This window comes from Thiorhodovibrio frisius (assembly GCF_033954835.1).
GTDB lineage: Bacteria > Pseudomonadota > Gammaproteobacteria > Chromatiales > Chromatiaceae > Thiorhodovibrio > Thiorhodovibrio frisius.
In genome coordinates this window covers 3,376,449-3,607,134 of the sequence record NZ_CP121471.1, presented here as the reverse complement: position 1 = coordinate 3,607,134, position 230,686 = coordinate 3,376,449, and the positions used below count along the sequence as shown (strand labels likewise).

Sequence of the window (230,686 nt, the reverse complement as noted above, 5' to 3'; positions counted from 1 at the left end):
TGTTCCTCCGAAAAACAGGGGAAACAGCGCTCCCTTGAGGGACGCTGTCCCCCAAGGGTTGAAAAAACGGACTGTCGGCGGACAGTCCGGTGACAATCGCCTAACGCTAGGCCGCCAAGCGTGATTCTGGCGCGTGTTGCCAGACATCCGCCCAATCGACGCCACGGGCCTGCGGTGGAATCGGCATGAGCGGCACGCGGATGCGCACCTCGACCGATGGACCGAGCCGTCGGTGAAGCGCGCGCGCCGCCTGTTCGCCAACGCCCGAGCGATCCTTGTCGGCCCACACCACCAGCCGGCACAGACCGGGTGGTGGCGCGAAGCGTTCGAGCAGGGTCGCCGACAGAGCCGCCCAGACCGGCATGCCGGTCATGGCGCGCACCGCCAGCGCGGTTTCGATGCCCTCGGTCAGGCCAAGTACCGGGTTCTTTCCGAGCGGGACTGGGCATAACCGCACAGCCGAGCCAACGAGCGAGCGGTTCTGGCCGGAGGCCATCAGCTTCTTAGGCGCGGGTACCGGTGCCTTGCCCGCACCGTTCGGTTGCAGATAGGTCCGATGCAGCGTCATGGCCGAGCCATCCGTAGCGGACACCAAAGCCAGCATGGCCGGGAATCGGCCTAAAGAGACCGGGTGGCCCGTTTCAGCGACGCCCCAATAGGGCAGCGCCGGATGGAACCGCATCACCCGTGAATCAAAGTCAACGCCACTCAGTCCGCGCTGGACCAAATAACGCCGCAGTACCCCAGCTCCGGGATGGCCAGGCGGCAGACTTTCATTCCACACACGCCGCAACCGCGCGCGTGCTTGGTCGGGATACGGCGTGCAAGCTTGGGCAGGCATCCCTGATCGGGTAACCAACAGGGGCCGAACGCGTGGCGATGGCCTATCGCTCAGCCCCAAAACGCCCGCCACCCGGTTCAGCGTCTCGGGAAAGGACCACCCAAACAGCCAGCGCAGCAGCGCGAAACCATCTGGATAGGCACCGCAAGTCGCACAGATGCCACCGCCAGAGCGATCCACATCCGGGAACAGCCGAAAGCCGTCGCCCTGACCAGCGCCATGCACCGGACAAGGTCCATGGCGTCCCGGTCGCTGCAAGGCCGACTCCAACACAGACCCAGCCAATTCATCTAGGACCGCCAGCCAGCCAGCGCCTTGCGCCGCCTGGCGAACCATTGCCGATTCAATTGAACGCATCGAAGTGCTCCTTAATGAACACGCCGGCGCTGGACGAGTCCAAACACCGGCGATAAGCAGAAAGAACGCCGCACCTCGCGCCACTAGGCCCGATCAATGCACCACATTCTCGGCATCCACCAGCAGCTTGCAGATCGGGATCGCGCGTTCGCCGACCTCGACAAAGCGCACCGGCTTGGAAATCACCCAGGCTGCGGATAGCGCCTCGAGTGCCCCGGCACTGGGGCCGAAGTTCTTGATGGCGATTTCGTTGGCATCCAGATCGACGCCGGGCAGTTCCACGCTCGCAACGGCGATCAGATCACCGGGCGAGCGGACATTGACCAGCAACAGCGCCGGTCGGCGGGATTGGGCATAGCGCGACCACAGCAAACGGCAGTCGTAGGTATTGAAGCGAAGCTTCATGCGGGACTCCTCGCAATCAGAAAGAAACAGAAACGACGGCTGGCCGGGCATGAAGCCCGAGCCAGCGGCAGTGGAAGAACGCAATCAGGCCAGCACAGCCTGGTGCGTCATCGGCTCGGCGCGCCGCGTCAGCGTGGCGCGGGTGCGCATTTCATCGAGCACCAGGCGGTACACCGCCTTGATGTCGCGATGGGTTGCGCGGTCGGCGGGTGCGGACAGCAAGGCAAACACCGACTGCCGGGCTTCAGTGAGCTGGCGGTCGCTTGCGGTATCGAGAAACTTCTCAACGTCATTCCAGAAATTACGGTTCATACTCATGGCGGTATCTCCCAAGGTGACGGGGAGACACATCGCCCCTGTGGGGAGAGCATCTCCCCAAGGGGTTGAACAAAGGTCCGCACCAAGGCGGTGTCATCGGACGCGGTTGAAAAGCCCAATCGGGCTGGCGACGCATCGCGTCTTCGGTCGCCGTCACAGCAAGTCCTGGCATCAGGACTCACCGCAAAACCGCCTTTTCCGCCATCGTCGATGACCAACGACGCTGGAAAAGGCCCGGCCACCGCATGGCGGCCGGATTGAGTGGAGTTGAAAGGATGGAACTCGGCTGCACCGCAGCGCATCCGCACAGCCTGAACGAACGGGTGCCTTGAAGACACCACGAAAGGTCGCCCGCAACAGCGCCTTTTCAGACGCCGTCGCGGACAAGGGCAGGGCAGCGCAATCAGGCCGCGAGCAACAACCGCTCGGCCGCACCAAAGAGCGCCGTTCTCAGCGCCGTCACCTCATCGACGCGCAACGCCACCGGGAACAGCCCCGAGACATCCACGCCGATGCCAAGCCCGACGGTCTCCAAACCAGCGGCGGAACAAAGCCGCAGAATCTCCCGCGTCTCATCCATGCGATTCGGCTTGCCGTCGGTCAGCAACAGCACAATGCGCCGCGTCTCAGGTCGGCCGAGCAAATCCGCCGCCGCGAACCACAACGCACCCGCCATCGGCGTGCTGCCCCGAGTCCCTTGCAAAAAGGCCCCGGCACAGGCACGCGGACGCTGCCCATGTCGAACCAGCACGCTGATGCGATCCTCCACGCCGGACAGGCCCGGAAAGGCGCTGACCGCGACCGACACCCCATGGATGCCGTCCAGTGCCAGGGCCAAGGCCAAAGCGGCGGACTGGGCGATCTGCCCACGCCGTTCAACCAACCCGTCGCGACGACGCACTGGCGAATTCATCGACCCGGACAGGTCGATCAGCAGGTGAATCGCGGTATCGACCGCCACCCGTTCACGTTTCCGCGCGAACAGCCGAGGATCGCCCACCGCCGCGCGATAGAGGCGCTTGGGCAGCAAGCGCGGCCCATGGCGAAACGCCTGCGGCCGATCCAGCCGTGAGGCCTGCACCAGTCCCTGCAGGCGCGCCCGCAACCGGCGCGACTCTTCCTGCACGACACCCAGCAACCGCAAACCACGCGCCGGATCGCCATCAAAGGGCTCGGCACGGGGCAGCAGACAAGGGCTGTCGCCCTGGCCGGCAGCGTCCAGGAGTTCACGCACCTGCTGGAACAAATCGCCTGGCAGATCGTCATCACTCGCGTTCAGCGTCTGGGAGACGGCTTGGGTCTTGAGGGCGTCATGCGGTGCGTCCGGGATAGACGTTGAAGGGGTGCTTGAATCCGGCTTGGTTGAAGACCCCGGATCGTTATGACCAGCCGGGGTCCCTCCGTCTTGCCCACCTCCCTGTCCAGATGGACTCCCAGCCGGAGTCCCTGAGCTTGTCTGGCCAGCTGTTGGGTCCGTTGGCCCCTGAGCGGCTTGTTCGTCAGCAGGCAGCGGCGCCCCAACCGACCCACCAGGCATCTGGTTGTCAGTCCCGCCAGTCCCCGTCGCGTTTTGGCCAGACTCATCTGGCCGCTCTTGGCCGTTCCGATCAGGCTGCCCTGATGCAGATCCAGCACCGGACGATGGTGCCCGCGCCGACTGCTTCTCCTCCTCCAGCAAGGCGCGAATGCGTTGCGCCAAATCGACCGCATCCGCCGTGCTGGCCAGTTGACCGACCTCGGCCAACAAGCCCTGCAACCGATGCACGGTGCGCGCAGGAAATACCTGACGCAGCACGCGCTCCGCCTCATGCGCCGAAACGGCAAGCGACGCGGTCTCCAACAGCCGATGGCGCAGATGCAGCAGCAGATAGCTGGTCAAGACATGGGCTGGATGCGCATCCGGCTTCGGCGGCGACAAGGCGCCACGTCCGCTCAGATGGTCGCAGACCGCCTGCAAGTTCTCGCGCGTGCCGGGATAAGGCGCGGCGATGGCCCGCTCGATGCGGATATCCTCAAGAATGTTTAGCAGGCTGCGGGTCAAGGGATCCGAACCGGACGCCCCCTGGCGATAGGTCTCGAAATCGGTAAAGCGCAGATGCGCCGCCTCGTGGGCCAGATAGCCCCAGGCAACCGGAATCAGCTCAGATTGCGGCGGCAAGGCCGGCACCTGAATGCTGTTGCCATCAGTGCAGGCCTCATCTCCGCCGACCGCGACCGGGACGCCAAACTTGCGCCCTAGGGCGGCGGCGACAATCGGCATGGCCTGATGCAAGGTCCGAAAGGCATGGCTCATGGTGATGCTCCATATAGGTGATGGGGCATCACGCCCATGGGGGCGCAATGCCCCGAGGGGTGAAAAAAAGAAATCCGCCAATCAGCGTCGTCGATCCAGTTGGACGCGGCGCTGAGTCGAGCTTAGAAACAGATCAAAACCAGAAATCCTGCGCTGGCACAGCCGGAACCGGCGATCGTGATGTCTCGATCGGACCCGGCACTTCCTGCTCCTCGAACAGGTCATCGAAGTCCATCGGGTCATCGTCGGACAGCGTTTCCGGATCAGATGCTAGGGTGCCATCGTCCTTCTGCGACGAGGGTTCACCGCCAATATCCGCTTGCGACTCTGCATCCGGTGCATCAGGCACTTCCGGCATCAACGCATCCAGCGCCAACAGCCCTTCGCCATGGCGGGCCATGGCTTCGGCTTCGCCAACCAGACGCATCAGTGCCCAGCCCTCCAGGAACAATCCGCCCTGGATCGGCCCCGAGCCGGGCAGTCGCTTCAGCCACTGCCCGATAGAGCGCACCACCGGATCAATCCGTCCATCGACAAAGCTCAAGGCATCGAGCTTGTCGTGAATGCGTCGGAAGGTTCCGAGCGCCCGTTGCGACAACTCCGGCTTACCCACAAAGGACTGTTCCAGCCCCCTGGCCATCTGCTCGACCTCGGCGAAAATGGTGTCACCGATCTCGGCGACATCCTCGTGCAAGGTATCGGTCGCGATCAGTGGCGCTGTTTCAATCCGCAGCGCCTGCACCCGAAAGCGAAATTGCCCGCGCACCACCTCCACCGGATCGACCGCCTGGCGGATGGCCGGCTCCCAACTGGGATAGGCTGCGCACCAGGCATCAATATGCCGGTCATACTCGGCGAGAAAGCTCTCGGCCGCGGCGCGCGTTTCCAGCGTGATGGACTCGGCCATGGCCTGCGCCTCGACCGCCAGCGCATTGGGCACCAGAAAGCCGCCCAGAAAGCGCGTGCCGACCGCCAACAGATTGCGCTCGATGCGCTTCTTGTTGCGGTGAAACACCCGCAAGGCATCCGGGTTGCAAATCTTCTTGCTGCCCAATGAAATCAGCTCATCGGGCGGCAAGTCGGTGCCAAGCCGCAGATCCTCAGCCCGCAGTTTCTTGCGCCCGGACCAGATGTGAAAATCGACCAGAAAGAGCGTGGTCTGATCGGTCAGGTGGAGGGTGTCCTCCAGCGACCGGTTGTCGGTTTGGGTCTCGGTCATGTCAGTTGTCATGCAAGTCTCCCCGCGGACCGGCGAAGCCGATCCGCGTCATGGATGATTCAGAACCAAAGGTTCTCCTGCCCCGGCGCGATCCACGACAGATCGATGCGGGGTTGCGGTCTTGGCTCGGGAACGGGATGGCTGTGAAGTGAGCCACGCTGGGTCGAGATGACCTCAAAGAAGCGCCCACGCAGTACCGCCTGGCCCAGGGGGACATAGCCCTTGCGCTCCTTGTCCAAAGCGCGCTGCTCAATCATTCGCGCCTGACTGGCGGCATAGATCCGCCGCTGCGCAATGTTCTCCAAGCGTCCCCAGGCAATCTCCATCGCGCCATCGGCCAGGCGGCGATAGGCCCAGTCTTTTCTGGACCCATCGCCGTGGTGATAGCGAAAGAGTTGCCAGGGCGAATCCGCCCCCGTCATGCCTGCCCGCTCCACAGCGGCCCCAGCACATCGGCGGCGATGCGATGAATCGCCGTGCGTTCTTCCGCCGCCGCTCGCGCGGTCAGCGCCTGATCCAAGGCATAGGCCAGCGGATTCGGCGCCCCCTTGAAGGTCACCGTCAGCCGTGCCCAACGCACCAGAGTGCGAGTGGACAGCGTCAGGGTTAGCTCACCGGCCTGGGGGCTGGCGCCATCGCTCTCGCCGAGAAACAGCCGCCGCACCTCATTGGCCACCACGACCAGCTTGTGGGCGATCTCGGTGGGGAGATCGGGAACCTCCCCATCCAGCACGGCCTGCTCGGTTTCCGGATCGGGGTAGGTCACTTGGAGCACCCGAAAGCGATCCAGAAACGCCAGGTTCTGGCGCAATACGCCTTGATAAAGTCCGGTCTGATCGCCGCTGCCGGCACTGTTGCCGGTGGCGATCACCCGGAACTTCGGATGCGGGCGAATCACCTCGCCGCCATTCTGGGCAATCACCAGAGGCGCGCCCTCGACGATGTCGTTCAGCCCGGCCAGTTCCGCCGGATCCATCAGATCGATTTCGTTCAGGATCAGCAGATGCCCCTCGCGCGCGGCGACGGCCAAAGGACCATGGACGAAGCGGGTCTCGCCCTGGAGCAACTGAAAGCCGCCGAGCAGATCGGCGAATTCCATCCGGCCATGGCAGGTCAACTCCTGCACCGGCCAATACAAGCGCGCTGCCACCTGACGGATAAGCGAGGTCTTGCCCGCGCCGGTCGGACCGGTCAGCAACAAGGCATCGCCACCGGCATCGCGCAGAAACGCCAGCACGGCATTGAGCCCTTGGCGAAAGATGTAGGGCTGCCTCAGTGGAACCTTGGGATGGTCTTCTTCCGCGAAGCCTTCGATCTCCAGGCCTTTCGGGGCCTTGACGTTAAAGGTGGTCGCGACATCGAAGCGTTGGGGTGTGGGCATGGGTCTCTCCTGTGTGACATGGGAGAGACGCGAATCCCCATGGAGGGAGCGATCTCCCCCTAGGGTGAGTGAACAGGCCAACTGGCCGGAAATAACGAAAGGTCGGGTCTTGTGAGGCGCTCCGACAGGCGCACTGGGAAAACCGATGCGGTCGTCCGCAGCCGCGCACGCGAGACTGGGGACGACCGCCTGCCCGCAGGCAGGACGGTCTTGAGGTCAAGAGAAAAGCACCACGGGCATCAGAACCAGAAGCTGGTGGCCACGGCAAAACCGTGGTCATCGCTTGCCTGATGCGCAGGCGCCCGCTTGGCCTTGGGCTTGAGCGGGATGACTGTGGTCTCGGGAGACGCCTGCACGGTGACCCGCACGCGCTCGGACGGCTGACGGCGAAACGCCTCGATGGCGTCGCTACCCAACTCCGGCAGGCGCGCCTGCAACAGCGCCGCATAATCCACCGACCCTTTAGCGCAGAAGCGCGTCACTCGCAGCCCGGCGGACTCGGCGATCAGCGCCTGGCCCATCATGGCCACTAGAGTGGTCTGGATGTCATCCATGGCGGCCTTCTTGCGTTTGAGCTCCGACTCGACCGTCTTGGCTTCCTGTTGCAGCGCGCGATAGCGCCCGGCCAGCACCGCCCAGTCATCGGCCTGCGGTCCCTTGGGGATGAACAGATCCCGGGTGGGATCTTTCTCCGGTTCCTGGTTGTCGATCAACGCCTGCCAGAAGGCTTTGCCCTGGGTGACGATGGATGTAATCAACGCCGGATCGCGAGTGATCTCGAAAACGATAGGGTCATTGTCCTCTTGGTAGAACACCAGATACCCCTTGTCCGCCCCAGCGACATAGAGCTGATGCTGGACCTGGGGTTCATAGAGCCGAAAGGCACCGGCCGCGCGGCCATGGTTAGTGACATCGCGAAAGGTGCGTTCCGAGGGCACCTTCAACTCAACCGGTTCGCCGGCGTCGGTGATGCCATCAAAGGAGGCGCGCAGCAGTGGCTCCTCCTCGGATTCCCCACAGACCGGCAAGACCAGTGTGTCGTAACGCTGCTCGAACCACTGCCGGGCGGCATCTTCCAGTCGGTTACCCCGCTGCACCAGCGGGTTCTTGCTCAAGTCCGCAGTCTTGGCCAACCCCGTGCGTTCGGCCCACAGGCGCCAGGGCGTCTTGTAGGGCGAGCGACCGAGAATAATGGCTGATTCCGATGCGGTGATGCCCTGGGCGCGCCACTGGTGCCATTCGGGGGTGCGTTGGGCCAGATCGATACTCTTCATGGAAAGCTCCGTCAAAAAAATGACCGGGGCGCCATGCCCCCTCGGGGCAGAGCGCCCCGTGGGGTGAATGAAAAGCTGCGGTTCAGCTGAGCTCAGGCGGCCAAGCGCTGCTCGGCGGTCTGTTGGGCTTGATCGAGGGCCTCAAGCGCTTGTTTGAGTTCAGCCCCCTTGCAGCGCGCGCGCAGATACTGCTCGGCCTGCTTCCAGGCGGATTTCTCCGCCGCGCGGGCGACCACCTTATCGATCCGCGCTTGCAGGCTGGGATCGAGGGTGATCGGTTCGGCACGTGGCTCTGAGTCCGTTGGTGTTTCAGATGCTTTCGATGGCGCTGCATCCGACGCTGCCTCAGCGACCCCGGATGGCGCAGTATCCGCCTTCGCGGGGACAGTCCCTGTCGCATCCAGCGATGCCGCCACCGGAATCGAGGTATCTGCCTCGATCACCTTGCCTTCCATCTCCTCGGCGGTATAAGAGGCTTCCTCGGGAAAAGCCGCCCGCAAAGAGGCCGCCTTGGCGCACTTCATCAACTGTCCGCGTGGGCGTTTGACCCACATCTCCGTTGGCAGCTCCGAGTAGGCCCCGCCCTGACGGGCGTAGGCTTCCAGCCAGAACACCGGCTCGGTGAAGGGACAGCGCTGGCCGCCGACAAGCCGATAGACGGTCACCTCGCACCACTCGGGAAAGCTGACCGCATAGTCCAAGTCCTGCCAAGCGCCATTGCGTTTGACCTTCCCCGAGAAGGTGCGCTCGATCACCGGCCCGAAGCGGGGTGGATCGATCCCGGCCCACTGGCCGGTGCGCGCGGCCGTGGTCTGCACCTCGGCAATGCCCGGCCAGACGGTCTCGATCTCTTGACCAAGCGCCTTCGACCACATCGGCACCACATGCACCGGACGCTTGATCACATCCAGATTGCGCGCAGCGCAGTAATGCACCGCCAGCAGAATACCCTCGGCGGTCTTGGCTGCCGGGAAAATGGAATCGGTCAGCACCTTCCAGGTGCTGGGAGTCAGATTCAGCGCCGGATCGACCGCCGGCATCGGGATGCGCGGCGCGTCGGCTTTTGGCACAGCTTGCATCGAACGGGTCATGATGCCCTCCTCAATGAATGGGGCACCAGGCCCCACGGGGTCACTGGTACCCCGTGGGTGAAAAGAAGACTGGTCGGCTCAGCGCGCGAGCTGCTCAAGTTGTTGCGCAAGGCGCGTCAACCGCTCCGGCTGACCGCCATCAGGCGCCACCTGTTTGGCACGGAGGCGCAGACGTTGGGCCATCAGGGACAACTCCCGGCAGGCCCAGCGGCGGGTGGCGCCGAAACGGATCGGGCGCTGGTCAGCGGGATCAAAACGGCAGGTCATCGTCGAAATCCGCCTTGGATGCCGGTGCTTTCTGACGATTGCCAGCGGAACCGTTCTTGCCGCCAAGCATTTTCATCTTGTCGGCGACGATCTCGGTGGTGTAGCGGTCTTGGCCGGATTCATCCTGCCATTGACGGGTCTGCAAGCGACCTTCGACATAGACCAGCGCACCCTTGTTCAGGTACTCGCCGGCCACTTCCGCGGTGCGCCCGAACAGCACCACGCGGTGCCACTCGGTGCGTTCCTGCGCTTCACCGGCCTTGTCTTTCCAGCGCTCGCTGGTGGCCAGGGTCAGGTTGGCGACAGCGCCTTGGCCGTTCTTGGCTTGACGGACCTCGGGATCGCGCCCGAGATGGCCGATGAGTTGGGCTTTGTTCAGCATGATCACTCTCCAGGTTGGGATGACAACGAACGCCGACGCTGATAGGTCGGCGACTCCAAGGGATGCGGTTCCGGCGGCGGCAGTGGCGCGACACGCGCGCCGAGTAGCCTGTCGCTCAGCTGCCAGAACAGCACCTTCCAGCGGCGGGGAATCCGCCACGGACGTGAGAACATGGGAAACTCCTGGCCGGTGACGGTCTGCAAGGCAGTCGCCTCAGCCGAATGGATGGGAAGAGGGAAACCCTGGGAAGGGGGATGGAACGGACGCGGTTGGTAACCCTCAAACGAGGGCCAGACTCATGGCGTCTTCGGTCTGAAACGCTGGCGGCGACAAGGGCCGACCGGCGAGAAAGTCATGCTGGGCAAAGCGTGCAAGCGATCTTGCAATCCTTTTGCGCCGTCACCTCTGAGTATTGCCGCATTGACGGCCGTGCGCAGCCGCGAAAGCTTGGGCAAAAGGCCGCTCTTTCTCACTGGTGTGCTTTCGGTGAAGAGCACAAAGCCCCTGACCTCTGAGCGGTGTCATCCGCGATCATGGCTTGCCGGAAGCCAACACGGCCCCCAATCACCAGGGAAGGGACGAGAATTCAAGGTGTCGGCTATGAGGAGGGCGCGAATGCAAACAGGAAACCGCTTACTGGTCTGGCTGGTGTTGTTCCTGCCAGGGCTATTGATGGGAGGACCGGTCATGGCCACCGAGGAACCGGCTTATACCCCGGTGCGGGAAGGTCCCGGGTTCGAGATCCGTCGCTACGCGCCCCAGCTGTTGGCCGAGACCGAGGTCAGTGGCGACTTCGATGATGTCGGCGGCGAGGCCTTTCGCCGTTTGGCCGACTTTATCTTCGGCAACAATCAAGCCGCCGAGAAAATCGCCATGACCGCGCCCGTGAGTCAGACGCCCGTTGCGCCAGCGGGCGAGGGCGGTGGGACCCGCATCCCGATGACCGCGCCGGTCAAACAACAGGCCGATCAGAGCGCGACAGGTACCTACCGGATCAGCTTCGTGATGCCGAGTCGCTTCACCCTCGAGACCATTCCACGACCCACGGACCCGCGCATTGAACTGCGCGAAGAACCCGCACGACTGATGGCTGTCGTGCGCTACTCCGGTGGCTGGGGTGAGAACCGCTACCTCGAGCATGAACGCCAGTTGCTCGAGGCGGTTCGCGCCGAGGGTTTCATACCCACGGGTGCGCCCATCTATGCCCGTTACAACTCGCCATTCTCCTTGCCCATCCTGCGGCGCAACGAAGTGATGGTCGAAATCAAGAAACCCTGAACGCGCCTCGGGGCGTCCAAAGGCCGCTGTCAGGCGGTTGAGGGAGCTGGTCGATCACGCGATGGCGCAATGGACGGTCGTCGGGACTATACTGTTTTTATTAACAGTCCTTCCCGCCGCGCTGACCTGCATGTCACTGACCATCTTTCCACCTGCTGCCGGGCGCATTGAGCCCTGTCCCGCCGCTTGCCCGCATACCCACTGGAGTCGGTTCCGGCCCAGCGGTTCAGCGGGCGATTTGGTGGCGCCCATCGGCCGCCCCGCGGTCCGTTCGCCCTTGTCCCTGCGGCGATTCCGCTGGCCGGTGCAAGCGGGCTTTCCCTCGCCAGCCGAGGACGATCAGGACGCGGCCATTGATCTCAATACGCTGCTGGCCCCGCATCCCGAGGCCTGTTTCCTGCTGCGCGTGCGCGGTTGTTCAATGACCGATGCCGGTGTCGAGGACGGCGATCTGGTGCTGGTCGACCGGTCGCTCGAGCCCCGCCATGGGCGCATGGTCATTGCGGTGGTTGATGGCGAGTTCACGCTCAAACGTCTGCACCGCCAAGGCAGCCAGGTGCGCCTGGAAGCGGCCCATACGCAGTATCCGGCCATCGAGTTGAAGGATGGCCAGGAACTGCAGGTGTGGGGCGTGGTCACGCGCGTGATCAAGACGGTCTGAGCATCAGGCGCTGGCATGTCCATCGCACTGGTCGACTGCAATAGCTTCTACGCCTCCTGCGAGCAGGTGTTCCAGCCGCGGCTGCGGGATTGCGCTGTCGTGGTGCTCTCCAACAACGATGGCTGCGTGGTGGCGCGCTCCAAAGCGGCCAAGGCGCTTGGCATCCGCATGGGCGAACCCTGGTTCCAGGCCCAGCGCCGGCTAAAGGCCGAGGGAAAGCTGAGTGCGGTGACGGCCCTGTCGAGCAACTATGCGCTCTATGCCGATATGAGCAACCGGGTCATGCGCATCCTCGCCCGCTTTGCGCCGCGCCAGGAAATCTATTCGATCGATGAATGCTTCCTTGATCTGGGCGGACAAACGCAGCCCGCGGCGGTCATCGGGCAGAGGATTTGCGCCACGGTGCTGGGCTGGACCGGGCTGCCGGTCTGCGTTGGCATCGGCCCGACCAAGACCCTGGCCAAGCTGGCCAATCATCTGGCCAAGCACGACCCCGTTTGGTGTGGTGTCTGCGATCTGGCTGTGCTGCCGGGCTCAGAGATCGACCGGCTCCTCGCGGCGATTTCGGTGGCCGAGGTCTGGGGCGTGGGGGCACGACTGTCCAAGCGCCTGGCCGCGATTGGCATCACAACAGCCCTTGACCTGCGCCGGGTGCCAACCCGACGGGTTCGCCAGCAGTTCTCGGTGGTGCTTGAGCGCACCGCGCTGGAACTGCGCGGCGTGGCCTGTCTGGAACTGGAGGAGGTCATGCCGGACAAGCAGCAGATTCGCTGTTCGCGCACCTTCGGCGCGGCGGTCACCTCGCTTGCGGAATTGACCCAGGCCATCACCACCTTCACCAGTCGCGCGGCGGAGAAGCTGCGGGCGCAGCAGGGTGAGGCGGCCGCGGTTGGGGTGGAGATCCGCACGAGTCTCTTTCGCACAGAAACGACACCTTTTGTCGGCAGCCTTGTCGTGCCCCTGGTCGCACCGAGCGCGGATACCCGCGTGTTGGTGGCTGCGGCGCGACGCGGACTTCAGCGTCTCTATAAACCCGGCCTGATCTACACAAAAGCCGGAACGGTGCTGCTTGGGCTTGGCCGCGCTGGGCAGGGGCAGGTGGATTTGTTCTCGGATGGGGCGGCCGACCAGCGCAGTGAGGCGCTCATGGCGACGCTGGATGCAATTAACAGCCGCTTTGGCCGCGGCAGCCTGATGTTGGCCAATGCCCATCCCGCTCCGCGCTGGCGAAGGCGCGAGCAATATCGCTCACCGCGCTATACCACGCGGTTGGAAGAGCTGCCTGTGGCTTATTGCTGATGAGAGGGTTTGTCCGTTGGCAGTCGAGGAAGCTTCGCTCCAACGGGAGTTCGAGCGAGTTTGTGGCTTCCGCTTTCGACCCACAGCGGAAGTAACCCACCTTCTCTAGATCCGTCTGTTTTTTCGCCACGCACGACGACGCAAAGGAGATAAGCCTGACCCGGCTTCCGGGTTCAACAGTGGTTATGCGCCCCCGAGGTCAGCGGCGGGAGTGTCCCAAAGCGCGTCACAAGCACGCCAAGGACATGCGGTTATTCCCCAGGGTGATAATCATGGTCTATACTTGGCTTGCACGTTCCGGCATGGCCGGGTGCGCGGTCGAGTCACGAAAAGCGTGCTGGACAAGCGCGCGCTTTAGGCGAACAGCGGGCACTTGCAACCGCAAGCCGCGCCACGCCACACAATTGCCAGCAATGCTGCCTGGTTCATCCGCAGGAGTTCGACTGCGCGTGCGTCGTTATGTGTCAAGGATATCCCGGGAGTATTAACATGAAGAGAAGGTTGGAAAAATCAATTGAAGATAAATTGATATCAAGCTGCCTTTGGTCTAATGAAATTGAACAGGACTGCAAAAATCAGAATGTTTTTTTCGCAATCCGAGATAATCGCATTGACCTCTATCACAAAGGCGGCAAGCTTTTTACCTATGACGGAAGTGGATTTAAAACTCACCTGAAATATGCTTCTGTTATTTCATCAAATGGAAAGAATTATCTCACTGAATCTGAGTTGTTAGGTTATAAGTTGGCCTCTGACTTTGAATCGAATTACCCGCGAATAAAAGAAAACTGCTCTAACTATTCTGGAATCGAAGCTTTTGGAGTATCGAATTTATATCATAGGCACTCATATTTATCGAGTAGCAATGTTGTTGTTTTGGATGTTGAAATTTCCTTTGGATCGTTTAATGAAGAAAACAAGCAAGATAGAATTGATGTTTTATTACTCAATAAAGATTCTAAATCCCTTCAATTTGTTGAAGCGAAGCATTACTCAAATAAAGGAATCTGGTCACAGACTACTCCAGCAGTAATAAGCCAAATTAAAAGATATAAATCTCAAATAGCAGAAAGAAAACCAGAAATTCTCTCGGAATATATTAATTATATAAGAATAATTAACAGAATTTTTGGCGCGGCATTACCTGAACCAGTAGAAGTTGACAACAATGTTACTTTATTAATTTTTGGTTTTGATATAGACCAGAGAAACGGAAGGCTGAATAATAAGATCCTCCAAAACAAAGAATATGCGGGTATAAAGATTTACAAAATCGGTGATATTAAGCAAGTGAAACCTGATAATCTTTGGTAAGCAGAAACGTTGTGATGAATTTCAAAATTCATAGAGGCACAAAGGAAATAGGAGGTTCATGTGTAGAAGTCTGGACCGAATCAACACGAATAATTATTGATTTTGGTATGCCTTTGGTGAATCCAGACCGAACGCAGTTTGACTCAAGAGCTATTAAGGATTCGTCAGTAGATGAATTGATCGTAAAAAGAATTCTTCCCGATGTCGATGGACTTTATGATGAATCCGGAACCACTGCTTTGATTTTATCTCATGCGCATCAAGACCATTTTGGACTCATAAATTATGTGAACGCAAATTGCCAAACCTACCTTGGCAGAGCTACTCAAAAACTGATTGAGATTACCAATATATTTACAAATCAGGATTGGACGATTCCAAATCCACAACATTTTGAATCAGGAAAATCATTTTTTATTGGTGATATTGAAATTACACCCTATTTGATGGATCACTCTGCATTTGATGCTTATGCGTTTCTAATCAAAGCTGGTGGAAAGTCACTTTTTTATAGCGGTGATTTCAGAATACATGGTAGAAAAACCAAAGCCTTTGATTGGTTTAGTTACAATGCGGAAAAAAATATTGACTATCTGCTTCTTGAGGGAACAACCATTGGTCGGGCAAATAAAAATTTTCCGACCGAGAGTGAAATAGAAGAGGAATTTGTAGATACTTTTAAAACAAGCAAGGGGATTAATCTAATTTACACATCAGGTCAAAACATTGACCGGATCGTTTCAATTTATAGAGCTTGCAAAAGAGCGGGGAAGACTTTTGCTGTTGATTTTTATATTGCAAACATTCTTAAAGAGTTATCAGAATTTGCAACTATCCCGTATCCATCATATAGCTTTCCTGAAATCAAAGTATTTTTCCCATATCGACTTTCCCGAATGATTAGCAAAAAAGGGAATGAAAAATTATTATACCGTTTCAAGGACTATAAAATCACGAAAGAACAAATCGGGGAAGAGTTTGATAAAACGGTAATGATTGTGCGACCAAGCATGTTGAAAGATCTGGAATTTATAAAAGGATTAGAAAACGGCATATTTATCTATTCAATGTGGGAAGGTTATAAAAAAGAAAAACCGACAAAAGAGTTCATTGGTTTTCTCATTAAGAGAGGAATGACCGAAAAATCGATTCACACAAGTGGGCATGCTGATCGAGAGGCGCTGAAAAGAATGGTTGAAGTCTTAAGCCCGAAGAATCTTGTTCCAATCCATACATTTGAAGGAGATGAATACAAAAAAATATTCACAGGTACAAAGGTGGTGCGAATAAGCGATAATGAAACAGTAACTATTACCTAAAACACATAACAAATTACTGCACTGGATTTTTACTCCGCTCCGTAAATACCAGTGAGTTCAGTCGTCAGACCGAAAAACCGAGCAAAGCGTCCAAAGCTGCTCGCATCATCGCCACACCCGCCACCCTGCGCTAAACTCCGGTCAAGCCAACCCACCGGAGACGCGCCATGCACACCCACCCCGAAGGCGGTCGCGGCAACGACGAACCTGACAATTGATCCGCAGTCAGCGCAACTGGGTTGCCAAGCCACTCATTTTCGACCGGCTAACTAGCTTTTCACGCGGCGGAAAGACCGAATAGCCCGAACCCGAAAACTGGAGCAGTCGGCGATAAATGTCTGCTCCTGGCCGGCAAGCGCCCTGCCAAGGATTCGGTGCTAATCCAGAAGAATCGCGAGCGCTGCGTCTTGCCTCTGGGGACGGTTGCCGACCCTCAACGGACTAACTCCGTAAATCAGCCGCGCGCTTCTTTGGCAGGTCGGCTGAATTTGCTTGACACCCGCGGAAGTCCCCAAGGAACGGTCAATGCCGCAAGGATTTTGTGCTCGCGCTAATAAATTTAGGTACATGATTTTCACAATGGAGGTCTGCAGCATCAAATAGCGCTGATTTAAGTTTTTTTTGCTCACCTCCTTTCCGTTGCGGAGAAGGGTACCGCACGGGCTCGCCGGATCGAGAGATACCGTATGATACCTATGCGCCATTAACACGAACGTAGCGCTTCATTGTGATTGATTTCGAACCAGTAAGGGCTTGCAGTGGCGCGTTGCGCTGCCAATTTTTTCATCCTATGTGTTTTTGTCCTAAATGCGTCGGTTTCCGTATCAGTTACTCTCTATTGTTCATGAGTTGCTCAATTTCTTGTGCAAGAAGACCTAGGTCGGTATCAACCTCTAGGTAATCGACCTTGCCGTATCGATTTATCACACTGAGGGTAGCTGTCGGAACACCATGTTCTAGATCAAAATCAGTGCTTGATTCAAGTACGCCCTCCTCTCGGTACCAATCGACCATTTCCATCGCTTTTCCATGTTTATCAAACAACTCTAGATTGGCATTCTCCGCGCTATTACGCGGTCCAAAACATTGATCTACAAACCATTGATTATTTTTGCGAGTCAGGCCTAGTGTCGCCAAGCGCTTTCCGCTGATATTTCTGATCGAAAATACTCGATATTCATCATTCTTGCAGGCATTTGAATAGTCCGCCACGCAATTCATCATGTGCCAGCCTTCTGATCCAAGTTGTTTGGATGAGGTGAGAGGTACAATTTGAAATTGTCCGATCTTCTGTGCTTCCAAAACAGGTGACCAATGCTGTTGTTTCTTTTTAGCGGTGCGTTTTTGCGGGAGGCGTTCATTCCTTTCCCCCTCCTCCTTATCTAGACTCCACCATTCCCCATCGCCGTGAAGCTCAACATTTTGAAACAAACGCTTATACTGCTCGGGCACGAAGGTATGAATGGGGACGACCTTACGTGGAGTGAGCACCCTGACGAACTCCTCGAGATGCACGGAGCTGGCGTGACCTGATGTATGGATGCTTTTCTTGTCAATGCCGTGGCGGCTCAGCCAGGCCCCGAGGGCACTGAAGTCTCCGCGCTCCCAATATCCTGCCCATTGCGAATAGATGTAGCGCGCGTCAGTCAAGCAATTCGCCTTTTCCAGGTCTAGGCAGTGAATCGGACGAAATACGAGAGCTACCGATTTTGCCCGCTCACGCAGCTTTTCGCTGTATATCCGATTTTTCGCGTGTTGACGTAGAAGATCGAACAAGCCCTTCTTCCGAATCTGCATACGCTGGCGTTGAGGTACATAGAGCCTGATGTCGGGCCAATGGGATTGTGGAATATTTGGATTGCCTGTCGCTTGCAGAATCGCCGCAGTATAAAGATCAATGACCATGAGGCGGTTCGTTCGTCTCGCCGCTCGAAAGATGGATACGAGACGGTCGATGTTTTGTGAGGATGTATGCGTCATGACGAGGCCTTGAGCGGACGAAAACTCGGCGACGAACTGATCCTCTATGTCTGATTCATGCTGAATCCGCCCGTCATTTGGCGGCCGGCCCAGGGTTGACCCTTCCAGCAGCATGACATCGACACCCCGGGGTAACGTTCTCAGCAAAGACTCGAAGAGAGCTGATTTGCGACCGTGCGCGCGGAAATCGCCGCTATAAAAAAGACGCTTTCCCTGGCTCTCAATCAGGAGCGCATAGGCATCGTATGCGGAATGATCAACAAGAAAGGGAGTAACGCGGAATGGTCCGACATCAATGCTCTGACCTGACCGATAATCCCATCCTGGAGCAGGTCGGGCCCATGGATGCCCACTGAAAGCCGCAGCCGCCGTGACGATACGCCGGGCGGCTGGTCCCATTCCGACTGGGATGCGGGGTGCTAGAGCGGGCAGCAAGCCGAGATGATCTAGATGCGGGTGCGAGATGAATACCCCGAGTACGCTTTGATCGCGTTCATTGAGTCCGGCAAGCGTTGCGGGTATCGCTGAGCGCTTGTCGTGGTCTGAATCCAAGGGTAATCCGAAATCGAGCAGAATCCGGAGTCCATTCTGCTCGATTTCGACACAGCTTCCACCAATCTGGTGACTGCCCCGGTGGATGCACACTCGCATAAAACTTGCTCCCTAGGCAATCCCTAAGTCGACAACTATTCGTGTTGTTTACATCTAAATTTCAACACACGAGCATCCAATCTCCAATGTACCTCCATGGATTTAAAAAATCATTATCACCAAGGCGTAAGACCATGTTGAATTGTGTAGTTATATGTTTTAATGTTTTCTAAAAAAGAGTTTCCTTTTTTGTCTCTGGCAATATCCATAATTTCCTGATACTTTGTTTTTGCTAAACTTCTTTCGCTATATTCAGAAACAATTAGGACAGGTACAATGTCTTTAATATTCGGTCGTTTCCATTCAGCATTTATCAATCCTATTTTCTTTTTTTGTTCCAGCATTTTGGATACAGATTCTTTCAATTCGTCTCTCGGCAACTGATTGAAAAGATCATAATACAACCCAATTTGAAGGGGGCTTAAATAAATACCAGATGTATTTGATCCATGTTTGTACTCGATCAAAAGCAGATTACCCTGTTTATCCAAAGCTAAAAAATCGAGTTCACCGCCAATAGCTTTTTTATCCAAGTCTGTTCCGTATCCTTTTGCATCATATTGAGTAATATCTCTCTGGAGAATTTTGTACTTTTCACGAACCTTGCCATATATTTTATCTTTTTCCTGTTGATATTTGTATCCGATAACAGCTTCTTTATCTAAAATGACGAAATTGTCATTCGGTTTTCCGCAGGTTCCGAATTTGCGGGATAATTCGTTTTGAAAATATCCTTACTTTTTATTGTTGTAGTGTTTATCAAATTCCGGATCAGTTGAAACTTCTTTTAATACCTTGATTAACTCGCTGGAGAAATCCTCTGTAACTTTCTTTTCTCCGTAAAGATCATTTGACATTTTTTTGTATGCATCGTCTCCATTTAATTTAATCAAGCCAGGATCGCTTTTCTTTTTTATCTTCTACACTCTTGAAAGCCCTCGATATATTGAAATCCATTCTTCTTTATCATTTTTTCCTATCAAAAAATCAGTATCGGAATGCTTTTGAACTAAATAAAACAACCAACGAAGCTCTCCATCTGGCTCTAATAATTTTGAGAAAGAATGAGATAATATACGATTATCGTACATTTCGGCACTCCATAACATGTGCACACATAACAAGGCATCTTACGGTTTCCGGATAACACCACGGAAGGCGTGTTATCCCGCGAAACGCGAGGTATCTGCCGAGCGACAAGGATCAGTCGGACCCTTACATGGGTTCGGCAACAAACAAGGGCCGTAAGGATTGCTCTGCCTCGCCCGTCTGGTCGAATTCTGACACCGGCACTCTCCCTGGTCAATGTCCGGTTCTGGCCGGATTACGCCACTGATCTTGTCTAGTCAGCATGACTCTGATGGGGCAAGCGGACGCCACCAGAGGCCAAACGAGTTCAATGACTGGCGAACCAGATCGCCAGTTTTTTGGGACTCATCAGACCCCACTTACCTGTGCATGATGAACAAAGCTCGTCGCGCCCTGCACAAATTGCTTCCGACACGTTCCGTTAAGCGTCGTCAGTTGCCGGATACCGTTGCGAAGATTGACCTTAGTCGGCTGATGGGGACCTGGTTCGAAGTGGCCAGATTGCCCAATCTCGAAGCCGACGGTCCAGGACAGTGTAGCGTCAATGTGACTGCAACCTATGCCAAACGCCCCGATGGGCGCATCACCGTCCAAACAGTCGCCTACAACGCGAAAGCGCGAATGCGCCGCAATGAGGTGCATGGCCTGGTTCATCCTGCCGACGCGAGCGGGGCAAAGCTCATCCTGCGGTTCTTTAAGCTGATTCGGGGCGATCTGTGGGTCATTGGCCTCGACCCGCAATACCGATGGCTGCTCATGGGTACCCCAAGCCGAAGGCGGCTTTGGCTCATTGCCCGTGCGCCTTGCATTTCCCCTGAGGATTATGATCGAGCCATCGCGATTGCCGCAGAGCAAGGCTATGACGCCGCGCGCGTCAGAAGGACCCAGCAACAGATACTGGAATAAAACAGCAATGGCTGGCTTGTGATCGGTTGTCCTCGTCTTGCCGGTCTGAGGCAAAGTCTCGCTAGGATGTGCCAAATTTCCACCCCTGGGCCGACGCGCTAAACTTGGCCTACAGTTCGAAGCTCGGCATCTTTGGAGGTCCACTTGTCAGACTTCACGCTATCCACTCCAGAACAAGTCACGGCCTGTCTATCAGCACCTGCAAGTACTGCTGAGTTGCCCATGGGACCGATGCAGTTCGCCGACGTCGGTGACGGACCGCCGCTCCTGTGCGTCCACGGTGGCCCTGGCGGTTATGACCAAGGCTTGATTCTGGGTGAAACCTTTCGGGTGAATGGCTTTCGGGTCATTGGTCCGTCCCGACCGGGTTATCTGGAAACGCCGCTGAAAACGGGCACGACATTGACTGAGCAGGCTGACGCCCTCGCGGCACTGCTTGATTACCTCGGCATTGAGCGCTGCGCCGTGGTTGGTGTCTCCGCGGCTGGTGGGGCCATTTATGAACTTGCCGCGCGCCACCCGCGGAAAGTGTCGGCCTTGGTTGCCGTCGACTGCGTGGCGAGCAAATATCAGCCGCCGGTGAGTGACCTGGAGATGAAGCTCTTCGTTTCCACCTTCGGTTTTAAGCTGACCGCGATCATGGCCGACTATCTGACCGGGGCTACCATCAAGGGCCTCATCGCCCAGGAAGGCAAGCTAGACCGGGCTCAGGTCGCCGAGCGTGTGGCGCACATTGAGGCCGATCCCCTCAAGCAAGCGTACTTCATGGCCATGGTGCACTCATTTGGAGATCACGCTGCCAAGCGAGTCCCTGGGGCGCGGAATGACAATGCGCAATTAGGAGCAATCGCCGCGCTGCCTCTGGAGCGGATAATCGCCCCGACCTTGATTATTCATGGCACGGCGGACAATGACGTTTTTCCCTCTCACGCGGAACACGCCCACCGCCACATCGCCGGCTCCGAGCTGCGATGGATCCAGGATGGCACCCACTTCTGCTTCTGGCTGTCCGACACAGCCGAGGCAGACCGCCGATACGCCGTCGACTGGCTTAGGCATAAGGTAACTAACTGAAGCAAGTCACGAAGTAGCAGTCTAAGACCGAAGCCGCCGCTCAAACCTCTAAGCGCTGCCCAATCGCAGCACCGATCGAGCGTGTCCATGCCTTCAAGACAGTTGACGGCAAGTTCCTCACCTCCGAAGCTGATGCCATGCGGCACATCGCCTGGTACCAGTTATCGCAGTCCGGTCACTGTTTTCGGGTTCGCGCAGCGGGCCTGATCAAAGTCGGTGACTGCGTTCATGTCTTATCACCTGTGAGCAGATCGCAACGCTAAGAACGCGCAACCGCTCGTCACAACCATTCTTCACGCGCACTGTCCTGGCAGCGCGAAAGAGGCCCATCCGCCTGAGGTTTCCAGGTCGCTCTGACAACTCGCAAAGATCAGGATGGTGGCATGAACACCATCCTGATCCCCCTGCTCATGCTGTCAGGCACCCTTGTCCTTTGCAGCACCGTCCATGCCCAGACTGAGCCCACCTCGCCGCGCTTCTACGAGCGTGGCGCCGAGGGCTGGTTCTGGTATGCCGAACAACCGCCCGAACCCGAGGAGGAACTGGAACCACCACCCGATCCGCCCCCGACACCGGCACCCGAGGAGGTAGCCGAACAACCTCCCGCGCCCGAGACGCCAAGCAACCAACCCGGCCCAACACCACTCTCCGCCGCCTGGCTGCGCGCGAACCTGGAGCGCTACCGGGATGTTGCCATCGACGATCCCTCGCCGCAGAACGTCTCCCTCTATCTCTACCTGCAACGCCTGGCCATCGACAAAGCCGAACGCTTTGCCGAGGCAAGCCAGCGCGCCGTCTGGTCCGATCCTTTCCTCGACGAGACCACCCGCCGGCCACTCGCGACTTTCGCCGCCAACCTGGTCAATCGGGAAGCGGCGAACCAACGCGACCAGGCGCTGACCAAAACCGCCCAAGTCGCCGGCCTCTGGTTCCTGTACCGCTCTGATTGCCCCTACTGCGAAGCCCAGGCTCCGTTGCTTGAGTTGCTGACCAACCGTTACGGTTTAGACGTGCAGGCCATTGCCCTCGATGGCCGACCCTTGCCAAGCGGGTTCTTCCCCAACTTCCGCACCGATAGTGGTCAAGCCCGCGCGCTTGGCGTGGTCTCCACCCCGGCGCTCTTCCTGGTCCGTCCGCCCGATGGCATCAAGCCTTTGTCCCAAGGCGTGCTGTCGCTGGCCGAGTTGCAGCAGCGCATCGTCCAGACCGCCGCCGATGCCGGCTGGATCGATCCGCGCTGGCTGGAACGCAGCCGCGCGCGGGTGACCGCCCTGCGCCTGGACACGAGCACGTTCAGCGATCCAGACCTGGCCGAAGACCCCGAACGGCTGCTTGAGCACCTGCGCGGTCAGCGCCGCGCGATACCCAATCCCCCGGTCACTGAACCCCTGATTCCATCCCCCACGCATCATCGCCTCGGAGGTCACTAATGCGCGTTGCGCCCGTCCTCGGTTTATCCCTCACCCTCAGCGCCGGCTTGCCCGGCATGGCGCAGGCCGATCTATCGTCCGAGCTGGATGCCATGTTCGACAGCCTGGTCAATGTCACCGACCCCACCGCCCACATGGGTCAGCGCCGGGGCGTGCTCTCCGGTGGGTCGGTCTATGCCCGCAACCGGGTGATGACGGTCAACCCCGTTCACATCATCCCGCCGAGCTTCGAGGCCGGCTGCGGCGGTATCGATCTGGTCGCCGGTGGCTTCAGCTATGTCTCGCGCGAGCAACTAACTGAGCTGTTTCGCGCCATCGCCGCTAATGCCGGCAGCTACGCCTTCAAACTGGCCCTGGATTCCATGTGCCAGAACTGCGGACAGGTGATGGACTCGTTGCAGAAGAAGATCCAGGCGCTCAATAGCCTGTTCGCCAACTCTTGCCAGCTTGGGCAGGGCGTGGTCAACGATGTCGTCGATGCCTTCGATACCCAGCAGAAGATCAAGCACTCTGAAGCCTCGCTGGTGAGAGGATTGGGCGATGTCTTCGAGACCTGGTCAACGGTAACCGGCGAAGATCCCATCACCCAGGTGCAAAACAGTGATCCGGACTACGCCCGTGAGGAATTGCAGGGCAACCTGTTCTGGCGCTCGCTCAAGGAAGGCTCGGTCAGCGGCTGGTTCGACCATGGCGACGACAGCCTGCTGGAGACGCTGATGTCGGTGACCGGCAGTGTCATCGTCGGGCCACCGGAGCCGAGTCCGGACGGGCAGGGGAGCAATAACCGCGTCACCCCATTGCCGGCGGTGCTGTCTCTGCGCGACCTGCTGCACGGCACGGCGGACAGCCGCGAAGTGCGGGTGTATCGCTGTGCACCCAGTCGCGATGCCGACGATTGCCTCTCCCCAACCGTTCAGAGTCTCACCCTGCTCGGCATGATCGAGCGCGTGAGAACCCTGCTGATCGGTGATGCGAGTTCACCTGGATTGATCGCCAAGTTCCGCTTTGGTACCAGCGATTTCACCGCCGACGAGAAAGCCTTCATGCAGGTGGCCCCGAGCGGACTCGGCGGGGCGGTGGCCAATCTGGCGCGCATCGACGAGGGCACAGCGATGCTGTTCGCCGAGCGAGCGGCTCCGGTGATCGCCATCGAGCTGGTGCAGGTGCTGCTGCACGACATGGCGCGTGCCGTGAGTGTGGCGACCGTCGTCGCGGACAACGCCTATGCGGGGCTGCTGCGCGAGCAGATCGCGGAATCCCGCGCGGACTTGCGCGCCGAATACGAGGTCGTCACCGCCCAATACGGCACCGCCCAGGAACAGCTCGCTTACTACATGGATCTGCTGCAATCGGCCAAGTCGACGCCCTATTGGAGCATCGAGCAGGCCGGCGGCGGGCGTCTGACCCCGGAGGGCTGAGCCATGTTCGAGATCTACTCCATCGGCGATGCGGCCTTTCTGACCCAGATCCTCAATGCCGTCGCAGCCCTGACCGGGACCGGGGATTTTCGCCAACTGGCCGCCGTCGGGCTGGTGGTCGGAATCCTGCTGGGCATGTTTCAGGGCCTGGTGAACAACACCCTCTACTTCGGGCGCTTGTTCATCGCCATGCTGATCTATCTGCTGGCCTTCGGCACCTCGGTGTCGGTGACCGTGGAGGATGCCTACACCGGGTCGGTCAGAGTGGTCGACCATGTCCCCATCGGACCCGCTGCTGTGGGTTCGGCCATGTCCAATGTCGGCTATGGTGTGACCCGGCTGATGGAGCAGGCATTCTCCACACCCGCCATGACTGGGCAGGGCTTTGCAGATGCGCTCCAGACGTTGGCGGGCGTTCGGAAAGCAACGCTCTCCAGAGCCTCCCTGGGCGCAGCCAATGCCCCGGAGCCGGGCACCAATGTTGAAGGCTCGCTAGTGAACTATGTCGCCGACTGCGTGCTGGCGGATGTCGATACTCAGCGCCGGAGTCTGGATGACATTCTCACCGCCCCGGATGTGACAACCGCGCTGGCGAGCAGCAATGTCGCCTTCACCACCCTGTATTACGAAGGCGGTGTACCCCAGACTCTGCGCTGCGATCAGGCGTGGGCGCGCATCAACGCCTTTCTGCCAGCCTCCTTCTTACCCGCCGTCAAAGATACCCTGCAAGCGCGCTTCGGTGTGGCCAACACGGCGGATGTCGAGTCCAAATTGCAGAACGCGGTCGATGCTCTGGCCGGTGCCGGGCGGGATGCACAGGACTATGTGCTGATGTCCGCAGCCCTCGGATGGCTGGAGAAGGGCATTGTGCTGACTCACGAGAACCGCCTGCAATGGGCGGCGGCCACCTCGGTGCAGCAGGCCATCGCCCAGCGCAATGGCCAGTGGGCGGCAGAGCAGGCGCTGTTTATGAACATCGTGCGCCCGATGATGACCTTCTTCGAGGGTTTCATCTACGCGGTCGCACCACTGATGGGCTTTGCGGTCGCCCTGGGACCCATGGGCATCAGCCTGACCGGCAAATGGCTGATGTTCGCACTCTGGACACAGCTGTGGCTGCCCGTTCTTGCGGTAACGAATCTCTACCTGATGATGGCCGCCGGACGGGATCTGGATGCGCTGTCGAACGTCGCCCAGTTGGAGCCGTTTTCCTTCTATGGGCTGATGCAGCTCGATCTGGTGTTGCAGGACTGGCTCGCCACCGGCGGCATGCTGGCCGCAGCCACGCCAGCCATCGCCTTGATGCTGATCTACGGCAGCGCGGTGACCGCGACCCATCTGGCCGGGCGGCTCAGAGGCAGCGATCATATCGACGAAAAGGGGCTCTCGCCCAGCGTCAGCTCAACAGCACCCGCGCTGGCGATCAGCTCGGGGTATCAAAACACGCCCTATGCCGGCACCCTGGCGACCGGGGCGGAATCGATTCTGCCGCGCTTCGATCTGGGCACCCAGGCCAGCCGCGAGACCGCCGTGACCGAGCAAGCCTTGCAGCAGTCCTCCCGGCAGTTCCTGTCCACCCTCGGACAGACAGCCTCCATGTCGGCGGCGCACAATCGGGAATCATTCTCGCAGCGGGCGCTGGGCTTTGACTATTCGGCCAGTGCCAGCGAGACGGACAAAACGTTCTACAGCGCCGGCAGCAGTCTGTCGCAGCAGTATGCCCAGACCGGATTGTCGGCAAACCAGATGACCGGCATGCTAGCAACCGGTGTCGGACTGGCCGGAGGCGGGCGCTCAGGCTCAGCCATTGCCGGGGAGTTGTCGGGGCAGTTGCGGGATCAATATCAGGTCAGCGACCAACTGGCCGAGCGGGTCGCCGACGACATCGCCACGCGCGTGACCAGCGACACTGGCTTCCAGTCCAGCCTGGCGTCGTCCGTCAGCGCCGATGCCCAGCAGGGCCTGCGCAGTGTCTTCACCCAGGGATTGAGCCGCCAGGACAGCGCCCAGTTGCAGCAGAGCGCGGCCGATGTAGTGCAAGACAGCCGCTCGCATCAGCGGGCCGAGCGGTTGTCGCAATCCGCGGCGGCCTCCGGCAGTTATGGCGCGGCCGAAGTCGGGCAACGCCTGGCCGGCAACCCGGCGCTTGCCGGTCAAGCATACAGCGCCATCGACCGCCTGGGACTGACCGGCGATCACCAGCGGGTGAGCGACTGGTATAGCGCCATGGGCGTCTTCGCCAATCCCGAGCAAGCGCGCGCGGCGGCAGCCATGCACTTGCTGGCCGGCTATGCCAAACCAGACCGGGCGTTGAGCGGCGAGGAGCGCTTGCAGGCACGCGAGACAGCCTTCTCGATTCTGGGCGATGCCTTCCAGGGGCCGGGTGGAACGGGGGCCAATCCGGCCAATGGCGCGGGGCTGCATGGCGCGGCTGGTGTCTTTGGCAGTACCCGTGATCAGGTGCTCGGCGCCGGGCTGCCTGATCCGCGTGCCGAGGTGGCTGGACTCGATGATCGGGTGGCCGAGGGCTTCTTGGGCAATGCGGCGCTGGGTGGCGGGGATGCTGTCAACCGCTTCCATCAGGACGCCCAGCAGCGCCTGATGCAGTCACAAGCGCAACGCGAGGCATCGCTGGCCGAGCAACGCTCAGACTACTGGGAACGCCAGATTCTCGGCGAGGCCAACAGCCATCGCTCGCCAGCCGAGGCCACCACGGACCAACTCGCCGGTGGCATCGGCAATCTGCTGCAGCGGGGCATTGTCCAGGGTGACCGCGCGGTGGCGGCCTTCAATGGCTTGCTCAGCGGTTTACAACAGGGCGAGGGCTGGTCCGGCGCCGTTGCCCAAGCGCGCGAGCGTTACGGTGATGCCATTGATGGGCTGGCGTCCTATCAGTTGCAAAGCCTGCCCGAGAACGCCCTGACCGGCACGCAGGAGGACTTCTACCGCAACCAGGTGGATAACGGGCTATTGGGCAACTCCGCCATGGGTCAGGCGCTGCGCTTCGCCTCCCCCGAGCAGCAGGCCCTGCGCGAGCGGTTGGTGGCCGAGCATGGTCCGGATCTGGGACCGGCCATTGCCCACCAGTTGACCCAGGCGGCGAACAGCCTCGACAACAGCAAGCTGACCGAGGTCATGGCCTACAACCGTGCGGAAGCCGATGCCGCCGAGGCTCAAAAAAAAACTGAGTCGCTAGCGCCCGGCGGGCTGCCAGGGATGGCGCCGGCTGGTTTGATCCACCCGAACGTCTCCGGCGGTTCCGCCGGGGCGGTGTTGGATGTGATCGCCCGTCCGGAATCGCGTGGCAACTACAACGCGCTCTTCGGTGATGCCGACCAGCAGCAGCTACGCCTGACCGACATGACCCTGGAACAGGTCCAGCAGGTGCAGCAGCAGCTGGTCGCCGAGCGCGGCGGCTCGCCGGTCGGGCGCTATCAGATCCTCGATGACACCCTGGGCGGTCTGATCGAGCGGATGGGCCTGAGCGGTCAGGAACGCTTCAGCCCGGCCCTGCAGGATCGCATGGCGCTGGTCCTGGCTGGCGATGCGGGCCTGTCCGCTTGGCAGTCCGGGCGGCTGTCGGATGAGACCTTCGCCAACCGGTTGTCCACTATCTGGGCCGGCTTGCCGAAGGATGCGTCCAATGAGAGCCATTACGAGGGACAGGCGGGGAATCGGGCGCAGGTGGGCTGGACGTCGGTCCTGCAGGGCTTGGGTCGGGCGCGTCAGCGGGATGACTGAACCTCGTTGGTTGCAGAGATCGTTGACGCGTGTTTTTGGCCCTGGAGTTGGATGGCAGAACAAGCGGCTCCGATCACCGTCCGCGAGAAGGATTCGCTGGCGCCTTCTCCGGGACGGCAAGCCCTCCGGCAGATGCTTCGCAAGACGATTCCAAACAGATGCATTCGGCGCGCTATGTCACTGAGCCATCGGCGATCGCGGAAACAGCCTCTTCAAAACAGTCCTGAACATCGTCGATGCCCTCGGTTACTTCGGTCGGGGCCTGAGCCTGAGCCGCGATGTTGCGAATCAACACCAAACTAGACTTCATTGTGTTGAGGTTGCGCACCGATTCCCAGCTCATGGCTTCGTCGATGTGAAACAGCAGCGTGTCGGAGTTGGGAAACCCGAACTGGCTGACCACAGCCTCCCTCAACGTCATCCAAGCGCCTTGCAGATCAGCGAGTGCGGTCTTTTCGTAAGCCCTTGGCTGTTGGAGAAAGGTCATTCGCGGCTCCCACGTGTTGGATTAAAGCAAAGATGCCTCTTCACTGGGCTCTGGCCACTTCCCGGACTATTCTGCGCAACGTTGCAGCCTGTGTCAGGCCATATTTGCCGGGTGCGTTGCGAAGGATTTGCTTGGCGATGTCTGGCCTTCCGCAGCTCAGTGCATGGTGTAGCATCCTGCTGGCGTCATCGACGTGGCCAAGGGCAAAATGCTCAGAGAGCTGCGCGCACTCCTCCAGCACCCGGAAGGCGGCGGCGATCTTGTCCTGGCGCAGGTAGAGAAAAATTACCAATCGCCCGGCGCACTGCACCGCGCGGCCAGTACCGTAATCCTTCATCTCCTGAAAGATGTCCTCGTAAGCCTCGGGATTCTTCGCATACAGCTCGAAATACTCAAGAAGAATCAGGATGGCTTCGCTGTGTTGGCGCGCCCGCACGGCACGGAGCAGGCGGTCGAGGAAAGACTGATAATCGCGCTTGGCCTGCGATAACCGCTCCTCGTTGGCATAGGTCTCCGGGCGCTTGCGGTAGGAGCTCAGCCCGCCGAACCAGTCCTTTCGCTTCAACTGCTGATACCAGACCTCTTCGTCCAGGTCATCCTGGTTCAAGGCGCGTTGTTTCTGCAGGAAGTAAAACCCAATCAGATAGCCGGCAACGCCGCCGGCCACATGGGCGATGACGTTGACATTGCCAACGTCGGCCGAGGAAATCACCCGCCAGGTATCCCAGCCGATAAACCACAGCGCCAGTATCCACGCTGGGATGTAGAAGTGGCCGAAGGCGATTCCAACCCAGTAAAACGTCCTGATGCGCGCCTTGGGCATCAGGAATGCTGACAGGCCGATCATGCCCATGACCACGCCGGAGAAGCCGAGCGTCGGAAGTGGTTCCGCGCCGAGCACAACGGTGATCGAATAGGCAAAACTCGCGGCAAAGGCCGTAGCCACCAAAATGGCGATGTACCGGAAGTTGCCTCCCACCAGCAGTTCCAGCGCCGGTGCGAAGGCGATGAAGAAGATCATGTTGAAGATCAGATGAGCCCAGTCCGCATGTGCAAGAGAGGAAGTAACGACCCTCAATGGGTTCCAGCCCAAGGGGTCATACACCATCGTGGCATCAAGGCTCCACGGTGGTCCGGATTGGAGAAAGTCTTGATACAGTCGCTTCAGCCAGTCCACGAGCGTCGCCTGGCTGACGCCCTCCAGCAAATCGGGTGAATCCAGCAAGCGCTCGAAAAACGCCTCGGGATCTGGCCGGGAATGGATGATAGGCAGAACCTCTTGGCAACCGCTGACCGCGGTTTCGTCGTAGTCCTCTAACAGAATGGCGCGTAAAAGGTCCGTATTGTCTCTGCAATACGCCTGCGTATACGCGTTGATCAGCGCCTCGTTGTGCGCCTGCTTCCAGTAGATGAAGGTACAGAGCGCAACGACAGCGAGGGTAATCCAGGGGATTTTTCCCAGACGCAGCGCCGTGCTGTAGGGAAGGAACATGCTTTGATATCTTCGATGGCCTTGCGCTCAACCGAATTGAGCAGGTCAGGTGGCGTTTTGTTATGGACAGAATACCATCAGCTGTGTTGAAAAACGTCGACTAGGCGGTTCTGGTTCCGCGTTTATTTTTCGATGAGGGTCATGCCGGATGGCAGGCTTCTAAAGGGCGTTATCATCACTGCTTCGTCAATGTGCCACCCTAAACCCCACGCGATCCGCCGTCAGCCCGTTGACTCCCGATATGACCCAGGGCGTGATTCGGTTCTACAGCCTGGCGCATGCCTATGATGAGTTCTCGAACTTTGCCCCTTACCCCATCCGGCTCGACGGCAAGACCTGGCAGACATCGGAGCACGATCTCCAGGCGGCCAAGTTCCAGGACCCGAAAGACCGGGAAGCGATCCGCAAGGCCAAGCCCCCGATGCTGGCGGCGAGGATGGGGCGGGATCGCCGGCGCACCCGGCGGTGCTGGCTGAGTTCTCACAACACCCCGAACTGCGTGAACTGCTGCTGGCGACCGGGGAGGCCAGGCTGGTCGAGCACAGGGAGAAAGACAGCGATTGGGGCGATGGCGGCGATGGCCGGGGCCGTAACATGCTTGGTCTTCTCCTGATGGACGTGCGCCAGCAAATGCGGGAAGGGTTAGCATGACCACAATAACGCGACTAATAGCTGCGGCATCAGGCGCACCAAACGAAATATCCAAGACGGAGACAATGCAGCGATGCCGAATGCCATCATGGTCATTCACCCCTACCTCGACAACGGCGCCTGGGTGTTTGACGACCCTGACGCCGGCTTGGTCAAGGAGCCCTTCGTCTCCGGTGCCGATGACATCATCGACAAGATGGTGGCCAAGTTGCCCGATGCGCGTCTTGGCTTCCATCTGTATTTCTCAGCAGCCCCTTTCCCGGGCTATCAGCTCGAGTTGATCTGGCAGCGAGAGGAATACGACGGCAACTGGTATCGCAGCGAGGCACTGGACATGGAAGGCTGGCTCTGTCCGGCCTTGTTCAAGTATTTCGAGAAGGCGCCAGAGCGGATCTACGCCCAGTTCAGGGCACAGTGATTCTGACCATCGGGAATCGCTGGCCGGTTTGGCGATGCGCCGAACAAGGCGCCAAACCTACGCCAGCCCCCCGGACCATCGCTGAAACATCGGCGCTGGCGGCAACTGCAGGGACTGCGCGAAGGCATTGCCGGCCGCTTCGCCCGTCACCGCCGGGGCCTCATTGTAATTCCGATACAGCGAGCAAATTGGACAAGTGCGATCAAACCGACTCTGCTCGGCGACCAGGAAATGCACCTCACAGGCGCGGCAGCCCAATAGCTTCGCCGTGCCGATGTGCAGATCGCGCGCCGTCACCCAGCAGCGGGTGATGTCCAGGCTGTTCTCCGCACCGGCCAGGGTCCGGCACACATCATGAGCCGCGATGATGGTGTAAATGCTTGCCTCACTGATCCCTGAAGCCTGCTCCGCTGCCGCCTGGCCACGACAACGCAGATAGGTCACCGCGAACAAGGACGCCTGCAACTGCCGCCGCCGGGAATTGATGGTTGTCCCGCCGATCGTGGGCAACTGACCCGAGGGCGCCGACACCCCATGCAGCTCCCGATACAAGGCCCGCAGGGTATCGCGCGGGACGCCGGCTTCGTGATGAACAATGGAAACCCTTGCGCGTCGGGCAATCAACTCCATGGCCAGGCGCATGCGGGCGTGACGTTCCAGGATCATTGCGACTCTCCCTGATCGATCTGAGCCGCCTCGCCCAGATTCCGCAGCAGCAGATGCAGCGCCGTGATATCCCGCTCCGGCGCCTGGGTGCAAACCGCCAGCAGCTTGTCGGTCGCCTCCGGCAAGCGCGGCTGAAACACCGTGCCCGGCGTCGTCGCCAACCGCTCGATGGCCTCCGGCGTGGCATCGACCAGCCACTGGGCCAGCGTCCCATCTAAGCCGAACAGGGCCTCGACGACCCTGTCCTGTCCCGAACGAAGCAGATCCCGAGCGGTATGCAGATAGGCCCGGTTCAACTGATGAATCGAGCCCACCAGCGACTCGGGGATAAGGTGCGAGTATGCGTGCATCGAACAACCTCCTGAATGATCAAAAATCCGTTGCGAACAATAGGGAAGCCGCGGCGCCTTTCCTGCCATGACCAGCGCGTTGCGTATCAAATGACACACAACTATTTCCGGCATGGATTGAACGGTTGCAGGTGATACCTTGGCCTGGCCTCTGGATGCCTTAGTCCGACAGCGTCAGCCCTTGCAGCAACCGCGCGCGGTTAGGCGACAGCGCCTCGGCCACTGGCGGGCTCGGGTCTTCGGGCATCGCCTTTGCCGTCTCAGCAACCCCGGCAGCTCCAGCTCGCCCACCGCTTAACCCCATCAGCGCCAACTGCCGCAACCGCTCCGCCCGCCCACGCGGGCGCAATCCGGCCAAGGCCCCAAACAACTCCGGATGCAAGGCCGGCGACAGATGCACCTGCACCCGCAGCGCCTCAGCGTCCGCCATAGACGAAATACCCGCGCGCATTCGCGGTCACCGGATCGCGCGGCATCTCCACCTGCACCGGGTCGAAGAGGTCACTGACCAAAGGCATGAACCACGCACTGCCGCCACCGGTCACCAGAATCCGATCTACCGCCGTCTGCTCCCGGCGCAAGTCCTGGCGCAACTCCTCCAGGGCAATCCGCGCTGTCCCAGTCGATGCCTGCTGCAACGCCGGCAGCAAATCAACCCGACGCCCCTGGTAGAGGATCGACATCCGACCCTCCGCCAGTGCCCGCTCAATCACCGCCACGGGCGGCTGGCCCGAGCCATCGGCGCCGATCAATCCAGCCGCCGTCTCGATCACTACACTCATTGCCTCCAGAGAAGTCCCGGTCGCCGTGCGCCGCAGATCCCCCTGCACCAGCACCGCCCAATCGACTGAGAAGAAGCCAACATCCAGAATCAGCACCGTCCCCTCGCTGATCACGCTGATCAGCGCGTCATCCCCCTGCACCAGCGCATCGACAAAGGTGCCGACCGGCTGCGCGATCACCCGCACCTCCCCGACTTCCACAACGCCAATCCCGGTGGCATGCCGACCAAGAAGACGCGCGCGCAATGCCTCCCGCTGTTTGACGTCAACCGCCTGAGAGACCGGCAAGCCCGTCACCAGCCGATCAATACGCGGGGCATTGACCAGCGTCAGCGCCCCCAGCACCAGCGCGCGATAGGCATCGCTGTCGGCATAGCTCGCATGCAAGGCCCGCGACCAGCCTGACACCCGGGTCGGGCGCACCCCGGCAATCCACTTCTGGCCATCGACCTGCACCGGAATCCCCGTCGGACTCACCCGGCTGGTGCCATCCAGCTGCACCGCCACATGCTCCACCGGCGCCGCCATCGCCGGCAGCACCCGTAACTCGGGCTTTGTACCTGCCCGCCCGAAGGCGAGCTTCAGATTGCTGTAACCAATGTCGAGACCGACGACCTGCATGGAGACCTCCTCGCGATGAGTAGAACGACAGCGCAACGACACGGCCCGGCCAAAGCGGGGTTTAACCCGGACATTCCGCCCGGCGACCCCAGCAAGCCCCTGTCCGCGCACTGGCGAACGACAGGCCAACGACTGCACCAATGGACGCATCCTGCCCGCGATCATGTCGTCGGAGAAACAACGAAAGCTGCGGTAAATCAGTGTCTTTTGTGGCTGCGCTTCCGGACTGCGCAGGGCTAGGATTCGGCACTGAAGCGAGCGAGGTGTGCCGACTCAGCAGCGGGCGAGATGACCCACGATGGTCCCCGATCCGCGCAACACGCTGATCGAGGATGGGAACAGGCAGGTGACCGGCGACGGGTTCGCACGAGATGACCCGGCAGCGCGTGAGGGGCGAACGACCCGCCAAATCAGCGGACCAGGCTGACGAAAGCGACCAGCGGCGATTCGCGCTGCGGGCCGCCTGACCTTGGCGGCTGAGTCCAGAAGGGCAGCGCACTGATTGCTTGTTGGCATCGCAACGGCCGCCGACTCGCCGACGAGAAACAAAGCACCGGGACGGCCAAGCGGGAGCTGAGCGGAAGCGGCGGAAGCCGAACGCCCGCTTCAGCGACTCGCATGGGTCTCCAGCCCCTCGAAGTCGCGGTTTGGGGCGAGGTGACCAAAACCGCCCCTGTTGTGAGATGACCGCTCGGGCCAGAGACAGCCCCTAATCCATTGATCGAATTGAAGAACACACAGGTGCCAGGCGTCCCCGAAACACGAGATGACCCATCCGACGAAAAAGCCGATTTTTCGCCCTTGGTGGACAGCGGTTCCCAACCACTCAGATGACCCGGTGATGTATCCGACGAGGTGACCCAAACAGACCCGAAACACCCCCGCAACCCAATGAATCAAAGCACTTTTCGACCAGTGACCCAAGACACCGCGAGGACCAGATGACCTTCACCCGACCCGATGCCCAGATGACCAAGGCCGCTGAGAGCCCCAAAAACCGCCCTGAATTCTCAGGTGACCCCGAAACTCGGGGGCACCACGGTAAGGGGTGGGCCAGTTACGCGAATTCGCGCGCTGTCGCGGACCCTGCGTCCGGAGATCATGAGCCGCTATCCCGTCAGGCCATGCGCGTCATGGCCGAATGGTTAGACCAGGAACAAGACGCTCTGCGCATTCATGCCGAGATCGAGGAGGTCAGCACTATGCTGCGCCTGCGGGCCGAGCGCAAACGTCAGGGTGCCCGCGCGGGTTGCTCCCGGCTTGGGGTGCGGATGCGCTCGCCGCGCCGACCAGGCGGCAGCTTCACCCTGGAATGGTTTCTGGTCGAACGTCCCGGTCGTACCCAGTATCTGCCGCGCGGACGAGGGGACCGCTACAACCGCCCGGCCTTCCACCGCGCGGTTCCGTGGGAGCGGCATATCGCCCTGGACGCCGAACGTCCGCTCGGTGCCATCCGCGAACGCCTGCGCCTGATCAAAGACCTGGAGCGGCGACTACAGGAACTCCAGACCCTGCTCGCCCAGCCCCTGCCGAGCGCCGAGACGGATTGCGATGATGAGACGATCCGGGAGGGCCGCGCATCATGAGTGGCTGGATGTCACGCTGGCTGGGCGCGGGTGGCGAGGAGCAGACCGCGACCAGACCGCCAACAACGACCATTACGGCGGCAAAGCCATCGCCATCGTTCAGCGACGAGGAGATTCCCCGCTATCCGCCCTTCGTCAAGGGACTGCCGCTGCCAACCCTGCCGCAGCTGATGGCCACCCAGTCCGAGCTGATCGCGCGCCTGCGCAAGGAACTGATGCTGGGCGATGATGATGACGGCACCAATCGCTGGGCGTCCTACATGGTCCCGGTGATCGAACGCTACGCGGCCTTCGTGCATCTGATCCCGGCCAGCGAGGCGCACCATCACCGGGGTGCCGGCGGACTCTACCGCCATGGGCTCGAAGCCGCTTTTTATGCCACCCGATCCAGCAAAGGCGTGATGATCGGCCTGGATCGCCCGCGCGTCGAACGCCGCCAGCTCGAACCCAGGCTGCGAGTTGCCGCGGCCCTGGGTGGTCTGCTGCATGATGCCGGCAAGGTGATTCACGATGTCACCGCCACCGACCGCGACGGTCGTTCCTCCTGGTCGCCGATTGACCAAGACCTGGATGACTGGGCCAAACAACGGGGCCTGGATCGCTACTTCCTGCATTGGCGCGAGCAACGCGCTCAGGGCGGGCATGAGGCGTTCAACTTGATTGCTCTCAAACGCATTCTGCCCGCCCGGGTCGAACGCTGGCTGTCGCATCCGGACCCAAACCTCTACAGCGGCTTTCTAGCCGCCATCACTGGCGTGCCGCACAGCAGTCCGCTGGTTGAACTGGTGCGCAAGGCCGACCGGGTCAGCGTCGAACAGGATCTGCGCGAGCATCGCATCGAATCCATCGACACCGCCGTTGGCGTGCCCGTGGATCGCTACCTGATCGATGCCATGCGCCGGCTGCTGCATGACGGACGCTGGACGGTCAATGTCCCCGGCGCGCGGGTGTGGCTGTTCGCGGATCTCGGGTTACATCTGGTCTGGCCGGCGGCGGCCAAGGACATGAGCGAACTGCTGGCCAAGGACCGGGTGCCGGGTATTCCGCGTGATCCTGATACCATGGCTGAAGTGCTGTTGGAACGCGGTTTGGCGATTCCAAGGCTCGATGCGCTCGGTCAGCATCCGACCTGGCGGATGGCGCCAGCGATCTTGTCAGGCGGGAACGAAAAGCCGGTCGAGCTGGCCATGCTGCGACTGAATGACCCAGGGGTGCTGTTTCCCTTTGGCGCGCCGGGGACAGTGGAGTTGTGGTCGGCGCCGGAGGTTGCGAAGCCGGTGCGATCTGAGCCTCAGCGACCGTCTGAACCGGTGGGGATATCCCAGGATGCGGTAGCCGGCCAGCTTGAGTCCAGGCCCAAGCCGGTTGCACCAAACGCAGCAGCGGCAATGGTAACGGTGAACCCTGTCGGAACGTTCCCCGATTCCCCGGCAGACCCGTCCTCTGCCTTTATCCCAAAAGCCCGTCATTGGCTCACCGAGTCCTCCGCCAGCAGCGCACGTCTGCTCTCGGCCATCGACTCCCTGGACAGGGATATCGACACCGGCGCCATCTGGCGCGATGACCTCCTGTGGCTGCGCTACCCCGACTGGTTCGAGACCGCCGGCTGGTCCGCACCCGAAGCCGCGCAAGCCTTGAGCGAGGACGGCTGGTTAGAGCCCGACCCGCAAACGCCAATGCGCCGGGTGCGCGATCATGCTGGCCAGCGTTGGTTGGCGCTCAATGCCCAGCTCTCGGATCAGCTGCGCTTGGTTCTCGGTGAGATGCAGGCCAATCAGCCAGCACCCGAGGCGAAGATTCCGCAACCGGCTCAAACCGCCCCCGTCAGTTCGCAATGGCCCAGCGACGATCCCGACGATCCGCGCCTGATTGAAATCATTCTGCGCGAGCTGGCCATCCAGCACGGCGGCGGTGATGGTTCCCACTCCTGCGTCCTCGAACAACGCCAGCTCAAGGCGCTTGCCCGACAGCATCACCTCGGGGTGTTTCGCCTGCGTACCCGGTTGCTGAACGACCCGCGCGTGCGCGAGGACAATCAGCGCCGCCTGGTTGTGACGATCTGATGAGCATGGATCGCTACACCAACCCCTGGCGGGCGAACTATGAGGCCATCGCCGTCGCCGTCTGGCTGCTGCTGGCGGCTTTCTCCTTTGCCAGCGCGCCGCATTGGCGACTGCATACCCCAGCCTTTCATGCCTTCTCGCTCGGTGCGCTCGTCATGGCGCTGACCTGGCTGCCGGGAGCGCTCAGAATGCGCACGGCTCGCCGGGCGCTGAATGGCCGACCCTTGGCCTTTGTCACCGCCGAGGAACTGGCCAAGACCATGCACCGCGTCAAAGGCCAGCTGTGGCTGGGCAAAGGCTTCGAGTGGGAACGCGACCAGGCCCAACTCGCGCATGATCTGCTGCGGGTCGGCCCCTCGCGCCTCGCCGAGGTGTCCCTCACCGCCGTCGGCGCCCATTGGCTGCATGGCTTGGCGCCAAGGGAGAAAGACCTGGCGGTTCCCCTGTCCACCATGGAAGGCCATTTGCTGGTGGTTGGCACTACGGGTGCGGGAAAAACCCGGCTGTTCGATTTGCTGGTTACCCAGGCGGTCTTGCGCGGTGAAGCCGTGCTGATCATCGATCCCAAGGGCGACCGGGAACTCCGCGACAATGCGCGCCGGGCATGTGCGCTGGCTGGAAGACCAGAATCCTTCTCCGCCTTTCATCCCGCCTATCCGGAGCACTCCTGCCGCATTGATCCGATGGCGACCTTCGGGCGCCATACCGAACTCGCCAGCCGCATCGCCGCGCTGGTGCCGTCCGAGACCGGCGCCGATCCCTTCAAAGCCTTCGGCCAGATGGCCATGAGTCATATCATCGCCGGGCTGCTGCTGGTCGCCGAGCGGCCGAATCTGCTGAAACTCCGCCATTACCTCGAAGGTGGGGTCGATGCCTTGGTCGAACGCGCCTTGGTGACCTATTGCACCCAAGCGGACCGGCGCTTCGATGCCGACGCCATTCTCAGTAAAGCCCGAGACGGGCAGGGCAGGGTGATGGCCCTGATCCGCCACTACCGCCAGCGTGTCGCCTCGCAGTATCCATCCTCGGTCATCGACGGCCTGGTCAACATGCACGAGCATGAGCGGGTGCATTTCTCCAAGATGGTCGCGAGCCTGATGCCCGTGCTGGTCATGCTGACCTCGGGCGAACTGGGACCGCTGTTGTCGCCCGACCCGGACAGCGACCGGGATTCCCGCAGTCTGATGCGCATGACGGACCTGATCAATGATCGCTCGGTCGCCTACATCGGTCTGGATTCGCTGTCCGACGGCATGGTCGGCAGCGCCATCGGATCACTCCTGATCGCTGAGCTAACCTCCATGGCCGGGGATCGCTACAACTACGGGGTCAAGAATCACTCCGTTAGCGTCTTCATCGACGAGGCCGCCGAGGTGATGAATGATCCCTTTGTGCAATTACTCAACAAAGGTCGTGGCGCGGGGCTGCGGGTCACGGTCGCCACCCAGAGCTTCGCCGACTTCGCCGCGCGCACCGGCAGCCGCGACAAGGCCACCCAGGTGCTGGCGAATCTGAACAACCTCATCGCGCTCAGAGTCCTCGATGCCGAGACCCAGACCTACATCACCGACAGCCTGCCGAAGATCCGGCTCAAGACCATCATGCGCACCCAGGCGAGCAGCACCCAGTCGGACAATCCGTTGCTGTTCAGCGGCAATGCCGGGGAGCGCCTGATCGAGGAGGAGGGCGACCTGCTGCCGCCGGCGCTGCTCGGGCACTTGCCGAATCTGGAATACATCGGTCGGCTCGCTGGTGGGCGGATCATCAAGGGCCGGTTGCCGATTTTGGTCGCCGGCGGGATTGAAGACAACGCTGAGTCTGGGGCTGGCACTGAACTGATCTCCCAGCCAGCGATGAACAGTCAAGCCCATGGCCAGTGAACGCGAAGCCCGCTCGGGCTGGCTGTGGGGCATCACAGTCGCGGTCATCCTCTTCGTCATGGAATTTATCCTGCTCTCTGCACTGGTGCCGACCGAGTGGTCGAGCCGGGTTCAGAAACAGGAAGCCGAATGGATGGAGCAAACCCTCGGTGCCAGGACCGCCCAAGCGATCTTCGAGCAATCAGAAGCCTGGTCCGAACGACTCTTTGTCCGCTCGGGACTGATGGCCGGGAGCTATGATCTGCTCATACCCGATGACGTCAGCGTCGAGCGCGCTCCGGAACTGGGCAAGCTTGCCGAGAGCCCGGTCTGGCCTTTGATCCAAGACCGCCTCGATGTGATCTGGCAGTCGCTGGACATCGCCGTGCAGCGCATTGTCCTGCTGCTCGCCTGGTGGCCCTTTCTCGCCTTCGCCCTGGTTGGGGGTATTCTGGACGGACTGCTACGCCGGCGCATCCGCCAATCCGGGTTTGACTATCCCAGCCCGCTTGCGCATCGGCTGGCGGTGGGAGCGCTGCTATGGATGGGGGTGGCTGTCTCTCTGTGCCTGTTGCTTCCGGTGCCGATTCCGGTCGTGGTGGTCCCCATGGTCGCCATCAGCATCGCGGTTGCGGTGGGGGCCATGGTGACGCAGACACAGAAACGTCTTTAACTATCGTCAGGCCATATGAACCATGCAAGAATCCAATCCATGCGCCTGTTTGTCGCCGCGCCACTCCCAGGATTTCTGATCGAGGATTTGCAGGTCTTGCGACGGTCCTTGCAGTCCGCGGGGCTCAAAGCGCGCTGGGTGCCGCCCGGCAACATGCATTTGACGCTGAAATTCCTGGGTGAGGTCGGCTCACAACAGCTTCCCAGCCTGGGTGATACCATCAGGGCGGCTGTGACCAGCATTCCTCCAATCACCCTGGTCGCCAAGGGGATCGGCGGTTTCCCGAGTCTGCGCCACTGTCGCGTGCTCTGGGTCGGCCTGGATGGCGAGACCCAGCGATTGATCGCTCTACAGCAACGGTTAAGCGGGAAATTGCAATCTCTCGGGTTTCCGCGGGAGCGCCGGGCCTATCATCCGCATCTCACGCTGGCACGGACGCGATTACCGCTGGACGCGCGGCATTGGACCGCCCCATTTGCCGACTGGACATCGCAAACCATGACGATCGATCAGCTCGCGCTCTTTGCCAGCACGCTCAAGCCCACGGGGGCTGAGTACCGCTGCCTGCACCGCGCGACGCTGACCGGCCAAATCCACCCTTGAGGTTACCCAGGAGACTGACAAGATGCGCCTGTTCACCGCTCTCATGATCCTTGTTCTGGTTCCCGCCGCGAGCGGAGCACAGACGCAGGCCGACCTGAACCAGACCGCCTGTGGCGAGTTTGAACAAGCCGACCAGACACTCAATCGCGTCTACCAGCAAATCCGCCAGCGCTATCAGGGCGACAACGATTTTCTGGACAAGCTCAAGCGCTCCCAGCGCGCCTGGATTGCCTTTCGCGATGCCGAGTTGGAGGCGCTATACCCTGATGAAAACAAACAAATCAGCTATGGCAGCATCTACCCGATGTGTGTCTGCGGCGAGCAGGCGCGACTGACCCAAGACCGGATCAATCAGCTGAGACGCTGGCTCGATGTTGAGGAAGGCGATGGTTGTGCTGGCAGCCGACGGCCCTGATGCGCGCGCCGCTGCAATGACGCGCAAAACTGGGAAACCTGATTCCGCAACCAAAGTACTCACAGGCACGCGGAAAAGATGGCGGTGCGTTCCAAAAACACGGATAATAATAGCGATTACCGAAATAATGAAACTCCCGCTGTATGTCCGCATCCCAAGACGCCATTCTCGCGCTCACCCGACAGCAGGGTCTTCTCCGTCCGATTGATCTGGATGCCCAGGGTCTGCCGCGGGTGTCTCTGACGCGACTTGTGCGCCAGGGTCGACTCGCGCGTGTTGGACGGGGGCTTTATGCCTTACCTGAGCGGCCGGTATCGGAACATGCGGCCTTGGCCGAAGTGGCGCGCCGTTCCCCCCATGCCGTGATATGCCTGCTCTCGGCACTGCGCTTCCATGAACTGACAACCCAGAATCCGTTCGAGGTGTGGCTGGCCATTCCCGGCAAGGCCCATGCACCCGCCCTGTCGTATCCACCGCTGCGCGTCGTGCGGTTTTCCGAGGCAGGAATGACCGAGGGCGTCGATCAGCACGAGATCGACAGGGTCAGGGTGCGAGTGACCAATCTTGCGCGAACCGTGGCGGACTGTTTCAAATACCGCAACAAGATCGGCCTCGATGTCGCCCTGGAAGCACTGAAGGAGGCGCTCGGCCAGGATGGTGGACCCCGTCGGGTTAGCATCGATGCATTGTGGCGCTTCGCCGAGATGAATCGGGTGGGCAAGGTCATCCGGCCCTATCTGGACAGTCTCGCATGAATGGTCCTGATGTCGGTGCATCCGTGCGAGCCAGGCTGCTGACTATTGCCAAGGCGAACGGGCAAGACTTCAATTTTGTGTTGACTCGTTATGCCCTCGAACGGTTGCTCTACCGTTTGGGTCAGTCCAGATACGCCGAGCGTTTCTTGCTCAAGGGCGCCCTGCTATTTGACCTCTGGTTCGACATTCCCCATCGCCCGACACGGGACATTGATCTGCTCGGTTTTGGCTCCGCGGAACCCTTGATTGCGGAACGCATCTTTCGGGAACTGTGCAGCGCGGTCGCCGTGCCCGAGGACGGCATGCACTTTCAACCCGAGACGGTTCGCGTACAGGCAATCCGCAAAGCAGCCAACTATGGGGGGCTGCGCGTGACCTTGAGCGGACGTCTCGCCAACGCCCGATGTCCGGTGCAGATCGATCTGGGGTTCGGCGATGCGGTCACGCCTGGACCGGAGACCCTCGACTACCCTTGTTTGCTCAAAGACTTGCCATCTCCACGGCTAAAAGCCTATCCGCGCGAAACCGTTGTCTCCGAGAAATTGCAGGCTCTGGTTGTGCTGGGTATCGCTAACAGCCGCATGAAGGACTATTTCGACTTGTGGGTTCTGTCTTGGCACAGCACGTTTGATGGCGCGACCCTGACTGGGGCCATTGATGCGACCTTCGCGCGGCGCGCGACGCCAATTCCCGCCGATGTGCCTTTCGGATTGCGCACGGCCTTTGCTTTGGACAACCAAAAAAAAACCCAATGGCGGGCGTTCCTGGCCAAGAATGCACTGAAACCTGTCGAGTTGAAGGCGGTGCTGTCCCGGCTGCGGCTGTTTCTCGAGCCTCCGATGCAGGCTGCGCGGTTGGAACAGCCTTGGGCCGCCCATTGGCATCCGGATGTTGGCTGGCGGTGAAGCCTGGTTTATACGGTCCTATTTGATGCAAGGGGTAGAAGGAAAAGGACGAGCATCATGACGACCGACGCGAGGCTCAGGCGTTGTCGTCAGAAATCATCGCGCGACGGTCGTTGTTTGACGCTTCATACTCGCACGGCAACCCGGTCCATCGTGACCCCCTTGCCCGGGGCTTGACGCAGATCCGGTAGAAACACCGCGAGCAGCCCGATCAGCGGCAGAAAGGCGCTGGTTGTGCCGAAAGCCGACAGCTTTGATGGGACAATTGGTAGGCATCTAGGATGGAGGAATCGGGTCACCCAGAGGCGGTAGCCGACGCAAATGCCGGGGCGATGTCATCAAATCACCGCGCAACGATCATCCTGGCAACGCTTCTTCCAGCGGCGCTGGGCAAACCAGGCATAGCCGCGTTCCATTAGAGGGAGCAAGCGCAGCCCGCGCGCCAAGGCGGCCAGCAGAGACCAAACCGGGAGCGCCGACCAGAGCACGACAAAGGCTTCGGCGCCGGTGTGAATACGCGTTCCCTCAAGCACATGAAACCGCGCCATGGCGGATTCGCGGGTGATGTCGAGCGATTCGCACGCGCTTGGGTCGCCATCAATGTCGATCCAGTCCACTGGCCGGCGGGGCCTGAGGCGTTGATAGTGGGCGATCTCGCGTCGGCAGAGCGGACAGCCACCATCGTAGAGCACGCGTAATGGCGAGTTGGAATCCTGAATGGAGGTGTCTTGGTTGGGCATTGGCAGAACGCCGTGTCGGGTTTGAGATTCATTCGAGTTTGGGCCAACCAGGCGCGCGCCCAAGGGTAATCGTTCGGGTCTGTCTTACGCTGACGTCGCATCGGCGAGTGGCTTGCGGGCCACTAAGTCGATCAATGCCGCCTGGCCGACATGGCCGGTGCCTTCACGTAACTCACTCTGGTATTCCTCAAGCCGCAGAATCTCAAGCTCGGCAAAGGCGTCGCGCAGGAGTTCTGGCGTGTAGAGCAGCTCGGCACAGGGCGGGCCGCCACTGCGATAGGCCAGCTGCGCTGGGGTGAAGCCATGCAGCAAGAGCAGTCCGCCCGGCGCCAGAGTGCGCTGCATCCCAGCGAAGATCGCGGTTCTGAGTGCGGGCTCGGCGAATTGAATGAAAATTGCCACCACAACATCATAGCGCGCGGGCGCCCATGTCCAATCACGCAGGTCGGCCTGATGGAAATCCACCGTGACCCCGTGGGCTGCCGCCAGTTTGCGCGCCTTGGACAGGGCAACCCCAGAGCTGTCCATCGCGCTGACCTCGAGCCCAAGTTCAGCGATATAAACAGCATGGCGCCCTTCGCCATCAGCGACGACCAGCGCGCGCTGGCCGGGTCGAAGCCGATCAGTCTGCGCCGCCAGAAACTGACTCGGCTGAGTGCCGTAGAGATAATCTTCTCGATCAAAACGTTGGTCCCACATGGAGGGTCTCCGTCAGGGAATTGTGGGTGTAACCTTGTTCAGGTTTCCAGGAAAATAATGGCATGACCACTCAGCAATCCGCAGCCGCAACCGCCTTGGCAAGGGGCAAGCGACCCGGCGTACCACCAGATACACCACCCGCTGCACAGTGGGGCGACCCCCATCCGCTGCATGACCCCTGGATACTCGCCAATTTCCAGGCACGCCCAAGTGATGTGCTCATCACGACGGCGCCCAAGGCCGGGACCACCTGGATGCAGCAGATTCTGCATCAACTGCGCACGGGTGGCGATGAGACCTTTGAGGACATCGATGCCGTGGTGCCCTGGCTGGAGCGCCAGCGGCCGCATCAAAGCTGGCGGCAGGTGCTGGCGGACTTTGAAGCGCGCCCCGGCCCGCGCCTGTTCAAGACCCATTGCACCTGGGAACAGACCCCCGGTCGGGAGGTCGCGCGCCTGATCCTGACGGTGCGCGAACCGCGCGACTGCTGCGTCAGCTTCTACCATCATCTGATGGATATGACCGACAGCGCACTCGCCGCTCACGGACTGGAGCGCCCCGCGAGTCTGGAGGCCCATGTGGATGCCTGGCTCGCCTTCGGCGCCTGGTTTCGCAACCTGGCCAGTTGGTGGCCGCAGCGCGAGCGCGACAACCTGCTGATGCTGCGCTACAGCGATCTCAAGGCCGACCTGTCGGGCGCCATTGAACGCATCGCCGCGTTTCTCGGCTGGCCCCTGACGCCACGGACGCTTGAGCAAGCCGCGCGGCTGTCTTCCTTCGCCTGGATGAAGGCCAACAGCCAGCGTTTCGCCGGGCGCAGCGCCGACGGCAGCCCGATGTTTCGCCCCGGCGGCTTCATCCGCAAAGGCCAGACCGGCGATCACACAACCCAGCTGAGCGCCGATCAGGAGGCGCGGATTCTCTGTCGTTGTCGGCAGGAACTGCCCGCCGACTGTCTGGCCGATCTGGGGCTCGATTGATCCATCGAAGCCGTCATGGCGGGTCAGCAACCTCGGAATCGATCATCCCCTCGAACATCTCGATCTTGCCTTCTCCGCTGAAGGCCTCTTTCGGCATCGGATTGCTGTGGGCGATTTTGAAATCCTCTGAGCCCACCCATGCCTCGAACGCCTGGCGGTCGCGCCAGGTGGTTTGCACCAGGTAGGGCGTATCGGGCGTCTGGGGCTTGAGCACCTGCATGCGGATAAAGCCCGGTTGTTTGTCGATCTGACCCGCGCGGTGGCGAAACCGGTCCTCGAACATCTCGGCAAAGTCCTCGACAACAGCGACGCGATTCATCACGATGAACATGCGTTAAGCTCCTGTTCGCCTTCGTGCGGATGGCTTTTTGTGTCAGTCAGAACGATCACTTCACGGCATCATGCAGCGCCGGGCTCGCCTGAATGATGACGCTCCCTGTCGGAACACCAATATCCCCGGCAATCACCGAGCACTTGGCTTGGAGCAGAAAGCAGATGGGCGCATCGACCCCGCTCAGCGTTTCGTAATTGGCCTGGCCCTTGGCGATGATCAGCCGAGCACGGTTGAAGCGATCGCGGAAGTCTGGCGAGCACAGCCCCAGCGGCGCGCCCATGGCGTCGCAACCGGTGTCAATGATCTCCGCGACCTGGTCCAAACCGGCGGCGACGGCTTCCTCTCGGGTGGCATCGTTCAGCACCGGGCCAGCCTTGACGGCATAGGTCACTGGAGTGGATAGCGCCTCGATCAGCACGCGGTCAAAGACCGTCTCGCCGGCGTTGTCGGCCAGATAGAGCACCTCATCCACGCGCTCCAGCGCCGCGCGCAGCAAGGGCAGGTCGTCGATCGGAGGGTTGGCCCGCAGCACCCGTTCCAGTGTCGCCTCCAGGTCGAAGGTCTCGGCGACACCATGGTCGATGATGTTGCCGGCAATGGCGATGCGCACGGCGGTCTGGAGAGGATCCTCGGCCGTCTCGACCCGCGCCTGCAGTGCCGGCAATAAGGCCAGAGCTTGCGCAGTGGCCTCGCGTTTTACATCCAGGTAGGGATCGGGAGTGCGTGAGCGCTCGCGCACCAGCCGATGAATGCGCTCGCCCATCTCCGGCGGCGTGGCATCGCTGGCCATCTCGCGCAGGGCACCCATGGTCTCCTCCAGAATCGCCCGCTGCAGCTCAGGCGAGGCCCCAGCGCGGCGGGAGGCACTTAGCGCTTGGCGCAGAAAGCAGGGCCAGCAGTCCAGATAAACTCGCATCGCGTTTCGGCCCTAACTCTGGCGCTTCTGTTGCAACAGTTGGTCGTGATACGAACCCTCGCGCAGCAGCTTGGCACCGCAATCGGGGCAGCGCTCCTCCTGGCAGGGGATGCCATTGCGGTGCGCGCCGCGATAGTCGCACTTCGGGCAGATGCAGGCGCCGCCCGCTCCCATGTTGTGTCGCTGCTGCTGGGGCATGCTGGAACCTCCGCGTTGCTGTTTCCGATCAATCCACTCAGGATTATCCGAGGAGGTGGGAGTGGCCGCATTGATAAGTCGCGTTTCGGTGCATGCTCGCTGGCTGTGGTATTGGCCATCCGGGATCGCCCCTGATGGTCCTCGCGTTAATCTGGGGGTGATAGCAGCCCACAGTCCGGCAACCCATAGCCCCAGCGCCACGGCAAGCCGGTGCAGGGACCGCCGCCCAGGCGCACCGAGCGGTACATGAGATCAGCGATCAGCGCATAAAGCTGCTCAACCTGCTCATGCCGCAGCCCATAATGCGCCGCCAGCGCGGCCGCTCGGTTCGGGGCCGTCTCGATCACGCAGGCGCGGAGCACCTGATCCGCGCGCAACCGCGCATCAAAACTCGCTTGCGCGCTGGGCTCCTCCAGTCCGCCGGCATGATAGGCCCGATCATGCGCGATGCAGCAAGATTCCCACGGCGGGCGATCATCATGAATCGCAAGAAAAGCCGGCAGCCACTCAGAAAGCTGTGTCCAAATCGCGGAAAGTCCTCCGCTGCACCCGTCACTGACAAAGGGCGCAAGATGATCTTGGCGAAAGGTCGCAAGCCGTCTGAGCCGTTCGTGCTGGGATAATTCGAAGGCCTGTTCAATATCGGATACTGTGGCACCGAGGTCCGAATCCGCACGCACTTCAGTTGGCCCGCTGGCGGCCAAGGCGAAGGACGTCACAAGCGCTGCCGCGCAGCGAACGCGGGGCTTGTCGAAGCGAGTTTGCATCGCGATCATGACCGAAGCGCCGAGCGGTTCATGACGGCGATGCCGGCGAACGGCGGATCATCAGCCAGCCCAACAAGGCGCCGGCTGGTATGGTCACCCAGCCTAACAGGAACAAACTCCAAGCGCTGAACACCGCCGCGCCCGCCAATCCCTGGACAGGGTTCATCGGCGGCTCGCCCAGGGAGCTGGTCGTGCCGAACCAGCCCTTCTAAGGTGACATAACGGGTACGTTTAGATAAGTTCCCGCCAGCAAACGCGCAGTAGACACACGTGGCTTCCCCCTTGAATTTTGTAAGCGGCATGCGTGGCTTTTTGGGGCCGTGTTTCGTATTTTAAATACGTTGGTAAATCAACCGCTATGCATTAGGAAGTGCACAGTATGAATGCGGACTGAAAGTCCTAATCCGCAGACTTTACTGCGGCCTAAAGTTCGATAAGGTGTCGCTGCGCGACGCTTAAGATTTTCATCTTTGGAAAAAAATACTAAAGTCTTGCACTACAGTGCATAGTTTTTACTAAACGCTTGGGACAATAAACAAAGACCTATGAGCGTCGTCGACGGATGAAAGGCGGCTTGTATGTGTTCTTATTTTTCTTTTTTCAACACATTCGAGACAGTTTGCACATCAATACTCATTGCTCTTGCAATGTCACGTACAGATTTTCCATCCCTCGCTAGCGCACGGACGTTCTCATTTCGTCTTCCTTTCTTGTTGCGTAAGCGAACTTTGATCAGGTTTCTGGCCCAATTTTCAGAGCAGCCGAGAAATCTTGCCACTTCCTGCGGTGAGTCCGCCGCTTGCTCAGATAAATCTCCATGCTCAAGTGCGCGGGCTAAGAGATGCCGGTAGTTCTGCTGACGTTTTTGCTTGTTCTTGGCACCGATGTTGGGTTTTGACGAGATCACGAACGGATAGGCAGCGTCGGCCTGGCAATCACCTCGAAGCGTATAGGTATTGTCATTCTCGCTGGTCGCCTGCAAGAGTTTATGCTGGATAAGCCTGGCGGTCGGATAACTCACGCCTAAGTGGCGTTTGAGGGCCAGCGTTGATAGTCCGGTCTTCGCTTGGCTAATCAGGTAAATCGCCAGAAACCAAATGGTCAGCGCTATGTGCGTGCTTTGAAACAGCGTGCCAGCGATCAGCGAGGTTTGCTTGCGACAGGCTTGGCATTGAAAGACCTTGTGAGTGCTGCCGTCGAGGATATAGGCCTGCGTAAAACCGCACTCAGGGCAACGAAACCCCTCGGGCCAGCGCGCCTGCTCCAGGGCGCGCTGGCACTGCGCCTCGGTGCCGAATTGCGCGAGAAAGGCCGGCAGTGACAGCCCGGGTTGGAATTGAACGCGATTCATCGGCATGCGCTTGGTCCTGAAGTGAGAGAAGGTAACCCAGTGTGCGCCTATTTTCAGACTGCCGTTGGGAAAGCTCCTTAGCTGAGGGAGCTTGCTAATCAGGTTTTCCAATGGCGTCTCATTGAACTCGGACCGGATATCGGTGCGTGCGCCCGCATTCAGCAGGGTCCGAATACTGACGACGGATCAGTATCTGGCCTCGAAAGGAATCGACCTGAAGGTCGCGCCAATCTCGATTCTGGACGATGACTTCGAAAGAGCGCCAGTTTCGGATTCCTCCGCGCATCGCGGCCGGTGGCATCAAGGCGCTGTCGGATTGGATGATCGTCCGCGCCGAGCAGAAGATCCTACCCCGCGTGAAACGGCACGCGAGCAATCTCGGCGTCACCTACAGGGACGCCGAGATATCGGAAACCCGCTACCGCTGGGGGTCATGCACGGGGAAAAACAGCCTCCGATTCAATTGGCGCCTGATCAAGGCGCCGGTAGCGGTGATTGACTACGTCATCATCCACGAACTGGCTCACCTGATCGAGCCAAACCATACGCCGCGCTTCTGGAATATCGTCAGGTCACAGCACCCGATGACCGAGACAGCAAAGGACTGGCTGAAGGAGCATGGGGCGCTGTTGGAGCAGAGGTTGTAGAAAGCGTCTCGCTCAATCTCTTCGCGCTTTACAAAAAGGGTCTCCCGGGCCAGAGCAGCGTCCGCTCTTAGCCAGACCGCAAATGACGCAGCGGTCCCGTTGTCGCGACAGGATGCGAAAAAGAACATAGAGCGCGCCCCAGGCAAGGACGACCAGTTCACCGGAGCCCGAGGTGCCTCCCGTGTGCTCGGGGCTCGTGTAAGATGGAGGATGTTGAACAACCTGGCTGATTGAAGACTGCGAATCCGAATTAGAATATGGCACGGGTCACCTTCTTGGTGTGCTTAAATGTTCAAAGCCTAGGCGGAAAGCTTGGTGACCAATTGGGGCGGATGCAAGGCGCGGAACCTGAAGCCTTTCCCTAGAATTTTTGTGGTGAGAGAGGATTTGAACGATGCAAATCAGATTCGGCCTTGTCACACTCCTAGCCTCCTGATCATTTCATTCGCGGTGCCGGCTTCGGCACGCTCTTTCTCGCTGAAGACTTTCCGGGCCAATTCTCTAATCAGTCCTCGGGTCAGCCCCATGGCATCCCCTCCTGGCTGAAGGCCCACGTCGGCGTGGGCGATGGGCAAATCGCCTCCGTGGTCTTGCAGCGCGCGCGCCCTGTATTTGCGCAAGGTCGGCGAAGGGGCGGTGCGCAATCCCTGCTACTTCGCGTTGGACGCGACCCGCCCGCGCGGATTGGGCACTGGCGGACAAGGTCGCCGCTTCTACATCATCTGCGAATCCCAACAGTCGTTTCACGCGGTTTCTTCCGGCCATGGCGGTGGGCGCACAATTAAGGGCATGGCGGATTTCCGGAACGATAGACGCTGCGCCAAGCATTTCAGCAATGCCTCGGGCTCCAAGCTGACCGCCGGGGGCGTCTATATCACGGATGAGGCACGCAGCTCCTGGCGCGAACATTCAGCCAGATCGCCACGGGTTTGTAGCCGCGCTTGAGCACTTTCTCGTGGGCGAAAAGGATGGCTTTCGTCGCGGCCCAGGTATCATCGGTGGTCAGGTTGACGAACAAGCCGCCTTCGACCTCCTCCGCGCTTGCGACAGGCACAGCACCGAGGACGAACAAGAGAGGACGAACAAGATTACGAGAATTGAAATCAAGCGGTTTTTTGTCATTCAGATAGTCTCTTTATCAGGGGTTGAGATTCAAGCCGGGCAAGCACCGGCGCAACCGCCGGATGCAACGAGGTTCATGATGCCAGGATTCCTGTCGACATGGCTCCAGACCGGGCCGTTCTATGTGAGAATTTCCGCCAACAGCTTGTCCGTGCGCGACATTGTGCAAGGCAAGACGGTTGAGCTCCAACCCCTGGCCGCCATCGACCGGCGGCGAAAACCAGAGCGGATTCTCGTGATCGGTGAGGCGGCCCAGCAGGCCAATCGTGCCGAGGGATGTGAGGACATCCTGGAGCGTCGATATCCAGGTAACGCCTGGCTTCCTGAGCCGCCAAAATGGGTGCGTCGCCGCTGATGGCTTGGCTGGCGATTCTGCGCCGACCGCTGGCCGGTGACCGCGCGAGCGATGGCTGGTGGCTGATTGGCGGCGCGGCCTTTGGGCTACTCTCACCCTGGTTGTCGGCACCCTTGCGCGCCAGTGGAGGTCGCTTCGCCTGGCTGCTGGACCTGATCACGCACGGACAATGGCTTTACCTGATCGTGCTGGTGCTTGGCGTGGCGCTGAGTGCTCGACGCCAGCCCGCCGCCCTGTTGGCGCTGCTCTTGCTGCCGCTGCCCTGGTTAACGGCCTCGCCATCCCTGGATAACCAAAGCGAGCGGACCGAGCCGGGTTTCCGCGTTGCCGTGGCCAATCTGAACATGGTCGAGCCGCCGTTGCCCGCGCTGACCGATTGGCTGGAGGCCGAGCCGCCAGATCTACTGATCCTGCTCGAATGCATCCCGGAGATGGCGCGTTGGCTGGATGACAGAGGCGAACTGTCTTATCACGTCGAGCAGCCCGAGGCGTCGCCTTTTGGTATCTGCCTGCGCACGGCCTGGCCGCTAATCGAGACACGTACCGAATGGGATGCCGCCGGAATTCCACGCCTGCATGCCGAGCTTGACTGGCACGGCCAGCACATCGGTGTGATCGCACTGCACCCGATGCCGCCAGTTTCGGCGCACTTTCATGCGTTGCGCAATCAGCAATTGCACCATCTGATCGAGGATACTGACCCGACCAAGCCCAGCATCCTGGCTGGTGATCTGAATGCCAGCCCGTGGTCGTCGGCCTTTGCCGGTCTGGCGCAGACTGGCGTGCGTCGGGCCAGCGGGTTACAACCCACCTGGCCGGCGGTGGGACAAGGCTGGCTTGGCATTCCCATCGATCAGGTGCTGGTGACCACCGCTTGGCGGGGGGCTGAGTCCGGAACCACTCGCTCACTCGGCTCCGATCACCGGGCGCTGAGCGTCTTGCTGTGGTGACCGCGCCCATCCGCTCTGTCATCGACGGAGCCAACGCGCAGCCGAGCGTGCCAAGGCCGAAGAGCAATGCGTTGTTGTGACTTACAAGGCCAGGGTGTCCTGGTCACCCGACCGGCGCACCAGGCAGAGCGCTTGTGCCAGCTGATCGAAGCCGCCGGTGGGCGGCCCCTGCGTTTTCCGGCCCTGGTGATCGAACCGACGCATGACCCAGCCGCCCGCGCCCTGTTGGCCGAGCACTGGGATCTGGTCTATTGCGTCAGTCCCAATGCGGTGAGTTTCGCCCATGCGATCGTCGCTGATCGTCACCCCTGGCTACGCGCCGAGCGGGTTGCGGTCGTCGGCGCTGGCACGGCACGGGAGCTTGAGGCGCTCGGGCGTCCCGCCGATCTGGTGCCGAGCGGTCGGTTCGAGAGCGAAGAGGTGCTGGCACTGCCCGAGCTCAGCCACCTGGACGGGCAGCGTGTTTTGATCATGAGAGGGGAGGGCGGTCGCGGGCTAATGGCCGAGACACTCCGCGAGCGGGGTGCGCGCGTGAGCATCGCCGAGGTGTATCGTCGCACCTGTCCCAAGGTCGATCCGCAACCGCTGCTGGCGCGGTGGTCTACCGACGTTGACTGGGTCACGGTGACCAGTGAACAAATCCTGCGCAACCTATTGGCCATCCTCGGGCCGACGGGGCGCGAACAGCTGTTGGCCACCCCGCTGGTCGTTATCGCCGCGCGCACCGCCGAAGCCGCGCGCACGCTGGGATTTCGTGATGTCGTGCTGGCCGAGCGTGCCTCGGATGAAGCAGTCCTTGCGGCCTTGTGTTGTCGTCCGCTACCTGCGTAGCAACAGCACAGGCGGTTAAAGACGATGATCGCTTCATTCGTCCGCTAGCGCCGCCTCCATGTCCGGCTCGGCCACCGGCAGAGTCAGGACCGCATGCAGGGGGAAGCGCTCAGCCAGCAAGGGAACATAACCGGCTTGATCCCTGGTGACCAGCACGATCACCCGCGCGGTCGGCGCCTGTTTGCGCAATGTGGCGAGCAAGACATCCAGATTGCAGACATTGGCCCCGGCGTAGTTGTTGCCGAAGCCATAGAAGAATTCCGCCACCACCCAGTCGGGTGGGGTCTTCTTCAGCGCCTGCAACGCCTTGCGCTGCGAGGCAAGTTTGACCTGCTCGATGCCAAGGCGCTGGTAAAGGCCATCCAGTCGCGGATGACCGGGGGACTCGATGATGGAAAACAGAATAGGCATGATGACGGGCGCGCGATGCTCAGGCGCCATCGAGTGTCATCGGCGACCAAAGCGGTGTGATCCGGCCCGTCTCGCGGTAACGCTGATAGTCGCCAAGAATTTGCGCATGATCGAACGCGAGGGGTTCAGGCAACGCATCCGGTGCGAAGACCGCCAAGTGGCGGGCATCATCTTGCGCCCGGGGTTCTCCGGTGGCTTCCGCGACATAGACCGCGCTGACCGTATGCCCCCGCGGGTCGCGCGCTGGATCGGAATAAAGGCCCAGCAGCACGCACAGCCTCACCGGCAAGGCCGTTTCCTCCAGAGCCTCCCGCACAGCGGCGGCTTCGATGCGCTCCCCGAGATCGACAAAACCGCCAGGAATGGCCCAGCCCAGTGGGGGATAACGCCGTTCGATTAGCACGATAGGCCGGCCGGGCCGGTCGGCGAGTTCGATAATGATGTCCGCTGTCAGGAGCGGTGTTTCGGGTTTTGGCATCGCAAACCTCTGCGGTGGTCGCCGGAGACGGGGCATGCAAGCGTTGCGATGCGCGCTGATCGCCAGCCATCGCGTTTGCGATCTTGCCCATCGCATTATCTGCCCAACATCCGCCAACAGACACCCAGCCATCATAGCCGAGACCACAAATCATGCCCGCTGATCGATCCGGTTTACAAGCCGCCCGCGACGCTTGGCGGTATCGCGGCCAGAAAAAACCGCCCTTCGCGCAGGTTCCTGGACCCGGCCAGGAGTCCGTCTGGGATTACCCCCGCCCGCCAATTTACCAGCCGGATCACCGGCTGATCACCGTCCATGCCGGCGAGTGGCGCATTGCCGCGACCGAAGCCGCGATTCGCGCCCTGGAAACTGGCAGCCCGCCGAGTGTCTACCTGCCGCCCGAGGCCGTCGATCAGTCGCTGCTGGAACCATCCGAGCGCCGCACCCTGTGCGAATGGAAAGGCGAGGCCGAGTATTTTCACGTCAATGGCCCGCAAGGACTGATCCGCGATGCGCTCTGGCGCTATCCGCACGCCTGGGAGGAGGCCGCCGTGATTGCCGGCTATTTTTCCTGTTACCCGGCGCGGCTCGCGTGCTGTGTCGGCGGCGAGCGGGTGCGACCCCAAGCAGGGGGATATTATGGCGGTTGGATCACTGATGAGATCGTCGGTCCGTTCAAGGGCGAGCCGGGGACTGGGCACTGGTAAGCGGATGGAGGGATAAGAAGCGCAGAGCGTTCGGTACCCCTTGCCCGGCTCACCGGCATCAAGAGGCACAAAGGATGCGCGTTTACGGCATCGATTTCACCAGTCGCCCCCGGCGCGGCAAGCCCATCACCTGTCTGCAATGCCAGTTGGAAGGACAGCGGTTAACAGCCGGAGCGCTCGCGTGCTGGTGCGATTTCGCGTCCTTTGAATCCTTCCTCAACCAACCCGGCCCCTGGATCGCCGGGCTGGATTTCCCCTTTGGCCAGTCGCGTACCTTTGTCACCAACATCGGCTGGCCCATGACCTGGTCGGGATATGTGCGTCATGCTGAGAACCTGGGTCGCACGGGTTTCCGCCAAGCGCTCGATGCCTATCGCGCCCAGCGGGCTGTCGGAGACAAGGAACATCGGCGTGCGACTGATCGCGCTGCTGGCGCCATCAGCCCGCAGAAGCTTTATGGCACCCCGGTCGGGCTGATGTTCTTCGAAGGTGCGCCCCGGTTGTTGCGCGCTGGTGTGACCATTCCGGGGGTCCATCGCGGCGACCCGGAGCGCATCTGCGTCGAAGCCTATCCCGGTGTTCTGGCGCGCCAGTTGATTGGACGCCGCTCCTATAAGCAGGATGATTCCAAGAAGCAAAGCCGCGAACGCGAGCAAGCGCGCCACGACCTGCTGACAGCGATTCTGGACGGGGCGACAAGACCCGTTTATGGCCTGGAGGTCACAGCCCCCACGCGCCTGGCCGCTGATCCGACAGGGGATAGGCTCGATGCCTTGCTCTGTGCCATCCAGGCCGCCTGGGCCTGGACGCAACGCGCAGAGGGTTCTGATCAGCTGACCGCGCCAACAGCCAGCGACCCGCTCGAAGGCTGGATCGCCGATCCGCAGGCGCGAGGTCGACCGCCAGAGCCGAGCCGAATCAAGGCTTGACCGGTCCAGCGCGCAGGAGAATGATCCGTTCATGTCCGACCACAGACCAAGTTCCCCTCCTGAGTCACTTGATCGTATCCAGGGCGCCTTGCTCGGCGTTGCCCTGGCGGACGCCTGGGGCGCACCCCATGAAGGCGGCCCGCTCGAAGGACTGCTGTGGCGCATGATCGGCACCCGTCACGGTCGGTGGCGCTGGACCGACGACACCCAGATGACCTTCGATGTCGCCGCCTCCCTGGCCGAATTGGGCCGCATCGACCAGGACGATCTTGCGCTGCGCTTCGCCCGCTCCTACCGCTGGTCGCGCGGCTATGGCCCCGGTGCGGCGCGCATCCTCAAGCGCATCCGACGCGGAGAGCACTGGAGCAGTGCCAGCCGCAAGGTCTATACCCAGGGCTCCTTCGGCAATGGTGCGGCCATGCGCGCGGTGCCGATCGGACTCTTTTTCGCCGGGCAGGGAACCCACACACTCATCACGGCCGCGCATTGCGCCGCCGAGATCACTCACGCCCATCCTGACGGAAAGGAAGGCGCTGCGCTGATCGCCTTGGTCGCCAGCTTGGTCTTCACCGGGTGCAGTCCGAGCGACATCTGGGCCGCCATCAGAGCCGCGTCATGGAGCCCAGTGGTGACCGAAAAACTCGCTACCGCCGAGCAATGGCTTGGCGCCCAACAGCCGATTGCGCCAAGCATCGTCGCCCGGCAGCTCGGCCGCTCGATCACTGCCGCCGGTTCCTGCCCAACAGCCGTCTATATCGCCCTGCGGCATCTGCGCGAACCCTTCGTCGATCTGCTCGACTTCACCCGCCGGGTCGGTGGCGATGTCGACACCATCGGCGCCATGGCCGGCGGCCTCTGGGGCGCCGCGCGCGGACTGGGCGCCTTGCCGATGGAGTATCTTGCCAAGCTGGAAGATGCTGACCGTCTGGTGCGCGAAGCGAGCCGTTTCGCCTCGGCTTGCAGCGTCCCCTAAACGTGCGGCTCAGTCACAGGCCCTCTGGGGCAGGCGCCCATCGGATTATCATCATCGGAATCCTTCGCGCTGGTTGCAGCCATGTCACGCCTGATCCTGCATGTCGATCTCGACGCCTTCTTCGCCGCCATCGAACAACGCGACCATCCCGAGTGGCAGGGGCGCCCGGTGGTCGTCGGCGCTCAGCCGGGCCAGCGGGGCGTGGTGGCGACCTGCTCCTACGAAGCGCGGCGCTTCGGCGTGCATTCCGCCATGCCCATCGCACAGGCGGTGCGGCGTTTGCCGCCGGAAGCGGTTTATGTCCGCCCGCGTATGGCCCAGTATGCGCAGGTCTCCGAACAAATCATGGCGGTGCTCGCGACCCTCTCCCCGCAGATCGAACGGGTCTCGATCGACGAAGCCTATCTTGACATCTCCGGTCTGACCGCCCTGGTCGGGCCGCCTCAGGTCATCGGCGAGCAGGTCAAGACCGGCATCCGCCAGGCCGTGGGTCTGACCGCATCGGTCGGCATCGGACCGAACCGGCTCATCGCCAAGCTGGCCTCTGACGCTCGCAAGCCCGATGGCTTGACGGTCGTGCTGGCTGACCAAGTGGATGCATTTCTCAACCCCATGCCATTCCAGGTACTGCGCGGCATCGGCCCCAAGACCGCGCCTCGGCTGGGGCGCCTGGGTGTCAGAACGATTGGCGACGTGCGCCGACTCCCGCTCGTGACCCTGCGCCGTCATCTGGGCGCGCGCGCTGGTACTCAGTGCTATTGTCAGGCACGCGGAATCGCCGACGACCAGATTCATCCCGAGCGACCGCGCAAATCCATCTCCAAGGAAACCACCTTCGCCGAAGATGTCACCGATCCCCAGATGTTGGAAAGCACCCTGCATTGGGCCGCGCAGGAGGTCAGCTGGCTAGCCCGGCAGACGGGGAACAAAGGGCGCGTCGTGACGCTGAAAATCCGCTTCTTCCCCTTCGAGACCCACACCCGCTCGCGCACGCTCACGCGTCCGACAGCGGATGAACAGCAACTGTTTTGCATCGCCCGGTCCATGCTCACCACCGAAACGTCCTGGCACAGCCGCCCCGTGCGGCTGATCGGACTCGGACTCTCCGGTTGGCCCGAGTCCAATCGGCGTGTGCAGCTCGATCTTTTCGACGCGGCTAACGCGCAACCAGAGCCCGAAGAGCCGACCTTGACCAAGACACTCGACGCCATCCGCCAGCGTTTTGGTGCCGAAGCCATTCAACGCGGGCTCAGCACCCATCGCCATTGTGACTGACGCCTTTCAGGAGAACCCAAAAGATGACTATCCGGATCGACGCCGATGCCTGCCCCCAGGTCACCAAGGACATCCCGCTGGCCACCGCTGTCATCGAGCGGGGAGGGTAGGCGCTGAGTCATCGCAGCAAATTGTTCACCACCGAGAACGTCCGCGCGCGAGCGAATGTCCGCGACTTCCTGGAAACCCTGAGAGCCAGCGGCATCCGCACCGGAGGACCACCGGCCTTGAGCCAAGGCGACAGCAAGCCATCCGCGACCACGGCCCAATCCTTCCCTGAACTGCCTCCGCCATGGACCAGAACGAATATCATCGTCGAAATCGTGCTCCTTGATCGAAAGGGGGCCGGGGCGAACGTGCGCGCTTGAAGACCTCAAGCCTATCGGGGTTCCAGGCGAACTCGCCCAGGCAAGTCATCACATCCTGCCATCGAGAGACAGTCCGGCCCACAGCGCCGCTGGTGGCCAGCGAACTCGCTGGTCATCTGGCCTCTAGCGTCTCTGGACTGGTGAACAAGCGTCCCTGAACGGGTGAACAAAGTGTCCTGAACTCGGGAACCAGATGCACCGCCTTGGTGAACAAGCGTCCGTGGCCTGGTGAACAAGAGACACTAACCCTGGCGAACCCGTTGCCCCCGCACTGGTGACCTCGTGTTCCCAGGCTGGAGAACCGGGGTACCTGGGAGAGAACCAGGTTCACCGGACTAGGGAACCCCGCTTTCCAGGAGGGAGAGCACCCAGTTCCCCGGCATCGACAACCAGGTTCCCTAGGGCTGGTGAACCAAAGTGATTAGCCTGATGCAACCCTTTCCCCACACTGGTGCACCAGGTTGCCTGTGCTGGTGAACAAAAAGACCCAGCTCGGTTGCCATGAAGACCCATGACCGCAGCATTGTTCCCTATGGCTTTGAGTGCGAAAGCCGCGCTACGCGGATGCTTATGGCTGGTTTAATGGCCAGAAACAAAGGACAGGCCACTGTAAAATCATGCAATCCTCTAAAAATCCGAGCTTGGACGGCATGTTTTTAATGTGAACATTCGTGCAGTTCAGCCAGGACCAAGAACTGCTGGTGATCGCCGTTCACCCTCGCTTCCTCACGCGCGCGCGCCAGCTAGCTAGCTAGCAAGCATTACAAAAACTCGGGAGAGTTATTAATGCTGCTTGCTGATCGCTGACGCGCGCGAGGCGCTCGCCGAACCCGGTCAGCGCATCGACCGACGCCGAGCCCAGTTCGGGCCAGACCGCGCTGGGACGAGCAGGCCCGGAGTCCGGGTGGGAACCAGGCGCCGGCGTGCCGAGCGCCGCCTCGAAGCCAGGCCGCTCAAACCCGCCGGGCTGATGCGACCCAGACAGCCCGCATGGCCAGCCAGCCCCGCCCAACCTGCTTGCCCTTACCCATCTTCCCTGGACAGGGCAAGCACGAAAGCTCGGATTTTCACCGAACTCTCGGTGTCGCTGATCGACGCGCAATCGCGCAGGCTACCCGGCATTCAACTCACTTGCCGGAGGTCTGCCCGATGCATCCCCTTGCGCTTCCCCATGGCGTCGATGACCCGCCCTCGCTGCTGCTGTGGCGGCTCGATGAACTCATCCCGCTGGTGCTCATGCTCGTGATCGGCATGCTCAGCGACCGACTGCTGATCTTCCTCGCCCTGGGACTGGGTCTGTCGCGGCTCTACGGGCGCTTTCGTGACAGCCGCCCCGATGGCTTCACCCTGCACTGGGGCTACTGGCACGGGCTGGTTCCGCTCAAGGCGCGGCGCTGCCCAAATCCCTTCACCCGCCGCTTTCAGCCCTGAGGTCGCCCATGGATTTTCACACCCTGAGCCGCACCTGGCGCGGATTGAACGCCGAGAATCGTTTCCACCGCCTGGTCGTGGCAGTGTTGCTGCTCATCAACCTGCTGACACTGCTCGCCCTGGTGCGCGCGGATCGCACTGTGGTGCTGGTCCCGCCGATCCTCGAGGGCGAGGTCAATATCGCCCGCGACAGCGCCAGTCGCTCGGTCAAGGAAGCCTGGGCGGTGCATGTCGCCGGACTGCTCGGCAATGTCAGCGCCGGCTCGGCGGACTTCATCCGCGCGGCGCTCGAACCCCTGCTGTCCCCGCCGCTGCGTCGCGAGGTGCTCGCCGTCATCGGCGAACAGGTCGCCGCCATCAAGCGCGAACGGGTGGCGATGCATTTCTCCCCCGATGCGCTGCGCTATGACCAACCCAGCGACACCTTCTTCGTCACCGGCCAGCAGGTCAGTGCCGGTCCCGGCGCCGAACCCGTCCGCCATCAACGCACCTACGAAATCCAGGTCGGCTTCCGGCACTACCGCCCGGTGATCCGGCATCTGGATGTCTATCCCGGCGGTCCGCGCACGACCGCGCAACCTTGAGGATTCCCGCATGCACTTCCAACCCCGTCGTCTTACCGTCTCCATCCAGGCCGCCCTGCTCGGAACGGGGCTCGCCGTGACGAGTCTGGGTTCTCAGGCCGCGAGTCCCTTTCTGCGCACCAGCGCTGACTCCAATCCCAACCAGCCCGCCACCACCAAGGATGCCCAACTGGCCCTCGGACCGCGCACCGTCACGGTCGAACCGGGCAGTACCGTCATCCTGGAACTGGCCATCGATCACCTCAACCGCATTGTCACGCCCTTCCGATCACCGTCGGTCAGGACGGTCTCCAGTGTTTCGACCGAGGTCGATGGGAATGTCCTCTATGTCGCCACCGCCGAGGAGACCCCGGCGACCCTCTACATCACCGATGCCGATGATGCCCAGACCACGGTGGCGCTGACGCTGGCGCCGCGTCGGGTGCCGCCACGCGAGATTCGTCTGCTTGTGCCGGGATTGGAGAACCAGCGTAAGGCGTCCCGCCCGTCGTCCGCCGTGACTGAGTCGGCGTCAGTGCAGCCAGACATGGCGCCCGTGGCCATTTGGCGCCAGCCGCAGCAGTACGTCGCGGAATTGACCCAAGGCTTTCGTGCCCTGGCCTTGGGTGAGGTGCCCGATGGCTATCGGTCAGGTCGCGTGCGCTTCGGTCCTGCGATCCGCTGCGGTGCGGATGTCAACTTGAGCCAGGTGAAGACATACGACGGCGATGCACTGCGCTTTCTGACCGCCAGGGTGCGGGTCAAGGGCGACCAGCCGGTCGTGCTCGATGAAAGCCAGTGCCAAGCCGGCGGGAAAGGCGCCATTGCGGCTGCGGCCCTGTGGCCCAGCGGTCCGCTGCATCCCGGAGCCGATGCGACCCTGTTGGTCGCGATCGATCCCTCGCGCGCAAATCCAGCCGCGCGTACCGCTCAGCCGGGAGGAACCCGCTGATGGCTGAGTGGACCGAACACTGGGAGCGCCTGTCCCCGCGCCTGCGTCAATGGATCACCCTGGGGACTGGTGGCGTCATCGTCGGCTCGCTGGCAGTGTTGATCGCCACCGCACCGCAGGATGACCGCGACAGCGAGGCGCAGCGCCGGCGCCTGGTCAACAATCTACTCACCGATGTCGATCCGCGCGACCTCGGCATCGATGGCCTGGGCCGGCGCTTGCAGACCTTGGAAGGGGACGTGCGCAAGATCGCCTACAACCTGGAGCAACTCGGCCTGGATGCCGCCGAGGGCGCGGGCAATCGCGCGACCCTGATGCAGACGCTGCGCCGCGAGCGCCAGGCGGAGCTGGAGGCCCTGAAACGCGAGCTGGCCGGCGTGCGGGAAGAGCTCAAAAGCCAGGCAGCGCTTCCCCCTGGACAGGGAGCCGACCTCTGGGTGCCGCCATCACCGGCGGATGTTGCCGAGACTCCCGCTAATTCTGAGCCAGAGATTCGCCACTCCGAGCCACCAGCGCTGGATCAGCTCTTCGATGCGCCACGCGCCACCGTCTCCGAGCCAGCCGGCAGCGCCAAACCGGCTGGTCCCGCCCTCAGCATCCGTCACGTCCAGGGCGATGCGGCCAAAGCCGCCGGCAAGGATAAGAACCCCGAGGACGCCATCTCGGAAGTCCGCATCCCCGCAGGCAGCATCCTCCAAGGCGTGCTGCTCTCCGGCATGGACGCGCCCACCGGTCGCACCGCGCGCCAGGATCCCTATCCCGCGCTGCTGCGCCTGAAGGACAACGCTATCCTGCCCAACCGCTTCCGCGCCGACATCCGCGAGTGTTTTCTCCTGGTCGGTGGTTACGGCGACCTGGGCTCAGAACGGGTCTATCTGCGCGCGGAGTCCATCAACTGCGTGCGCCGCGATGGGCGAACCATTGAGGTCGCCATCGATGGCTATGCCGTCGGCGAGGACGGCAAGGTCGGCGTGCGCGGACGACTGGTGAACAAACAAGGCCAGGTCATCGGACGGGCCATGCAGGTGAGTTTCATGCAGGGCTTCAGCCAACTGTTCGGCACCGTGCCGGTCGCCTCGGTCGCCACTGGAGGAACCACCATGCCCTACCAGCAAGTCTTCTCCGGACAGGCCCTGCAAGGCGCGGCCATTTCTGGGACCGGCAAGGCGCTGGATCGCCTGGCCGAGTATTACCTGGATCTGGCCGAGACCATCTTCCCGGTGCTCGAGGTCGATGCCGGGCGCGGGGTGGAGGTGATTCTGAACCGGGGCGTGGGGCTGAAGCTTGATTCGCTTGATCAAAAATAACCCGCACTCGACAGGGATTGTCTGTGCGATGAGCCGATGTTTGGAACCGAAGTCAACAGCAACAGTCCTGGTTCTGGCTTGCCGCAGGCATCGCCGGTCCCATTCAATCACGCTGTTCAATCGGTATCACAATCAGGGGAAGCATTCGTTATGGGACTGATGGTGTTGAACGCGTCGGAGACTTTTCCGTTGGCCATGTCGAGCCGCGAGATCGCGGAACTGACCGGGAAAACGCATGGTCATGTTCTTCGCGATATCCGAAAGATGTTGAAGAATCTCTATCACCTGGACGATAAACCAAAACTGGATCAACATAAAATACAGGGTGTTACGATTGAGAAGGATGATCGTGGGTACATTGCCCGGATCGACCTCGACAAGGATCACACCCTCACGTTGCTCACCGGTTACAACGATCAGGCTCGGTTGCGCGTCGTTCGGCGTTGGCAAGCATTGGAGAAGACCCAAGTCCGGCCTCTCTCTCCAGCCGAGTTGATGATCGCGCATGGGCAGGCGCTGCTCGCAGCCGAACGAGACCAAGCCGAACAAGCGGAGCGGATCGCGAGACTCGAACAGCGTGTCGATTTGATGGGTAGCGATACGGGCTACCGGACCATCACCGCCTACATGAAGCAGAACGGTATTCGATTGCCAATCTCCGAATCGCGCCAGAAAGGGATGGCCGCCGCCAAGCTAGCGCGCGAGCGCGGAGAGCGCATCGGCAGTATTCCAGACGAGCGCTTCGGTTCGGTCAACAGCTATCCCATCGATGTGCTGGATGAGGTGTTCTCGCTTGCGGGCTAACGCCTGCCTGTCAGAATTGTGACAGCGCCGCGCGCAAGCGGCGAAGCAATCGCTAAATCCCCGTGATCGCTCCAGCCGCCTAGAGCGGCCATCACCTCCGCTGGATTGCGGATCGACAGTGCCGGAAACATGGCACTGTGTCGGATCACCGAGGACAACCACTTCGATTGGTTACTCACGTCTACCCCGCATGAGGGGTCGCTTGCGCGCTGATCTGTCGTCGGCTGTCGTCGGGCGCGCTTTGATCGAGAGGCCCGAACGCTGTGCGCCGATTCGTAGCCAAGAAGGCTGTCCTTGCATGGACCTTGCATGATCAAGACCATGGCGCGTCCACTCTGGCACTACATGGTCTGGTATCGCTCGGGGGCAACCGTGCGGCCAGATAATCATTTCCTGCCGCTGCCGGTCACCTTCTACGCGGCGGCGCATTCTGCGCCCTGGCCGTTTTGCCGGGAACAAGGAGCTTCGCTGGCGGTGACTCACGGGGTTGGCCAAGAAAATCAAAGCTCCGTGCGTTAATCTCGAACGACGCCAGCCTGAGGTTCTTCGCGGACTTCGAGATGATCCAATAATGAATCATGAATCCAGTCAATGCCTTATCGAGCAGGGTACCGACAGGGACTCTGTGCCGGATCCGATGTTCCAACCCCGCGTTAAGCTCGCCAGGTTCGCCTTGTTGCTTGGTCGTCGTGCGGAATTTTTTCACGTTTGAGCCGCCGTCCGGAGAATAATCTCGTGTTTAGAGTCGCGGATCGACACCCTCGCTCTCCAGCGCCAGGACACCGAAGACGCACTCATGCACCCGATACAACGGCTCGCCACTGACAAATCGATGGAGCGCCTCCAGCCCAAGCGCATACTCGCGCAGGGCCAGTGCGCGCTTGGAGCCCAGGCTTCGGGCGCGCAGTCGCCCGAGATGCTCGGGATGCGTATATTCCGGACCGTAGATAATGCGCAGATACTCGCGCCCTCGGCATTTGATCGCTGGTTGCACCCACTTGCCGCGCTGTCCTGACTGGCTGGTGGTGACCCAATCGAGCGGCTTGATCACCAAGCCTTCGCCACCGCGCCCGGTCAGCTCCAGCCACCAATCGATCAGCGCCTGTTCGGAGTGCGCATCCTCTAGGTTGACCAGACGATAGGCGGTCGCTTGCAGCAAGGCATCGGCCGCGCACAGACGCGCCAGGGTTTGGATATGCCAGAGATGATCACGATCGCTGAAGGTTCGCCCCTCGGCGGCGAGCAGATGGAAGGGCGCGAGGCGGTAGTCTTCCAGTGACGGCGTGTCCCAGCAATAGCGCCGATAGGCTGCGACATAATCGTCCAGCATGGTCTGGCGCGCGCGAAAACGCGCGAGCAAGTCCTCGGGAGCACCGCCACGCGCGACCGCTTGATCGAGCAGATCGACTGCCGCGGCCAATCCCCGCTGGCCGGCGGCCCCGACCGTGGCATATTGGCTTTTGAGCAGTTCCAGCGCCTTGGCCGACCAGGGCATCAGCTCGGCATCCAGCGCCAGCCAGTCGGTGTTGAATTCTTCCCAGAGTCCGCTGGCCGCGACGGCGCCGCGCAGCCGTTCGAGCAGGGCGCGCTCCAACGCCCGGTCGGCAAAGAAGGGCCGTCCGGTGCGGGTGTGGATCACGCCCTCGCGTCGATCGGTGGCGCCAAAACGCCGGGCCGCCACGCCATCGGCGCGAGTGACGATGACCACCGCGCGCGAGCCCATGTGCTTTTCCTGGCCGATCAGACGCGTGACGCCGCCCCGCCGATAATCCTCCAGCACCGGGCGCGGGTGCTCCAGATACTCGCCCTCCGGGCAGGTCGCCGCCGGCGCCATGGTCGGGGGCAGATAGATCAGCCAATGGGGATCGACGGCGAAGCGGCTCATGACCTCCAAGGCCGCCGCTGCCTGATCCTCGCCGATGCGCACGCGCGGGATCAGCGCGGTCTCGATGTGACGCAAGCCCTGAATGTCGGTGATGTCGAGAAGGTCTGCTGGCCTCGCAATCAATGTTGAGGGATCGGCCAGCGGTCGCACCGGCTGGTAATACGGCTGCCGGGCCAGAACGGATATGATCGCCTTCTCCGGCCAGCGCAGCGACGTCAGCCGCCCGCCGAAGACGCAGCCGGTATCCAGGCACAGGGTGCGGTTGATCCAGACCGGCTCGGGTACCGGGGTATGGCCATACACCACATGCGCCCGGCCGCGATAGGCCGCCGCCCAGTCATGGCGCACCGGCAGGCCGAAGGCATCGGTCTCTCCGGTGGTCTCGCCATAGAGCGCGAAAGACCGCACCGCACCCGAGGCGCGGCCCTGGAATTCCTCCGCCAGGCCGGCATGGGCCGCGACCAGGTTGCCGCCGTCCAGCACATAATGACTGACCAGCCCATCGATCCAGTCGCGCACCTGGGCGCGAAAAGCGGCCGACTCCTTTTCGAGCTGGGCGATGGATTCGGCCAGGCCATGGGTTGGCTTGACCTGGCGACCGTCGAGCCATTTCTTCAGCTTGGCCTCATGATTGCCCGGCACGCAGAGCGCCTGACCTGCGGCGGTCATCTGCATCACCAGGCGCAGCACGGCAGGCGTGGCGGGGCCGCGATCGACCAGGTCGCCAAGAAAGAGCGCGCGGCGACCCTCCGGGTGCTGGGCGCTGGGCTGGGCGGGATCATCATTGACCTGGTAGCCCAGGGTGCGCAGCAGATCGCACAGCTCAAAGAAACAGCCATGCACGTCGCCAATTAGATCGAAAGGGCCGGTATCCGCGCGGCGGTCGTTCCACAGCGGTTGGCGCTCGATGCGCACGGCCTCGATGGCCTCGGGCGAGTCGAGCCGCACGATCTGGCGAAAACCTTCTTTCTTCAGACTGCGCAAAGAACGTTTAAGCTGATCGGCTTGGCGGCGCACTACCTCGGATCCGAATTGGCGATCCGCGCGCGCCTGGTTGCGACCGTGGCACAGGGCCGGCGGCAGATCGAGCACGATGGCGACCGGCAAGCAGTGCCAGCGTCGCGCCAGGGCGAGCAGCGACTTGCGTGCGTCGGGCTGCACATTGGTCGCGTCGATCACTGTCAGGCGTCGCGCGGCCAACCGCTTGGCGGCGATGAAATGCAGCACCTCGAAGGCGTCCTTGGTGGCGGACTGGTCGGTCTCGTCATCGCTGACCCAGCCGCGGCAGGTATCCGAGGACAAGACCTCGGTGGGGCGAAAATGCCGTCGGGCGAAGGTCGATTTGCCGCTGCCGGAAGCACCGACCAGCATGATGAGGGAGAAGACTGGCAGGGTAATGGTCATGCCGGGGCACGCTCGCGGCTGTCTGCTCGGGTGAAGATCGCCATCTGGCTCGAGGCACCCAATTCCGGGTGCGGGTCGCCAATCGGCTCGAAGCGCACCTGATAACCGTATTGCGCGGCGACGGGCAAGCACCAGTCCTGGAACTCCGCCCGCGACCATTCGAAGCGGTGATCCCGTTCGCGCCGATCGCCAGCCGGCAGTCGGGGATAGAGCGCATTGTAATCGCGATTCGGCGTGGTCAGGATCAGCAACGGCGGCTGGGCCTCGCCGAACAACATGCGCGCCAGGGTTTTCAGGAGCGAAGGGTCGACATGCTCGATGACCTCGCTGACCACCAAGGCATCGAAGCCGCGATAACGCGCGTCGCGATACAAGGCTGAACTTTGAAACAACGCCAGGCGCTGGCGTTGCCGCTCGGAGCATTCATCCAGATGCAGCATCTTGGCCGCGACGCGCAGCACCTCGGGCGAGACGTCGGTGCCGGCGATGCGCGCGAAGCGGCTGTCGGCGAGCAGATCCTGTAGCAGCCGTCCATCGCCACAGCCGATATCCAGCACCGATGTTGAACCGTGGTCGACCAGCGTCGAAATGATCGCCGCGCGGCGCCGCTGTGCCAAGGGACCGTTGCGTGCCCGCGCAAGACTCGCGGCCAGTCGCGGATCCTCCTCGGCGTCGCTATCAGGATCGTCCCCGGCCAGGAGTTGCCGCAAGGCCTCCCCAACCATCCGGCGGTCGCGCTTGAGATAACGCCGGGCGATGATCTCTCGCTCCGGGTGCGTCGCCAGCCAGTCGCCGCCGGCGTGCAGCAGCTTGTCAAGCTCCGCCTCGCCAACCCAGTAATGCTTGCGATCATCGAGCACCGGCAGCAGCACATAGAGATGGTTCAACAGCTCCGCCAGTCGCAGCCGGGCGTGCAGGCGCAGGCTGACTAGCCGGCTCGGCCCCCAGCACGGAAAGGCCTCATCAAGCGGCACGGGTTCGACTTCGAGTTCATAACCCAGCGGCTCGAACAGATCGCGCAGAAAAGACTCACCGCCCGCCGCCGGCAGCGCCGGCAAATGCGCCTCAAGCGGAATGGCAGTCTCAGCCAGCTCCGGCCGCTCCCGGCTGCGCCCCTTGAGCGCCGAGCCCAGGGTGCGGGCGATGGCGACACTCAGAAAGGACGACGCCACATAGGGTCGGTCGTTCACATAGGGTTCCAGCGGCGCGGATGACGCACCGCCCGCACCCGCACCCGGCCGAGCCGCCGACCGCGAGAGCGCGATGGGATCGATATCGAGCAGCAAGCAAGCCGTGCAACGCGCCTCGGTGGCCTCCGGGAAGAACAGCCAGGCGCGCCCATGGCCAAACGCGCGCTCATGGCAGTGCGCCGGGTGCTTGGCGAGCAGATAGCCGAGATCCGTCGCGGGGCGATGGGTGGTGGTGAGGGTCAGAAGCATGGTGGCGGGGAATTGATAGCGGTGTTTCAATCCTGGATGGAAACTGACCCTGCCTATTGTAGGGCCATTTTGAGTGCGGCCTGTTCGTCTTGATAGAAAAGAGTCGCGGACAGCCGTCACAAGTTATAGAACCCGTTCGTTGCCGAAGTGGAGCGGGCCAGGGCAGTTGTCTTCATGATTTTGACGTCGTGTTCCATCGCGCAGTTATCGGCACTGTGTTGGCGATATTTGGCCTGCAACACGGCGTTCTTGGGAACCTTCGCGCAGACCAGAATGGGATTGGCGCCATCGTCCTTGGCGACGCGTTCAACATTCGCCAAGGTCAGATCATCATTAGGATAGAGCCGGGCGAACTTGCGGATGAACAGATTGACGTGAACATGGCGAATCTTGATCGCGTGCATTCGACCATACCGTCGGTCATAAGACGCCTGACTCAGCAGGAGCAACGCTGATCTGCCGGCAGTTCCGCCTACTTTGGGATTGTCGAGCATGATCGACAGACTTTTTGCCGCCAGGGGTTGATTTTGATTGTTGGCTGAAGGAATGGTACGGATGCTGTCCCCGATCCGGGGCGAAGTGCGCGGCTCGGCGAAAAAAACAGATCCTGACCACGGATGGCCGATGAGCCGCTGTCCCGTATTCAACGCGGGCGGGTCAGGCTTTTTGGGTGCGCTCCGGGGGCATCTCTGGTCGGGGCCATGTGCTGGGTGTTGCTCAGTCACCTTACATTCAGCGCGTGATGAACGTGCCGACCTGGCGGACGACGCCCGGCACGGTGCGGAAGCCATCGACGACGGTTTTGAACCAACCGTCCTGACTCAGGGCGCGTTCGAGCTGCTTTTGCCGAGCGGCGGGCAGGGCGGCGATGATGACCGTCCACAGACCATCGAGATTCCAGGGCGGGGCATCGGGTGGCGCGGCGACCGTCACACTGCGCGCGATGGGAATGTTGAGCTTCCGCGCCGCTGCCTCCAGGGCCGCGCGCATGGCGACTTCCTTGGGGCGCGTGCCGGTGAGCGGATCGTAGGGAGGCGACCACTCCAGCGGTGGGTCGAGCCGGTCGGCCTGGGTGGCCACCAGCACCAGGGGGATGGCGCGCAGTCGTGGATCGGAAGCGGTCAGCTCGCGTAGTTTCGCCAGACCGCGCTGATCGGCGGCGCGATCCGCGCGATTGGCCGCGACCACCCACAGGATCAGGTCAGTCTGACGCGCCTGCTTCAGCCAGGACTCGCGCGGCATCTGATCCAGGCCGGGGCTGTCGACCAAAATCAGGTCGCCAATCTCCGGCATGGCCAGGCGATAAGCGGTGAAGCCCTCGGAGGGCCGGGTCAGCCCGACCGGCGCCTGGGCGACACCCAGGAGCGCGTTGAGCAGGCTGGATTTGCCGGCGTTGCGTTGGCCGGACAGCACAATGGTCAGTGGATCTGGCGCCCGGGGCGCCTCGGACTTGGGTGCGGTGGCGAGCAGTTCATCGGCGCGGCGCCGGTAATGGCCGGAATAGAGCCGGATCGCCGCTTCGCCGACTTCGCGCGCGAGATACGCGGCGACCTGTGCCTTGGCGTGCGCGCCCAGTTGATTGATCGCATTGGATAACGCGAATCCCACCAGCTCGTGCTGGATGGCGGAAAGCGGGTTGACCCAGCGCGCCGCCCGCGCCAATTGCATCGCCGGCTCGGCGATGCTTGTCCCGGTTTCGTAGGTATCCAGCGCCCAGCCGACCTCAACCTGGCGCGTCATCGGCAGATCACGCGTTAAGGTCTCTCGCAGCTTGCGTGCGAGTTCTTCGTTCATTAGCAGAATTTCTGGCAGCGTGAAGCGCAGCGCGGCTTTGGACAGGCCGGCCAGGCCTTGCTCAGGCAGCGCGTCACCCTCTGGGGTAAAGGCGGTGGCGACGGCGTTGACCGAGCGCAGAATCAGGTTCAGTCCGCTGTCCGCTGTGCGCACATCCTCCGCTGTGACACCGGCGATAATAACCTCCATCGCATTCCGTGCCTGGCGTTCCGCGGGTGCGGCATCCGAATCGGCGGCGGCGATGCTGACGCCATGCGCGCGCGGGTTCCAGAAGGCGCGGATGGCCACCAGCGGGATCAGGGTGAAAGCCACCACGCTGGTTGGCCAGTACCAGAACCAGCCTTGTTGCCACAGGAAGGCGATGCCCGCCGTCGGCAGCACCAGCACGAACGGGGCGAGCATCAAAAACCCCAGCAGCCACTCGCGCCAGTAGAATCGAATGTGGTTCCAGAATCGTTTCATTGGGTTGGCTCCTTGCGTTTTTCATAGATGGTGCGCGCTTCCTTTATTCCATGGAGATAGCGTGCGTGCGTGATCTTTGGATCTGGTTCACGCCCTGCCGCGCGCTCGGCGAAATAGTACAGCGCCGCCTCGCCGATTCCCCAGGTGATGGCAAAGGTCCAGGCCGCGACCAGCGCGCTGCCCCAGCCGATGCCGAGTTTCAGCACTTGCTGCGCGGCCCAGCGTCCGCCAAAACCCAGGGCGAATCCGGGGCCGAGTGTGGTGACGAAGGCGCCCCATTGGTCGAGTGTTGCCTTGACCCCGCAGCGCCGCGCAATCTGATTGACCATGAGTGCTTGCAGGCTGGCCGAGCCGAGGCCACCGAGGATGGGTGCGGGCACGGCGTTGGCCGCTGCCGCCGCGAACGCCCAGGGCAACATGACCTTGAGCCGCAGTCGCTCCGGCAAGGGTGTGCTGGCCTCCGCGCGCAAGCGCACGACCGTCTCCAGCAGCACGCTCTCCAGCACATCCCACAGGCGCTGCGCGCCATAGTCGCTCGGCGGCACGCCCTGTTCCGGGCGGGTAAAATCAAGCGGCACGAACACCGGCGGAAGCTTGCCGGGCAGGTCTGCAAACAGCTTCCGCTGCGCCTGCATGGCCTGGCGCAATTCATCGGGCAGTCCGGGCAGCGCGAAATCGCTGTCCTCGCCGGTGAAGGGATAGGGCAGGGGATGGCGATCATGGCGCGCGTAGGCCTGATGCAGGCAGCTTTGTGCCACCAGCACGGGCCGGTCCGGTTGCTCACGGCGCACCCGGGCAAGCGTCGCCAGCACTTCCTCAATGGCCAGGTCAGTGGCGCGGGTGACCACCAAAATCACCTGCGCCTGGCGGCTGGCTTGTTGCAGATCGGTGGTTGGATCATAGTCGGCGACATCGCCCAGACCGCGGGTGTCGAGAAAGCGCAACACCGGGCGCTCCTCGGGGAAGGCGTAAAGGCGTGCGCTCTTGGTCATGGGCAGGAACCCCTGGCCGATCTCGTCATGCCCCTTGCCGACAATTTCAGCAACGATGCTGGTCTTGCCGGCCTGAGTCTTGCCGAGCAGCCAGATGGTTGGCGCCTCGGCGCGCGCCCAAGCCTGGGCGCGTGAGACGCGCTCATGATCCGTATCCTGTGACTTGCGGTTGAAGGGCGAAGTGTTCAAAGGGCTGCTCCTTGATGTGTGCCAACAGCCGAGACAGGTTCCAGATATTTCTTCACATACAATTGGCGAAAGAAATTCAGTGTGTTCCGTTTCATCAGATCTTCAATCACATATCCCATCAGCTGCCAATCCAGACAGGTCGAAAAAATCTCTTGGGTGTTGAGACGGTAAGCCCGTTCGCCATGGATCTTGTAATAAACCCCGACTATTCGAGACTGCCCATCGGTCATCTCAACATCTACTTCAATGGATTCACTATAGCGATCAGTGATCAACACCACGCCTGGCCAAAGAATGATCATCAGATAATCGAAAAACAACAGGGCGATCAAGAGACTCAGCTCGGGGTTCATCAGGGCGACAGGAATCATGGCGACCCGGCCGATTTCGATGATTGAGTTGAAGTAAAACAGTCTGGCTTCCATTAAATGCAGCACCTTTTGCAGGTTTCTCTGCACCCCGACCAAAGGGTTGCGGTAGGCGAACATCCGATTCATGTCCAGATAAATGTCGTTGAATGGGGTGATTTTCATGTTGGCTACCTCGATCAAGATCAGTCGATTCAATAACATTCGAGTGCTTATGCCGGACTGCTCGCAGTTTTCAACCGGCACTCCGCAAGCAAGCGGCGCAAAAAGGCCTCCGGCGCGAGGGCCTCACCCAGCAAGCGCTGCTGGCGGGCGACGTTGGCGAAGTCCCCTGGGGTCAGGCTGTTGAGTGCTTCTAGGTGACGCGCTAGGTTCTCCGGTACTGGTGCCTCGGCATCACCAAGCGCTTCGCGGGCAAATAGACTCAGGCGCTGCTCGGGCTTGAGCGCTCGGAACTCCAGCTTGAAATCAAACCGCCGCAGCGCGGCCCCATCCAATCCGCTCATCAAATTCGTCGCCGCGATCAGAATGCCGGGATAGCGCTCCATCTGTTGCAGCAACTCATTGACCTGGGTACGCTCCCATTGCCGCTGCGCCTGGCGCCGATCAGCCAAGAAGCTGTCCACCTCGTCAATCAGCAGCACCGAGCGCTTGGGGTCGACGCTGGCGAACAGCCGCGCCAGGTTCTGCTCGGTCTCGCCCACATAGGGGGAAATCAAATCGGAGGCTTGGCGTGCAACCAGTTCCCGATCCAACGCATCGGCGAGCACCTCGGCAAAGGCCGTCTTGCCCGTTCCGGGCGGGCCATAGAAGCACAGCCGACCGCTACCCTCGCGTTCCAGCGCGCGAAACAACGCATTGGGCGCGATGCCGCCGGCCAGGTTCAGGTAGGCAACATCAAAGGCGGTGGCATTCTCGCGCCGGCGGGGCGCTGGGGTGCCATGCAGCAGCTTGCGCAGCGAGGCGACCCCCGCGCGCACCGTGATCTCCACCGGCGCATCCGGCTGCAGATCGACCAAACGCCGTGCCGCGCCAAGCCCCGCCGGGGTCAGGGCTTCATCGGCGGCCAGCTCATCAAGCAGCGCCGGGCTCAGGGCCAGGTCGCCCAGATGTCGCTCGGCCATCTGGCGGCGGACCGAGCGCGGCGGCGTGATAAAGCACACCGGCAGCAGGAATCGGCGCTGAAACGCCGGGTCGAGTCCGCGCACCTCGTTGCTGATCCAGATCGTCGGGACCGGGTTTTCCTCCAGCATGCGGTTCATCCAGCCCTTCTGCTCCCCGGCCGGCGCGCGACCACTGAGCAGCGCGAACAGATCATGCTGCTGCTCGAAGACATCCTCGACCTCATCGAAAATGATCACCGCGTCGCGCCGTCTTGCCAGCAACCGCTGCGCCAACAGATAAGCCGACAGCCGCCCCTCGCGGTTCAGTCCGTCATCATCCTCGTCGCTAGTGCGTACCTGAAACGCCTTCAGATCGCAGGCAGCGGCGATGGCGCGCGCCAGTTCCGTCTTGCCCGTGCCCGGCAGGCCGTAAAACAGCGCATTCACCCCGGCAACACCATCGCGCGCCGCGCGATTGAGCGCGCCTTGCGCCCGCAATGCCTCCTCATGCAAATGCGGGAACGCATCGAGCGCCCAGTCAGCTGCCGGGGCTGGCTCGATCAGCAGCGCCAACAGCGCCTGCTCATCCTCTGGCTCCGCATCGATCAGCTCACGCAATAAGTCAGTCGCATCCAGGTAGTCTTCCAGATCCAAATGGCGACCGAAATGCATATCCATCAGACCCAGCTTGCGCAGCGGACCGCTCTTGGCCATCAGCCGACGCAGTACCGGCGGGGCGATGCCGAGCAGGATGGTCATGGCGACGTGCAGATCGTGTCGCGCATGCAAATGTCCACGGCGCGACTCCTTCAACAAAATACGCAGTTCATTGTGTTGCTCGCGCAGCACCAGGTACTCGAGCAGTCGCGCGGCTGCCGGTTCGAGTTCCAGCGCCCGGCCGAGCAGTTCGGCAAGCGGCGCGACGCAGTCCTCGCCGTCGGCTTCCGCCAAGGGTTCAAGCACAGCCAAGGACAAGCCAGTGAAGAACAATCGCAGCTTGCGGTGCTTAGACGGAGGTGGAGGAAGCTCAATGCGCCGGCCTTGTTGGTGACTGAGTCGGCTGTGCTTCAACCGCATCTCCTCTTCGACCACGTCCTGATCCGGCTCCGCGTCAGCCTTGCGCAGTTCCGCCGCCAGAGCGCGCAGGCCATCGCGCACCTTCGTGCTCACTTCAGGCAGCCGTTCCGGCGCCAGGGCTGGGTCGAAGAAGGCTAGCGCAGCGGGCTCAAGCAGGCACTGGCTCAGTTGCCAGAGGGTGCTGAGAAAGTCCCAGTCATTGAGGCGTTTCACCAAAGAGGTGTCATTTAGAAAGAATTGCAGACTCAAACGGGCCAGCCGACGCGAAATGGCTGGAATCTGGTCCAGATCGGTTCGGATTAGGGCATCACTTGGGTTCATGGTTTTTCATCCTTGCAGCAAATGTGGGAAAGGGGAGGGACTGATAAGCGCACTCTCAAATTTGGTATGTCTTATTTCTCAATGTCTAACTTCTTAAGGGTTCACTTCGCTGGCCAGGGCTGAAACCGCCGACTGTCGAAATGCCAGTTCAGAAAGTCGCCACGGTGCGGACCGTCTTCGAGAAAGAGGCCAAGCACCAGGTCGAGCGGCTCGCGAAAATACGCACTACCCGCGTCTTTCTCGCTGTCGAACACCGGCGCACTCAGAACTTCGAGCACCACCGCCGGTTGCCCGTTGCGCGGCACACGGCGGTTCTTCAGCCCCGGCTTCCAGGTCACCAGATCACCGGGCGCGAAACGATGGGTCTGCGCGAACAAGCGCGCGCGTTCCTGCAAGGCCGGGCCTGGGTTACCGGTCAGGTCCGGCAAGAGCTCGTCATCCAGCAGGTCATTGTTACCAAGCTCCTGGTCCAGCCCGATACGGGCAAGCAGGTCGCGAGAACTGAGGGAATCGCGTTTTGATGGCATGGATTTCTCCAGTGGTTATGTCAACAAGCAAAGAAGAAGCAGCGGACGGGTAAACAAAATGCACAGTGGGCACATCAAGACAGTTTGATGGAGGTGCGCGACAAAACCTGTCGTATCGACTGATGGCATCTAGCTCCAGCGCGGGTCGAATGCAAATACCCTCTGGATTTGCCCGCTGCTAGCGCAGCGGGCTCGCCGCCCAGGTCATAGATTCGCCATGAATCCAACCGCCCGCGCTGGTGTGTCGGTCTTCAGCGCCATCTCCGCGGCCAAGTCGTCAAGTAACCGCCCGGGCGTCATCGGCTCAGCGGCCAATCGGTTGCGGCGCAGTTGAACGGCGAAATCTCCAGGGGTGAGCCGGTCCATAGCCGCAAGACGTGTCCGCCATGGCTCAGGTTTGCTCAACTGGCCTCCTGCCTGGCGAAGGGTCTCGCGAAACAGGCGCCAACTCTGCTCGGGGCGGAGGTAGTCAAACCGAATCTTGAGGTCGAAACGGCGCAAAGCGGCGCCGTCCAGCGCATCGAACAGGTTGGTTGACGCGACAAAGAGTCCGTCAAAGGCTTCGAGTTGGGTCAGAAACTCATTGGTTTGAGTCAACTCCCAACTGGCCCGTGCCTCGCGCCGATCACGCAAAAAACTGTCCGCTTCATCGAGCACAAGTACAGCGCGAGCCGTTTCGGCTTCGCGAAACATGGCGGCCAGTTGCTGTTCGGTGCCACCGACATACGCATTGAGCAGATCAGATGCCCGACGAACCAGCAGCGGGCGGCCAAGATGGCGCGCCAAATGCGCACCGAAGGCGGACTTGCCTGTGCCTGGCGGCCCATAGAGACACAGCCGTGCGCGCGGATCACGCTTGACTCCCTGCACCAGGGCTTTGAGATCATGATCCGCGTTCAGATAGGTCAGATGAAAACGCAGTTGATCCGCGCTTTCGGGTTTGGGTAAAGGCCGTTCCCCCATGGCACTCAGGGAGGCATTCAGGAGCGTCTCCAGCGTTGACTCGGCGCGTCCACCCTGGCGATAGCCAGCTCTTGACAGGGTATCGACCGCTTGGCGCAAGAGCGCCGGTGAAAGATGAGGGTGACGCGAAGCACGTTGGCACCAAGCCCTCGATACCGGCAAACTCCGCGTATGTGCCCGAATCATCCGCTCACGAACCGGCTGCGGCGGCAGCCCCACCTCAACCACTTGGCTGAAACGTCGCAGATAAGCCTCATCGAATCCGGAAAGGCCGTTGCATACCCAGATGGTCGGAACAGGATTCGACTCCAGGGTATCGTTCATCCAGCCCTTGGTAAGCTCGCTATTACCAAGTGAAACGCCGAGACGATCAGGAAACACGTCTTCAACTTCATCGAACAAAATCAGCGCCCGCGGTTGCCGGGCCAGTACATTCTGCGCGAGCCGAAAGGAACGCAAGCGATTGATACCCGTAACTGGGCCGTCGTCATCGTCCTCGTTGGGAACCTGATACAAGGGTCGCTCCAGCGCATCCGCCAAGGCACGCGCCAACTGTGTCTTGCCGGTTCCTGGCGGCCCATGGAACAGCAGGTTGGTTCCCGGGTGTCTGGTAGCCGCCAGCAGACGACGCGCCAGACTGACTTCCGCGCGCAAGTGCGGATAATCGGCGAGCGTCAATCCCGCGGCCGGCGCCTTTGGCGTACTGCGATCGAGGAGTGCGTCGATCTCCTCGGCACCGGCCATCAATGCCCCGGCCAGGCTGGGCATGAGACTAAACATCGCATGCAGCCGGCTTCTCTGCTTGCGTTCAACACACAGTAGTCCAGATCGGCAGAGGATGCCTCTGGTGGAGAGCGAAGCTTGCACCGCGCTCGGTTCCTCTCCCAATGTCGTCGCTGTCACCTTCGCCACCCAGAGGGCATCGAGTTCACCGAAAGCAAGAGAGGACAACTTCGCGAGACACCGATGCAGCTCAAGAAGCGCGGCGAAACCCAATATCTGGCAGTCAATCTCAGAGAGGCCGATCCGATCCGCCAGATGGGAAATACCGGTATCGATTTGGCGACCAAAGTCGCCATCAAAACGCCCGACCTCAGCACGGCGCGCCATGAGCTGTCGTTTCAATACATGCTCATATTCCTTCTCGGGAGGACGCTCAACACCAAGCGCGTGAAAAAGGCGATTCTCCGGGAAGTTATGCTCCATCGACTGGAGAAATGCAGAAAGACCCTTTGCCTCGAACAGCATGCTTAGACAAAGCCGAATCACGACTTTGCTCTCGATGCCAAGTGGGGGCAGAAAGGGCTCCTCAGGAGCCTGGTAAAGGTCGCCAGACTCCGAAAGATAATGGATAGTCATGTGTGCACTCCTGGAAGGGGCGGGCGGCCCGCATCCATGGGAGCGAGCCAGCTATTCTTTGTAAGTCATTGCACAATCAGTCAATTTGCTAGCGCTTGATTTATCGCCGTTTGCGCGGCGTGGTTTTTTTCAATCAAAGACGTGAGACCCGGGTACAGTAACGAGCCTCACGCCTTTTATGTGCGACTAATCAGGTTCGCAACTGCAATTGTCCGGGTAATCCGAATCGCACTCCTGGTGCCATCCGTCGGGACAGTTGGTACCATCGATCATGTCGTTAATCTCATCGTCAAGGTCCCGCTCGCCGGTGCTGTAGTCATGGGTATATTCAGACAAATCACTCATGCTCAAATCCTCCATTTGTGAGAAACATGGATACATGGCGCCCCCGCGGATGGGTGTCTGCAAGTGGCCGCGCTGGGCACCGAAAGGAAATAAGATTCAGAACCATCGGCAGAGACAGCCAAGGATCGGAAGGCAAGGTGGCCGCAATTGACCACCCTGCTGCCTGCTGGGTGACTGTGCTCCTAATCCTCGTCAGGCACACATTCACAACTACCGCTTTCATCACATTCCAGATGGGAATCGTGATCGCACATCAGCTCACCGAGCACCTCCAAGTCGCCTTCGTTACTCAAATCCCAACCGGAGTCTTCGTTTGACGAAAAGAAACTTCCAAACATGGTTAAATCCCCTTTTTGTGAGAAACATGGATACATGGCACCCGCGCGGATAGATGGCCGTGAGTGGCCCGCGCTGGCTACCGAAAGAAACATAAGATTCAGAAACATGAGCAGAGACAGCCAAGGATCGGAAGGCAAGGTGGCCGCAATTGACCACCCTGCTGCCTGCTGGTTGACTGTGCTCCTAATCCTCGTCAGGCACACATTCACAACTACCGCTTTCATCACATTCCAGATGGGAATCGTGATCGCACATCAGCTCACCGAGCACCTCCAAATCGCCTTCGTTACTCAAATCCCAACCGGAGTCTTCGTTTGACGAAAAGAAACTTCCAAACATGGTTAAATCCTCTATTTGTGAGAAACATGGATACATGGCACCCGCGCGTATGGATGGCCGTGAGTGGCCCGCGCTGGTTACCGAAAGAAACATAAGATTCAGAAATGAGCAGCAGTGAGCGGCCGACAGATAATGCGCCGAAACGGGTCGGAATTCGGGCACGATTCAGAACCGATAGCGGAAAAGACCAAAATCGACACTTGGCGCTGGGGGTTCTCAATTTTCTCGCCGCACTGGCGCGTCGTTCTTGGCTTCTGGTAGAATGCTCTCCCCGAGAGGGACAGCCCGGCCGGGGTTGCGACCCCTTCATATCCTTGATCCTTCAAGGATTGGACTCCCCGAGAGGGACAGCCCGGCCGGGGTTGCGACCTGATGGAGATGATCAATAAATTTCCCGTCAACTCCCCGAGAGGGACAGCCCGGCCGGGGTTGCGACCAACTCGAAGGGATTATTAGCGATGAACTTCTCTCCCCGAGAGGGACAGCCCGGCCGGGGTTGCGACTCGTTATTACTCCGAATGGGATAAGCGTAACTCCCCGAGAGGGACAGCCCGGCCGGGGTTGCGACTGAATACATTTGCGGACATTATCCACAATTGCCTCCCCGAGAGGGACAGCCCGGCCGGGGTTGCGACTCTATATCTTCGAGTTTCGCCTTTTCGTTAGTGCGCCAAGCGAAGCTTGGCGCTTCTTGCCGGGTGAAAGTCCCGGTCGGGTAAGGGCTAGCCACCCACCCGTATCGCGTGTTGCGCCTCTGGCGGATAGCGACGCACTGGTCAGGAGACTGGTGCTATCGTGAACAAAAGAGGTGAAGCGTACATAGAGAAACTTGTAGGCCAGAGGGGTGTACGCACCACCCTGAAGCGATTTCAGCCTCGTTAAAAGCATTAAAGCAGACGGCGACAGGGTTAACGACCTGGAAGCCAACACAGAGGACTCAATAGAACGACGATGGGCAAGATATTGTGGCACTGCCGGGAAACCAGGCAGCAAACAGAGAAAACAAACGTTGCCCTAAGGTCGTTCACGGCGAGAGTCCCGAGGGTCTGTCGGGGTCCGAGCGCCTGGCATGCAAGCACAGAAGCGTCGAGAACTTGGGAGACCCCATCAGCTCCCGGCGGGAGAGGTAAGGCATGCGGTTATTGAGACACACAGGGGGAAACCCCGAAACGGAATTAGACCGAAGCCTAGAGCCGACCGACCGGGGAAGCGCAACTGACCGAGAAGGAAGGTTCGCCGGAAGCGGATGGGGAGTCAGACCGACTCATAGTACTCCGAGCGCGGGAGAGCCGCGTACATGGGAAAGGGGTCGGCGAAGTGATGCAGCCAACAAAGGACACTTCACCCAGACACGACGGGCTGGACCATGAAGCAAACCTCCCTGTTGGGAATAGCGAAAAAGGCGGCATCGGACAAGGCCCATCGATTCCGCAACCTCTTTGGCCTGCTCAACGTCAGCTATCTTCTGGCCTGTTGGCGGCTGATTAACAAAGGTGCGGCCAGCGGTGTCGACCGACTGGATGCCCGCGCCTATGAAGCCAACCTTCAGGACAATGTAGAAGCACTGGCGGCGGCGGTCAAAGGGGGATGGTATCGGGCCAAGCTGGTACTGAGAAGATACATCCCCAAGCTCAACGGAAAGTTGAGGCCATTGGGGATTCCGGCCATCGCGGACAAAGTGCTCCAGATGGGGGTTACCAAGATACTGGAAGAGATTTATGAGCAGGACTTTCTGGACTGTAGCTATGGTTACCGACCTCGGGTTGGTGCCCTGGATGCAGTGCGAGACCTGAGCGCCGAGCTGCGAAGCGGGCGTTATCACTTCCTGGTCGAGGCGGATATTCGCGCATTCTTTGATCGAATCGATCACGATACACTGATCGAACTGTTGCAGCGACGGATAGACGATGAACCCTTTTTGCGGCTGATTCGCAAGTGGTTAAAGGCCGGCGTTTTGGAGCCAGATGGCGCGGTTCAGCATCCCAAGACAGGCTCGCCCCAGGGCGGGATCATCTCCCCGATGCTTGCGAATATCTATCTCCACTACGCGCTAGATGAGTGGTTTGAGAACACGGTCAAGACACATTGCAAAGGGAAAGCGTACCTCTGTCGGTATGCCGACGATTTTGTGTGCGCGTTTGAATGTGAGTTCGACGCCCAGCGCTTTTATCGGGTGCTTGGGTTGCGGATGGAGCGGTTCGGGCTGGAAGTCGCGCAAGAGAAAACGCAGTTGCTGCGGTTCTCGCGTCAGGACTGGACGCGTAACGGCACCTTTGAGTTTCTCGGATTCGAGTTTCGCTGGGGACGAGGGCGTTGGGGAAAACCCGCGCTCAAACGGCGCACGGCACGGAAGAAATACCGCGCCTCCCTGGCCAGTTTTCGAGACTGGTGTCGGGCACACTGCCGGATGCACAAGGACAAGTTCTTCGCGGCTCTCAATGCGAAGCTGCGCGGGTACTACAATTACTACGGTATCCGAGGCAACTCCGACAGCCTGGGTGACTTTTTCTACCATGTCACACGCATGCTCTACCGGGAGCTGAATCGCCGCAGTCAGCGGCGCAGTTACAACTGGAAGGGCTTTGCCGAACTGATCAAGGTGTTCAAGCTTGAGCGACCACGAATCTGCCACAGCTTCTGAGTATTCTGCAATGTTGCCGCGTGCGAAGCGAATCATTTCGAGGAGCCCGGTGCGGTAGTTCCGCACGCCGGGATCTGTACGGGGGCGGCCGGGTAACTGGCCGTCCTACCGTGATGCTCCCCGAGAGGGACAGCCCGGCCGGGGTTGCGACTTAGACTGCTCATTCAATACCCAATCCATCTTCTCCCCGAGAGGGACAGCCCGGCCGGGGTTGCGACTTAACGGTATCATTTCCTGCTGCAATAAATGCTCCCCGAGAGGGACAGCCCGGCCGGGGTTGCGACTTATGATTATTCGGATCATCACCAGACTTACTCCCCGAGAGGGACAGCCCGGCCGGGGTTGCGACCCAAAATTGTGTATTCTGGAAATTTGTTGGCTCCCCGAGAGGGACAGCCCGGCCGGGGTTGCGACGGATCGCAGGCACAAAAAAAGGCCAGTCAATTTCTATGACTGGCCTTTTTCTTTTTTTGGAAATGCCTGGCTGACCTACCGCGTTGCCGGTCTGGTAACAGCCAGCATACTGGTTTTTATGATGAAACCGGCTGCAAATACCACCCGTCTTTTTTCGCGTCTTGAAATTCGTTTGATCCTTTCGGATCGAGCACCGGATAACCGTGATTGCCATCGGAATCGGCATGGGCAGCAGCAGCGGGGCGCGCCATTTCAGTCAGTGCCTTGATGGGCGGCGAAGCAGCCCAGGCACCGCCCAGCGCGGCTTGATGCCAAGCGTCCATCGTTGCGGTAAAGGATTTAACGAACTCATTGAGTTGTGCCGGATCGCTTTTCGTGGGCTGATCGCAACGATTGGGGCGCAGCTCGCAGGCCGTGATTTCCATGCTCACCTGGCCATAGCCGAACGGTTTGCCCATGCCGATCAGGTGGCGCAATGTTTTCTTGCCACCCCAGGTTAAAGCCCAGACCAGCGCGCCGATCTCCTCCGGCTTGAGATTGTGGAATTGCAGACGGCCACGAAATTTTGATCCAGTCGCCAGTGGCGTAAAGCGCACCAATACATTTTCCTGCCCTTCCCCGACGCGCGGTTCGATGAGTTGATCGCGGGCGCGATAGCGTTTCCAGCCGTTGATGGTCGGTTTTTTGTGACCGCCCGCCGGTTTGGCGTAGGTGGCAAAAATGGGCTTGTCTCCCTCCCGACGAACAACCGCCTTCTGCGGATGCTGGCGATCCGGCGTTTGTCGAACATAGGCGGGGTAATAGCTGGGCTTGGGCGAGTTCAGGACACCTTCAAACAAGGCATCCCAGCGCGGCTCCCCTTCCAACACAGCATCGCCACAAAAAACGCGCCCTTTGCGGGCGTTTTGACCGTTTTCGCTGATGGTGCCGAACAACCCTTCGGCAAAATCCAGTTGGTCGCTAAAATGGTCGTCCGAGGTGTGCCGGATCATGTCCCAGATGGAAAATTCGTAGGGCAACCGATAGAGCTGCGACAACCCGAGCGACGTTGGCGCACCGCCGCCAAGCCAAAAGACCGGGATGCCGCGTTGACCATGCGGATTGTTTGGCGAATGGAGCCATTGCCAGGCATCGGTTGCACCATAGATGGCGAGAAACTCGCGCATCACCTGATCGTCGATGACGATGCTCTTTTGACTCGGTGCTGCAAACACAAACTCCATGTGTTTTTTGGAGCTTTCCGGCTGACGGGTGAAGACCAGAGAGCCGTCCTGGCTGGCGGGATCAAGATCTGCGGGATCAAGGCGTTTGACTTTGGGATAACGCAGGGTAAAAGTGCTCCCGTTTTTTGTTTGTTTTTGATGATCGTGCATTTCGGCAACATAGCGCAATTGCAGCCCGTTTCTCGTGGAGTGCAATGCCTGGTATTTATCCTCGGCGCTCTGGGCTTTTTTCCGATCAATCTTCAGACGCAACCAAGCGTTCAGATCGTCATGCTCGATACGGGCATACTCGCATGGATCAAGGCGCCAATGGCCATCCTTGAAGCGTAGCCAGCCGGCTTTGACTTTGGACTGGATCGGTTGGGTACTGGTCACAAAATAGTCACGATAAAAGTGTTTTGCATCATCGTCGAGATCGCGCACCGACAAGCGCGTATCATCGACTTGCGAACACTTGCCGAAGGTGGCAATTTGCAGCACATTGCGCAGCAACCCGCGCACACTTGCTCCGGGAATGGCATAGGGGCCGTCGGGAAGCCGGAAAAAGCGATGTTCGGTGCCTTGTTCCTGGTTTTCATCGCCGATCATAATTGGCGTATGCGCGGTGATGGTGATGTCGAGCCAGCCGCAAACGCCCTCTGCCAGGGGTATATCGTGGGTGACGCCGGCGGCCCAGTCCGGAAAGAACACCTGTTCGGATAAGGGAACGAAATTGTAAGGAGCATGAAGCGCCATCGCGAATCCTCGGGTGGATTGAAACTGCCTTGTCGGAACAGCGCAGCCGGTGTCCGGCTAGGCCGCCTTGTCTGCCTGTGCTTCCAAATGCAGCAGGCGCGACCAGCGCGGACGATAGCCGTGGTTGCTATCCTGTGCCCAGTAAACGCGATACTGCAAATGTCCGGCAGCGGGTGGGCGCGCCAGATAGGCTTGATCGCAGGCCAGGACAGCCACGTCCTCTCCGGGAGCGACCTCGATGAGTTGGGTCAGATGCCAGGCTCCGGTGCGATACTGCAACGCCAGGCTGGCGGTGGCGGTCGCGAATTCGCCATCGAGCGGCACCGATTGCGCCGACAGGTCGGCAAGCAGGGTTGCGAGCGAGCAGGCTTGTACGCCGCGCTCGCTTTGCCACAGCGTCCAGCCGAAGCCTGTGGCCGGGTCGAATGGCACGGTTGCCAGTTGGCTGGCAAGCGTGGCCGGATCGGGCGCGATGGTTTGCACAACCTGCAACTGCCGGGCGGTGAATGTCGCCCAGCCGGCGCCGCTGCCCTGGCGTCCATCGCTCAATGATTGGAGGTCGGCGCGACACTGTTGATAGGCTTGTAAAAGATCGGTTTGCGCAAGATCGGCTGGCAAAAGATGGTCGGTCATGCGGCGATGTCCTCCACGGCATCAAGCTGGAGCTGGGCGTCGATGGCGGTCCAATCGAGCGGCTCGGCGGCTTCGAGAAAGCCCTGCCCCTTGGCGGCGCCGGCGCCAACCGCCAGTTGCCCGGTGGCCAGATCGTGCAGCGCCAGCCGCAGGGCGCGGCGCAGCGGGTCAGCGACCGTCGTCAGATCGCCCAGCCCGATCCGCAGTGGCCAGGTGGCGCCGGCGTATAACACCTGTTCGCTGAACAAACGTCCCTGGCGTCCGCCCTGGGTGAAGCGATCGATGCTGTTATGCGGCACGACCTTGGGCGATACCGCATGCACAGGCAGGCACAGATCGGCAAAAAACAACCGTCCAGCCTGACCCACCGCATCCGGCGTCGTCACCGCGCTGCCGAACAGGCTGTGCATGAGCGGCTCCGCTTGCTGCTGCGATGCGTCGTCCGGCCCGGCAAACCAGCCCTGGAGACGACAGAGATGAAACAGCGTACGATGGCGCAGCGCTCCCTTGATGCCGGCACCGGGGATGACGACCGCTTGTTCGAGTACGCCCCGCGTGCATCCGGTCGCGTCGATCGACCAGCGCACCCAATCCTCGGTCAACGGCAGGCGCTGCGGCTCGCGCGCCGGTTCGCCGAGCGGACGGGTGCCATCGCCAATGCGCCAGACGCCGAGCGGGCGCAGCGGCAGCACGAGTGTTCGTGCCGCTGGCGAGGCGTCGCCCGCCGGGAACGCGACGAACGCGGCGGGATCGCCATCGAGCCGGCGCGGCAGCGCCCGCCAGCGTTGATAGGCTTCCGGATCGCGCAGGTCAAAAGTGCCTTCCCGCCAACGCACAACCCGCACCAGACCGAGACCGTTACGGGTGCCACCGCCCAAACGCGGCGGTTGTTCCAGCCATTGTTGGCGGATACCTTCCCAGGCGGTGCGCTGTTCGGCAGCGTCTTCTCCCCACAAACACAGTTCAAAGGTAAAACGATGCCCGCCTGGCACGATACAGCGGTCGAATTTGCCGGTGTCGGCGGCTGTGCCGTATTCGGTGAGCCGTACCTGCTGGCGCAGCGGCGGCGCGGCAAGCAACGGGGCGAGAATGGCATCCTGTTGGTATGCGCGTGAGTTCAGACATAAGCCATCGAGAGGACGATCATCGGCATTGTGAATACGTGCGGCACTAAGCGTCAAACGTGAGCTTTTCTCCCAATCGCCCAGCATGACGCGCATGGTAGGCGGTAGCGCCGCCTTGAGCACGCCGGCCAGCGTGGTGCCGGGAATAGTGGGCAAGCCGTTGGCATCCTGGGCCAGCGGTTGATCGTAAAGCGGATCGAAAGCACCGCTGGCAATCGACAGCGGTGTGACCAGTTCCAGGGTCACGCGCGCGCAAGCAACCAGCGGCCAGGCGGGGATCATGATGTTTCTCCCATGATGTTGCGGCGCCGCGCCTCGACCGCGAGCCGGGCCAGCCGCGCCGGTTGCGGCGCCCATTGTTGCACCCAGTGGGCAAAATGCTCTTCCGCCCCTGGCCCGTAGGTGGATTCGTGCCAAATACGCGGCAGTTCGGCAAGCCGGGCGGCGATGTCGTCCCGCCCCGAGGTGGCGATGCGCTCGATGTCGGCCCAGTGGGTTTTGCGCGGCCCGGCTTGGTCTTGTGGCGTGAGACCGTGCAAGCGCCGGAAGCGTTGATAAAGCTCGCCCAACTGCCGCAAATCCGCTTCCAGTTGTTGCCCGTCGGTGTCAGTGCTCTGATCGAGCCAGTGCAGCAAGTCCCGGCTGTAGGCATCGATGGCGGCGTCTTTTCGTGCATCGGTGGCATGGGTCGGCTCGTTGTTTGGCTCCGACGGCGATGCCGACTCGGGTGCCGGCCAATCCCAGACCTCGGGATACAGTGCGATCTCGCCCAAGCCATAGGCCAGATACCCGCCCAGTCCCAGCGCCAGTTGGGCACGATGAGTCTCCATCCAGGCGGCTGCGAGCTGAAAGGTTAAGACACTGCCGCGAGCAATCACCAAGCGTTCGTGATCGCGACAACCGGCATAGGCATTCCAGGGGCTGTAACGCCGACTGGCAAGAAAAGTGCGCTCCGGCACCAACTGCCCGGCAGGCAAACCAAGCCATTCGGCGCGCGGCCAGAGCGTGGGTTGCCCGTCGGCATCCCAGGCCGCCAGATCGGACAGCAGCCAAAGCGTCAGTTCGGTCGTCTCCGGGGCGATGTCCGGCAGCGGCGGCGCGGAGATCGCAGACGCCGTGCTGCGCACCCGGCCATAATGCGCCGAGCGCGAGCGCCCGATCAACAGGGTGGCTTGGTGCAGTTGTTCGCCAACCTGCTGCACCAGTGCGGCGGGTATTTCGGTTGCGAACCGGATTTGTCCGCGAAAACATTGCCCGGCTTCCAAACTCTGGTAGCCGAACAACTGCCCCTCGGCGGCACGATTGGCAGCGGGATCGATGGCGGTGCCCTGCCGGTAGCCTTTGCGCGGATTGGCCAGCCGCCCGCTGGTGGCATCCAGTTCTCCACCATCAAACGCCTTGTAGCGCAAAGTGCGATCGGGCGCATCGTGCCGGGCATCGTAAAGCCGATCGCGCCGGAGTTGGTTTTTGTTGGCATCGGCAAATGGCTTGCCCGCGCTTTTGGCATAGTGCCACGTCCGCGGCGTCGGGCGCGCCGGCCCGGCATCGGTCAACAAACGCGCATCGCCAAAGCGCACCCGATCGCTATGAAACAGCAGCCGCGCACCATCGTCTCCCAGAGTGCGATAAAGCCGGCTGGCCAGATAGCCCATCACGCAGGCGCCGGGGAGATAAGGCAGGGTTTCATGGTGACCGACGGTGGCGGCGAAAGCGGTCAGGGCGACGTCGTCTTCCAGCGTCAGGGTCAAGTCGATGGCGGACAAGCTCATGCGCGGCGTTCCTCCAGCGTCAGTTGGGCGCGCCCGAAGCCGCGATTGCGCTGTTTGCCGACGGCGCGCACCAGGGCGGCGCCTTGTTCCAGCCAGGCACGCCAGTCGAGGATGGCGGTCGGGTCGAAACACGCGACGCGCGCTTCCAGACGCAGCGGCACCACCACCTCGAACGCGCGCAGCGAGCGTGCTTTGGCGGCGCCGGTGTTCGGGTCGATGGCGGTGGCCATGCGTTCGCGAAACAGGGCGGCGCCGGCGGTGGGCTGGGCGTGGCAGTGCGCGCGCACGGGCGCCGGCAAGCGGGCGTTTTCGATCCGCAGGCGCGCCGGGGCGCTGGCTTCCTGGGTGCCAAAAAGCAGGTCGGCGCTGTCCTGGGGCAGATGTCCCCAGTGCGCGGCGCATTGGATGCCCTGCCGCAGCAGACCCTTGAGATGCTTGCCGCTCAGATAGGGCAAGCCCAGCTCGCGATCAGCCAGTTCGTCGAGATGGGTGCCGCCGGCCTGGCCGGTGCCGGGGAGCCAGTCGTCCAGAATATCGATCACGAGCCACACGGTTTGTTCAGGTGTCGCTGTCATTGAATCGTGCCTCCGCTTTCAGCCAGGCGAGCAGATCGCCAAGAGGGGAAAAGGCGCCCGTCCGCTGCTGCGTCCGCTCATCCACCCGCTCCAGCACCGGCGTCCGGGTCGGATCGGCACGATGGCTGGGCGCGACTCGGGCCAGATGCGCTTGCCATTGCTGTCTCAGTGCCGCGCCGGTTTCGCCGCGACGGGCGATCACCGCCAACCAGCGTTTCCAGCGCCGTTCGGCTTCGGTTTCGTCATGGCGCAGTTGCACAATCACATCGTTGAGGGCGCTGCGCGCAAGTTCGGCCTGCCGGTCAACATACAATGTTTTCAACGCCTTGAGTGCATCAAACTCAGGCGCATCAGGTGCGGAGATCACCCCAAGATGGTAAGCCGTGCCGGCAAGGCGCGTTCCTGCCGACGAGGTGACCAACACATCGTCGTCGCATGACAAACTGGCGGTCGAATCGCCAAAAGCGAGAAAGGACGGCGCCGGGCCGCCGGCGGGGGCATGGCGGGCGCTGCATTGTTTGGCCTCGGCGCATAAGGCTTCGGCCAGCCGGTAGGCGCGGTCGAACGGACGCTTGGCGCCGACAAAAACGACGCCGGCGCAGGTGGTCATACAGTGAGTCTTTGGCTTGATGCCCTGATGATGCTTGGCAAATTCTTTGATCTTGGCGGCGGAAATTCGCTCAAACGCCCGCATGTAATGCTCGACAAAATCCAGCGCCAGATCGGCGCGCAGGATCATGGTTAAATCGTCGCCGCCGAGCACCAGCGGGCGGGCGGGCATGATCGATGTCTCCTGTTCCGTGGCGACCGCTTGATCGAGTAACACTTCCATCGTCGCCTCTTGCGCCGCCTCGCAGCTCATGGCCTCGACCAGTTGCGAAAAGGCGAATTCCACCGTGATCGCCTGTTCGCCGCTGCTGTTGTTGGTGGCGGTGCGGATATCCTGCAAGGCTTGCCCAAAGCCATTACCATCGATATGGACGATGGCGACCCGATGGTTGGCATTATGAAACGGAAACAGATTTTCGGCGCTGGCACCGGGGTCGTTCGGATTGAGGTCGTTCGGATTGAGATTGCGCGGCCACACGGTGCTGTCGTCGCCCAAAGAAAATTTCTTGCCCAAACGGTCTTGCGTAAAACGCCGCTTGGCCAGTGCCGCCCGATCGATCGCTTCGCCATCAACTTTGGGAAAATGTCCCCAGGCCGGCAGGCCGGTCCGCGGCGCCCGATGCAGCGGCGGCGTCGCCAGCGGCAGCGGCAAGACCGGCTGTTGTTGCGCGATGGGCAGTTGGCGCAAGGCGGCTTCGATGGCAAGCCGTTCATCGCGGTCATCACCGATGGCATGAACAAAGGGCAGATCGGGGGCGAATTGCGGCATGATCAGGCTGATCAGATCGCGCAGCGCGTGCGCTGGTTCGGCTTTTTGAAACACCAGGGTAAAGCCGCCGCCGCCCCGGCGCGCGGTGTGAAAATCCCGCTTATCCGCCAGCGCCAGCGCGCTCAGGGCCGCGTCGAGCATGGCGCTGCATATCGCATCGATCAGGCCGCTGGCGCCCATCATTTCGGCCAGACGGGTGCGCTCCAGGATGTATTCCTGAATGTCCTTGGCCTCGAAAGCATACACATAATATGTCATGATCGGGGTGTCCTCTCATCGGCCAGGGTCAGCCACAGCGGTTGATGATCGGAGGCGGCGCAGAGCGGATCGCTGTCCAGCGTTTGCACACGTCGGGCCAAGTCCTCGGTGAGTAAAAAGTAATCGAAACACTGCGCTTCGGTTGGATCGCGCCCTGGGGTGTGCAAACCCAACGTCCGCGGGTGCGGCTGTTCGGGATAGCGCCAGCGCCAGGCATCGTGGAGCGGCGCGGCGGTGGTGGCCGCTTCTGTCAGCAGATGCCGCAGGGCCGGATCGTCCGGCGGGCCGTTGAAATCGCCGCAAAGCAGGGTGCTCATCGGGCGCGGCAGGGTGCGCATCGGTGTTGGGTCGGTGTTGGCCTGCCCGATCGGCTGCTGCGCCCAGGCGACGGCATCGCGATGGCGTTCCAGCAGATAGGCGGCTTGCGCCTGCCGTGCCGCCGGGGCGTAATATTCCAGATGCAGGTTGATCGCCCGCAGCGGCCCCCAAGGGCCATCGATGAGCAATTCCAGCGCCGCGCGCTGGGCATCCAGCCCGGCCACCGACGGGCGCGGCAGCGCATGATGCACCACGGCCAGCACCGGCCAACGGCTGAGAGTGAGATTGCCGAATTGACACACCTGCCCCTCGATCCGCAAATCGACGGCGGGGCCGAATTCGAGCGCATAGTCGGGCAGACGCCGCCGCAGACCAGCGACTTGATCGGGTTCGGCGCTGCCGGTGTTGGCGGGGAAGTTCCGGCACACTTCCTGAAGGCACACCAGATCGACCTCCTGACGCCGCACGACAGCAGCGATGCGATCCAGATCGACGCGCCCGTCCTCGCCTTTGCCCCATTGGATGTTCCAGGTCAAGCATTTCATGCCGGATCGCGCTCCGCCGCCGGGTCGATGTGTGCTGAATCGTGCAACAACGCATCCAGGCGCTGGCCCAGCGTGCGTTCCGGCATCGTGGCCGGACGAAAGAAAACGGTGAGCAAGGGACGTGCCGGCGTCACGGGTTCTCCGGGCAGACTGTGCAACCAGATTCCCACGGCAGCATCAAAGAGGTCGTTGCCGCACAATGCCTCGAACAGGGCATCGAGGGCGTAGGCATCGAGAAAGTTGAGATGTCCGGCGCGCGGCGCGCACACAGATACGACATGCACATCGTCGGCGTGCGCTTGCTCGGGCAGCAAGGGGTGGGCATGATGGCGTTGTTCCGGTTGATCGGAGTTGAGGACGCGCCGGAGCGCTTCAAACAGTTTCTTGTATTCGTGTCCGCCGGACGCATCGAAGATCGGCAATTGCTGTTTGAGTGCTTGCCAGGCAGCGCCCAGCGCGGCGGTCGAGACCGTCTCCGGCACGGCACAGGCGCGTTTCAACGTCTCCAGATAAAAGGTGCGATAGGCCGCCGGCCAGTCGCTCCAGGGATCATCTTGGCTCAGGGTTTGATCGAGCTGGTGCAAAATCAGCAGTCGCCCGATGGCGCGCCCTTGCGGCACGTCGGCACTGCTGGCAAGCACGCGCAGTTCGCGTATCGAGGTGTCGGCGATCCCGGCGGCGTCGTGGTAACACAATAGGTTATCCTGGGTCGTTTGCGGCGCTCCCAGCATCGGTGCCAGCGCGGCTTGCAGTGCAGCGATGACGTCCGGTTCCGGGTGCAGGGTGCGGTGCCGGGTTTGGGTGCCGCAGAGCCGCGCCGCCTGGTCGGGATCGGAGACGATCCATTTGCTATCGCGCCCGAGTTTGATGTCCAGCACGGCATGGGTGTCGCCCAACAACTGCTTCTTGGCCAGAATCGAGGCCAGGGTCAGGACGGGATGTTTCATGAGATTGCGCGCCTTGCGCCGCCGCATGGTGACTCGATCGACGCGGGCGATGGCATCGCTTTGGCGGCAAAAGACGCCACCATATTCATTAACCTGCTGTTGAATCCGGGCGGGCGTATCCGGGAACCGATAGCCACCGGCGGCGAGAACATCGACGGTGCCGCAACTGGCGCCTTGCGAGGCGCTTTTCGGCACGATCAAGTCCGCTTCCTGCTGGCGGCGCGCCATCAGCCACAAATAGCCGACGATCGGGCTGATATTGGCAACGCAGCCGGTGGAGGCGACATCCCAAACCGTCGCAGACTCCGGCCATGTCAACGGTCTGACTGTCCCTTGCAAGGTGCGGGTCACGCTGGCCAGCAGCGAAGGTGTGGGCGGTTCCTGCGCCACCGTATAACAATAATGGTCGATGGCGCGCGCGGCAGCGGGCGTAACATGGCGACAATGAGGCGCCAGCACCTGAGCGGGGTCGGCGTTATCGGCAGTGCTTGCCGAGTCATCGAGCCACCACCACTGGGCGTAATGTTCGGCTACCTGTTGCAGATAAGTAACGCGCTGTTTATAACCGGCGCGGTCAGCAAACTTGCTGGCGACCAGGGCATAGACGGTCAGTGCCATCGCCAAATCGTCGGGCGGTTCATCGCTGGCGTGGCGAGTGGTCAGCAGCGTTCTGGCGCGCAGACGCATTGCCGCCAGCATCGTCAACAAGCCTTCCAGATGGGTGAGGCTTCCCGGCTCGAAGCAGTCGATCAACAGACCGCGATCACGCGCCAGCGTGCGCCATAACGGCAGAATGGCTGCTGGCGTGCCGGCAAAACTGTTCACCGACATCAGGATCGTCGTCAGCAACTGCGGCGCATCCGGCACCAGGTGCAGAAAGCGTTCGGCTATGGTCAGCAGCGCCGGGATCAGCTGATGCGCCAGCAGTTCGACTTCCAGCTTGGCAAAATCGAAGGCGATCAAGCCATCGGCGACGCTGCGCTCGAAGTCGATCAGCCAGCCCAGATGGGTGGCGTCGGAAAATTGCAGATTATCCAGATTCAGATCGCCGTGAATGGCGCCGGCATGACCGGAAAAAGACAACGCGAATGGCAGGCGGGCGGCGGCTTCCCAGGTCTGCGGCAGCAGCCAGGCGACGGAAGCATCGGCATTCAGCGCCCGCACCCAATCCGGCGGCGGCGCCAGCGTGACGCGCCCGCGCACCCGCAGCGGATGGCCGGTTTTGACATCTTGGCGATCTTTAAGCAATGTGTTGATCGGGGAGCCGACGCAGTTGAGACGAAACCCCAGATCGGGATGGGTCACGGTGACGGTGTTGGCGTCCATAGCGATTTCGACCAGCGGCGCATCGGTCAACTCGATGACGGCGCCCTCGGTCAACGCGCGCCAGTCCGTTGCCGCCAGCAAGGCGGCGCTTTCGGGTTTGAAGCCTTGCGCGTGGTAGGACACCAGCGTGGTTGCTGTGGCCTCGCTGTCGTCAGACAATTCGATGCGATACAGCGGCGGCAGCACATTTCCCAGCCACTGCCACAGGGTGCGCTTGTCCAGGCGCGGCGTGCGTCCATGCAACTGGCCGAGCACCTGCTCCAGGGTTTGTTGCAAGCGTGGGAGCAGCGTGTCGATCCGGCTTGGCTCGGTGCGCAATTGCGTCAGCTCATGGCCCAAACTGCGAATGCTCAGATCGCCGCCGGGAGTGCCGACAATCGTATAAACGAGCAAGCCCAGCGCCCGCTCGGAGCCGGTTTCGCGAAACAGCGACGGGCCGGTATCGTTACCAGGGGTGACGGTAACGGCGGCAAAGTTGGTCAAGCGCGGGCCGATGACAAAGCGGGCGCCTTCGTATTCGGCTTGCGCGGTGTGCCAGTCGCAGAGCTTAATCAGCTTGGGGATTGCCGTGCGGGTGCGGGCAACGAACACCAAAGCGCCCGACAGCCCACCGCCGGGCTGGCCGGTGAGGCATTTGACGATCTCGACCGGCTCGCCTTCCGGGAAGGCTTGTGCCAGCGCGCGCGCCAGGGTGTCGTGTTGTATGCCCAGAGCGCGGGCGCTGGCGAGCAGCTGGTCGTAAGGTTCGGCGGCGACGCGCGGGCGTTGCAGTTGTTCGGCAAACGGCAGGCGCACCATGCCCTGGTTGAGTTCGCGGATGGCCACGCCGAATTTCCACGCAAAATAAGGCCCGGCTTGCTGGGCTTCTGCGAGTTCTTGTTTCCGTTTTTCGCATTCCAATTCGACGCCCCATTTGCCCGCCAAATCTTTCGCTGCGACGTTAATATTGAGAAACGGGATGCCGCGAAAATGCTGAATCAAAACATTGCGGATCACCGAATTGCCGCCATGCAGTTCGGCAAAGCACCGCTGTCCCTGTTTGTCTTTGATGCCTTCCCAGTGCTCCAACCAATAAATAAAAGCGACAATACGTGGGCGGGCGCGGGTGAGCTCATCCAGAGGAATGGCATCGAGCAAAGCGGGGAAATCCGCCGGTTGTGCATCCGCCGGTTGTTCAGGGGCGCAGATGTGTTTGAGGTTGAAGCCTTCGTCGCGTATATCTTGTTCGAGCTGCCGATACTGTCCGATATCCAGATCGATTCCGGCCAAAGCCGAGCGACTGGCCGTCAACAGATAAACGAGCGGGCAGGGATGCAGAGCAGATGCGGACATGGGATCAATGCGGTTCCAATGAAAGCGAGGGTTGAACGTGTCCCACAGTGGTTGTCGCGAGCGCTATCTTAGCAGGATAATAACTTAAAGTGCCAGTAATCGCTCGGGCGTCTACGATCTGCGCAAACGACTTGGCTCAACTAAGCGCAGACGTGTCGTGTCCATCTGTGGTTGCTCGCATGGCCAACGATCTAATTCAGGAATCAGCGAGTACGAATGTGTTATCCATTGATCCGGAAATTGATGCGCAAGTGTGGTTCCTGTGCGCTATCGAGCTAGTCTGCGAGCGCGCTGACAAGCGCACGCAAGACAGCTTGCTGGGCGTGATTGAAAGTCTGACGAAAACCGTATGCGATCAGGCACCAGGCGTGCGAGCAATTTTTCGGCTGCCGGGGCGTTCCCTGGCGCGTATGACCCCGCAGGTGGGCATCACCTATCGGGTCGAATGGCGCCTGTTTGGTGCGCCCGAGGCAGCGGCCGCCTGGGCCGATGCGCTGCATACGTATACGGGTACCCGGTTGCGGCATTATCGGCTGAAAACTTTCGAGAATTTACAGCGCCGCAGCGTAGCACAACTCTGCGCACCACCCGCAGCTAGTGAAGCGGTGCTGGACTTTTTGACGCCTTATCCGTTCGCGACCAAGCCGGGTCAACCCACACAGTTATCGCGGACGTTTTTTTTAGGCGATCTGGCCTGGCGATTGCTTAAATTACTTGACCTGGATCGCCGCGCCGCAATCCAGGCTGCTGGCGCCGATATCACCTTGCTGCCATGGTATTGGCGTTTGCAAAAACGTAGCCGCGCCTCGCATAGCCAGCCTGGGCAACGGCAATGGCTGATCGGTTGCACGGGACCGTTATATCTGAAAGGCGAGCTGGCGCCCTTACTGCCATATCTCGCGTTGGCCGAGGAAATTCAACTAGGGCGCGAACTGACGTTTGGGCGCGGTTATTTTCGTTTGCATGTACCCGGCCCTGCTTATTTTGAAAAAAATCTACACGATAAAAAAATATTAAGCACGCTTGCTACCGAAATACTGGCCGAGCGGGACGATGTTGCCGGTTGCGGCGATGACGAGTGTTTTGCCTCGACTCTGCAACAACATCTGGCGCGGGACCCAAAGCTACCCGCGGAATCCTTGCCGGCACCGCTGCCCCAGGCACTGTTGCGGCATTTGCACCGTTTGCTAGCGCCGATCTTCAATCCGATGTTTGATGCGCCCACGCCGAGTTATCGCAAGGGCTATTCATTGGCTACAGCCGTCGAGCGCATTCATACTGCTTTTCAGCATGGCTTGGTGTTCGTGGCGACCGCAAATCTGCCTCAGGCGGCGACCATGCTGGTACCTGAGCGGCTGGCGGAAGCGCTCGATGCGCTGCTGCCTGATGCCGATAGGGCTTTTCGCGCCTGGTTGCGCGCTGGTTGGCAGGCCGCGATCACTTCGGCAGAGGCCGGTGAGCGGGCGGATCCACTCACACGTTTGCTGTTAAACCTGTACTGGCAGCCGCTCGACACTGCTGTGCTGGCTACGGGTGCAACCTTGGTCCGCCAAGATGATGCGTTTATTCTACTCGCGGCCAGCCGCGAGCAGGCCGAAGCTGCGGCCCAGGCTGCGCGCGTGACACTCGCAGAGCTTGGCATGGATGTTTTGCCGGACGATCTGATCGTGCAAGAGGCCAGCACCGGCTTGACTTTTCTCGGCGTCGCCTTCGGCGCGCAAGCGGCCACCGCCGAACCACCACCGGTGGTGCGCAAGCCGGTGTATATCACCCAACATGGTTGTTTTCTCGGCGTTTCCGGACAAACATTGGACATTCGTTGTCATGACCAAGAAGGGGATCGTTTGCCATTGCATCGGGTATCAGAAATCATCGTGCAGGGGCAAGCTTCATTCTCTTCTGCGCTGGTACGCCAATGTCATGCCCATGATATTCCATTGAGCTTGGAGCTTGGCTCAGGGCAAGGCATGACAACAATTATTCCCAACACAGCAGCGGCTTACCGGGTTGCATATCGCCAAGCGGTGAAGTTCGAGCGCCTCGATACGATGGCACGCTGTGACCTTGCTAAAACGTTAGTAAAGGGCAAACTCGAAGGGTATCGCACGCTGTTTCAGCAGCGTTATCATCCTGGCACGCAAGCGCTGTTGCAGGCGCTTGCGCGCGCCATGCAGAGTGCCGAGGCAGCTGCGGATGTCGCGCAACTGCGCGGTGTGGAAGGCGCTGCTGCACGGCGCTGTTTCGCCGAACTAAACACACTTATTATACCAGAGGCTTTACGCATGGCGAGACGCCGACAACAAAATCCCGATCCAGGCAACAGTTTGCTAAATTTTTGCTACCACTTATTGTATATCCGTCTGAATTCTATTGTACGGGCGTTGGGACTGAACCCTTTCCTGGGCTTTTTACATGCGCCGGATAATCGCTATGAATCTTTAGTGTACGATCTGATGGAGATTTTTCGTACTCGAATTGACCGCTTGGTGTTGCGTTTATTCAATCTTAAAACCGTGGGTATTCAGGATTTTGTTGCCACGGATCAGGGCGCGCGTTTGACCTCGGCGGCGCGGCGACGGGTGCTGATGCAGTTTGAGCGCGAATTGCTCACGCCCGGTCGCGGTGGCGAGCCGCCGCTGGGCGAAACTTTATATGCACAGGCAGTGCTTGTGCGCGACTACTTCGTCGCTGATCGACCATGGCAGTTGCTGATCTGGAATCGGCGTGACTGAATGCACCGCGAGGGAGACCAATTTTGGACACAATTCAGCACAGACTGTAAAAATGTTTCCCGAAAGGGACATCCCGACCGGGCTTGCGACACATCGCAAATCAGCGTCCTCCCTTTCCAAAAAGGGCAGCCACAGTTGCACAGAACACCAAGCCTTTTGATCTCTTAATCGTGTAAGCGCGCCGTGACTAGGAAGATGAAGCGGGCGATATGATCGACGGCCACGATTGCTCGGAAGGACAACATCAGGAATCCGATGAGGGTAACTGTAGCTGAGAATACGACTAAGAGTCGCTGAAGTTTCGCCGAAGACAGCTTGTTTCTAACACACGCCTCGAGAAACCGGGGCTTTTTTGCCGATAAGACGACAAAATTACGTAAATCCGATGCTCTCTCAGAGGAAAAATTGACACACTAGGATCGCGCTTAACTGCTGACTACGCGGTTCCAATGGCGCCTCGGGGACTCTGCCTGCTCGCATCTATTTCTGAATCGTATATCGCTAATGGGGATAGCCCCAGGAACCGGGTGCATGCCGCGTCCGGTACGACAACCGAGCGATATAAGGTGCGATACCATGGCCACACCAAAGATTTCTACCCAACCCGATATCCGCAAGCTGGTAAGCCAATTTCTGGCTCAAACCCCGTCACTTTATCTTGATGATGGATCACGGCATGTGAAAGTGCGCAGCAGCGTGACCCAAGATTTCGTGCTAGTGCCGTTTTCACCCTCGGACCATCGCGCAGTCAAATCCTTGCGTGCGCAACTGCGCCGCTTGGCCGCAACCGGTCATGGGCTAATGTTTGCGCGGGGGCGCTTGGCGGCCGCATAGATCGCTCTGACTGATACGTGCACCTCGCAATCATGATGGATATTTCTGAAATCAATTAAATCATTTACCAAAGATCGCTAAGCCAAAACCGGGCTCCAACCCGGACATGAATTTCAGCATCATTTTATTAGCATAGGTTATTAAAATTAGAAATGCCTATTACCTTATCCCTTCAAGCACGATCACGATAACGATAACAATCGTCTTTCATGACGCTCGTTTCTGCTTTAACCGCTAACGCCTCCAGCACCACAACGCTTGGAGGCGTTTTTTTTGATTTTCTCAGCTGGAGGTTATTGTATGCGCCGAATTGTGCATCTTCTTGTGGCTTATGATATCAGCAGTGATCGTGAACGCTTGCGGTTGGATCGATTGTTACAGGGGTATGGTTTTCGAGTACAGAAAAGCGTATTTGAAGTGTTGACGAATCGCTCAGGCTGGCAGCGCTTGAAGCGCGAGATTAATAAATTAGGCTTCACTACCGGTCACGCAATGATGTATCGACTTAGCCAAGAAGCGCAAACCACGATCATCGGTCAGGGGACGACGGGGCTGCGCCCGGAAGAAGCGGCCTTTGTGCTCTAAATCGTTTATGATGGCGCTGTTACCATGAGGAAGCGCGCGATGTACGAGACGGCTGGTCAACCTTATTCACTCGATGTCCAAGGGTTGGAAAATACGTTGTTGGAACGATGGGAAGCCGTGTTGCGGCCCCTGTTGCCGACGGGCGCGCTGGATCTCCGCTGCGAGGTGCCCACAGAAGCTCAACAGCAGGCATGCGTGCAGCACAATCTGGATTTGCGGGCGCGGCTGGTGGTGCGCTGGGAAGAAGTAGCAGAACCGTTGTCGATCCCGTTTCCTTATCCCTGGCAGGGCGTCTTTGTTCTGGCCACGGATGGCGCCCTGCAAGCGCGTCGCTTCACCTGGCGTCCGTGGCTGGACGCGCGCCCCGGGAGCTGGCAACTGCGCCTGACCCCGGATGCCGAGCCCAGCACGCGACTGGTCTTTTTGGACGGATTTTATTGGCAACCGCCAAAGGACAACCAACCGACCGCCAAAGCCCCCCAGCGCCGGTCCTTGCCGCTTTTGGCTACGGCCTGGACACATACGAGCCTTGATCGTCCCTGGATTCCGGCGGCGGCTCAGGACTTTGACGATGCCGCCCGCCAGGTGCTGACCGCGCATCCGCCCGCAGATAAAGTGTACGATGTGCAGGATTTAAGCTATCAGCGGTTGTGGACCTACGGACATTTTTTGTGCGTGCGCGTGTTACAGCACTTGTACGAATGCTTATTGACCTCCAAGAACACCGCGCTGAACCACAAGATTGAGACCTTCCTCGCCGCGCCGAGCACCCCGTCTCCTCAACTTGCTGCCGATGTGTGGGCGCACCTGAGCGCTCCGCGCCAGTGGGATGGCTTGATTCCGGCCGCTTCGACGCTCGTGCGGCGCGGTTGGCTGTTGCCTTTTGATCCCATCAATGCTGTCGAAGCCCTGGCGCAATTACATGCGGTGCAACGATGGGCCGGCACCGCTCTCGAACGGCGCCCGCCGCGCGACCGGCAAAATCATCCCAGCATGCAAGGCTGGATTTGTCCGGTGGAAACGTCTGAGTCGCCGCGCGTTGGCATCGATCTGGCGCTGGCGCGGGGCGTGCAGGTCGATCTGAGCGGGCATTTCTCGCGGGCGGCAGAATCGCCTGCACCCAACGAAACCCTTGGTCACGCCGCCGCCTTGGTGCCGTTTTTTCAACATAACGACGGCGCGCGGGCAATGATGGCCGCGAAAAATCTCAAGCAGGCGGTGCCCATCGCCGGAGCGCAACCGCCGGCGATTCAAACCGGCACCGAGCAGGATTTTATCGATTTGCCGATGGCGGGCGTCGATCTGTTGGTGGCCTATCTGCCGTTTTTCGGCTGGAATTACGAGGATGCCATCGTGGCCAATCGGCGGTTGGCCGACGATGGGCGCCTGGATTGGCGTACAGAAACCACGCACGGCTGTTATGTGCGTCCCGGCTGGGTGCCGACACGCCGGGAGGCATGGCTGACGCCGGGCGCGCCGCTGGATCGCGATACGCCGCTGGCCTGGTTTCACGATCCCCGGCAAGGTCGCGATCAGGTGATTGTGAGTCAGAGCGACGATGGCGGCCAGTTACAGCGATTGGAGTATCGGGAACCGGCCAGCCCGTTGTTGGGCGGTCGGTTGGATTGGTCGATCCGTTATCATCGGCCTTTGGTCGTTGGCGATAAACTGATGGGACGCTATGGCAACAAAGGCGTGATTGCCTGTTTTTTGCCACCCGAGCGCCTGCCGCGCTTGCCCGACGATCCGCGCTTACCGCCGGCGTTGCGTCACCGACCCGTCGATTTGGTCTTCAATCCTATGGGGGTGGTGTCGCGGATGAACCTGGGGCAGCTGATCGAAACCCAAGCGACCCTGCTGCGGGCGTTGGAGATGCCCGGTTGGTGGATGGCACCGGCTGCTGGCGCTTACGCGCCCGAACAGGCGCCGGTCGATCTGGGGGCGATGGCGCGCGCCTTCGCGACCTGGGGCGCTGGACAAACCGACCCGGCAATCGATGCCCAGGGACGGATGCGGCTGTGGGTGCCGTTGCCGGAGGCGGAAACGCAAAAAATGCAAGAAATGCAAGGGGTCTGGACCGAACAGCCGGTGACGGTGGGCTTTCAGCATATCGTGCGACTGCGTCATCATCCGCCGCGCAAAGCGCAGGTGCGCGCCGGACGCGGGCCGCGCGACCGTTATCGCCTAAGTAATGGACAGCCGGTAGCGGGACGCCGCCAGGGTGGCGGTCAGCGGATCGGCGAAATGGAAATCTGGGCCTTGGCGGCGCACCAGGCGCGTGCCAACCTGGCAGCAGTGCTGGGCTACAAATCGGATCCTCAACAGCCGCTGCCGCTGGTCGCGCCGACTGCCTTGGCATCCCAGTCGCAAACGCTGGCCAGCATAGGCGATCATCTGTACGCACTGGGCATCGACCTGATCCTGGGCAATGGCGCACCGCGTTTGCAATGGCTTGCGGATGCGACTTTGTGCCACGAAGGGCGGGAAGTCGTCACCCGGGATCGCGTCTGGCAACCGGTGCTGGCAGCACAGTGGCACTGCGCCCAGCCCGATTGTGCCTATCGCTTGCCGGCCCCCTTAACCGCGACGGGCACGACCAAACGCAATGACGATCCGGTGCCGACCGTGGCCGATGTCTTGCGAATGTTGCTCGATGGTGCCCACTTTGGCGAGCATCGGGTCTGTTTGGAGCTGCCGGAGACCAAACGCGCGAATGTCGAATGCACGGTGGCCTGGCCCTTGAGAGATGCGCAAGGGCAGGCAAGCGGCACCCTCACGCTCGCCATCGCATTGAGCAAATCCGATCTGAAAGTCGTCTGGACGATAGGAGAAGAATCTTATTGCGCGTACTGCAAAAAAACCCACCACGGCCAGGTCGAAATCACGACAGCAGCCTTGAACGCACTGCGTTTGACCTGCCCATCGCATCGCAGCAAATGGTTGCTGCCAACCGAGACGCATGTTCAATCCATGCCCGTTACGGGCGGTCTGGCCGATCCGACCATCGTCGGCGGAACGGCCTTGCCACCCGACAGCGAGCCGGCGCGTGCCTATCTGACCTTGACCCAACCGCTGCCCTTCCCCCGCTGGAACAGCCGCAAGCGAGGACAAACCATAGACGAGCGCGTACCGGCGCGGCAATGTCTGCCCGTGCTGGCGCAACGTCAGCGCCAGCCTGACCCTGATCTGTGGCGACGGGACGCGCTGAATCGCGATTATGCCCAGTTGGCACAAAAGCCCGACACGATGGCAGGACTGAAAGGTCTGACGCAACATCTGGAAAAGCGGATTTTTGGTAAGCAGGGCGTGGTACGCCACGATGGCCTGGGACGCCGAGTCGATTGGTCGGGGCGATTCGTGATTGTGCCCGACCCGGACATGGCCTGGGAAAGGTGCGGCGTGCCGACGGCGACACTGACGCTGCTGCTGAGTGCGCAACTGGCGTTGTGGCCGGACTTGCCCGCTGCCATCGAGCGGGCGCTGACTCTGGAGCGTGGGCAGACCTTGCCGACCACTGCCAACGCAGCGCAGACTTGGCGGGCGCGGTTGCTCGATCCGATCTTTTGGCAGGCACCGCCGCGCTTGGCCGCGCTCCAGCGCCGCGCCGATCTGGCGCATCTGCTGTACTGGATTGTGCGCGCCTGGCTGGATGCGCACCCTGACACTTGGGTGTTGCTCAATCGCCAACCGTCGCTGCATCGCTACAGCATACTGGCCTTTCATCCCCATCCCTTATTACCCGCCGATGGGTTGGTGTTGCGCATTCATCCGCTGGTGTGCCAGGGCTTCGGCGCCGATTTCGATGGCGACGAAATGACGATACACTATCCTCTTGGCGAGGACGAGCAGGCCGAAGCAGCGCAGTTGGCACCGACGCGCCATCTGTTGTCGGTGGCCGATGGTGCGCCGCTGCCGGCCTTCGATCAGGATTTTGTGCTGGGGCATTATGTGCTATCCGCAACCGCAGCGGGGCGGTTGGAGGTGCGCGAACTGCTTCAAATGGTTGATTGTGCGGAATGCGCCCAGCTTTGGTCCCAAGAAACTCCGTGGACGAAAGCGCATGGCCAGAAGGTCATGGGGCATCTTTGTCGCGCCCATCCCGATCAGGTCGGCACGCTGATTCCGGCCTGGATGCGGCGCTGTTTTCGTGCCGCAACCCTGGCGGGAACGTCGTTTGGTATTCTCGATGCCTGGGCTTGCCAACTGCCTGCCGAACAGCGCCCGCCGGCACCCGCCGCCTGGACCGATGGCGAGCAATGGAACAAGGATCTGGCGCAAGCGGCCACCGCGCATCTGGACGCCTGGCTGACTGAAGCAGCCACCGCAGGTGCGGCACGACCGGGTCTGGGATTGGCGCAGATGGCGCGCAGCGGCGCGCGCGGGACAAAGCAACTGCGCCAACTGCTGGCGGCACGCGGAGCATTACTGCCGGGCGCGTGCGGATTCGCGCTGGCCGAGCACGCCGGGCGATTTTTGTTTGATCGTCACCTGGTCGAAGGGATGTCAACGGAGATGACGTTCTGGGCGGCGATGAATGCGCGCAGCTCGATGGTCGATAAAAAACTGTTGACGCCCAAAGCAGGCTTTTTGACCCGGCGGTTGGTGTTGGCCTTGTGGGGCTGGCGGATTCGATGCGACGATTGCGGTGCGACGACCGTGCCGCGCGATGTGCTCGCTTGCCGTTGTCTCGATCAGGACGGTGTCTGCGCGGCTTGTTATGGGTCGTTGCCGGATGGGACACAGCCGCCGCTCGCCTGGCCAGTCGGTTTGGTGGCCGCGCAGTCCATCGGCGAGCGCGGTACCCAGTTGTCGATGCAGAGTTTTCATACCGGCACACGGGCGCTGGCGCTCGACGATCTGAACGGGTTGCTGAAACTCGAAGAACCCGTTGGCGGCATACCCATCAAGGATGCGGCGCGTTTTGTCGAGATCTGGCAAAGCATCCCGGCGTATCAGTTATTGGATGCTCGTTATCTGCGCTTGCTTTGGTATGCGATTCAGCGTACCCAAAAACGGACATTGGATGCCGTCTGGCAGGAACGCTGCGGGCCGTTGTCGGGTTTGGCCGGCAGCCGGCAAAAGGCGCATCTGCTGCATTGGCTCGATCCCAACACGCCGACACCGGCAGCGGATACGTTGCCATTCGCGCAGGTGTTGCTCGGTCAGGCACCCGATTAAGAAGACGAAGAAGGAAAAACAACGACATGGCCTTGCAACGCCAACGCACCCCAACGACAGGGCAAGCCAAATCCCGCCAGCGCACACCGCAACAACGGCAGGCAGCCACGATCGACACCAACCAGTTGCGCAAAGCGGTGTTTACGCTCACGCCGACCCAACTGGAGGCGCACTATCAGGAGCTTGAGGCCTGGGAAGACGGGGATGCGGAAATTTTGTCCGCACAAGAATTAGCCGAAGACGATAACCAAGCCGAACTCGATAACAGCGATCCGGATGCCATCGCGCCGGAGGACGAGGTCACGCGCGCCGACGAGGCCAGCGCGCCTTTGGGCGCCACGGACGGGACGGAAGACTCTCCAACCTTGACACTCGACGATCTGTATCGACTGTGCGTGGTTCCTGGCAACGCCACTTGGACATGCCAGTTCGCACCACCCGCGTGGATGCGCCGGCGCTCCCGCTTGCCCAACGATCCCTTGCCGGCTCTGGTAAACGGATTGCAGACACTGGCGGCGTGGTTGCAACAAGACAAACAGGCCTTTTTACGGGCGCCGACGGCAGAGTCCTTCGCTCAGGCACCATGCGGTCGTCTCGATGCGCCGGCGGTTTTGCAAAACGGCTTGCTGGCAACAATTCAACCGCCCCTGCTCGAAGAGCAGTGGGCGTTTCCGAAAGAGCAGGATTTGAGCGATCTGAAGGACAAGGTTTGGCTCTTGTGGCCGGATGCCTGTTTGCCGCTGACAGCGTTGTTCTCAAAGGAGTTTCAAACCGCTTGGGTGTTGGCGCGTTGTGTGGAACAATTTCGGTTGGCGAGTTGGTGTGACGAGGTCGCTGCCTTATCCTCTGCGGAGCTGAAGCAGGCGCAACGGATCGATCCCGCGACCTGGACAATGGCGCAAGCGTTGGCTTGCCTGTCCTACACGGCGATTCGTCAAAATCCCGATGCCATTTTGGAACAACTGAGACAACAGGCTGGATGCCCGCATGGCTAGAGTACGCACCACCTCCCACAAAAAAAATGCCCAGGTCGCTGACGCCGCGCGGCTGTTTCCAGCGGTCACGGATGCTGCCTGGGACGGCTTGCGCGATCATGTTGACGAATTGATGACGCTGGCGCAACGGTATCGGGTCGGCTTGATTCTCGTGACCGGAAATCGCACGTTTGCCGAGTTTATCCAGCATTACAACCGGCAACCTTGGAACGATGCCGGGTTTCCGCGTAATTTTTATGTGCTATGGCGGAAAACGCCCGTCGTGCCTGCTGCGCTGTTGAGCTGGCGCGATGGTTTGATCGACCATGCCAAATCCGCTCCGCAACGTTTTCGTGCCCGGTTTGCGTCGATTGGTCAGGATCCGACCACGTTGCAACCGCGTCTTGAAGCGCAACTGACGCACTGGCCGGGCGAGCCACCGGCGCCGGAGCCGGAGGCCTTGCGACGCGGTTATTATGTGCATATTGACGGCAAGCAGTTGATCAATCGTGACCCCGGTTGGCTGACCATTTGCCCGGACAGTCGCTTAAACGACTGTTTCGCGCAGCTTGACGAAGCGCGTTTCGATTATGCGCAGCTGATCGGCTCGGAAGTGGATGAACGGCGGAAGCGGATCCAAAAACAACTCGCCCCTTTGCTGCAAGCTGATCGTCTGGCTGGCGAGGACGCCACCCGCCTGGCGGAAGCCATCGAAAAGGAATTTGATCTGCAAGCAAATCTGGCTGTACTGCCGCGTGTGTTGTTGTTGGGCGATTCGGGAACAGGGAAAACCCTGGTTGCGCGCTATCTGGCGCGGCGGTCGTCAGCACCGGCAGGGGAAAGCTCGTCGCGACCGTTTGTCCGTGTGCCGTTACCGGATTATTCCGGCGAGACAGATCGTCTTGAGTACGATCTTTATGGCTATCGCGCGGGTACTTATACGGGTGCGTCCGAGTCCGGCAGTTTCGGCTATTTTCTCGAACATCTGGGCGGTACGATATTTTTTGACGAAATCGGCGACGCCAGTCCGACCGCGCAAACGAAATTGCTGGCGTTTCTGGACGATTATCGGGTACGCCCGCGCGGCTGGACGGGGCCGGCGTTGCTTTGCCCCATGCTGATTGTCGCCGCCACCAATCGCCCGCTGGCCGACTGGGCGGACAGCGACGATCCCGCGCAAAGGCAAACAGCGTTTCGCAACGATTTGTTTCAGCGCTTTAATGTCGTTATTCATGTTCCCGACTTAAACGCGCGCCGCGAAGAATTGCCTTATATTCTCGATGCCATGCTGCAAAACGAAGCCTTCAATCCCGGTTTGGCGATTCAAGCGATTGGCGAGCAAGCTTTACAGTGCTTGCAAGAGATGGATTTCGAAAAAAAGAATTTTCGCTTGCTGGAGCGGTTGGTGCGCGAAGCTTGCCTGCAAGCAACGGGACAGGGGCGGGATTATTTAACAAAGCAAGACGTGCTTGTTCAATAATGCATAGAGCATATAGGATAATTGCCATATACCCTGGAAGCCCAAGGTCCAGGCGCTTTAGACCTTCCTCAACTTCCATCCCCGCGCAACCTATGCATCATGTCTTTATGTTATATCGCGGTTGTCTTTCCGCGGTCGATTTCCTCGTTTCTCTGTATCGCGAGCTTTATTGGTTCGTCATCGGCCATCGCGTGGAAAACAGCATGGGAGTCTTCTAGGCTTTCCCACATTGCCCCCGCAAGCAGGGCTGTGTCGGTTGAGCTTGACTGGAGTGCTTGACTGGCAATTTGCTTGATGTTCATCACGCGGCATCCTTATCGAGGATCGTTGTTGAAAACTCATTGTCGGCGATAGCCCGTTTTACCGTCCTAACCCAAACACGCTAGCGCGCACCTCGGCGAGATCATCTTTCCAGCGCTGCCCCTCGAGCGACAGCCGGGCGGCATCGATCTGCCAGGTGCGTCGCACCTCGGTATCGACCAGGGTCTCGCTGCCACGACCATAGGGCGCTTGCTCGGCGACGCCGATCAGTTGTTGCGCCTGCACCGGCAACAAGGGCAGCGCGATGGTGCCGATGCCCTCCACCCGCAGCCGTGGCGGGTGCATGTCGAGCGTGCCGGTGGCGTAGAAGTCGCCGGGGCGGTCGATGCGCTCAAGCAGCGCGGCAAGTTGATCTTGGATCTTTGGCATGACTCGGTTCCAGTGTGTCGTTACAAGCGCTGGGCCTCACAGCAGCACCCTTTCAATGCCGCAGGACCCTAAATCCTTGATGAATCTTTGCTGCCAACCTTCGCCAAGCTGCCGGCGGGCGAGCTCCACCACGATGTAGTCGGTCGCAAGCCCGGTCTGGTCGCTGAACTTGGCCAAGCCTTGTTGGCAGGCCGGACAGGAGGTCAGCAGTTTTGCCTGGCCGTCAGTTGCGCGCGTTTCGCCGGTTAGCGTTTTCAGCCCAGCCGCCAGTTCCTCGGCCTTGCGCAAGCGCACCTGGTTGGCGATGTCCGGTCGGGCAGTGCCCAGGGTACCGGCTTCGCCGCAGCAGCGCTCAGAGAGTGCCACCGGCTGGCCCATGAGTTTGCTGGCCACCGAGATGGGCTGGTAGGCCTTCATCGGCGTGTGGCAGGGGTCGTGGTAGAGGTATTGCGTCCCGTCGGTCGGGGGGAGCGCCACCTTCTGTTCCATCAGATACTCGTGGATGTCGAGCAGTCGGCAGCCGGGGAAGATGCGCTCGAACTGGTAGCGCGTGAGCTGGTCCATGCAGGTGCCGCAGGAGACTAGCACGGTATGGATATCGAGATAATTGAGCGTGTGGGCGAGGCGGTGGAAGAGCACCCGGTTTTCCATGGTGATGCGTTGACCGCGCTGTTCCAGCCCGGCGCCGCGTTGCGGGTAGCCGCAGCACAGGTAACCGGGCGGTAGGATGATGCGCTCGCCTTGATGGTAAAGCATGGCCAGCGTGGCCAGGCCGATGGCGGAGAACAGGCGCTCGGAGCCGCAGCCGGGGAAGTAGAACAGCGCCCGGTCATCCTGGGCATGGGCGCCCTGGGGATCGCACAGGATGGGGATGCGGGTTTTGTCCTCGAGTTGCAGCAGCTCCCGATAGCCGCGCTTGGGCAGTTCGACGCGGATCGGGCGGCTGACCAGCTGCCGCGCCTGCTCGAGCGGTCGTGGCCGGCCGGTGGTGGCGCCGGGGGCGGTGGTGGGCGCTTTGATGAGCCCCAGGCGCGCGGCGGCGCGGTGGGCGAGATTCAGTCCCGCGAAACCGCCCCGGCCCAGCACGCGGCGCAGCAGGCGCACCAGGCGCGGGTCGTGGGCGTTGAGAAACTGCATGGCCGCCCAGGCGCCGGGGTTGGTGCGCTTCTTGCCCCGCTCCACCAGCATGCGGCGCAGGCGCATGGTGACGTCGCCAAAGTCGATATTGACCGGACAGGGCGGCTGGCAGTGGTGGCAGATGGTGCAATGGTCGGCGATATCGTTCATCTCGGCGAAATGCCGCTGGGACAGACCGCGACGGGTCTGCTCCTCGTACAAAAAAGCCTCGATAATCAGGCCGGTGCCGAGAATTTTGTTGCGCGGCGAGTAGGACAGATTGGCGCGCGGCACATGGGTCATGCATTTGGGCTTGCATTTGCCGCAGCGCAGACAGTGTTTGACGTCATCATTCAGCGCGCCGAGCTCTGTTTCCTCCAGAATAATGGTCTCGCGCTCGACTAGCCGCAGCGAGGGGGTGTAAGCCAGTTCCAGTCCGCTACCGGCAAGCAGCTTCCCGGGATTGAAGCGCCCCTGGGGGTCGACCCGCTCCTTGTAAGCGGCAAAGGCGGCGAGCCGTTCGGGCTCCAGATAGCGCACCTTGGTGAGCCCAATGCCATGCTCGCCGGAGATGACACCGCCCAGATCGGACGCGAGCGCCATGATGCGATCGACGATGCGGTCGGCCTCGTGCAGCATCTCGTAGTCGGCGGAATGCACCGGAATGTTGGTGTGCACATTGCCGTCACCGGCGTGCATGTGCAGGGCGACGAACAGGCGCGCGTCGCGAATCTTGCGATGAATGCCGGCGAGATGCTCGCGCACCGCCGAAAACTCCTGGCCGGAAAAGAGTTCATTCAGCCGATTGGCAATCTCCTTGCGATAGCTCTGGCGCAGATCGCGGCGCAGCAGCATCGCGAGCAGGGTGTCGTCGGGACGCACCAGCGTGCGCTCCTTGTCGCGCAGCAGGTCAATGTGTGCCGCGGCCGGTTCATCCAGCGCGGCCAGGATGCGCTGCCAGCGCGCGCGTGCTTCACTAACCGCCGCCCGCGCCGCCTCGCATTTGGCGGCCAAGATCTCACGGCCCTCGGCCGAGTCCTCGTGGTCCAGCGGCGCGGCCTGCGGCATGGGGCCGGACAGATACTCCAGCACCGCCACCATGATGCGGTCTTTGTTCCGGATCGACTGTTCGATATTGATGCGCTCGATGGCGCGGCTGTAGTCGGCCAGGCGCTCGAGCGGGATGACCACGTCCTCGTTGATCTTGAAGGCGTTGGTGTGACGCGAGATGGCCGCGGTGCGCGCGCGGTCGAGCCAGAAGCGCCGGCGCGCCTCGGGACTGGTGGCGATGAAGCTCTCGCCATCGCGGGCACTGACCCGCGCGCGCACTTGCTCGGCGGCCGCGTTCAACGCCGCGGCGTCGTCCGAGACCAGATCGGCGAGCAGCACCATCTTGGGCAGCTCGCGCCGCGCGGCCTTGGTGGAATAGTTCACCGCGCGGATGTAGCGCTCGTCGAGGTGCTCGAGCCCGGCGATCTGGACCTCGGCCAGGCGATCGATCATGTCCTTGATCTCGACGATGGCCGGCACCGCACGCTCCAAATCGGCGCCAAAGAACTCCAGGCACAACGTCAGGGTATGCGCCGGCATGCGATGCAGAATGAAGCGCGCCGAGGTGATGATGCCGTCGCAGCCTTCCTTTTGCACGCCGGGCAGATTGCACAGCGCCTTGTCGGTCACATCCTTGCCGAGACCGGCCTTGCGGAAGCTCGAGCCCGGCACGTCGATCAACTCCGGCTCGCCAAGCGGCGTCTGGCCATCGGTGGCAAAACGCTGGATACGAAAGCGCACCCGTTCGGCGTACTGGAGCTTGCCGAGGTTATGGTCCAAGCGCTCAACCTCCAGCCACTGCGCCTCGGGTGTCATCATGCGCCAGGAAGCGAGGTTATCGAGCGCTGTGCCCCAGATGACAGCCTTCTTGCCGCCGGCATTCATGGCTACATTGCCGCCGATGCAGGAGGCATCCTGGGAGGTCGGATCAACCGCGAAGGCGAGACCCTGGGCTTCCGCTCGCTCCGCCACCCGGCGCGTCACTACTCCGGCGCCGCAGTGCACCGTGGCAACCGGCTCAGCAACGCCAGGCAGGGCAATGGTCTCCACCTGCGAAAGCGCATCGAGCTTCTCGGTGTCGATCACCGCGGTTCGCGCGGACAAGGGTACGCCCGAGCCGGTGTAGCCGGTGTTGCCGCCATAATGGCAACGAAGTCGGTCAATCGTCGCGTCTGATGCTGGTACTTGTAACCGAGTCCTTGGCGGATGCTCAGATACTGCTCGAGTGCAACGCGTAGCGTGAGCACTGCGGACATCCAGGCCAAGGAAGGCTCAACGAGCGAAGCCCCTCAAGATCGACTTTCGCATAGATGCGCGTGATATCGGGATGCGCGTGTCCGAATACTTGTGTTCGTGAGACGCAACAAGCGTAGGCATGGAAGATGATGACTTTGGGTGCGAATGCCGCGGGAGAATCCTGGCGCGCCAGCGGGGGACATTCTGGCTAGCGGCAAGGGCAACAAGGCGCGGCTGACTCGGCATCAAGTCTGATCCCGTTATGCCGGCCATGTTAACGGTTGACGCTGTCAGAGACGAGAACTGACTGTCCGGACACGCCTCACTCGCTTATCGCATCAGCAACCCAGAATCACCCCGATTTCCCCGAGATTTCACTGTCGCTTCAGGCGCCTGCATCCGGGCAAGCTGTGTCCCCACAGTAACCCGATTGATGCAGGTTTCCGATGTGCCAATTTCTTCGTTCGAGTCTCCCTTGCCTGCTGGCCCTGAGCGGACCAGCGGCGAACGCAACCCTTCCTCTTCCGCCTGATCTTGCCGATCTCTCAGCTCCGCTGGAGGCGTCGATCCAGTTGCCCGGCAGCGGCGTGCAGATGCTGCAACTGCAAGACCGGGTCGCCTTTCTCAGCGGCAACGGCCGTTATGCCTTTACCGGCGACGCCTGGGATCTGTGGCATGGCGAACAACTGACATCGGTTCGCCAGGCTCAGGCACTGGCCAGCCGAGTTGATTTGGATCGACTCGGGCTTGATCCAGCGGACCTGGGCGCCATCAACTTCGGCGACCAGCAGGCTGGCACCAAGCCCACCTGGGTCTTCATTGATCCACTGTGTGCCGCCTGCCAGCAACTGCTTGAAAGCCTCGCGCAGACCGAGACGCCCGCCCATGTCATCCCGCTGCCACTCGGCGGTGCGGATTCAGCCCAGGCAGCGAGGCGTTTGCTCTGCGCTCCATCTCCGCAAGCCGCCCAATCCGCGCTGCTCGATCAATCCTGGTCCGAGCTACCCCGACCCGCGTCCGACTGCGACACCCAACCCCTGGTTCGGGCGCTGATCACCGCGCGGCTGTTGGGCATCGATTCGGTCCCGACGCTGATTGCGCCGGACGGTCGCATCCATCGCGGACTCCCGGAGAGCCTGACCCCGTGGCTGTCAGGAGAGCAGCCATGAGCATCCGCGCCTTAGTTCTGGCTCTCTTGCTTGTCCCGACCCTCGCACTGACCGGCTGCGCCGGCGGCCTCGGTGCCAAGCGCTACGCCTGCGAGGGCCTGCCGAGCCGACCCTTGTGTCTGTCCACCGCCGAAATCTATGCCCTGACCGACGGCGATGGCCCACCACCAGCCGAGCGCCGCTTGCAACAGGAGAACGCCCAATGATCAGTGCCCGTCAATCTCGCCACCTCGCACTGGTTTTGATGTCAGCCACCGCGCTGTCCGGCTGCATCACCACGTCGTCGCGTCCTTCCGACGCTTCTGCGCCGGTCATCGTCGCGGGGCAAGGCGTGGTGCTCGAAACCCGCTCAAACATCGCCGGTTCGGAACGCGCGCCCAGGTCCTTCGCGAACAAGCTGCCAGCCAACGAACCAGCAGCAGCAAATGCGGAGCAGACAGCCGCCAGCAATACCGCCACCGAATCCACCCCAACCCCGAGCCGTGCCCCTGCGCAAGTCCTGCGCATCTGGATCGCCCCCTGGGAGGACAGCGCCGGTAACCTCCATGGCGCCAGCCACGTCTTCACCGAAGTGGTGCCACGCCGCTGGCAGTTGGCCTCGGCCACCGAGACAGCGACCGGCGCCGTCCTGACACCCCTGCAGCTTGAACCGCGCCGGGTCTCGAGTTCCGAAGCCTCGCGCAAACCCTGAGCCAACCCCCAACCCAACCGAAGAAGGAGTCATTCATGACCAAGGTAGCAAACCAAAACCAAACCCAAACCGCCACCCCATCCCTGTCTTCGCGCCCACTGCTGCACGCCGCCTTGCTCGGCGCGCCGCTGCTGGTGCTCTTGTTACCGGACACCGCGCTGGCCGGCGCCGGCGGCACCGAGTTCCAGGCCACCTACGACATGCTGATCGGCTGGATGACCGGTCTGCTCGGCCGGATCATCGCGGTGGCCTTCATCATCGTCGGGCTGATCGCCGGTGTCGCGCGCCAGTCGATCATGTCCTTCGCCATCGGCATCGCCGCCGGGCTGGGTCTGTTCATGGCCCCCGACATCGTCGATGCGGTGGTCTCCGCCACCTTGCCCATCGTCTGAGCATCGCGTGCTGACTGACCGGCCCTTGCCAGGACCAAGGCGTGCCGAGCCTGGGCGGGAAACCGCCTCCCATGAATTCACCGCCCGTTTCAATCCCCGAATTCAGCGAGGCCACTCCCACCATGCGACACCAACGAGGACCCAGACGCCGGCCATCGGCCGTGGCGGTGCTGGATGACCAAGGCCGCTTTCTCGCCCCCTGCAAACCCGCCCGCGCTCGCCAACTGATCTCATGCGGTCGCGCCTGGTTGCTGAGCGCCGAGCCGCCGCGGATTCAATTGACCTATAAGCCCCAGCAAGAGGCCCCCGACCAGCCATGACCCATCCCGCCCGTCAGTTTCAGGGTGAGCGCGCGGCGAATCTATTCAGCCCGCTTGCCTTCGCCCCCGATTGTTTCTTGTTCCAGCACGACGACCAGACGCTGGGGTACGGATTTCTCTGTACTCCGCTGGCCGGTGCCGATGCCTCTTATGCCGAGCGTCTCTCAGTCCTGCTCAACCAGGACTGGCCTGCCGGCACCCAGATGCAGGTGGCGCTCTGGTCCACCCCGGACATCGACCAAGCCCTGGCCGTCATGCTCGGACTGCGCCTGGATCTGGACCCTGGCGTCCTGCGCGAAGCGACCCAGGAGCGCGCGCAGTTTCTGCGCACCGGCGTGAGCGAGCCCATCATCCCCGGCACCGAGGTGCGGGTGCGTGATCTGCGCGTCTTCGTCGGGGTGAAAGTGCCGATTAGCGCCCAGCTGCCGAACGCGGCTGAAATTTCCCAGACCATCGAACATCGCGCCGAGACCGAGCAGATGCTCAGCACCGCCGGGCTGCGTCCGCAACCACTCACCGCTGAGCACTATGTCCGCCTGCTGGGAACACTGCTCAACTGGGGCGAGGACGCCTCCTGGCGCCATCGCATCGCCCCGGAGTGCGACCCGACGCGGATTCTGCGCGAACAGTTGCTGGATTACGACCATGCCCTGGAGGTCGATGCCGATGGGCTGACCCTCGGGGACACTCGCGTGCAGGTGCTCTCCTGCAAGCGCTACCCGGATCAGGTCCACTTCGGCCTGGCGGCGCGCTATCTGGGTGATCCCTTGTCCGGCACCCGGGGCATTCGCCACAACGCCTTGGTCACGCTGAATCTGTATTTCCCTGACCAGGAACGCCTGCGCGCGCGCATGAAAGGTCAGCGCCAGTGGGCGACGAATACCGCCTATGGGCCGCTGGCGAAGTTCATGCCCGAGCTGGTCTCGCGCAAGCAGGGGTTCGATGCGCTCTTTGCCGCTCTGGACCAGGGCGACCGCCCGGTGCAGTGCTATCTGAGTCTGGTGCTGTTTTCCAGTCCCGCCGAGGCCTCCGCCGTTGCTTCCAACGCCATCACCTACTGGCGGGAACTCGGCTTTCAGTTGATGCGTGATCGGTTCTTCGTCCTGCCCCTGTTCCTGCAAGCCTTGCCTTTCGGCATGGATGCGCGCGCGATTCGCGACATGATGCGCTATCGCACCCTGGCCGCGCGCCATGCGGTGACCCTGTTGCCGGTGTTCGGCGACTGGAAGGGCACGCCGACGCCGGTGGTCAACCTGCTCTCGCGCAGCGGGCAGTTGATGAACCTGTCGCTGTTTGACTCCACCAGCAACTATAACGCCGTGGTGGCGGCGAGTTCCGGGGCAGGCAAGAGCTTCTTCACCAATGAGCTGATTGCCTCATCCCTCAGCGCCGGGGCGCGCTGCTGGATCGTCGATGTCGGGCGCAGCTATCAGAAGCTGTGCGAGGCACTGGGCGGGCAGTTTATCGCCTTCAATGCGGAGTCCGATCTCTGCATCAACCCCTTCGAGTTGGTGCAGCGCTGGGAGGAGGAAGCCGATGTGGTGCTGGCGATCATCACCGCCATGGCGGCACCGACCGAGCCGCTGGGTGACTATCGCACCGCCGGGCTGAAACGGGTACTGAAGCAGGTCTGGGATGCCCTGGGTCCGAAGATGACAGTGGATGCCATCGCCGATGCCTTGCTCCGGGAAGACGATCCCCGGGTGCAGGACATCGGCCGCCAACTCTTTGCCTTCACCAGCCAAGGCGAGTATGGGCGCTTCTTCAATGGCGCGAACAGCATCCGCTTCACCGCGCCCTTGGTGGTGCTTGAGCTGGAGGAGCTGAAAAGCCGGAGACATCTACAACAGGTTGTCCTGCTCCAGCTGATCTACCAGATCCAGCAGGCCATGTATCTCGGCGAGCGCGGCCAGCAGAAGCTGGTGGTCATCGACGAGGCTTGGGATCTGCTGACGCAGGGCGATGTCGGGCGCTTTATCGAATCGGGGTATCGGCGGTTCCGGAAATATGGCGGCGCGGCGGTCACTGTCACCCAGTCACTGGCGGACCTCTACGCCAACCCGGTCGGACGGGCCATTGCCGAGAACAGTGCCAATACCTTCCTGCTGGCCCAGCCTTCGCAGAGCATCGATCAACTGGCCCAGGAGAAGCGGCTGCCGATTCCGGTCGAGGCAGCTGAACTGCTCAAGACGGTCCATACCGTCCCCGGTGCCTACTCGGAAATCTTCTGCCTGACGACCATGGGCGGCGGCATTGGCCGGCTGGTGGTCGATCCGTTCCGACGACTGCTTTACAGCACCGCGCCGCAGGATGTCGCGGCCTTGGAGAGCTTGAGACAGCAAGGGCTGGATGTGGTCGGCGCCATCCGCCGGCTGCTGTGGGAGCGTGGGCATGGGTGAGATGCGAGCGAAACGAACAAGCTTATCGGGTGCCAGCATGGCCATTCCGGTGCTGGTCGGCGCGTTGGGCGGACTGGTTGGTGCCTTGGTCGCTGACCGCATGATGGCCGAGCTGGACGTTCAAGCTACGCCGATCCTTGTGCTGTCCGTCGCCGACTGGGTGCGTGGCGGACAGGACGGAGAGGCGATTCGGACGCTGGCCGAACGCCTGGCGGAGCATGGTTTTCTGGTTCTGGACGATCAGGCGGTTCTGGCCGCGCCAGAAGAGCTTTACCTCCCACCAACGGAGGGGCAGCCATGAGCGGTTCAGTGCCCGAATCCAGGTCTCAGTCGCAACCCAGCCACGAACCCTGGGACCGCTTTGCCATGAAAGCCTTGCTGGTGCTGACCGCCATGTTGATTCTCATTGGGTATGGCTGCGCGCGCTATCGCATCGGCATCGACGATCAGGTCAGCCAATGTCTGCCACCGTATCGTTGGTATTTGATCGATACCTTTGACCGGCAGTCCATCAAGCGCGATCAGCTCCGTGCCTTCGCGGCGACCGAGGTGATGGCGCCGTATTTCCGTCGCGAGCAGACGATCATCAAGCGGGTTGCCGGGATTCCGGGTGACCAGGTGTCGGTCACGGCAGAGGGAACGTCCATCAACGGCGTCATGCAGCCGCAGAGCGATCCGGCTTTGGCCAAAGCGCTGGGATTGTCCGTTGCAGATTTTCTGATTGATCAACTGGCGATCCCAGAGGGTTTTCTCTGGGTCATGGGCGCCACGCGCGACAGCTTCGACTCGCGTTACTGGCGCTTGCTGCCGGAGAACCAGGTCATCGGGAGGGCGTATGCGCTGTTCTGAGATGACGCGGCTGGTAACGAATAGACAGTTGGGACGGGTCAGCATCCTCGTTGTGACAGTGCTGGCCGCCAGCATCGGGCAGGCATCAAACCAGCAGGCGTCCTCGCCGGGAATCGACGCGGAACTGCAAGCCATCCATTCGCGGGCCTCCGAGATTTTGTCACAAGTCGATGGCAAGCGACTGCCAGCATGGTTGCAGGATGCCAATGAGCAGTCTGCCGCCTATGCCATCGAAGCGGAAGCGATTGCCAAAGGCGCTGGTCAATTTGTGGGGGAGGGGAGTTGTGGCAGCCTGCCGGAGATGCCCGGCAGCATCACCGGAACACTCACCTTCACCCTGTTCGCCTCCCGCTCCCTGGGCGATGCGCAACTGCGAGACCTGTTCCTGTTCGCATCCGGACAGCCCGAGACGCAAATCCTGTTTCGCGGGATCGGAGAGGACGAGTCCCTGCTGGATTTCATGGCGAGCCTGAAGCCGCTGTTGCAGGACATCGACCCGCCGCCGACAGTCCTGCTCGATCCAACGCCCTTTCGGGAGCATGACATCGAATCTGTCCCGACCCTGGTCGCGACCGGACCCGATGGCCAGGAACTAGCGCGCGTGTCTGGCCTGGCCAGTATTCATTGGCTGCGTTCCGCCCTGGACGACGGCAAGACCGGCGACCTGGGCGTGCGCGGCCCCATTCGGGAAATCGCCGAGCGGGATATTCTGGAATTAATCCACCAACGCCTGGCGCGGTTGGACTTCAAAGCCCTGGGCGAACGGGCGGTGGCGAGGGCGTTCGATCATCTGCCGTTCGAGCCCTTGCCCGCCGCCGGCGAAGACCGGGAACGCTGGATCGATCCGACCGTCACGGCGGGAGCGGATGTGCATCTCCCCGATGGCACGCTGCTGGTCCGAGCGGGGGATTCGGTCAATCCGCTGGACAAGGTTCCCTTTACCCAGCGCCTGGTCATCTTCGATGCATCCGATAGCCGCCAAGTCGCCTTCGCGCACTTCTTGGCCAGCGAAGCCTCGGACAAACCCACAACTTTCCTGCTGACTGGAGCCCACCGCAAAGGCGGCTGGAACGCGCTGACTCGGGTAATGCAACAGCTCGAGCGCCGGGTTTATCTGCTCACCCCGGAGATGCGTGAACGCTTCGCCCTGGAAAGGGTTCCCGCCATCGTCGATGCGGTCGGGCGGCAGTTCCGGGTGAGGGAAGTGGCGATGGTGGGGCAGGTCGAACCGGATATCGCCAGGAGCGAGATGGAATGAATCGCTCCTCCCTGTATCTTCTCGCTGGCCTTGCGCTGCTAATCAGCGTCACCGCTCCAACCGAAGCCGAAGACGCCACCTGCCCGGATGCCGAGTTGCTGAGCGAGAAGCTCATCACCGATGTCTGTTGGTCGTGCCTGTTCCCGGTGCGCATCGCCGGGGTGCCCATTGGCGGGGGCCACATTCCCGCTGGCGCGACCGATCAAGTGGTTTGCGTCTGTCCCGATCCGCTCGGCGTTCCCAAGCCCGGGTTCACCATCGGGCTATGGGAACCGGCGCGCATTATCGAGATGGTGCGCAATCCCACCTGTGCGCCCTCCCTGGGCGGCATTCGGCTGCCATTTGGCGATGTGCGCTTGCTCGGTAGCGGCGGTCATAGCGAGGAGGACAGCAGCGACACGGCCTTCTACAACGTCCATGTCTATGCCTTCCCGCTGCTGGTGATGCTCGACCTGCTCTACGACGACCGCTGCAATCCGGACGGCTTCAGCGAGCTGGATATCCTGCACTTCTCGGAGCTCGATCCGACCTGGAACAACTCCGAACTGGCGTTCTTCACCCATCCCGAAGCGGCCTGGCTGACCTCGCCGCCGGCTCTGGCTGCCTGCCTGGCCGATGGCGTCTCGGCGACGGCCGGCACGCCATTGGATGAGCTCTTCTGGTGCGCCGGCACCTGGGGCTTGCTCTATCCCTTCGCCGGAGCGCAGCCGACGCTGGGTTCCCGGCCCCGTGCCACCTCGCTGTCGGCCACCCGCACCATGGCGGCGCTGCATCGGCGGGGATTTGCCCGACGCACCATGGGCGACGGAGCGCTGTGCAAGGCGCCCATCGCGCCCTTCCTGCCCAAGAGCCAATACAAATTCTCCATGTTCTATCCGCTGCCGGAAGCCAACGGCAGTCATGTGATTGGCGAGAGTCCCTTCCGCTGGGGCAGTCATCGCACCTATCCCGGTCCGGGTGAGGATCATCTTTACATTCTCTGGCGATGGCAGGACTGCTGTGCGACCTTCTGAGTCTGATCGATTGAAATCTCATTCATCGCAACAGGCCCACCCGCGCTCGCCAGCCTATCGCCTGCTGGCGTCCGTTGTCAGTCTGGCCGTGGCCTGGACGCCCTGGGCCTTGGTCTGGGGTGATGATCTGGCTGATCTGGGGCGCGAGGGACAGGCGTTTGGGTCCGCGCAAAGCGCCGGCTTCGTGGTGCCCGAACTCCATGGGGGCGCGCTGGCTTTGCCAGGTCATGATGCGCTCGCCATCGAAGGCCTGTTCCCCGGCGCATCTGCCGGATCAGCGGCCGATTTCAGCGCCTTCTATGGCAACGCGGCTGGGCTCGGCGCCCAAGGGCAAGCGGTCCAGGCCGACCTGCTGCAGACCGATTCCGCCCATGGATCGGCCTTTGATAGCCTGCATGGAAGTTTCGGCGTCTCGGACATCGACCTGCGTCAGGATGCACTCTGGTCGCAAAGCGACACATTGCTCTCCGACATGGCCGGCATGACCGAGACCTTCACCGACTGCGCCGTTGAATCGCGGTTTGCCACCGGCACGCGCACGGTCCATCTCCCCGAGATCGAGACCTGTCAGGTGGTTGAGCAAGGGGGCTCTTGCCTAATCCGGCATGCCTATACATTACCGCCGGCGGAAACAAGCGTGTCCGTCTCCGGGGAGGCCGCGCTGCATTCCTGCGGCAATGGCTGTCTGGAGGTCGTCTTCGATGTCGCGGGCACCGATCCGAAACCCTCCTGTCCGACCTGCTTATTTCCGCCGCCACGAACCTTCGGTTTCGCCATCACGGAGCCCGAGCGCGTCGAGCGGATTGGCGTGTCGGTCACCGCCGGGGACGCGGATTTCGGCGCCATCTGCGGCGCGGATTGCACCCTCACCGCCAGGGAGCAGTCCTGGGAAGTGACCTTCCCCGGCTATCATGATGCCGACAGCAGCCAGACGCTCGGCGACGCTATCACACGACAAGCCCTGTCGGACCGAAACCTCACCAACGCTCTGCGCAGGGGCGGTCACTTCCAGGTCGCCAACGCCGCGCGCGTCCAGACCGACGCCGGTCAGTGGTTCGTCGCTGAAGGCCCGGTCCAGATCCGCGTGCGGATCAATCTGACACCCCGGCCACTGACCGACCAGGGCTGGGATGCCGCTCCCGCCTGCATCCACCTCGCTGAGACCATGCGACCGGGGGGATTCTGCAACGGCACGGCCGCCTGCTCGGGCGCGCCGCCGCTGGATGCCGCCGGCTGCTACAGCGCGCTCGGCGTGCGCATTTGCCCCTCGGACTTCGCCGCCAATCCCGTCCCCTGGCTCAACCCCTTCTGCCGCGAGCTGGCCATCGAATCGGAATGCTCCGGCTTCAATAGCGGCCCGATGTCCTGCTGGACCGATCCCCAGGGCGAGACCCACTGTCCCTATAACCCCGGCGACATCGCCGATGACTGCGCCACGCTGGCCGGTGATCCCCGTTGTCAGTTCCAGGAATCCGTCTGCGTCGAAGGCGCCCGCGATCCTCATGGACTGTGCTATGTCACCGAGTCGCGCTACGACTGCGGCACCGACACCGAGATTCCGGCCATCACTCGCCAGACCGAGATGGCCTGCGCCGGCCCGGTGCGCTGTCTCGGCGATGATTGCCTGGACCTGACCTATGAGCAGTCCGACGACTTCGCCGAGGCCGCCGCCGCGCTGCAGGCCGCGGAGTTCGTGCTGCTCGATTCCAACTGCACCGCGCCGGGTCAGTGCGAGGTCTTCGCCGGCGAGGCGGCGCAGTGCAAGCAGGCCGTCGGCGGGGTGGTGGATTGCTGCGAGACGCCCCAGGGCATTTCCCTGGTGGATTACATCCAGCTGATGTTCATGGTCACCAAGGTCGATGCCGCCATCATGGCCTCGGAATCCGGCTCGACCCTGCGCGGCAGTTGGGAGGTGCTGCGCGATCCGCTGGTGGATAGCTGGGATGCGGTGACCGATGCCTTCACCACGGCGGCCAACAATCTGATGGGCAAGACGGCCGCCTCGGCCAGCGAAGGGGCTGCCAGGCTGTCACTGGATGCTGCCAAGCAGGCCATCATGCGCCAGACCGTGCAGTGGGTGGCGAACGTCTTCGGCGATGCTGCAGCCAATGCGCTCTTCGTCACCAGCGGTGGTGGGCCGGCGGTCGTCGGCGGCAGCGTGCAGGCGGGACAACTCCAGCTTGGCGGACTGCTTGGTACCACCCTCAGCTGGATCATGACCGCCTACATGATCTATACGGTTGTCATGATCCTGATCCGGATCATCTGGAAATGCGAGCAGGATGAGTTCGAGCTGGGAGCCAAGCGCGAACTGCGTTCCTGCCACTATGTCGGCAGCTACTGCAAGACGGATTTTCTGGGCCTGTGCATCGAGAAGCGCAAAAGCTACTGCTGCTTCAACAGCCCACTGGGGCGCATCATTAACGAGCAAGCACGGGCGCAGACAGGCCATGGCTGGGGCAGTGCCAAGAGTCCGGATTGCTCGGGGCTGAGCCTGCAAGAGCTGGAGAGTCTCGACTGGGAGCGGATTGATCTGTCCGAATGGCTGGCGATCCTCGCCGAGTCCGGGCAGTATCCAACGGCGGCAAATCTAGATATCGAGACCCTGACCGGCACCGGCTCGGAGTTAAACGCCGGCGCGCGGGCGGATGCGGCGGAGCGCAGTGTGTCACGTGCGCAAGGACTCGATGGCGGGGACATCGTCCATGATGCCGCCGGAACCCTGCGCGAGCAGATCCAGGCGGATCTGCCTTGAGTTCTGAAGGAAAGCGCCTGGGTTAGTCGTCCTTGGTGGTGTCGTCCTTGTCGGAGGATGAAGCAACCTCGGCCTCCGTGTCAGTCTCACTGGAATCCGACCCTTCCGCGTCTTTCTCGACTTCCACCAAAGACCCCGTGACAATGCTCGCGCCGCTCGCGTCAGCATCGGCCGCCAGCAGGGCATCCGCCTGACCGCGCCGCACCGCCGAGTCCCGCGCCCTGCGTTCCAGATCGATCAGCTCGCGCCCCAGTCCATAGACCAGCCGGCGCAGGTCATGGGTCGCGTCCTTGCGCTGCTTGTTCGAGATTAGCCCCGCGAACCACAGCCCATCGAGCAGCATGAGCGCCTGATCCAGACGCACAATCAACCGCAGATATTGCGCGAGCGCCGGGGAGGAGAGTTGCAGCCTCACCTCGCGGGGGTTGGTGTAGCGGGGCACCGGCACGCCGCCTTCGCCCTCGGCCAGTTGCTTCAGCCGCGCCTGCTCGTCCGTGAGGCGCTGCGCGACCGCCCCGATGCGCTCGGAGACCAGGGCCTCGATCTGGTCCATGTCGTCATCGTCGCCAATGATGCGCAGCACCACCGAGATGGCATAGAGTGCCCGCACCACCAAGACAAAGGAGCGTCCGCGTTGCAAAACATACTGCGCGTTCTGGCTATGAATGGTGACGGTTTGATCGAGAACCGGTTTGGAGAACGCGTGTTTGTTTGACTGAGAGATCTGGGCCATCTAGAAACCTCCGGGCTGGTGCCAAAAGCACAGGCTAGCCAGGATTCTGGACGGTGACAGCAATGAAAGATCGTCTTTTCCCGCGTGATTTCGTTGCGTCAAGTCAATGGATACGCAAGCCCACTGCGGAACATGAAAAACACGGAATTGATCCACGATTCAATCCTCACTACAATACCGTGTATTTGTTGGCAAAAAGGGGTAAGAACCATGAATCGAGTTGTTCCTTGTCATAACCCGGCGCCGGTGCTGATGGCCAACGCACCTGCCCGCTTGATTCAGCGTGCACGCCAGGCCATGGGGTTGACCCAACGGGAATTGGGTGAGCGGGTTGGTTTGCCGCAATCGACCATGTCGCGGATCGAGAACGGCGATACCGTCCTGGAGCCGGCGGTGCTGGCCCAACTGGCGGCGGTCCTGGAGATCGGCAGTCAGGGGTTACGCACCCTCTTGGATGGCGTCAGCCAGGACAGTTGGCGGCAGTGGGTGTGGTTGTCGCGACGCCCGCCCAAGGAGAAGCTGCTGTTGCTGGCGCTGATCGATGGGGTCTCGGGGGAGGCGACCCTGCAGCAGCTTGAAGACTTGACCGGGTTCACCATCGGCACCCTGCGCGCAGCCATTGAGGGGCTGGCGCGGGAAGGGTTGATTCAACTGACCACGGATGCTCGCCGTCAGGGGACATCGGTCGTTTTGATGACACAACAACCCGAGAGACTAGCCGCATGAGCAAAGCAAGCATTACCACCTTGCATCCGACGCCCGCGCGCCTGAGCCAAGTGCAGCGCCGGCTCAAACCCTATTGCCAGGTGACCGAGTTGATGGCCGGCGACTTGCTTGATCCCACGATCACCCACCGCTGCATTGGCTTCGTGCACATGGGGCAGTTGCAGCTCACTTGGCGGGCTGGCGAGGACCGAAACGGTTTGAGCATGCATGCGGTCGATCCGGGACATGGGTTCGGCGGCAATAATTGGCTATTTGACGAGCCGCCGCGAACTCTCTATTACCAGGCCAATCGTCTGACGCGGGTATTGACGATCGAGGTCGAGCACTTGCGAACGCTCTTAGCCGAGGAGTTGATCGATCTTAATCAGCCATTGCGCGATGAAATGCTCCACTCCTATGCGCGCTGCTGGCTCTATCTTGCCGAGCGTCATCATCGTGCGCACGCGGCGCCGACCGAGGAACGACTGCTCGACGCGCTGCACGAGGCCGCCGCTTGGTCGTCGGCCATGTCGCATCCGGAGGGCACGCTGGTCAAGGCAGGGCGCGAAATTCTCGCCCAGCGTGTCGGCTGCGCCCGGGTGACGGTCAGCCGGGCGTTGTCGCGGTTAGTTGCCGATGGTCGGGTGCGTCTCGAAGGCCGCAGAATCCTGCTACTCGGGCATCAAGGACGCGGGGAGGCGGCTTGACGCATCGGCTGGCTGCGCTGCCGCACTGGTTCAATTAGAACCGGGTCGGCAGCCGGCCAACTTGTCTCGGCACCCATGGGCCGGATGTCCGGTTGGCCGCTGAGCGGCGTGTCCATCAGTTCTGCTCGGTCATCGACGCACCTTACCCGTCGGGAAAGATGCTCAAAATGCGCGTCATTGCCGGCTGCTTGCTTGGCAAGGCCCTGATAGGGTCGGGGCCTTGTCAAAACTGCGAGCAGACATCAGCCTTGAACCCAGTATTTGAGCCGCAATCCCAACCGGACAACTGGCGAATACCAGCGCCATTGTCCGGGAGTAGGGCACCTCTCGGTCGCCAAGTCATGGCGGCTGTTTCCTTGGCCGTGTTGTTGATCAGTCCCGTTTTCGGGATGGAACACCCGCTGCAAGAGCTGGGATTCGAGCGCTCGCTCAACCAATGGGAGCTGCGTCGGATCTGGCAGCAACAAACCAAGGTGGCCAAGCCTTCACCGGGCAATCCGCAAGAAACCGCCAAACGTCCAGTTCCGCAGATTCGTCGGATCAGCGCCGTCGCATTGCTGAAAACGATCTCAGGGTCGATGAAGACCCGGCGGGATCGCTATGTCGCGATCATTCTCTCCGAGGCCAAACGGCAAAGGGTCGATCCCAACCTGGTCCATGCTGTTATCCAAGCCGAGTCCGCCTATCGGCCAAACGCCAAGTCTCCGGCCGGTGCCTGCGGTTTAATGCAGTTGATGCCAGCCACGGCCCGGCGCTTCGGTGTGCGGGACATCTGGGACCCGAAGCAGAACATCGGCGGTGGCGTGGCGTATCTGCGGTTCCTGCTTGACCGTTTTGCGGGAGACATCCCGCTGGTGCTGGCCGCCTATAACGCCGGAGAGGGCGCGGTAGCGAAACACGGCAACAAGATTCCGCCGTACCGCGAGACGCGGGAGTATGTTAGCCGGGTGATAGCCGCCATGGGCTAGCTTGTCAAATTCTCCCTCGGCTCCATAGCGTGGAAGCTCGGCAAGCTGTCAACAATCATTTACATCTGCTATAGTCAAGTATCATGGACAGTTTGGGCTACCGTTGACGGTAACTGCGAGAAGGGTTTTTGAGTTTGAGTGCCATGGACCTCGTTGAGTTTGTTGAAAATCGTTTTGGCGTGAAATGTGCCGGCTCTCTCGGGCGGATAAGAGTCGGTGGCGATAGCAACCAGAAAGGCGGACTATACGAGGATTTCTTTGCAGTCTCCTTGTCGTGTTCTCTTGCCTCGCAAGAGCAAGAGTTGGAGCAATACCAAATTGCGGCCCAAGAAGTTGCTTTTGTCGATGATCTCTGTATTAGAGATTATTCAAGAAATACCAAGACAAACTACCAGGCAAAGAACTCTTCGGGCAAAGCCGCACAATGGACGCCACACATAGAGCGAATGTTCAGATATCAGCGACGTATTGATGAAGAATTTTTTAAGTTTGAGAAAAGCGTACAGGTTTTGTTAGTTTCATGTAAAGAAATTGCCAGCGCAAACAGTCAAAAAATTCCCGCCGATGCGAGGGATGGTTTTCGATCAGAATTTTTCCCTTATAAAGCGTCGAGTACACAGCTGATTCTTGAGCATGAGGAGTTACGTGGCAATTTAGAAAAAATATGCGATTCAACGGAGCCTGCTGACATTGATTCTGCTTTTCGGATTTTGTTGGGAGTTTGGCGATCCGATCAGGATCCTATGACCGTTCAGGAACTGTTTCTACGTGCGCGCAAAGAATCCAAACCGGATCTCTTTCAAGGTATGCTTAAGCGAGAAGCCTGCGTTCCTCAATGGCTAGAAGAAAAATGCCAGGAACTTAAAGGTATCAGTGTTCGTCTTGGCACTGGACGCTGTCTTGTCGTATTCAACGGCTTTGAAGTGAGCTTTCCGCTGAGTGCGCCCACGCCCGAAATGCGGGAATTGGATGAGATTGTTTCGATCGATCAGTTGTTCATGCGATTGATGTTGCTGGCTACCACTGAACTTAACGATTGAATTTTTTTGGCTAATGTTTGATGCGAGCAATGACAATGCAACAAGCAAGCAGAAAATATAGCGATTTTGCCGATGCACTGGCGAGAAGAGCGTTGGACAAATTGATTGCTAGCACGCAGTCACCGTCAGAGTATCAGGCCGCGATGCTGGAACTTGGTCATCAGCTTGGGGGCATCCTTCGGAGACAGATTCCTCGAGGGCATCAATGCTTGGTTGTCTCCACGGCGGAAGACGCGGATTATCTTTCAACCGGCGTCATAGAATCCCTGGAAGCCGACCACGATACATTGGCGGCTGTATTTTGGAATAATCATTATTCGATTAACGGATCCAATATTGCCCCAATCGTTCATCATTTCATTCAGCCTGGCTTTGAGTCCGCGAAGGCGATTATTTTCGTCAAATCCATTATATCTACCAGCTGCGTGGTCAGGACGAATATTCTCTCGCTCCTGGAGTCGGTCAAGGCGGATGACATCTATATCGTCGCACCGGTGATCTATATCGACGCGGAGCAAGCGCTAAAAGCGGAATTTCCGGCAAGCATTTCCGAGCGATTCCGCTTTGTCTATTTTGCCGTGGATGAAGAGCGAACAACAACCGGAAATGTTGTGCCTGGCATCGGGGGTCAGGTGTATCAGCTTCTGGGTATGGCGGATCAGCCGGCAAGAACTGGATACCTGCCCAATCTGGTGAAGAAGCGGGCGTGTCTCTAACCAGGAAAGCAGGTGATTCGCAATCCTCTTTTTTGTGTATGGCTGCGTTGGAACGGTCGGCTGGACATTTCCATCGTTTTTGAACGGTAACTGTGTTTGTCTTGTATCAACGCAGGAAGAGCAACTTTGACGGATAGTGAGAAGGCCAAAGGGCCGGAAGACATCGTGGCGTTGGAGGATAACGAGGATAAACTCCTGGGCGGGCACGGCGGCGAACCGGCTCTCCAGGACTGATTGTCTGCGCGCTCACCGAAGAATTTTGTGCGGATAGGCCCGAGGAACGGGTGCTCCAGAGCATGGGGGAGCAGATCGATCGCGAGTATCTCGACGAACTTACGGACATGGCACTCGATGTCAAGATTCCCCGTCTCGGCGGTGCTGGCAAGATGAAGACTGTGACGGTCGCTTTTCGTCAGAATCTGGCATGCACAACCTCAGGCGATACGCACATGATGCGCCGACAGCTCCCGCCCATGCCAAGATAAAGCAACGGTCAAGGCAAGGCGCGATAACGTCGTGCATGCGCGTGCCAGAGCCGCGCTCGGGCTCCGTATTTTTTGCATTATCTTGCCGAGTTACATTCACCGATCCTCAAACGGGTAGCGATGCCAACGATGTCGTCCGAAGTCTACTTTGACAACAACGCAACGACCCCCTGCCTCGACGCGGTCATTGCGGCGGTGTCCGATGCACTCGGAACGAATTTCGGAAATCCATCAAGTGCGCATTGTCGTGGTTACATGCGACAGGAGGCCCTCGGAGCGGCCCGCGCTTTCGTAGAGGACGTCTTGGGTGCGCCGGCCGGATCGGCGATCTTCACTTCGGGGGGGACCGAGGCAAACAACCTCGTCGTTCTCGGCGTGCTTCGCCAAGCGCAGGCGCGAACTCCCGAACCGATACGACTGATCACATCCCCCGTTGAACACTCGTCCGTTACCAGAGTGGCCGATGCTTTGGTTACGCAGGGAGTCACAGTTGACTATCTACCGGTCGGCAGTGACGGCGTAGTCAGCACGGACGAACTCGAGTTATTGCTCGCCAGGCCCGCCGCACTCGTTTCGTTGCAGTGGGCGAACAGCGAGACGGGCGTGGTACAGCTGATCGATCGCGTTGCTGCGATCTGCCGCGACGCAGGGACGCCGCTTCACTGCGATGCCGCGCAGGCTGTAGGAAAGCTCCCTATTGATCTATCGACCCTTCCAATCGATTACCTCACGTTCACCGGGCACAAATTGCACGCGCCGCCCGGCATTGGGGTGGTGATCGACACAGCTCAGCGTCTCAGTCAGTCGTTATGGTACGGCGGCGATCAAGAGCGGGGCCTTCGCCCAGGCACCCAGAACTTAGCGGCGATTATCGGGCTGCGCGAGGCGCTGGAGATTCGCTCCGCAGATCTGGACGCCTCTGTCGATCATCTCCGAACACTCAGGGATCGTTTCGAGCGGTTGATTCTACAGCGCATTCCAACTGCAAACGTCAACGGGCTGGAGTCGCCGAGGGTTTGCAACACGTCGAACGTCTGCTTTCCTGGTATCGAGGGGCAGGCATTGGTTGCGCAGATGAGCCGCAGGGGGGTCTGCTGCTCCCAGACCTCGGCCTGCACAAGCCACGTGCCCCGCCCATCGTCGGCGCTGCTGGCCATGGGGCTCTCCGAGGAGGACGCCTTCGCGAGCGTGCGCTTTAGCTTCTCGGTCCTCAATACCGACGCAGAAGTGCAAGCCGTGGCCGACCTCCTCTCTGAGGTCTACCGCGACCTGCTGCGGCTTTCCACCTAGTCAGTCTTAGGCTAGAGAAAGGAGTTTGTTCCTTGGAACTGGTTTCCATAACCGGCGAAATTCTTCCCAGGCTAGGTACTTACCTCGCAGCGCCGCAGGCATTGGATAGAAACTGGAGCGTGAAATGAGGTTCGGGGGTCACGAGACCTTTCCTGTCCGCGAAGGATGGCTTTACAACGGATTGGCCTTGCTCCGGGATCACCCGGATCGGCAGGCGGATCCGTTTGTCGCCGACCATCTCGGCGTGGGTCGCAACATGGCCAAGTCCATCTGGCACTGGCTCAAAGTCACACGACTGGTCGATGTCGTGCGAGAGGGACAAACGTCGCGCCTTGTTGTTTCGGATATCGGCCGCTGCATCCTGAAGAACGACCCGTACTTGCTCGAAACCGGTACCTGGTGGGCGCTACACGCCAATATCGCCACCCAGACCGCGCATGCGGTCGTGTGGGGGTGGTTTTTCAACGAGTTTGCCGTCGACCGATTTGACCGGACCCTGTGTCTTGAGCAGTTGGTGCGCAAACTGCAGATGGTTGGCGCGCGCATGCCAAGTCGAAATACGCTCTCCCGCGATGTGCAGTGCTTGCTCCAGTCTTATGCCCGGCCTATCCCCGCCGAAGCAGAAGATCCGGAGGACGCCAATGAGTCACCATTCCGTGATCTCGGCCTCATGGTGCATCACCGTGACACCGGCACGTTCTCAGTGCAGCGCGGGATCAAAGACATACCCCCGGAGATCTTTGGCTACATTGCCTCTCTCGCCGACCCCGCGACCGGCGAGCAAGCCCGCAACCGGATCGCCATGAAGGACGTCTTGAGTGCGCCGCGGATGCCTGGGCGCGTGCTAAGCCTCTCCGGCGACGCCCTCGCCACCCTCTTTCAGGATGCCGAGACAACGCTCGGCTCCTCTGTGCTGACCGTGCGCGCCATGGGCGGGGAGCGCGTCGTCGAGTTGTACCCGTTCAGGCCCACTGCATGGCTTGAGCGCCTCTATCGCCGGGTGTCTTCCCAATGAAGCGAGAATCGTTCGAATTCGAGACCACCGCGTTCTTGCGGTCGATCAACCTGCGACTCGACTTGTCGCAGCCAGCGAACGTCTCGCATTTCTACCCCACCACCAAGAACGCCCAAATCATCAACACCATCTGCGGATTGGATAATGAGCGTGTGTCCATCGCTAGCGCCTCGTATGGTTTCGGAAAATCCCTCACCGCGACCTTCAGCGGCATTGCAATCGAAGGCTTACCGCACAGTCATCCAGCCCTCAAAGCGGTCGTGGAGCGGTTCTCACCACCACTCGCGAAGACGAAGGAGTTCATTGCGCAGCGTCTCGGCCCAGCGGGTGGGCGTGGTCTCGTCATCGCCCTTGAGGGATACGCCCCGGACCTTGTGGCCGCGTTGGCGCAGGGGGCGATCGACGCCTTCCGGCGAATTGGGCAACAGCAACGGAGTAAAACGCTCAAAGGGGCCGCCACGGTCTCTGCGGTGCTCAACACCGTTGCCAGGCACGCCCAACGGCAAGGGCTCGATCGGATCGCCATCATTTGGGACGAGTTCGGACGGCATCTCGAAGGTCTGATCCGCGACGCCCGCGCCGACGACCTGGCCGATATTCAGACCTTGGCGGAAACCGTTGCCCGGCAGCGGGCGATCCCCATGACGTTGACGCTCATCCTGCATCAGAGCTTTTTTAACTACACGGGGCACCTCAATCAGAGCGCCCGTAACGAATGGCGTAAGATAGAGGGACGGTTTTGCCAGATCAACTACCAGGACGACAGCCGCGAGATGTACGAGCTGCTCGGTCACGTCATCGCGACACAACGGGGAATCAGCGAGACCTTCTCGGTAGAAACGAACGAGGCCGCCGAAGAACTGCTCGAACTTGGTCTTTTTGGCGCCTTCACGGAGCCACGGGACCTTGGCTTGGTGCTTGCTCAATCGCGCGCCTACGACCCCGCCGTTATCTACCTGCTTCCGCGCCTCGCTGCTCGGGTCGCGCAGAATGAACGCACCCTGTTTGATTTTCTCCACACGACCTCGACCCAATCGCTGATTACGCTATCGGACCTGTATGCCTTTTTCTCGCCCGCGATGCAGGCCGACAGCTCCCTTGGCGGAACGTACCGCCAATGGCTCGAGGCAGAGAGCGCCATCAGCAAGGCCCAATCGGAGGACGAGGAAACCGTCATTAAGGCAACTTGCCTGATGACGCTAGGGTTGTCAGGTAGTCGCTTCAGAGTCGGCGTGCGCACACTGGCCGCCGCTGCGGCCGGGCAAGTTCCAGAACGACGAACGGCGATAGACAAAGCCATCGAGCAGCTCATCGAGCGCAAACTGCTGCTCTACCGTCGCCACAACGATGACGTGTCTGTCTGGCACGGGACCGATGCCGACCTGCGCGGTCGGCTTGAGGATGAGACGCTACGGGCAGGTTCATCATTCGACCTTTATGACTTCCTTGCCAAAGAGTGGCCCGCGCCAGCTTGGAGGCCTGTCGAATACAACAGCCGAAACCATATTCGTCGCGCCTTCGTCGGCATGTATGTGGAAGCAGCGGAACTCATGGAGCATGGTCGGGAGCATCCCGCCTGGACACTGGACCCCGGTGACGACGGCCGTGTTGTCTATGCGTTGGCGCGCAGCCAGGCGGAGATCGATGCGGGAGCCGACATCATCGCCCACATGCCTGATGACCCCGGCATCGTGCTCGCCCTTCCGTCGCAGCCGCTAAAGGTCTTCGACGCTGCACTTGAGGTGGCGTGCTTGTCACGGCTGCAAACCGACGAAGACCTCGTCGAAGCCGACCCACTGGTGCTGCCGGAGTTGCGGCAGATGATTGATGATGCCCGCGTCCATCTGGCGTCCCTAATGGACCGTATCGTAAAGCCACGACCCAATGGTCCGCTGTGGTATAGCCGGCACCTATCGCTGCGAGCAGAGACCCCAGGTGAATTGCGCCGAGCGCTTTCCCGGCTGATGGCACATCGTTTCAATCTGACGGCGCGCGTCAACAGCGAGGCGCTGGTGCGCCGCCGACTCACTCGCCCAATGGTCAATGCCCGAAAGAAACTTGTGCTTGGCATTCTCGAACGCTCGGGTGAGCCGGACTTGCGGTTTTCCGGCACCACGCCAGACGCTTCCATGTACCGCACGGTTCTGTGCAATACCGGGCTATATCGGCAGCGTGAGCCTGGTGGATGGGGATGGGCGGAACCGCAAGAACTGGCCGACAGCGGGCTCCGCGCTCTGTGGGAGATGCTGGCTGGTTTCTTCACGCAGCCTAGCGACAGCCCCAAATCCATCACTGACCTGTTTCAGACGCTCGCGTCGCCGCCGTTCGGACTTCGCGCAGGGGTTGCGCCTGTCCTGTTTGCGGCCGGACTCAAAGCATTTCCAGCCGCGCTCAGCATTCTGCGCGATGACGCCTACCTGCCAGACATTCTGCCGAGTGACATTGAATTGTTGTTCGCGGAGCCGGAACGTCATAGCGTTCACGTCTTCCACCTCGCGCCCGAGCGACTCACCTATTTGCATGGCTTTCTCAACGTCTTCGGCCAAGAGGCTGACAGCAGGGCCCACGATCTGGTACGCCGCTGTTTCGACGCCTTGGAGGCATGGAAGCGAACGCTGCCCGCGGCGGCTTGGGCGACGCGACAGCTTGGTGCGCCGACAGCCGCGTTTCGCGAACTGCTCCGCAACACCCACAATCCCGCCGATGTCCTGTTTGAGCGAATTCCGCAGATTGCGGAAACGCCCGAGAGTGATTCCAGCACCTTGCTTGATCGCGTTGCCGAATGGCGCGACGAACTGACTCATATCACCGCGGGTTACTTGTCAAGGGCGGAACAGTCGGTGCGGATTGCCATCGACCCGGACGGATTGGAGGCGTTGCCGACGTTGGTTCGTCGGTGGACGAGGACAATTCCGCCTGATGCGCTTGATGGTCAGTCGCAAGAGTTGCGTGCTGTCCTGCGTATTTTTCGCCAAGCCGGCGATGGCGGATTCGCCACCCCGGACTTTCTTGATGCCTTAGCCACTGTCGTCGTGGAGAAACCGCTCGCGGACTGGGACGACGCGACAGTAGCATTATTCACACGGCGAGTACATCCCTTGCTGCGAGCCATTGAGGACGCGGCAATCAGTGGCGGCGGGCCGCAGGTGATCGGCTTGGTGGAAGAGCGTGTCTCGCGATTTTACGCGCAGCTCGTAGAACTGGCGGGTTCCGACGGCGCCCGGGATTTCATCGAAAAGCTTCACGAAACGACGGAGGCGGAACGTGGCAACACTGCAAGAAGCACTCGAGCATAGAGACGACGCACGGCATATTCTAAGTTTCTCCGGAGGCAAGGATTCCACCGCTCTCGGCATCTATTTGCTTGAGGAGTACCCGCAGATCCCGCTTGAGTTCGTTTTTTGCGATACCGGTGCGGAATTGCCCGAAACCTACGACTACATCAAACGGTTCGAAACCATCTTCGGTGTCGCCGTCACGCGCCTGAATGCCTTGCAACTCTACGGCGTCGAAGAAAAAGGCGAACGCAATCCTTTCGATCTCATCCTCAACGAACTCTACGGCGGCTTCATGCCGCGTCCTGACAATCGCTGGTGCACGCGCGAACTCAAGATCAAGGTTTACGAGCGCTACCTGCAGGGCAGCCCGGTGTATTCATACATCGGTATCCGCGCAGATGAAGATCGGGTGGGCTACCAGGGCGGCAAACCGGTGGTCCTCTCTGACAAGCCCAACATCACCCCGGTCTACCCGTTCAAGGATCGGGGCTTGGTCCTCGCGGACATCAAAGAGCTCTTGCTGTCATCAGGGCTTGGGCTTCCGCCTTATTACAGCTGGCGCAGTCGATCGGGCTGCTACTTCTGCTTCTATCAGCAGATCGGAGAATGGCAGGGGTTGCTGGAGCAGCATCCCGACCTCTTCGAGAAGGCCAAGCGCTACGAGCAGAGCAACGGGGGCCGTCCCTTCCACTGGGTCCAGGGACGCCCCCTGGAATCGGTTGCCAAGCTCAAGACGCGGTACGCAATTCCCGATGGTGAAGCACTCGACGGCTGCGCCGTCTGTCACTTGTGAGAGGTCCTAGCGATGAGCAATAACCCCCTCGTAGCTTTCCTGCGCACGTATGGCCCGTCCGCAAGTGCCGACACCATGTACGATGAGCACGTGCTGAGTGCCGGCGAGCGCTATGGGGTGACGCCCATTGAGGAGACGCCGCCAAGACTGGCCGACGTGGTTGAGAACTTTCGCCGTGCCGACCCGCTTTCGATCATCCTGACCGGTACCGCTGGGGACGGTAAGACCTTCCACTGCCGGCAGGCCTATCGCGAACTCGGCGGCAATGCCACCGACTACGCCACCTCGGGAAAAATGCTGGTCTTGCCGCTTCCCGTTAGCGGCAAACATTTGCACATCATCAAAGACCTCAGCGATATGTCAGATGCTGAAAAGGCATTTGAGCTAGACGGTATTGCTCAGGCATTCCTCGGCGGGGACCCAGGCCGGGTCTACCTCATCGCGGCCAACGATGGGCAGTTGCTCAAGTATTGGCGCAATTTCTCAGACAGGCACCCCGATTATCGGCGCGTGGGGCAAACGCTGCGCAGTATGCTGAAGGACGAGCAGGAGCTGGATACCGACGGGCGGTTGGCTCTGCGTTTGATCAATCTGAGCCGCCAGCCGAACCATGCATTATTCCGCAAGCTTCTCGACCGGGTTGTGAATCATCCGCAATGGGCCAATTGCACGAACTGCTCCGCGTTTGACGCCTGCCCTGTGCGCTTGAACCTTCGCCTGCTCCAAGCCGACGGGGACAACACGTTGCGCGGACGTCTCTCGGACTTGATTCGCCTCGCCGCCGCCAACGACGCCCATCTACCGGTCCGGCAGTTGCTAATTCTGATCACCAACATCCTGCTTGGTGATCGTGCACCGACCCAGGGCGACAATCTACTCACGTGCCAAAAAGCCCGTAACCGGGCCGCCGATGCGGAAAGGGGTTACCACGCCACCAATCCTTATCAGAACGTGTTCGGACTCAATCTGCGCGAGAAGATCCGCCAGCAGTACCATGTCTTCCGCACGCTGAACGCTTTCGGTATCGGGCGTGAGACGAGCAACGCGATCGATGATTTACTGATTTATGGCGCGCAGCCGGACAACCAAGGGTCTCTACCCGAAGCAGAGCCCTGTTACGGCTCGCGGCTGTTTGAGCCATTGCGCAAGGACTACCTCCGTGGGAGCTTGAAGAACTTCGATGACTTCCGCTACGCCATTGAAGGACAGCGCAGACGCCTGTTTTTCGACACGCCAGCCAACCGCACTGATGCTTGCGATCCTTGGCGATTGACGATCTTTCAACACGGTGGCGACTATCTGCGGTTTATGGAGAGGATGGCTCAGGCACCTCAATCCGAGAGCGAAATCAGGGCCAAAATCATTCTTGGTCTCAATCGAACATTCACCGGCACGCTCTGCGAAAATCTGGACGCGCTATGGGTTGCGAGCCCCGCAGCCAATGGCTACGACCGACTCGGGCGCGTCCTTGAATGCCCGCCGATCGCACTTGAGAGCGGGGGGTTTAATGTCCTTGCCGTGCTGTTCGATAGCGGGGGGCTGGCCGGGCGACCGCGGCTGAAGGTGGTGAGTCGAATGAAGCCCGATGAGCCGCTCGCCGCGCTTGAACTGCGGCCACTGCTCTTCGAATACCTGCTGCGCGTTGCTGATGGCAGTCTGCCGTCGAGTTTTTCTCGCCAATGCTACGAGGAAGTGAGGCAGTTTCGGTTGAAACTCGTCAGCCAATTGCGCGCGGAGCTTTCGCCTTCCATCCGCAACAAGCTCGACCTCGTCAAGCTCGACGAGTATTCGGGAAAATTGCAGCACGAACCGATGACCCTTTCCAGTCCGGCCGCCTGACGGCCTCAAGGAGCGAACGCGATGGTCAACGCCCTAAACCGGCCCGGCACTCTGAAGATCGTCAACATCAAGACATGGGTGGAAGAACAGATCTGGGGGCATCGATTCCACAACGATCAGACGCCTTGGATGTTGATGCTGGAGTTTCTCGGACTTTGCGCAAATCGCCTCCAGGTCTCTGAAGACGGCAGGGTCTTTACGGGTTTTTTCGGGACGGACCACGAGGAGATCAGCTATACGCTGCAGACGCGCGAAACGCTGCGATATCTGCTGTTTCAGGATCGTCATCTCGAAGACTGTCTGCGTGAACCGTTTACCTCCGACGCCAGTCGTTTCGACGTGTGGGTCGGGCGCGCCTCAGCCGATGCCGACACAGATTTCCACTACCTCAAGCGCGCGTTCGTCGATTTCGGTTCTTTGGCCAATGCGATCTCGTTGCTACGCAGCGCGGAGGTGGAACAGCAACACAACCGCCGCCCGTCGTCGCGCCATCTCGCGCCGCAAGGGGCGACGATGCTGATGGCCGACTACAATCCCAAGGGGGGCAGTGCCACGCAAGACAGGCGCTTCTTCTCCCGCGGTGGCGAGCTGCTGTATCTGATGCTCAACCGCTCGCAACAGCGTGAGCGCCTCGACGAACTCATTCGCACCCGCCTGCTGCGGGGCGACAACCCCTGGTGCAATCTCGTCGAGCGGCTGACACCGCCAATGGGTGGCTCTCGCAACGTGGCCGCGTCGGTCGGCTACCTGCCGCTGCCAAAGCATGCACGCTATGACCTGATCGCCGAAGATTGGACGGCACTGCTCTCCTTGCCGGGGTTGCCGAACGACTATCTGCTTGAGCCACTGGTGGGGCTCAGCGGGCTCGGAATCATGCTGTACATCATCGAACGTGCGGCGGAGACCCTGGGCAGGGCCGGCCCGCCCCCTGTGCCGGTCGACATGATCAGCGCAGGCAATACGGCCTTGCGCAAGCTGTCCATCGAACATTTTCACCAGCACCGCCAACTGACACGCGATGCTGTGAAGCACGCCGTCTGCGCAGTCGAGCAGACGGATGCGTGGAAGCAAGCGGTGGTGTCCGACAATCCGAATCCCGCCGCGACCGCGGTTCTAGCAGATCGCTTCTTATGCGAAAAGATGCTGAGACCCAAGCAGTCGCCCGCCCAACAGATCAATGCCGTGGTCGACCAGGCGCTCAAGAATCACAACACCCACCTCGGACTGGTTGGTGGTGCTTACGCCCAAGCGAGCGGCCTAGCGATCGCGCGCAAGGGGGCGGGACGGTGGTATGCGCTGAGCGATAGCCTGTTGGAGGCATTGGTACTCGCCAATGTGCGTGAGCCCTTGGAGTATTCGGAGTTCCTCGACCGGCTGCATAAGCGCTACCGCCTGGTGGTGGGGCCAGTCGCCGCGGAAAACGCTTTTGACGATTTTCCCGCTCCGCGCGAACAGTTTAAGACCAATCAGGAGCGCCTTGAGGAGCGGCTTCGCGTACTCGGCCTCCTGCGGCGTCTTTCCGACGACTGCGCTTTCGTCGAGAACCCCTTCGTTTAACTCCGGATTTAGAAAGAGGACAGCCACCGTGGATGTCGCCAGCCAAACGCCCCCAGCACCGGGAATTACGACCAGCGCTGCGCCATCGGATGACCTCAAGCTGGTCGCCGAAGTCGCCTACCGCAACGTTGCTGCGGCCATCCGGGCAGAGCCAAACGAAACCGTGCTGTATTCGATCGAAGGGCTTGGCCGCCCGGTCACCCGGGCAGTGGTTCGCGCCATCGCGAACGGCATCCCGAAGTCTCTGGTGCGGGTCCACCCTTTTTTCGATGCGCCCGATGACCCGCTACCCGCCGCACTACTGAGCGACGAACCACCGGCGCACTGGCGCAACCTCGCGCGCGACGCATCAACGATGCAAGCAATCGTGTTTGCGGCCGATGGGAGCAACATCGACACCGCCGGCGAAACCATTGCGGCGATCCGCAAACTCGACATGCAAGCGCTGCTCGATGATGTGACGCCTTGGCTTGAGGCATGCCCATTTGCTGCGCCACTGAACCAGGAGAGTGGTGACTGGAAGTATTTTCATGACGCGCTCGAAGGGTTGACGCGCACCGACCTGATTCTGAACCTACCCATGTTCGCGCAATTTCTGCTGCGGTTGGCAAGCGAGTACGACAACCACCCGGTCAACGGTGCGCTCGATGCCGCTTTGCCAGTCCTGCGGCTCCCCCGAGACGCCGGCAAATTACGTCCGTTGGCTGGCCCTGGCCGCCGCTTGTCCCCGTCAGGATGGCTAAAGACCTTCAGCAAGATTGAGAAAGATACCCGCGATAAGCTCTATCTGCGAAACGACCGCGGTGCTCCACTCGAGCGTAGCGGAATCGTCAAACGTGCCGATAGACTCGCCGAAGAAGGGGTGCTGTCCCCTGATGCCAGGGATGCCGTCGTCGCCATGACCAACGATCGCCAGATCGAAGCAGGCAGGTGGACAGCAACGCAGGAAGCCTTCGTTCAGCACACCTGGGCGCAGACGCATCGCGTGTTCACCCAAGGCCGCACCGAGTCCAAGAAGCTCGGGGATGAGACCATCAAATTTTTCGACGATGAGCATCCGGCGACGCTTACCGACGAGGACAAAACGATCCTCAAGTCGTTCACCGGAACGCCCGGCCAGGACGTCCAAGACGAGGAGCGCGAGTTCTTCCTAAACAACAGGGAGGTGTTGCGGACGCAGCGTGATCTCCACAAGCGATGGGAGCGTGCCATATTCCAGCAGGTTGGAACACACACCGATCTGCTGGCTGGTATTGTGCAGTCGCTCAGCCCTCTACTCAGCCGCGCTGAGGTACTGCCGGACGCGCCTCGTCTTCACATCAAGCTCGACGGCGCGGAGAAGAAGTCCTTCTGGCAGGACAAGAACACCGCGCTATGCCGATTGCTCAAGTACCGCTACCGCGGATTGCCAGAGGCGCTTGAGCCCTTCGCGCACTTGGATTTTGGGCTCTGTTGGTCGAAGGATTGGGAGTCAGACATCCATGACGACAATACCTCGCGCAGCACCGAAGCAACGGAGTTCCGGTTCTCGGCCAAGCTGCTTGCCGCCAGCGCCAGCGAGGACAGCCTCGGCGATGCCCCCCTGGCACAGTTTGTTTGGAAACTCCCTGGAAACGTCCTCGCCGGTGGATTTGCGGCGGATTTGCATGCCATCGCACCCAATGAAATGCGGAGCGTCGCTGCGCTGCTTGCCGGCGAGTTCTTACGCAACCCGAAGACGGACAGAGGTCAAGATCGGCGGATTCACCTCGCGGACAGCAACTCGCTCCTCGACGCTTACAAAGGCGGTACCGGCGAACTGTTCAACCCCAATAATCCGGCGCTCGATATGGGGACGGCGTTCCTCACGGGACTCGAGCGGATGCAGGCCGAGCATATGTTCGGCAACCCCGGCACGGCGGCTGTCGAAGTGCTCAGATCCGCATTCCTCGCGTTTCGCGATGCATACACCCGCGCGATCGAGGCACTGGTTCAGCCGGGTGGCGCTGGATTGACGCACCCGGCCCTGCTTGAGCAGGCGCAGTGCTACGGAGCGCTGCTCAAAGCACTGCGGCAGTGGGCCGCATTTCCTCGGGCTTATAACGACTTATGGCGAGCTATATTGCGCATTGGCGTGGCGACTAATCACGGTATACCGATTGCCATTGTTACACCACTTGCACCATTGCGCCTTGCTGAACTCAGCGCCAAAGCGTTGCAGCTTGGGGACTTGCTGCGGTCGGTTTTCGAGGAGAATCGGGAGGCACTCGAACAACTCGAGGTGCTTTTCGACGTGGAGGCTGTCCAGCTCGCGGCAACCTATTACGGCGATGTCGCGCTCTCCGCAGGGGCGTCCAAGATCCGGCTACTAGCGGAAACCGATCGGTTGGCGGATTACTCCTTGCTAGAGCCACCTGTGATCGATGACCCCGGCAATGGTGGTCTGTATGACATCCCGCCCAAGGAATCGGTGGACCAGTTCCTCTACGTCGCCGAGCACTATCTTGAGATCCAGCCGCACGAGCGAGCCAATTTCTCCTGCGTGCTCTACAACGCGGAGTCACGCGAACTGCCTGCCATGTTGACCGACAAGCTCGGTCGCAAGATCGAAACGGAAGACGATCTGCGTTGCGATTTGATTTTGACCCACGACGATCCGACCAAGCTGCGGCGTATTTACACGCAGCAAAACGCAGCCATTGGCGGAGAGCTGGATGCAGTGCTCGCGAGCGAGGCCACCCGCAGCTTTTTGTCGCGGCTTCGCGTCGGCTTTAACGACGTTAACGACGTCGGCGGGATGCACCACTCGCAGGCCGACCTCGTGCTGCTCCAAGAGGTCCTTTCCAGGCACGCCCTGCTGACTTGGCGCCGTTTTGAGGCGGCCGAGGTTCCCGACCTGCGCACGCACAAGCCGAGCGCTTGGAGCCGGCAATGTCCATTCAACCCACAGGATCAGACCTCCGCTGTCTATCTCACGGCGCCCGTGCAACCGGATGCCTGCCAGCGCTACGTCGATGGGCTGCATGCGGTCCTCTCCACGGATCAAAAGATCGACGGGAGCACGCATTACCTACCTGTGTGCCAAATCAACTACGGCGAAGACAGGGTTCGCTCGATCCTCGAGAAGGCGCACGCCATCGGCGATTGGGTCGTGACTCACGACAGCATCGCCGACCGGCGGCTGTTTGAGAATCACGGCATTCGCATCATTCGCTACCTCACGCGTCCGGGTACGGAACGCAAGCTGATCGTCTCTACCCGAAAACCGTCGGACGCGATCGGGACGACGTTGCGCGAGCGCATCGGCTACATCGATCCCGCTCTCGGCACAGAGGATCTTGCTGCGATTGTCGACACGAGCCTTGAATACGCGGCGAGACTTTCGGGGCAGGTGGTGTTGCGTGCCGCGCAGAACGAGCAGCGGGCACTGGAATTGCTTGGTCTCGCGCTGACGCGCAGATGCATCGCCAGGGCCTTCGACCGGGACGCCGATGAGATGGTCTGGTTCTTTCTCGATGACTACGCGAGCTGGCTCGGCCACCGCGAGGGGAAAGTCGCCGATATCCTGACGCTGGTCCCCAATCGGGACGGGGAGACGTTGTTCTTTGACCTCGTGGTCGCCGAAAGCAAGTTCGTTTCGAAGCAGGAATGGCGCGCGAGCCTCACCAAAGCCAAGAGACAGTTGCTCAATACCCTTGAGGGCCTCGACCGCCGGCTACTGCGGAAAACAGTCGATCCGGAGCAATCGATTTGGTGCCGCCGCCTGTCTGAATTGTTCTTCGAGCACACCAATCCGACGCAAATGTTCTTCGAGCATCCTGCGGAGCACTGGGCTAACGCGGTACGCGACGGCTCGATTCCGATGCGCCTGCGCGGGGGGATTTTCGAGTTTGTCTACGACAAGGATGAAGACTTCACGGATCTTGAAGATGAAACCGAACAGTTGCCGGATGGACAGGCGCTTTTTGCATTCAACCGGATTCAGACAGGACAGTTGCTGAAAGGGCTCGCGGGCCTATCGACAACGATGCCGAGGTGCCAGGGTCTTTGGGCCAGCGAAGCCGATGCCAAGTCTTCCGACCTGCCGGGTACCGCAGAGACGCAGACGCCAGCGTCGCAAACCGACAGCCACAGCAGCAAACCTCCTGGCACGACGCCCGATGACGGCGTCACCTCGTCCGACAACCAAGAAACGCACGGCGAAGCGGATGTCAACCAAGCGGGCGCGCAGTGGCCCAAAGACATCCAGGAGTTCCTCCGAGCACGCAGCTCGGAGACCGACGATCCTGCTGCACGTGAATGGTTGGAACGCACCGGGACAACGCTCCGACAGGCGCTGCTCAACTACGGCCTCAAACCCAAGATCGTTGAAACGCGGCTGACCCCCAATGCGGGCCTGATACGGTTTGCAGGTTCCGATAATCTCACCGTTGAGAAAATCAAGAGAAAGCAGCTCGAACTGAAGACTTCCCATGCCGTCGACGTTATTCGCGTCATCCCCGGCCTCGGCGAAGTCATCGTGCTCGTGCGCCGCCCCGACCGCGTGGTGCTGGCCTTGGAGCAACTATGGGCGCGGCGAGCACTGCCGGCGACCGCGCCGCAGGAGAATCTGAATCTCCTGCTCGGGGAGCGAGAAGACAACGGGCAGCTCTTGTTCCTCAACCTTCGCGGGCCGTTCGGTGGCCAGCCCGAGCATGCGCCGCATTGTCTGATCGCAGGTGAATCGGGCAGCGGCAAGGGGGTTCTCGTGCAGAACCTGCTGCTTGATCTGTGCGCGACCAATGCGCCGGAGAATCTCAACATCGTGATGATTGACCCCAAGGCAGGCGTCGATTACACGTGGCTTGAGGAGATGCCGCACGTACGCGACGGGCTGCTTACTGAGCAGGAGCAGGCTATCGAAGCGCTGGATGCGCTGGTGATAGAGATGAACCGTCGGTATGTCTTGTTCCGGGACGTGAAGGCGAAGAAGCTCTCCCATTACAACCAGAAGGTCGCTGCCGATGCTCGCCTACCCTTCATTTGCCTGTTCCACGACGAGATGACGGACTGGATGCTGATCCCAGAATATCGCGATGCGGTAACGAAGGCGGTCAGCCAACTAGCGACAAAGGCCCGTGCGGCGGGGATTCACCTGTTCTTCATCGCCCAGCGCCCCGACAAAGATGCATTGCCGATGCAGCTCCGGGCGAATCTCGGTAACCGGCTCGCGCTCAAAGTGGCCGACGAGAAGAACTCTCGCATCGTGCTGGATGACGCAGGCGCGGAGGATCTACTCGGACAAGGGCACCTGGCCGCAAAACTCTCGGGGGAGGGACAGCCCATACTCGCCCAAGTGCCTTTCCTCGGCGAGGAGGCATCAGAGGAGTTGGCCACGATGATTCGACGCTTCTGGCTGCCTCGCTAGGCGACCAGCGACCACTGAATTCTGGGGCAGGCTGACTGCTTCGTGAGGGGGGAACAAACGGTTGCTGGTTGATGACTAGCAAGCCGCTTCCTCCGAGCATGAAAACCGTGAGACTGTGAAGAGGTTGACAAGCACCAAAGAGCGTAATCCGTGTCAATTAACACTTTAGGAAAAAAAATTGGTGGGCAGACCTACCTGCACATTGATGCCTTGTCGGCCTTGGACGAGACGCGCAGGAATGACTGGGAGCAAGCCATTGCGCGGGCAATCGATGCGAGTCGTTGCTGCCAGTTCAACGTCGTGCGGCGCCAAGCGGACGGCCGTATCGCACTTCTTCACTATGCCGATTTCTTCGATATCCCATTTCCATCGCTTCACGAACTTTGGCGCTTCGATCCTGGCACTGGCGAGGTTGGCTATCGAACGTACGCTGGCTCGCTAAACCCGCCGATCCTGCATCGCAAGGAGCTGTTGCTGCCGCCCGAGCATCCGCGTCGGGAGGAATACGCCGCACTCACCGCTGCGGCTGAATCCATCGGGCTGTTCGACGACACCACCCGCATCGGCTATCAGCGCCAGTGGCTGGCCCTGGTGCGCGAGCGTGGCTATCGCATTGAGGGTCACCAGCTGGTGCCGCTCGGCAATGTCGAAGGCGAGGCCGATGCGCCCGATGAGGCGGGGCAGGGCGGCGATCAGATTCAGTTCGGCGGCCAGTTGCATGACCACTGGGCAGCCGCCCGCCAGCGCACTGCCATGGTCCGCTATGGCTTCTCGGCGCCGATTCAGAGCCTTGCCCGGCATGGCTTTCTCGACGGCAGCCAGCGGCTGTTCGATTATGGCTGCGGGCGTGGTGATGATCTGCGCGGCTTGCAGGAAAACGGCATTCCCGCGCAAGGCTGGGATCCCTATTACGCGCCCGATCAGCCCATTGAAGCGGCGGATATCGTCAATCTCGGCTTCGTCATCAATGTGATCGAAGACTTCGACGAGCGTATCGAAGCCTTGACCCGCGCCTGGTCCCTGGCCGAGCGGTTGCTGGTGGTGTCGGTGATGATTGGCGAACGCCAGCACGCCGGCGGCGGCGAGCGCTTTCGCGATGGCCTGCTGACCCAGCGCGGCACCTTTCAGAAATACTTCACCCCAGCCGAAATCCGCCAGTTCCTCACCAGTGCGCTGGATGAAGAGCCCATCACAGTCGCGCCCGGGGTGCTCTATGTCTTTCGCGACAAAGATGCCGAGCAGCGCTTTCTGCTTGAGCGCAGTCGTGGTCGGCGCAACCGGCTGCGTGCGCCTTCAGCACCGCGACCGCGCGAAGCCACCGCCACCCGCCGCGATCGGCGCGCCGAGCGCTATGCCGAGCACAGCGACGCGCTCGAGCGGCTGTGGGCGCAGTGGCTGACTCTCGGGCGCCAACCCCACAAGGAGGAGGTCGCAGAATTACTGCCGCTGACCGAAGCCTTCGGCACCCTCGGCAAGGCGCTGCGCTTTATCGAACAACATCAGCGCGACCTGTTGGGTGATCAGCAGGGTGATCAGCAGAGCGAGCAGTTAGGCGAATGGCAGGGCGACGACTACATCGATGCGCTGCTCGAACAGGCTGCCGAAGCGCGCCGGGCCGATCTCGAGGTCTACTTTGCCCTGCGCCAGTTCGAGCGGCGCCGGCCCTACAAGCATCTCGAATCCGGTCTGCAACGCGACATTAAAGCCTTTTTCGGCGACTACCCGAGCGCCCAGCAGGCCGGCCTGGAGCGCCTGCGCGCCATCGCCGACCCCGAGGCCATCGCCGCCGCCTGTCAGGAGGCCGCCGAGCATGGACTCGGCTGGCTGGAGCCCGCCCAGTCGCTGCAATTGCATGCCAGCCTGGTCGATCAACTCCCAGCATTGCTGCGGGTCTATGTCGGCGCCGGCGCCATGCTCTACGGCGAGGTGCAGCAGGCCGATCTGATCAAGATTCACATCGCTTCCGGCAAGCTGACCCTGCTGATCTTCGATGCCTTCGACGGCCAGGCCCTGCCACGCCTGCGCGAGCGGGTCAAGATCAAGCTGCGCGAGCAGGACATCGACACTTTCGACTACGTCGAGCCCTTCACGCCGCCGTATTTGTTCTGGAAGTCGCGCTATATCAACGAGGAACATCCGGACTATCCGCAACAGCTCGCTTTTGATGAACAACTAGCCGCGCTCGGGTTGTTCGATATCACTGGTTACGGCCCCGCGCCCGAGGTGGTCGACGAAACACTGGCCCGGCACCGCTGGGAGGTCCAGGGCCTGAGCCTGCGACGCAGTCAAAATCCGCCAGCACTGGATGATCCCTGCGGACGCTTCCTGCGATTTCGCGATCTGATCGAATGCGGCGAGACGCAAGCGGCCACCGGTCTTGCCAATCTGCCCAAAGAGCCGCAGAGCTGGAATGCCCTGCTGGAGCTGACCGAGCAAGTGCTTGATCCGGTCATCGACTGGTTCGGCATGATTCGCCTGACCTATGGCTTCTGTTCACCCGAGCTGGCGAAACAGATCCCCGGCCGCATTGACCCAAAACGCGACCAGCATGCCGCGCATGAACGCAACCGCATCGGCAACCTCATCTGCCCGCGCCTCGGCGCGGCGGTTGATTTCATCATCGAGGATGAAGACATGCGTGAGGTGGCGCAATGGATCGTGACCGAGACGCCCTTCGACCGGCTGTACTTCTTTGGCAAGGACAAACCGCTGCATGTCAGCCATGGCCCCGGGCACAGCCGTCAGATCGTATTGATGCAGCCTGGCCCAAGCGGGCGGCTGGTGCCGAAGGTCGTTAGTTCAGAAGCCTTTGTTCAGTCGACATAGTGCGAGCTGTGGCACGCATGGGCACTGTTTTCCTTCAAAATCGCGACTAAGGGATAGAATCAGGCGATGGCATGGGTCTATTTGATCATTGCGGGAGTCTTCGAATGGGGCTGGCCGGTCGGGCTTAAGCTCGGGCTCTCGGATGCTGGTCTGCGTTGGGGCTGGATCGCCTTCTCGATCCTCTGCATGACGGCGAGCGGCGCCTTGCTGTTGCTAGCGCAGAAGACAATCCCGATGGGCACCGCCTATGCCGTCTGGACCGGTATCGGCGCCGTTGGAACCTTCGCGCTGGGATTGATCCTATTTGGCGAGCCGGCCACTGTGGCGCGGTTCTTCTTTGTTGGGCTTATACTGGTCGGGATTCTTGGCCTGAAGTTGGCGTCGGTTTAGCGGTCATCAGCGAGTGATCGCGGTGGGCCGAAAAGGATATCTTGTCCATCACCGACATCAAGACCGCCGAGACAACGAAGGTGAGATGGATGATGACGTACCAGAGGAGTTTGTCGTTGGCGATCTGCTCGGTGTTCATGAACGCCTTGAGCAAATGGATGGACGAAATCGCAACGATGGATATCGCCACTTTCAACTTCAGGGTGCTGGGGTCGAGCTTGCCCAGCCAACCCAGTTTTTCGCTGTCCGCGTCGATGTCCATCTTGGAGACGAAATTCTCGTAGCCGGAGAACATCACCATCACCACCAGACTGGCGACCAGCACCAGATCAACGAGCGTGAGCACGGTGAGAATCAATTCCGTCTCCTTCATCGTCCAAAGATGGAGGAAAAGGTGGAAAATCTCCTGAAAAAACTTTAACCCCAGGGCAACAAGCACCAAGCTGAGTCCGAGATAAACCGGGGCCAAGATCCAGCGGGATGCGAACAGGGACTTCTCGATCATGCGCTCGATCATCTTTGGCCTCGCGTTGCTTGGCAGCGAGCTTGGTCGTGAGGGAGGGGCGTGGTTCAGTGCGGCATTCGCCGGTGTGTTGGATGGGCTATTAGGCTTCTCAGCGGGGAACCGATGCGGGCCTGAACGATCTGCCTGAGCGCTCTGATCGGTGCGCCGCGAGGCACTGGCAGCATCGTTTCGGGGCGTGACAGTTAATCCTTCACAACCATGTAGTCGCTCTTGAAGCGCTCGCGGTCTTCCTTGACACCAGGGTTGAGTCCAAGGGCTGACATTTTCTCTTTCATCCAGCCGGGCAGGGGACCGCGCACATAAACGCAATCGGCATCATCCTTGGCGACATAAACGGGGTAGTTGCGCGCGCCGGATTGCCGTGAGCGCCCCTTGCCGGGCGAACCGCAGACTTCATCGAAGTCAAAGCCTTCTTCTTTGATGCGCGCCTTGAATTCCGCGACCAGTTCCTTTTTCCTGTCGTTGCGTTTGGCTTGTAAGGCGCGGGAAATTTCCGCTTTTTGCTCTTCGAGCACCTTCAGTTGCTCATGCAATTCCTGATATTCCATCCGGATCTATCCTGTGTGGTAAAAGCCCGCCAGTATAAAACAAAGCATCCGATCAACGCACTTTCAACGCGCTAGAGGCAGCGGGCGCAAAGCTAGGATCGACCGCATTGCCGAGCCATTAGCGCGAACGCACGCAATAGTTTCCTCTGGTATACCAGCCCGCCGGGCAGCTGGAGCCAACCTTCTCAATCGCTGGTTTGGCGTTCTTGCCTGCCACGCAGTAACTGCCATTGGTGTAATACCCGGCCGGACAGCTGCTGGATTTCGGCAAGGCACCCCGCGCAGCGGAACCGGGCACACAATAGTCACCCTGGGTGCGGTAGCCGCTGGGACAGCTGCCTTGTTTGACCAGTGGCTCCAACGCAAGGCTGATGTTGCTGCTGGTCATCAGCAAGAGGTCGAGGGCGGTTGTGGACAAGATGGCAGGCAAGGACGTTGGTGACAATGGCATGGTCAACCCCTGAAGATGGTCGTGAGTGTGTGGTGGATGCGAGAATCCCGGCGCCGGGTCAGCTGTTGCGAGGTCAATGACCGGATTGAATTTGACCATGAGTATTGGCGATCTATCGATCCTCTTTGCCATCATGCTGGCATTGGCCGCGATGCCAAGCACCAGTGTCGCATTGGTCGTCACGCGCGCGGCCATGGGCGGTCTTTCCCAGGGTATCGCCGTCACATGCGGGATCGTCCTGGGCGACCTCCTCTTTGTCGCCACCGCGCTGTTTGGGTTGGCGGCCTTGGCCGAGCGCTTGGGCGGACTGTTCGTGCTGATCAAGGTGCTCGGCGGCCTGTACCTGCTATGGTTTGGCGGCACACTGCTGCGAGCACGCGCGAAACGCGACAGCGTCAACCCAAGCCTCGTCACGCAATCGGGACTGCTTGGGAGCCTTCTCGCTGGACTGGTGTTAACGCTCGGCGATGTCAAAGCGATTCTGTTCTATGCCAGCATTTTTCCCTTGGTGATGCAAAACGATCAGCTCACCGCGGTGGATGTGGTGGCTGTCATGGTCGTCACCATAACGAGCGTCGGTGGTGTGAAACTGCTCTATGCCATGAGCGCGCGCAAGCTGGCCACAATGGTTCAGGACAGGCGCATGCGACGGATCGTCCAACGCGGCGCTGGCGTGCTCCTGGTTGGCGCGGGTGGGTCGCTGATCGTCTCAACGGCGGGCTGAGGCGATCTGTCGGCTTGGTGCCTTGGCATCAGCGCCTCGTCGGGCACAGCTAACAGCGGTCCGCGGAGCGGCTTGCCAGCCGCGGCACCGGACTGGCAGGATGGCGTCATGACGTCGAATTGCACCTCCTCCGATCACCAAGACGCGAGAGCCACTGCCGACCATGAGGCGGTGGAGCGCTTCTGCACCGGTTGTAACTGCTCCCAGGCGGTGGTGTCGGTCTATGCCGAGCGCTATGGAATCGACCCGGCACTGGCGATGCGCCTGGCCACTGGACTCGGGGGTGGCATCGGGCGCATGGGCGGGACTTGCGGCACCCTGGCCGGAGCGGCGCTGGTGCTGGGGCTGGAATACGGCCCGAGCGCGCCTGATCCCGTCGCCAAGGATCGTGTCTATGCCAAAGCCCGCACACTGCAGCAGCGCTTCATCGATCGCCACGGCAGCAATCAATGCAGCGACTTGCTCGGTTTTGACCTGGCCGAGGATGCCGGTTATCAGGGCGCCCGTGACGCCGGGGTATTCAAAGAGCGCTGCCCCAGTTTCGTGGCGACAGCCGTGCGGTTGCTGGATGAACTCCTGCAGCCCGAGGCGACTCAGGATACCAGGTCATAAAAACGGGCTTTCGTGACCCGCTGCAGATCGGCCGGGCTTAGCTCGATCTCCAGACCGCGCCGACCAGCACTAACGAACAGGCGATCCAACGCCTCGGCACTGCGATCAACAAAGGTATCCAGGCGACGCTTTTGCCCAATCGGGCTGATCCCGCCGAGCAGATAACCGGTGCTGCGCTCAGCCTGTGCCTTCTCCGCCATGGCCGCCTTCTTGCCACCGGCGGCCTTGGCAAGCGCCTTCAAACTCAGTTGCCGACTGACCGGCACGATGGCCACCACCAGCGTCTTGGTATCGAGGCTGACGACCAAGGTCTTGAACACCAGCGCAGGGTCGAGCCCGAGTTGATCGGCGGCCTCTTGACCATAGGCGGTGGTGCCAGGGTCGTGGTGGTAGGCATGCACCCGGTGGGCGATGCCCAGGCGCTTGAGGGTATCGATGGCGGGTGTCATGAATCGATGCGCGATCGGAGGCAGGTCCAAACCGGGCTACTGGATGCACAGGGTCTTGGCATTGCAAAAGCCGCGGATCCCCAAGAGCCCCAGCTCGCGTCCGTAGCCTGAGTGCTTGATGCCGCCGAAGGGAAGGCGTGGGTCACTTTTGACCATGTCATTGACGAAAGCACAGCCGCACTGCATGCGCCGCGCGAGGGCCTCACCACGCGCGCGGTCTTGGCTCCAGACACTGCCGCCGAGGCCAAAGTCCGAGTCGTTGGCCAGGCGCAGGGCATCGGCTTCATCGCGCGCGCGGATGATGGCGGCCACCGGGCCAAAGAGCTCCTCGTGATACGCCGGCATCCCCGGCGCGCACTGATCCAGCACCGTTGCCGCATAGAACCAGCCAGGGCGCTCCAATGGCCCGCCACCGCTCACCAAACGCGCGCCCTTGGCAAGGCTCGCCAGAACCTGGGCATGCAGCTGATCGCGCAGATCAGAGCGAGCGAGGGGCGGGAGTGTGGTCTCGGGCTGCATCGGATCACCCGGTATCAGAGCCTCCGCCGCTGCCTTGAACGCCGCCAGGAAGGCATCGGCAATCTCTGGCACCAGGATGAAGCGCTTGGCGGCGATGCAGCTCTGTCCGCCGTTGAGAAACCGCGCCTTGGCCGCCACGGTCGCGGCCTGCTCGACATCGGCGTCCGCCAGCACCACAAAGGCATCCGACCCGCCAAGCTCCAGAATCGACGGCTTGATGCTGGCACCCGCGGCGGCTGCCACGCGCCGGCCGGCGGCCTCGCTGCCGGTGAGGCTGACGCCCCGGATGCGGGCATCGCCAACCAGCACCTCGGCCTGCTCTCCCGCGATGAGCAGGGTTTGAAACAGGCCCGCCGGTGCTCCGGCCTCGCGAAACAGCCGCTCGATCGCCAAGGCACAACCGGGTACATTGGAGGCATGCTTGAGCAGCACCGGATTGCCGGCGGCGAGCGCCGGCGCGGCACAGCGGAACACCTGCCAGAACGGAAAATTCCAGGGCATGATCGCCAACCAGACCCCGAGGGGCTGATAGGCCACTAGGCTGCGGGCTGCATCGGTGTCGATCAGTTCATCGGCCAGCATGCGCTCGGCGTGCTCGGCATAGTAGTCGCAAACCCAGGCGCATTTGTCGATCTCCGCTAATGCCTCGGCGCGCAGCTTGCCCATCTCGGCGGTGATCAGGGTCGCCAGGGTCTCTTTCTGAACCCGCAGCCGCTCACCCACTGAGACGAGCAGTCGGGTTCGCTCAGCGAGGGGTGTTTCGGCCCAAAGCACGCTGGCTCCCGGCGCGGCGGCCAGAGACTGCTCAATTCGCCGTGAATCGAAGGCGGCGACCTGCTCGATGCAAGCCTCGGTGGTGGGATTGATGGATGTGAACATCATTGATGGATCGGCTGAAAGATGTGACAGTGAGCCAAAGCCAAGCGCCAGCGAACGTTAAGCCTCAATGGATTATCCCGCATTTCTGAACAGCCTGAACGCGGCGACCTGTCCCATCACCGAGCATCCCTGCCTGGCCGCGCTCTGGTTTGATGCCAAGGGCGATTGGAACCGCGCCCACGAGATCATCCAATCCCTGCCGGACGGCCCGCCAGAAACTGGTGCTGCGCGGATTCACGCCTACCTGCACCGCAAGGAAGGGGATCTGTGGAATTCCCGTTACTGGCATCGGCGGGCCGGCAGTGACTTTCCCGATCACCTCAGCGTGCAAGAGGAATGGGAGCAGCTGGTCAGGGATACTCTAGACCAGTTGACTGATCGAGGCGACGGATGCTGACGGCTCCAAGCGACTGATCCCAGGAGATGCTCCGACATGAAGCTGCACTATCTACCCTGCTTGGATTCACCCGACCACGCCGAGGCGCGCCGACGCGAGCTGCAAATCCCCCGCGAGCGGGCCGCCGCGCTTGGTCAGTCGGCGGTCGATGCCACTTTGCGCGGAGATGACACAAGGCCCGGGGACAGCGCGTCGCCTGGCAGCAAGCCATCCGGCGCAATGATCCTCGCCGCACCACTGAGTCCTTCCGCTCCCATCTGGAGTAGAGCTTTCCGCGCACGTTCGATGACATTGTCTTCGCCATCACCGACTGGTCTCCCTAACGCGCCACCCTGGGGCCCTTTCGCGAGGTCTTCGGCCAGCCGGCCAGAGGCACCCTCGCGGCCCGGCTCATAGTGGGTGCACCAAGATGGCTCGCCTCACTTCGACGCGGAAACTCAGGTTTTCCCCAGCAACAGTCGGCAAGTACCCAAGAGCCTTTTGAAAATTCTCCTTATCCACCATGCCTGTGGATAACCCTGTGGGTAAGGCTGTGAGATGGCTTCTAAACCCTTGTCCCGGCGCGCGTCGTTTCCGATTGGTCAGAATTGTTTCAGTCTGTAAGTCACTGTTTTTATTTTTTCTTGCTGCCCATTCCAACAAGGTGCAAGGGGTTGAAGCCCGAAATGGGGCGCAGAGCGTGTGTCATTCTGGCCTGTTCATAAACTCCGGCTAGTTTGTCAAGTCCTCATGTGCGATCCGGTGCGATCGGTTTGCAAAGCTGTGATCTGAGGCCGGGAATATCGGCGCGGGCGGCATGGCGCGAAACGAACCGAATCCCTGGCATCAGCGGATGGAATCGGTCTGTCCAATCGTCGTGGAGATCAGCGGACCTGTCGGCGCCAAACATTCCGGTGCATCGAAGCGCGGCTGGCCAACCTGCCGGGTGACGGGATAGCCGATCATCTCCTCCCCTGGACAGGGTTGCAGCAACCCCGTCAGTTGCGTCTTGCTCTGATTGTCAGGGTTTAACCATTCAGCCCAGTGCGCGCGATCAAGGATGACCGGCATGCGGTCATGGACGGCGGCGATGGTGGTATTGGCCTGGGTCACAATGATGGTCGCGCTCTCAACGCACTCGCCTGAGCCTGGATCAGTCCACTGCTCCCACAGCCCGGCAAAGGTCATCGGCTGCTCATCCCGGCGCCGAAAGGCAACGGGCTGCTTGCCACCAGGTACTGTCTTCCATTCGTAGAAAGCATCGGCCGGAATCAAACAGCGCCGATGTTTGAATGCCGCACGAAAGGACGGCTTCTCCGCCACCGTCTCCGCACGAGCGTTGAAGGTCTTGACGCCGAGTTTGCGATCTTTGGCCCAGCTCGGCAGCAGACCCCAATGCAAGGAGGCAAGTTCGCGCTGACCGTCCGCTTGGACGCGACAGGCGAGAATCCGGCTGCCGGGCGCGATGTTGTAACGCGCCGGCGGAGTTTCAGCCGGCGGTTGCGCCTCCAGCCAGTCCGCCGTGGCCTGCACATCGAAACATTGCGCAAAACGTCCGCACATCGGCCAGTCCTCAACGCGCCTCGCTTGCTTCAACCAACCGCTGCCGCAGCCGCGTCAGCCGCTGCCCGCCGGTCTGTCTGACCGCCATGCCCAGCGCCTTCGGCTGGGCGATCAGCACCACCAACTGCTTGCCGCGGGTCACCCCGGTATAGAGCAGGTTGCGCTGCAACAGCATGTAATGCTGAGTCGCCAGCGGAATCACCACCGCCGGGTACTCCGAACCCTGCGCCTTATGCACACTGGTGGCATAGGCTAACGCCAGCTCATCAAGTTCCCCGAACTCATAGACCACCTGGCGCTCATCGAAGCCGATGCGCACCTCGCTTTCCTCGGTGTCGATGGTTAGTATCCGACCTATGTCGCCGTTGAAAACCTCCTTGTCATAATTATTGACGTTTTGGATCACCTTATCGCCCGGGGCGAAGGTCCAGCCGAAGCGCTCAATGCGCGGCTGGGCATGGGGATTGAGCTGTTGTTGCAGCAACACATTCAACGCCCGCGCGCCCAGTCCGCCACGGTTCATGGGGGTGAGCACCTGGACATCGCGAATCGGGTCCAGTCCAAAGCGCGCGGGAATGCGCTCGCAGAGGGTTTTCACCAGCCGCTCCTGGATCTGCTCCGGTGTTTCGCTGCGGATCACATACCAGTCGCTGTCACTCGGCGGTGGGTTGGGAACCTGGGGGAGCAGCCCCGCATTGATGCGGTGGGCATTGACGATAATCCGCGAGGTCTGTGCCTGGCGGAAAATCTCCGTCAAGCGCACCGTCGGCACCACCTCTGAGCCAATGGCATCAGCCAGCACCGCCCCCGGGCCGACCGAGGGCAACTGGTCAACATCTCCGACCAAGAGCACCGCGGCCGAGGAGGGCAGGGCACTGAGCAACTTGTGCATCAGACTGATATCGACCATGGAGGTCTCATCGCAGACCAGCAGATCGGTGCCCAGGGGATTGTCGGCGTTGTGCTTGAAGTCCAGCGTCTTGGGATCGAACTCCAGCACGCGGTGAATCGTTTTGGCCACCTGCCCGGTGGATTCCGACAACCGCTTGGCCGCGCGTCCGGTCGGCGCGCACAGGGTGGCCTTGACACCCTTGGCGCGCAGAATGCGCAGTATGGAGTTGACCACCGTGGTCTTGCCCACCCCGGGGCCACCGGTCAGCAGGGTGCATTTGCCGGTGACCGCCTGGATCACCGCCTGGCGCTGGGACGCGGCCAGACTGAGTCCGGTCTGACTTTCCACCCAGGGCAGGGCGCGTTCGGTGTCGATCAGACCCCAGGGCGGCATCCCATCGCGTAGGCGCCATAGGGACTCCGCCACCCCGCATTCGCTGCGGTGCAATGCGGGGAGAAAGACCAGGGTGCGGTCCTCGAGTGTTTCAGCGACCAAATGCTCGGCGGCCAGTTCCAGATCGATGGCCGCGTCGATGCCCTCGGGGGCGATCTCCAACAGTTTGGCGGACTGTGCGGACAGGACCTCGCGCCAAGCGGCGCAATGGCCATCGCTGGCGATTTCCTGCAAGACATGGCGGACCCCGGCGCGGGCGCGCAGCGGCGAGTCGCGCGGGATGCCTAAGCGTTCTGCCAACTGATCGGCGGTCTTAAAGCCAATGCCGCGGATATCCAGTGCCAGGCGATAGGGATTGTTGCGCACGCGCTCGATGGCCGCTTCACCATAGGTCTTGAAGATGCGCACCGCGCGCGCGGTGCCGACGCCATGGGACTGGAGGAAGACCATAATCTCGCGGATGACCTTCTGCTCACTCCATGCGCGGATGACCCGCTCCTGACGCGTCTTGCCAATGCCGGGCAGTTCGCGCAGGCGCTCAGGGGATTGTTCGATGATGTCGAAGACACTTTCGCCAAAGGCATCGACCAGGCGCTTGGCGAAATGCGGGCCGATGCCCTTGACCAGCCCGGAACCAAGATAGCGCTCGATGCCTTCACGGGTGCCGGGGGGGACCACGCGCAACGCACTGGCCTTGAACTGCCGCCCATGGCGGGCATCGATGGTCCATTGCCCGCGCGCGTCGATGTGCTCACCCGGCGCGACCTGGGCGGCGGTGCCGACGACGGTGATCAGCTCGCGCTCGCCGCGGACCTTGACCCGCAGGACGCAAAAGCCGCTCTCGGGACTATGGAAGGTGACGCGCTCGACCGGACCGGCGAGGGTGTCGAGCGGGGAATCCGTGTGATAGGTCGGGGCGGCCGAGTCGGACATGGGGGGATTGTCTCAGAAGCCGCACATCGGCTGTGCGCCAAAAGTGCTGGCGCTCGGCGAGGCTTCACCAGGCCTTCGTACCGCTTGTCAGAGTGGGAAGCCCTGGCGCACGTCCATCAAGCCGCCAGCCGCATCACCCCCGTCACAATGCCAAGAATCTCGAGCTCTTCATGGCGCAAGATGATCGGCGCCATGTCGGGATGGGCCGGCTGCAGCCGAATGCCATCGGCCTCGATGTAGAAGCGTTTCAAGGTGACCTGGTCGCCGTTGATCTTGGCGACCACGGTTTCCCCGTTTTCCGCGCTCTGGCGCTGCTCGACGATGATGATATCGCCGTCTTGGATGTGATCGTCGGTCATCGAATGCCCGCGCACCCGCAAGGCATAGCTGGCCTTGCGTGCCATCTGTGAGGGAACCTTGACGGTCTCGTGATCCTCAATAGCTTCAATCGGCAGACCGGCGGCGATGGTGCCGAGTAGAGGGAGGGTGACGCCGGCCTCGAGTTCGAGATCGATGGGTTCGAGCTCCGCGCTCCAAGGTGGCGCGGTGCGGCGATGGGGGATCAAGTAGGCGAGTTGGGACATGCGCTTCAGTGTCTCTCAATGAGTTGCAGAGATGCCTGATTGCAGCTTAGCCGAGAAAACATGGCTTGGCTGAAAAGATTTCTGCTCCGAGACGTTCTTATGGCCGCAGGTGAATGGTCTCTGTCAGACAGAAAGGTGCCCGATTTTCGGTCGCTTTCGGTGTCGCGTTCAATCGCGATTTCTCCAACACTGTCTCCATGGTTCCCGTGGGACGCTGTGATCTTTTTCATCAGGGTCACTCGGCCAACTTGGTCGGTTCTCGCGGGTGCGATGTCACAACAACCGATGGAGATGTCTCATGTCAACGCGCGTCCTTCGTCTTCCTGTCGTTCTCGAGCGAACAGGATATAGCCGTTCCCGACTTTATGCCCGTATCAGCGAGGGGCTCTTTCCGCGCCCAATCGCACTGGGCCGCCGAATTGCGGCCTGGCCCGAGCACGAGGTTGAAGCCGTGATTGCGGCGCATATTCGTGAAACCTCGGAATCCGACATGGCGCAGTTGATTGAGCGCTTGCATTCGATGCGAGCAACCTTCGGCTTGGAGCGTCAGGATGAGGTCATGATCGGATTGAGTGAAGCCCCGCGACCAGAGCAGGTATTGTCCGAGTCACATGGGTTGGCAAAGCTGACAGCTTAGCGAATTGGGCAGATGCTGGTTTTGATCGTCAGCGGCAGCCGAATCCGCTTTGCAAGGTATGCGAGGAGATGACGCCAGGGAGGGTGTGGATTCAGTCAGGTTCCCAATGCACCTACCGATGGTGTGGTGATCAGGGAACATTGCTGGCGCGGATTAAAAGCCCGGCATTTGATCGGAAGCGAAAATTTCGCGACGACAAAAAATGCACGATCCTCGCGGCTGACCAGCCGCTGAGGCTGAGGATCGCTGGCGAGATCTCGCTGGGGGCGGTCCGTCCAACCGGGATGACCAACGCTCGGCAGCGTCCGGGGGCGGGTTCGAGTCCCTGGTCGTCCAAAGGCTACCGAGGAAATTCGCTACTCCTAGCCAACGACGAACGGCTACCAAACGGCTACCGGGACGAGGTATAGCAACAAGCAATCGCTAGCCTCTTTACTTAAGCTTATGTTTTTATTGGAGCTGGCGGACGGATTCGAACCGACGACCTGCTGATTACAAATCAGCTGCTCTACCAACTGAGCTACGCCAGCGTTGTGGGTGCTTGGGTGCCGGGTTTGGGGTGCCGGCTGGGTGGTGACTTGGAATTTTTGGATTTGGTTGTCGTCGGGACGGATTCTAGTCGAAATTGGGGTGTTTCTGGAAGGGGCTTGTTGTGGTGGGTGTGATTTTTGGTGCGGTGTTACTGCTGCTGGACGATGCCTTGGAGGACGAGGTCGGGGTGGTGGAAGCTTGGGTGGGTGAGCAGGGGGGAGAGGCGTTCGGCGTCGCCGCCGGTGATGAGTAGGCGAGGGGTGCTGGCGGATTGTTTGCGCAGTTGGTGCCAGAGGCGGTCGGCTAGGGCGGCGGGGGCGTGGAGACAGGCGGCGGCGATGCATTGGCCGGTGTTGGTGCCCCAGAGGGTGTTGCCGGGGTCGGTTCTGTCCTCGGGGGGGATTTGGGTAGTGCTAAACAGTGCTGCGCGCAGGGCCTCGATGCCGGGCAGGATGTGGCCGCCGAGGTGTTGACCATCGCCGAGCAGGGCGTCGTAGGTGATGGCTGTACCGATGTGCATGATGAGTTTCGGGCCAGGGTAGAGGCGGTGGGCGGCGCACAGTGACAGCCAGCGGTCGACGCCGAGGCGGCTGGGGTCGGGGTAGGCGATATGGACTGGTGAATGGGTCGGGTCCAGGTTGATGAAGTGTGGTGATTGTTGCCACAGGGTTTCGCTGATGTGGGTGATGGCTTCTTTGACGGTGTCTGGACCGACGTTGCAGGCGCGGACTTTGCCGATATCTTCAAGGGACTCCCAGGCTGCCAGCAGGTCGATGGGCAGGGCGCTGTGATGGCGGGCGCGGTGCATGTCGGACAGGGTGTGTCCGTCCCAGAGTGCCCATTTGATGCTGGTGTTGCCGATGTCGATGATGAGTTGCATGTTTGGATTGAGCCGGTGGCGGATTTTGAGGCGGTTTGAAACTGGTTTTTGTGCAACAGCAGATTCACCCATCGCGGTGGCGCTGTGCCATGAGCTTAGCTGGGCTGGCCTGGGCGCAGGCTTAGTTCGCCAGCGGCGAAGTGGCGCGTTTCCTGGCCGATTTGCAGTAGCAGGGCGCCCTGATCGTCGATGCCGCGATAGGTGCCTTGGAGGCAGTGTTGACTCCAGTGCAAGCTCGCCCGTTGGTCGCGATAGGCGTCGAAACGGCGCCAGGCACTAAGGAAGGGCGCGGGGCCCTGCTCTGGAAAGGAGGCGAGCATGGCGCTGAGCTGATCGATGCAGCAGGCGGCTATGGTGTTGCGGGTTGCGGAATGCTGCTGGGGGATTTGATCTTGGGGGATAGGGTTCTGGCAAATCTCGCGCAGGTCCACCCAGGGCTGATCGATTGTCTTGGCTGCGGTCTCGGGCATTTGCAGGTTGAGACCCAGACCGATGACTGCGCGGCTGGGGCCTTGGGTTTCTCCGGCGATTTCAATGAGCAGTCCGCCGAGTTTGCGTTGCTGCCAGTGGATGTCGTTGGGCCATTTGAGCTGGATTCCGGTAATGCCAAGGGACTCGAGTGCTTGGGCGACGGCGGCACCAGCGGCGAGACTCAGAGCGCCCAGGGTGGCTGGTCCCGCGTCGAAGTACCACAGAATGGACAGGTAGAGATTGGCGCCAAAGGGTGAGCACCAGGCGCGTCCTCGGCGGCCGCGTCCGGCGGTTTGGCGCTCTGCCAGCACGCAGGTTCCGCTGGTGGCGCCTTGGGTGCTTTGTTCGAGCAGCCAGGTGTTGGTGGAGTCAATCTGCGCGAAACACTGGATTGGCCCAATGCGTTCTTTGGCGGCTGGGGGGAGTCGGCTTTCAATCTCTTGGGCGTCCAGCAGTTCGAGCGGTGCCTTCAGTTGGTAGCCCTGGCCTTGTTCAGCCAGAATCTCAATGTCGAGTCGCTCGCGGGCCCGCTGAACGGCTTTCCAGACTGCGGCCCGGCTGATGCCGAGTTGCGCGGCCAGGGCGGCGCCGGAGTGGCGTTTGCCATCGGCGAGCAGGCGGATCAGCTGCGCTTCGGTTTCCATGATGTGGCGGTGTTAGTGGCGGGAATCGCTTTACGGCTGAGTGTGCAGCCAGGCAGCGCGAGCCTTCAGAGCTGCTGCTGGGGGTTGCTCCATCAGGATCAGCTCGCAGATGTCCGCCGGGGCGGGCTCGGGGATGAGTTCAAAGCGATGGAGTTCATCGCGGCGGAAGGCGTGGAACGCCACCAGTTTACCAATCGGGCAGCGGGCTAGCAGGGTGTTGAAATTGTTGCCATCGACGCGCAGCCCGTCGATGGCAACCAGAATATCGCCGGGTGCCAGGCCGGCCCGCTCGGCCGGGCGGTCGTTGATGACAGCGGCAAGCTTGAGTTCCGCGCCCTGCGCCTGGGTGCGCGCGCCAATGGAGGGTTGTGGCTCAATTGCTGTGGGCTGATCGGGGGCACCGCCGAGGTCTTTGTCATCCTTGGCGGGGCGCAGGTGCATGGTGATGCCAAGGGACGCAAACAGGGGTGTCAGGTCGATGTCCGCGGTGTCATCAAGCGCCTGGGCGAAGAAGGTGGTGAGGTCGATGCCTGTGACTTCCGCAGCCAGTTGCTCAGGTGCCTGTTCGGGCACGCCGATGTCGTTGCGACCATAACGCTGCCACAGGGCCTGCATGACATCGTCAAGACTATGATGCCCATGGCTGCGGTGGCGAATGGTCAGATCCAGCGCCAGGGCAATGAGCGCGCCCTTGGTGTAGTAGCTGACGATGGCATTGGGGGCGTTGGCGTCCTGTTGATAGAACTTGGTCCAGGCGTCAAAGCTCGACTCGGCCAGCGTCTGGCGCAGGCGTCCGGGGTCGCGGCGCACGCGGCTGATGCTATTGGCGAGCAGGCCGAGATAATCCTTGGGGCTGATCAGTCCGGCGCGCACCAGGGCCAGGTCGTCGTAATAGGAGGTGACGCCTTCAAAGAACCACAGCAGGCGGGTGTGGACTTCGCGCATAAGGCCCTGTTCGGCAAAAACCTGTGGGCGGATGCGCTTGACGTTCCATAGGTGAAAATACTCATGGCTGCACAGGCCAAGAAAACGGCGATAGCCTTCGGAGGTGTCGCTGTCGCCCTGTCTGGGCAAGTCGTCACGGTTGCAGATCAGGCTCGATGAGGCGCGATGCTCGAGCCCACCATAGCCATTGCCTACGACTTGCGTCAGGAACAGATAGCGTTCGATGGGCAATTCGGAAAAAAGCGCGGCTTGCTGCTCGCAGGTTTTGCTCAGATCCCGGCTCAGGCGCTCGAGATCGGCGCGCTGATGACCGCTGATAGCCATGGCGTGCGGGATGCCGCGCACGCTGAATTCCACCAGTGCGAAGCGGCCCATTTCGACCGGATGGTCGATGAGTTCGGCATAGTTGTCGGCGCGGTAGTGGCCGAAGCCCCAGGCAGATGCCCCGGCGCTGGTCAGGCTGGTGGCCAGGCGCCAGTCGGCGGCGCAGGGGTCCTTTGGTCGTTCGATGTCGAGTTCACAGGGCCAGTCTTCGCAGCCCTCTACTTGCAGAAACAAGCAGACCCCATTGAAATAGCCATGGGTGTGGTCAAGATGAGCTGCGCGCACGCTCAACTCGCCGGCATGAACCTGATAGCTTAGGGTGACTGTGCCGCGAGTCGCTGGCAGGTGCCAGGTTTGTTTGTCGCGTTTCTCAACCCGGATGGGCCCGGTTGCATCTTGCGCGTGCACTTTGATGAGATGCCGCGCAAAATCGCGGATCATATAGCTGCCGGGAATCCAGGCTGGCAGGCTGAGTGTCAGTGCGCGTGCCGGTGCGTTGTTTTCGTCTGCGGGTGTCAAAGAGGATGGTTCTTCCGGAATGGACAGCCTCAAGTCGAACAGATGAGCGCGCGGATTCTGGCTGGCGACACGGTAGCGGAGAGTGCCTGTTGTGGTCATGGCAAGGCAATGAGGCGAAGGTTTATCGTGCGGTACCATCCCGAAGGAGAAGGCTGCTGTTTTCACGGTCAGGTCAAGGTGTCGCTGGGGAAACGCTGGGCTAGGTGCTTGATGGGGTTGGTGAGTGTCCGCAAAGATGAAGATTGACGGCAGCTGCTCTGGAGTCTGAATGGATCAGCAAACTTCTGCAACAGCATCGGCTGATTGTCCGATTCCATCCCGCCGCCGTCGCCTTTGGCGTTGGCTTGGTCTGGGTGTTGTCGGGCTTTCTGCGGGGCTGATCGCCGTGGTGCTGCTTGGTGATCTGTGGATTTCCTGGCGCGCAGCGCCCTGGATTGAGCGCGATCTGGCGAAGGTTGAGCCGATGCCGGTGGCGGTGGTTCTTGGCACGGCGCGTCGCACCCTTGGCGGGCATCCGAATCAATTCTACCGCGCGCGGCTCGAGGCCGCTGCTGCGCTTTTTCATCAGGGCCGGGTGCAGGGGATTTTGGTCAGTGGCGACAATGGCTCGCGCTATTACAACGAGCCCGAAGCCATGCGCCGGGATCTCATTAAGCTCGGTGTGCCGGATGCGTTCATTACTCTGGATTATGCCGGTTTCCGCACGTTGGACTCGGTGGTGCGGGCAAACCGGGTTTTCGGGCTGGAGCAATTTCTGATTGTCAGCCAGGGCTATCACGTCGAGCGGGGGATTTTTATTGCGCGCGCGCGTGGCATCCAAGCTTATGGTTACGCGGCTGAAGACCCTGGCGGCGCGGCGGGGGGCAGGGTGCGACTGCGTGAGATTGGCGCGCGGGCAATGGCGATCTGGGATGTGCTCAGCGGGCGCGAGCCGAAGTTTCTAGGCAAGCCTGAGCCGGTCAAGGTCAGAAAAGATTCTGCTGAAGGGGCGCATGTGTCTATCAGCTTGTCATGGGCAAGAACCCCAGGTAGCCGACATAAGATCCAGGCATTTGGACCAAAGATGCAATGACGCGCGCTAGCGGTCATTGCTTGGGTGTTCAGCCACCGGGTTGGCTGTGACCGCATCATTCGGTGTCTGGGATGTCGCGAAAATCACCCCAGAGAGTTTGTATAGCGGCAATGGCGGCAAGCGGTGCGGTTTCTGTGCGCAGGATGCGCGGGCCGAGTCGCACGGGAGTAAAACGCTTTGCCATGGCTGTTGCTCGTTCCTCTGGTGACAGCCCGCCCTCGGGGCCGATGGCCAGTGTGATCTGATTGCCGGTCTGGTTGGGCACGGGGGGCGGTAGTTGATGCAGTGTCGCCTCGGCCCGGTGATCCAGCAACACACCGCAGGGGTGGTCGTGCGCGAGCCAGTCGGCGAGCTTAACTGGCTGATGCAGTCGCGGCAGGACGCGGCGCCCGCTCTGCTCGCAGGCGGAGATGATGATGCCTTGCCAGCGCGTGATTTTGCGCGCCAGCCGCTCGCCATCCAGCTTGACAACGCTGCGGCCAGTCCAGAGTGGGGTGAGCTCGGTCACGCCAACCTCGACCGCTTTTTGAATGGCAAACTCCATCCGCTCCCCCTTGGAGACGCCGATGCCGAGATGAATCCGCAGCGCCGGTGCCGGCTCGGGCGGTCCGGCGGCGCCGACGCAGGCGATTAGGTTGGTGCCGCGCAGGTCTTTGATCTCCGCCGCAAAGTCGTGGCCATGTCCGTCAAACACGATGAAATGATCGCCGCGGCGCAGGCGCAAGACCTGTTGCAGGTGCTTGGTCGCGCTTGGCTGGAGTTCGATCTCGGTGTTGGCTGCCAAGGGCTGGTTTGTGTAAACCCGGGGGAGACGCTCTTCTGACATTGGCCTAGGCTCAGTTCTGGTGGACTCCACAGCGCCAAATTGCAACAGCGAGGCCCAGCCAACCGAGGACCAGCGCGCTACCCCCAAGGGGCGTGACGGCACCCCAAAGACCCACACCGGTCAGCACCAGGAGGAAGAGACTGCCGCTGAAAACAAGGATGCCGGCGAGCAGCAGATAGGCTGCGATGCGGGCAAAAGGCGCCAGAGCCAGGCCAGCGTGGCTGCGGAAGAGGGCGGCGAGCGCAAGCAGCGCGACGCCATGCCAGGCAAGGTAGTCGCTTGCGGTGTTCCACACGGCCAGATGTTCGGGCGATACCTGACCCTTGAGTCCATGGGCACCAAAGGCGCCAAGCCCAACGGCAAGTCCGGCAAGCAGGGCACCAGCAATGCCTATTCGTCGTGACAACAGGGAGCTAGCAACTTGGGGTTTGGGCGGCACAGTCATGGGGGAATGATCCGTGCAACGCTGTCACTTGTCCAGTCGCCCTTATTCCCAGACGCCCTTGCCCATAAGCGGGTCGGGAAAGCCTCTAACCAAAGCGGCCGGTGATGTAGTCCTCTGTCAGTCGGTGCTGGGGCTGGTTGAATATCTGCTCGGTGGTGCCGACTTCGATTAGATCGCCGAGATGAAAGTACGCCGTGCGCTGGGAGACGCGCGCGGCCTGCTGCATGGAGTGGGTGACGATGGCGATGCTGTAATTGGCGCGCAGTTCGTCGATCAGTTCCTCGACCTTCGCGGTGGCAATGGGATCGAGTGCCGAGCAGGGTTCGTCCATCAGTATGACTTCGGGCGAGACGGCGATGGTGCGAGCGATGCACAGGCGCTGTTGCTGACCACCTGAGAGCCCCGTGCCGGGTTGGTCGAGGCGATCCTTGACTTCCTCCCACAGACCGGCCTTGCGTAGGCTGGTCTCAACAAGTTCGTCGAGTTCGGCGCGAGAGCTGGTGAGGCCGTGAATGCGCGGCCCATAGGCAATATTCTCGTAGATCGACTTGGGGAAGGGGTTGGGCTTTTGAAACACCATGCCCACTCTCGCGCGCAGCGGGACCACATCGATGTGCTTGGCGAGGATTTCCTGCCCGTCGATTGTGATCGAACCCGTCACCCGGGCAATGGGGATGCTGTCATTCATGCGATTGAGACAGCGCAGGAAGGTGGACTTGCCGCAGCCCGAGGGGCCAATCATGGCGACGACTTCGTTGCGGCCGATGTCGAGGCTGACATTGTTAATGGCCTGTTTGTCGGCATACCAGACATCGACACCGCGGCATTGCATGCGTGGGCTGGGGCAGCTGATATCGCCGAGGGTGCCAGCGAAATCTCGCTCGCTCGAATCCATGACCTTTGTTCGCGCGTCGTTTGCAGCGGATATTTGGCTTGGCAGGATCGCGGTAGAGATTGTGTTCATCGCCTCGTCTCTCGGTGTCTTTGGTGGGGCGCCGCCTGGCGGTAGAGTTGCATCAGTGTCGCTCATTATTGCGGTTGTTTGCTTTGCGGATTGCCAAGTGGGCTCAGTTTGTTGATGTTTGCCCTTAGTCGCGGTATTGCCATCAGTCATGTTTTTGATTCTCGAGGCTATTACCAACGCCGCTCGAAGCGACGGCGTAGCAGTACAGCGAGCAGATTCATCATAATCAAAAAGGCCAAGAGCACCATGATAGCCGCCGAGGTGCGCTCGACAAAGCCGCGCTCGGGGCTGTCGGCCCAGAGAAAAATCTGCACCGGCAGCACCGTGGAGGGGTCGGTGAAGCCGCCAGGAATGTCGACGATGAAGGCGATCATGCCAATCATCAGCAGCGGGGCGGTCTCGCCCAATGCCTGAGCCATACCGATGATGGTGCCGGTCAGCATGCCAGGCATGGCCAGTGGCAGCACATGATGGAACTGTGTTTGTAGCGGCGAGGCACCCACGCCCAGGGCGGCTTCGCGGATGGACGGCGGCACGGATTTCAGCGCCGCGCGGCTGGCGATGATAATGGTCGGCAGGGTCATGAGCGTCAGCACCATGGCGGCGACCAGCGGGGTGGAGCGCGGCACGCCGAAGAAATTGATGAACACCGCCAGCCCAAGCAGACCAAAAACAATGGACGGTACCGCTGCCAGATTGTTGATGTTGATTTCGATTAGATCGGTCCAGCGGTTCTTGGGCGCGAATTCTTCCAGATAAATCGCGGTGCCGACGGCGATGGGGAAGGAGAACAGCAGGGTCAGCGTCAGGGTGAAGAGCGAGCCCATAAAGGCGCCGCCAATGCCGGCCAGTTCGGGTTCGCGCGAGGAGCCCTGGGTGAAGAACAGGCTGTTGAAGCGCTTTTTCAGCGCGCCGGCATCTTTCAGCGACAGCGCCCAGGCGATTTCCTGATCTTTCAACCGGCGCGCACCTTGCGGGTTGGTGAGTTCGAGCAGCTCCCAGGTGCCGGGCGGGGCAGGCGCTTCGCTGGTCAAGGGGCGCAGAATCTTGCCGGTCACTTCGCGGTCGCTAATGGATTCGACCTTCACCAGCCCGCCATTAATGGCGACCAGATAGCTGGGCATCTCGGCGTCGAGCGTCTCGCCATCGGCAGGGGTGGCGGTGCGTGCCTGAAGCCGTTCGAGCTGCGCGCGCGCGTCGCTTAGATCGCGGCTGAGTTTGGCGATGCGCTGGTCAGCCTTTTCGCTATCGGCCTGGCGGGCCTCAAGCGTGGAGCGCCTTTTCTCGGTGTCGGCCAGGGATTGTTCCAGGCGAGCGATGAGTCGTTCGGTTTTGGCGCCTTTGTCGAGTAGTTGGCGGTGCAGTGAGTCCAGCACGATGCTGAAGTCGGGTCCGCTGGAAGTGATTTGCAGCGCATCAGCCTGTGCGTCGGTGGCGATGGTCGCGCGACCGGCGCTGTTAAACCGCTTAATCGGGGTTGAGCGGCCTTTCATGAACATGTCTATATCATCGTTGGCAACAAGCCAGACCTCGCGACGCTCGCCAATCCACTCTGGGTGGCGAGCGACCATCTCCCGCAACTGCAGTGGCGCGCCGGGGCTGAGCAGGCTATAGAGTTTGCGCTTGTCCGAGCGGCCCTTCACCTCGGGGAAGGTGTCTGTCAGCGCAGTCCGAGCGATTTTGAGGAAATTGACCCGGATCATCGCCTTGTGAATGTCTTCCTGGGACAAATCACCGGCGCGAATGCGTCCCTCGGGGTCGATCAACTCGGGGTCGAAATATACCGGCAGTTCCACGTAGGTCTGCTGGAAGGCCGTGTAGCCATTGCCGATGATGCTGATGAACAGGATGGCGACGAACAGCAAGCCGAGAGCTACGGCTGTGGCGCCCAGGAGACGAAAGCGTTGCTCGGCGGCATGGCGCCGCTTGAGGCTGGCGTTGACGATGTCGATTGTCCGGCGGGCGCCGTCCTTTACTGCGTTTGGCTCGGACTCAGGGTTTGATGATAGCTTATTCATACTGCTCGCGATACTTGCGCACGATATGGAGGGCAATGATATTCAGCGCCAGGGTGACCACGAAGAGCGTCAGTCCTAGAGCAAAGGCGGCCAGGGTTTTGGCGCTGTCGAATTCCTGATCACCGGTCAGCAGGGTGACAATCTGCACCGTGACCGTGGTGACGCTGTCGAGCGGATTGGCCGTCAGGTTAGCGGCTAGGCCGGCGGCCATGACCACAATCATGGTCTCACCGATGGCGCGGGAAACGGCGAGCAGAACGCCGCCGACAATGCCCGGCAGAGCGGCAGGGAAAATCACCCGGCGGATGGTCTCGGACTGGGTCGCTCCAAGCGCGTGGGAGCCGTCGCGCATCGACTGGGGCACGGCGTTGATCACGTCATCGGAAAGCGATGACACAAAGGGAATGATCATGATGCCCATAACCAATCCAGCGGCCAGGGCGCTTTCGGATGCGACGTTCAGGCCCATGCCTTCGCCCAGTTCGCGAATGTAGGGCGCCACCGTGAGCGCGGCGAAAAAGCCATAGACCACGGTCGGGATGCCAGCCAGGATTTCGAGCAGCGGCTTGGCGAGGCCGCGCACGGCGGGGGCGGCGTATTCCGACAGGTAAATGGCCGAGAAAAGGCCGATTGGCACGGCGACCAGCATGGCGATGGCGGAAATCAGCAGGGTGCCGGTAAAGAGTGGAATGGCACCAAAGGCCCCGGATGAGGCGACCTGATCAGCGCGCAGCGCGATCTGCGGGCTCCATTCGGTGCCAAAGAAGAATTCTGTCCAGGGGATTTTCTGGAAAAACAGGATCGACTCGAACATTACCGAGAGCACGATGCCAAGGGTAGTGACGATGGCAATGGACGAGAACACAATCATGACCACCAGCACGGTATTCTCGACCCGATTGCGGGCGCGGAAATCCGGCTTGGCGCGACGCCAGGCCAGCGACATGCCAGCCAGCCCGGCGGCCAGGATGAGCGTCCAGAGCGCCATGGTGGCGATGCCCTGCAAACGCGCGTAGTGATCGGCGGCAGCCTGGATGTCTTCGGTGATGGTGCCGGAGGTAATATTCCCGGTGGCCAGGTTCTTGATGTCGTTGATGATCAGGCTGATCTGACCACTCGACTGCCCGGCGGTGAGTGCGGCCGGAAGCTGGTCCACCATCAGTGCGGTGATGATGCGCTCCTGCAAACCAAACCAGAGCAGCAAAATCAGCAGCGCCGGTATACCGACCCAGAGTGCTGCATAGTATCCATAGTAGGCTGGCAGAGAATGGAGTTGTTTAATACCGGTGATGCCCCCGACCTTCTTAATGGCCTGTTTGCGCACCAACTGGTAGGCCAGTGCCATGGCGGCGAGAATCAGCAACAGGAGCAGAGGCAGGGTCATGGCTGTTGGGTGGGGCTAAAAATGAGGACGCGGCCGGCGACCTTGGAGTCGCCGGCCGCGCCGGGGACACTGTCCGCAAGAACAGGCGTTATTTCGGGCTCGACATGGGCGTCAGGCTCTGGGCGTTCTTGGCCATCTCGGCGCGCATGTCATCAGGCAGCGGAATCAGGCCCTTGTCAGCCAGATAGCCGTCCTCGCCCCAAGCGGCATCGCTGGTGAACTCGGTCACGTACTCCTCGATGCCAGGAATGGTGCCAACATGGGCCTTCTTGACATAGAAGTAGAGCGAGCGTGAGACCGGGTAGCTGCCATCGGAGATGGTGTCGAAGGTCGGCTCGATGCCGTCAATCTTGGCACCTTTGACCTTGTCGGCGTTCTGATCCAGGAAGCTGAAGCCGAAGACGCCCAGTGCGTCTGGATTCTTTTCGAGCTTCTGCACGATCAGATTGTCATTCTCGCCGGCCTCGACATAGGCGCCGTCTTCACGCACGCCATGGCAGACCGCCTTGTACTTTTTCTTGTCCTCCCCTTTCATCGTCTTGATGCTGTCGAAGGTCTTGCAGCCACCTTCCATTGCCAGTTCGGCGAAGGCATCGCGGGTGCCAGACGTTGGCGGCGGACCCAGCACTTCGATCTCGATATCGGGCAGATCAGGGTTGACGTCCTTCCAGGTCTTGTAAGGGTTGGCGATCAGCTCTTCTTCGTTCTCGGGGTTCGGAACGTCCTTTGCCAGCGCCAGGTAGATATCGCGCAGGGTCAGATCAAACTCAGGGGCGCTCTTGGCGTTGGCAATGGCGATGCCGTCATAGCCAATGACTACCTCGGTGATGTCCGCGACGCCATTTTCCTGGCACTTCTCGAACTCAGAGACCTTCATGCGGCGCGAGGCATTGGTGATATCCGGATGCTCGACTCCCACGCCCTCGCAGAACAGCTTCATGCCGCCGCCGGAGCCGGTGGACTCGATCTTGGGGGTGTTGAAGTTGGTCTTCTTGCCGAAGGTCTCGGCGACCACGGTCGCGAAGGGGAAAACCGTCGAGGAACCGACGATATAGATGTAGTCGCGTGCCGCCATGGCCTGGGTGGAAATTGCCATGGTGGCGGCAACGCTTGCTGCAATCAGGGTCTTCTTCATTTACAAACTCCGTGAATCGGTTGGAAAGCAACCGCTATTCTGGCGTTCTGAGATGGACATTGAATGACAAAAATGTTGCGGTTTGATGACGGAGAGGTGAGCGCTGGTTCCCCTGTCCAGCGGGTTGGTGATGCTGTGGGGCAAGGCGCTGGCCGCAGCGTCTTGGCAAGGAAGCATTCATACTGTTGTCATTAAATACCGCGTGCAGAACACCGCCACCTCCGCTAAACTGGCCGGTTTGATCGTCATCTGGTTTGGAAACGCATTTGACTGATGGACGGGTGTTGAGTGATCAGCGCAGGCGTTGTGACAGGCTTGGGCTTGGATCAGTGAGCGCAGAATTTCAATCCGCTTTGGACGGAGTCTGAGCACGGCCATGCGTGTCTTGATGATTTCGGATGTCTACTTCCCCAGAGTGAACGGGGTTTCAACATCCATTCAGACCTTTGCGCGGGAGTTTGCCGCCGCTGGTCACCATGTCACCCTGATCGCTCCGGATTACGGCAAGCAGAGCCCGGAGCCTTTCGAGGTGATTCGCATTCCGTCGCGCTATCTGCCGTTTGATCCGGAAGACCGCATTCTGCGCTGGGGGCGGCTGCGGGCGCATCACGCGGCTTTGTCTGGCGCGGGCTTTGATTTGGTGCATGTCCACACGCCCTTTGTTGCGCATTATGCCGGTCTGGCGCTGGCGCGTCGCCTTGGTGTGCCGGTGGTTGAGAGCTATCACACTTTTTTCGAGCAGTATCTGGACAAGTATGTCCCGCTGGTACCCGGCGCCTGGATGCGCTATGCCGCGCGGCGCTTCTCCACCAGTCAGTGCGAGGAAGTCGATGCCCTGGCCGTGCCCTCGCAAGCTATGCTGAAGGTGCTGCGTGGCTACGGCATCAGCACGCCGGCCGAGGTGGTGCCAACCGGCATTGATACAGACCAATTCAGCCAGGGCGACGGGACCCGATTTCGCCAGCGCCACGGCATTGCGCCAGAGCGGCCGCTGTTGGTGCATGTTGGGCGACTGGCGTTCGAGAAGAATGTCGAGTTCCTGCTGCGCGTGATGGTGAAGGTCAAACAAGGCTGTCCGCAGGCCCTGCTGGCCATCGCCGGAGAAGGCCCGGCGCGGGCGATGCTCGAAGGCATGGCGCGCAAGTTGGGGCTGTCTGAGCAGGTGCGTTTCCTGGGGTATTTGCTGCGTGATGGCTCGCTGGAAGACTGCTACAGCGCAGGCGATGCCTTCATTTTTGCCTCCCGGACCGAGACCCAGGGCCTGGTCCTGCTCGAGGCCATGGCGCTCGGTACTCCGGTTGTCTCCACCGCCGTGATGGGCAGTACCGAGGTGCTAAACGATGGAGAAGGCTGCCTGATCGCCGAGGAAGACGAGGATCTGTTTGCCGAGAAGGTGCTGCGGGTGCTCACAGATCCGGCGCTGCGGGCGCGCCTTGGCGAAACGGGGAGGGCCTATGCCCAGGGTTGGTCTGCGCCAGCGCTGGCCGAGCGCATGCTGGCCTTTTACCGGCGGGTGATTGACCAGCATCCTGCGGCTGGGTCGGAACCGCTCGCCTCCTCTGTATCTGGCGACTGAGGACGTGTTCGTGCAGCCCATGACCATGAGGATGGACAAGAGATGACGGATCAGCTGCCCTTGCCGCCCGGCTATCTGGCGCTGGCTCGGGACATGGCTTGCCATTTCCCGGTGTGCGAGCAAGTGCTTGAGGTGCAACCGCTTGGCGCCGGGCTGATCAACTCCACCTTCGCTGTCGCTGCCCATAGTGGGCACTTTGTGTTGCAGCGGATCAACTCGGCGGTTTTTGCCGATCCGCCGCTGATCATGGACAACATCGCGCGTTTGCAGTCTGCGGCGGCTGGAGCCGGGCCGACGGCTCCACGTTTGCCGAGACTCTTTCAGGCCGAGTCGGCTGCGCTTTACACCCGCGATCAAGATGGCGGCTACTGGCGGCTGCTCGAGCGGGTGGAGGATGCCATCACCCTGCCTGCGGTGACAGATAGTACGCAGGCCGCCGCGATTGGCCGCTTGCTGGGGCAGTTTCACGGTTTTGGCGCCAGCCTGCCCATGGCGGATTTTCATGTCACCCTGCCGGGCTCACATGACACTCCGAGGTTTCGCGCAGCTCTGGATGCCGCCTTGAGTGAAGTGGCTCGGCAGACATCCGATGGACATGACGCATCAGCCAGCGGCGATGCCGAGGTGTCCGCGCTCATCAAGCAGGTGCGCGCGCGCGATCACGTCCTGGGCTGCCTGCGCGACGCGCTTGCGGGCGGTTCGATCCGCAAGACCCTGATTCACGGTGACCCCAAGCGCGACAATGTGCTCTTCGACCGCCAGGGACGCGAGGCGCTCTGCCTGATTGACCTCGATACCGTGCAACCGGGCCTGATTTTACACGACATCGGCGATTGCCTGCGTTCCTGCTGTAATCGCGCGGGGGAACGCGGTGCGCCGGAGCAGGTGCACTTTGATGCCGGACTCGCCGAGGCGCTGCTTGGCGGCTATGCTCAAGCCGCACCGGGCTTGCTGGGAGCCGCCGAGCTTGAACTGCTGTTCGACGCGATGCGCCTGATCCCGCTGGAATTAGGCATGAGGTTCCTGATCGATCACCTGCGCGGTGATCGCTACTTTCGCGTGCGCTATCGCGGCGAGAATCTGCGCAAGGCCAAGGCGCAGTTGGCCTTGGTCGCCGATATCGAACGCCAGGAACGCCATCTGCGCCAGCTCGCTCGCAGCCTGGGCTGAGCTGGACGCCAGCTGTGGCGAGACGGGTGCCTTGAGTATCGCGGTATTGGTCCGGATATTTTAGTAAAGAGAATCCGGAGGTGGAGATTGAAACGTCAGATCATCATTGGTTGCGGCTATGTCGGGCAGTTGCTGCTGCGGCGTCTTGGCGAGCAGTGCGCGCAACCGCCCATTGGCGTTGCGCGCCAGGACGCCACGCTGACAGCCATTGCCTCGGCTGGCGGCGAACCAATGCAGCTCGATTTGGATCGCGATCCACTCGACGCCTTGCCGAGCGACCGCGCCTTGGTCTTTCACTTCGCGCCCCCGCCGTCGGAAGGCGCGCAGGACAGCCGCACGGCGCGACTCATCGAGCATTTTGGGCGCCATGGCCATCCAGGGAGGCTCATTTACATCAGCACCACAGGCGTCTATGGCGACTGCGCGGGCGCCTGGGTTGATGAAAGCTGGCCATTGCACCCAGCAGCGCAGCGCTCCGAACGTCGCGTCCATGCCGAACAGCAACTGCGCGACTGGGCGGCCGGCTGTGGCTCGGACCTCATCATTTTGCGCGTGGCAGGCATCTACGCCGCCGACCGCCTGCCGCTGGAGCGTATCCGTCAGGGCGCGCCCGTGGTGAAAGCCGACCAGGCGCCCTGGTCGAATCGCATCCATGCCGAGGATCTGGTCGAGGTTTGCCTGGCCGCTGCGCAGCGGGCACCGGCGGGTGCGATCTACAATGTTTGCGACGGCCACCCGAGCACCATGACGGATTATTTTCTGCAAGTGGCCGAGGCGGCCGGCTTGCCACCACCGCCGCAGATTGATCTCCAAGAGGCGCCCGAACATCTATCCCCGGGCATGCTCTCTTACATGCGCGAGTCGCGGCGACTCGATAACGCCCGCCTGCGCGAGGAACTGGGCATTGTCTGGCGCTATCCTGATTTATCCGCCGGGCTGGCTGCGGTGCGGGCCAATACAGCGGGCGCGGAGCAACGATGAGAGCCGCTTCCCGTTTTGGCGCCTGACTCGGGTGCAGGGCTACCGCACAGGCAACGGGATTGCTAGACTCAATGCCTGAGAAACTCGCTGTCTTCGTTAGGGCTTTCTGGCGAGTTCGAGGTTTTTTTGCATGTCGGTGCCGGCGCTTGCTGGTACCTCTTGTCCGTTTTGATGTTGAACCCTTCATTCAGGAATTAGGTATGAATAGATTCTCTCGCTTCCCGCATCTCGTCGTAGCAGCCGCTGCTGCACTAACCTTGGCTTCCGGCGTCGCCCTGGCAGCCGATCCCGAAGACTTCGGCTTCGACACCACCGAAGATCTTTACATGGTCTGCTCGACGCCGGCGAACGTTCCTGAGCACGTGCCTGCTGCTTTGGCTTGTCGCGCATTTATCGAGGCGACCGTGCAGTACCACGACGAGATCGTCGGACGCGAAGGCGTCAAGCGGCTGGTGTGCTATGACGAGACGACAACGATTGAGGAGGCGCGACAGGTCTTTGTCGACTGGGGTAAGAAGAACCTGCGTAAGAAAAAGCTCAAAGGCGAGCAGCCGGTAGTGGGACTAATGCGCTCCCTGTCGGAGGCTTATCCCTGCCGCTAAGGCTTTCGTCTGTTTGAGACGTCAGTGCTTGGGATTCTGGCCCGGCATCTTGACTGCGGTCGCACTTAAGCGCGATAACAGGGTCAAAAGGAAATCACGATGTATTGGCCGCTATGAAAGCCGCGTTTCGCGCGACTGTTGTCTGGCATTTAATGAACTCATTGCGGCTCGTTAGGAGACGCGATTTACGCGAGGTAACAAAATCATGAAACATTCTTCTTTGATCGCCACAACTGGCGCTCTGGCTATTGCCCTCACCGTGGCGGGCTGCGGAACCACCACGGGTTCCAGAGCCGGAAGTGGCGCGCTCATGGGGGCGGCCGGAGGGGCGCTGATCGGCTCGCTGTCTGCCGACGCGGGTGCTGGCGCGCTCATTGGTGCCGGCGTCGGTGCGCTGGGTGGTTATCTCTATGATCAGCACGAGAAAGGCTATATCGACTAGTGACTCCTGTTGATGCTGAAGTCGATGGGATGGCAGACTAGCCAAGTTTCTGCATCGAGGTCAATCTGTGAGTATCGATATGGGGCTTTTTGGACGCTGAATGACTCACGCAATTTTTGGGAGATTATGGTGAAAATTCGAAATACTGGAACTTTGCTGGGAATCGCCGCCGTTGTGACTCTGGTGCTGACAGGGTGCGCGGGTACTCAAGGACGCACTGGTGAACGCGTATTGGGCGGAGCCGCCCTTGGCGGGATAGCCGGTGCGGCAGTTGGATCGCAAAGTGCTAATGCGGGCAAGGGAGCCGCGATCGGGGCCGGAATCGGCGCGCTTGGCGGTGCGCTGTATGACGCGGACCAAGAGAGCAGCAGACCGCCTCCGCGCCAGTACCCGGCGCAGCGCTACCCCGCCCGCAATCAGCCCTACGGCGTGCCGAATGGTTGAATGTGCGTGCAGTGCTGTCCGTGATGGAAGACGTCAAGTGACTTGACGCTGGATGGTCAGTTTTATTGCATCGCTGTGGCAGATTCTGCTTGAGTTGTCGCCCTCGCTGTTGCTGGGGTTGCTCATCGCAGGTCTCATGCATGCCTATCTGCCCGATGGCTTTGTCCATCGTGGCCTGAGCGGCAATGACTGGGGCAGTGTCGCCCGCGCCTCTCTCATCGGGGTGCCACTGCCGCTGTGCTCCTGCGGCGTGATTCCAACCGCTCTGGGGCTGCGCAAGGAGGGCGCATCCCCAGGAGCGACCACCTCCTTTTTGATCAGTACGCCCCAGACCGGGGTGGATGCCATCCTGGTCAGTGCTGCCTTTCTTGGTTGGCCCTTCGCAATCTTCAAGCTGATCGCTGCTTTCGTTACCGGCATTGTCGGCGGACTGCTGACCAATCGTTTCGCACCGGCTTCGGCGGGAGCAGGTGAGTCGGGGACGGCCAAGGCTTCTGAAAGTGGAGACAAAAAGCGCGGCCTGCTGGGTGCCCTTCGCTATGCTGTGTTCGATCTTCTCGGCGCCATTGATCGCTGGCTGATTTTCGGCATTCTGGTCGCAGCCTTGGTCACCACGCTGACGCCCGAGGACTTTTTCGCCAGCCAAAGTTGGTCGAGCGGCCTGCTGGGCATGCTGGTGATGCTGGCCATCTCCCTGCCATTGTATGTTTGCACCACGGCCTCGGTGCCCATTGCGGCCTCTTTGATCGCCGCCGGCTTGCCGGCTGGTTCTGCCCTGGTATTTCTGATGGCCGGCCCGGCGACCAATATTGCCACCATCGGGGCGGTTTATCGCACTCTTGGCATCCGGGTGATTGCCATCTATCTGGGCACAGTGATCCTGGCTAGCCTCGGCTTTGGGTTGCTGTTTAATCAAATCCTGAATGTGGAGTTGGGTGCCGCGCACGCCCACGGTCAGCACGCGAGTTGGCTGAGCTATCTGTCGACCGCTTTGCTGCTGGCACTGCTAGCCTTGCTCGAATATCGTCGCCGTGAGCAGCGTCAGCACGCACGGCAGGCGGCGAATCAGGCCGCGCAAGGTGATGATGACGCACTGGTGCTAGAAGTCGCTGGCATGACCTGCGGGCATTGCGTCGCGAGCGTGAAGAAGGCGCTTGAAGCCGTCGATCAGGTCGAGGAAGCCACGCCTGAACTCAGTTCAGGGCGGGTATGGTTGCGAGCCCCTGGCGTTGAGGTCGCAAGCTTGCGGCAGGCCGTCGAGCAGGCTGGATTTCAGCTGAAAACTTGCAGTTCGGGATAGTGTCTCCACCACCACCCTGGCCCAGATCACAAGTGAATGTAGTCACAGCAACATGTCATGTCATTACCTGTGAGCAACCCAGTTGGGCGTTCGGATATGAACTCATCAAGCCTGAAAATTGAAAACATGATGACCAGCCCCGTGGTCACGGTCGAGATGGACGACACTTTGGCGTTGGTGAAAGAAATCTTTGACAACACCCATTTTCATCATCTTGCCGTGCTTGAAGAAGGCAGCCTTTATGGCGTGCTCTCGGATCGGGATTTGTTCAAGGCAATCAGCCCCGGAGTCGGCACGCTGGCGGAAAGCAACCTGGACCGGGCGGCACTGACTCGCCGCGCGCATCAGATCATGTCGCGTCAGCCGGTGGTCATTGAGCAGGACCAGGATGTGCGTGATGCGCTGCGATTGTTTGAGGAACACCATGTTTCCTGCCTGCCGGTGGTGGATGCCGACCAGAATCTGGTCGGCATCCTGACTTGGCGCGACCTGCTTCAGACCATGCGCGCGCTTTTGGCCTGATCGCGAGGGAAGGCGCCTTCCCGGCGCGCGGCCGGATAAATCAATCCCAGGACAGCGCACCACCGGTCTGGTATTCGGTCACGCGGGTCTCGAAGAAATTTTTTTCTTTCTTCAGGTCAAGCACTTCTGACATCCAGGGGAAGGGGTTGGTCGCTCCTGGATAGGGCTCGGCCAGGCCGATCTGGGCGCAGCGACGATTGGCGATGAAGTGCAGATACTCGGCGAACATGGGTGCATTCAGTCCCAGTACGCCGCGCGGCATGGTGTCGTGCGCGTATTGGGCTTCCAGCTCGACCGCCTCAGTGATCATGTCGCTTAATTCCTGTTTGAAAGCATCGCTCCACAGGTGGGGGTTTTCGACCTTGATCTGGTTAATCACATCGATGCCGAAGTTCATGTGCATGGACTCATCGCGCAGGATGTACTGGAACTGCTCGGCGGTGCCAGTCATCTTGTTCCGCCGCCCCATGCTGAGCACTTGCACGAAGCCGACGTAGAAGAAGATTCCCTCAAAGATCACATAAAAGGCCACCATCTCGCGCAGCAGGCGGCGGTCATTGGCCGGGGTGCCGGTTTTGAAATGCGGGTCGGCCAGATATTGGGTGAAGGGTAACGCCCATTCCGCCTTGCGCGCGACCGAGGGTACTTCACGGTACATATTGAAGATTTCGCCCTCATCAAGCCCCAGGCTTTCGACCACGTATTGATATGCGTGGGTATGCAGCGCTTCTTCGAATGCCTGGCGCAGCAGATACTGTCGGCACTCGGGATTGGTGATGTGGCGATAGACGGCCAGCACCAGATTGTTGGCCACCAGAGAGTCGGCGGTTGAAAAGAACCCCAGATTACGCTTGATGATAGTGCGCTCATCGTCAGTCAGCCCATTGGGGTCTTTCCAGAGCGCAATGTCTGCGTTCATGTTGATTTCCTGCGGCATCCAGTGATTGGCGCAGGCATCCAGGTACTTTTGCCAGGCCCAGTCGTACTTGAAGGGCACCAGCTGGTTCAAGTCGGCATGGCAGTTGATGATGCGCTTGTCATCGACGCGGATGCGCCCGGCACCCATTTCCAGGTCTTCGAGCCCGGTGGCGCCGCCGGCGGGTTCATGAGGTGTTGCGGGTGTTCGGTCCGGGGTCGATTTGGTATCCAGGGGCCGCCAGGCGCTGTCATCCTCATCCGGCAGCAAGGATGGCTGCGGAGCAAGCGGATTGGGATTGACCACGGGTGCGGCGCCGGCGGTGGCCATTAGGGCGCTGTTTTCAACCAGGCCCAGGCCGGGTCGGGGTGTTGCAGCCGCTGAAGGGACCTCTCGCTGATCATTGCTGGCGCCCTCTTCGTTGTTCCAGTCTCTGGTTCTATCTTTGCTGTGCGCCGGCATCTCCGCATCCGGATAAGAATTGGCGTCGAAGGGCTGTGGGTTCTGATGTGTCTGAGGTTTCAGGTCGGCAAGGGGGTCTTCCCAGTTCAGCATGGTCGGGTCTCCTGGGTAGTGGATGACAGTTGGGGCCAGGCGAATAGATTCGATGTTGATGCGATGTTTTTTTGCGATCAGCCCGCAGCGGGGCATTGTTGCTGCGGGCTTTGCTGATGGCTGTTGCTTTCAGGCTGATCGCACATAGCCTGTTACTGGCAGCTCTCGCACTCTGGATCATCAATCGAGCAGGCGCTTAGTGCGCTAGCGCCCTTGCCATCGCTATGGGGCTTTCCGCCATGGGCCGCCAGATAACTGCCGCCGACGGCGCTCAGCTGATTAGCGCGGCTGCTGTCGCTCATGGTGGATTTCTCGACATGGGTCGCGCCCATGGAACGCAGGTAGTAGGTGGTTTTCAGCCCTCGCACCCAGGCGAGCTTGTAGAGGTTATCGAGCTTCTTGCCATTGGGTTCGCGCATGTAGAGATTCAGGCTTTGTGCTTGGTCGAGCCATTTCTGCCGACGGCTGGCAGCCTCGATCAGCCAGCGCGGGTCGATCTCGAAGGCGGTGGCATAGAGCGCCTTGAGGTCATCAGGGACGCGATCGATGGGCTGCACCGAGCCGTCGTAGTACTTGAGGTCATTGACCATGACGCTGTCCCATAGGCCAAGCGCCTTGAGATCGGCGACCAGGTAGGGATTGACCACGGTGAACTCGCCGGACAGATTGGATTTGACGAACAGGTTCTGGTAGGTCGGCTCGATGGACTGGCTCACACCGACGATGTTGCTGATGGTCGCGGTCGGCGCGATAGCCATGCAGTTGGAGTTGCGCATGCCCTGGCCGCGGACTTTCTCGCGCAGGCTGTCCCAATCCAGCGTGCTGTCGCGGTTGGTTTGCAGATAACCGCCGCGACCCTGTTCGAGCAGTGCGATGGAGTCGATCGGCAGCACACCCTGGCTCCAGAGCGAGCCGGGGAAGCTGGTATAGCTGCCGCGCTCGGCCGCCAGGTCGGCGCTGGCCTCGATGGCGTAATAGGAGATCAGTTCCATGCTGCGGTCGGCAAAGCTGACCGCCTCCTGGCTGGTGTAGGGCATGCGCAGTTTGTACAGCGCATCCTGAAAGCCCATGAGCCCGAGCCCGACCGGGCGATGACGCAGATTGGAGCTGCGTGCCTGAGGCACGTTGTAGAAGTTGTAGTCGATGACGTTGTCGAGCATGCGCATGGCGGTGCGCGCGGTCTTTTGCAACTTCTCGGTGTCCAGGCCGCGCTCGGTAACATGCGCCGCCAAGTTAATGCTGCCGAGATTGCACACAGCGATTTCCTGATCATTGGTGTGCAGGGTGATTTCGGTGCAAAGATTGGAGCTGTGCACCACGCCGGCGTGCTGGTTGGTGTAACGCAGATTGCAGGGGTCTTTGAACGCAATCCAGGGATGGCCGGTCTCGAACAGCATCGCCAGCATTTTGCGCCACAGGTCAACGGCTTTGACCGTCTTGCTGACGCTCATTTCGCCAGCCGCCGCGCGCGCCTCATAGGCCAAATAAGCCTGCTCGAAGGCCTGGCCGGTCAGATCATGCAAATCCGGCGTTTCATTCGGGGAGAACAGCGTCCAGTCGTCTTCCTCGGCGACGCGTTTCATGAATAAATCCGGCACCCAGTTGGCGCTGTTCATATCGTGGCAGCGGCGGCGGTCATCGCCGGTGTTCTTGCGCAGCTCAAGAAATTCCTCGACATCGATGTGCCAGGTCTCGAGATAGGCACAAACTGCCCCCTTGCGCTTGCCGCCCTGGTTAACCGCGACGGCCGTGTCATTGGCCACCTTAAGGAACGGCACCACGCCCTGGCTCTTGCCGTTGGTGCCCTTGATGTGCGCGCCCATGCCGCGCACCTGGGTCCAGTCGTTGCCCAGGCCGCCGGCGAATTTGCTCAGCAGTGCGTTGTCCTTGATGGCGCCATAGATGCCGTCAAGGTCATCCGGCACCGTGGTCAGGTAGCAGGAGCTCAGCTGTGGGCGCAGGGTGCCGGAGTTGAACAGGGTCGGCGTCGAGCTCATGAAGTCGAAGCTCGAGAGTAGCTCGTAGAATTCGATTGCGCGGGCTTCGCGGTCGATCTCATTAATTGCCAATCCCATGGCCACGCGCATGAAAAAGGCCTGCGGCATCTCAAAGCGCACGCCGTTTTTATGGATAAAGTAGCGGTCGTAAAGGGTCTGCAAGCCAAGGTAGGTGAACTGACGGTCGCGCTCTGGCTGCAATGCGGCGCCGAGCCGGACGAGGTCGTAGCGGGTTAGCTCGGTGTCGAGCAGCTCCAGCTCGGCACCCTGCTTGACATAGGCGCTGAAGTACTTAGCATAAGACTGTGCCCAGTCGGTCACGCACGCAGCGCCGGCGGCTGTTTCATCAGCCATTTGGCCAGTCGTTCTGCCAGTGGTCGGCGTTGGCAGGCCAAGAAAACCCAGTGCCTCTTTGCGCAGGCTCTCGAGCAGCAGACGCGCTGCGACCTGGCTATAGGCCGGTTCGCGCTCAATCAGCGCGCGCGCGGACATGATCAGGGACTGATCGACATCCTGCTCCTTCACACCGTCGAACAGGTTGCGGCAGGCGTCGTCCAGCACCAGCTGGGGCTCGACTGCCTCGAGCCCGGCGCAGACGTCGGTGACCAGGGTCGCGAGTTTTTCCTGATCGAGCGGAACCGAGCGCCCGTCGCTCAGGGTAACCCTCAGCCCCTGGGTGGCTTGCACGGCTTCGGAGCCTTGGACGTTGGCCGCGCGCTCGCGCGCCCGGGCATCGCGGTAGAGCACGTAGTCGCGCGCGACCTTGTGCTCGCCGGCCCGCATCAGTGCCAGTTCGACCTGATCCTGAATGTCCTCGATATGCACGGTGCCGCCACCGGGCAGCCGGCGGGTCAGGGCCGCCGTGACCTGCTCGGCGAGCTGCTCGACCTGATCATGAATACGGCTCGAGGCCGCGGCATGCCCGCCTTCAACCGCAAGAAAGGCCTTGGTCATGGCGACTTTGATCTTGTTGGGATCGAAGTGCGTGACCTTGCCGTTGCGGCGAATAACCTGCAGCTCGCCGGGTCTGGGGCTGTGCTGGGGGCGTTGTTGGGAGCTGGATTGGGTGCCGGGCTCGGAACCTGAATGGTTGCCGGGCTGGGAGCTGGACCTTGGCCCGATCGGCGGCTGGGAGGAGGCGGTCGGCTGGTTACCGATGACCGGAGGCTGTGATGGGTGTTGTTCAGCCGAGGCGGCGGGCGACGTGCTAGCCATGGTGGAAGTCCTCCGATGTGGTTGTCAGCGGTGAAATGAATGCCGGGCGGGCCATGGGTGACTTATTCACTGGGGTTTGCAGACAGGGGCGCGGGTTGCCGCGAAATCCAGTGGGTGGAAACAATATCTAGTGTCAAGGCGGCTGTCAAATCACAATATATTGTGAATAAGCCGGTGGATGGTGCCGGTGAAGCCTGTGGATAACCTGTGCATTGCAGGCTCAGGCGAGGCCCGCGCTGGCGCTTGTGACGGGCCTTGGCATAACCCCACCGGCTTTGTGCGAGACAAAGAGGGTCTTGGGTGCGATACTTTTTCCGGATCGGTTGATGGGCCGATTTCTGGATCGATCGGAATGGAGGAGTTTGCCTGTGATCAGAACGAGCTTGATCAGAACACGTGGGATCAGAACACGTGTGATCAGAACAAGATGGATGCGAGACAGCCGGGTGGAACGGGCGCGACAGACGCCAACTGCTCGGCACAAGGGCTCGCAGGCGATGGTTACTTGGGGGCGGTTAGGCCTTGGCTTGGCACTTGCTTGCGTGATGACCCCGGTGCTGGCCGGACAGGCGGAACTGGATGCCGCGCTCGCGGAGTACGAGCAGGCGCTGGCGAAACAGGCCGACCCGGAGAACGGGCGCAAGGTCTATCTCACCTGCGCGGTTTGTCACCGGCCCGAGGGCTGGGGCACGGTCGATGGTGTCTATCCGCAGATCGCCGGTCAGCTGCCAAGCGTTATCATCAAGCAGCTGGCGGATTTTCGTGCCGGCAATCGCAGCAATCCGCTGATGTATCCCTTCTCGGTGCCGCGCATTCTTGGTGGACCGCAGCAAATGGCCGATGTCGCCGCCTATGTGTCGCAATTGCCGATGACGCCGCATAATGGCGTCGGTCCGGGCGTCGATCTGGCTTTGGGCGAGCAGCTTTTTCAGGATAACTGCGTCGATTGCCACGGAGAGCGCGGGCAGGGCGATGCGCAGGACCATATCCCGGCCATTGCAGGTCAGCATTTCATGTATCTGATCCGGCAGTTCGATGCGATCCGCAGCGGCGCGCGCAAGAACGCAGATTCCGAGATGGTCAAGCAGATTGAGGGATTCACGCCACGAGAAGAAAGCGCGGTGCTGGACTATGTTGCCCGCCTGCGCCCGCCTGCTGAGAAGCTTGGCCGGGATGGCTGGGTGAATCCAGACTTCCCCGGCTATGTGCGCGATGCCATGTTGGGCGTGCCCCCGCCGATGCCGCTGCCTCTGCAGCCGCCAGAGCCGCCGCCACCGCCCCAGCTGCCAGAGCTACCGCCGCTGCCGCCCTTGCCGGAGCCGCCATTTGGCGCCAGCGGTCGGTGACGGTCGACTGGCTGAGTCGGGCTCTAGATCCCTGATCGGCAGTCGGCGGCCTTGCGCGGCGTCGGCTGCCATGTTGATTGATGGGCACCAGGTTAGCTGTGGTGGCGGATGCGGTCACAAATGCCGCCAGCAAACCGGGGCGAGACCAGGGGAACATTGAGGCGGCACTGGGTGACCGCGAAAGCGTTGAAGACTTACGAATTTTCTCTGCGGATTCCGCGCGAGGATCTCCTCGCCTTTTATGAAGGCCGCTCGCGCAGCATCAGCGTGGTGGCCAACAATGGCCTGCGCCTGGAGCTGCCGGCCGAGGCGTTTCGCCGTTACATCGATCATTTCGGCCTCAGGGGGTATTTTCGCGTTCTGGTGACCGACGAGCATCGCTTAATTGAGCTTCAGCGGCTCGCCGTATGACGCATTCACTGATCCGCTGCCGCTCAGCCCCTGGCCGATTTTCAAGCAAGCAAGCCGGTGTCCGCGAGCCGGGGACGAGGGCAGTGGCCATTTGGCGTCCTGTCCCAATTGCGGACGGTGCATTAGACAGCCTTCTCGGCTTGCGGGTAATATTCCGGGTCGGATGCTTTAAGCTGCGCTTCGGTCCTGATGCCTTTGCGGGCGTCACCTGACAGGGCAGCCCGCTTGCCCCGTCCATCTTCGTGTTTTGAATCTTCTGTTTTCGGAGTCCCCTGTGCAATCAGCTGCTGTCCTGGTTCTGGAAGATGGTTCGGTCTTCCGCGGGACCGCCATTGGCGCGTCTGGCGAAAGTGTCGGCGAGGTCGTCTTCAACACGGCCATGACCGGCTATCAGGAGATCCTGACCGATCCGTCCTATCGCCGTCAGCTGGTGACCCTGACCTATCCGCACATCGGCAATACCGGCACCAACGCCGAGGATGAAGAATCCCCCGAGGTTCAGGCGGCTGGTTTGATTGTGCGCGATCTTCCCACACTGGCCAGCAACTGGCGGCGGCAGCAGGACCTGGGCGACTACCTGCGCGAGCAGGCTGTGGTCGCAATCAGCGATGTCGACACCCGGCGCCTGACTCGGTTGCTGCGCGAGAAGGGCGCCCAAAATGGCTGCCTGCAGGCTGGTGCGGGCATCGACGAGCAGGCGGCGCTGGAGCAAGCGCGCGCCTTCCCCGGGCTGAAAGGCATGGACCTGGCGCGCGAGGTCAGTACCGCCGAGGCCTATGATTGGCATCAGGGCGTGTGGACGCGCGAGGAAGGGTATGGACCGCGCGACACTGCGGAGGGGAGTTCGGGCGGTCGAGATTCAACCGATGCCGGGCGCGTCGACCCTGGTGCGAACGGCAATAGCACAAGCGGCTGTCTTGCAAGCGGTGCTGCTGCGAACGGCACTGGCCCAGCCAGCAGCTTTCGGGTGGTGGCTTACGACTTCGGCATCAAGCGCAACATCCTGCGCATTCTGGTTGCGCACGGCTGTCAGGTCACCGTGGTGCCGGCACAAACGCCCGCGGCGGAAGTCATGGCCCTCCACCCCGATGGCGTATTCCTCAGCAACGGCCCCGGTGACCCCGAACCCTGCGACTACGCCATCACGGCGATTCGCGAACTGCTTGAGGCCGACGTGCCGCTCTTTGGCATCTGTCTGGGGCATCAGCTACTGGGTCTGGCTTGCGGCGCGCGCACGGTGAAAATGAAATTTGGCCATCACGGCGCCAATCATCCGGTCGAGGATCTCGCCAGCCACCGGGTGATGATCAGCAGCCAGAACCATGGCTTTGCGGTCGATGAACAAAGTCTGCCGGAGACGGTCATGGCCACCCACCGCTCGCTGTTCGATGGCTCGCTGCAGGGCATTCACCATCGCGAGCGCCCGGCCTTTAGCTTTCAGGGCCATCCGGAGGCAAGTCCTGGCCCGCATGATGTTGAGCCCTTGTTCGCGCACTTTATCGAGCTGATGCGCGAAGGCTGCGCCGCTTGATCCCGTTCCTTCTGCCTGTTTCCGTCACCGCTACCCGCGCCATTCACACACCCGCCATCGCCGTGCCAGCAAGGGCCAGTTCATGCCAAAGCGTACCGACATTCACAGCATTCTGATCATTGGCGCCGGGCCCATTGTGATCGGACAAGCCTGCGAGTTCGACTACTCCGGCGCCCAGGCGTGCAAGGCGCTGCGCGAGGAGGGCTATCGCGTCATCCTGGTCAACAGCAATCCGGCCACCATCATGACCGACCCGGAGATGGCCGATGCCACCTACATCGAGCCGATTACCTGGCGGGTGCTTGAGCGCATCATCGAGATCGAACGGCCCGACGCCCTGCTGCCGACCATGGGCGGGCAGACAGCGCTCAATACCGCGCTCGATCTGGCCCGCCATGGGGTGCTCGAACGCTTCGGCGTGGAGATGATCGGCGCCAGCCGCGAGGCCATCGACAAGGCTGAGGACCGCGATCTGTTCCGTCAGGCCATGCGCCGCATTGGGCTCGACATGCCGCATTCGGTCATCGCCCACAGTCTGGAAGAAGCCTTTCAGGTGCAGGCGCAGATTGGTTTCCCTGCCATTATCCGCCCGTCCTTTACCATGGGCGGCAGCGGTGGTGGTATTGCCTACAATGCCGAGGAGTTCGAGGAAATCTGCCGCCGTGGGCTGGACCTTTCCCCGACGCGCGAACTGCTGATCGAGGAATCCGCACTCGGCTGGAAAGAATACGAGATGGAAGTGGTGCGCGACCATGCCGACAACTGCATCATCGTCTGCTCGATCGAGAACTTCGACCCCATGGGGGTGCACACGGGGGATTCCATCACGGTCGCTCCGGCGCAGACGCTGACCGACAAGGAATATCAGATCATGCGCAACGCCTCACTGGCGGTGCTGCGAGAGATCGGCGTCGACACTGGTGGCTCCAATGTGCAGTTCGCCATCAACCCGGCCGACGGGCGCATGATCATCATCGAGATGAACCCGCGGGTGTCGCGCAGCTCCGCGCTCGCATCCAAGGCGACGGGCTTCCCCATCGCCAAGGTCGCGGCTAAGCTGGCGGTCGGCTACACCCTCAATGAGCTGCGCAATGAGATCACCGGCGGTGCAACGCCTGCGTCTTTCGAGCCGACCACCGATTATGTGGTCACCAAGGTGCCACGCTTCGCGTTTGAGAAATTCCCGCTCGCCGATGCCCATCTGACCACCCAGATGAAGTCGGTCGGCGAGGTCATGGCCATCGGTCGCACCTTCCAGGAGTCGCTGCAGAAAGCCCTGCGCGGGCTCGAGACCGACAAAGACGGCCTGAACAACATGCTCGATCTGGCCGACCCGAGTGCCATCAAACGGCTGCGCACCGAGATTGCCCAGCCTGGGGCGGAGCGGATTTTCTATCTGGTCGATGGCATGCGTGCTGGCATGACGGCGGAGGAGATTCAGGAACTCTCCGGCATCGACCCCTGGTTTATTGCCCAGATCGAAGAGCTGGTCGCCATCGCGCACGATGTTAAAGTCCAGGGCATTGATGTCTTGGACGAGCAGCGGCTGCGGCTCCTGAAACGCAAAGGCTTTTCCGACCGTAGTCTGGCAACGCTCACGGGGACAACGGAGCAGCAGATCCGAGATCGCCGCCACGCCTGCGGCGTGCGCCCGGTGTTTAAGCGCGTCGACACCTGTGCCGCTGAGTTCGCCGCCAGCACGGCCTATATGTATTCCACCTACGAGGAAGAATGCGAAGCCCAGCCGACGGACAACAAGAAAATCATGGTCCTCGGCGGCGGACCGAACCGCATCGGCCAAGGCATTGAGTTTGACTACTGCTGCGTGCACGCCGCCTTCGCGATGCGCGAGGATGGTTATGAGACCATCATGGTCAACTGCAACCCGGAGACCGTCTCGACTGACTACGACACCTCTGATCGGCTCTATTTCGAGCCGCTCACGCTCGAAGACGTGCTCGAGATCGTCGACAAGGAGCAGCCCTTCGGCGTCATCGTCCAATATGGCGGTCAGACTCCGCTAAAACTGGCGCGCGATCTCGAAGCCGCCGGCGTGCCCATCATCGGCACCTCGCCGGACTCCATCGACCTGGCCGAGGACCGTGAGCGCTTCCAGCAGCTCATCCACCAACTTGAGCTTAAACAGCCACCGAACTGCACCGCGCGCAGCGAGGAAGAAGCGCTGAGACTCGCCGCTACCATCGGCTATCCGCTGGTGGTGCGCCCGTCCTACGTGCTGGGCGGGCGGGCGATGGAGCTGGTCTATGACGACCAGGAACTGGCGCGCTACATTCGCTCGGCTGTTAGCGTGTCGAACGAATCCCCGGTGCTGCTCGATCGTTTCCTGGAAGATGCTATCGAGATCGACGTCGATGCCGTCTGCGACGGCGAGCGGGTGCTGATCGGCGGCATCATGGAGCATATCGAGCAGGCCGGCGTCCACTCCGGCGACTCAGCCTGCTCGCTGCCCCCCTACACCCTGTCAGCAAGCGTGCAGGACCGGCTGCGCGAGCAGATGAGCCGGATGGGGCTGGCGCTTGGCGTGCGCGGTCTGATGAACGCGCAGTTCGCCATTAAGGGCGATGATATCTATATTCTTGAGGTCAATCCGCGCGCCTCGCGCACCGTGCCCTTTGTGTCCAAATCCATCGGTGTGCCGCTCGCCAAAGTGGGCGCGCGCTGCATGGTCGGCCGCAGCCTGTCTGAGCAGGGCCTGCATGCCGAGGTCAAGCCCAAGCACTTCTTCGTCAAGGAGGCTGTCTTCCCCTTCATCAAGTTCCCCGGGGTCGACACCGTGCTGGGCCCGGAGATGAAATCCACCGGCGAGGTCATGGGCATCGGCGAGACCTTCGGCGAGGCCTTTGGCAAGGCGGTCGAGGGTGCCGGAACTCAGCTTCCGCGTCCTGGCAAAGCCATGCTCAGCGTGCGCGATGCCGACAAGTGCCGGCTCGAGCGCGTCGCCCGCAGCCTGCTGGCACTCGGCTTTCAGCTCTATGGCACCCATGGCACCGCCGAGGCCATGCGCGCCGCCGGGCTGCCCTGCGAGGGGGTGAACAAGGTCAAGGAGGGCCGACCGCATATCGTCGACATGATCAAGAATCAGGACATCAGCTTCATCGTCAACACCTCCGAAGGGGTGCAGGCCATTACCGACTCGGCCGAAATCCGCCGCGCCGCGCTGCAATACAAGGTGAGCTACACCACCACCATGGCCGGCGCCGAGGCCACCTGTCTGGCACTGGAGCAATCCGGGGCCTTGCGCGTCAACAGACTGCAGGATCTTTACTGATTACCGGCTCTTTACGGCCACCTCAGGCTAGGGTTAGGCTTTCACTTCTTCCGGGTCAAAAAACACCCCCGCCGTGCTCGCCGACAGTGGCCGCCACTGTCTGGCCGGCATGGTTTGATCATCACCGACCGAGGATACCAGAGCATGAATAAAGTCCCTCTGACTGTCAGGGGCGCGGAGCAGTTGCGCGAGGAATTGGAGCGGCTCAAGCGAGTCGAGCGTCCGCGCGTGATTGAGGCCATTTCCGAGGCGCGCGCCCATGGCGATCTCAAAGAAAACGCCGAGTACCATGCCGCCCGCGAACAGCAGGGCTTCATTGAAGGGCGCATTGCTGATCTCGAAGGCAAGTTGTCGAACGCCGAGATTATCGACGTGACCAAACTGCCCGCCACCGGCAAGGTGATGTTTGGCACCACGGTCTTGGTGCTGGAGATCGACAAGGACGAGGAACATCGCTTCATCATCGTGGGCGAGGACGAGGCGGACATCAAACGCGGCATGATTTCTATTAGTTCGCCCATCGCCCGTTCCCTCATCGGCAAGAGCGAAGGCGACCAGGCCGTGGTGGATGCGCCCGGCGGCGCGCGCGAGTTCGAAATTTTGGAAGTGCTTTATGAATAGACACCGGCGCTTCATGGGGGCCGGGACCCGATTGCTGCTGCTTGTGGCCCTGTGGCTGGGTTTTACCTCTGGCGCTTGGGCACTGCGCTGCGGGAATCATTTGGTCGCGGAGAAGGACCCTAGCCAAAAACTGGTGCGGTACTGCGGGCAGCCCGCGAGCGTCGAAAGGCTGGAGGATCGCCGAGCGGTGCAGGCCTTTGACCGGCAGGTTGGCGGTTATGTCACCACCTTCGAGTCCATCCCTTACGAGATCTGGACCTACAATTTTGGGCCGCAGCGCTTCATGATGCGCATCACAGTGCGCGAAGGGCTGATTACTCGTATCGAATCGGCCGGCTACGGGTACTGAATCCTCCTGTTGTGTCTAGCCGGTGTGCGCTTAGAAAAGCTAGCCATCGGGTAGGGCAGGCATAAAAAAAGCGCGGCTTGTGCCGCGCTTGAAAATACCACCAAAGGAGGATGGAGGAGTGTACCGACGACCAAGCAGATCATCAGTACATCAATAGTTTCTAAAATACCGATCTTCTTGTCAAGGCAGAATCACTGTCTTGAGACAAATTTTTTCGGGCTGCGCGCATGACTTGGGCATGCCGATAGCCTCAAGGCAGGAATACCTTATGAGCCCACATCAGAAAGGTGCGCCGCAAGCCGGGCGGCTTGCGGCGACTTTCTCTGCATTACGCGACAAGCGCGTTCTGGCAATGCTGTTTCTTGGCTTCTCAGCCGGCATGCCGATTCTGCTGATTTTCTCCTCGCTGTCGCTCTGGTTGCGCGAGGCGGGGGTCGAACGCGGTGCGGTGACCTTCTTTAGTTGGGCGGCGCTCGGCTACTCCTTCAAGTTTATCTGGGCACCACTGATCGACCGCATTCCGGTGCCTGTGCTCACGCGCCTGCTCGGACGCCGGCGCGGCTGGATGCTGGTTGCCCAGCTTGCCGTGATCTGTGCCATTGTGCTCATGGCGCTGAGCGACCCATCCCAGGGGCGCGACGCCCTGGTCACCATGGCGCTGGCGGCGGTGATGCTCGGGTTTTCCTCCGCCACCCAGGATATTGTGATCGACGCCTATCGCATCGAGATTGCCGAGACGCGCATGCAGGGGGTGCTCTCGGCGGCCTATATTGCCGGGTATCGGGTTGGCATGGTGGTCGCCGGTGCCGGCGCGCTCTACCTGGCCGCCCGTTTTGGCTCAACCGCCGAGGGCTATTCCTACATCGCCTGGCAACTCACTTACTTGGTCATGGCGGGCGTGATGCTGATTGGCGTGGCCACCACACTGGTTGTATCAGAGCCGGTCGGTCAGGCGCGCGCTGACAACGGATGTGGTGCCTTCGACTACCTGCGCCTGGTGTTGGTGTTCCTAGTCTCCGCAGCAGCCTTCGTTGCCGCGTTTTTTGTGGCAGCGGCCAGCTTTACAGCCGTCAAACAAATGCTTGGCGACGATGCCCTGCTGAACTTCTTGCTTGAGACCCTGCATTTTGGGCTTGCGGTCGCCTCGGCCCTGGCTGTCGGTTGGCTATTGGTGCGCTTTGGCGCTGTTGATCGGAGCATCGCGCGGGCCACCTGGGTTGAACCGGCGCTAGATTTTTTCAGCCGCTATGGCCTGCGCACCGCGCTCCTGCTGCTGGCGCTGGTGGGGCTCTATCGCATCTCCGATATCGTGCTCGGAGTCATCGCGAATGTTTTTTACCAAGACATTGGCTTTACCAAACCCGAGATTGCCACTGCCGTGAAGACCTTCGGCGTGGTGGTGAGCATCGCCGGGGGGTTTATCGGCGGTCTGATGGCCACGCGCTTCGGCGTCATGCGCATACTCATGCTGGGTGCCGTGCTCTCAGCGGTGACCAATCTGCTGTTTATCGGTCTGGCTCATATCGGCCATAGCCTGCCGATGCTCTATGTCACGGTCTCGGCGGATAATCTCGCCGGCGGTCTGGCCAGCGCAGCCTTCGTGGCCTTTCTGTCCAGCCTGACCAATGTATCTTTCACGGCCGTGCAGTACGCCTTGTTCAGCTCCCTGATGACGCTGCTGCCAAAAGTGCTCGGTGGCTATTCTGGTTCCATGGTTGATGGAATCGGCTATCCGAACTTCTTTCTGTTCACCACCCTGATCGGAGTGCCCGTGCTGGTCCTGGTGTGGCTTGCGCAGCGCAGTCTCGATGTCGCAGAAAGCCCCCGGCCGCCGGACTGAACAGGGCGGCGCAGGGGGGGGTGAGCGAGGATCGCCGCCAAATCTTGCAGCATGGCGGCAGATTGCGCCATTACTGTGCCGGGGCGTTCAGCACTTGCTGACAGGCGGGCGGTGGCACCGGCGGCGCACGCTTGACCGATGAAGACTTTTTCGGTGATCGCGCTTCGGCACTGAACCACCAGGCTAGGCTGGAATCGCAGCCACTGCCGGCAGGCACCGGGCTCTGCGGCTTGCATTGATCGCTACCCGCAGGGCACCGAAGTCGCACATGAAAATGCGCGTCATGCCCCCACCAAGGCCTGAGCTTGCGCAGCCAGCTCCGATCCGACTCCTGCTCGCACAAGGCCTGCTTGATGGCTGGATTGACGAAGATCCGATCCACATCCGGGTGGGTGGCAGCCGCATGCAGCAAATCACGCTGCTCCGTGCCCCAGGCCGCGCTCAGGGAGCGGCCATCGCTTGCCACCATGCTTGGCGGGTCGGTCGCTTCTGGCGTTTGCTGCCAGGCTTGCTCCGGCGAGCGTGTGAGCGTGAACCAGACATCCACATCCATCCCGTTCTGATGACTGCGGTGCATAGAATCCATGCGCCCGCCTCGCGGCTGGGACAAATCGCCCACCATCACCATCTGATTGGAACGCTCCGCCACCGAACGGCCCAGCCAGCGAACAAAATCCAGGGTCTCGGGGTGGGAAAAATAGCGCTCCCGGTGGCGGCGAATACTGACAAAACCCGGACCAGAGGCCTCCAGCAATGAGGCTCCCAGCAGACAGCCATTCGACGGCCCGCCGATTGCTTTAGGTGCTCCCGCCGCCGGAACAGTCACTTGCGACCAGGGCGTCGGCGCCGCCAGGGCGATACCGCTCAGCAAAGCGCGGCCCAACACTGCCAGCATCAACGCCCGATCCAAGCATCGGGCAGGACATCCCGACCACATCCGCAGCGGCCCTATCGACTGCCAAGAAAACATCACGCAACTCCTGCATTCCGAGAATGGAACACTGTGAATGAAACTCACGAGCTTCCCAAGTATAATACCCGCGCGCGCAACGCAACGAAGCGCAAGACCAGCAGCAACCGCCCGCCCAACCGGCGAGCCCCCAAAACCGGGCAAAACACCCGGGCTGCAAAACCATAGCCTCCATCCCAGGAGAGGTGCCGGAGTGGTCGAACGGGCTTGACTCGAAATCAAGTGACTCCTTACGGGGTCCGTGGGTTCGAATCCCACCCTCTCCGCCAAATCAATAACTTACAGTATCTTTGTGAGCGTCCTCATTCTTGGTCGATTTGGCACCGTGACTAAATCGTGACTCAAGGTCGAGGACCGCCACCGCGTTACGGATATTTTCCGGGGCAAGATGAGCGTAACGCTCGGTCATCTTGATCGTGCTATGGCCAAGAACATCTCGGACTTCGGTCAGCGGAACCCCAGCCTGAACGAGCCACGCGGCACAGGTATGGCGGAGATCATGAAAGCGAAAATCGCTGATGCCGACATCCTTGCACGCCCTAGCAAAGCCTGTGCTTGAAGAGCGCATCCGTGACCCATCCTTGCGACAGAAAACCCATTGGCTGTTTGGGCAATGAGCGTCGCGATACTCAGCGCAGCTTCTCAATGCAGCCGCTGCCGTCTGATTGAGCGGAACTGTGCGGCGTTTTCCCTGCTTAGTATGCTTGTCAGCCAAATAGAGCAAGCCTCTCTCCAAGTCGACTCTTGACCATTCCAACCCGAACATTTCTTCGCGCCGCATGCCGGTATTGAGTGCCAAGATAAGCAGCGGCGCAAGATGCCACGCCTGTTTGGATTGCCGGGCCTTGGCAATCAGTTTTTCTGCTTCGTCTCGTGTCAGCCATCGCAGCCGACCCTCCGGTTCTTTCAGCTTGCGACCGCGAACAGGGTTTGGAAGCGCCGCATCCCAGTCAAGGTTCCATTGACCAATAGCGCTTGAAAGGAGCGCGAGTTCCCGGTTGATGGTTGTATTGGATACGCCATCCGCTTGGCGTCGGCGAATGTGTAAGCTGATATCGGCACCTGACAGGCGATTCATGATCTTGCCTGCAAAGCTCTCGCGAAGTTGAGCCGCATGGTAGCGATCCGTCGCGGCGCTGCGTTTTTGATGCGAGGCTCTCAGGTAAGCAACCATCACTTCCTCGAAGGTTAACTCCGGTTCTTCATCCCACTGTTTTGCCCGATAGCTTTCGAGTTTCCATTTTGCCTCGAGTGCTTCGGCTTCTCTTCGATTGGTCGTTTCAGTAGAGCGTCTAACTCGCTTGCCGCTTGGGTCGGTATAGCTGGCCCACCAGATTTGCGAGTCTTTGCGTCGGTACGGCATATTTTCTCTCCTCGGGTCGCGTGCCGCACACCGCGCCTGCGCAGGGCGAATTATGCGCCAAGGAGGGCGCTTGGTCGATGTACTCGAGGACGGACTGGACGTTTACCAGCAAGCGGCGACCAACGCGCTGAGCGCGAAGGTCTCCTCGGTCGAGCAGGCGCTTGACTAATCGAGCGCTCACGCCACCAAGCTGGTTGGCTGTTTCTTCAAGATCCCAAAGCAAGGGTAAGTTTTGCTTCTCCATTCGTTGGTCGCCTTCTGGTGATCCTGTGGATGTGCTGAGCGCGCGATGGTCCCACTGCTTTGGTGGGCTCCTGCCCCTTAACTCGCGAAGGTTCACTTGAGCGCTTTCTCAGATTGTTCATTTCCCCGCCCGGGACAAGAAGCCACGGCCTTCCTGGGCTCGGTGAAGCAGATTCATTCCCAAGCATCAGGTGCTTGTGATGACAGAAACTTCCTGATGATCCTTGGCGTTAAGTCCAACGCTTGAACGCAGGGTGTGAAGCTGGTCGACAAGAAGACTTAATTCCTCTTGACTGACGCCACGGATTCTTGCGGCAATCAGCTGGTCAATTTCGTGTTCAGGCCAGGCAACAGTGCGAGGGCTTAATGCAATCGGACGGACAAAGAGTCCTTTGGCGATAAGGGCATACAACCGCGAGCGGCTCTGGCCGGTTCGATCAGTAACAGCAGGAAGGCGAAGAAGACGATAGCCCATGGGACACCCCAAAATGTTGATTGGATTCTCTTGGGTCTTCCGCCGCGACCAGTCCCATCGGTGCGCTGATCGTCCTTGGGGAAGACGTGAGTAGTTTGGGTATCCGTCAACGGTCGAGCGACAACAAAAGGGGGCCAAAAAAGCCCAGCATTTGCCTCGGCAGCCAAATTCGCCACTGCGCGGACCTACGAAAAGAAACGATTTGAATAAATTAGTTTACATTATGGCGCCGTTTCTTCATTGAAAGGCCCCTGTGCCCAATGGTTTAGGGGTTTCAGGTTGTAAGGTGAAGAAATATCGTTGCGCCGTCGTGTGAGAAGGCATCAACCGCTGAGAAACCCCGATTCCGCAGTCTCAAAAGGTAAGCAATCCACCGAGCTTTCACAGGCGCTTTCAGCGACCTGAACCTCTATCATTTTTCCATCGTCGCAGGCAGTGATGGCGTCTTGCCCCGCTGCGGCTTTTCGGAGAACTGCATAGGGGATCGCTATGGCCACTCAAGAACTTGACGGTGCTGGGAAGACCAAGGGGGTGACCCCAGCCCAACGTTTGTTGCTGCTTGCCATCCAGGCGCGTTGCGATACCGAGACCGGGCTCTCTGAGGTCTCGTTGTCGGCATTGCAGGAGATGACCGATCTCAGCCGGCGCGGGATCACCAAGGCGCTGTCGGAGTTGGATGGTCGCTATCTCTCGCGCATCCCGGGTGGTCCGCGCAGCCCAAACAGCTATCGGATCCTGGGTGACGGCGCGGCGTTTGAGATGAAGCCGGTCGCGATCAATGGCCAAGCGAGTCAAGCGTCCAACCAGACAAGCCTTCCTCCCAGGCCGACAAGCCAGCCTCCTAGGGCGCAAGCGCCGGTCGCATCCCAAACGATTCAGCGCCAACCCGAAGCGTTTTCCGTTAACCCGTCGGTGAGTCAGGCATTGGGCGATGGCCGTCCTGCTGCTATGTCTCCTTCTGCTGCGGAGCCAGTTTCTGTGCAACCAACCGAGCGCCCACCCGAGGCGGTGCCATTTGCTCAATCGGTTGCACATCAAATCACCCCGGCGAGCTTATCGGAGTTGCTGGCTCAGCCGGTCGTGTGGCAGCAAATCAAGCATCTGGCCGAGACCATTTTGGCCATCCAGCCGAGCATGGTTGGGGGTAGCCCCAAAACACCGATCAACCCGGCACCGACGATGACGGAGCCGCTCTCCGAATCGCCGCCGATTCAGCGTCAGGCGGAATCTGTTTCAAGCGCGCTGTCGACCAGTCAGCCCGTGAGTCCGGTCAGCGCAAGCGGACGGTTCGCTTCGGCATCGGAGCCGGCCGTCGCATCGCAGCCAGGCCAGCAGGCGGAATCCGTTTCAAGCCGGCAGCCGGCCAAGCAGGCCACGCGCCCGGCCAGCGCAAGCGTGCTTCCCGCATCGCCACCAGCGCCGGCTAGCACCGCGACCACGATCAACACGTCTGCCCCAGCGTCAGAACCAACCGCACGCCTCGCGAGCCAACGGCAACCGGAGCCCATGCCTGCCGGGCAAGGTGCCTCGGCAACGATCAACCCGGGAGCAGGCGTCCCTTTGTCCTCTTTAGCCAGTCGCCCGCCCGCCTCCATGTCGCCGCCTCTCCCAAGTGGGCAGCCAGCGGTGAGGCCACCGAGCCAGCCACATCCGCCGCCTAGGTCGGCCTTGTCATCGTCGATCGCAGCCGCCAATCGCGCGCAACCGATGAACGCCTCGGCATCGGCGACGGTACCGCTCTCGCCCCCGAGCCAGTCGCCTCCAAACGCCAGGCCCGGCGGTTCCAGGAGACCCCCGTCCCCGGCCAAATCCAAACCCAAACCTGCCACGCCTCCCGCGCCCGCTCCGCGTTTCATTCCGCCCGATTGGCAACCCGGAGAGCGTGTCTATGCCTGGGCGACCAAGCAGGGGCTGACGCGCGATTGGGTGGAGGATCAGGTCGATGAATTCATCACCTTTTGGACCGATGCTGGCATCAAACGCCGGAGTTGGGACGCGACCTTCATTCATCGCATGCAATATCTGCAAACCCATCAGAAGCCACAGAAACAGGAAAAGACCCATGTCATCTCGCACACCGGACTCGCGGACAAAGACTACGACAAAGGCGCAACCCCGTTCGATCAGATTCCTTGGCTCAACGACGCCGATGTCCCCTGAAGCCTTGGCCGCCCACCGACGCGAATCGGTGCGACAGCTCATGGCGGAGCGCGAGGCCGCCGCCCAGGAGCGACTGGAGCGAGCCGTGGGACGCTGCGGGATTCCGGAGCGGTTCCGCGGGAAATCCTTTGAGCAGTTCCAAGCCGTCACGCCCAAACAGCAGCGGATTCTCCGCGCCTGTCGCACCTATGCTGAGCGCGTCGCCGCTGACAGAAGCCAGGGTGCCAACTTGCTGCTGCTGGGTGGTCCCGGAACAGGCAAGACACACCTGTCCTGTGCGATCCTGGCGCACGCCATCCGCGCCGGTCGCACGGGACTGTTCATTTCGGTCGCGGCCGCCTTGCGGCTAGTGCGGGAGTCTTTCGGCCCACATTCACAGCGAACCGAGAGCGAAGCCCTGGCACTGCTGATTCAACCGGATGTGCTGGTACTCGATGAAGCCGGCACCGGGATCGGCAAGGACGAAAAACGCCAGGCCATGCTGTTCGACATCCTCGACAGCCGCTACGCTGCCATGCGATCAACCATCCTGATCGGCAATCTGACAGCCGAGGAGATGCAAGCCTATCTGGGCGAGCGCGTCATGGATCGCTTCCATGAAGACCATTCCGCCGTGCTGTCCTTTCGCTGGCCAAGCCATCGGCGTGCGCTCGGTACTCAGCCCCCGTCCGTTTGAACGGGAACCCGCGCCGGCCGCTCAAGCCGCCGCGCACTGCGCAGCGATCAACCGCCGGACGCAGGCGTCGAGCTGACTTTTCGGGCGCCGCTGAATCGCTTGAAGCAGATCATGAGACACCTGAGCGAGTTGGAATCGCTGCATCAATTCCCGCTGCAGATGACAGATCAACTCGGCGGCCATTTCAGCATCCGCCAAGGCGCGGTGAGCGCGCGCGGCGCGCGGCAAGCCGGCGAAATCCACCAAGACCCCGAGCTTGTAGCTGGGCGCCTGGGGTAACACCCGGCGTGCGATGAGCATGGAGCAGACGAAGGGCTGTTGGCGGCACCGACCAATCCGGTTGAGCTCCGAATCCCAGAACTTGCTATCAAAACTGGCGTTGTGCGCCACCAAAGGCTGATCGCCGACAAAATCCGCCACCTCCGCCATGACCTGTGCGGCTGGCGGTGCTTTGCGCACCATGGCGTTGGTAATCCCCGTCAACTGGGTGATAAAGGACGGAATCGAACGTTGCGGGTTCATCAGGCTCTGATAGCGATCGACGATGCGGCCATCCTCGACCCGCACGGCGGCGATCTCGGTGGCGCGATCCCCGTAGGCGGGGGATAGTCCGGTCGTTTCAAAGTCGATGACGATCATGCTAAGCCTTCAAGAACCGATCTGTTGTGACATCGGCTTGCCGGAGAATGGCCTTCAAGGTGCCTTCTGGCATCTCCCCGGGATGGTTGGGAATGGTGGTGTAGCGATCCGTCGCGGGGTTAAACCAAATCTCATGAGAGCCGGCGGCCTGGCGGTCAAACACAAAGCCAAGCTTCTTCAGTTTCTTGATAATCTGCCGGTACCTGAACCCGGCCAGCTTGCCCATCAGGTGCCGAGAATCAGCGGATAATCGAACGCGTCTTGCACGGCTGCCAGCTTGGCCTGGTGATGTCGTTCTGCTTGCGCCTCCAGCAGTTTCTTCGCTACGTCGCGGGCGATCTCCAAGGTTTCGGCGATGGTGCGCCCCTGGGCGATGAGGCCGGGGATATCATCGCTGGTAGCCAGGTACAGGCCCTCGGGCAATTTCTCGATATGTAAATTGGCAATCTGTTCCATCGTCTTCTTTGCTCCTGGTCAGCAACCTGGTTGGGGTGTCCGAAAATCATGCCATTGCGGCATTCTGCATCCCTGAGCCATCCAGGGTTCGGTTCACATCGATTGCATCGACGCCGAGGTCAGCAAGCCAGTATAAGCGAGGCAAGCACGGACGTCCTCGCGCTCCAGTTCAGGATGATCAGCGAGGATCTCGTTCATGCTCATCCCCGAGGATACCAAGTCCAATACCACCTCTACCGGCCAACGCATGTGACGGACGCAGGGTTTGCCGTGGCAGATATCCGGGTCAAGCGTGATGCGCTCAAGTTGTGACATGGAGAACTCCCGCTGACGTTGTCTCGGAATGCTAAACCCTCTCACGGGACGCGTCCAACCGCTGCGTCAGGGACAACGGCCCTCGCTGGCGCCTCCCTGCGCCAGTCGAGTGAATCGATCGGGTTTACCCCTCAGTCTTGAGCATCAGCGCCCCGGGACCAAGCTGCCAATGGTGATCGTCCTCCAACTCCTGATCGATCAAAACAGCCCGGCAGCCAGCGTCATCAACTGACAGCACAGAGACCGCGCTGTCATTGACCCAGCTGACCCCTTCGAGAAAACCGGCCAGTCGCGCCGGACAGTCGGCAGTGACTTCGATCATAGCCATTACAGCTGTCCCTCCTGGGCCAGCGACAAGGCCCCTTCACCGCCGACGATGATGTGATCGAGCAGAGTGATCTCGAACAAATCGAGGGCCTGACGAATACGCTGGGTCACGCGCAGATCTGCGGCGCTCGGCGTTGGGTCACCGCTCGGGTGATTGTGAATCAGTAGGCACGCGGCGCAATTCAACGCCAGTCCCCGCTGGGCAATCACCCGAGGATGAACATTACAGCCATCAATGGTGCCCTGAAAGACCTCCTCCAGCGCGATCAAGCGATGCTTGTTGTCAAGAAAGGCCACGGCGAAGACTTCGTTCGGTTTCCCGGCGAAGCGCAGTCGCATGAAGTCCATCGTGGTGGCGACATCGGTGAAGGTGTCATAGGTCACCTTTGGCTCCAGCACCTTCAACGCCAAGGCGACCAGACTGCTCTGCTCATCGGGCGTCAGATCGGCCGCCAGCATGGCAGCGAAGCGATTAGCTTGTCGGCGTTGTTGCGTCAACCGCGATCGGGATAGTGTGTGATGGGATTGAGACATGGCTGTTCCTCCAGCGAAACACGGGGAAACAGCGCCCCCCAGGGGACGTTGTCCCCCCAAGGGATGTGAAAATGGACTGTCGGCTGACAGTCCGGTGAAAAATGGAGTGGCGCTAAGCCGCCAGGCGCGATTGCGGCAGTGACTGTTGCCAGACATCCGCCCAATCAACGCCGCGGGCATGCGGTGGAATTGGCACGAGCGGCAAGCGAATGCGCACCTCGACCGACGCACTCAACCGTCGCTGAAGCGCCCGTGCTACCTGTTCGCCGACACCCGAACGATCCTTGTCCGCCCAGACCACCAGCCGGCGCAGACCAAGCGGTGGCGCAAAGCGTTCCAGCAGGGTTGCTGACAGCGCCGCCCAGACCGGCATGCCGGTCATGGCGCGCACCGCCAGTGCGGTCTCGATGCCCTCGGTCAGGCCAAGTGTCGGGTTGGTTCCCAATTCGACAGGGCACAACCGCACAGCCGAACCAGCGAGCGAACGGTTCTGGCCGGACGCCATCAGCTTCTTGGGCGCTGGCACCGGTGCTTTGGCCAAACCGTCAGATTGCAGGTAGGTCCGATGCAGCGTCATGGCCGATCCATCCGCAGCGGACACCAAGGCCAGCATGGCCGGGAATCGGCCCAAACAGACAGGGCGGCCCTTCTCAGCGGTGCTCCAATAAGGCAGTTCCGGATGGAACCGGATCACCCGTGGATCAAAGTCAGCATCGCCAAGTCCGCGCAGGACCAGATAACGCCGCAAGACATCCGATCCAGGATGGCCAGGCGGGAGGCTTTCATTCCACAAACGACGCAGCTGCGCCCTTGCCTGGTTGGGATGCTGCTCGCAAGCGCTCACGCGCACCCGTGGCCGAGCGATCAGGGTCGGCCTCCATGGCGACAATGTTCCGCCCGTCAGCCCCAAGACCCCAGCCACCCGGCTCAGTGCCTCGGGAAAGGACCACCCAAACAGCCAGCAAAGCAGGGCAAAGCCATCCGGATAAGGACCGCAGGTCGCGCAGATACCACCACCGGAGCGATCCACATCCGGGAACAGCCGGAAGCCATCCCCCTGGTGTCCGCCATGAACAGGGCAGGGCACATGTCGCCCCGGTCGCTGCAAGGCCGCATCCAGCACAGGTCCAGCCAATTCGTTCAGAATCGTCAGCCACCCGGCGCCTTGCACCGCCTGGCGAACAGTCGCCGATTCAATTGAACGCATCGAAGTTCTCCAGTAACACACGCCGGTGCTGGAAGATTCCAGACACCGGTGCAAGAGGCACAAAGGACACCGCACGGCGAGCCATCAGGCTCGCTCAATGCACAACCGTCTCGGCATCCACCAACAGCTTGCAGATCGGGATCGCGCGTTCGCCGACCTCGACAAAGCGCAGCGGCTTGGAAATCACCCAGGCCGCGCGCAGCGCATCGAGCGCCCCGGCACTGGGACCGAAGTCCTTGATGGCGATCTCATTGGCATCCAGATCAACGCCGGGCAGCTCCACGCTCGCCACAGCGATCAAATCACCCGGCGAGCGGGCATTGACCAGCAACAGCGCCGGCCGGCGGGATTGGGCATAGCGCGACCACAGCAACCGGCAGTCGAAGGTATTGAAGCGAAGCTTCATGCAGGGCTCCTCAGAATAGGAAAGAAACAGAAACGGCAGCTGGCCGGGCAAGAAGCCCGGGCCAGCGTTGGCAACAAAGGCACTCAGGCCAAGACAGCCTGGCGCGTCATCGGCTCAGCGCGCCGAGTCAGCGCCGCGCGGGTGCGCATCTCATCGAGCACCAGCCGATAGACGGCCCTGATATCGCGGTGGGTCGCGCGATCGGCGGGTTCAGCGAGCAATGCAAACACCGACTGCTGGGCAGCCGTCAGTTGGCGCTCGCTCGCGGTATCGAGAAACTTCTCAACGTCATTCCAAAAGTCACGGTTCATACTCATGGCGGTATCTCCCAAGGTGACGGGGAGACACATCGCCCCTGTGGGGAGAGCATCTCCCCAAGGGGTTGAACAAAGGTCCGCACCAAGGCGGTGTCATCGGACGCGGTTGAAAAGCCCAATCGGGCTGGCGACGCATCGCGTCTTCGGTCGCCGTCACAGCAAGTCCTGGCATCAGGACTCACCGCAAAACCGCCTTTTCCACTGCCGTTGGTGACCATGGCCAACGACACCGGAAAAGGCCCGGCCGCCGCGAGGCGGCCGGATCGGTTGAAGTGGATAGGATTGAACCAAGCCACTCGGATGCACCGCAGCGCATCCGACTAGCCTGAACGAACGGGTGCCTTGAAGACACCACGAAAGCTCGCCCGCAACGGCGCCTTTTCAGACGCCGTCGCGAACAAGGGCAGGGCAGCGCAATCAGGCCGCCAGCAACAACCGCTCGGCCGCACCAAAGAGCGCCGTTCTCAGCGCCGTCACCTCATCGACGCGCAACGCCACCGGGAACAGCCCCGAGACATCCACGCCGATGCCAAGCCCGACGGTCTCCAAACCAGCGGCGGAACAAAGCCGCAGAATCTCCCGCGTCTCATCCATGCGATTCGGCTTGCCGTCGGTCAGCAACAGCACAATGCGCCGCGTCTCAGGTCGGCCGAGCAAATCCGCCGCCGCGAACCACAACGCACCCGCCATCGGCGTGCTGCCCCGAGTCCCTTGCAAAAAGGCCCCGGCACAGGCACGCGGACGCTGCCCATGTCGAACCAGCACGCTGATGCGATCCTCCACGCCGGACAGGCCCGGAAAGGCGCTGACCGCGACCGACACCCCATGGATGCCGTCCAGTGCCAGGGCCAAGGCCAAAGCGGCGGACTGCGCGATCTGCCCACGCCGTTCAACCAACCCGTCGCGACGACGCACTGGCGAGTTCATCGACCCAGACAGGTCGATCAGCAGGTGAATCGCGGTATCGACCGCCACCCGTTCACGTTTCCGCGCGAACAGCCGAGGATCGCCCACCGCCGCGCGATAGAGGCGCTTGGGCAGCAAGCGCGGCCCATGGCGATACGCCTGTGGTCGATCCAGCCGTGAGGCCTGCACCAGTCCCTGCAAACGTGCCCGCAACCGGCGCGACTCTTCCTGCACGACACCCAGCAACCGCAAACCACGCGCCGGATCGCCATCAAAGGGCTCCGCACGGGGCAGCAGACAAGGGCTGTCGCCCTGGCCGGCAGCGTCCAGGAGTTCACGCACCTGCTGGAACAAATCGCCTGGCAGATCGTCATCGTTGGCGTTCAGCGCCTGGGAGACGGCTTGGGTCTTTCCGACGTCAGCCGGTGCGTCCGAGTTGAGCATTGGAAGATGCGTCGAGTCCGGCTTGGTTGAAGAAGCCGCACCGCCAGGACCAACCGATGTCGTCCCGTCAGTCCCCTGTTTCTGTCCTTGTCCCTGTCCCTGTCCCTGTCCAGAGGGATGATCCCCAGCCGCGTTTCCTGGGCTTGATTGGCCAGCTGTCGGGTTTGTTGAACCCTGAGCATCTGGTGCGTTGGCGTCCGGATGTGTTCCGGTTGAACCACCATCCGATGTCGGGATATTCGTCCCCGCAGTGCCAGGCGCGTTTTGGCCAGCATGGCCCGGCTGATCAGGCTGATCGGCCCCGAACCCGGATGACGGCGCCCGCGCCGACAGCTTCTCCTCCTCCAGCAAGGCGCGAATGCGTTGCGCCAAATCGACCGCATCTGCCGTGCTGGCCAGCTGACCGACCTCGGCCAACAAGCCCTGCAACCGATGCACGGTGCGCGCAGGAAATACCTGACGCAGCACCCGCTCCGCCTCACGTGCCGGAGCAGCCAGCGACTCGGTGGCCAGCATCCGATGCCGCAGATGTAACAGCAGATAGCTGGTCAAGACATGGGCTGGATGCGCATCTGGCATCGGCGGCGACAAGGCGCCGCGTCCGCTCAGATGGTCGCAAACTGCCTGCAAGTTCTCGCGCGTGCCGGGATAAGGCGCGGCGATGGCCCGCTCGATGCGGATATCCTCGAGAATGTTCAGCAGGCTCCGGATCAAAGGATCCGAACCGGACGCCCCCTGGCGATAGGCGTCAAAATCGGTAAAGCGCAGATGCGCCGCCTCGTGGGCCAGATAGCCCCAGGCAACGGGAATCAGCTCAGATTGCGGCGGCAAGGCCGGCACCTGAATGCTGTTGCCATCAGTGCAGGCCTCATCTCCGCCGACCGCGACCGGGACGCCAAACTTGCGCCCTAGGGCGGCGGCGACAATCGGCATGGCCTGATGCAAGGTGCGAAAGGCATGGCTCATGGTGATGCTCCAATAGGTGATGGGGCATCACGCCCATGGGGGCGCAATGCCCCAAGGGGTGAAAAAAAGAAATCCGCCAATCAGCGTCGTCGATCCAGATGGACGCGGCGCTGAGTCGAGCTCAGAAACAGATCAAAACCAGAAATCTTGCGCTGGCACAGCCGGAACCGGCGGCTGTGATGTCTCGATCGGACCCGGCACTTCCCTCTCCTCGAACAGGTCATCGAAGTCCATTGGGTCTTCGGGCAAAGCTTCCGCGTCCGTTGACGCTGAGTTCGCGTCATCTTCTTGCTGGACGGCATCGCCAACGTCCGCGTCCGACCGGGGCTCTGGCACTTCAGGCATCAACGCATCCAACGCCAACAGCCCTTCGCCATGGCGGGCCATGGCTTCGGCTTCGCCAACCAGACGCATCAGCGCCCAGCCCTCCAGGAACAATCCGCCCTGGATCGGCCCCGAGCCGGGCAGTCGCTTCAGCCACTGCCCGATAGAGCGCACCACCGGATCAATCCGTCCATCGACAAAGCTCAAGGCATTGAGCTTGTCGTGAATGCGCCGGAAGGTGCCGAGCGCCCGTTGCGACAACTCCGGCTTGCCCAGAAAGGACTGTTCCAGCCCGCGGGCCATTTGCTCGACCTCAGCGAAAATGGTGTCACCGATCTCGGCGACATCCTCGTGCAAGGTATCGGTGGCGATCAGCGGCGCTGTTTCAATCCGCAGCGCCTGCACCCGAAAGCGGAATTGCCCGCGTACCACCTCCACCGGATCGACCGCCTGGCGGATGGCTGGCTCCCAACTGGGATAAGCCGCGCACCAGGCATCGATGTGCTGGTCGTAGTCGGCGAGAAAGGTCTCGGCTTCGGCGCGCGTCTCCAGGGTGACAGCCTCGGCCATGGCCTGCGCGTCCAACGCCATCGCATTGGGCACCAGAAAGCCGCCCAGAAAGCGCGTGCCGACCGCCAACAGGTTGCGCTCAATGCGCTTCTTGTTGCGGTGAAACACCCGCAAGGCATCCGGGTTGCAAATCTTCTTGCTTCCAAGCGAAATCAGCTCGTCAGGCGGCAAGTCCGTGCCAAGCCGCAGATCCTCAGCCCGCAGTTTCTTGCGCCCCGACCAGATGTGAAAATCGACCAGAAAGAGCGTGGTCTGATCGGTCAGATGAAGGGTATTCTCCAGGGACCGGTTGTCGTTTCGGGTCTCGGTCATGTCAGTTGTCATCAAAGTCTCCCCGCGGACCGGCCAGGCCGATCCGCGTCGTGGATGGTTCAGAACCAGAGGTTCTCCTGCCCCGGCGCGATCCATGAGAGATCGACGCGAGGCTGCGGTCTTGGCTCGGGAACGGGTTGGTGTTGCAACGCGGCGCGCTGGGTCGAGACGATCTCAAAGACGCGCCCACGCAGGACGGCCTGACCCAAAGGGACATAGCCTTTGCGCTCCTTCTCGCGGGCACGTTGCTCAATCAAACCGCGTTGGTCCGCGCGATAGTGCTGCTGTTGGCCAATGTGGCCCGAACGCCCCCAGGCAATCTCCATCGCGCCATCGGCCAGGCGCCGATAGGCCCAGTCTTTGCGCGAACCATCGCCCTGGTGATAGCGAAACAGCTGCCAAGGTGAATCCGTCATCGTCATACCTGCCCGCTCCACAGCGGTCCCAGCACATCGGCGGCGATGCGATGAATCGCCGTGCGTTCTTCCGCCGCCGCTCTCGCGGTCAGCGCCTGATCCAAGGCATAGGCCAGCGGATTCGGCGCCCCCTTGAAGGTCACCGTTAGCCGTGCCCAACGCACTAGAGTGCGAGTGGACAGCGTCAGGGTCAGCTCACCGCCCTGGGGGTTGGCACCGTCGCTCTCGCCGAGAAACAGCCGCCGCACCTCATTGGCCACCACGACCAGCTTGTGGGCGATCTCAGTGGGAAGGTCGGGTACGATCCCATCCAGCACGGCATGTTCGGTCTCCGGGTCGGGGTAGCTCACCTGCAGCACCCGGAAGCGATCCAGGAACGCCAGGTTCTGGCGCAACACACCCTGGTAGAGTCCGGTCTGATCGCCGCCGCCGGCACTGTTGCCGGTGGCGATCACCCGGAACTTCGGATGCGGGCGAATTACCTCGCCGCCGTTCTGGGCGACAACCAAGGGCGCGCCCTCGACGATATCGTTCAGCCCGGCCAACTCGGCTGGGTCCATCAGATCGATTTCGTTCAGGATCAGCAGATGCCCCTCGCGCGCGGCGAGGGCCAGCGGGCCATGAACGAAGCGGGTCTCGCCCTGGAGCAATTGAAAACCGCCGAGCAGATCAGCGAATTCCATGCGCCCATGGCAGGTCAACTCCTGCACCGGCCAATACAGCCGGGCGGCGACCTGACGGATCAGCGAGGTCTTGCCCGCGCCGGTCGGGCCGGTCAGCAACAAGGCATCGCCACCGGCATCGCGCAAAAAGGCCAGTACGGCATTGAGCCCCTGGCGAAAGACATAGGGCTGCTTCAACGGAACCTTGGGATGGTCCTCTTCCGCGAAGCCTTCGATCTCCAAGCCCTTCGGAGCCTTGACGCCAAAGGTGGTCGCGACATCGAAGCGTTGGGGTGTGGGCATGGGTCTCTCCTGTGTGACATGGGAGAGACCGCCCCCTGCAGGGGAGGATCTCCCCCAAGGGTGAATGAACAAGGCCAATTGGCCTGGATTAACGAAAGGTCGGGTCTTCTAAGGCGCTCCGACAGGCGCACGGGAAAACCGATGCGGTCGTCCGCAGCCGCGCACGCGAGGCTGGGGACGACCGCCTGCCCAAGGGCAGGACGGTCTTGGGGTCAAGAGAGAAACAACGCCGGCATCAGAACCAGAAACTGGTGGCCACGGCGAGACCGTGGTCATCGGCGATGGGGTTTGGGGCGGTTCTCGCCTTAAACGGAATCACCGCTTTCTGAGGATGCTCCTGCACGGTCACCCGCACCCGTTCAGAGGATTGACGGCGGAAGGCATCAATGGCGTCACCGCCCAACTCTGGCAGGCGCACCTGCAACAGCGCCGCATAATCCACCGACCCTTTAGCGCAGAAGCGCGTCACCCGCAGTCCGGCGGACTCGGCAATAAGCGAATGGCCCATCATGGCGACCAAGGTGGTCTGGATGTCATCCAGCGCGGCTTTTTTGCGCTTTAACTCAGCTTCGACCGTTTTGGCTTCCTGCTGGAGCGCGCTATAGCGCCCGGCCAGCACCGCCCAATCGTCGGCCTGCGGCCCCTTGGGAATGAACAGATCCCGCTGCGGGTCTTTCTCCGGTTCACGTTCCTCGACCAACGCCTGCCAGAAGGCTTTGCCCTGGGAGACTATGGCCTCGATCAAGGCCGCATCGCGGGCGATCTCGAAGACGATGGGTTCCTGGTCTTCCTGATAGAACACCAGATAGCCCTTGTCCGCCCCGGCGACATAAAGCTGGTGTTGGACCTGGGGCTCATAGAGCCGAAAGGCGCTGGCCGCGCGGCCATGTTCCGCCACATCGCGCAAGGTGCGTTCCGAGGGCACCTTCAACTCCACCGGCTCGCCGGCATCGGTCAGTCCATCGAAAGAGGCACGCAGCAGCGGCTCCTCCTCGGATTCCCCACAGACCGGCAAGACCAGGGTGTCGTAACGCTGCTCGAACCACTGCCGGGCGGCATCTTCCAGTCGGTTGCCCCGCTGCACCAGCGGGTTCTTGCTCAAGTCCGCGGTCTTGGCCAACCCGGTGCGTTCGGCCCACAGGCGCCAGGGCGTCTTGTAGGGCGAGCGACCGAGAATGATGGCTGATTCCGAGGCGGTGATGCCCTGGGCACGCCACTGGTGCCATTCGGGGGTGCGTTGGGCCAGATCGATACTCTTCATGGAAAGCTCCGTCAAAAAAAGACCGGGGCGCCATGCCCCCTCGGGGCAGAACGCCCCGTGGGGTGAATGAAAAGCTGCGGTTCAGCTGAGCTCAGGCGGCCAAGCGCTGCTCGGCGGTCTGTTGGGCTTGATCGAGGGCCTTAAGCGCTTGCTTGAGTTCAGCCCCCTTGCAGCGCGCGCGCAGATACTGCTCGGCCTGCTTCCAGGCGGATTTTTCCGCCGCGCGGGCGACCACCTTATCGATCCGCGCTTGCAGGCTGGGATCGAGGGTGATCGGTTCGGCAGGTGGCTCTGAGTCCATTGGTGTTTCAGATGCTTTCGATGGCGCTGCGTCCGACGCTCCCTCAGCGACCCCGGATGGCGCAGTATCCGCCTTCGCGGGGACAGTCCCTGTCGCATCCAGCGACGCAGCAATGGGAATTGAGGTATCTGCCTCGATCACCTTGCCTTCCATCTCCTCGGCGGTATAAGAGGCTTCCTCGGGAAAAGCCGCCCGCAACGAGGCCGCCTTGGCGCACTTCATCAACTGTCCGCGCGGGCGTTTGACCCACATCTCCGTTGGCAGCTCCGAGTAGGCCCCGCCCTGACGGGCGTAGGCTTCCAGCCAGAACACCGGCTCGGTGAAAGGACAGCGCTGGCCGCCGACAAGCCGATAGACGGTCACCTCGCACCACTCGGGAAAGCTGACGGAATAATCGAGTTCCTGCCAGGCGCCGTTGCGCTTGATGCGCCCGCTGAAGGTCCGCTCGATCACAGGCCCAAAGCGGGGTGGATCAATCCCGGCCCACTGCCCGGTGCGCGCGGCCGTGGTCTGCACCTCGGCAATGCCGGGCCAGACGGTCTCGATCTCTTGACCAAGTGCCTTCGACCACATGGGCACCACATGCACCGGACGCTTGATCACGTCCAGATTGCGGGCGGCGCAGTAATGCACCGCCAGTAGAATGCCCTCGGCGGTCTTGGCCGCCGGGAAAATGGAATCGGTCAGCACCTTCCAGGTGCTGGGGGTCACATTCAGCGCCGGATCGACCGCCGGCATCGGGATGCGCGGCGCGTCGGCTTTTGGCACAGCTTGCATCGAACGGGTCATGATGCCCTCCTCAATGAATGGGGCACAAGGCCCCACGGGGTCACTGGTACCCCGTGGGTGGAAAGAAGACTAGTCGGCTTAGCGCGCGAGCTGCTCAAGTCGTTGCGCGAGGCTGGTCAGCCGCTCCGGCTGACCGCCATCGGGCGCCACCTGTTTGGCACGGAGGCGCAGACGCTGAGCCATCAGGGACAACTCCCGGCAGGCCCAGCGGCGGGTGGCGCCGAAACGGATCGGGCGCTGGTCAGCGGGATCAGAACGGCAGGTCATCGTCGAAATTCGCCTTTGATGTCGGTGCTTTCTGGCTATTGCCAGCGGAACCGTTCTTGCCGCCAAGCATTTTCATCTTGTCGGTGACGATCTCGGTGGTGTAGCGGTCCTGACCGGCATCATCCTGCCATTGGCGGGTCTGCAAGCGGCCTTCGACATAGACCAGCGCACCCTTGTTGAGGTACTCGCCGGCCACTTCCGCCGTGCGCCCAAACAGCACCACGCGGTGCCACTCGGTGCGTTCCTGCGTCTCGCCGGTTTTGTCCTTCCAGCGCTCGCTGGTGGCCAGGGTCAGGTTGGCGACAGCGCCTTGGCCGTTCTTGGCTTGACGGACCTCGGGATCGCGCCCGAGATGGCCGATCAATTGGGCTTTGTTCAGCATGATCAATCTCCACGGTGGGGTGAAAATGAACGCCGACGCAGGCAGGTCGGCGACTCCAGAGGATGCGGTTGTGGCGGCGGCAATGGCGCGACACGCGCGCCGAGTAGCCTGTCGCTCAGCTGCCAGAACAGCACCTTCCAACGGCGGGGAATCCGCCACGGACGTGAGAACATGGGAAACTCCTGGCCGGTGACGGTCTGCAAGGCAGTCGCCTCAGCCGAATGGATGGGAAGAGGGAAACCCTGGGAAGGGGGATGGAACGGACGCGGTTGGTAACCCTCAAACGAGGGCCAGACTCATGGCGTCTTCGGTCTGAAACGCTGGCGGCGACAAGTGCCGGCAAGCGAGGAAAATCGTGATGGGCAAGGGTGTCGGACTGTCTTGCGGTCCCTTTACCTTGATCCTTGAGTATTGCCGCATTGAGGCCAGTGCGCAGCCGCGAAAGCTCCGCTGAAAGGTGCTGTTTTTCAGCGGGGTGGCATGGGTCGCTGCCCGTAAACGCTTGGCGGCAAGTAGACCTCGCGCGCGATCACGGCTTGCCCGGACTGCGTGCTGCCCCCATCACCCGGGAAGGGATGTGAAGGCGTCGGATCGGATTTGAGGAAACCGCAAATGAAAACAGCAAACCGCTTACTGATATGGCTGGCGTTGTTGCAAGGGCTTTTGATAGGAGGGCATGTCATGGCCACCGAGGAGCCGGCATATACCCTGGTCCGGGAAGGCCCGGATTTCGAACTCCGCCGCTACGCGCCCCAGCTGCTTGCCGAGACCGAGGTCAGCGGAGACTTCGACGATGTCGGCGGCGATGCCTTTCGTCGTTTGGCCGACTACATCTTCGGCAACAATCAAGCGGCTGAGAAAATCGCCATGACCGCACCCGTGAGTCAGGCTCCTGTCGCGCCCGAGGCAAAGGGCGGTGGGACGCGCATCCCGATGACCGCGCCGGTCAAACAACAGGCGGATGATGCTGCGACCGGCACTTACCGGATCAGCTTCGTGATGCCCAGTCGCTTCACCCTCGAGACCATTCCGCGTCCCACGGACCCGCGCATTGAACTGCGCCAAGAGCCGGAACGACTGATGGCTGTGCTCCGTTATTCGGGCGGCTGGGGTGAAAGCCGCTATCGCGCGCACGAAAGAAAGCTGCTTGAGGCGGTTCGCGCTGCTGGGCTCACGCCCATTGGCACGCCCGTCTACGCGCGCTACAACTCACCGTTCTCCCTACCGTTTCTGCGGCGCAACGAGGTGATGGTCGAAATCAAGTAGCCTAAGGAGTACGCATTCGAGTGGAGAGTTGACGCTTACCATGTTAACGAAGCCGATATATGTTCCCTGAATCCTCCATCCTCAAAAGCATAGAAGGTTGATAAATGAAAATTTTATATAAAGGAATTACTACAAATAACGTTAGAAATCTAGATATAGTAATAAGATCTGGCGAGATAACTTTCATTGGAGGCCCGAGCGGTAGTGGAAAGTCATCAATTGCAATAGATACTATATACAAAATAAGCGAGGACGAGCTTTCTCAGCTTTTTGATACGCGGGACAGTGTATCTCGGTACGAGATAAAGGACTATAAGAACATTTTGCCTGCTGTCTGCCTTCAGCAGGAAAATTACAACCGGAATCCTCGATCCACAATCGCAACTTATTTTGGTTTAGACACCTATTTCAAGCAATTATTTTCGCTCAAAAACAATGTATCGCAGTCTCACTTTCAATTTAACACGCTTAGGTTTGCTTGTGATGTGTGTAAAGGACTGGGAGTTGTTCTTGCACCCGACGTTTTTGCAGTTGTTGAACTTTCTAAAAAACTCAGAGACATGCCGTTTAGATCGTGGAGAGCTTCGCGTCGCGAGTATTACCAAAAGTCACTCGAATACTTTTGTGCTGAAAATTCCATAAATTTAGAACTGCAATTTAAAAGTCTTAATAAAACAGATCAAGATCTTTTGCTTTATGGTAAGTCAGCCACAAAGTACCGTATTGCATTTTCGTCAAATGGAAGAAAACATACAAAGACAGCTAAGTACAGTGGTCCAATCCAAGAGATAATTGAAGAAATTGAACAAAAAAAACTGAGCACGTACAAGAAGAAATACCTAAAAGAGGTAACATGTCCCACCTGTGCAGGGAAGAGGTTTTCAAGATATAGTCTTACGTTTTTGCTATATGGTAAGAATATTGGTGAACTATATTGCTTAGAAATCGACCAACTACTTGATTGGCTGAAAGTTAGAAAACCATCTTGGCAAAATTCTTCGGTCGAGATAAGACCCTTCCGACATATAGAGCGATTCCTCGAATCGCTTGTCAGGTTAAATTTAGGTTATTTAACTCTAAATCGCTCGATACCAAGTCTCTCTGGCGGGGAGTTACAGAGACTCCGATTGGCAAAATCACTCAATTCACAGTTTACAAATTTCATTTACATTCTCGACGAGCCGACTTCTGGGTTGCACCCAAGCGAATGGAATATAATTTCAGACGTTCTTGTCGAACTAAAGAAGAAAAACAACACCATATTATTAATTGAGCATAACGAGTTTCTACGAGATAGAGCAGATAATTGCATTTGGTTAGGGCCAGGAGGCGGCAGGAATGGAGGGCAAATCGTCACAGAAGAAAAGAAGTGCTTTACGAAAAAAACATTGCCCTATAGATTCATTCAATCAACTTCAGAGTTTGAAATAGGATCAGCATCTAGTAACAATATTAATGACCTAGATTGCAACATTCCTTTAGGTACAGTTGTAGGGGTTTGTGGAGTTTCGGGTTCAGGGAAGACTTCATTCATGAAGAATATTTTACCAAGATATCTTGATAATACGCAGTATTTTAGTCAGACAGCTATACGAGGAAATGCTTATTCGATAGTTGGGACAGCACTCGGCATTTTTGAAGAGATAATTAGCCTATTCGCAGCCGAAACAGGCGGTTCTCGTGAAAACTTTTTCTACTCATCTCAGGGGAAAGGGCAGTGCGAAGTATGTTCTGGAAAAGGCTTTTTGGAAGAGATATCTTCGTACGTTCCAGAACCATTGCTCTGTCCGGCTTGCGGCGGGCGCCGTTTCTCCGAATTTGCTTTAAAAAAAAGGTGGAATGGGCTTGATATTTATGAATTCTTAAGCTTGCATATTAATGATATTCTATTAATGGTCCCAAAGAAAAATATTTTAATCTTAAAAGCATTAAATCTTGCTTCAAATGTCGGGCTAGGATATTTGACGCTTTTTCAGAGTACTTCAACGTTGTCTGGCGGTGAGGCTCAACGGGTCAAATTCTCCGCAAAACTGCTTGAGAAAAAAAGGAAACGAATAATCCTGATGGATGAGCCTTTTCGTGGATTAGACAAACAAAATATACAAGGTATCATCCGCGTACTGTACGCTGCGGTTGAAGATGGGTCATCAGTATTCATATCAGAGCACAACCCCTTTGCGTTGAGCTATTGCTCTTATCTAATAGAACTAGGGCCAGGTAGCGGAATCTATGGAGGCAATGTGACATATCTTGGAGAAAAGTCTAACTTCGTATCAAAGGGAAGCTCAATAATGGAAAAATTGATTGCGCAAGAAACAGGGTACTAGTTGCGTAACAGGTAATCAGTTGCCGGATTTAGTAACTTGCGCGAATAGATCCCAGACAAGCCATTGGAGTGTTTTTATTGAGTGGACACAAAACCGTTCATCTAACCCCCAAATGCTCCCCGTATTCTTGAGCGCATTCAGTGGGCAACCTCCTCCGCAGATACCAAGAGCCATACAATTTTCGCAATCTGGCATATTCAGGGGCGTTCGTTTCCTCCACTCTAAAAAAGTGGGGTCAGTCGAAGGATCGAAATCCATGTTATCAACATTTGTAGGGAAATTTTCCCGGCTCCCAAGAAAGCCGTGGCATATACCAAGATCGCCGTCCGGTGCAACAACAATTTGGCTTGCGCCTGCAGCTCCGCAGTCAAAAAGATAAACCCTCGATTCGGCAAATGACTTCAATTTGCGCATCATTCTGTCTTCGTATACACCATTCCTCCTGAATTCCTCGAAGCCTGTAAGGATGCAATCTGCGGCTGCTTCGTTGTATCCTTCGAAAACCCGAAATTGTTCATCTGTCAATAGAATATTGAAGCCTAGTGCATTACTACCAATTTGCTTTAACTCGCTGAGAGTGGAATTAAAATTCTTGACGCTTTGTTCAGTTAGGGTTACCGAGAGGCTGAAGGGTATATTTTTCGCCTTGCATCGTTCAATTCCTTTGATGATGTCATGATACACCGGTCCGCCACCTGTATAAGCCCTGCAAGAGTTTGTGGCGCATTCGTCGCCATCAAGAGAGATTCCTATTGCGACATTATTGCTACTAAGAAGATCTATGTTATCTTCGGTGAGTAAGGAGCCATTGGTGACAATTGATAAACGTGTATCTTGAGGGAGCTTTCCGCACGATTTGTACTCACGGACTTTCTTGCTAATGATTTGAAGTACAGTTATGTTTAAAAGGGGTTCCCCACCGTAAAAAATTATATTTTTCTCCTCTTCAAAACGGCCCTTGTCCATTGCTACTAGTTTGCAGAATAGCTCTAATCCCTTGATAGCTGTTTCTGGGCTCATAACTCTAGCACCAGATCTTGTCTCTCCATCTCTTTTCACGAAGCAATATGAACATCCAAAATTACAGTTTTCGGTCAGGATAAAGTATGCAATCTGTGTGTACGCGGGAGGGATTGAAGAACGGAAATGAGTAATCACTTTTTTGTCGACATCAGGGTTTTTAGTAATTACTTTGTTTTCGATAAGAGCGCTGATAGCGGAGACCACGGATTCTTGATAAGAGGGGTTAGTTATCGATGCTATGACATTCCGAGCATCCTTGGATAATCGTATCATCTCTATAGTTGATTCCATTTCAGCGCTTATGAATACGGGCTTCATTCGCAATGCATGGAAATATGCAAATATCCCGTTCCGCTCTAGTTTGTGAGCATATTTGGAGAAGAAAAGATGTGTAGGAATATTTTCAGCGATGTTCATGCTAAATGAGTGGACTCGAGGAGGTTATTAAACGCCAAATATGAGGGTGGTAGCGAACATACAAGCTGAGAACGCTGGATGGTGAAGCAACTACGCTGCCTAGGAGGCTGTCCGACTTGCTTTTTGGAACTGCTTAACCCATTGTTTTGAGATGATTAAAAGAAATGTTTTAGCGTTGTTGCAGAAACGCATCATTAATAACAATAGCTAGTAAAGAGCGCTGAATTTGGAAGTCGGAGAGTCTCCTAAGCAAATGCCGCTCCAACGAAGTGACAATTCAGTGTCTGCCGGTTGAAGTTGCGAGAGGCAACAAAAGTTAATTAGTCGAAAAAGAGCAATCGCGACGAGGCAAAGAATTTGGTGGTTTTCGCACTTCGGTGGCGATTGGAGTCAATGAAATAGACGTCTTTTAAAACAATGGGAGGTGGCATAGCCGTAATGCGAATCTGTTAGATTCTAGTAAACTAGTTTGGATAAGAAGGGCATGCCTGACTGTATTCGGAACGAGGCGGAGATTGTCAGCAACCCTAGGAGAAAAAATACCAGCAGAGCAACCGCGAGAGTGCGCAACTGTTTGACCTGCAAATGCTGAAACGCGAGATCAGCAGTCCTAGGTCATCAATGATGCGGTACAAGATATCTTCCGTTCCGTCTCGACTCAAACGAGCAGGCCGGAAAAGCGGCTGGATTCGAGGGTGACTGCTCTCATCGTTTTGCCTAGAGTCGATGACAAAGGTCGCTCAGGCCATCAACGGTCATTGGAAAAAGGTGCTCAACGCCTTCGATTCGGGCCTTAACAACCCCAGTGTCGATGCTGTCTAAGCCGATGTGGTCGGGTGCAGTATTAAGAAGCGTCTGATGGCTATGGGTAATCTTACTGCAGGTAAAATAAAAATAGGGTGGCCACTGGATGAACGGAAGTGGTGGTCATCAGTGCGCTCGGGCTTTTCCCATCGTGGGTGTAAACCCCTCGAAAGTTATTCTCGCTCAGATGGATGGCATCCCCTCCGAGAGGTCAACACTTCAGCAGTCCGGCCATTCCCAAACCTGTTGTTCGCCGGCTCTGCATGAGCACGCGCAGGTGCAGCTATTGCAAGCAACACATGCACATCTTGGCATAGTTGTTTCGTGTCCTGCTAAAGCTAATTCGCCGTAAATCTGGTAATAGTGAGTATCCGTCGGATTTGCGATCATTGATTCCATGTTAGTCATCCCATGCGAGATCACTGAGAGCCCCACCGCTGCAACTGCAACGGCAGTTACACATACATCCTTGGCATTGACCGATGCAGATCGCAGCGGCTAATTGGGCTTCCGTTTCTTTCAACGCACCGAAGAGTGCGGAATAGTGATTACTTGACGGAACTGCAAATTGACAAGCCATTTTGTTTCTCTCTAGTCGGTTCGTCTGCGTATATTTCTACTCACTAAGCTTAGGTTGTAATCGTTAGCGCGTCAAGTAAAATCGGTTAAGCTGCGCGCAGCATCCATTTTAAGCTATTGATTAAAATCAAAAATAATATTCTGCTTGGGATCTAAGGCTTTTGAAACAATACTTTAGCGTAGCTCACTTAGTGCCTAACCGATCACGGCTAACCTGAAGGGGTGTTTGGTTGGACTAGACGCTAATTGAAGCCGGCTAGATCCAGTTCGACTTGCACTCGCCAGCGCGAAAGACGCCCATCCGCCTGAGGTTTCAAGGTCGCTCTGACAACTCGCAGCGATCAGGATGGTGGCATGAACACCATCCCGATCCCCCTGCTCATGCTGTCAGGCACCCTCGTCCTTGGCACCACCGTCCATGCCCAGACTGAGCCCACCTCGCCGCGCTTCTACGAGCGTGGTGCTGAGGGCTGGTTCTGGTATGCCGAACAACCGCCCGAACCCGAGCCTGAACCCGAGGAGGAATCGGAACCGCCACCTGATCCGCCCCCACCGCCGGAAACCGACAAGGTCGCCGAGCAACCGCTCACGCCCAAGACGCCAAGCCGTCCCGCCGGCCCAGCGCCACTCTCCGCCGCTTGGCTGCGCGCGAACCTCGAGCGCTACCGGGATGTTGCCATCGACGATCCCTCGCCGCAGAACGTCTCCCTCTATCTTTACCTGCAACGCCTGGCCATCGACAAAGCCGAGCGCTTTGCCGAGGCGAGCCAGCGCGCCGTCTGGTCCGACCCTTTCCTCGACGAGACCACCCGCCGGCCACTCGCGACTTTCGCCGCCAACCTGGTCAATCGGGAAGCGGCGAACCAACGCGACCAGGCGCTGACCAAAACCGCCCAGGTCGCCGGCCTTTGGTTCCTGTACCGCTCCGATTGCCCCTACTGCGAAGCCCAGGCCCCGCTGCTTGAGCTGCTGGCCAACCGCTACGGCTTCGACGTGCAGGCCATCTCCCTGGATGGCCGACCCTTGCCCAGCGGGTTCTTTCCCGACTTCCGCACCGACAGCGGTCAGGCCCGCGCGCTTGGTGTGGTCTCCACCCCGGCGCTCTTCCTGGTCCGTCCGCCCGATGGCATCAAGCCTTTGTCCCAAGGCGTGCTGTCGCTGGCCGAGTTGCAGCAGCGCATCGTCCAGACCGCCGCCGATGCCGGCTGGATCGATCCGCGCTGGCTGGAACGCAGCCGCGCGCGGGTGACCGCCCTGCGCCTGGACACGAGCACGTTCAGCGATCCAGACCTGGCCGAAGACCCCGAACGGCTGCTTGAGCACCTGCGCGGTCAGCGCCGCGCGATACCCAATCCCCCGGTCACTGAACCCCTGATTCCATCCCCCACGCATCATCGCCTCGGAGGTCACTAATGCGCGTTGCGCCCGTCCTCGGTTTATCCCTCACCCTCAGCGCCGGCTTGCCCGGCATGGCGCAGGCCGATCTATCGTCCGAGCTGGATGCCATGTTCGACAGCCTGGTCAATGTCACCGACCCCACCGCCCACATGGGTCAGCGCCGGGGCGTGCTCTCCGGTGGGTCGGTCTATGCCCGCAACCGGGTGATGACCGTCAACCCCGTTCACATCATCCCCCCAAGCTTCGAGGCAGGCTGCGGCGGCATCGATCTGGTCGCGGGTGGCTTCAGCTATATCTCCCGCGAGCAGCTGACCGAGTTGTTTCGCGCCATCGCCGCCAATGCCGGCAGCTACGCCTTCAAGCTGGCCTTGGACTCCATGTGCCAGAACTGCGGGCAGGTGATGGACTCGTTGCAGAAGAAGATTCAGGCGCTCAATAGCCTGTTCGCCAACTCCTGTCAGCTGGGGCAGGGCGTGGTCAACGATGTGGTCGATGCCTTCGACACCCAGCAGAAGATCAAGCACTCCGAAGCCTCGTTGGTTAGAGGATTGGGCGATGTCTTCGAGACCTGGTCCACCGTGACCGGTGAAGACCCCATCACCCAGGTACAGAACAGCGACCCGGACTATGCCCGCGAGGAACTCCAGGGCAACCTGGTCTGGCGGGCCTTGAAAGACGGCGCCGTCAGCGGCTGGTTCGATGCAGGCGACGACAGCCTGCTCGAAAGCCTGATGTCTGTTACCGGCAGCGTCATCGTCGGACCGCCAGAACCGAGTCCGGACGGGCAGGGCAGTAACAACCGTGTCACCCCGCTGCCAGCCGTCTTGTCTCTGCGCGATCTGCTGCACGGCACCTCGGATAACCGCGAAGTCCAGGTCTATCGCTGCGCGCCCAGTCGCGATGCCGATGACTGTCTCTCACCCACCGTCCAAGCGCTGACCCTCACCGGCATGATCGAACGGGTGCGCACCCTGCTGATCGGCGATGCGAGTTCACCCGGACTCATCGCCAAGTTCCGCTTCGGCACCAGCGACTTCACCGCCGACGAGAAAGCCTTCATGCAGGTCGCCCCCAATGGCCTCGGCGGTGCTGTGGCCAATCTGGCGCGCATCGACGAGGGCACCGCCATGCTCTTCGCCGAGCGCGCCGCGCCGGTGATTGCCATCGAGCTGGTGCAGGAGCTGCTCCACGACATGGCCCGTGCGGTCAGCCTGGCGACGGTGGTCGCGGACAACGCCTATGCCGGTCTGCTCAGAGAACAGATCGCCGAGTCCCGCGCGGACCTCAGAGCCGAGTACGAGGTGGTCAGCGCCCAATACGGCACCGCGCAGGAACAACTTGCCTATTACATGGACCTGCTGCAAGCGGCCAAATCGACACCCTACTGGAGCGTCGAACAAGCCGGCGGCGGCCGCCTGACCCCGGAGGGCTGAGCCGATGTTCGAGATCTACTCCATTGGCGATGCCGCCTTTCTGACCCAAATCCTCAATGCCGTCGCCGCCATGACCGGGACGGGCGATTTCCGCCAACTGGTCGCGGTGGGACTGGTGATCGGCATCATTCTTGGGATGTTCCAGGGCCTGGTCAACAACACCCTGTACTTCGGGCGCCTGTTCATTGCCATGCTGATCTATCTCCTGGCCTTCGGCACCTCGGTGTCGGTGACCGTGGAGGATGCTTACACCGGCTCGGTCCGGGTGGTCGACAATGTCCCAATCGGACCAGCGGCGGTCGGGGCGGCCATGTCCAATGTCGGCTATGGCGTGACCCGGCTGATGGAGCAGGCCTTCTCCACGCCGGCGATGACCGGTCAGGGCTTTGCCGATGCCTTGCAGACGCTGGCGGGGGTGAGAAAAGCCACCCTATCCCGCGCATCGCTGGGCGCGGCCAATGCCCCGGTGTCCGGCACCGATGTCGAAGGCTCGCTGGTCAACTATGTCGCCGATTGCGTGCTCGCCGATGTCGATACCCAGCGCCGCACCCTGGATGACATTCTGACCGCGCCGGATGTGACCACCGCGCTGGCGAGCAGCAACGTCGCCTTCACCACCCTGTATTACGAGGGCGGTGTGCCTCAGACGCTGCGCTGCGATCAGGCCTGGGCGCGGATCAGTGCCTTCTTGCCCGCCGAGTTCCTGCCTGCTGTCAAAGACACCCTGCAGGCGCGCTTCGGGGTGGCCAATACCGCCGATGTCGAGTCCAAACTGCAAAACGCCGTCGATGCCCTGGCCGGTGCCGGGCGCGATGCGCAGGACTATGTGCTGATGTCGGCGGCCTTGGGCTGGCTGGAAAAGGGCATCGTTCTGACTCATGAAAATCGCCTGCAATGGGCGGCCGCCACTTCAGTGCAGCAGGCCATCGCCCAGCGCAACGCCCAGTGGGCCGCTGAACAGGCGCTGTTCATGAATATCGTGCGCCCGATGATGACCTTCTTCGAGGGCTTCATCTACGCGGTCGCCCCGCTGATGGGCTTTGCGGTCGCCCTGGGACCCATGGGCATCAGTCTGACCGGCAAGTGGCTGATGTTCGCACTCTGGACGCAGCTGTGGCTGCCCGTTCTTGCGGTAACGAATCTCTACCTGATGATGGCCGCCGGACGGGATCTGGATGCGCTGTCGAACGTCGCCCAGTTGGAGCCCTTTTCCTTCTATGGGCTGATGCAGTTGGATTTGATCTTGCAGGACTGGCTCGCCACCGGCGGCATGCTGGCAGCGGCCACTCCAGCCATTGCGCTCATGCTGATCTACGGCAGCGCGGTGACCGCAACCCATTTGGCCGGACGGCTCAGAGGCAGCGATCATATCGACGAAAAGGGGCTCTCGCCCAGCGTCAGCTCAACAGCACCGGCGCTGGCGATCAGCTCGGGGTATCAAAACACTCCCTATGCGGGGACGGTTGCGACTGGAGCTGAATCGATTCTCCCGCGTTTCGATCTTGGCACCCAGGCCAGTCGCGAGACGGCGGTGACCGAGCAAGCCTTGCAGCAGTCCTCCCGGCAGTTCCTGTCCAGCCTCGGACAGACGGCTTCCATGTCGGCGGCGCACAATCGGGAATCCTTCTCGCAGCGGGCGCTGGGCTTTGATTATTCGGCCAGCGCCAGCGAGACCGATAAGACGCTTTTCAGCACCGGTAGCAGTCTGTCGCAGCAATATGCCCAGACCGGATTGTCGGCAAATCAGATGACCGGCATGCTAGCAACCGGTGTCGGACTGGCCGGAGGCGGGCGCTCAGGCTCAGCCATATCCGGGCAGTTGTCCGGAGAACTGCGCGATCAATACCAGGTCAGCGACCAGATGGCCGAGCGGGTCGCCGATGACATCGCCACGCGCGTGACCAGCGACACTGGCTTCCAGTCCAGCCTGGCGTCGTCCGTCAGCGCCGACGCGCAGCAGGGCCTGCGCAGCGTCTTCACCCAGGGACTCAGCACGCAGGACAGCGCCCAGCTTCAGCAGAGCGCGGCCGATGTAGTGCAAGACAGCCGTTCGCATCAGCGGGCCGAGCGATTGTCACAATCGGCCGCCGCCTCCGGCAGTTATGGCGCGGCCGAAGTCGGGCAGCGTCTGGCCGGCAACCCGGCGCTTGCCGGTCAAGCCTACAGCGCCATCGACCGCCTGGGCCTGACCGGCGATCATCAGCGGGTGAGCGACTGGTATAGCGCCATGGGCGTCTTCGCCAATCCCGAGCAGGCGCGCGCGGCGGCAGCCATGCACTTGCTGGCCGGTTATGCCAAGCCAGACCGGGCATTGAGTGGCGAGGAGCGCTTGCAGGCACGCGAGACGGCCTTCTCGATTCTAGGTGATGCGTTCCAAGGTCCGGGTGGAACGGGGGCCAATCCGGCCAATGGCGCGGGGCTGCACGGCGCGGCTGGTGTCTTTGGCAGTACCCGTGATCAGGTGCTCGGCGCCGGGCTGCCTGATCCGCGCGCGCAAGTGGCCGGACTCGACGGGCGACTGGCCGAGAACTTCCTCGGCAATGCGGCGCTGGGTGGCGGGGATGCTGTCAACCGCTTCCATCAGGACGCCCAACAGCGCCTGATGCAGTCACAGGCGCAACGCGAGGCATCGCTGGCCGAGCAACGCTCAGACTACTGGGAACGCCAGATTCTCGGCGAGGCCAACAGCCATCGCTCGCCAGCCGAGGCCACCACGGACCAACTCGCCGGTGGCATCGGCAATCTGCTGCAGCGGGGTATTGTCCAGGGTGATCGCGCCGTGGCGGCCTTCAATGGCTTGCTCAGAGGTTTACAACAGGGCGAGGGCTGGTCCGGCGCTGTCGCGCAAGCGCGCGAGCGTTACGGTGATGCCATTGATGGGCTGGCGTCCTATCAGCTGCAAAGCCTGCCCGAGAACGCCCTGACCGGCACGCAGGAGGACTTCTACCGCAACCAGGTGGATAACGGGCTATTGGGCAACTCCGCCATGGGTCAGGCGCTGCGCTTCGCCTCCCCCGAGCAGCAGGCACTGCGCGAGCGCCTGGTGGCCGAGCATGGTCCGGATCTGGGACCGGCCATTGCCCATCAGTTGACTCAGGCTGCCAACAGCCTCGACAACAGCAAGCTGACCGAGGTCATGGCCTACAACCGTGCGGAAGCCGATGCCGCCGAGGCTCAAAAAAAAACTGAGTCGCTAGCGCCCGGCGGGCTGCCAGGGACCGCGCCGGCTGGTCTGATCCACCCGAACGTCTCCGGCGGTTCCGCCGGCGCGGTGCTCGATGTGATCGCCCGTCCGGAATCGCGCGGCAACTACAACGCGCTCTTTGGCGATGCTGGCCAACAGCAGTTGCGCTTGACCGATATGACCCTGGAACAGGTCCAGCAGGTGCAGCAACAGCTTGTCGCGGAGCGCGGTGGGTCGCCCGTTGGACGCTATCAGATCCTCGATGACACGCTGGAGGGTCTGATTGATCGGATGGGCCTGAGCGGTCAGGAACGCTTCAGTCCAGCGCTTCAGGATCGCATGGCGCTGGTGCTGGCCGCGGATGCGGGTTTGGGAGCCTGGCAGTCAGGACGCTTGTCGGATGAAACCTTCGCGTCTCGGCTATCCAAGATTTGGGCCGGATTGCCGGCCGATGCATCGGGACGCAGCTATCACGAAGGGAAGGCTGGCAATCGCGCGCTTGTGGGTTGGGAGTCGGTTGTGACAGGCCTGGGATCGGCGCGTCGGGGCCGTGACTGATAGGGATCTGGTGCGCAGGCGGGCTATCCATGGCCTTGGGCGGCAGTGCAAGCGGCTTCAATCACCTGATCGGAGAGGAAGTAGCCGGCTCCTTTCAGCGCAAGCAAGGTATCACGCAGATCCATCAGTAAACCGAGCCGATGCGCGTCGACCAGGAGACCGGCCGTTCCTTTCACCGGTAATCCGTAGATCGACTGAGCGATCCGACGACCACGCTTTTCGTCGATAATCGCCATGCAGGGTGCCTGACTTCGCGTTCGGTGAGCATCAAGAAAACTCTTCGGCCAGTTCATCGCCGCGCAGATCGACCACCGGAACGTCGGACCGACTGGCAGCGAGCAAGAATTCAACCCGCCCCATACCACACAGACGACCGGCTTTTCCGGAGGAAATACGGTCTTGCTCAAACAGGTTAGTGGCGATCAGGAAACGCACTTCGTCAGCGAAGTTCGCCGGCAATTCTGCCGCCGAGGGCAGCCCCGCGACCGGCAGTTCGATGGTCAGTGTGTTGGACATTGCTACCTCCAATTTTGTCAAAAGAGTATCACCATGAGATCAGGGGTGCAGATTTAGCAGTCGCGTCTCGGCGGAGGCGTCCTGATTAACAATCACACAAGCCGGCTGATTCACTGTGCTCGGACCGCGTCGCGCGCCATCCTGCGCAAGCTCAGCGCATGGGCTTGACCGTATTTGCCAGGTGCGTTGCGCACGATCTGCTTGGCAACCTCGGGTTTCCGGCAGGCCAGCGCGTGGCGGAATAGCTCGGCGGCATCATCGACGCTGCCGAGTGAGAAATGCTCTGACAATTGCAAGCACTCCTCCAGCACCCGGAACGCCGCTGCGATCTTGCCCTGACGCAGGTAGAGGAAAATCACCAAGCGTCCGGCGCAGTGCACGGCGCGACAGTTGCCGTAATCCTTCATGTCCTGAAAGATGTCCTCGTAGGCCTCGGGGTTCTTCGCGTAGAGCTCAAAATATTCGAGCAGAATCAGCACTGCCTCGCTGTTTTTCCGCACCCGCACGGCACGCAGCAGGCGGTCGATAAAGGACTGGTAATCCCGCTTGGCCTGCAATAACCGCTCCTCGTTGGCATAGGTCTCCGGGCGCTTGCGGTAAGAACTGAGCCCGCCGAACCCGTCCTGTCGCTTCAACCGCTGATACCACACCTCCTCGTCGAGGTCATCTTGGTTCAAGGCGCGTTGATCTTTTAAGAAGTAAAACCCGATAAGATAGCCGGCAACTCCACCGGCAACATGGGCGATGACGTTGACATTGCCGACGTCAGCCGATGAAAGCACACGCCAGGCATCCCAGCCGATAAACCACAGCGCCAGTATCCAAGCCGGGATGTAGAAGTGCCCGAACGCAACGCCCACCCAGTAAAACGTCTTGATGCGCGCCTTGGGCATCAGAAAGGCCGATAGGCCGATCATGCCCATTACCACGCCGGAGAAGCCGAGCGTCGGGAGCGGCTCCGCGCCGAGCACAACGGTGATCGAATAGGCAAAACTCGCGGCAAAGGCCGTTGCCACCAAAATGGCGAGGTACCGGAATTTGCCTCCCACCAGCAGTTCCAGCGCCGGCGCGAAGGCGATGAAGAAGATCATGTTGAAGATCAGATGAGCCCAGTCCGCATGTGCAAGAGAGGAAGTAACGACCCTCAATGGGTTCCAACCCAAGGGGTCGTACATCAAGGACGCATCAAGGCTCCACGGTGGTCCGGATTGGAGAAAGTCCTGATACAGTCGCTTTAGCCAGTCCACGAGCGTCGCCTGGCTGACGCCCTCCAGCAAATCGGGTGAATCCAGCAAGCGCTCGAAAAACGCCTCGGGATCTGGCTGGGAATGGATGATAGGCAGAACCTCTTGGCAACCGCTGACCGCGGTCTCGTCGTAGTCCTCTAACAGAATGGCGCGTAAAAGGTCCGTATTGTCTCTGCAATACGCCTGCGTATACGCGTTGATCAGCGCCTCGTTGTGCGCTTGCTTCCAGTAGATGAAGGTACAGAGAACCACGACAGTGAGGGTAATCCAGGGGATTTTTCCCAGACGCAGCGCTGTAACATAAGGTAGAAGCATCCTTGAGGTTCCTGTTAGCGTTCAATCAATCGAATCGACTGATCAGAAGCGCATCATGGCAAGAACAGTGATTGAGCAAGGTATTCCAGTCAGAACTGCTTGCCAGCGGCAGCGACATACCATGCTTTGCAATGATGGCTGGTTCGACAACGATATCCAAGGTTCTGAATTGTATACACAGCCTTGATCCGGGGGTAAGTGCAGCCTGAAAATTGGCTGCTGCGAAAGTCCGGCTGCGAACCCTGACTCGAACGGTCTGCTGTCTTAACTTGACAGCAACACTGTTCGATGTAAACTCAAGCCATGGACGACGGACTCGACATCAACACCCTCAGTCGGGACACCGGCATCAACGTGCGCACCATCCGCTACTACTTGGCGGAAGGATTGCTGCCGCCCCCTTCAGGGCGCGGTCCGGCGGCGAGTTATGGCCCGGGGCATTGCGACCGGTTGCGCCTGATCCGGCGCTTGCAGGAGGCGCATCTGCCGCTGGCGGCGATCCGCACCCAATTGGAAGCGCTCGATGACGCGGCTGTCGCTGCCGCACTGACGGCACCGACGCGCACCGAAGATCGCGCGCCGGCGACGGCCTCCGAGTATGTGCGCCAGGTCTTGGCGAGTGGGTCGGAGTCTGGGGCCGCACCAACAAGTTCCGCCCCGTCTACCATGCCGACCAGTCCGCGCCACCAGCCGCGTAGCACCTGGGAGCGCATCGTGCTTCACCCGGATCTCGAGCTGCATGTGCGCCGACCGCTGGCGCGCGCCGATCAGCGTCGACTCGACAAACTACTGGAGCAGGCGCAGCTAATCTTCGGTGCCAAGCACTGATCCGAGACCGACTGTCCCCAATCGTGCGAGCCCATCAACCCTCAGGAGCAGGAGCTGCCCATGTCCGCCATCGCCAAGTGTTTGTCTGAAGTGGTCGTTGGGAAACCGACCTCGCACAAGAACCTGACGCTCTACCCGCTCTTGGCCGATGGGCCTGAGGAGCCGGGCTATCGCCTCCTCGAGGCAGCCCTGAGCGATCACAGCGCCCGTGTCACCGAGGTGTCCGAGTCGGGGCACGTCCCGGAGTTGAAAATCATCAATGAAGGTGCGCAACCAGTGCTGCTGCTCGATGGTGAGGAGTTGGTGGGTGCCAAGCAGAACCGAATCCTCAACCTCACCGTGCTGGCGCCGGCGCAGAAAACGACCATCATTCCGGTCTCTTGCGTCGAAGCCGGGCGCTGGCACGCGACCAGTGCTGAGTTTTCTGGAGCCAGACGCGCGCATTTCGCCGCCGGACGGGCGCGCAAGAGCGCCGATGTGAACACGTCCTTGCGCCAACGCGGCTCGCGCGAGAGCAACCAGAGTGCAGTCTGGCGCGACATTGAAACGCGCTCAAGACGCATGGGCGTGAACTCAGGAACCAATGCCGCAGCCGCGCTTTACGAAAGCCATCGCCAGTCTCTCGATGCCTTCCGGTCCGCCTTTACACCACAAACGGGTCAATGCGGCGCGCTCTTCAGCCTCAACGGACGCATCCTGGGGCTCGATCTGTTCGATAGTCCGACTACCCTGGCGGCGGTTCTGAGCACCTTAGTTGAGAGCTATGCGCTCGACGCCCTAGATGCGCACGGCGAGACAGTGCAGCCGATATCGGCGCCAACCGCAGCGGACATCAAAGCTTGGCTCGATGTCATCGCCGGTGCAGAGTTCGAGCGGTTTCCCGCGGTGGGGGAGGGCGAGGATTGGCGCTTCGACGATTCGCATCTGACGGGCGGCGCCCTGGTAAAGGATGACCGGGTGATCCATCTCTGTGCCTTCCGGATCAGCGCAGCTGAGGACAGCGAGGAGGCGCTAAACCCTGCTGAGATTGATACCTTCAGCCTGGCGCTGGCAACTGATCGCGCCTTAATCCGCCGACAGGGCCACAGCAAGCGGGTCCTGCAGGTGCGTCTTCAGGTGCCAACCATTAATGAGACGACCACCCCGCTGGATCTGGCCTTGGTGCTCGATGCCTCCCACTCCTTGAGCGCCGCCCATTGGACCGAGGCGCAACACGCCGTGCGGGATGTGCTGGAGCGCTTGGGGCCAGATGACCGCATCGCATTGGTGATCTTCAATGACGTCGCCGAGATCCTTCTGCCGTTGACGCCCATCAGCGAGGAGACGCGCCAAGCCGTTGAGATCGCCCTGCAGAATCATCATCCCGGCGGCGGTGCGAATCTCGGGGAAGGCTGGCTCACCGGCTGCGGCCTGGTAGGTGCCGAGAGCGACAAGGCGCGGCGACGGCACTGCCTGGTGCTGAGCGCCGGTCAGCCCGATGTCGGCATCACCGCACCTGCCACGCTGGCCGAGCATGCGCGCGCTCTGCGGAATCTTGGGGTTGTAACCAGCACCTTCGGCCTCGGCGATACCTACCTTGAGGGCTTATTAGCGCAGTTGGCCGATGCCGGTGGCGGGTATTTTCAGGATATCGCCGACGCCGAAACCATCCCTGTGACCATTAACCGCCATGTCGAAGAACTGGGCAACCTCGTCAGCGACCACGCGCGACTGGACCTGTCCTGGGAGGGCGATCTGAAGGTTGAGCCGCTGGGTCCCTGGTCGGCAACAGCCTCCGCGCATGCGCTGAGCCTGGAGTTGGGCGACCTGATGAAGGGCGAAACACGCGATCTGCTGCTGCGCCTGCGTTTCCCAGGAGGCCCCAAGAATACCGACTGCCCACTGCGGATGGTCTTGCGCGATGGCGATCACCATCTGGTCGAGGAACACATCCACTGGACCTGGGTCGATAGCGCCACACGCCACAACCAAGCGCATGAATCTGAGGTTGAACATCGCTTTGCCCAACACCTGGCCCATCAAGCCCGTATTGATGTCGCGCGCTCAAACCGCGATGGACAACTCGATCAGGCATGCGCGCACCTGATGGATGTCGCCAAGCAAATTCGAAAAGAAGCGGGTGAGAACCCGCAAAACATGGCCCTCGCCGCCGCACTCGAAGCCGAGACTGAACGCTACCGCAAGGCGTTGCCGGCGCGGGAGATCAAGGAGCAGATCAGTCGTTCGGGATCGTTACTGCGAGGACGAAGGCAGGATGGGGCGCGTATGCGAATCAACACGAAACCACGCCTGCACTACCTGCCAACCCTCGACAGCGATGAGCGTGCCGCGCAGGGCAAAGCGTTGCGCGATACGCCGCGCGCCGAAACGAAGAAGCTGGGTGAATCCGCGCAGGCGGCCATCGACGCCGGCCATTACAGCGACGCAGCCGGTCAATCGGTGGATTGGAGTGCTGCTATCGCCGCAGCCAAGGCGGCAAAGCAAAGTCTGCCACCCGATGCCGCACTGCCAGAGGCGCCGCCACCGGCCTTCGCCACCACGCGGGTGCGGGTGATCAACGCCATGACGCTCGACGCCGCCTGGCGCCTGAGCATGACAGGTGCGCGGGTATTAGCGCTCAACTTTGCCAATGGCATCCAGCCCGGGGGTGGATTTCTGCAAGGCAATCGCGCCCAGGAGAGCGTGCTCTGCCGCTCCAGTGCCCTGATCGCGACGCTGGAGGGCGATCCGATGTATGCCGCCCACGCTGAGCGGCCGCAGCCCGACTCAACCGACTGGGCGATCCTATCGCCGGATGTGCCCGTCTTCCGTGACGACGCGGGGCGTCCGCGGGAACGACCATGGCCGCTCAGCATTCTGACCTGCGCCGCGCCTTATGCGCCGACCATTGGTCAAGACATGTCCATCCAACTCATGCAATCCCGCATCCGGCGTATCCTGGCGATTGCCCGGGCCCATGGGTATGAGACCCTGGTCCTCGGGGCCTGGGGCTGCGGAACCTTCGGCAATGATCCCGTTCCTGTCGCCGCCGCCTTCCATGCCGCGCTGCGCGAACAGGTCGGCGCTTTTGACGAGATTGTTTTTGCTGTCACCGACTGGTCGCCAGAGCGACGTTTTCTGGCGCCCTTCGCTGCCGAGTTCAAGGCGCAGCCGTAAAGGTTGCCGACCAGCCTCTGAAACACGGAGACCATGATGGATGCACCCATCTTTTTGCCCTGCCAGGATTCACCCGAACGCGCGGCTCATTGCCAACAACTGTTGAATGTCTCGCGCGAGCGGGCGGCGGAACTGGGCCGCAGCGCCGTGACGGCAATGAGGACCGGCGTCTATCCCAACGCTTCGGGCCAACCGGTCAACTGGCGCGACGCCGTGGTGCAAGCCTGCGCCCTCAGGCGCAGTATCCCGCCCGAGGCCAGCTTGCCATCGCCCGCGCCCAGCCCATTCCGGCAGACCCGGATTGAAGTCGTCAACGAGACCACGCTGGAGGCTTCGCGGCGGCTGGTGGAGGAGGGTGGACGGGTGCTGGCACTGAATTTTGCCAACGGCGTCAATCCCGGCGGTGGGTTTCTGTCTGGTGCACGAGCGCAAGAGGAGGTCTTGTGCCGCTCGAGCGCGCTCTACGCAACCTTGGACGGTGATCCGATGTATCCCATCCATGCCGCGCGGCCACAGCCGGACTCCACCGATTGGGCAATTCTATCGCCGGATGTCCCGGTCTTTCGCGACGACGCGGGCCAAGCGCTCGACACGCCCTGGCCTTTGAGTGTGCTGACCTGCGCGGCGCCTTACGCACCCAAGGTCGGCCAGCCGCGTGCGGGAGACCTCCTGGCGCAGCGCATCCAGCGCGTGCTGGCGATCGCCCGGGCCTATGAGTACACTGCATTAGTGCTCGGTGCCTGGGGTTGTGGCGCCTTTCGCCATGATCCAGCGCGCACAGCCCAAGATTTCCGCACCGCGATCGAAACGCACCCAGGGGCATTCGGGCAGATTGTCTTTGCAATTGCGGATTGGTCAACTGAGCGAAGGTTCCTGGGGCCGTTTCGAAACGTGTTTGGGCCGCAAGTTCTGCCCGCAAGCCAAGCAGTCGGCCACGGCAACTTTGGGTGCCATGCAGAGCTTTTTCAGAACGTCCCGGATGCGACTGTGGCGTTTGTGCGCGTCGTGTCGACTTTTTATCCGTTAACTGAAGCTCAACTCGACCGTTACCTAGACCGATTGCAGTTGGACAAAGTTCAGTTAAAGTCGGGGCCGCACGCTGGAATTAACGAAAACAGTTCTTTGAACTTGACTGAGGCGTTGATAGCGCGCTTCGCCATGCGATGGGACTGGTCGGAACTCAGCCAGAATACGAGGCTCCCGTGGAGCGAAGAATTTATTGAACGCTACGCTGATCGTTGGGATTGGCGCATGCTCAGTGCCAACACCGCCTTGCCTTGGAGCGAGGAGTTGCTAGAGCAATATGCGGACAAGTGGGACTGGGATGCTATTTCCGGAAATACCGCGTTGCCGTGGAGCACGAGTCTGCTGGACCGATTGGAGCAAATGAGCAATGGACAATTAGATTGGTGCGCACTTAGCGGAAATACTGGCTTACCTTGGACAGTACCGCTTCTTGATCGCTTTTGCGCTCATTGGGGGTTTAGTGGTTACGGAGACGGATATGGCTGGCATGCACTGAGCCAAAACCCCGCTTTGCCGTGGGACGAAGCATTGATTGATCGCTATTCGAGGTATTGGCTTTTTGAGGAGTATCTATTTGAAAATCCGTCCATACCCTGGAGCGAAGCTCTGCTTGAACGCTACGCGGATCAGTGGGATTGGGATGAAATCACGTCCAGGAATCCCTTGCCATGGCAGGAAGGGTTGATTGAGCGCTTTGCAGACCGTTGGAATTGGAGCGATCTTAGCAAAGAAGGCAAGTTGCCCTGGAGCGAAGGATTACTTGAGCGATATGCGGATCGTTGGGACTGGAGCGCTCTCAGCGGGAATCATTCACTTCCCTGGAATGACGGATTACTTGAGCGCTATGCCGATCATTGGAACTGGAGTGCACTGAGCGGAAATTTAAGACTGCCCTGGAGCGAAGGATTACTTGAGCGTTATGCGGATCGTTGGGACTGGAACGCTCTCGGCGGAAATCATTCACTTCCCTGGAATAAAGGATTACTTGAAGGTTATGCTAATCGTTGGAACTGGAGCGCGCTCAGCAGCAATCGTGGCCTCACATGGAGCAGGAAGCTGCTTGATTGCTATCAGGATCGGTGGAGTTGGCTAGCACTTAGCGGCAATTCTGCAGTTCCCTGGAGCGATGAGGTCCTTGAGCCCTACGCAGACCGTTGGAACTGGAAGGAACTTAGTGGGAATCCTGGATTGACTTGGAGCGAAGCGCTTCTGGCTAGTTATTCGGACCGGTGGGATTGGGATATCTTAAGCGGGAATGCGACTCTGCCCTGGAGCGAGATACTTCTTGGGCGGTTTAAAGAGTATTGGAACTGGGACATACTTTCAGATAATCCAAATTTGCCTTGGAGTGAGAGGCTACTTGAGTGCTTCGCAGATCGCTGGAACTGGGAACTCATGGACAAGCATCTGGCCCGCCTGCTGTTGGGTTGGCCCGAGAGCCTCATCTGCAAGGTTTTGGATAACGCACCGGTTCGAAATCCGGTAGACAAAGAATTAGATTTATTTGGCCAGTATCGCGACGCTGCGGAGAAAGGACAAGCGGATGCACAGTGCAAACTGGGCCATTTTTACTTAACGGGCCAAGGCGCAGCGGCGAACGAAGCGTGCGCCGCCGACTGGTTTAGGAAGGCGGCTGAACAGGGAGATGCAGAGGCACAATTTCAATTATTTGACTTGCTCGCCGACAGTGAAGCCTATAGCTGGCTCAGGAAAGCCGCTAAACAGGGCCATTCCGAAGCGCAGTATCGGTTGGCCGAAAATTATGATTTAGAAGGTACTTTGGAGGCAGAGTGTCGCAGTAGGAAGGGAGAGCATGAGGGGCTATTGGCAGAAGGGGACGATATAGACGTGCTCAGAAGCCTAATTTTTAATGACGGGCGAGAAATGCAGTGGGATGATTCTCAAGCGGTTAATTGGTACAGAAAGGCTGCCGAACAGGGGCACGCGGAAGCCCAATGCCGTTTAGCTGAAATGCTTGAGAGCGGCAAAGGGGTAAAGCAAAACTTTACTGAAGCTTCTGAATGGTACATCAGGGCTGATGAGCAAGGCTTTGAGAAAGCAAAACCTGGAAGGAGTCGGATGCAGCATATCGTGTCTTGCCGCGCGGCGGCCGAACGTGGAAATGCAGAGGCGCAGTTCACACTCGGCGAGATTTACTTGTCTGAAGAAATCGTCGAGTACGATCTTGATGTAGCTGTCTATTGGTTTTGTAAGGCTGCGGACCAGCGACACTCAAAGGCGGGATTAAAGCTCGTTGAAATGTATGAGAGTGGGGAAACGGCAGATCAGGTTGTGGCGGCAGCCATTGCCTGGTATCGAGAAGCAGCTCGACAAGGGAGCCCCGATGCGCAATTCAAACTGGCGGAAATGTGTGAGACCGGCATCGGTGTGGAGCGTGATATTGACACAGCGCTCCTTTGGTACCAGAAGGCGGCAGAGCAAAGACACATGGATGCAGCATTTAGGATTGGAGAGTTGTACGAAAGTGGTCAAGGCGTTGAGCCTGACTGTAGCAAGGCATTGAGTTGGTACCGAAAGTCCGCTAGAGATGGACATTGCAGCGCGCCACATAAACTTGGTCAGATGTACGAGAATGGCTACGGCGTTAAGCAGGACTTCCAGGAAGCCGTTGCTTGGTACCGCAGAGGTGCTGAACAGGGGCATTGTGATGATCAGTTCTGTTTAGGAAAAATGTACGAGGACGGTCGAGGGGTTTCGCAGAATTTGGCTAAAGCCTTCGCTTGGTATCGCAAAGCTGCGTCTGACGGACACCATGGATCTCCCGCAGCCAAGTATCGATTGGGACTCATGTATGAGGCTGGTCGAGGTGTAAAACAGGATCTCTTTCAAGCCCGCGCTAGGTTCTATAGCGCAGCTTGGCGTGGACATCAAGAAGCTGAGTTCAAGCTCGGGGGGATGTACGAGGCTGGCCAAGGTGGAAGTCAGGACTTTGAAGAGGCCGCTGAGTACTATCGCCGAGCCGCTACGAAAGGTCATATTAAAGCTCAGGTCCGATTGGCAGAACTGTGTGCTAGCGGTCTGTGCTCAGAGTGTGATCGCGATTACTAGGCGATGTCGGGACCAGAAGATTATTGATCGAAAATCGACCCGTGGAAAAGAAAATGCGTGAATCACTTGGGTCATCAAATGTTGGCAAAGCCAGAGAGAACATAGCAATGCCGAATGCCATCATGGTCATCCACCCCTACCTTGACGGCGGCGTCTGGGTGTTTGACGACCCTGACGCCGGCTTGGTCAAGGAGCCCTTCGTCTCCGGTGCCGATGACATCATCGACAAGATGGTGGCCAAGTTGCCCGATGCGCGTCTTGGCTTCCATCTGTATTTCTCAGCAGCCCCTTTCCCGGGCTATCAGCTCGAGTTGATATGGCAGCGAGAGGAATACGACGGCAACTGGTATCGCAGCGAGGTACTGGACATGGAAGGCTGGCTCTGTCCGGCCTTGTTCAAGTATTTCGAGAAGGCGCCGGAGCGGATCTACGCCCAGTTCAGGGCACAGTGATTCTGACCATCGGGAATTGCTGGCCGGTTTGGCGATGCGCCGAACAAGGCGCCAAACCTACGCCAGCCCCCCGGACCATCGCTGAAACATCGGCTCCGGCGGCAACTGCAGGGACTGCGCGAAGGCATTGCCGGCCGCTTCGCCCGTCACCGCCGGGGCCTCATTGAAATTCCGATACAGCGAGCAAATTGGACAAGTGCGATCAAACCGACTCTGCTCGGCGACCAGGAAATGCACCTCACAGGCGCGGCAGCCCAATAGCTTCGCCGTGCCGATGTGCAGATCGCGCGCCGTCACCCAGCAGCGGGTGATGTCCAGGCTGTTCTCCGCACCGGCCAGGGTCCGGCACACATCATGAGCCGCGATGATGGTGTAAATGCTTGGCTCACTGATCCCTGAAGCCTGCTCCGCTGCCGCCTGGCCACGACAACGCAGATAGGTCACCGCGAACAAGGACGCCTGCAACTGCCGCCGCCGGGAATTGATGGTTGTCCCGCCGATCGTGGGCAACTGACCCGAGGGCGCCGACACCCCATGCAGCTCCCGATACAAGGCCCGCAGGGTATCGCGCGGGACGCCGGCTTCGTGATGAACAATGGAAACCCTTGCGCGTCGGGCAATCAACTCCATGGCCAGGCGCATGCGGGCGTGACGTTCCAGGATCATTGCGACTCTCCCTGATCGATCTGAGCCGCCTCGCCCAGATTCCGCAGCAGCAGATGCAGCGCCGTGATATCCCGCTCCGGCGCCTGGGTGCAAACCGCCAGCAGCTTGTCGGTCGCCTCCGGCAAGCGCGGCTGAAACACCGTGCCCGGCGTCGTCGCCAACCGCTCGATGGCCTCCGGCGTGGCATCGACCAGCCACTGGGCCAGCGTCCCATCCAAGCCGAACAGGGCCTCCACGACCCTGTCCTGTCCCGAACGAAGCAGATCCCGAGCGGTATGCAGATAGGCCCGGTTCAACTGATGAATCGAGCCCACCAGCGACTCGGGGATAAGGTGCGAGTATGCGTGCATCGAACAACCTCCTGAATGATCAAAAATCCGTTGCGAACAATAGGGAAGCCGCGGCGCCTTTCCTGCCATGACTAGCGCGTTGCGTATCAAATGACACACAACTATTTCCGGCATGGATTGAACGGTTGCAGGTGATACCTTGGCCTGGCCTCTGGATGCCTTAGTCCGACAGCGTCAGCCCTTGCAGCAACCGCGCGCGGTTAGGCGACAGCGCCTCGGCCACTGGCGGGCTCGGGTCTTCGGGCATCGCCTTTGCCGTCTCAGCAACCCCGGCAGCTCCAGCCCGCCCGCCGCTCAACCCCATCAGCGCCAACTGCCGCAACCGCTCCGCCCGCCCACGCGGGCGCAATCCGGCCAAGGCCCCAAACAACTCCGGATGCAAGGCCGGCGACAGATGCACCTGCACCCGCAGCGCCTCAGCGTCCGCCATAGACGAAATACCCGCGCGCATTCGCGGTCACCGGATCGCGCGGTATCTCCACCGGCACCGGTTCGAAGAGGTCACTGACCAAGGGCATGAACCAGGCACTGCCGCCACCGGTCACCAGAATCCGATCTACCGCCGTCTGCTCCCGGCGCAAGTCCTGGCGCAACTCCTCCAGGGCAATCCGCGCTGTCCCAGTCGATGCCTGCTGCAACGCCGGCAGCAAATCAACCCGGCGCCCCTGGTAGAGGATCGACATCCGACCCTCCGCCAGTGCCCGCTCAATCACCGCCACGGGCGGCTGGCCCGAGCCATCGGCGCCGATCAATCCAGCCGCCGTCTCGATCACCACACTCATCGCCTCCAGAGAAGTTCCGGTCGCCGTGCGCCGCAGATCCCCCTGCACCAGCACCGCCCAATCGACTGAGAAGAAGCCGACATCCAGAATCAGCACCGTCCCCTCGCTGATCACGCTGATCAGCGCGTCATCCCCCTGCACCAGCGCATCGACAAAGGTGCCGACCGGCTGCGCGATCACCCGCACCTCCGCGACTTCCACAACGCCAATCCCGGTCGCATGCCGACCAAGAAGACGCGCGCGCAAAGACTCCCGCTGTTTGACGTCAACCGCCTGAGAGACCGGCAAGCCCGTCACCAGCCGATCAATACGCGGGGCATTGACCAGCGTCAGCGCCCCCAGCACCAGCGCCCGATACGCATCGCTGTCGGCATAGCTCGCATGCAAGGCCCGCGACCAGCCTGACACCCGGGTCGGGCGCACCCCGGCCATCCATTTCTGGCCATCGACCTGCACCGGAATCCCGGTCGGACTCGCCCGGCTGGTGCCATCCAACTGCACCGCCACATGCTCCACCGGCGCCGCCATCGCTGGCAGCACCCGTAACTCGGGTTTCGTACCTGCCCACCCGAAGGCGAGCTTCAGATTGCTGTAACCAATGTCGAGACCGACGACCTGCATGGAGACCCCCTTGGGATGAATGGAACGACAGCGCAACGACACGGCCCGGCCAGAGCGGGGTTTACCCCGGACATTCCGCCCGGCAAACCCAGCAAGCCCCTGTCCGCGCACTGGCGAACGACAGGCCAACGACTGCGCCAATGGACGCATCCTGCCCGCGATCATGTCGTCGGAGAAACAACGAAAGCTGCGTTAAATCAGTGTCTTTTGTGGCTGCGCTTCAGGACTGCGCAGGGCTAGGATTCGGCACTGAAGCGAGCGAGGTGTGCCGACTCAGCAGCGGGCGAGATGACCCACGATGGTCCCCGATCCGCGCAAGACGCTGATCGAGGATGGGAACAGGCAGGTGACC

At 60.7% G+C, this 230,686-nt stretch carries 199 protein-coding genes, 2 tRNA genes, 5 pseudogenes and 2 CRISPR repeat arrays; of the genes and pseudogenes, 102 read left to right on the top strand and 104 right to left on the bottom strand.

What is annotated here, in order from left to right; all coding sequences use genetic code 11:
- Positions 1-106: 106 nt before the first annotated feature.
- The 12 genes from Thiofri_RS16425 to Thiofri_RS16370 all read right to left on the bottom strand — a co-directional run bounded on the left by Thiofri_RS16425 (position 107) and on the right by Thiofri_RS16370 (position 10,001).
- A complete protein-coding gene (locus Thiofri_RS16425; RefSeq protein WP_009146778.1) occupies positions 107-1,198 on the bottom strand; it encodes a DUF7146 domain-containing protein in 1,092 nt (363 codons plus the stop codon).
- Positions 1,199-1,291: 93 nt separating this feature from the next.
- Positions 1,292-1,603 carry a hypothetical protein gene (locus Thiofri_RS16420; RefSeq protein ID WP_009146779.1) on the bottom strand — a complete coding sequence of 104 codons (312 nt, stop codon included), beginning with the start codon at positions 1,601-1,603 and terminating at the stop codon, positions 1,292-1,294.
- An 84-nt stretch (positions 1,604-1,687) separates the two neighbouring features.
- Positions 1,688-1,921, bottom strand: a complete 234-nt coding sequence (locus tag Thiofri_RS16415; RefSeq protein ID WP_009146780.1) for a hypothetical protein — start codon at positions 1,919-1,921, stop codon at positions 1,688-1,690.
- 403 nt (positions 1,922-2,324) lie between these two features.
- Complete coding sequence (locus Thiofri_RS16410) at positions 2,325-4,214, bottom strand: VWA domain-containing protein (RefSeq protein WP_323705467.1); 1,890 nt, start codon at positions 4,212-4,214, stop codon at positions 2,325-2,327.
- 133 nt (positions 4,215-4,347) lie between these two features.
- Complete coding sequence (locus tag Thiofri_RS16405; protein WP_009146783.1) at positions 4,348-5,445, bottom strand: DUF3150 domain-containing protein; 1,098 nt, start codon at positions 5,443-5,445, stop codon at positions 4,348-4,350.
- Positions 5,446-5,492: 47 nt separating this feature from the next.
- Positions 5,493-5,855: a hypothetical protein gene (locus Thiofri_RS16400; protein WP_009146784.1), complete on the bottom strand. Its 363-nt coding sequence runs from the start codon at positions 5,853-5,855 to the stop codon at positions 5,493-5,495.
- A complete protein-coding gene (locus Thiofri_RS16395) occupies positions 5,852-6,814 on the bottom strand; it encodes an AAA family ATPase (RefSeq protein ID WP_009146785.1) in 963 nt (320 codons plus the stop codon). Before Thiofri_RS16395 ends, Thiofri_RS16400 begins: the two co-directional genes overlap by 4 nt.
- Before the next feature lie 239 nt (positions 6,815-7,053).
- Positions 7,054-8,088 (bottom strand): YqaJ viral recombinase family nuclease, encoded by a 1,035-nt coding sequence (locus tag Thiofri_RS16390; protein ID WP_009146786.1) that lies wholly within the window; start codon positions 8,086-8,088, stop codon positions 7,054-7,056.
- A gap of 92 nt (positions 8,089-8,180) precedes the next feature.
- Positions 8,181-9,179 carry a recombinase RecT gene (locus tag Thiofri_RS16385; protein WP_009146550.1) on the bottom strand — a complete coding sequence of 333 codons (999 nt, stop codon included), beginning with the start codon at positions 9,177-9,179 and terminating at the stop codon, positions 8,181-8,183.
- 78 nt (positions 9,180-9,257) lie between these two features.
- Positions 9,258-9,446 (bottom strand): hypothetical protein, encoded by a 189-nt coding sequence (locus tag Thiofri_RS16380; protein ID WP_009146549.1) that lies wholly within the window; start codon positions 9,444-9,446, stop codon positions 9,258-9,260.
- A complete protein-coding gene (locus Thiofri_RS16375) occupies positions 9,430-9,828 on the bottom strand; it encodes a single-stranded DNA-binding protein (RefSeq protein ID WP_009146548.1) in 399 nt (132 codons plus the stop codon). Before Thiofri_RS16375 ends, Thiofri_RS16380 begins: the two co-directional genes overlap by 17 nt.
- Before the next feature lie 2 nt (positions 9,829-9,830).
- Positions 9,831-10,001, bottom strand: a complete 171-nt coding sequence (locus tag Thiofri_RS16370) for a hypothetical protein (protein WP_190275744.1) — start codon at positions 9,999-10,001, stop codon at positions 9,831-9,833.
- A gap of 442 nt (positions 10,002-10,443) precedes the next feature.
- Here Thiofri_RS16370 and Thiofri_RS16365 point away from each other — a divergent pair, with 442 nt between their 5' ends.
- The 5 genes from Thiofri_RS16365 to Thiofri_RS16345 all read left to right on the top strand — a co-directional run bounded on the left by Thiofri_RS16365 (position 10,444) and on the right by Thiofri_RS16345 (position 15,699).
- The gene (locus tag Thiofri_RS16365; protein ID WP_009146546.1) at positions 10,444-11,106 is read left to right on the top strand and encodes an SOUL family heme-binding protein; all 663 of its coding nucleotides are present in this window, start codon (positions 10,444-10,446) and stop codon (positions 11,104-11,106) included.
- A gap of 130 nt (positions 11,107-11,236) precedes the next feature.
- Complete coding sequence (locus Thiofri_RS16360) at positions 11,237-11,767, top strand: LexA family protein (protein WP_083848366.1); 531 nt, start codon at positions 11,237-11,239, stop codon at positions 11,765-11,767.
- 15 nt (positions 11,768-11,782) lie between these two features.
- Complete coding sequence (locus Thiofri_RS16355) at positions 11,783-13,066, top strand: Y-family DNA polymerase (protein WP_009146544.1); 1,284 nt, start codon at positions 11,783-11,785, stop codon at positions 13,064-13,066.
- A gap of 489 nt (positions 13,067-13,555) precedes the next feature.
- A complete protein-coding gene (locus Thiofri_RS16350) occupies positions 13,556-14,380 on the top strand; it encodes a hypothetical protein (protein WP_009146543.1) in 825 nt (274 codons plus the stop codon).
- A gap of 14 nt (positions 14,381-14,394) precedes the next feature.
- Positions 14,395-15,699 (top strand): MBL fold metallo-hydrolase, encoded by a 1,305-nt coding sequence (locus Thiofri_RS16345; protein ID WP_009146542.1) that lies wholly within the window; start codon positions 14,395-14,397, stop codon positions 15,697-15,699.
- 828 nt (positions 15,700-16,527) lie between these two features.
- Here Thiofri_RS16345 and Thiofri_RS16340 read toward each other — a convergent pair.
- From Thiofri_RS16340 to Thiofri_RS16330, 3 genes are all read right to left on the bottom strand, one after another.
- Positions 16,528-18,231 (bottom strand): MBL fold metallo-hydrolase, encoded by a 1,704-nt coding sequence (locus Thiofri_RS16340; RefSeq protein ID WP_407702911.1) that lies wholly within the window; start codon positions 18,229-18,231, stop codon positions 16,528-16,530.
- Positions 18,232-18,446: 215 nt separating this feature from the next.
- Complete coding sequence (locus Thiofri_RS16335) at positions 18,447-18,863, bottom strand: amidase family protein (protein ID WP_190275743.1); 417 nt, start codon at positions 18,861-18,863, stop codon at positions 18,447-18,449.
- A 387-nt stretch (positions 18,864-19,250) separates the two neighbouring features.
- Entirely contained in the window at positions 19,251-19,421 is a 171-nt protein-coding gene (locus Thiofri_RS16330; protein WP_190275742.1) for a hypothetical protein, read from the bottom strand.
- Between the two features lie 367 nt (positions 19,422-19,788).
- On the opposite strand from Thiofri_RS16330, the gene Thiofri_RS16325 reads away from it, so the two are divergent.
- The 5 genes from Thiofri_RS16325 to Thiofri_RS16305 all read left to right on the top strand — a co-directional run bounded on the left by Thiofri_RS16325 (position 19,789) and on the right by Thiofri_RS16305 (position 27,988).
- Complete coding sequence (locus Thiofri_RS16325; RefSeq protein WP_009146540.1) at positions 19,789-20,325, top strand: lipocalin family protein; 537 nt, start codon at positions 19,789-19,791, stop codon at positions 20,323-20,325.
- A gap of 144 nt (positions 20,326-20,469) precedes the next feature.
- The gene (locus Thiofri_RS16320; RefSeq protein WP_040854037.1) at positions 20,470-21,399 is read left to right on the top strand and encodes an alpha/beta fold hydrolase; all 930 of its coding nucleotides are present in this window, start codon (positions 20,470-20,472) and stop codon (positions 21,397-21,399) included.
- A gap of 383 nt (positions 21,400-21,782) precedes the next feature.
- A complete protein-coding gene (gene traF / locus Thiofri_RS16315; RefSeq protein ID WP_323705464.1) occupies positions 21,783-22,829 on the top strand; it encodes a conjugal transfer protein TraF in 1,047 nt (348 codons plus the stop codon).
- On the top strand, positions 22,829-24,247 hold the full coding sequence (locus Thiofri_RS16310; RefSeq protein ID WP_009146537.1) for a conjugal transfer protein TraH: 1,419 nt from the start codon (positions 22,829-22,831) through the stop codon (positions 24,245-24,247). The genes traF (Thiofri_RS16315) and Thiofri_RS16310 overlap by 1 nt, the downstream gene beginning before the upstream one ends.
- Positions 24,248-24,250: 3 nt before the next feature.
- Positions 24,251-27,988 carry a conjugal transfer protein TraG N-terminal domain-containing protein gene (locus Thiofri_RS16305; RefSeq protein ID WP_009146536.1) on the top strand — a complete coding sequence of 1,246 codons (3,738 nt, stop codon included), beginning with the start codon at positions 24,251-24,253 and terminating at the stop codon, positions 27,986-27,988.
- Positions 27,989-28,160: 172 nt separating this feature from the next.
- Here Thiofri_RS16305 and Thiofri_RS16300 read toward each other — a convergent pair whose 3' ends face one another.
- Together Thiofri_RS16300 and Thiofri_RS16295 are read right to left on the bottom strand one after the other, a co-directional pair.
- On the bottom strand, positions 28,161-28,475 hold the full coding sequence (locus tag Thiofri_RS16300; RefSeq protein WP_009146535.1) for a hypothetical protein: 315 nt from the start codon (positions 28,473-28,475) through the stop codon (positions 28,161-28,163).
- A 40-nt stretch (positions 28,476-28,515) separates the two neighbouring features.
- Positions 28,516-29,967, bottom strand: coding sequence for a rhomboid family intramembrane serine protease (locus tag Thiofri_RS16295; protein WP_009146534.1), 1,452 nt, complete (start codon positions 29,965-29,967; stop codon positions 28,516-28,518).
- 465 nt (positions 29,968-30,432) lie between these two features.
- Between Thiofri_RS16295 and Thiofri_RS16290 the strand changes: the two genes are divergently transcribed.
- Together Thiofri_RS16290 and Thiofri_RS16285 are read left to right on the top strand one after the other, a co-directional pair.
- On the top strand, positions 30,433-30,618 hold the full coding sequence (locus Thiofri_RS16290) for an NADAR domain-containing protein (RefSeq protein WP_304412350.1): 186 nt from the start codon (positions 30,433-30,435) through the stop codon (positions 30,616-30,618).
- Between the two features lie 73 nt (positions 30,619-30,691).
- Positions 30,692-31,036, top strand: a complete 345-nt coding sequence (locus Thiofri_RS16285) for a DUF6717 family protein (RefSeq protein WP_009146532.1) — start codon at positions 30,692-30,694, stop codon at positions 31,034-31,036.
- Positions 31,037-31,093: 57 nt separating this feature from the next.
- Here the strand turns inward: Thiofri_RS16285 and Thiofri_RS16280 are convergent, their stop codons facing one another.
- The 4 genes from Thiofri_RS16280 to Thiofri_RS16265 all read right to left on the bottom strand — a co-directional run bounded on the left by Thiofri_RS16280 (position 31,094) and on the right by Thiofri_RS16265 (position 33,455).
- Positions 31,094-31,702 carry a FlhC family transcriptional regulator gene (locus tag Thiofri_RS16280; protein ID WP_323705461.1) on the bottom strand — a complete coding sequence of 203 codons (609 nt, stop codon included), beginning with the start codon at positions 31,700-31,702 and terminating at the stop codon, positions 31,094-31,096.
- Positions 31,699-32,052 (bottom strand): hypothetical protein, encoded by a 354-nt coding sequence (locus Thiofri_RS16275; RefSeq protein WP_009146806.1) that lies wholly within the window; start codon positions 32,050-32,052, stop codon positions 31,699-31,701. The genes Thiofri_RS16280 and Thiofri_RS16275 overlap by 4 nt, the downstream gene beginning before the upstream one ends.
- A gap of 160 nt (positions 32,053-32,212) precedes the next feature.
- On the bottom strand, positions 32,213-32,482 hold the full coding sequence (locus tag Thiofri_RS16270) for a hypothetical protein (protein ID WP_009146807.1): 270 nt from the start codon (positions 32,480-32,482) through the stop codon (positions 32,213-32,215).
- Positions 32,469-33,455 carry a ParM/StbA family protein gene (locus tag Thiofri_RS16265; protein ID WP_323705460.1) on the bottom strand — a complete coding sequence of 329 codons (987 nt, stop codon included), beginning with the start codon at positions 33,453-33,455 and terminating at the stop codon, positions 32,469-32,471. Before Thiofri_RS16265 ends, Thiofri_RS16270 begins: the two co-directional genes overlap by 14 nt.
- A gap of 1,133 nt (positions 33,456-34,588) precedes the next feature.
- On the opposite strand from Thiofri_RS16265, the gene mobI reads away from it, so the two are divergent.
- From mobI to Thiofri_RS16225, 8 genes are all read left to right on the top strand, one after another.
- Positions 34,589-35,041: a conjugative transfer protein MobI(A/C) gene (mobI, locus tag Thiofri_RS16260; RefSeq protein ID WP_255324610.1), complete on the top strand. Its 453-nt coding sequence runs from the start codon at positions 34,589-34,591 to the stop codon at positions 35,039-35,041.
- An 8-nt stretch (positions 35,042-35,049) separates the two neighbouring features.
- Positions 35,050-37,104 carry a MobH family relaxase gene (gene mobH / locus Thiofri_RS16255; RefSeq protein WP_223296626.1) on the top strand — a complete coding sequence of 685 codons (2,055 nt, stop codon included), beginning with the start codon at positions 35,050-35,052 and terminating at the stop codon, positions 37,102-37,104.
- 5 nt (positions 37,105-37,109) lie between these two features.
- Positions 37,110-38,984, top strand: coding sequence for a conjugative transfer system coupling protein TraD (traD, locus tag Thiofri_RS16250; protein WP_453888750.1), 1,875 nt, complete (start codon positions 37,110-37,112; stop codon positions 38,982-38,984).
- Positions 38,974-39,636 (top strand): DUF4400 domain-containing protein, encoded by a 663-nt coding sequence (locus tag Thiofri_RS16245; protein WP_009146527.1) that lies wholly within the window; start codon positions 38,974-38,976, stop codon positions 39,634-39,636. Before traD ends, Thiofri_RS16245 begins: the two co-directional genes overlap by 11 nt.
- Positions 39,637-39,675: 39 nt before the next feature.
- Positions 39,676-40,239 carry an RNA 2',3'-cyclic phosphodiesterase gene (thpR, locus tag Thiofri_RS16240; protein WP_009146526.1) on the top strand — a complete coding sequence of 188 codons (564 nt, stop codon included), beginning with the start codon at positions 39,676-39,678 and terminating at the stop codon, positions 40,237-40,239.
- A gap of 22 nt (positions 40,240-40,261) precedes the next feature.
- Positions 40,262-40,654 (top strand): lysozyme inhibitor LprI family protein, encoded by a 393-nt coding sequence (locus Thiofri_RS16235; protein ID WP_009146525.1) that lies wholly within the window; start codon positions 40,262-40,264, stop codon positions 40,652-40,654.
- A 143-nt stretch (positions 40,655-40,797) separates the two neighbouring features.
- Positions 40,798-41,409: a type IV toxin-antitoxin system AbiEi family antitoxin domain-containing protein gene (locus Thiofri_RS16230; RefSeq protein WP_009146524.1), complete on the top strand. Its 612-nt coding sequence runs from the start codon at positions 40,798-40,800 to the stop codon at positions 41,407-41,409.
- Positions 41,406-42,314 (top strand): nucleotidyl transferase AbiEii/AbiGii toxin family protein, encoded by a 909-nt coding sequence (locus Thiofri_RS16225; protein ID WP_009146523.1) that lies wholly within the window; start codon positions 41,406-41,408, stop codon positions 42,312-42,314. The genes Thiofri_RS16230 and Thiofri_RS16225 overlap by 4 nt, the downstream gene beginning before the upstream one ends.
- Before the next feature lie 338 nt (positions 42,315-42,652).
- Here the strand turns inward: Thiofri_RS16225 and Thiofri_RS16220 are convergent, their stop codons facing one another.
- Together Thiofri_RS16220 and Thiofri_RS16215 are read right to left on the bottom strand one after the other, a co-directional pair.
- On the bottom strand, positions 42,653-43,054 hold the full coding sequence (locus tag Thiofri_RS16220) for a thiol-disulfide oxidoreductase DCC family protein (RefSeq protein WP_009146522.1): 402 nt from the start codon (positions 43,052-43,054) through the stop codon (positions 42,653-42,655).
- A gap of 84 nt (positions 43,055-43,138) precedes the next feature.
- On the bottom strand, positions 43,139-43,753 hold the full coding sequence (locus Thiofri_RS16215) for an SAM-dependent methyltransferase (protein ID WP_009146521.1): 615 nt from the start codon (positions 43,751-43,753) through the stop codon (positions 43,139-43,141).
- A 62-nt stretch (positions 43,754-43,815) separates the two neighbouring features.
- Here Thiofri_RS16215 and Thiofri_RS16210 point away from each other — a divergent pair, with 62 nt between their 5' ends.
- Entirely contained in the window at positions 43,816-44,733 is a 918-nt protein-coding gene (locus Thiofri_RS16210; protein ID WP_009146520.1) for a sulfotransferase domain-containing protein, read from the top strand.
- Positions 44,734-44,746: 13 nt separating this feature from the next.
- On the opposite strand, the gene Thiofri_RS16205 is transcribed toward Thiofri_RS16210, so the two are convergent.
- From Thiofri_RS16205 to Thiofri_RS16185, 5 genes and pseudogenes are all read right to left on the bottom strand, one after another.
- Positions 44,747-45,064, bottom strand: coding sequence for an antibiotic biosynthesis monooxygenase family protein (locus Thiofri_RS16205; RefSeq protein ID WP_009146519.1), 318 nt, complete (start codon positions 45,062-45,064; stop codon positions 44,747-44,749).
- Positions 45,065-45,119: 55 nt separating this feature from the next.
- Positions 45,120-45,983 (bottom strand): damage-control phosphatase ARMT1 family protein, encoded by an 864-nt coding sequence (locus Thiofri_RS16200; RefSeq protein WP_009146518.1) that lies wholly within the window; start codon positions 45,981-45,983, stop codon positions 45,120-45,122.
- A gap of 12 nt (positions 45,984-45,995) precedes the next feature.
- Complete coding sequence (locus Thiofri_RS16195; RefSeq protein ID WP_040854030.1) at positions 45,996-46,181, bottom strand: hypothetical protein; 186 nt, start codon at positions 46,179-46,181, stop codon at positions 45,996-45,998.
- 146 nt (positions 46,182-46,327) lie between these two features.
- Positions 46,328-46,957 (bottom strand): hypothetical protein, encoded by a 630-nt coding sequence (locus Thiofri_RS16190; RefSeq protein WP_009146517.1) that lies wholly within the window; start codon positions 46,955-46,957, stop codon positions 46,328-46,330.
- A 904-nt stretch (positions 46,958-47,861) separates the two neighbouring features.
- A pseudogene (locus Thiofri_RS16185) lies at positions 47,862-48,305 on the bottom strand (transposase); the annotation flags it as partial.
- A gap of 239 nt (positions 48,306-48,544) precedes the next feature.
- On the opposite strand from Thiofri_RS16185, the gene Thiofri_RS16180 reads away from it, so the two are divergent.
- The 5 genes from Thiofri_RS16180 (at position 48,545) to Thiofri_RS16160 (ending at position 52,204) form a co-directional block, all read left to right on the top strand.
- A complete protein-coding gene (locus Thiofri_RS16180) occupies positions 48,545-48,946 on the top strand; it encodes a M48 family metallopeptidase (protein ID WP_051023697.1) in 402 nt (133 codons plus the stop codon).
- A gap of 567 nt (positions 48,947-49,513) precedes the next feature.
- A complete protein-coding gene (locus tag Thiofri_RS16175) occupies positions 49,514-49,891 on the top strand; it encodes a hypothetical protein (RefSeq protein ID WP_051023696.1) in 378 nt (125 codons plus the stop codon).
- Between the two features lie 10 nt (positions 49,892-49,901).
- On the top strand, positions 49,902-50,423 hold the full coding sequence (locus Thiofri_RS16170) for a hypothetical protein (RefSeq protein ID WP_009146514.1): 522 nt from the start codon (positions 49,902-49,904) through the stop codon (positions 50,421-50,423).
- Entirely contained in the window at positions 50,405-51,373 is a 969-nt protein-coding gene (locus Thiofri_RS16165; RefSeq protein WP_040854024.1) for an endonuclease/exonuclease/phosphatase family protein, read from the top strand. Before Thiofri_RS16170 ends, Thiofri_RS16165 begins: the two co-directional genes overlap by 19 nt.
- 66 nt (positions 51,374-51,439) lie before the next feature.
- Entirely contained in the window at positions 51,440-52,204 is a 765-nt protein-coding gene (locus Thiofri_RS16160; RefSeq protein WP_009146512.1) for a uroporphyrinogen-III synthase, read from the top strand.
- 33 nt (positions 52,205-52,237) lie between these two features.
- Here the strand turns inward: Thiofri_RS16160 and Thiofri_RS16155 are convergent, their stop codons facing one another.
- The gene (locus tag Thiofri_RS16155) at positions 52,238-52,645 is read right to left on the bottom strand and encodes a hypothetical protein (RefSeq protein ID WP_009146511.1); all 408 of its coding nucleotides are present in this window, start codon (positions 52,643-52,645) and stop codon (positions 52,238-52,240) included.
- Positions 52,635-53,093: an NUDIX domain-containing protein gene (locus Thiofri_RS16150; protein WP_009146510.1), complete on the bottom strand. Its 459-nt coding sequence runs from the start codon at positions 53,091-53,093 to the stop codon at positions 52,635-52,637. The genes Thiofri_RS16155 and Thiofri_RS16150 overlap by 11 nt, the downstream gene beginning before the upstream one ends.
- A 152-nt stretch (positions 53,094-53,245) precedes the next feature.
- Here Thiofri_RS16150 and Thiofri_RS16145 point away from each other — a divergent pair, with 152 nt between their 5' ends.
- The 11 genes and pseudogenes from Thiofri_RS16145 (at position 53,246) to Thiofri_RS16095 (ending at position 62,921) form a co-directional block, all read left to right on the top strand.
- Complete coding sequence (locus tag Thiofri_RS16145) at positions 53,246-53,800, top strand: DUF427 domain-containing protein (protein ID WP_009146509.1); 555 nt, start codon at positions 53,246-53,248, stop codon at positions 53,798-53,800.
- A 74-nt stretch (positions 53,801-53,874) separates the two neighbouring features.
- A complete protein-coding gene (locus tag Thiofri_RS16140) occupies positions 53,875-54,729 on the top strand; it encodes a DUF429 domain-containing protein (protein ID WP_009146508.1) in 855 nt (284 codons plus the stop codon).
- Positions 54,730-54,760: 31 nt separating this feature from the next.
- On the top strand, positions 54,761-55,702 hold the full coding sequence (locus Thiofri_RS16135; protein ID WP_009146507.1) for an ADP-ribosylglycohydrolase family protein: 942 nt from the start codon (positions 54,761-54,763) through the stop codon (positions 55,700-55,702).
- 81 nt (positions 55,703-55,783) lie between these two features.
- Positions 55,784-56,977 (top strand): DNA polymerase IV, encoded by a 1,194-nt coding sequence (dinB, locus tag Thiofri_RS16130; RefSeq protein ID WP_009146506.1) that lies wholly within the window; start codon positions 55,784-55,786, stop codon positions 56,975-56,977.
- A gap of 59 nt (positions 56,978-57,036) precedes the next feature.
- Positions 57,037-57,345: pseudogene (locus tag Thiofri_RS16125) on the top strand (DUF188 domain-containing protein); the annotation flags it as partial.
- A 1,149-nt stretch (positions 57,346-58,494) separates the two neighbouring features.
- Positions 58,495-58,776, top strand: a complete 282-nt coding sequence (gene traL, locus Thiofri_RS16120; protein WP_009146505.1) for a type IV conjugative transfer system protein TraL — start codon at positions 58,495-58,497, stop codon at positions 58,774-58,776.
- A gap of 8 nt (positions 58,777-58,784) precedes the next feature.
- On the top strand, positions 58,785-59,360 hold the full coding sequence (locus Thiofri_RS16115; RefSeq protein ID WP_009146504.1) for a TraE/TraK family type IV conjugative transfer system protein: 576 nt from the start codon (positions 58,785-58,787) through the stop codon (positions 59,358-59,360).
- A 10-nt stretch (positions 59,361-59,370) separates the two neighbouring features.
- Positions 59,371-60,291 (top strand): TraK domain-containing protein, encoded by a 921-nt coding sequence (locus Thiofri_RS16110; RefSeq protein WP_009146503.1) that lies wholly within the window; start codon positions 59,371-59,373, stop codon positions 60,289-60,291.
- On the top strand, positions 60,291-61,598 hold the full coding sequence (locus Thiofri_RS16105) for a TraB/VirB10 family protein (protein ID WP_009146502.1): 1,308 nt from the start codon (positions 60,291-60,293) through the stop codon (positions 61,596-61,598). Before Thiofri_RS16110 ends, Thiofri_RS16105 begins: the two co-directional genes overlap by 1 nt.
- 36 nt (positions 61,599-61,634) lie before the next feature.
- A complete protein-coding gene (locus tag Thiofri_RS16100) occupies positions 61,635-62,402 on the top strand; it encodes a Rha family transcriptional regulator (RefSeq protein WP_143741680.1) in 768 nt (255 codons plus the stop codon).
- A 309-nt stretch (positions 62,403-62,711) separates the two neighbouring features.
- A complete protein-coding gene (locus Thiofri_RS16095) occupies positions 62,712-62,921 on the top strand; it encodes a hypothetical protein (RefSeq protein ID WP_009146500.1) in 210 nt (69 codons plus the stop codon).
- Positions 62,922-63,141: 220 nt separating this feature from the next.
- On the opposite strand, the gene Thiofri_RS16090 is transcribed toward Thiofri_RS16095, so the two are convergent.
- From Thiofri_RS16090 to Thiofri_RS16045, 10 genes are all read right to left on the bottom strand, one after another.
- Complete coding sequence (locus Thiofri_RS16090; protein ID WP_009146499.1) at positions 63,142-65,691, bottom strand: polynucleotide kinase-phosphatase; 2,550 nt, start codon at positions 65,689-65,691, stop codon at positions 63,142-63,144.
- Positions 65,688-67,130, bottom strand: coding sequence for a 3' terminal RNA ribose 2'-O-methyltransferase Hen1 (locus tag Thiofri_RS16085; protein ID WP_009146498.1), 1,443 nt, complete (start codon positions 67,128-67,130; stop codon positions 65,688-65,690). The genes Thiofri_RS16090 and Thiofri_RS16085 overlap by 4 nt, the downstream gene beginning before the upstream one ends.
- A 116-nt stretch (positions 67,131-67,246) precedes the next feature.
- Positions 67,247-67,777, bottom strand: a complete 531-nt coding sequence (locus Thiofri_RS16080) for a hypothetical protein (RefSeq protein WP_143741679.1) — start codon at positions 67,775-67,777, stop codon at positions 67,247-67,249.
- A gap of 85 nt (positions 67,778-67,862) precedes the next feature.
- Entirely contained in the window at positions 67,863-69,386 is a 1,524-nt protein-coding gene (locus Thiofri_RS16075) for a GTPase family protein (RefSeq protein WP_009146496.1), read from the bottom strand.
- Complete coding sequence (locus Thiofri_RS16070; RefSeq protein WP_009146495.1) at positions 69,383-70,567, bottom strand: GTPase family protein; 1,185 nt, start codon at positions 70,565-70,567, stop codon at positions 69,383-69,385. Before Thiofri_RS16070 ends, Thiofri_RS16075 begins: the two co-directional genes overlap by 4 nt.
- Positions 70,564-71,100 (bottom strand): hypothetical protein, encoded by a 537-nt coding sequence (locus tag Thiofri_RS16065; protein WP_009146494.1) that lies wholly within the window; start codon positions 71,098-71,100, stop codon positions 70,564-70,566. The genes Thiofri_RS16070 and Thiofri_RS16065 overlap by 4 nt, the downstream gene beginning before the upstream one ends.
- A gap of 47 nt (positions 71,101-71,147) precedes the next feature.
- Positions 71,148-73,436, bottom strand: a complete 2,289-nt coding sequence (locus Thiofri_RS16060; RefSeq protein WP_323705445.1) for an AAA family ATPase — start codon at positions 73,434-73,436, stop codon at positions 71,148-71,150.
- Positions 73,437-73,537: 101 nt separating this feature from the next.
- Positions 73,538-73,963, bottom strand: a complete 426-nt coding sequence (locus Thiofri_RS16055) for a hypothetical protein (protein WP_009146868.1) — start codon at positions 73,961-73,963, stop codon at positions 73,538-73,540.
- A gap of 204 nt (positions 73,964-74,167) precedes the next feature.
- Positions 74,168-76,285 carry an AAA family ATPase gene (locus Thiofri_RS16050; RefSeq protein WP_323705443.1) on the bottom strand — a complete coding sequence of 706 codons (2,118 nt, stop codon included), beginning with the start codon at positions 76,283-76,285 and terminating at the stop codon, positions 74,168-74,170.
- A gap of 186 nt (positions 76,286-76,471) precedes the next feature.
- Positions 76,472-76,630, bottom strand: coding sequence for a hypothetical protein (locus Thiofri_RS16045; RefSeq protein WP_323705441.1), 159 nt, complete (start codon positions 76,628-76,630; stop codon positions 76,472-76,474).
- 945 nt (positions 76,631-77,575) lie between these two features.
- A CRISPR array of direct repeats spans positions 77,576-77,943; the repeat unit is 35 nt; unit sequence CTCCCCGAGAGGGACAGCCCGGCCGGGGTTGCGAC.
- 731 nt (positions 77,944-78,674) lie between these two features.
- Between Thiofri_RS16045 and ltrA the strand changes: the two genes are divergently transcribed.
- Positions 78,675-79,949 (top strand): group II intron reverse transcriptase/maturase, encoded by a 1,275-nt coding sequence (gene ltrA, locus Thiofri_RS16040; RefSeq protein ID WP_009147486.1) that lies wholly within the window; start codon positions 78,675-78,677, stop codon positions 79,947-79,949.
- Positions 79,950-80,065: 116 nt separating this feature from the next.
- A CRISPR array of direct repeats spans positions 80,066-80,363; the repeat unit is 35 nt; unit sequence CTCCCCGAGAGGGACAGCCCGGCCGGGGTTGCGAC.
- A gap of 116 nt (positions 80,364-80,479) precedes the next feature.
- Here ltrA and Thiofri_RS16035 read toward each other — a convergent pair.
- The 8 genes from Thiofri_RS16035 to Thiofri_RS16000 are packed head-to-tail and all read right to left on the bottom strand — an operon-like array spanning position 80,480 to position 92,526.
- The gene (locus tag Thiofri_RS16035; protein ID WP_009146655.1) at positions 80,480-82,321 is read right to left on the bottom strand and encodes a TIGR03986 family type III CRISPR-associated RAMP protein; all 1,842 of its coding nucleotides are present in this window, start codon (positions 82,319-82,321) and stop codon (positions 80,480-80,482) included.
- Between the two features lie 57 nt (positions 82,322-82,378).
- A complete protein-coding gene (locus Thiofri_RS16030) occupies positions 82,379-82,954 on the bottom strand; it encodes a hypothetical protein (protein WP_009146654.1) in 576 nt (191 codons plus the stop codon).
- The gene (locus Thiofri_RS16025) at positions 82,951-84,360 is read right to left on the bottom strand and encodes an RAMP superfamily CRISPR-associated protein (protein WP_009146653.1); all 1,410 of its coding nucleotides are present in this window, start codon (positions 84,358-84,360) and stop codon (positions 82,951-82,953) included. The genes Thiofri_RS16030 and Thiofri_RS16025 overlap by 4 nt, the downstream gene beginning before the upstream one ends.
- Positions 84,357-85,847 carry a hypothetical protein gene (locus tag Thiofri_RS16020; protein ID WP_009146652.1) on the bottom strand — a complete coding sequence of 497 codons (1,491 nt, stop codon included), beginning with the start codon at positions 85,845-85,847 and terminating at the stop codon, positions 84,357-84,359. The genes Thiofri_RS16025 and Thiofri_RS16020 overlap by 4 nt, the downstream gene beginning before the upstream one ends.
- Positions 85,844-86,422: an RAMP superfamily CRISPR-associated protein gene (locus tag Thiofri_RS16015; RefSeq protein WP_009146651.1), complete on the bottom strand. Its 579-nt coding sequence runs from the start codon at positions 86,420-86,422 to the stop codon at positions 85,844-85,846. Before Thiofri_RS16015 ends, Thiofri_RS16020 begins: the two co-directional genes overlap by 4 nt.
- A complete protein-coding gene (locus Thiofri_RS16010; protein ID WP_009146650.1) occupies positions 86,406-88,058 on the bottom strand; it encodes a Cas10/Cmr2 second palm domain-containing protein in 1,653 nt (550 codons plus the stop codon). The genes Thiofri_RS16015 and Thiofri_RS16010 overlap by 17 nt, the downstream gene beginning before the upstream one ends.
- Positions 88,055-88,921 (bottom strand): endonuclease/exonuclease/phosphatase family protein, encoded by an 867-nt coding sequence (locus Thiofri_RS16005; protein ID WP_009146649.1) that lies wholly within the window; start codon positions 88,919-88,921, stop codon positions 88,055-88,057. Before Thiofri_RS16005 ends, Thiofri_RS16010 begins: the two co-directional genes overlap by 4 nt.
- Positions 88,918-92,526, bottom strand: a complete 3,609-nt coding sequence (locus Thiofri_RS16000; protein WP_009146648.1) for a phosphotransferase — start codon at positions 92,524-92,526, stop codon at positions 88,918-88,920. Before Thiofri_RS16000 ends, Thiofri_RS16005 begins: the two co-directional genes overlap by 4 nt.
- Positions 92,527-93,131: 605 nt before the next feature.
- Here Thiofri_RS16000 and cas1 point away from each other — a divergent pair.
- The 5 genes from cas1 to Thiofri_RS15975 all read left to right on the top strand — a co-directional run bounded on the left by cas1 (position 93,132) and on the right by Thiofri_RS15975 (position 104,309).
- Positions 93,132-95,258 (top strand): CRISPR-associated endonuclease Cas1, encoded by a 2,127-nt coding sequence (cas1, locus tag Thiofri_RS15995; protein WP_190275748.1) that lies wholly within the window; start codon positions 93,132-93,134, stop codon positions 95,256-95,258.
- A gap of 1,134 nt (positions 95,259-96,392) precedes the next feature.
- On the top strand, positions 96,393-96,677 hold the full coding sequence (cas2, locus tag Thiofri_RS15990; RefSeq protein ID WP_009146645.1) for a CRISPR-associated endonuclease Cas2: 285 nt from the start codon (positions 96,393-96,395) through the stop codon (positions 96,675-96,677).
- 39 nt (positions 96,678-96,716) lie between these two features.
- A complete protein-coding gene (locus Thiofri_RS15985) occupies positions 96,717-101,855 on the top strand; it encodes a DNA-directed RNA polymerase subunit beta/140 kD subunit (RefSeq protein WP_009146644.1) in 5,139 nt (1,712 codons plus the stop codon).
- 26 nt (positions 101,856-101,881) lie between these two features.
- Complete coding sequence (locus Thiofri_RS15980; protein WP_009146643.1) at positions 101,882-102,850, top strand: hypothetical protein; 969 nt, start codon at positions 101,882-101,884, stop codon at positions 102,848-102,850.
- Between the two features lie 112 nt (positions 102,851-102,962).
- Entirely contained in the window at positions 102,963-104,309 is a 1,347-nt protein-coding gene (locus tag Thiofri_RS15975) for a sigma 54-interacting transcriptional regulator (protein WP_190275747.1), read from the top strand.
- A gap of 110 nt (positions 104,310-104,419) precedes the next feature.
- On the opposite strand, the gene Thiofri_RS15970 is transcribed toward Thiofri_RS15975, so the two are convergent.
- From Thiofri_RS15970 to Thiofri_RS15960, 3 genes and pseudogenes are all read right to left on the bottom strand, one after another.
- Positions 104,420-104,611, bottom strand: a complete 192-nt coding sequence (locus Thiofri_RS15970) for a hypothetical protein (RefSeq protein WP_009146641.1) — start codon at positions 104,609-104,611, stop codon at positions 104,420-104,422.
- A 58-nt stretch (positions 104,612-104,669) separates the two neighbouring features.
- Positions 104,670-104,999 carry a hypothetical protein gene (locus Thiofri_RS15965; RefSeq protein WP_040854072.1) on the bottom strand — a complete coding sequence of 110 codons (330 nt, stop codon included), beginning with the start codon at positions 104,997-104,999 and terminating at the stop codon, positions 104,670-104,672.
- A 36-nt stretch (positions 105,000-105,035) separates the two neighbouring features.
- Positions 105,036-108,305, bottom strand: a pseudogene (locus tag Thiofri_RS15960) (DUF3400 domain-containing protein); the annotation flags it as partial.
- A 542-nt stretch (positions 108,306-108,847) separates the two neighbouring features.
- Here Thiofri_RS15960 and Thiofri_RS15955 point away from each other — a divergent pair.
- The 11 genes from Thiofri_RS15955 to traN all read left to right on the top strand — a co-directional run bounded on the left by Thiofri_RS15955 (position 108,848) and on the right by traN (position 119,247).
- On the top strand, positions 108,848-109,570 hold the full coding sequence (locus tag Thiofri_RS15955) for a thioredoxin domain-containing protein (RefSeq protein WP_009146640.1): 723 nt from the start codon (positions 108,848-108,850) through the stop codon (positions 109,568-109,570).
- On the top strand, positions 109,567-109,776 hold the full coding sequence (locus Thiofri_RS15950) for a hypothetical protein (RefSeq protein ID WP_009146639.1): 210 nt from the start codon (positions 109,567-109,569) through the stop codon (positions 109,774-109,776). Before Thiofri_RS15955 ends, Thiofri_RS15950 begins: the two co-directional genes overlap by 4 nt.
- A complete protein-coding gene (locus tag Thiofri_RS15945; RefSeq protein WP_009146638.1) occupies positions 109,773-110,261 on the top strand; it encodes a TraV family lipoprotein in 489 nt (162 codons plus the stop codon). The genes Thiofri_RS15950 and Thiofri_RS15945 overlap by 4 nt, the downstream gene beginning before the upstream one ends.
- A 35-nt stretch (positions 110,262-110,296) precedes the next feature.
- Positions 110,297-110,653 (top strand): TraA family conjugative transfer protein, encoded by a 357-nt coding sequence (gene traA, locus Thiofri_RS15940; RefSeq protein ID WP_009146637.1) that lies wholly within the window; start codon positions 110,297-110,299, stop codon positions 110,651-110,653.
- A 71-nt stretch (positions 110,654-110,724) separates the two neighbouring features.
- Positions 110,725-110,973: an RRXRR domain-containing protein gene (locus Thiofri_RS15935; protein WP_009146881.1), complete on the top strand. Its 249-nt coding sequence runs from the start codon at positions 110,725-110,727 to the stop codon at positions 110,971-110,973.
- Entirely contained in the window at positions 110,970-113,372 is a 2,403-nt protein-coding gene (traC, locus tag Thiofri_RS15930; RefSeq protein ID WP_009146635.1) for a type IV secretion system protein TraC, read from the top strand. Before Thiofri_RS15935 ends, traC begins: the two co-directional genes overlap by 4 nt.
- Entirely contained in the window at positions 113,365-113,673 is a 309-nt protein-coding gene (locus Thiofri_RS15925) for a hypothetical protein (protein ID WP_009146634.1), read from the top strand. The genes traC and Thiofri_RS15925 overlap by 8 nt, the downstream gene beginning before the upstream one ends.
- Complete coding sequence (locus tag Thiofri_RS15920) at positions 113,670-114,221, top strand: S26 family signal peptidase (protein WP_009146633.1); 552 nt, start codon at positions 113,670-113,672, stop codon at positions 114,219-114,221. Before Thiofri_RS15925 ends, Thiofri_RS15920 begins: the two co-directional genes overlap by 4 nt.
- Positions 114,208-115,479, top strand: a complete 1,272-nt coding sequence (locus Thiofri_RS15915; RefSeq protein WP_009146632.1) for a TrbC family F-type conjugative pilus assembly protein — start codon at positions 114,208-114,210, stop codon at positions 115,477-115,479. The genes Thiofri_RS15920 and Thiofri_RS15915 overlap by 14 nt, the downstream gene beginning before the upstream one ends.
- Positions 115,476-116,492 (top strand): TraU family protein, encoded by a 1,017-nt coding sequence (locus Thiofri_RS15910; RefSeq protein WP_009146631.1) that lies wholly within the window; start codon positions 115,476-115,478, stop codon positions 116,490-116,492. The genes Thiofri_RS15915 and Thiofri_RS15910 overlap by 4 nt, the downstream gene beginning before the upstream one ends.
- Positions 116,493-116,502: 10 nt before the next feature.
- The gene (gene traN / locus Thiofri_RS15905; RefSeq protein WP_323705431.1) at positions 116,503-119,247 is read left to right on the top strand and encodes a conjugal transfer mating pair stabilization protein TraN; all 2,745 of its coding nucleotides are present in this window, start codon (positions 116,503-116,505) and stop codon (positions 119,245-119,247) included.
- A gap of 22 nt (positions 119,248-119,269) precedes the next feature.
- Here traN and Thiofri_RS15900 read toward each other — a convergent pair whose 3' ends face one another.
- A complete protein-coding gene (locus Thiofri_RS15900) occupies positions 119,270-119,980 on the bottom strand; it encodes a DUF1845 domain-containing protein (RefSeq protein WP_009146628.1) in 711 nt (236 codons plus the stop codon).
- A 210-nt stretch (positions 119,981-120,190) separates the two neighbouring features.
- Between Thiofri_RS15900 and Thiofri_RS15895 the strand changes: the two genes are divergently transcribed.
- The 15 genes from Thiofri_RS15895 to Thiofri_RS15825 all read left to right on the top strand — a co-directional run bounded on the left by Thiofri_RS15895 (position 120,191) and on the right by Thiofri_RS15825 (position 142,975).
- Positions 120,191-120,706 carry a helix-turn-helix domain-containing protein gene (locus tag Thiofri_RS15895; RefSeq protein ID WP_009146627.1) on the top strand — a complete coding sequence of 172 codons (516 nt, stop codon included), beginning with the start codon at positions 120,191-120,193 and terminating at the stop codon, positions 120,704-120,706.
- On the top strand, positions 120,703-121,392 hold the full coding sequence (locus Thiofri_RS15890; protein WP_009146626.1) for a Crp/Fnr family transcriptional regulator: 690 nt from the start codon (positions 120,703-120,705) through the stop codon (positions 121,390-121,392). The genes Thiofri_RS15895 and Thiofri_RS15890 overlap by 4 nt, the downstream gene beginning before the upstream one ends.
- 341 nt (positions 121,393-121,733) lie before the next feature.
- A complete protein-coding gene (locus Thiofri_RS15885; RefSeq protein WP_009146625.1) occupies positions 121,734-122,360 on the top strand; it encodes a lytic transglycosylase domain-containing protein in 627 nt (208 codons plus the stop codon).
- A gap of 143 nt (positions 122,361-122,503) precedes the next feature.
- Positions 122,504-123,400 (top strand): hypothetical protein, encoded by an 897-nt coding sequence (locus Thiofri_RS15880; protein ID WP_009146624.1) that lies wholly within the window; start codon positions 122,504-122,506, stop codon positions 123,398-123,400.
- A gap of 29 nt (positions 123,401-123,429) precedes the next feature.
- The gene (locus tag Thiofri_RS15875) at positions 123,430-124,116 is read left to right on the top strand and encodes a hypothetical protein (RefSeq protein ID WP_223296631.1); all 687 of its coding nucleotides are present in this window, start codon (positions 123,430-123,432) and stop codon (positions 124,114-124,116) included.
- Positions 124,117-124,412: 296 nt separating this feature from the next.
- Positions 124,413-124,601 carry a hypothetical protein gene (locus tag Thiofri_RS15870; RefSeq protein WP_040854067.1) on the top strand — a complete coding sequence of 63 codons (189 nt, stop codon included), beginning with the start codon at positions 124,413-124,415 and terminating at the stop codon, positions 124,599-124,601.
- A 129-nt stretch (positions 124,602-124,730) separates the two neighbouring features.
- The gene (locus tag Thiofri_RS15865) at positions 124,731-125,891 is read left to right on the top strand and encodes a cysteine desulfurase family protein (RefSeq protein WP_009146621.1); all 1,161 of its coding nucleotides are present in this window, start codon (positions 124,731-124,733) and stop codon (positions 125,889-125,891) included.
- Positions 125,892-126,015: 124 nt separating this feature from the next.
- A complete protein-coding gene (locus Thiofri_RS15860) occupies positions 126,016-126,906 on the top strand; it encodes a DUF4007 family protein (RefSeq protein WP_009146620.1) in 891 nt (296 codons plus the stop codon).
- A complete protein-coding gene (locus tag Thiofri_RS15855) occupies positions 126,903-130,202 on the top strand; it encodes a hypothetical protein (RefSeq protein ID WP_009146619.1) in 3,300 nt (1,099 codons plus the stop codon). The genes Thiofri_RS15860 and Thiofri_RS15855 overlap by 4 nt, the downstream gene beginning before the upstream one ends.
- A complete protein-coding gene (locus tag Thiofri_RS15850) occupies positions 130,171-130,977 on the top strand; it encodes a phosphoadenosine phosphosulfate reductase domain-containing protein (RefSeq protein WP_009146618.1) in 807 nt (268 codons plus the stop codon). The genes Thiofri_RS15855 and Thiofri_RS15850 overlap by 32 nt, the downstream gene beginning before the upstream one ends.
- Before the next feature lie 12 nt (positions 130,978-130,989).
- Positions 130,990-132,816, top strand: coding sequence for a hypothetical protein (locus Thiofri_RS15845; RefSeq protein ID WP_009146617.1), 1,827 nt, complete (start codon positions 130,990-130,992; stop codon positions 132,814-132,816).
- 21 nt (positions 132,817-132,837) lie between these two features.
- Complete coding sequence (locus Thiofri_RS15840; RefSeq protein WP_009146616.1) at positions 132,838-134,373, top strand: hypothetical protein; 1,536 nt, start codon at positions 132,838-132,840, stop codon at positions 134,371-134,373.
- Between the two features lie 28 nt (positions 134,374-134,401).
- Complete coding sequence (locus Thiofri_RS15835) at positions 134,402-139,759, top strand: FtsK/SpoIIIE domain-containing protein (RefSeq protein WP_009146615.1); 5,358 nt, start codon at positions 134,402-134,404, stop codon at positions 139,757-139,759.
- A gap of 150 nt (positions 139,760-139,909) precedes the next feature.
- Entirely contained in the window at positions 139,910-142,585 is a 2,676-nt protein-coding gene (locus Thiofri_RS15830; RefSeq protein WP_009146614.1) for a DNA phosphorothioation-associated putative methyltransferase, read from the top strand.
- A gap of 66 nt (positions 142,586-142,651) precedes the next feature.
- On the top strand, positions 142,652-142,975 hold the full coding sequence (locus Thiofri_RS15825) for a DMT family transporter (protein WP_323705424.1): 324 nt from the start codon (positions 142,652-142,654) through the stop codon (positions 142,973-142,975).
- Here Thiofri_RS15825 and Thiofri_RS15820 read toward each other — a convergent pair.
- The 3 genes from Thiofri_RS15820 to Thiofri_RS15810 form a co-directional block, all read right to left on the bottom strand.
- Positions 142,932-143,492, bottom strand: a complete 561-nt coding sequence (locus tag Thiofri_RS15820) for a TIGR00645 family protein (protein WP_323705422.1) — start codon at positions 143,490-143,492, stop codon at positions 142,932-142,934. The two genes, Thiofri_RS15825 and Thiofri_RS15820, sit on opposite strands and share 44 nt — an antisense overlap.
- 191 nt (positions 143,493-143,683) lie before the next feature.
- Entirely contained in the window at positions 143,684-144,049 is a 366-nt protein-coding gene (locus Thiofri_RS15815) for an H-NS histone family protein (protein WP_009146611.1), read from the bottom strand.
- A 118-nt stretch (positions 144,050-144,167) separates the two neighbouring features.
- On the bottom strand, positions 144,168-144,467 hold the full coding sequence (locus Thiofri_RS15810; RefSeq protein WP_223296630.1) for a hypothetical protein: 300 nt from the start codon (positions 144,465-144,467) through the stop codon (positions 144,168-144,170).
- A gap of 130 nt (positions 144,468-144,597) precedes the next feature.
- On the opposite strand from Thiofri_RS15810, the gene Thiofri_RS15805 reads away from it, so the two are divergent.
- A complete protein-coding gene (locus Thiofri_RS15805; RefSeq protein WP_009146609.1) occupies positions 144,598-145,224 on the top strand; it encodes a LysE family translocator in 627 nt (208 codons plus the stop codon).
- 108 nt (positions 145,225-145,332) lie between these two features.
- A complete protein-coding gene (locus tag Thiofri_RS15800; protein ID WP_009146608.1) occupies positions 145,333-145,836 on the top strand; it encodes a C-GCAxxG-C-C family protein in 504 nt (167 codons plus the stop codon).
- Here Thiofri_RS15800 and ybaK read toward each other — a convergent pair.
- Positions 145,818-146,285 (bottom strand): Cys-tRNA(Pro) deacylase, encoded by a 468-nt coding sequence (gene ybaK, locus Thiofri_RS15795; RefSeq protein WP_009146607.1) that lies wholly within the window; start codon positions 146,283-146,285, stop codon positions 145,818-145,820. The two genes, Thiofri_RS15800 and ybaK, sit on opposite strands and share 19 nt — an antisense overlap.
- 36 nt (positions 146,286-146,321) lie before the next feature.
- Positions 146,322-147,686 (bottom strand): NAD-dependent succinate-semialdehyde dehydrogenase, encoded by a 1,365-nt coding sequence (locus Thiofri_RS15790; RefSeq protein WP_009146606.1) that lies wholly within the window; start codon positions 147,684-147,686, stop codon positions 146,322-146,324.
- Between the two features lie 64 nt (positions 147,687-147,750).
- Between Thiofri_RS15790 and Thiofri_RS15785 the strand changes: the two genes are divergently transcribed.
- Positions 147,751-148,080, top strand: a complete 330-nt coding sequence (locus tag Thiofri_RS15785) for a hypothetical protein (RefSeq protein ID WP_009146605.1) — start codon at positions 147,751-147,753, stop codon at positions 148,078-148,080.
- Positions 148,081-148,905: 825 nt separating this feature from the next.
- Here Thiofri_RS15785 and Thiofri_RS15780 read toward each other — a convergent pair.
- The 3 genes from Thiofri_RS15780 to lexA all read right to left on the bottom strand — a co-directional run bounded on the left by Thiofri_RS15780 (position 148,906) and on the right by lexA (position 152,424).
- A complete protein-coding gene (locus Thiofri_RS15780) occupies positions 148,906-149,622 on the bottom strand; it encodes an SOS response-associated peptidase (protein WP_009146603.1) in 717 nt (238 codons plus the stop codon).
- 10 nt (positions 149,623-149,632) lie between these two features.
- Positions 149,633-151,840, bottom strand: coding sequence for an SF1B family DNA helicase RecD2 (gene recD2 / locus Thiofri_RS15775; RefSeq protein ID WP_009146602.1), 2,208 nt, complete (start codon positions 151,838-151,840; stop codon positions 149,633-149,635).
- 116 nt (positions 151,841-151,956) lie between these two features.
- On the bottom strand, positions 151,957-152,424 hold the full coding sequence (lexA, locus tag Thiofri_RS15770; protein WP_009146601.1) for a transcriptional repressor LexA: 468 nt from the start codon (positions 152,422-152,424) through the stop codon (positions 151,957-151,959).
- Between the two features lie 298 nt (positions 152,425-152,722).
- Between lexA and Thiofri_RS15765 the strand changes: the two genes are divergently transcribed.
- Positions 152,723-153,061: a helix-turn-helix transcriptional regulator gene (locus tag Thiofri_RS15765; RefSeq protein WP_009146600.1), complete on the top strand. Its 339-nt coding sequence runs from the start codon at positions 152,723-152,725 to the stop codon at positions 153,059-153,061.
- 454 nt (positions 153,062-153,515) lie between these two features.
- Here the strand turns inward: Thiofri_RS15765 and Thiofri_RS15760 are convergent.
- From Thiofri_RS15760 to Thiofri_RS15745, 4 genes are all read right to left on the bottom strand, one after another.
- Positions 153,516-153,591, bottom strand: a tRNA-Thr gene (locus Thiofri_RS15760).
- A 149-nt stretch (positions 153,592-153,740) separates the two neighbouring features.
- Positions 153,741-154,472 carry a type III pantothenate kinase gene (locus tag Thiofri_RS15755; protein WP_009146599.1) on the bottom strand — a complete coding sequence of 244 codons (732 nt, stop codon included), beginning with the start codon at positions 154,470-154,472 and terminating at the stop codon, positions 153,741-153,743.
- A gap of 95 nt (positions 154,473-154,567) precedes the next feature.
- Entirely contained in the window at positions 154,568-155,587 is a 1,020-nt protein-coding gene (birA, locus tag Thiofri_RS15750; RefSeq protein ID WP_009146598.1) for a bifunctional biotin--[acetyl-CoA-carboxylase] ligase/biotin operon repressor BirA, read from the bottom strand.
- Positions 155,588-155,617: 30 nt separating this feature from the next.
- On the bottom strand, positions 155,618-157,474 hold the full coding sequence (locus tag Thiofri_RS15745; RefSeq protein ID WP_009146597.1) for a M61 family metallopeptidase: 1,857 nt from the start codon (positions 157,472-157,474) through the stop codon (positions 155,618-155,620).
- A 169-nt stretch (positions 157,475-157,643) separates the two neighbouring features.
- On the opposite strand from Thiofri_RS15745, the gene Thiofri_RS15740 reads away from it, so the two are divergent.
- The gene (locus Thiofri_RS15740; protein ID WP_009146596.1) at positions 157,644-158,447 is read left to right on the top strand and encodes a SanA/YdcF family protein; all 804 of its coding nucleotides are present in this window, start codon (positions 157,644-157,646) and stop codon (positions 158,445-158,447) included.
- Between the two features lie 55 nt (positions 158,448-158,502).
- Here the strand turns inward: Thiofri_RS15740 and Thiofri_RS15735 are convergent, their stop codons facing one another.
- From Thiofri_RS15735 to Thiofri_RS15705, 7 genes and pseudogenes are all read right to left on the bottom strand, one after another.
- On the bottom strand, positions 158,503-159,273 hold the full coding sequence (locus Thiofri_RS15735; protein WP_009146595.1) for a 16S rRNA (uracil(1498)-N(3))-methyltransferase: 771 nt from the start codon (positions 159,271-159,273) through the stop codon (positions 158,503-158,505).
- Between the two features lie 10 nt (positions 159,274-159,283).
- Entirely contained in the window at positions 159,284-159,718 is a 435-nt protein-coding gene (locus tag Thiofri_RS15730; protein WP_009146594.1) for a DUF423 domain-containing protein, read from the bottom strand.
- 85 nt (positions 159,719-159,803) lie between these two features.
- The gene (gene pstB, locus Thiofri_RS15725) at positions 159,804-160,613 is read right to left on the bottom strand and encodes a phosphate ABC transporter ATP-binding protein PstB (protein ID WP_390165251.1); all 810 of its coding nucleotides are present in this window, start codon (positions 160,611-160,613) and stop codon (positions 159,804-159,806) included.
- 239 nt (positions 160,614-160,852) lie between these two features.
- Positions 160,853-161,659, bottom strand: a pseudogene (pstA, locus tag Thiofri_RS15720) (phosphate ABC transporter permease PstA); the annotation flags it as partial.
- A 558-nt stretch (positions 161,660-162,217) separates the two neighbouring features.
- Positions 162,218-162,700 (bottom strand): annotated as a pseudogene (locus Thiofri_RS15715) (DUF3333 domain-containing protein); the annotation flags it as partial.
- Positions 162,693-164,084, bottom strand: coding sequence for a phosphate ABC transporter permease subunit PstC (gene pstC, locus Thiofri_RS15710; RefSeq protein ID WP_009146591.1), 1,392 nt, complete (start codon positions 164,082-164,084; stop codon positions 162,693-162,695). The pseudogene Thiofri_RS15715 and the gene pstC, both read right to left, overlap by 8 nt.
- Before the next feature lie 88 nt (positions 164,085-164,172).
- On the bottom strand, positions 164,173-165,219 hold the full coding sequence (locus tag Thiofri_RS15705) for a PstS family phosphate ABC transporter substrate-binding protein (protein WP_009146590.1): 1,047 nt from the start codon (positions 165,217-165,219) through the stop codon (positions 164,173-164,175).
- 130 nt (positions 165,220-165,349) lie between these two features.
- On the opposite strand from Thiofri_RS15705, the gene Thiofri_RS15700 reads away from it, so the two are divergent.
- The 9 genes from Thiofri_RS15700 to Thiofri_RS15660 all read left to right on the top strand — a co-directional run bounded on the left by Thiofri_RS15700 (position 165,350) and on the right by Thiofri_RS15660 (position 172,256).
- Complete coding sequence (locus Thiofri_RS15700) at positions 165,350-165,493, top strand: hypothetical protein (protein ID WP_190275746.1); 144 nt, start codon at positions 165,350-165,352, stop codon at positions 165,491-165,493.
- Between the two features lie 102 nt (positions 165,494-165,595).
- Complete coding sequence (locus Thiofri_RS15695) at positions 165,596-166,795, top strand: glycosyltransferase (protein WP_009146589.1); 1,200 nt, start codon at positions 165,596-165,598, stop codon at positions 166,793-166,795.
- 42 nt (positions 166,796-166,837) lie between these two features.
- Entirely contained in the window at positions 166,838-167,965 is a 1,128-nt protein-coding gene (locus Thiofri_RS15690; RefSeq protein WP_009146588.1) for a phosphotransferase enzyme family protein, read from the top strand.
- 87 nt (positions 167,966-168,052) lie between these two features.
- Positions 168,053-168,946 carry an SDR family oxidoreductase gene (locus Thiofri_RS15685; RefSeq protein WP_009146587.1) on the top strand — a complete coding sequence of 298 codons (894 nt, stop codon included), beginning with the start codon at positions 168,053-168,055 and terminating at the stop codon, positions 168,944-168,946.
- A gap of 200 nt (positions 168,947-169,146) precedes the next feature.
- Complete coding sequence (locus tag Thiofri_RS15680; RefSeq protein WP_009146586.1) at positions 169,147-169,548, top strand: Rap1a/Tai family immunity protein; 402 nt, start codon at positions 169,147-169,149, stop codon at positions 169,546-169,548.
- 205 nt (positions 169,549-169,753) lie between these two features.
- On the top strand, positions 169,754-169,990 hold the full coding sequence (locus tag Thiofri_RS15675; protein WP_009146585.1) for a glycine zipper domain-containing protein: 237 nt from the start codon (positions 169,754-169,756) through the stop codon (positions 169,988-169,990).
- Between the two features lie 12 nt (positions 169,991-170,002).
- The gene (locus tag Thiofri_RS15670; protein ID WP_313777874.1) at positions 170,003-170,434 is read left to right on the top strand and encodes a glycine zipper domain-containing protein; all 432 of its coding nucleotides are present in this window, start codon (positions 170,003-170,005) and stop codon (positions 170,432-170,434) included.
- Between the two features lie 52 nt (positions 170,435-170,486).
- Positions 170,487-171,734 (top strand): permease, encoded by a 1,248-nt coding sequence (locus Thiofri_RS15665; protein WP_009146584.1) that lies wholly within the window; start codon positions 170,487-170,489, stop codon positions 171,732-171,734.
- A 96-nt stretch (positions 171,735-171,830) separates the two neighbouring features.
- Positions 171,831-172,256, top strand: coding sequence for a CBS domain-containing protein (locus Thiofri_RS15660; protein WP_009146583.1), 426 nt, complete (start codon positions 171,831-171,833; stop codon positions 172,254-172,256).
- Between the two features lie 40 nt (positions 172,257-172,296).
- Here Thiofri_RS15660 and Thiofri_RS15655 read toward each other — a convergent pair whose 3' ends face one another.
- Both Thiofri_RS15655 and Thiofri_RS15650 read right to left on the bottom strand, forming a co-directional pair.
- Positions 172,297-173,502, bottom strand: a complete 1,206-nt coding sequence (locus tag Thiofri_RS15655; protein WP_086014209.1) for a ribonucleotide-diphosphate reductase subunit beta — start codon at positions 173,500-173,502, stop codon at positions 172,297-172,299.
- A 377-nt stretch (positions 173,503-173,879) separates the two neighbouring features.
- Positions 173,880-176,741, bottom strand: coding sequence for a ribonucleoside-diphosphate reductase subunit alpha (locus tag Thiofri_RS15650; protein ID WP_390165249.1), 2,862 nt, complete (start codon positions 176,739-176,741; stop codon positions 173,880-173,882).
- Between the two features lie 695 nt (positions 176,742-177,436).
- Between Thiofri_RS15650 and Thiofri_RS15645 the strand changes: the two genes are divergently transcribed.
- The 7 genes from Thiofri_RS15645 (at position 177,437) to Thiofri_RS15615 (ending at position 186,326) form a co-directional block, all read left to right on the top strand.
- Positions 177,437-178,285, top strand: coding sequence for a c-type cytochrome (locus Thiofri_RS15645; RefSeq protein ID WP_009146580.1), 849 nt, complete (start codon positions 177,437-177,439; stop codon positions 178,283-178,285).
- 120 nt (positions 178,286-178,405) lie between these two features.
- Positions 178,406-178,696: a DUF2835 family protein gene (locus Thiofri_RS15640; RefSeq protein WP_190275745.1), complete on the top strand. Its 291-nt coding sequence runs from the start codon at positions 178,406-178,408 to the stop codon at positions 178,694-178,696.
- A gap of 274 nt (positions 178,697-178,970) precedes the next feature.
- Entirely contained in the window at positions 178,971-180,227 is a 1,257-nt protein-coding gene (carA, locus tag Thiofri_RS15635; protein ID WP_009146578.1) for a glutamine-hydrolyzing carbamoyl-phosphate synthase small subunit, read from the top strand.
- Positions 180,228-180,309: 82 nt separating this feature from the next.
- Positions 180,310-183,516 carry a carbamoyl-phosphate synthase large subunit gene (gene carB, locus Thiofri_RS15630; RefSeq protein ID WP_009146577.1) on the top strand — a complete coding sequence of 1,069 codons (3,207 nt, stop codon included), beginning with the start codon at positions 180,310-180,312 and terminating at the stop codon, positions 183,514-183,516.
- A gap of 144 nt (positions 183,517-183,660) precedes the next feature.
- Entirely contained in the window at positions 183,661-184,137 is a 477-nt protein-coding gene (gene greA / locus Thiofri_RS15625; RefSeq protein ID WP_009146576.1) for a transcription elongation factor GreA, read from the top strand.
- Positions 184,130-184,486 (top strand): DUF2845 domain-containing protein, encoded by a 357-nt coding sequence (locus Thiofri_RS15620; RefSeq protein WP_009146575.1) that lies wholly within the window; start codon positions 184,130-184,132, stop codon positions 184,484-184,486. The genes greA and Thiofri_RS15620 overlap by 8 nt, the downstream gene beginning before the upstream one ends.
- A 268-nt stretch (positions 184,487-184,754) precedes the next feature.
- Positions 184,755-186,326 carry an AmpG family muropeptide MFS transporter gene (locus Thiofri_RS15615; protein ID WP_009146574.1) on the top strand — a complete coding sequence of 524 codons (1,572 nt, stop codon included), beginning with the start codon at positions 184,755-184,757 and terminating at the stop codon, positions 186,324-186,326.
- Positions 186,327-186,396: 70 nt separating this feature from the next.
- Here the strand turns inward: Thiofri_RS15615 and mepA are convergent, their stop codons facing one another.
- Positions 186,397-187,221, bottom strand: coding sequence for a penicillin-insensitive murein endopeptidase (mepA, locus tag Thiofri_RS15610; RefSeq protein WP_143741684.1), 825 nt, complete (start codon positions 187,219-187,221; stop codon positions 186,397-186,399).
- Positions 187,222-187,475: 254 nt separating this feature from the next.
- On the opposite strand from mepA, the gene Thiofri_RS15605 reads away from it, so the two are divergent.
- Positions 187,476-187,565: transfer RNA gene (locus Thiofri_RS15605), tRNA-Ser, on the top strand.
- A 2-nt stretch (positions 187,566-187,567) separates the two neighbouring features.
- Here Thiofri_RS15605 and Thiofri_RS15600 read toward each other — a convergent pair.
- From Thiofri_RS15600 to Thiofri_RS15595, 3 genes are all read right to left on the bottom strand, one after another.
- On the bottom strand, positions 187,568-188,659 hold the full coding sequence (locus tag Thiofri_RS15600) for a tyrosine-type recombinase/integrase (protein WP_009146572.1): 1,092 nt from the start codon (positions 188,657-188,659) through the stop codon (positions 187,568-187,570).
- Entirely contained in the window at positions 188,589-188,903 is a 315-nt protein-coding gene (locus Thiofri_RS24840) for a helix-turn-helix domain-containing protein (RefSeq protein ID WP_390165228.1), read from the bottom strand. Before Thiofri_RS24840 ends, Thiofri_RS15600 begins: the two co-directional genes overlap by 71 nt.
- 186 nt (positions 188,904-189,089) lie before the next feature.
- Positions 189,090-189,377 carry a helix-turn-helix transcriptional regulator gene (locus tag Thiofri_RS15595; protein WP_009146570.1) on the bottom strand — a complete coding sequence of 96 codons (288 nt, stop codon included), beginning with the start codon at positions 189,375-189,377 and terminating at the stop codon, positions 189,090-189,092.
- Positions 189,378-189,866: 489 nt separating this feature from the next.
- Here Thiofri_RS15595 and Thiofri_RS15590 point away from each other — a divergent pair, with 489 nt between their 5' ends.
- Together Thiofri_RS15590 and Thiofri_RS15585 are read left to right on the top strand one after the other, a co-directional pair.
- Entirely contained in the window at positions 189,867-191,537 is a 1,671-nt protein-coding gene (locus tag Thiofri_RS15590; protein WP_143741683.1) for a DnaT-like ssDNA-binding domain-containing protein, read from the top strand.
- Positions 191,527-192,213, top strand: a complete 687-nt coding sequence (locus Thiofri_RS15585) for an ATP-binding protein (RefSeq protein ID WP_009146566.1) — start codon at positions 191,527-191,529, stop codon at positions 192,211-192,213. Before Thiofri_RS15590 ends, Thiofri_RS15585 begins: the two co-directional genes overlap by 11 nt.
- A gap of 21 nt (positions 192,214-192,234) precedes the next feature.
- On the opposite strand, the gene Thiofri_RS15580 is transcribed toward Thiofri_RS15585, so the two are convergent.
- From Thiofri_RS15580 to Thiofri_RS15500, 17 genes are all read right to left on the bottom strand, one after another.
- Positions 192,235-192,852, bottom strand: a complete 618-nt coding sequence (locus Thiofri_RS15580) for a 3'-5' exonuclease (protein WP_009146565.1) — start codon at positions 192,850-192,852, stop codon at positions 192,235-192,237.
- A 1-nt stretch (position 192,853) separates the two neighbouring features.
- Complete coding sequence (locus Thiofri_RS15575) at positions 192,854-193,078, bottom strand: type II toxin-antitoxin system HicA family toxin (protein ID WP_009146564.1); 225 nt, start codon at positions 193,076-193,078, stop codon at positions 192,854-192,856.
- On the bottom strand, positions 193,078-193,308 hold the full coding sequence (locus tag Thiofri_RS15570) for a type II toxin-antitoxin system HicB family antitoxin (RefSeq protein ID WP_009146563.1): 231 nt from the start codon (positions 193,306-193,308) through the stop codon (positions 193,078-193,080). Before Thiofri_RS15570 ends, Thiofri_RS15575 begins: the two co-directional genes overlap by 1 nt.
- A 93-nt stretch (positions 193,309-193,401) precedes the next feature.
- A complete protein-coding gene (locus Thiofri_RS15565) occupies positions 193,402-193,623 on the bottom strand; it encodes a DUF433 domain-containing protein (protein ID WP_009146562.1) in 222 nt (73 codons plus the stop codon).
- A 124-nt stretch (positions 193,624-193,747) separates the two neighbouring features.
- Entirely contained in the window at positions 193,748-193,951 is a 204-nt protein-coding gene (locus Thiofri_RS15560; protein WP_009146561.1) for a hypothetical protein, read from the bottom strand.
- Positions 193,951-194,484 (bottom strand): JAB domain-containing protein, encoded by a 534-nt coding sequence (locus Thiofri_RS15555; protein ID WP_009146560.1) that lies wholly within the window; start codon positions 194,482-194,484, stop codon positions 193,951-193,953. The genes Thiofri_RS15560 and Thiofri_RS15555 overlap by 1 nt, the downstream gene beginning before the upstream one ends.
- Positions 194,485-194,596: 112 nt before the next feature.
- The gene (locus tag Thiofri_RS15550) at positions 194,597-195,691 is read right to left on the bottom strand and encodes a DUF7146 domain-containing protein (RefSeq protein ID WP_009146559.1); all 1,095 of its coding nucleotides are present in this window, start codon (positions 195,689-195,691) and stop codon (positions 194,597-194,599) included.
- 94 nt (positions 195,692-195,785) lie between these two features.
- Positions 195,786-196,097: a hypothetical protein gene (locus Thiofri_RS15545; RefSeq protein ID WP_009146558.1), complete on the bottom strand. Its 312-nt coding sequence runs from the start codon at positions 196,095-196,097 to the stop codon at positions 195,786-195,788.
- 83 nt (positions 196,098-196,180) lie between these two features.
- Positions 196,181-196,414 carry a hypothetical protein gene (locus Thiofri_RS15540; protein WP_009146557.1) on the bottom strand — a complete coding sequence of 78 codons (234 nt, stop codon included), beginning with the start codon at positions 196,412-196,414 and terminating at the stop codon, positions 196,181-196,183.
- 417 nt (positions 196,415-196,831) lie between these two features.
- Positions 196,832-198,730, bottom strand: coding sequence for a VWA domain-containing protein (locus Thiofri_RS15535; protein ID WP_323705405.1), 1,899 nt, complete (start codon positions 198,728-198,730; stop codon positions 196,832-196,834).
- A 132-nt stretch (positions 198,731-198,862) separates the two neighbouring features.
- Complete coding sequence (locus Thiofri_RS15530) at positions 198,863-199,948, bottom strand: DUF3150 domain-containing protein (RefSeq protein ID WP_009146554.1); 1,086 nt, start codon at positions 199,946-199,948, stop codon at positions 198,863-198,865.
- A 47-nt stretch (positions 199,949-199,995) separates the two neighbouring features.
- Complete coding sequence (locus tag Thiofri_RS15525; protein WP_051023700.1) at positions 199,996-200,352, bottom strand: hypothetical protein; 357 nt, start codon at positions 200,350-200,352, stop codon at positions 199,996-199,998.
- A 2-nt stretch (positions 200,353-200,354) separates the two neighbouring features.
- Entirely contained in the window at positions 200,355-201,317 is a 963-nt protein-coding gene (locus tag Thiofri_RS15520; RefSeq protein ID WP_009146552.1) for an AAA family ATPase, read from the bottom strand.
- Positions 201,318-201,552: 235 nt separating this feature from the next.
- Positions 201,553-202,578: a YqaJ viral recombinase family nuclease gene (locus Thiofri_RS15515; protein WP_009146551.1), complete on the bottom strand. Its 1,026-nt coding sequence runs from the start codon at positions 202,576-202,578 to the stop codon at positions 201,553-201,555.
- A 91-nt stretch (positions 202,579-202,669) separates the two neighbouring features.
- The gene (locus tag Thiofri_RS15510) at positions 202,670-203,668 is read right to left on the bottom strand and encodes a recombinase RecT (protein ID WP_323705400.1); all 999 of its coding nucleotides are present in this window, start codon (positions 203,666-203,668) and stop codon (positions 202,670-202,672) included.
- Positions 203,669-203,746: 78 nt separating this feature from the next.
- A complete protein-coding gene (locus tag Thiofri_RS15505) occupies positions 203,747-203,935 on the bottom strand; it encodes a hypothetical protein (protein WP_009146788.1) in 189 nt (62 codons plus the stop codon).
- Positions 203,919-204,317, bottom strand: a complete 399-nt coding sequence (locus Thiofri_RS15500) for a single-stranded DNA-binding protein (RefSeq protein ID WP_009146789.1) — start codon at positions 204,315-204,317, stop codon at positions 203,919-203,921. Before Thiofri_RS15500 ends, Thiofri_RS15505 begins: the two co-directional genes overlap by 17 nt.
- Before the next feature lie 681 nt (positions 204,318-204,998).
- Here Thiofri_RS15500 and Thiofri_RS15495 point away from each other — a divergent pair.
- Together Thiofri_RS15495 and Thiofri_RS15490 are read left to right on the top strand one after the other, a co-directional pair.
- A complete protein-coding gene (locus Thiofri_RS15495; RefSeq protein WP_009146791.1) occupies positions 204,999-205,583 on the top strand; it encodes an SOUL family heme-binding protein in 585 nt (194 codons plus the stop codon).
- A gap of 104 nt (positions 205,584-205,687) precedes the next feature.
- Entirely contained in the window at positions 205,688-207,910 is a 2,223-nt protein-coding gene (locus Thiofri_RS15490; RefSeq protein WP_009146792.1) for an ATP-binding cassette domain-containing protein, read from the top strand.
- 15 nt (positions 207,911-207,925) lie between these two features.
- On the opposite strand, the gene Thiofri_RS15485 is transcribed toward Thiofri_RS15490, so the two are convergent.
- The 3 genes from Thiofri_RS15485 to Thiofri_RS24830 form a co-directional block, all read right to left on the bottom strand.
- Positions 207,926-209,350, bottom strand: a complete 1,425-nt coding sequence (locus Thiofri_RS15485; RefSeq protein ID WP_009146793.1) for a FibroRumin system radical SAM peptide maturase — start codon at positions 209,348-209,350, stop codon at positions 207,926-207,928.
- A 1,023-nt stretch (positions 209,351-210,373) separates the two neighbouring features.
- Positions 210,374-210,469 carry a hypothetical protein gene (locus Thiofri_RS24835; protein ID WP_407702946.1) on the bottom strand — a complete coding sequence of 32 codons (96 nt, stop codon included), beginning with the start codon at positions 210,467-210,469 and terminating at the stop codon, positions 210,374-210,376.
- Positions 210,470-210,554: 85 nt separating this feature from the next.
- Positions 210,555-210,734, bottom strand: a complete 180-nt coding sequence (locus tag Thiofri_RS24830; RefSeq protein ID WP_083848384.1) for a FibroRumin family radical SAM-modified Cys-rich RiPP — start codon at positions 210,732-210,734, stop codon at positions 210,555-210,557.
- Positions 210,735-211,087: 353 nt separating this feature from the next.
- On the opposite strand from Thiofri_RS24830, the gene traF (Thiofri_RS15480) reads away from it, so the two are divergent.
- The 3 genes from traF (Thiofri_RS15480) to Thiofri_RS15470 are packed head-to-tail and all read left to right on the top strand — an operon-like array spanning position 211,088 to position 217,306.
- Positions 211,088-212,146, top strand: coding sequence for a conjugal transfer protein TraF (gene traF, locus Thiofri_RS15480; RefSeq protein ID WP_323705397.1), 1,059 nt, complete (start codon positions 211,088-211,090; stop codon positions 212,144-212,146).
- The gene (locus tag Thiofri_RS15475; RefSeq protein WP_009146796.1) at positions 212,146-213,564 is read left to right on the top strand and encodes a conjugal transfer protein TraH; all 1,419 of its coding nucleotides are present in this window, start codon (positions 212,146-212,148) and stop codon (positions 213,562-213,564) included. The genes traF (Thiofri_RS15480) and Thiofri_RS15475 overlap by 1 nt, the downstream gene beginning before the upstream one ends.
- A 4-nt stretch (positions 213,565-213,568) precedes the next feature.
- On the top strand, positions 213,569-217,306 hold the full coding sequence (locus Thiofri_RS15470; RefSeq protein WP_009146797.1) for a conjugal transfer protein TraG N-terminal domain-containing protein: 3,738 nt from the start codon (positions 213,569-213,571) through the stop codon (positions 217,304-217,306).
- A gap of 23 nt (positions 217,307-217,329) precedes the next feature.
- Here Thiofri_RS15470 and Thiofri_RS15465 read toward each other — a convergent pair whose 3' ends face one another.
- The 3 genes from Thiofri_RS15465 to Thiofri_RS15455 all read right to left on the bottom strand — a co-directional run bounded on the left by Thiofri_RS15465 (position 217,330) and on the right by Thiofri_RS15455 (position 219,384).
- Positions 217,330-217,542 carry a DUF3368 domain-containing protein gene (locus Thiofri_RS15465; protein ID WP_009146798.1) on the bottom strand — a complete coding sequence of 71 codons (213 nt, stop codon included), beginning with the start codon at positions 217,540-217,542 and terminating at the stop codon, positions 217,330-217,332.
- 31 nt (positions 217,543-217,573) lie between these two features.
- Positions 217,574-217,822 carry a UPF0175 family protein gene (locus tag Thiofri_RS15460; RefSeq protein ID WP_009146799.1) on the bottom strand — a complete coding sequence of 83 codons (249 nt, stop codon included), beginning with the start codon at positions 217,820-217,822 and terminating at the stop codon, positions 217,574-217,576.
- Between the two features lie 110 nt (positions 217,823-217,932).
- The gene (locus tag Thiofri_RS15455) at positions 217,933-219,384 is read right to left on the bottom strand and encodes a rhomboid family protein (RefSeq protein ID WP_009146800.1); all 1,452 of its coding nucleotides are present in this window, start codon (positions 219,382-219,384) and stop codon (positions 217,933-217,935) included.
- A 303-nt stretch (positions 219,385-219,687) separates the two neighbouring features.
- Here Thiofri_RS15455 and Thiofri_RS15450 point away from each other — a divergent pair, with 303 nt between their 5' ends.
- The 4 genes from Thiofri_RS15450 (at position 219,688) to Thiofri_RS15435 (ending at position 227,915) form a co-directional block, all read left to right on the top strand.
- On the top strand, positions 219,688-220,212 hold the full coding sequence (locus tag Thiofri_RS15450; protein WP_009146801.1) for a MerR family transcriptional regulator: 525 nt from the start codon (positions 219,688-219,690) through the stop codon (positions 220,210-220,212).
- Between the two features lie 60 nt (positions 220,213-220,272).
- A complete protein-coding gene (locus tag Thiofri_RS15445) occupies positions 220,273-223,368 on the top strand; it encodes a TIGR02452 family protein (RefSeq protein ID WP_009146802.1) in 3,096 nt (1,031 codons plus the stop codon).
- 33 nt (positions 223,369-223,401) lie between these two features.
- A complete protein-coding gene (locus Thiofri_RS15440; protein WP_083848385.1) occupies positions 223,402-227,463 on the top strand; it encodes a TIGR02452 family protein in 4,062 nt (1,353 codons plus the stop codon).
- Positions 227,464-227,570: 107 nt separating this feature from the next.
- Positions 227,571-227,915 (top strand): DUF6717 family protein, encoded by a 345-nt coding sequence (locus tag Thiofri_RS15435; protein ID WP_009146804.1) that lies wholly within the window; start codon positions 227,571-227,573, stop codon positions 227,913-227,915.
- Between the two features lie 57 nt (positions 227,916-227,972).
- Here the strand turns inward: Thiofri_RS15435 and Thiofri_RS15430 are convergent, their stop codons facing one another.
- The 4 genes from Thiofri_RS15430 to Thiofri_RS15415 all read right to left on the bottom strand — a co-directional run bounded on the left by Thiofri_RS15430 (position 227,973) and on the right by Thiofri_RS15415 (position 230,334).
- Positions 227,973-228,581, bottom strand: coding sequence for a FlhC family transcriptional regulator (locus Thiofri_RS15430; protein WP_323705390.1), 609 nt, complete (start codon positions 228,579-228,581; stop codon positions 227,973-227,975).
- Positions 228,578-228,931 (bottom strand): hypothetical protein, encoded by a 354-nt coding sequence (locus tag Thiofri_RS15425; RefSeq protein ID WP_009146806.1) that lies wholly within the window; start codon positions 228,929-228,931, stop codon positions 228,578-228,580. The genes Thiofri_RS15430 and Thiofri_RS15425 overlap by 4 nt, the downstream gene beginning before the upstream one ends.
- A 160-nt stretch (positions 228,932-229,091) precedes the next feature.
- Positions 229,092-229,361 (bottom strand): hypothetical protein, encoded by a 270-nt coding sequence (locus Thiofri_RS15420; RefSeq protein ID WP_009146807.1) that lies wholly within the window; start codon positions 229,359-229,361, stop codon positions 229,092-229,094.
- Positions 229,348-230,334 carry a ParM/StbA family protein gene (locus Thiofri_RS15415; RefSeq protein WP_009146808.1) on the bottom strand — a complete coding sequence of 329 codons (987 nt, stop codon included), beginning with the start codon at positions 230,332-230,334 and terminating at the stop codon, positions 229,348-229,350. Before Thiofri_RS15415 ends, Thiofri_RS15420 begins: the two co-directional genes overlap by 14 nt.
- Positions 230,335-230,686 lie beyond the last annotated feature (352 nt).

Excerpts from the sequence above, each read along its gene's own strand:
- Thiofri_RS16000 (WP_009146648.1), bottom strand. The coding sequence starts at position 92,526 with ATGTCCGCATCTGCTCTGCATCCCTGCCCGCTCGTTTATCTGTTGACG.
- lexA (WP_009146601.1), bottom strand. The coding sequence starts at position 152,424 with ATGTCCCAACTCGCCTACTTGATCCCCCATCGCCGCACCGCGCCACCT.
- Thiofri_RS15550 (WP_009146559.1), bottom strand. The coding sequence starts at position 195,691 with ATGCGTTCAATTGAATCGGCGACTGTTCGCCAGGCGGTGCAAGGCGCC.
- Thiofri_RS15885 (WP_009146625.1), top strand. The coding sequence starts at position 121,734 with ATGGCGGCTGTTTCCTTGGCCGTGTTGTTGATCAGTCCCGTTTTCGGG.
- Thiofri_RS15615 (WP_009146574.1), top strand. The coding sequence starts at position 184,755 with ATGAGCCCACATCAGAAAGGTGCGCCGCAAGCCGGGCGGCTTGCGGCG.
- Thiofri_RS16025 (WP_009146653.1), bottom strand. The coding sequence starts at position 84,360 with ATGATCCCCGCCTGGCCGCTGGTTGCTTGCGCGCGCGTGACCCTGGAA.
- Thiofri_RS15435 (WP_009146804.1), top strand. The coding sequence starts at position 227,571 with ATGCCGAATGCCATCATGGTCATCCACCCCTACCTTGACGGCGGCGTC.
- Thiofri_RS15540 (WP_009146557.1), bottom strand. The coding sequence starts at position 196,414 with ATGAGTATGAACCGTGACTTTTGGAATGACGTTGAGAAGTTTCTCGAT.
- recD2 (WP_009146602.1), bottom strand. The coding sequence starts at position 151,840 with ATGTCCGACTCGGCCGCCCCGACCTATCACACGGATTCCCCGCTCGAC.
- Thiofri_RS16410 (WP_323705467.1), bottom strand. The coding sequence starts at position 4,214 with ATGAGCCATGCCTTTCGGACCTTGCATCAGGCCATGCCGATTGTCGCC.
- Thiofri_RS16305 (WP_009146536.1), top strand. The coding sequence starts at position 24,251 with ATGTTCGAGATCTACTCCATCGGCGATGCGGCCTTTCTGACCCAGATC.
- Thiofri_RS15865 (WP_009146621.1), top strand. The coding sequence starts at position 124,731 with ATGTCGTCCGAAGTCTACTTTGACAACAACGCAACGACCCCCTGCCTC.
- Thiofri_RS15965 (WP_040854072.1), bottom strand. The coding sequence starts at position 104,999 with ATGCCAAAGATCCAAGATCAACTTGCCGCGCTGCTTGAGCGCATCGAC.
- Thiofri_RS15670 (WP_313777874.1), top strand. The coding sequence starts at position 170,003 with ATGCTGAAGTCGATGGGATGGCAGACTAGCCAAGTTTCTGCATCGAGG.
- Thiofri_RS15825 (WP_323705424.1), top strand. The coding sequence starts at position 142,652 with ATGGCATGGGTCTATTTGATCATTGCGGGAGTCTTCGAATGGGGCTGG.
- Thiofri_RS15950 (WP_009146639.1), top strand. The coding sequence starts at position 109,567 with ATGAGCATCCGCGCCTTAGTTCTGGCTCTCTTGCTTGTCCCGACCCTC.
- Thiofri_RS15645 (WP_009146580.1), top strand. The coding sequence starts at position 177,437 with ATGGTTACTTGGGGGCGGTTAGGCCTTGGCTTGGCACTTGCTTGCGTG.
- Thiofri_RS15520 (WP_009146552.1), bottom strand. The coding sequence starts at position 201,317 with ATGCCCACACCCCAACGCTTCGATGTCGCGACCACCTTTGGCGTCAAG.
- Thiofri_RS24830 (WP_083848384.1), bottom strand. The coding sequence starts at position 210,734 with ATGGCTTGTCAATTTGCAGTTCCGTCAAGTAATCACTATTCCGCACTC.
- Thiofri_RS16330 (WP_190275742.1), bottom strand. The coding sequence starts at position 19,421 with ATGTACGATAATCGTATATTATCTCATTCTTTCTCAAAATTATTAGAG.
- Thiofri_RS16030 (WP_009146654.1), bottom strand. The coding sequence starts at position 82,954 with ATGACCGACCATCTTTTGCCAGCCGATCTTGCGCAAACCGATCTTTTA.
- Thiofri_RS15485 (WP_009146793.1), bottom strand. The coding sequence starts at position 209,350 with ATGAACATCGCTGAAAATATTCCTACACATCTTTTCTTCTCCAAATAT.
- Thiofri_RS15505 (WP_009146788.1), bottom strand. The coding sequence starts at position 203,935 with ATGACCTGCCGTTCTGATCCCGCTGACCAGCGCCCGATCCGTTTCGGC.
- Thiofri_RS16150 (WP_009146510.1), bottom strand. The coding sequence starts at position 53,093 with ATGCCAAAACCCGAAACACCGCTCCTGACAGCGGACATCATTATCGAA.
- Thiofri_RS24840 (WP_390165228.1), bottom strand. The coding sequence starts at position 188,903 with ATGGAGAAGCAAAACTTACCCTTGCTTTGGGATCTTGAAGAAACAGCC.
- traA (WP_009146637.1), top strand. The coding sequence starts at position 110,297 with ATGACCAAGGTAGCAAACCAAAACCAAACCCAAACCGCCACCCCATCC.
- Thiofri_RS15915 (WP_009146632.1), top strand. The coding sequence starts at position 114,208 with ATGCGCTGTTCTGAGATGACGCGGCTGGTAACGAATAGACAGTTGGGA.
- Thiofri_RS15790 (WP_009146606.1), bottom strand. The coding sequence starts at position 147,686 with ATGATGTTCACATCCATCAATCCCACCACCGAGGCTTGCATCGAGCAG.
- Thiofri_RS16165 (WP_040854024.1), top strand. The coding sequence starts at position 50,405 with ATGGGTGCGTCGCCGCTGATGGCTTGGCTGGCGATTCTGCGCCGACCG.
- Thiofri_RS16355 (WP_009146544.1), top strand. The coding sequence starts at position 11,783 with ATGTCCATCGCACTGGTCGACTGCAATAGCTTCTACGCCTCCTGCGAG.
- Thiofri_RS15780 (WP_009146603.1), bottom strand. The coding sequence starts at position 149,622 with ATGTGCGGACGTTTTGCGCAATGTTTCGATGTGCAGGCCACGGCGGAC.
- Thiofri_RS15970 (WP_009146641.1), bottom strand. The coding sequence starts at position 104,611 with ATGAACATCAAGCAAATTGCCAGTCAAGCACTCCAGTCAAGCTCAACC.
- Thiofri_RS16235 (WP_009146525.1), top strand. The coding sequence starts at position 40,262 with ATGCGCCTGTTCACCGCTCTCATGATCCTTGTTCTGGTTCCCGCCGCG.
- Thiofri_RS15740 (WP_009146596.1), top strand. The coding sequence starts at position 157,644 with ATGGATCAGCAAACTTCTGCAACAGCATCGGCTGATTGTCCGATTCCA.
- pstB (WP_390165251.1), bottom strand. The coding sequence starts at position 160,613 with ATGGATTCGAGCGAGCGAGATTTCGCTGGCACCCTCGGCGATATCAGC.
- Thiofri_RS15565 (WP_009146562.1), bottom strand. The coding sequence starts at position 193,623 with ATGTCACAACTTGAGCGCATCACGCTTGACCCGGATATCTGCCACGGC.
- Thiofri_RS16325 (WP_009146540.1), top strand. The coding sequence starts at position 19,789 with ATGATGAACAAAGCTCGTCGCGCCCTGCACAAATTGCTTCCGACACGT.
- Thiofri_RS15785 (WP_009146605.1), top strand. The coding sequence starts at position 147,751 with ATGGATTATCCCGCATTTCTGAACAGCCTGAACGCGGCGACCTGTCCC.
- Thiofri_RS15460 (WP_009146799.1), bottom strand. The coding sequence starts at position 217,822 with ATGTCCAACACACTGACCATCGAACTGCCGGTCGCGGGGCTGCCCTCG.
- ybaK (WP_009146607.1), bottom strand. The coding sequence starts at position 146,285 with ATGACACCCGCCATCGATACCCTCAAGCGCCTGGGCATCGCCCACCGG.
- Thiofri_RS16420 (WP_009146779.1), bottom strand. The coding sequence starts at position 1,603 with ATGAAGCTTCGCTTCAATACCTACGACTGCCGTTTGCTGTGGTCGCGC.
- Thiofri_RS15455 (WP_009146800.1), bottom strand. The coding sequence starts at position 219,384 with ATGCTTCTACCTTATGTTACAGCGCTGCGTCTGGGAAAAATCCCCTGG.
- Thiofri_RS16390 (WP_009146786.1), bottom strand. The coding sequence starts at position 8,088 with ATGAAGAGTATCGATCTGGCCCAACGCACCCCCGAATGGCACCAGTGG.
- mobH (WP_223296626.1), top strand. The coding sequence starts at position 35,050 with ATGTCACGCTGGCTGGGCGCGGGTGGCGAGGAGCAGACCGCGACCAGA.
- Thiofri_RS15475 (WP_009146796.1), top strand. The coding sequence starts at position 212,146 with ATGCGCGTTGCGCCCGTCCTCGGTTTATCCCTCACCCTCAGCGCCGGC.
- dinB (WP_009146506.1), top strand. The coding sequence starts at position 55,784 with ATGTCACGCCTGATCCTGCATGTCGATCTCGACGCCTTCTTCGCCGCC.
- Thiofri_RS15420 (WP_009146807.1), bottom strand. The coding sequence starts at position 229,361 with ATGGCGGACGCTGAGGCGCTGCGGGTGCAGGTGCATCTGTCGCCGGCC.
- Thiofri_RS15910 (WP_009146631.1), top strand. The coding sequence starts at position 115,476 with ATGAATCGCTCCTCCCTGTATCTTCTCGCTGGCCTTGCGCTGCTAATC.
- Thiofri_RS15580 (WP_009146565.1), bottom strand. The coding sequence starts at position 192,852 with ATGATCGTCATCGACTTTGAAACGACCGGACTATCCCCCGCCTACGGG.
- Thiofri_RS24835 (WP_407702946.1), bottom strand. The coding sequence starts at position 210,469 with ATGCCAAGATGTGCATGTGTTGCTTGCAATAGCTGCACCTGCGCGTGC.
- Thiofri_RS15840 (WP_009146616.1), top strand. The coding sequence starts at position 132,838 with ATGGTCAACGCCCTAAACCGGCCCGGCACTCTGAAGATCGTCAACATC.
- Thiofri_RS15890 (WP_009146626.1), top strand. The coding sequence starts at position 120,703 with ATGAGCAAAGCAAGCATTACCACCTTGCATCCGACGCCCGCGCGCCTG.
- Thiofri_RS15745 (WP_009146597.1), bottom strand. The coding sequence starts at position 157,474 with ATGACCACAACAGGCACTCTCCGCTACCGTGTCGCCAGCCAGAATCCG.
- Thiofri_RS15640 (WP_190275745.1), top strand. The coding sequence starts at position 178,406 with ATGCCGCCAGCAAACCGGGGCGAGACCAGGGGAACATTGAGGCGGCAC.
- Thiofri_RS15450 (WP_009146801.1), top strand. The coding sequence starts at position 219,688 with ATGGACGACGGACTCGACATCAACACCCTCAGTCGGGACACCGGCATC.
- Thiofri_RS16215 (WP_009146521.1), bottom strand. The coding sequence starts at position 43,753 with ATGTGGGACCAACGTTTTGATCGAGAAGATTATCTCTACGGCACTCAG.
- Thiofri_RS15735 (WP_009146595.1), bottom strand. The coding sequence starts at position 159,273 with ATGTCAGAAGAGCGTCTCCCCCGGGTTTACACAAACCAGCCCTTGGCA.
- Thiofri_RS16095 (WP_009146500.1), top strand. The coding sequence starts at position 62,712 with ATGATCAAGACCATGGCGCGTCCACTCTGGCACTACATGGTCTGGTAT.
- Thiofri_RS15510 (WP_323705400.1), bottom strand. The coding sequence starts at position 203,668 with ATGACCCGTTCGATGCAAGCTGTGCCAAAAGCCGACGCGCCGCGCATC.
- mobI (WP_255324610.1), top strand. The coding sequence starts at position 34,589 with ATGGCCGAATGGTTAGACCAGGAACAAGACGCTCTGCGCATTCATGCC.
- Thiofri_RS16245 (WP_009146527.1), top strand. The coding sequence starts at position 38,974 with ATGGCCAGTGAACGCGAAGCCCGCTCGGGCTGGCTGTGGGGCATCACA.
- Thiofri_RS15430 (WP_323705390.1), bottom strand. The coding sequence starts at position 228,581 with ATGATCCTGGAACGTCACGCCCGCATGCGCCTGGCCATGGAGTTGATT.
- Thiofri_RS15920 (WP_009146633.1), top strand. The coding sequence starts at position 113,670 with ATGAGCGGTTCAGTGCCCGAATCCAGGTCTCAGTCGCAACCCAGCCAC.
- Thiofri_RS16220 (WP_009146522.1), bottom strand. The coding sequence starts at position 43,054 with ATGCCCAACCAAGACACCTCCATTCAGGATTCCAACTCGCCATTACGC.
- Thiofri_RS16350 (WP_009146543.1), top strand. The coding sequence starts at position 13,556 with ATGAAGAGAAGGTTGGAAAAATCAATTGAAGATAAATTGATATCAAGC.
- Thiofri_RS16370 (WP_190275744.1), bottom strand. The coding sequence starts at position 10,001 with ATGTTCTCACGTCCGTGGCGGATTCCCCGCCGCTGGAAGGTGCTGTTC.
- Thiofri_RS15880 (WP_009146624.1), top strand. The coding sequence starts at position 122,504 with ATGGACCTCGTTGAGTTTGTTGAAAATCGTTTTGGCGTGAAATGTGCC.
- Thiofri_RS15945 (WP_009146638.1), top strand. The coding sequence starts at position 109,773 with ATGATCAGTGCCCGTCAATCTCGCCACCTCGCACTGGTTTTGATGTCA.
- Thiofri_RS15555 (WP_009146560.1), bottom strand. The coding sequence starts at position 194,484 with ATGTCTCAATCCCATCACACACTATCCCGATCGCGGTTGACGCAACAA.
- pstC (WP_009146591.1), bottom strand. The coding sequence starts at position 164,084 with ATGACCCTGCCTCTGCTCCTGTTGCTGATTCTCGCCGCCATGGCACTG.
- Thiofri_RS16210 (WP_009146520.1), top strand. The coding sequence starts at position 43,816 with ATGACCACTCAGCAATCCGCAGCCGCAACCGCCTTGGCAAGGGGCAAG.
- Thiofri_RS15980 (WP_009146643.1), top strand. The coding sequence starts at position 101,882 with ATGGCCTTGCAACGCCAACGCACCCCAACGACAGGGCAAGCCAAATCC.
- Thiofri_RS15465 (WP_009146798.1), bottom strand. The coding sequence starts at position 217,542 with ATGGCGATTATCGACGAAAAGCGTGGTCGTCGGATCGCTCAGTCGATC.
- cas2 (WP_009146645.1), top strand. The coding sequence starts at position 96,393 with ATGCGCCGAATTGTGCATCTTCTTGTGGCTTATGATATCAGCAGTGAT.
- Thiofri_RS15570 (WP_009146563.1), bottom strand. The coding sequence starts at position 193,308 with ATGGAACAGATTGCCAATTTACATATCGAGAAATTGCCCGAGGGCCTG.
- Thiofri_RS16090 (WP_009146499.1), bottom strand. The coding sequence starts at position 65,691 with ATGACCATTACCCTGCCAGTCTTCTCCCTCATCATGCTGGTCGGTGCT.
- Thiofri_RS15845 (WP_009146617.1), top strand. The coding sequence starts at position 130,990 with ATGAGCAATAACCCCCTCGTAGCTTTCCTGCGCACGTATGGCCCGTCC.
- Thiofri_RS16075 (WP_009146496.1), bottom strand. The coding sequence starts at position 69,386 with ATGAAACGATTCTGGAACCACATTCGATTCTACTGGCGCGAGTGGCTG.
- Thiofri_RS15490 (WP_009146792.1), top strand. The coding sequence starts at position 205,688 with ATGAAAATTTTATATAAAGGAATTACTACAAATAACGTTAGAAATCTA.
- Thiofri_RS16110 (WP_009146503.1), top strand. The coding sequence starts at position 59,371 with ATGCACTTCCAACCCCGTCGTCTTACCGTCTCCATCCAGGCCGCCCTG.
- Thiofri_RS15800 (WP_009146608.1), top strand. The coding sequence starts at position 145,333 with ATGACGTCGAATTGCACCTCCTCCGATCACCAAGACGCGAGAGCCACT.
- Thiofri_RS15530 (WP_009146554.1), bottom strand. The coding sequence starts at position 199,948 with ATGACAACTGACATGACCGAGACCCGAAACGACAACCGGTCCCTGGAG.
- Thiofri_RS16360 (WP_083848366.1), top strand. The coding sequence starts at position 11,237 with ATGTCACTGACCATCTTTCCACCTGCTGCCGGGCGCATTGAGCCCTGT.
- Thiofri_RS16345 (WP_009146542.1), top strand. The coding sequence starts at position 14,395 with ATGAATTTCAAAATTCATAGAGGCACAAAGGAAATAGGAGGTTCATGT.
- thpR (WP_009146526.1), top strand. The coding sequence starts at position 39,676 with ATGCGCCTGTTTGTCGCCGCGCCACTCCCAGGATTTCTGATCGAGGAT.
- Thiofri_RS15655 (WP_086014209.1), bottom strand. The coding sequence starts at position 173,502 with ATGGCCACCGCCGGCGCCGCACCCGTGGTCAATCCCAATCCGCTTGCT.
- Thiofri_RS16365 (WP_009146546.1), top strand. The coding sequence starts at position 10,444 with ATGCAAACAGGAAACCGCTTACTGGTCTGGCTGGTGTTGTTCCTGCCA.
- Thiofri_RS15680 (WP_009146586.1), top strand. The coding sequence starts at position 169,147 with ATGAATAGATTCTCTCGCTTCCCGCATCTCGTCGTAGCAGCCGCTGCT.
- Thiofri_RS16295 (WP_009146534.1), bottom strand. The coding sequence starts at position 29,967 with ATGTTCCTTCCCTACAGCACGGCGCTGCGTCTGGGAAAAATCCCCTGG.
- traF (WP_323705397.1), top strand. The coding sequence starts at position 211,088 with ATGAACACCATCCCGATCCCCCTGCTCATGCTGTCAGGCACCCTCGTC.
- Thiofri_RS15515 (WP_009146551.1), bottom strand. The coding sequence starts at position 202,578 with ATGAAGAGTATCGATCTGGCCCAACGCACCCCCGAATGGCACCAGTGG.
- carB (WP_009146577.1), top strand. The coding sequence starts at position 180,310 with ATGCCAAAGCGTACCGACATTCACAGCATTCTGATCATTGGCGCCGGG.
- Thiofri_RS16225 (WP_009146523.1), top strand. The coding sequence starts at position 41,406 with ATGAATGGTCCTGATGTCGGTGCATCCGTGCGAGCCAGGCTGCTGACT.
- Thiofri_RS15705 (WP_009146590.1), bottom strand. The coding sequence starts at position 165,219 with ATGAAGAAGACCCTGATTGCAGCAAGCGTTGCCGCCACCATGGCAATT.
- Thiofri_RS15975 (WP_190275747.1), top strand. The coding sequence starts at position 102,963 with ATGACGCTGGCGCAACGGTATCGGGTCGGCTTGATTCTCGTGACCGGA.
- Thiofri_RS16055 (WP_009146868.1), bottom strand. The coding sequence starts at position 73,963 with ATGCCATCAAAACGCGATTCCCTCAGTTCTCGCGACCTGCTTGCCCGT.
- traL (WP_009146505.1), top strand. The coding sequence starts at position 58,495 with ATGCATCCCCTTGCGCTTCCCCATGGCGTCGATGACCCGCCCTCGCTG.
- Thiofri_RS15500 (WP_009146789.1), bottom strand. The coding sequence starts at position 204,317 with ATGCTGAACAAAGCCCAATTGATCGGCCATCTCGGGCGCGATCCCGAG.
- Thiofri_RS15600 (WP_009146572.1), bottom strand. The coding sequence starts at position 188,659 with ATGCCGTACCGACGCAAAGACTCGCAAATCTGGTGGGCCAGCTATACC.
- Thiofri_RS16385 (WP_009146550.1), bottom strand. The coding sequence starts at position 9,179 with ATGACCCGTTCGATGCAAGCTGTGCCAAAAGCCGACGCGCCGCGCATC.
- Thiofri_RS15955 (WP_009146640.1), top strand. The coding sequence starts at position 108,848 with ATGTGCCAATTTCTTCGTTCGAGTCTCCCTTGCCTGCTGGCCCTGAGC.
- Thiofri_RS15700 (WP_190275746.1), top strand. The coding sequence starts at position 165,350 with ATGCTGTGGGGCAAGGCGCTGGCCGCAGCGTCTTGGCAAGGAAGCATT.
- Thiofri_RS16200 (WP_009146518.1), bottom strand. The coding sequence starts at position 45,983 with ATGCGAGTTTATCTGGACTGCTGGCCCTGCTTTCTGCGCCAAGCGCTA.
- Thiofri_RS15855 (WP_009146619.1), top strand. The coding sequence starts at position 126,903 with ATGAAGCGAGAATCGTTCGAATTCGAGACCACCGCGTTCTTGCGGTCG.
- Thiofri_RS16020 (WP_009146652.1), bottom strand. The coding sequence starts at position 85,847 with ATGAGCTTGTCCGCCATCGACTTGACCCTGACGCTGGAAGACGACGTC.
- traC (WP_009146635.1), top strand. The coding sequence starts at position 110,970 with ATGACCCATCCCGCCCGTCAGTTTCAGGGTGAGCGCGCGGCGAATCTA.
- Thiofri_RS15560 (WP_009146561.1), bottom strand. The coding sequence starts at position 193,951 with ATGGCTATGATCGAAGTCACTGCCGACTGTCCGGCGCGACTGGCCGGT.
- traD (WP_453888750.1), top strand. The coding sequence starts at position 37,110 with ATGGATCGCTACACCAACCCCTGGCGGGCGAACTATGAGGCCATCGCC.
- Thiofri_RS16050 (WP_323705443.1), bottom strand. The coding sequence starts at position 76,285 with ATGACTATCCATTATCTTTCGGAGTCTGGCGACCTTTACCAGGCTCCT.
- Thiofri_RS15660 (WP_009146583.1), top strand. The coding sequence starts at position 171,831 with ATGAACTCATCAAGCCTGAAAATTGAAAACATGATGACCAGCCCCGTG.
- Thiofri_RS16415 (WP_009146780.1), bottom strand. The coding sequence starts at position 1,921 with ATGAGTATGAACCGTAATTTCTGGAATGACGTTGAGAAGTTTCTCGAT.
- Thiofri_RS16285 (WP_009146532.1), top strand. The coding sequence starts at position 30,692 with ATGCCGAATGCCATCATGGTCATTCACCCCTACCTCGACAACGGCGCC.
- mepA (WP_143741684.1), bottom strand. The coding sequence starts at position 187,221 with ATGCTGGCAGTGTTGGGCCGCGCTTTGCTGAGCGGTATCGCCCTGGCG.
- Thiofri_RS15875 (WP_223296631.1), top strand. The coding sequence starts at position 123,430 with ATGACAATGCAACAAGCAAGCAGAAAATATAGCGATTTTGCCGATGCA.
- Thiofri_RS15575 (WP_009146564.1), bottom strand. The coding sequence starts at position 193,078 with ATGGGCAAGCTGGCCGGGTTCAGGTACCGGCAGATTATCAAGAAACTG.
- Thiofri_RS15425 (WP_009146806.1), bottom strand. The coding sequence starts at position 228,931 with ATGCACGCATACTCGCACCTTATCCCCGAGTCGCTGGTGGGCTCGATT.
- Thiofri_RS16270 (WP_009146807.1), bottom strand. The coding sequence starts at position 32,482 with ATGGCGGACGCTGAGGCGCTGCGGGTGCAGGTGCATCTGTCGCCGGCC.
- Thiofri_RS15585 (WP_009146566.1), top strand. The coding sequence starts at position 191,527 with ATGTCCCCTGAAGCCTTGGCCGCCCACCGACGCGAATCGGTGCGACAG.
- Thiofri_RS16060 (WP_323705445.1), bottom strand. The coding sequence starts at position 73,436 with ATGAACCCAAGTGATGCCCTAATCCGAACCGATCTGGACCAGATTCCA.
- Thiofri_RS15765 (WP_009146600.1), top strand. The coding sequence starts at position 152,723 with ATGTCAACGCGCGTCCTTCGTCTTCCTGTCGTTCTCGAGCGAACAGGA.
- Thiofri_RS15985 (WP_009146644.1), top strand. The coding sequence starts at position 96,717 with ATGTACGAGACGGCTGGTCAACCTTATTCACTCGATGTCCAAGGGTTG.
- Thiofri_RS15900 (WP_009146628.1), bottom strand. The coding sequence starts at position 119,980 with ATGGCCCAGATCTCTCAGTCAAACAAACACGCGTTCTCCAAACCGGTT.
- Thiofri_RS16115 (WP_009146504.1), top strand. The coding sequence starts at position 58,785 with ATGGATTTTCACACCCTGAGCCGCACCTGGCGCGGATTGAACGCCGAG.
- Thiofri_RS16010 (WP_009146650.1), bottom strand. The coding sequence starts at position 88,058 with ATGACATATTATGTGTATGCTTTCGAGGCCAAGGACATTCAGGAATAC.
- Thiofri_RS16230 (WP_009146524.1), top strand. The coding sequence starts at position 40,798 with ATGTCCGCATCCCAAGACGCCATTCTCGCGCTCACCCGACAGCAGGGT.
- Thiofri_RS16035 (WP_009146655.1), bottom strand. The coding sequence starts at position 82,321 with ATGGCGCTTCATGCTCCTTACAATTTCGTTCCCTTATCCGAACAGGTG.
- Thiofri_RS16395 (WP_009146785.1), bottom strand. The coding sequence starts at position 6,814 with ATGCCCACACCCCAACGCTTCGATGTCGCGACCACCTTTAACGTCAAG.
- Thiofri_RS16275 (WP_009146806.1), bottom strand. The coding sequence starts at position 32,052 with ATGCACGCATACTCGCACCTTATCCCCGAGTCGCTGGTGGGCTCGATT.
- Thiofri_RS15730 (WP_009146594.1), bottom strand. The coding sequence starts at position 159,718 with ATGACTGTGCCGCCCAAACCCCAAGTTGCTAGCTCCCTGTTGTCACGA.
- Thiofri_RS15895 (WP_009146627.1), top strand. The coding sequence starts at position 120,191 with ATGAATCGAGTTGTTCCTTGTCATAACCCGGCGCCGGTGCTGATGGCC.
- Thiofri_RS16425 (WP_009146778.1), bottom strand. The coding sequence starts at position 1,198 with ATGCGTTCAATTGAATCGGCAATGGTTCGCCAGGCGGCGCAAGGCGCT.
- Thiofri_RS16005 (WP_009146649.1), bottom strand. The coding sequence starts at position 88,921 with ATGAAATGCTTGACCTGGAACATCCAATGGGGCAAAGGCGAGGACGGG.
- Thiofri_RS15935 (WP_009146881.1), top strand. The coding sequence starts at position 110,725 with ATGAATTCACCGCCCGTTTCAATCCCCGAATTCAGCGAGGCCACTCCC.
- Thiofri_RS15535 (WP_323705405.1), bottom strand. The coding sequence starts at position 198,730 with ATGAGCCATGCCTTTCGCACCTTGCATCAGGCCATGCCGATTGTCGCC.
- Thiofri_RS16310 (WP_009146537.1), top strand. The coding sequence starts at position 22,829 with ATGCGCGTTGCGCCCGTCCTCGGTTTATCCCTCACCCTCAGCGCCGGC.
- Thiofri_RS16375 (WP_009146548.1), bottom strand. The coding sequence starts at position 9,828 with ATGCTGAACAAAGCCCAACTCATCGGCCATCTCGGGCGCGATCCCGAG.
- Thiofri_RS16405 (WP_009146783.1), bottom strand. The coding sequence starts at position 5,445 with ATGACAACTGACATGACCGAGACCCAAACCGACAACCGGTCGCTGGAG.
- Thiofri_RS16065 (WP_009146494.1), bottom strand. The coding sequence starts at position 71,100 with ATGAAAATCACCCCATTCAACGACATTTATCTGGACATGAATCGGATG.
- Thiofri_RS15815 (WP_009146611.1), bottom strand. The coding sequence starts at position 144,049 with ATGGAATATCAGGAATTGCATGAGCAACTGAAGGTGCTCGAAGAGCAA.
- Thiofri_RS15545 (WP_009146558.1), bottom strand. The coding sequence starts at position 196,097 with ATGAAGCTTCGCTTCAATACCTTCGACTGCCGGTTGCTGTGGTCGCGC.
- birA (WP_009146598.1), bottom strand. The coding sequence starts at position 155,587 with ATGGAAACCGAAGCGCAGCTGATCCGCCTGCTCGCCGATGGCAAACGC.
- Thiofri_RS15525 (WP_051023700.1), bottom strand. The coding sequence starts at position 200,352 with ATGACGGATTCACCTTGGCAGCTGTTTCGCTATCACCAGGGCGATGGT.
- Thiofri_RS16180 (WP_051023697.1), top strand. The coding sequence starts at position 48,545 with ATGACTTCGAAAGAGCGCCAGTTTCGGATTCCTCCGCGCATCGCGGCC.
- Thiofri_RS16015 (WP_009146651.1), bottom strand. The coding sequence starts at position 86,422 with ATGACAGCGACACCTGAACAAACCGTGTGGCTCGTGATCGATATTCTG.
- Thiofri_RS16105 (WP_009146502.1), top strand. The coding sequence starts at position 60,291 with ATGGCTGAGTGGACCGAACACTGGGAGCGCCTGTCCCCGCGCCTGCGT.
- Thiofri_RS16190 (WP_009146517.1), bottom strand. The coding sequence starts at position 46,957 with ATGATCGCGATGCAAACTCGCTTCGACAAGCCCCGCGTTCGCTGCGCG.
- Thiofri_RS15665 (WP_009146584.1), top strand. The coding sequence starts at position 170,487 with ATGGTCAGTTTTATTGCATCGCTGTGGCAGATTCTGCTTGAGTTGTCG.
- Thiofri_RS16380 (WP_009146549.1), bottom strand. The coding sequence starts at position 9,446 with ATGACCTGCCGTTTTGATCCCGCTGACCAGCGCCCGATCCGTTTCGGC.
- Thiofri_RS16265 (WP_323705460.1), bottom strand. The coding sequence starts at position 33,455 with ATGCAGGTCGTCGGTCTCGACATTGGTTACAGCAATCTGAAGCTCGCC.
- Thiofri_RS16135 (WP_009146507.1), top strand. The coding sequence starts at position 54,761 with ATGTCCGACCACAGACCAAGTTCCCCTCCTGAGTCACTTGATCGTATC.
- Thiofri_RS16085 (WP_009146498.1), bottom strand. The coding sequence starts at position 67,130 with ATGCTTCTGACCCTCACCACCACCCATCGCCCCGCGACGGATCTCGGC.
- Thiofri_RS16145 (WP_009146509.1), top strand. The coding sequence starts at position 53,246 with ATGCCCGCTGATCGATCCGGTTTACAAGCCGCCCGCGACGCTTGGCGG.
- Thiofri_RS15590 (WP_143741683.1), top strand. The coding sequence starts at position 189,867 with ATGGCCACTCAAGAACTTGACGGTGCTGGGAAGACCAAGGGGGTGACC.
- Thiofri_RS15470 (WP_009146797.1), top strand. The coding sequence starts at position 213,569 with ATGTTCGAGATCTACTCCATTGGCGATGCCGCCTTTCTGACCCAAATC.
- Thiofri_RS16155 (WP_009146511.1), bottom strand. The coding sequence starts at position 52,645 with ATGGCGCCTGAGCATCGCGCGCCCGTCATCATGCCTATTCTGTTTTCC.
- Thiofri_RS15820 (WP_323705422.1), bottom strand. The coding sequence starts at position 143,492 with ATGATCGAGCGCATGATCGAGAAGTCCCTGTTCGCATCCCGCTGGATC.
- Thiofri_RS16195 (WP_040854030.1), bottom strand. The coding sequence starts at position 46,181 with ATGCCCCAGCAGCAGCGACACAACATGGGAGCGGGCGGCGCCTGCATC.
- Thiofri_RS15415 (WP_009146808.1), bottom strand. The coding sequence starts at position 230,334 with ATGCAGGTCGTCGGTCTCGACATTGGTTACAGCAATCTGAAGCTCGCC.
- Thiofri_RS16100 (WP_143741680.1), top strand. The coding sequence starts at position 61,635 with ATGTTTGGAACCGAAGTCAACAGCAACAGTCCTGGTTCTGGCTTGCCG.
- Thiofri_RS15860 (WP_009146620.1), top strand. The coding sequence starts at position 126,016 with ATGAGGTTCGGGGGTCACGAGACCTTTCCTGTCCGCGAAGGATGGCTT.
- ltrA (WP_009147486.1), top strand. The coding sequence starts at position 78,675 with ATGAAGCAAACCTCCCTGTTGGGAATAGCGAAAAAGGCGGCATCGGAC.
- Thiofri_RS15445 (WP_009146802.1), top strand. The coding sequence starts at position 220,273 with ATGTCCGCCATCGCCAAGTGTTTGTCTGAAGTGGTCGTTGGGAAACCG.
- Thiofri_RS16300 (WP_009146535.1), bottom strand. The coding sequence starts at position 28,475 with ATGACCTTTCTCCAACAGCCAAGGGCTTACGAAAAGACCGCACTCGCT.
- Thiofri_RS15690 (WP_009146588.1), top strand. The coding sequence starts at position 166,838 with ATGACGGATCAGCTGCCCTTGCCGCCCGGCTATCTGGCGCTGGCTCGG.
- traF (WP_323705464.1), top strand. The coding sequence starts at position 21,783 with ATGAACACCATCCTGATCCCCCTGCTCATGCTGTCAGGCACCCTTGTC.
- greA (WP_009146576.1), top strand. The coding sequence starts at position 183,661 with ATGAATAAAGTCCCTCTGACTGTCAGGGGCGCGGAGCAGTTGCGCGAG.
- Thiofri_RS15440 (WP_083848385.1), top strand. The coding sequence starts at position 223,402 with ATGATGGATGCACCCATCTTTTTGCCCTGCCAGGATTCACCCGAACGC.
- Thiofri_RS16175 (WP_051023696.1), top strand. The coding sequence starts at position 49,514 with ATGGGCAAATCGCCTCCGTGGTCTTGCAGCGCGCGCGCCCTGTATTTG.
- Thiofri_RS15595 (WP_009146570.1), bottom strand. The coding sequence starts at position 189,377 with ATGGGCTATCGTCTTCTTCGCCTTCCTGCTGTTACTGATCGAACCGGC.
- Thiofri_RS15755 (WP_009146599.1), bottom strand. The coding sequence starts at position 154,472 with ATGCAACTCATCATCGACATCGGCAACACCAGCATCAAATGGGCACTC.
- Thiofri_RS15495 (WP_009146791.1), top strand. The coding sequence starts at position 204,999 with ATGGCCACCGAGGAGCCGGCATATACCCTGGTCCGGGAAGGCCCGGAT.
- Thiofri_RS15925 (WP_009146634.1), top strand. The coding sequence starts at position 113,365 with ATGGGTGAGATGCGAGCGAAACGAACAAGCTTATCGGGTGCCAGCATG.
- Thiofri_RS15805 (WP_009146609.1), top strand. The coding sequence starts at position 144,598 with ATGAGTATTGGCGATCTATCGATCCTCTTTGCCATCATGCTGGCATTG.
- Thiofri_RS16160 (WP_009146512.1), top strand. The coding sequence starts at position 51,440 with ATGCGTTGTTGTGACTTACAAGGCCAGGGTGTCCTGGTCACCCGACCG.
- Thiofri_RS16205 (WP_009146519.1), bottom strand. The coding sequence starts at position 45,064 with ATGTTCATCGTGATGAATCGCGTCGCTGTTGTCGAGGACTTTGCCGAG.
- Thiofri_RS15620 (WP_009146575.1), top strand. The coding sequence starts at position 184,130 with ATGAATAGACACCGGCGCTTCATGGGGGCCGGGACCCGATTGCTGCTG.
- Thiofri_RS16280 (WP_323705461.1), bottom strand. The coding sequence starts at position 31,702 with ATGATCCTGGAACGTCACGCCCGCATGCGCCTGGCCATGGAGTTGATT.
- Thiofri_RS15695 (WP_009146589.1), top strand. The coding sequence starts at position 165,596 with ATGCGTGTCTTGATGATTTCGGATGTCTACTTCCCCAGAGTGAACGGG.
- Thiofri_RS15675 (WP_009146585.1), top strand. The coding sequence starts at position 169,754 with ATGAAACATTCTTCTTTGATCGCCACAACTGGCGCTCTGGCTATTGCC.
- Thiofri_RS16140 (WP_009146508.1), top strand. The coding sequence starts at position 53,875 with ATGCGCGTTTACGGCATCGATTTCACCAGTCGCCCCCGGCGCGGCAAG.
- Thiofri_RS16045 (WP_323705441.1), bottom strand. The coding sequence starts at position 76,630 with ATGAGTGATTTGTCTGAATATACCCATGACTACAGCACCGGCGAGCGG.
- Thiofri_RS16400 (WP_009146784.1), bottom strand. The coding sequence starts at position 5,855 with ATGACGGGGGCGGATTCGCCCTGGCAACTCTTTCGCTATCACCACGGC.
- Thiofri_RS15870 (WP_040854067.1), top strand. The coding sequence starts at position 124,413 with ATGGGGGAGCAGATCGATCGCGAGTATCTCGACGAACTTACGGACATG.